This is a genomic window from Rhodococcus sp. IEGM 1409 (assembly GCF_030056735.1).
Lineage (GTDB): Bacteria > Actinomycetota > Actinomycetes > Mycobacteriales > Mycobacteriaceae > Rhodococcus_F.
This window is the reverse complement of record NZ_JASHKN010000002.1, coordinates 458,788-689,473: the sequence shown is the minus strand read 5'-3', so window position 1 is coordinate 689,473 and position 230,686 is coordinate 458,788. Positions and strand designations below refer to the sequence as shown.

Annotated in this window: 220 protein-coding genes, 2 tRNA genes and 2 pseudogenes (2 of these 224 running past the window's edge); 70 read left to right on the top strand and 154 right to left on the bottom strand. The window is 63.0% G+C overall.

Annotated features, from left to right (window positions below):
- The 7 genes from hypA to QM716_RS09210 all read right to left on the bottom strand — a co-directional run.
- Positions 1–12, bottom strand: the 5' end (the start) of a protein-coding gene (hypA, locus tag QM716_RS09240; RefSeq protein ID WP_283303994.1) for a hydrogenase maturation nickel metallochaperone HypA. It extends 318 nt beyond the left edge of the window; 12 of the gene's 330 nt are visible here — the first part of the coding sequence; it begins with the start codon at positions 10–12; its stop codon lies beyond the left edge, outside the window.
- A gap of 160 nt (positions 13–172) precedes the next feature.
- Entirely contained in the window at positions 173–1,876 is a 1,704-nt protein-coding gene (locus QM716_RS09235; RefSeq protein WP_283303853.1) for a cutinase family protein, read from the bottom strand.
- Positions 1,877–2,057: 181 nt separating this feature from the next.
- Positions 2,058–3,170, bottom strand: coding sequence for an alcohol dehydrogenase catalytic domain-containing protein (locus QM716_RS09230; RefSeq protein ID WP_283303852.1), 1,113 nt, complete (start codon positions 3,168–3,170; stop codon positions 2,058–2,060).
- 29 nt (positions 3,171–3,199) lie between these two features.
- Positions 3,200–4,561, bottom strand: coding sequence for a M16 family metallopeptidase (locus QM716_RS09225; RefSeq protein WP_283303851.1), 1,362 nt, complete (start codon positions 4,559–4,561; stop codon positions 3,200–3,202).
- A gap of 128 nt (positions 4,562–4,689) precedes the next feature.
- On the bottom strand, positions 4,690–6,960 hold the full coding sequence (locus QM716_RS09220; protein ID WP_283303850.1) for a polyribonucleotide nucleotidyltransferase: 2,271 nt from the start codon (positions 6,958–6,960) through the stop codon (positions 4,690–4,692).
- A 423-nt stretch (positions 6,961–7,383) separates the two neighbouring features.
- On the bottom strand, positions 7,384–7,653 hold the full coding sequence (gene rpsO / locus QM716_RS09215; RefSeq protein WP_283303849.1) for a 30S ribosomal protein S15: 270 nt from the start codon (positions 7,651–7,653) through the stop codon (positions 7,384–7,386).
- 158 nt (positions 7,654–7,811) lie between these two features.
- Entirely contained in the window at positions 7,812–8,792 is a 981-nt protein-coding gene (locus QM716_RS09210; protein ID WP_283303848.1) for a bifunctional riboflavin kinase/FAD synthetase, read from the bottom strand.
- Positions 8,793–8,909: 117 nt separating this feature from the next.
- On the opposite strand from QM716_RS09210, the gene QM716_RS09205 reads away from it, so the two are divergent.
- Positions 8,910–9,656: a metal-dependent transcriptional regulator gene (locus QM716_RS09205; protein ID WP_283303847.1), complete on the top strand. Its 747-nt coding sequence runs from the start codon at positions 8,910–8,912 to the stop codon at positions 9,654–9,656.
- 4 nt (positions 9,657–9,660) lie between these two features.
- Here QM716_RS09205 and QM716_RS09200 read toward each other — a convergent pair whose 3' ends face one another.
- Genes QM716_RS09200 through rbfA form a run of 7 tightly spaced genes read right to left on the bottom strand, consistent with a single transcriptional unit; the run spans position 9,661 to position 15,558 of the window.
- On the bottom strand, positions 9,661–10,137 hold the full coding sequence (locus QM716_RS09200) for a GNAT family N-acetyltransferase (RefSeq protein ID WP_283303846.1): 477 nt from the start codon (positions 10,135–10,137) through the stop codon (positions 9,661–9,663).
- The gene (truB, locus tag QM716_RS09195; protein ID WP_283303845.1) at positions 10,134–11,054 is read right to left on the bottom strand and encodes a tRNA pseudouridine(55) synthase TruB; all 921 of its coding nucleotides are present in this window, start codon (positions 11,052–11,054) and stop codon (positions 10,134–10,136) included. Before truB ends, QM716_RS09200 begins: the two co-directional genes overlap by 4 nt.
- Positions 11,055–11,078: 24 nt before the next feature.
- Positions 11,079–11,738: a 4'-phosphopantetheinyl transferase family protein gene (locus QM716_RS09190; protein WP_283303844.1), complete on the bottom strand. Its 660-nt coding sequence runs from the start codon at positions 11,736–11,738 to the stop codon at positions 11,079–11,081.
- Positions 11,739–11,751: 13 nt separating this feature from the next.
- Entirely contained in the window at positions 11,752–12,675 is a 924-nt protein-coding gene (locus tag QM716_RS09185; RefSeq protein WP_283303843.1) for a metallophosphoesterase family protein, read from the bottom strand.
- Complete coding sequence (locus QM716_RS09180) at positions 12,660–14,063, bottom strand: MATE family efflux transporter (RefSeq protein ID WP_502941985.1); 1,404 nt, start codon at positions 14,061–14,063, stop codon at positions 12,660–12,662. The genes QM716_RS09185 and QM716_RS09180 overlap by 16 nt, the downstream gene beginning before the upstream one ends.
- A gap of 10 nt (positions 14,064–14,073) precedes the next feature.
- Positions 14,074–15,066, bottom strand: coding sequence for a DHH family phosphoesterase (locus QM716_RS09175; protein ID WP_283303842.1), 993 nt, complete (start codon positions 15,064–15,066; stop codon positions 14,074–14,076).
- 12 nt (positions 15,067–15,078) lie between these two features.
- Entirely contained in the window at positions 15,079–15,558 is a 480-nt protein-coding gene (gene rbfA, locus QM716_RS09170) for a 30S ribosome-binding factor RbfA (protein ID WP_283303841.1), read from the bottom strand.
- Between the two features lie 187 nt (positions 15,559–15,745).
- On the opposite strand from rbfA, the gene QM716_RS09165 reads away from it, so the two are divergent.
- Positions 15,746–16,225 carry a hypothetical protein gene (locus tag QM716_RS09165; RefSeq protein WP_283303840.1) on the top strand — a complete coding sequence of 160 codons (480 nt, stop codon included), beginning with the start codon at positions 15,746–15,748 and terminating at the stop codon, positions 16,223–16,225.
- A 4-nt stretch (positions 16,226–16,229) separates the two neighbouring features.
- Positions 16,230–16,908, top strand: a pseudogene (locus QM716_RS09160) (DUF8817 family protein).
- Here the strand turns inward: QM716_RS09160 and QM716_RS09155 are convergent.
- From QM716_RS09155 to rimP, 5 genes are all read right to left on the bottom strand, one after another.
- Entirely contained in the window at positions 16,863–17,153 is a 291-nt protein-coding gene (locus QM716_RS09155) for a DUF503 domain-containing protein (RefSeq protein ID WP_283303838.1), read from the bottom strand. The pseudogene QM716_RS09160 and the gene QM716_RS09155 sit on opposite strands and share 46 nt — an antisense overlap.
- 113 nt (positions 17,154–17,266) lie before the next feature.
- A complete protein-coding gene (infB, locus tag QM716_RS09150) occupies positions 17,267–20,224 on the bottom strand; it encodes a translation initiation factor IF-2 (protein ID WP_283303837.1) in 2,958 nt (985 codons plus the stop codon).
- A 108-nt stretch (positions 20,225–20,332) separates the two neighbouring features.
- Positions 20,333–20,683 (bottom strand): YlxR family protein, encoded by a 351-nt coding sequence (locus tag QM716_RS09145; protein WP_283303836.1) that lies wholly within the window; start codon positions 20,681–20,683, stop codon positions 20,333–20,335.
- 44 nt (positions 20,684–20,727) lie between these two features.
- On the bottom strand, positions 20,728–21,759 hold the full coding sequence (gene nusA, locus QM716_RS09140) for a transcription termination factor NusA (protein ID WP_283303835.1): 1,032 nt from the start codon (positions 21,757–21,759) through the stop codon (positions 20,728–20,730).
- Entirely contained in the window at positions 21,756–22,364 is a 609-nt protein-coding gene (gene rimP, locus QM716_RS09135; protein ID WP_283303834.1) for a ribosome maturation factor RimP, read from the bottom strand. Before rimP ends, nusA begins: the two co-directional genes overlap by 4 nt.
- 271 nt (positions 22,365–22,635) lie before the next feature.
- Here rimP and QM716_RS09130 point away from each other — a divergent pair, with 271 nt between their 5' ends.
- Positions 22,636–23,085 carry a hypothetical protein gene (locus tag QM716_RS09130; protein WP_283303992.1) on the top strand — a complete coding sequence of 150 codons (450 nt, stop codon included), beginning with the start codon at positions 22,636–22,638 and terminating at the stop codon, positions 23,083–23,085.
- Positions 23,082–23,537, top strand: a complete 456-nt coding sequence (locus tag QM716_RS09125) for a ferritin-like domain-containing protein (protein WP_283303833.1) — start codon at positions 23,082–23,084, stop codon at positions 23,535–23,537. The genes QM716_RS09130 and QM716_RS09125 overlap by 4 nt, the downstream gene beginning before the upstream one ends.
- 52 nt (positions 23,538–23,589) lie before the next feature.
- Here the strand turns inward: QM716_RS09125 and QM716_RS09120 are convergent, their stop codons facing one another.
- On the bottom strand, positions 23,590–25,014 hold the full coding sequence (locus QM716_RS09120) for an MFS transporter (RefSeq protein WP_283303832.1): 1,425 nt from the start codon (positions 25,012–25,014) through the stop codon (positions 23,590–23,592).
- A gap of 83 nt (positions 25,015–25,097) precedes the next feature.
- Between QM716_RS09120 and QM716_RS09115 the strand changes: the two genes are divergently transcribed.
- From QM716_RS09115 to QM716_RS09105, 3 genes are all read left to right on the top strand, one after another.
- The gene (locus QM716_RS09115; RefSeq protein WP_283303831.1) at positions 25,098–25,733 is read left to right on the top strand and encodes a TetR/AcrR family transcriptional regulator; all 636 of its coding nucleotides are present in this window, start codon (positions 25,098–25,100) and stop codon (positions 25,731–25,733) included.
- 93 nt (positions 25,734–25,826) lie between these two features.
- Positions 25,827–26,324 (top strand): nuclear transport factor 2 family protein, encoded by a 498-nt coding sequence (locus QM716_RS09110; RefSeq protein ID WP_283303830.1) that lies wholly within the window; start codon positions 25,827–25,829, stop codon positions 26,322–26,324.
- The gene (locus QM716_RS09105) at positions 26,321–27,160 is read left to right on the top strand and encodes an SDR family NAD(P)-dependent oxidoreductase (RefSeq protein ID WP_283303829.1); all 840 of its coding nucleotides are present in this window, start codon (positions 26,321–26,323) and stop codon (positions 27,158–27,160) included. The genes QM716_RS09110 and QM716_RS09105 overlap by 4 nt, the downstream gene beginning before the upstream one ends.
- Here the strand turns inward: QM716_RS09105 and QM716_RS09100 are convergent.
- Positions 27,122–28,126: a DMT family transporter gene (locus QM716_RS09100; RefSeq protein WP_283303828.1), complete on the bottom strand. Its 1,005-nt coding sequence runs from the start codon at positions 28,124–28,126 to the stop codon at positions 27,122–27,124. The two genes, QM716_RS09105 and QM716_RS09100, sit on opposite strands and share 39 nt — an antisense overlap.
- A gap of 93 nt (positions 28,127–28,219) precedes the next feature.
- A complete protein-coding gene (locus QM716_RS09095; protein WP_283303827.1) occupies positions 28,220–29,518 on the bottom strand; it encodes an MFS transporter in 1,299 nt (432 codons plus the stop codon).
- Between the two features lie 159 nt (positions 29,519–29,677).
- Between QM716_RS09095 and QM716_RS09090 the strand changes: the two genes are divergently transcribed.
- A complete protein-coding gene (locus QM716_RS09090) occupies positions 29,678–30,103 on the top strand; it encodes a pyridoxamine 5'-phosphate oxidase family protein (protein ID WP_283303826.1) in 426 nt (141 codons plus the stop codon).
- A 77-nt stretch (positions 30,104–30,180) separates the two neighbouring features.
- Here QM716_RS09090 and QM716_RS09085 read toward each other — a convergent pair whose 3' ends face one another.
- The 5 genes from QM716_RS09085 to QM716_RS09065 all read right to left on the bottom strand — a co-directional run bounded on the left by QM716_RS09085 (position 30,181) and on the right by QM716_RS09065 (position 35,924).
- On the bottom strand, positions 30,181–30,960 hold the full coding sequence (locus tag QM716_RS09085; RefSeq protein ID WP_283303825.1) for a nuclear transport factor 2 family protein: 780 nt from the start codon (positions 30,958–30,960) through the stop codon (positions 30,181–30,183).
- Positions 30,957–32,687: an acyl-CoA dehydrogenase family protein gene (locus QM716_RS09080; RefSeq protein WP_283303824.1), complete on the bottom strand. Its 1,731-nt coding sequence runs from the start codon at positions 32,685–32,687 to the stop codon at positions 30,957–30,959. The genes QM716_RS09085 and QM716_RS09080 overlap by 4 nt, the downstream gene beginning before the upstream one ends.
- A 58-nt stretch (positions 32,688–32,745) precedes the next feature.
- Entirely contained in the window at positions 32,746–33,405 is a 660-nt protein-coding gene (locus QM716_RS09075) for a rhomboid-like protein (protein WP_208690654.1), read from the bottom strand.
- 22 nt (positions 33,406–33,427) lie between these two features.
- Positions 33,428–34,099: an O-methyltransferase gene (locus QM716_RS09070; RefSeq protein ID WP_283303823.1), complete on the bottom strand. Its 672-nt coding sequence runs from the start codon at positions 34,097–34,099 to the stop codon at positions 33,428–33,430.
- Between the two features lie 79 nt (positions 34,100–34,178).
- A complete protein-coding gene (locus tag QM716_RS09065; RefSeq protein WP_283303822.1) occupies positions 34,179–35,924 on the bottom strand; it encodes a proline--tRNA ligase in 1,746 nt (581 codons plus the stop codon).
- Between the two features lie 55 nt (positions 35,925–35,979).
- Between QM716_RS09065 and yaaA the strand changes: the two genes are divergently transcribed.
- Positions 35,980–36,723 (top strand): peroxide stress protein YaaA, encoded by a 744-nt coding sequence (gene yaaA / locus QM716_RS09060; RefSeq protein WP_007735009.1) that lies wholly within the window; start codon positions 35,980–35,982, stop codon positions 36,721–36,723.
- A 34-nt stretch (positions 36,724–36,757) separates the two neighbouring features.
- On the opposite strand, the gene QM716_RS09055 is transcribed toward yaaA, so the two are convergent.
- The 10 genes from QM716_RS09055 to mqo form a co-directional block, all read right to left on the bottom strand.
- Entirely contained in the window at positions 36,758–38,266 is a 1,509-nt protein-coding gene (locus QM716_RS09055) for a protein adenylyltransferase SelO (protein WP_283303821.1), read from the bottom strand.
- Between the two features lie 35 nt (positions 38,267–38,301).
- On the bottom strand, positions 38,302–38,730 hold the full coding sequence (locus QM716_RS09050; RefSeq protein WP_283303820.1) for a CBS domain-containing protein: 429 nt from the start codon (positions 38,728–38,730) through the stop codon (positions 38,302–38,304).
- Between the two features lie 80 nt (positions 38,731–38,810).
- On the bottom strand, positions 38,811–40,277 hold the full coding sequence (locus tag QM716_RS09045) for an MFS transporter (protein ID WP_283303819.1): 1,467 nt from the start codon (positions 40,275–40,277) through the stop codon (positions 38,811–38,813).
- A 59-nt stretch (positions 40,278–40,336) separates the two neighbouring features.
- Entirely contained in the window at positions 40,337–41,563 is a 1,227-nt protein-coding gene (cobA, locus tag QM716_RS09040) for a uroporphyrinogen-III C-methyltransferase (protein ID WP_283303818.1), read from the bottom strand.
- Positions 41,560–41,973: a cobalamin biosynthesis protein gene (locus QM716_RS09035; protein ID WP_283303817.1), complete on the bottom strand. Its 414-nt coding sequence runs from the start codon at positions 41,971–41,973 to the stop codon at positions 41,560–41,562. The genes cobA and QM716_RS09035 overlap by 4 nt, the downstream gene beginning before the upstream one ends.
- Positions 41,957–43,333, bottom strand: a complete 1,377-nt coding sequence (locus QM716_RS09030; protein ID WP_283303816.1) for a cobyrinic acid a,c-diamide synthase CobB — start codon at positions 43,331–43,333, stop codon at positions 41,957–41,959. Before QM716_RS09030 ends, QM716_RS09035 begins: the two co-directional genes overlap by 17 nt.
- Positions 43,327–43,941, bottom strand: a complete 615-nt coding sequence (gene cobO / locus QM716_RS09025; RefSeq protein WP_283303815.1) for a cob(I)yrinic acid a,c-diamide adenosyltransferase — start codon at positions 43,939–43,941, stop codon at positions 43,327–43,329. Before cobO ends, QM716_RS09030 begins: the two co-directional genes overlap by 7 nt.
- A gap of 21 nt (positions 43,942–43,962) precedes the next feature.
- Complete coding sequence (locus QM716_RS09020; protein ID WP_283303814.1) at positions 43,963–45,924, bottom strand: magnesium chelatase subunit D family protein; 1,962 nt, start codon at positions 45,922–45,924, stop codon at positions 43,963–43,965.
- 224 nt (positions 45,925–46,148) lie between these two features.
- Positions 46,149–46,625 carry a GNAT family N-acetyltransferase gene (locus tag QM716_RS09015; RefSeq protein WP_283303813.1) on the bottom strand — a complete coding sequence of 159 codons (477 nt, stop codon included), beginning with the start codon at positions 46,623–46,625 and terminating at the stop codon, positions 46,149–46,151.
- Positions 46,626–46,636: 11 nt separating this feature from the next.
- On the bottom strand, positions 46,637–48,175 hold the full coding sequence (mqo, locus tag QM716_RS09010) for a malate dehydrogenase (quinone) (protein ID WP_283303812.1): 1,539 nt from the start codon (positions 48,173–48,175) through the stop codon (positions 46,637–46,639).
- A gap of 146 nt (positions 48,176–48,321) precedes the next feature.
- On the opposite strand from mqo, the gene QM716_RS09005 reads away from it, so the two are divergent.
- Both QM716_RS09005 and mtr read left to right on the top strand, forming a co-directional pair.
- Positions 48,322–49,371 (top strand): alpha/beta hydrolase, encoded by a 1,050-nt coding sequence (locus QM716_RS09005; RefSeq protein WP_283303811.1) that lies wholly within the window; start codon positions 48,322–48,324, stop codon positions 49,369–49,371.
- Entirely contained in the window at positions 49,368–50,744 is a 1,377-nt protein-coding gene (gene mtr, locus QM716_RS09000) for a mycothione reductase (RefSeq protein ID WP_283303810.1), read from the top strand. Before QM716_RS09005 ends, mtr begins: the two co-directional genes overlap by 4 nt.
- Before the next feature lie 78 nt (positions 50,745–50,822).
- Here mtr and QM716_RS08995 read toward each other — a convergent pair whose 3' ends face one another.
- Positions 50,823–51,368: an alpha/beta hydrolase gene (locus QM716_RS08995; protein ID WP_283303809.1), complete on the bottom strand. Its 546-nt coding sequence runs from the start codon at positions 51,366–51,368 to the stop codon at positions 50,823–50,825.
- Between the two features lie 224 nt (positions 51,369–51,592).
- Positions 51,593–52,054 (bottom strand): PPOX class F420-dependent oxidoreductase, encoded by a 462-nt coding sequence (locus tag QM716_RS08990; RefSeq protein ID WP_283303808.1) that lies wholly within the window; start codon positions 52,052–52,054, stop codon positions 51,593–51,595.
- 121 nt (positions 52,055–52,175) lie between these two features.
- Here QM716_RS08990 and QM716_RS08985 point away from each other — a divergent pair, with 121 nt between their 5' ends.
- Together QM716_RS08985 and QM716_RS08980 are read left to right on the top strand one after the other, a co-directional pair.
- Complete coding sequence (locus QM716_RS08985; RefSeq protein WP_283303807.1) at positions 52,176–53,045, top strand: PhzF family phenazine biosynthesis protein; 870 nt, start codon at positions 52,176–52,178, stop codon at positions 53,043–53,045.
- Between the two features lie 88 nt (positions 53,046–53,133).
- On the top strand, positions 53,134–53,559 hold the full coding sequence (locus tag QM716_RS08980; RefSeq protein ID WP_283303806.1) for a DUF6069 family protein: 426 nt from the start codon (positions 53,134–53,136) through the stop codon (positions 53,557–53,559).
- Here the strand turns inward: QM716_RS08980 and QM716_RS08975 are convergent.
- From QM716_RS08975 to QM716_RS08955, 5 genes are all read right to left on the bottom strand, one after another.
- A complete protein-coding gene (locus tag QM716_RS08975) occupies positions 53,556–54,389 on the bottom strand; it encodes a GAF and ANTAR domain-containing protein (protein ID WP_283303805.1) in 834 nt (277 codons plus the stop codon). The genes QM716_RS08980 and QM716_RS08975 overlap by 4 nt on opposite strands.
- 76 nt (positions 54,390–54,465) lie before the next feature.
- Positions 54,466–55,035, bottom strand: coding sequence for an RNA polymerase sigma factor (locus QM716_RS08970; RefSeq protein ID WP_283303804.1), 570 nt, complete (start codon positions 55,033–55,035; stop codon positions 54,466–54,468).
- 84 nt (positions 55,036–55,119) lie between these two features.
- Positions 55,120–56,631, bottom strand: a complete 1,512-nt coding sequence (locus QM716_RS08965; RefSeq protein WP_283303803.1) for a cobyric acid synthase — start codon at positions 56,629–56,631, stop codon at positions 55,120–55,122.
- Between the two features lie 8 nt (positions 56,632–56,639).
- The gene (gene map / locus QM716_RS08960) at positions 56,640–57,497 is read right to left on the bottom strand and encodes a type I methionyl aminopeptidase (protein ID WP_283303802.1); all 858 of its coding nucleotides are present in this window, start codon (positions 57,495–57,497) and stop codon (positions 56,640–56,642) included.
- A 29-nt stretch (positions 57,498–57,526) separates the two neighbouring features.
- Entirely contained in the window at positions 57,527–58,318 is a 792-nt protein-coding gene (locus tag QM716_RS08955) for a transglutaminase domain-containing protein (protein ID WP_283303801.1), read from the bottom strand.
- 53 nt (positions 58,319–58,371) lie between these two features.
- On the opposite strand from QM716_RS08955, the gene QM716_RS08950 reads away from it, so the two are divergent.
- From QM716_RS08950 to QM716_RS08935, 4 genes are all read left to right on the top strand, one after another.
- Entirely contained in the window at positions 58,372–58,722 is a 351-nt protein-coding gene (locus tag QM716_RS08950) for a DMT family transporter (RefSeq protein ID WP_283303800.1), read from the top strand.
- A complete protein-coding gene (locus QM716_RS08945) occupies positions 58,719–59,045 on the top strand; it encodes a DMT family transporter (protein ID WP_283303799.1) in 327 nt (108 codons plus the stop codon). The genes QM716_RS08950 and QM716_RS08945 overlap by 4 nt, the downstream gene beginning before the upstream one ends.
- A gap of 55 nt (positions 59,046–59,100) precedes the next feature.
- Complete coding sequence (locus tag QM716_RS08940; RefSeq protein ID WP_283303798.1) at positions 59,101–59,937, top strand: helix-turn-helix transcriptional regulator; 837 nt, start codon at positions 59,101–59,103, stop codon at positions 59,935–59,937.
- Between the two features lie 142 nt (positions 59,938–60,079).
- Entirely contained in the window at positions 60,080–61,156 is a 1,077-nt protein-coding gene (locus QM716_RS08935; RefSeq protein ID WP_283303797.1) for an ABC transporter substrate-binding protein, read from the top strand.
- Positions 61,157–61,173: 17 nt separating this feature from the next.
- Here the strand turns inward: QM716_RS08935 and QM716_RS08930 are convergent, their stop codons facing one another.
- The gene (locus QM716_RS08930; protein WP_283303796.1) at positions 61,174–61,767 is read right to left on the bottom strand and encodes a GNAT family N-acetyltransferase; all 594 of its coding nucleotides are present in this window, start codon (positions 61,765–61,767) and stop codon (positions 61,174–61,176) included.
- Positions 61,768–61,943: 176 nt separating this feature from the next.
- Here QM716_RS08930 and QM716_RS08925 point away from each other — a divergent pair, with 176 nt between their 5' ends.
- Positions 61,944–62,342: a DUF7144 family membrane protein gene (locus QM716_RS08925; RefSeq protein ID WP_283303795.1), complete on the top strand. Its 399-nt coding sequence runs from the start codon at positions 61,944–61,946 to the stop codon at positions 62,340–62,342.
- Between the two features lie 78 nt (positions 62,343–62,420).
- Positions 62,421–63,869 carry a hypothetical protein gene (locus QM716_RS08920; protein ID WP_283303991.1) on the top strand — a complete coding sequence of 483 codons (1,449 nt, stop codon included), beginning with the start codon at positions 62,421–62,423 and terminating at the stop codon, positions 63,867–63,869.
- Here QM716_RS08920 and QM716_RS08915 read toward each other — a convergent pair.
- A complete protein-coding gene (locus QM716_RS08915) occupies positions 63,847–64,224 on the bottom strand; it encodes an SHOCT domain-containing protein (RefSeq protein ID WP_283303794.1) in 378 nt (125 codons plus the stop codon). The two genes, QM716_RS08920 and QM716_RS08915, sit on opposite strands and share 23 nt — an antisense overlap.
- A 131-nt stretch (positions 64,225–64,355) precedes the next feature.
- Complete coding sequence (locus tag QM716_RS08910) at positions 64,356–64,607, bottom strand: three-helix bundle dimerization domain-containing protein (RefSeq protein WP_283303793.1); 252 nt, start codon at positions 64,605–64,607, stop codon at positions 64,356–64,358.
- Between the two features lie 144 nt (positions 64,608–64,751).
- Between QM716_RS08910 and QM716_RS08905 the strand changes: the two genes are divergently transcribed.
- Positions 64,752–66,446 (top strand): SulP family inorganic anion transporter, encoded by a 1,695-nt coding sequence (locus tag QM716_RS08905; RefSeq protein ID WP_283303792.1) that lies wholly within the window; start codon positions 64,752–64,754, stop codon positions 66,444–66,446.
- Positions 66,447–66,493: 47 nt separating this feature from the next.
- Positions 66,494–67,459: an endonuclease/exonuclease/phosphatase family protein gene (locus QM716_RS08900; protein WP_283303791.1), complete on the top strand. Its 966-nt coding sequence runs from the start codon at positions 66,494–66,496 to the stop codon at positions 67,457–67,459.
- 38 nt (positions 67,460–67,497) lie between these two features.
- On the opposite strand, the gene QM716_RS08895 is transcribed toward QM716_RS08900, so the two are convergent.
- A complete protein-coding gene (locus QM716_RS08895) occupies positions 67,498–67,893 on the bottom strand; it encodes a hypothetical protein (RefSeq protein WP_283303790.1) in 396 nt (131 codons plus the stop codon).
- A 225-nt stretch (positions 67,894–68,118) separates the two neighbouring features.
- Between QM716_RS08895 and QM716_RS08890 the strand changes: the two genes are divergently transcribed.
- The 4 genes from QM716_RS08890 (at position 68,119) to QM716_RS08875 (ending at position 72,383) form a co-directional block, all read left to right on the top strand.
- On the top strand, positions 68,119–69,009 hold the full coding sequence (locus tag QM716_RS08890; RefSeq protein WP_283303789.1) for a hypothetical protein: 891 nt from the start codon (positions 68,119–68,121) through the stop codon (positions 69,007–69,009).
- Between the two features lie 126 nt (positions 69,010–69,135).
- Positions 69,136–70,296: a serine hydrolase domain-containing protein gene (locus QM716_RS08885; protein WP_283303788.1), complete on the top strand. Its 1,161-nt coding sequence runs from the start codon at positions 69,136–69,138 to the stop codon at positions 70,294–70,296.
- Positions 70,297–70,559: 263 nt separating this feature from the next.
- A complete protein-coding gene (locus QM716_RS08880; protein ID WP_283303787.1) occupies positions 70,560–71,246 on the top strand; it encodes a TetR/AcrR family transcriptional regulator C-terminal domain-containing protein in 687 nt (228 codons plus the stop codon).
- 9 nt (positions 71,247–71,255) lie between these two features.
- Positions 71,256–72,383, top strand: a complete 1,128-nt coding sequence (locus tag QM716_RS08875; protein ID WP_283303786.1) for an FAD-dependent oxidoreductase — start codon at positions 71,256–71,258, stop codon at positions 72,381–72,383.
- Positions 72,384–72,404: 21 nt separating this feature from the next.
- Here QM716_RS08875 and QM716_RS08870 read toward each other — a convergent pair whose 3' ends face one another.
- Positions 72,405–72,695: a class I SAM-dependent methyltransferase gene (locus QM716_RS08870; protein WP_283303785.1), complete on the bottom strand. Its 291-nt coding sequence runs from the start codon at positions 72,693–72,695 to the stop codon at positions 72,405–72,407.
- Complete coding sequence (locus tag QM716_RS08865; protein ID WP_283303784.1) at positions 72,692–73,435, bottom strand: GntR family transcriptional regulator; 744 nt, start codon at positions 73,433–73,435, stop codon at positions 72,692–72,694. Before QM716_RS08865 ends, QM716_RS08870 begins: the two co-directional genes overlap by 4 nt.
- Positions 73,436–73,531: 96 nt before the next feature.
- On the opposite strand from QM716_RS08865, the gene QM716_RS08860 reads away from it, so the two are divergent.
- The 6 genes from QM716_RS08860 to QM716_RS08835 are packed head-to-tail and all read left to right on the top strand — an operon-like array spanning position 73,532 to position 79,274.
- The gene (locus QM716_RS08860) at positions 73,532–74,659 is read left to right on the top strand and encodes a TIGR03364 family FAD-dependent oxidoreductase (RefSeq protein WP_283303783.1); all 1,128 of its coding nucleotides are present in this window, start codon (positions 73,532–73,534) and stop codon (positions 74,657–74,659) included.
- 25 nt (positions 74,660–74,684) lie between these two features.
- Entirely contained in the window at positions 74,685–75,362 is a 678-nt protein-coding gene (locus tag QM716_RS08855) for a phosphonatase-like hydrolase (protein ID WP_283303782.1), read from the top strand.
- Between the two features lie 25 nt (positions 75,363–75,387).
- A complete protein-coding gene (locus QM716_RS08850; RefSeq protein WP_283303781.1) occupies positions 75,388–76,437 on the top strand; it encodes a 2-aminoethylphosphonate ABC transporter substrate-binding protein in 1,050 nt (349 codons plus the stop codon).
- A gap of 2 nt (positions 76,438–76,439) precedes the next feature.
- Complete coding sequence (locus QM716_RS08845; RefSeq protein ID WP_283303780.1) at positions 76,440–77,615, top strand: ABC transporter ATP-binding protein; 1,176 nt, start codon at positions 76,440–76,442, stop codon at positions 77,613–77,615.
- Positions 77,612–78,514 carry a 2-aminoethylphosphonate ABC transporter permease subunit gene (locus QM716_RS08840; RefSeq protein ID WP_283303779.1) on the top strand — a complete coding sequence of 301 codons (903 nt, stop codon included), beginning with the start codon at positions 77,612–77,614 and terminating at the stop codon, positions 78,512–78,514. The genes QM716_RS08845 and QM716_RS08840 overlap by 4 nt, the downstream gene beginning before the upstream one ends.
- Complete coding sequence (locus QM716_RS08835) at positions 78,489–79,274, top strand: ABC transporter permease (RefSeq protein WP_283303778.1); 786 nt, start codon at positions 78,489–78,491, stop codon at positions 79,272–79,274. The genes QM716_RS08840 and QM716_RS08835 overlap by 26 nt, the downstream gene beginning before the upstream one ends.
- 3 nt (positions 79,275–79,277) lie before the next feature.
- Here QM716_RS08835 and QM716_RS08830 read toward each other — a convergent pair whose 3' ends face one another.
- Complete coding sequence (locus QM716_RS08830; RefSeq protein ID WP_283303777.1) at positions 79,278–80,900, bottom strand: AMP-binding protein; 1,623 nt, start codon at positions 80,898–80,900, stop codon at positions 79,278–79,280.
- 178 nt (positions 80,901–81,078) lie between these two features.
- On the opposite strand from QM716_RS08830, the gene QM716_RS08825 reads away from it, so the two are divergent.
- Positions 81,079–81,888 carry a LuxR C-terminal-related transcriptional regulator gene (locus tag QM716_RS08825; RefSeq protein WP_283303990.1) on the top strand — a complete coding sequence of 270 codons (810 nt, stop codon included), beginning with the start codon at positions 81,079–81,081 and terminating at the stop codon, positions 81,886–81,888.
- Positions 81,889–81,892: 4 nt separating this feature from the next.
- On the opposite strand, the gene QM716_RS08820 is transcribed toward QM716_RS08825, so the two are convergent.
- From QM716_RS08820 to dxr, 5 genes are all read right to left on the bottom strand, one after another.
- Entirely contained in the window at positions 81,893–83,707 is a 1,815-nt protein-coding gene (locus tag QM716_RS08820) for a penicillin-binding transpeptidase domain-containing protein (protein WP_283303989.1), read from the bottom strand.
- A gap of 69 nt (positions 83,708–83,776) precedes the next feature.
- On the bottom strand, positions 83,777–84,613 hold the full coding sequence (locus QM716_RS08815) for a GNAT family N-acetyltransferase (protein WP_283303776.1): 837 nt from the start codon (positions 84,611–84,613) through the stop codon (positions 83,777–83,779).
- 111 nt (positions 84,614–84,724) lie between these two features.
- Complete coding sequence (gene ispG, locus QM716_RS08810) at positions 84,725–85,882, bottom strand: flavodoxin-dependent (E)-4-hydroxy-3-methylbut-2-enyl-diphosphate synthase (protein WP_007734888.1); 1,158 nt, start codon at positions 85,880–85,882, stop codon at positions 84,725–84,727.
- 87 nt (positions 85,883–85,969) lie between these two features.
- Positions 85,970–87,187, bottom strand: coding sequence for a M50 family metallopeptidase (locus QM716_RS08805; RefSeq protein WP_283303775.1), 1,218 nt, complete (start codon positions 87,185–87,187; stop codon positions 85,970–85,972).
- Positions 87,188–87,194: 7 nt separating this feature from the next.
- Positions 87,195–88,352, bottom strand: a complete 1,158-nt coding sequence (gene dxr, locus QM716_RS08800; RefSeq protein ID WP_283303774.1) for a 1-deoxy-D-xylulose-5-phosphate reductoisomerase — start codon at positions 88,350–88,352, stop codon at positions 87,195–87,197.
- Positions 88,353–88,472: 120 nt separating this feature from the next.
- Between dxr and QM716_RS08795 the strand changes: the two genes are divergently transcribed.
- Positions 88,473–88,742, top strand: coding sequence for a DUF2631 domain-containing protein (locus tag QM716_RS08795; RefSeq protein ID WP_019747993.1), 270 nt, complete (start codon positions 88,473–88,475; stop codon positions 88,740–88,742).
- Between the two features lie 78 nt (positions 88,743–88,820).
- Here QM716_RS08795 and rlmN read toward each other — a convergent pair whose 3' ends face one another.
- The gene (rlmN, locus tag QM716_RS08790; protein WP_230812959.1) at positions 88,821–89,930 is read right to left on the bottom strand and encodes a dual-specificity RNA methyltransferase RlmN; all 1,110 of its coding nucleotides are present in this window, start codon (positions 89,928–89,930) and stop codon (positions 88,821–88,823) included.
- Positions 89,931–90,032: 102 nt separating this feature from the next.
- Between rlmN and QM716_RS08785 the strand changes: the two genes are divergently transcribed.
- The gene (locus QM716_RS08785) at positions 90,033–90,443 is read left to right on the top strand and encodes a LapA family protein (protein WP_283303773.1); all 411 of its coding nucleotides are present in this window, start codon (positions 90,033–90,035) and stop codon (positions 90,441–90,443) included.
- A 95-nt stretch (positions 90,444–90,538) separates the two neighbouring features.
- Positions 90,539–91,381, top strand: coding sequence for an HpcH/HpaI aldolase/citrate lyase family protein (locus tag QM716_RS08780; protein ID WP_283303772.1), 843 nt, complete (start codon positions 90,539–90,541; stop codon positions 91,379–91,381).
- 78 nt (positions 91,382–91,459) lie between these two features.
- Here the strand turns inward: QM716_RS08780 and QM716_RS08775 are convergent, their stop codons facing one another.
- The 6 genes from QM716_RS08775 to rpsB all read right to left on the bottom strand — a co-directional run bounded on the left by QM716_RS08775 (position 91,460) and on the right by rpsB (position 96,487).
- The gene (locus QM716_RS08775) at positions 91,460–92,188 is read right to left on the bottom strand and encodes a class I SAM-dependent methyltransferase (RefSeq protein ID WP_283303771.1); all 729 of its coding nucleotides are present in this window, start codon (positions 92,186–92,188) and stop codon (positions 91,460–91,462) included.
- A 6-nt stretch (positions 92,189–92,194) separates the two neighbouring features.
- Positions 92,195–93,091, bottom strand: a complete 897-nt coding sequence (locus QM716_RS08770; RefSeq protein WP_283303770.1) for a phosphatidate cytidylyltransferase — start codon at positions 93,089–93,091, stop codon at positions 92,195–92,197.
- Between the two features lie 48 nt (positions 93,092–93,139).
- Positions 93,140–93,697 (bottom strand): ribosome recycling factor, encoded by a 558-nt coding sequence (frr, locus tag QM716_RS08765; RefSeq protein WP_003942777.1) that lies wholly within the window; start codon positions 93,695–93,697, stop codon positions 93,140–93,142.
- A gap of 43 nt (positions 93,698–93,740) precedes the next feature.
- Positions 93,741–94,469: a UMP kinase gene (gene pyrH, locus QM716_RS08760; RefSeq protein WP_019747988.1), complete on the bottom strand. Its 729-nt coding sequence runs from the start codon at positions 94,467–94,469 to the stop codon at positions 93,741–93,743.
- Positions 94,470–94,667: 198 nt separating this feature from the next.
- The gene (gene tsf / locus QM716_RS08755) at positions 94,668–95,495 is read right to left on the bottom strand and encodes a translation elongation factor Ts (RefSeq protein WP_283303769.1); all 828 of its coding nucleotides are present in this window, start codon (positions 95,493–95,495) and stop codon (positions 94,668–94,670) included.
- A 134-nt stretch (positions 95,496–95,629) separates the two neighbouring features.
- A complete protein-coding gene (rpsB, locus tag QM716_RS08750) occupies positions 95,630–96,487 on the bottom strand; it encodes a 30S ribosomal protein S2 (RefSeq protein ID WP_003942709.1) in 858 nt (285 codons plus the stop codon).
- A 307-nt stretch (positions 96,488–96,794) separates the two neighbouring features.
- Here rpsB and QM716_RS08745 point away from each other — a divergent pair, with 307 nt between their 5' ends.
- Positions 96,795–97,295, top strand: coding sequence for a M23 family metallopeptidase (locus QM716_RS08745; protein ID WP_283303768.1), 501 nt, complete (start codon positions 96,795–96,797; stop codon positions 97,293–97,295).
- A 35-nt stretch (positions 97,296–97,330) separates the two neighbouring features.
- Here the strand turns inward: QM716_RS08745 and QM716_RS08740 are convergent, their stop codons facing one another.
- Both QM716_RS08740 and QM716_RS08735 read right to left on the bottom strand, forming a co-directional pair.
- Positions 97,331–98,440 (bottom strand): MinD/ParA family ATP-binding protein, encoded by a 1,110-nt coding sequence (locus tag QM716_RS08740; protein WP_283303767.1) that lies wholly within the window; start codon positions 98,438–98,440, stop codon positions 97,331–97,333.
- A 122-nt stretch (positions 98,441–98,562) separates the two neighbouring features.
- Positions 98,563–99,489 carry a tyrosine recombinase XerC gene (locus QM716_RS08735; protein ID WP_283303766.1) on the bottom strand — a complete coding sequence of 309 codons (927 nt, stop codon included), beginning with the start codon at positions 99,487–99,489 and terminating at the stop codon, positions 98,563–98,565.
- An 84-nt stretch (positions 99,490–99,573) separates the two neighbouring features.
- On the opposite strand from QM716_RS08735, the gene QM716_RS08730 reads away from it, so the two are divergent.
- A complete protein-coding gene (locus QM716_RS08730) occupies positions 99,574–100,746 on the top strand; it encodes a multidrug effflux MFS transporter (RefSeq protein WP_283303988.1) in 1,173 nt (390 codons plus the stop codon).
- Here the strand turns inward: QM716_RS08730 and QM716_RS08725 are convergent.
- The 5 genes from QM716_RS08725 to QM716_RS08705 all read right to left on the bottom strand — a co-directional run bounded on the left by QM716_RS08725 (position 100,743) and on the right by QM716_RS08705 (position 105,616).
- On the bottom strand, positions 100,743–101,513 hold the full coding sequence (locus QM716_RS08725; RefSeq protein ID WP_283303765.1) for a siderophore-interacting protein: 771 nt from the start codon (positions 101,511–101,513) through the stop codon (positions 100,743–100,745). The genes QM716_RS08730 and QM716_RS08725 overlap by 4 nt on opposite strands.
- 292 nt (positions 101,514–101,805) lie before the next feature.
- Positions 101,806–102,165, bottom strand: a complete 360-nt coding sequence (locus QM716_RS08720) for a histone-like nucleoid-structuring protein Lsr2 (RefSeq protein ID WP_003942721.1) — start codon at positions 102,163–102,165, stop codon at positions 101,806–101,808.
- Between the two features lie 462 nt (positions 102,166–102,627).
- Positions 102,628–103,755, bottom strand: coding sequence for a DNA-processing protein DprA (gene dprA, locus QM716_RS08715; protein ID WP_283303764.1), 1,128 nt, complete (start codon positions 103,753–103,755; stop codon positions 102,628–102,630).
- On the bottom strand, positions 103,752–105,260 hold the full coding sequence (locus tag QM716_RS08710; protein WP_283303763.1) for a YifB family Mg chelatase-like AAA ATPase: 1,509 nt from the start codon (positions 105,258–105,260) through the stop codon (positions 103,752–103,754). The genes dprA and QM716_RS08710 overlap by 4 nt, the downstream gene beginning before the upstream one ends.
- Positions 105,260–105,616, bottom strand: coding sequence for a YraN family protein (locus QM716_RS08705; protein ID WP_283303762.1), 357 nt, complete (start codon positions 105,614–105,616; stop codon positions 105,260–105,262). Before QM716_RS08705 ends, QM716_RS08710 begins: the two co-directional genes overlap by 1 nt.
- A 262-nt stretch (positions 105,617–105,878) precedes the next feature.
- Here QM716_RS08705 and QM716_RS08700 point away from each other — a divergent pair, with 262 nt between their 5' ends.
- The 4 genes from QM716_RS08700 to QM716_RS08685 all read left to right on the top strand — a co-directional run bounded on the left by QM716_RS08700 (position 105,879) and on the right by QM716_RS08685 (position 108,580).
- Positions 105,879–106,613 (top strand): hypothetical protein, encoded by a 735-nt coding sequence (locus tag QM716_RS08700; RefSeq protein WP_283303761.1) that lies wholly within the window; start codon positions 105,879–105,881, stop codon positions 106,611–106,613.
- A 186-nt stretch (positions 106,614–106,799) separates the two neighbouring features.
- Positions 106,800–106,991: a hypothetical protein gene (locus tag QM716_RS08695; RefSeq protein ID WP_283303760.1), complete on the top strand. Its 192-nt coding sequence runs from the start codon at positions 106,800–106,802 to the stop codon at positions 106,989–106,991.
- An 82-nt stretch (positions 106,992–107,073) separates the two neighbouring features.
- On the top strand, positions 107,074–107,307 hold the full coding sequence (locus tag QM716_RS08690; protein ID WP_283303759.1) for a hypothetical protein: 234 nt from the start codon (positions 107,074–107,076) through the stop codon (positions 107,305–107,307).
- 97 nt (positions 107,308–107,404) lie between these two features.
- The gene (locus tag QM716_RS08685) at positions 107,405–108,580 is read left to right on the top strand and encodes an RtcB family protein (RefSeq protein ID WP_283303758.1); all 1,176 of its coding nucleotides are present in this window, start codon (positions 107,405–107,407) and stop codon (positions 108,578–108,580) included.
- An 82-nt stretch (positions 108,581–108,662) separates the two neighbouring features.
- Here QM716_RS08685 and QM716_RS08680 read toward each other — a convergent pair whose 3' ends face one another.
- The 6 genes from QM716_RS08680 to QM716_RS08655 form a co-directional block, all read right to left on the bottom strand.
- On the bottom strand, positions 108,663–108,968 hold the full coding sequence (locus QM716_RS08680) for a DUF2469 domain-containing protein (RefSeq protein ID WP_003942715.1): 306 nt from the start codon (positions 108,966–108,968) through the stop codon (positions 108,663–108,665).
- A 37-nt stretch (positions 108,969–109,005) separates the two neighbouring features.
- Positions 109,006–109,686: a ribonuclease HII gene (locus tag QM716_RS08675; RefSeq protein WP_283303757.1), complete on the bottom strand. Its 681-nt coding sequence runs from the start codon at positions 109,684–109,686 to the stop codon at positions 109,006–109,008.
- Between the two features lie 50 nt (positions 109,687–109,736).
- Positions 109,737–110,540, bottom strand: coding sequence for a signal peptidase I (lepB, locus tag QM716_RS08670; protein WP_230812928.1), 804 nt, complete (start codon positions 110,538–110,540; stop codon positions 109,737–109,739).
- 55 nt (positions 110,541–110,595) lie between these two features.
- On the bottom strand, positions 110,596–110,937 hold the full coding sequence (gene rplS / locus QM716_RS08665) for a 50S ribosomal protein L19 (RefSeq protein WP_003942791.1): 342 nt from the start codon (positions 110,935–110,937) through the stop codon (positions 110,596–110,598).
- An 89-nt stretch (positions 110,938–111,026) separates the two neighbouring features.
- Positions 111,027–111,914, bottom strand: coding sequence for a hypothetical protein (locus QM716_RS08660; RefSeq protein ID WP_283303756.1), 888 nt, complete (start codon positions 111,912–111,914; stop codon positions 111,027–111,029).
- 93 nt (positions 111,915–112,007) lie between these two features.
- Positions 112,008–114,353, bottom strand: coding sequence for a Tex family protein (locus QM716_RS08655; protein ID WP_283303755.1), 2,346 nt, complete (start codon positions 114,351–114,353; stop codon positions 112,008–112,010).
- 75 nt (positions 114,354–114,428) lie between these two features.
- On the opposite strand from QM716_RS08655, the gene QM716_RS08650 reads away from it, so the two are divergent.
- Complete coding sequence (locus tag QM716_RS08650) at positions 114,429–115,415, top strand: serine hydrolase (RefSeq protein ID WP_283303754.1); 987 nt, start codon at positions 114,429–114,431, stop codon at positions 115,413–115,415.
- 26 nt (positions 115,416–115,441) lie between these two features.
- On the opposite strand, the gene rffA is transcribed toward QM716_RS08650, so the two are convergent.
- Complete coding sequence (gene rffA / locus QM716_RS08645) at positions 115,442–116,584, bottom strand: dTDP-4-amino-4,6-dideoxygalactose transaminase (RefSeq protein ID WP_283303753.1); 1,143 nt, start codon at positions 116,582–116,584, stop codon at positions 115,442–115,444.
- Entirely contained in the window at positions 116,574–117,560 is a 987-nt protein-coding gene (locus tag QM716_RS08640) for a glycosyltransferase (RefSeq protein WP_283303752.1), read from the bottom strand. The genes rffA and QM716_RS08640 overlap by 11 nt, the downstream gene beginning before the upstream one ends.
- Before the next feature lie 172 nt (positions 117,561–117,732).
- On the opposite strand from QM716_RS08640, the gene QM716_RS08635 reads away from it, so the two are divergent.
- Both QM716_RS08635 and QM716_RS08630 read left to right on the top strand, forming a co-directional pair.
- Positions 117,733–119,931 (top strand): hypothetical protein, encoded by a 2,199-nt coding sequence (locus QM716_RS08635; RefSeq protein ID WP_283303751.1) that lies wholly within the window; start codon positions 117,733–117,735, stop codon positions 119,929–119,931.
- Positions 119,928–120,374 (top strand): GtrA family protein, encoded by a 447-nt coding sequence (locus tag QM716_RS08630; protein ID WP_283303750.1) that lies wholly within the window; start codon positions 119,928–119,930, stop codon positions 120,372–120,374. Before QM716_RS08635 ends, QM716_RS08630 begins: the two co-directional genes overlap by 4 nt.
- A 4-nt stretch (positions 120,375–120,378) precedes the next feature.
- Here QM716_RS08630 and QM716_RS08625 read toward each other — a convergent pair whose 3' ends face one another.
- Positions 120,379–120,957 carry a TetR/AcrR family transcriptional regulator gene (locus QM716_RS08625; RefSeq protein WP_283303749.1) on the bottom strand — a complete coding sequence of 193 codons (579 nt, stop codon included), beginning with the start codon at positions 120,955–120,957 and terminating at the stop codon, positions 120,379–120,381.
- Positions 120,958–121,025: 68 nt separating this feature from the next.
- Between QM716_RS08625 and QM716_RS08620 the strand changes: the two genes are divergently transcribed.
- Positions 121,026–121,601, top strand: a complete 576-nt coding sequence (locus QM716_RS08620) for a dihydrofolate reductase family protein (protein WP_283303748.1) — start codon at positions 121,026–121,028, stop codon at positions 121,599–121,601.
- Here QM716_RS08620 and trmD read toward each other — a convergent pair.
- The 24 genes from trmD to QM716_RS08500 form a co-directional block, all read right to left on the bottom strand.
- Positions 121,598–122,302, bottom strand: coding sequence for a tRNA (guanosine(37)-N1)-methyltransferase TrmD (gene trmD / locus QM716_RS08615; RefSeq protein WP_283303747.1), 705 nt, complete (start codon positions 122,300–122,302; stop codon positions 121,598–121,600). The genes QM716_RS08620 and trmD overlap by 4 nt on opposite strands.
- Positions 122,303–122,311: 9 nt before the next feature.
- Entirely contained in the window at positions 122,312–122,884 is a 573-nt protein-coding gene (gene rimM / locus QM716_RS08610) for a ribosome maturation factor RimM (RefSeq protein ID WP_283303746.1), read from the bottom strand.
- A 14-nt stretch (positions 122,885–122,898) separates the two neighbouring features.
- Positions 122,899–123,141 carry an RNA-binding protein gene (locus tag QM716_RS08605; RefSeq protein WP_003939023.1) on the bottom strand — a complete coding sequence of 81 codons (243 nt, stop codon included), beginning with the start codon at positions 123,139–123,141 and terminating at the stop codon, positions 122,899–122,901.
- Positions 123,138–123,608: a 30S ribosomal protein S16 gene (gene rpsP, locus QM716_RS08600; RefSeq protein ID WP_283303745.1), complete on the bottom strand. Its 471-nt coding sequence runs from the start codon at positions 123,606–123,608 to the stop codon at positions 123,138–123,140. The genes QM716_RS08605 and rpsP overlap by 4 nt, the downstream gene beginning before the upstream one ends.
- 209 nt (positions 123,609–123,817) lie before the next feature.
- Positions 123,818–124,900 (bottom strand): amidohydrolase family protein, encoded by a 1,083-nt coding sequence (locus QM716_RS08595; protein WP_283303744.1) that lies wholly within the window; start codon positions 124,898–124,900, stop codon positions 123,818–123,820.
- 3 nt (positions 124,901–124,903) lie between these two features.
- Positions 124,904–126,481 carry a signal recognition particle protein gene (gene ffh / locus QM716_RS08590; RefSeq protein WP_283303743.1) on the bottom strand — a complete coding sequence of 526 codons (1,578 nt, stop codon included), beginning with the start codon at positions 126,479–126,481 and terminating at the stop codon, positions 124,904–124,906.
- Between the two features lie 116 nt (positions 126,482–126,597).
- Positions 126,598–129,105: a [protein-PII] uridylyltransferase gene (locus QM716_RS08585; RefSeq protein WP_283303742.1), complete on the bottom strand. Its 2,508-nt coding sequence runs from the start codon at positions 129,103–129,105 to the stop codon at positions 126,598–126,600.
- The gene (locus QM716_RS08580; RefSeq protein WP_283303741.1) at positions 129,095–129,433 is read right to left on the bottom strand and encodes a P-II family nitrogen regulator; all 339 of its coding nucleotides are present in this window, start codon (positions 129,431–129,433) and stop codon (positions 129,095–129,097) included. Before QM716_RS08580 ends, QM716_RS08585 begins: the two co-directional genes overlap by 11 nt.
- A gap of 56 nt (positions 129,434–129,489) precedes the next feature.
- Positions 129,490–130,749: an ammonium transporter gene (locus tag QM716_RS08575; RefSeq protein ID WP_042450902.1), complete on the bottom strand. Its 1,260-nt coding sequence runs from the start codon at positions 130,747–130,749 to the stop codon at positions 129,490–129,492.
- 247 nt (positions 130,750–130,996) lie between these two features.
- Entirely contained in the window at positions 130,997–132,427 is a 1,431-nt protein-coding gene (gene ftsY, locus QM716_RS08570) for a signal recognition particle-docking protein FtsY (protein WP_283303740.1), read from the bottom strand.
- A 42-nt stretch (positions 132,428–132,469) separates the two neighbouring features.
- Positions 132,470–136,057, bottom strand: coding sequence for a chromosome segregation protein SMC (gene smc, locus QM716_RS08565; protein WP_283303739.1), 3,588 nt, complete (start codon positions 136,055–136,057; stop codon positions 132,470–132,472).
- Positions 136,058–136,083: 26 nt separating this feature from the next.
- Positions 136,084–136,368, bottom strand: coding sequence for an acylphosphatase (locus QM716_RS08560; protein WP_283303738.1), 285 nt, complete (start codon positions 136,366–136,368; stop codon positions 136,084–136,086).
- 5 nt (positions 136,369–136,373) lie between these two features.
- On the bottom strand, positions 136,374–137,297 hold the full coding sequence (locus tag QM716_RS08555) for an SMP-30/gluconolactonase/LRE family protein (protein WP_283303737.1): 924 nt from the start codon (positions 137,295–137,297) through the stop codon (positions 136,374–136,376).
- A complete protein-coding gene (locus QM716_RS08550; RefSeq protein WP_283303736.1) occupies positions 137,297–137,749 on the bottom strand; it encodes an OsmC family protein in 453 nt (150 codons plus the stop codon). Before QM716_RS08550 ends, QM716_RS08555 begins: the two co-directional genes overlap by 1 nt.
- 42 nt (positions 137,750–137,791) lie before the next feature.
- On the bottom strand, positions 137,792–138,661 hold the full coding sequence (gene mutM, locus QM716_RS08545; protein WP_283303735.1) for a bifunctional DNA-formamidopyrimidine glycosylase/DNA-(apurinic or apyrimidinic site) lyase: 870 nt from the start codon (positions 138,659–138,661) through the stop codon (positions 137,792–137,794).
- A gap of 8 nt (positions 138,662–138,669) precedes the next feature.
- Positions 138,670–139,443 carry a ribonuclease III gene (rnc, locus tag QM716_RS08540; protein ID WP_283303734.1) on the bottom strand — a complete coding sequence of 258 codons (774 nt, stop codon included), beginning with the start codon at positions 139,441–139,443 and terminating at the stop codon, positions 138,670–138,672.
- Between the two features lie 19 nt (positions 139,444–139,462).
- Positions 139,463–139,645, bottom strand: coding sequence for a 50S ribosomal protein L32 (gene rpmF, locus QM716_RS08535; protein WP_007729318.1), 183 nt, complete (start codon positions 139,643–139,645; stop codon positions 139,463–139,465).
- Between the two features lie 2 nt (positions 139,646–139,647).
- Positions 139,648–140,208 (bottom strand): YceD family protein, encoded by a 561-nt coding sequence (locus tag QM716_RS08530; protein ID WP_283303733.1) that lies wholly within the window; start codon positions 140,206–140,208, stop codon positions 139,648–139,650.
- 189 nt (positions 140,209–140,397) lie between these two features.
- A complete protein-coding gene (locus QM716_RS08525; RefSeq protein ID WP_283303987.1) occupies positions 140,398–141,159 on the bottom strand; it encodes a DivIVA domain-containing protein in 762 nt (253 codons plus the stop codon).
- Between the two features lie 131 nt (positions 141,160–141,290).
- A complete protein-coding gene (coaD, locus tag QM716_RS08520; protein WP_283303732.1) occupies positions 141,291–141,785 on the bottom strand; it encodes a pantetheine-phosphate adenylyltransferase in 495 nt (164 codons plus the stop codon).
- The gene (gene rsmD / locus QM716_RS08515; RefSeq protein ID WP_283303731.1) at positions 141,782–142,348 is read right to left on the bottom strand and encodes a 16S rRNA (guanine(966)-N(2))-methyltransferase RsmD; all 567 of its coding nucleotides are present in this window, start codon (positions 142,346–142,348) and stop codon (positions 141,782–141,784) included. The genes coaD and rsmD overlap by 4 nt, the downstream gene beginning before the upstream one ends.
- Positions 142,345–145,749: a pyruvate carboxylase gene (locus tag QM716_RS08510; RefSeq protein WP_283303730.1), complete on the bottom strand. Its 3,405-nt coding sequence runs from the start codon at positions 145,747–145,749 to the stop codon at positions 142,345–142,347. Before QM716_RS08510 ends, rsmD begins: the two co-directional genes overlap by 4 nt.
- A gap of 120 nt (positions 145,750–145,869) precedes the next feature.
- Entirely contained in the window at positions 145,870–148,131 is a 2,262-nt protein-coding gene (gene recG, locus QM716_RS08505; protein ID WP_283303729.1) for an ATP-dependent DNA helicase RecG, read from the bottom strand.
- Between the two features lie 73 nt (positions 148,132–148,204).
- Positions 148,205–149,986: a DAK2 domain-containing protein gene (locus QM716_RS08500; RefSeq protein ID WP_502941983.1), complete on the bottom strand. Its 1,782-nt coding sequence runs from the start codon at positions 149,984–149,986 to the stop codon at positions 148,205–148,207.
- A gap of 333 nt (positions 149,987–150,319) precedes the next feature.
- Between QM716_RS08500 and rpmB the strand changes: the two genes are divergently transcribed.
- Together rpmB and QM716_RS08490 are read left to right on the top strand one after the other, a co-directional pair.
- Positions 150,320–150,511 (top strand): 50S ribosomal protein L28, encoded by a 192-nt coding sequence (gene rpmB, locus QM716_RS08495; protein WP_003942669.1) that lies wholly within the window; start codon positions 150,320–150,322, stop codon positions 150,509–150,511.
- A gap of 132 nt (positions 150,512–150,643) precedes the next feature.
- Complete coding sequence (locus tag QM716_RS08490) at positions 150,644–151,438, top strand: enoyl-CoA hydratase-related protein (RefSeq protein WP_283303728.1); 795 nt, start codon at positions 150,644–150,646, stop codon at positions 151,436–151,438.
- An 80-nt stretch (positions 151,439–151,518) separates the two neighbouring features.
- Here QM716_RS08490 and QM716_RS08485 read toward each other — a convergent pair whose 3' ends face one another.
- From QM716_RS08485 to QM716_RS08475, 3 genes are read right to left on the bottom strand one after another with little or no spacing between them, the layout of a single operon-like run.
- Positions 151,519–152,190, bottom strand: coding sequence for a uracil-DNA glycosylase (locus tag QM716_RS08485; protein WP_283303727.1), 672 nt, complete (start codon positions 152,188–152,190; stop codon positions 151,519–151,521).
- A complete protein-coding gene (locus QM716_RS08480) occupies positions 152,190–152,711 on the bottom strand; it encodes a gamma carbonic anhydrase family protein (protein ID WP_283303726.1) in 522 nt (173 codons plus the stop codon). Before QM716_RS08480 ends, QM716_RS08485 begins: the two co-directional genes overlap by 1 nt.
- A 9-nt stretch (positions 152,712–152,720) precedes the next feature.
- Complete coding sequence (locus QM716_RS08475) at positions 152,721–153,752, bottom strand: thiamine-phosphate kinase (protein ID WP_283303725.1); 1,032 nt, start codon at positions 153,750–153,752, stop codon at positions 152,721–152,723.
- Between the two features lie 75 nt (positions 153,753–153,827).
- Here QM716_RS08475 and QM716_RS08470 point away from each other — a divergent pair, with 75 nt between their 5' ends.
- A complete protein-coding gene (locus tag QM716_RS08470; RefSeq protein ID WP_283303985.1) occupies positions 153,828–154,520 on the top strand; it encodes a DUF3515 domain-containing protein in 693 nt (230 codons plus the stop codon).
- Here QM716_RS08470 and QM716_RS08465 read toward each other — a convergent pair whose 3' ends face one another.
- The 3 genes from QM716_RS08465 to QM716_RS08455 all read right to left on the bottom strand — a co-directional run bounded on the left by QM716_RS08465 (position 154,521) and on the right by QM716_RS08455 (position 157,846).
- Positions 154,521–155,627, bottom strand: a complete 1,107-nt coding sequence (locus QM716_RS08465) for a D-alanine--D-alanine ligase family protein (protein ID WP_283303724.1) — start codon at positions 155,625–155,627, stop codon at positions 154,521–154,523.
- Positions 155,628–155,699: 72 nt separating this feature from the next.
- Complete coding sequence (locus QM716_RS08460; RefSeq protein WP_283303723.1) at positions 155,700–156,851, bottom strand: cystathionine gamma-lyase; 1,152 nt, start codon at positions 156,849–156,851, stop codon at positions 155,700–155,702.
- On the bottom strand, positions 156,848–157,846 hold the full coding sequence (locus QM716_RS08455; RefSeq protein WP_283303722.1) for an NAD(P)H-dependent glycerol-3-phosphate dehydrogenase: 999 nt from the start codon (positions 157,844–157,846) through the stop codon (positions 156,848–156,850). The genes QM716_RS08460 and QM716_RS08455 overlap by 4 nt, the downstream gene beginning before the upstream one ends.
- Positions 157,847–157,972: 126 nt before the next feature.
- Here QM716_RS08455 and cofC point away from each other — a divergent pair, with 126 nt between their 5' ends.
- From cofC to QM716_RS08440, 3 genes are all read left to right on the top strand, one after another.
- Positions 157,973–158,722, top strand: coding sequence for a 2-phospho-L-lactate guanylyltransferase (gene cofC, locus QM716_RS08450; protein WP_349307347.1), 750 nt, complete (start codon positions 157,973–157,975; stop codon positions 158,720–158,722).
- Positions 158,723–158,857: 135 nt separating this feature from the next.
- Entirely contained in the window at positions 158,858–161,017 is a 2,160-nt protein-coding gene (locus QM716_RS08445; protein WP_502941999.1) for an RNA degradosome polyphosphate kinase, read from the top strand.
- A gap of 17 nt (positions 161,018–161,034) precedes the next feature.
- The gene (locus QM716_RS08440) at positions 161,035–161,961 is read left to right on the top strand and encodes a bifunctional NUDIX hydrolase/histidine phosphatase family protein (protein ID WP_283303720.1); all 927 of its coding nucleotides are present in this window, start codon (positions 161,035–161,037) and stop codon (positions 161,959–161,961) included.
- Between the two features lie 166 nt (positions 161,962–162,127).
- Here the strand turns inward: QM716_RS08440 and QM716_RS08435 are convergent, their stop codons facing one another.
- From QM716_RS08435 to leuC, 3 genes are all read right to left on the bottom strand, one after another.
- Positions 162,128–162,703, bottom strand: a complete 576-nt coding sequence (locus tag QM716_RS08435) for an HU family DNA-binding protein (RefSeq protein WP_283303719.1) — start codon at positions 162,701–162,703, stop codon at positions 162,128–162,130.
- A gap of 157 nt (positions 162,704–162,860) precedes the next feature.
- Positions 162,861–163,469, bottom strand: coding sequence for a 3-isopropylmalate dehydratase small subunit (leuD, locus tag QM716_RS08430; RefSeq protein ID WP_230812838.1), 609 nt, complete (start codon positions 163,467–163,469; stop codon positions 162,861–162,863).
- A gap of 28 nt (positions 163,470–163,497) precedes the next feature.
- Complete coding sequence (gene leuC / locus QM716_RS08425) at positions 163,498–164,919, bottom strand: 3-isopropylmalate dehydratase large subunit (protein ID WP_283303718.1); 1,422 nt, start codon at positions 164,917–164,919, stop codon at positions 163,498–163,500.
- Between the two features lie 202 nt (positions 164,920–165,121).
- Between leuC and QM716_RS08420 the strand changes: the two genes are divergently transcribed.
- The 3 genes from QM716_RS08420 (at position 165,122) to QM716_RS08410 (ending at position 166,663) form a co-directional block, all read left to right on the top strand.
- Positions 165,122–165,823 carry an IclR family transcriptional regulator gene (locus QM716_RS08420; RefSeq protein ID WP_007729342.1) on the top strand — a complete coding sequence of 234 codons (702 nt, stop codon included), beginning with the start codon at positions 165,122–165,124 and terminating at the stop codon, positions 165,821–165,823.
- A gap of 55 nt (positions 165,824–165,878) precedes the next feature.
- Positions 165,879–166,391, top strand: coding sequence for a pyridoxamine 5'-phosphate oxidase family protein (locus QM716_RS08415; protein ID WP_283303717.1), 513 nt, complete (start codon positions 165,879–165,881; stop codon positions 166,389–166,391).
- Positions 166,392–166,465: 74 nt separating this feature from the next.
- A complete protein-coding gene (locus QM716_RS08410) occupies positions 166,466–166,663 on the top strand; it encodes a DUF5302 domain-containing protein (protein WP_007729345.1) in 198 nt (65 codons plus the stop codon).
- Between the two features lie 139 nt (positions 166,664–166,802).
- On the opposite strand, the gene QM716_RS08405 is transcribed toward QM716_RS08410, so the two are convergent.
- The 10 genes from QM716_RS08405 to QM716_RS08360 all read right to left on the bottom strand — a co-directional run bounded on the left by QM716_RS08405 (position 166,803) and on the right by QM716_RS08360 (position 177,575).
- A tRNA-Glu gene (locus QM716_RS08405) sits at positions 166,803–166,875 on the bottom strand.
- Positions 166,876–166,971: 96 nt separating this feature from the next.
- Positions 166,972–167,043 (bottom strand) — tRNA-Gln (locus QM716_RS08400).
- 156 nt (positions 167,044–167,199) lie between these two features.
- Positions 167,200–168,675: a glutamate--tRNA ligase gene (gltX, locus tag QM716_RS08395; protein WP_283303716.1), complete on the bottom strand. Its 1,476-nt coding sequence runs from the start codon at positions 168,673–168,675 to the stop codon at positions 167,200–167,202.
- A gap of 73 nt (positions 168,676–168,748) precedes the next feature.
- Positions 168,749–169,909, bottom strand: coding sequence for an alkane 1-monooxygenase (locus QM716_RS08390; protein WP_283303715.1), 1,161 nt, complete (start codon positions 169,907–169,909; stop codon positions 168,749–168,751).
- Between the two features lie 380 nt (positions 169,910–170,289).
- Positions 170,290–171,063: a fumarylacetoacetate hydrolase family protein gene (locus QM716_RS08385; RefSeq protein ID WP_230812824.1), complete on the bottom strand. Its 774-nt coding sequence runs from the start codon at positions 171,061–171,063 to the stop codon at positions 170,290–170,292.
- 84 nt (positions 171,064–171,147) lie between these two features.
- Positions 171,148–172,161 carry a 3-isopropylmalate dehydrogenase gene (locus tag QM716_RS08380; RefSeq protein WP_283303714.1) on the bottom strand — a complete coding sequence of 338 codons (1,014 nt, stop codon included), beginning with the start codon at positions 172,159–172,161 and terminating at the stop codon, positions 171,148–171,150.
- Positions 172,162–172,236: 75 nt separating this feature from the next.
- On the bottom strand, positions 172,237–173,829 hold the full coding sequence (gene serA, locus QM716_RS08375; RefSeq protein WP_283303713.1) for a phosphoglycerate dehydrogenase: 1,593 nt from the start codon (positions 173,827–173,829) through the stop codon (positions 172,237–172,239).
- Between the two features lie 250 nt (positions 173,830–174,079).
- Positions 174,080–175,081 (bottom strand): ketol-acid reductoisomerase, encoded by a 1,002-nt coding sequence (gene ilvC, locus QM716_RS08370; protein WP_283303983.1) that lies wholly within the window; start codon positions 175,079–175,081, stop codon positions 174,080–174,082.
- A gap of 53 nt (positions 175,082–175,134) precedes the next feature.
- Complete coding sequence (ilvN, locus tag QM716_RS08365) at positions 175,135–175,638, bottom strand: acetolactate synthase small subunit (protein WP_283303712.1); 504 nt, start codon at positions 175,636–175,638, stop codon at positions 175,135–175,137.
- The gene (locus tag QM716_RS08360) at positions 175,635–177,575 is read right to left on the bottom strand and encodes an acetolactate synthase large subunit (protein ID WP_283303711.1); all 1,941 of its coding nucleotides are present in this window, start codon (positions 177,573–177,575) and stop codon (positions 175,635–175,637) included. The genes ilvN and QM716_RS08360 overlap by 4 nt, the downstream gene beginning before the upstream one ends.
- 266 nt (positions 177,576–177,841) lie before the next feature.
- On the opposite strand from QM716_RS08360, the gene QM716_RS08355 reads away from it, so the two are divergent.
- Both QM716_RS08355 and ilvD read left to right on the top strand, forming a co-directional pair.
- Positions 177,842–178,375: a PH domain-containing protein gene (locus QM716_RS08355; RefSeq protein WP_283303982.1), complete on the top strand. Its 534-nt coding sequence runs from the start codon at positions 177,842–177,844 to the stop codon at positions 178,373–178,375.
- Between the two features lie 72 nt (positions 178,376–178,447).
- Complete coding sequence (gene ilvD, locus QM716_RS08350; protein ID WP_230812822.1) at positions 178,448–180,289, top strand: dihydroxy-acid dehydratase; 1,842 nt, start codon at positions 178,448–178,450, stop codon at positions 180,287–180,289.
- 56 nt (positions 180,290–180,345) lie between these two features.
- On the opposite strand, the gene QM716_RS08345 is transcribed toward ilvD, so the two are convergent.
- The 5 genes from QM716_RS08345 to QM716_RS08325 are packed head-to-tail and all read right to left on the bottom strand — an operon-like array spanning position 180,346 to position 185,494.
- Entirely contained in the window at positions 180,346–181,251 is a 906-nt protein-coding gene (locus QM716_RS08345) for an STM4011 family radical SAM protein (protein ID WP_283303710.1), read from the bottom strand.
- Positions 181,248–182,588: an STM4012 family radical SAM protein gene (locus QM716_RS08340; protein WP_283303709.1), complete on the bottom strand. Its 1,341-nt coding sequence runs from the start codon at positions 182,586–182,588 to the stop codon at positions 181,248–181,250. The genes QM716_RS08345 and QM716_RS08340 overlap by 4 nt, the downstream gene beginning before the upstream one ends.
- Positions 182,585–183,421: an STM4013/SEN3800 family hydrolase gene (locus QM716_RS08335; protein ID WP_283303708.1), complete on the bottom strand. Its 837-nt coding sequence runs from the start codon at positions 183,419–183,421 to the stop codon at positions 182,585–182,587. Before QM716_RS08335 ends, QM716_RS08340 begins: the two co-directional genes overlap by 4 nt.
- On the bottom strand, positions 183,418–184,563 hold the full coding sequence (locus QM716_RS08330) for an STM4014 family protein (protein ID WP_283303707.1): 1,146 nt from the start codon (positions 184,561–184,563) through the stop codon (positions 183,418–183,420). The genes QM716_RS08335 and QM716_RS08330 overlap by 4 nt, the downstream gene beginning before the upstream one ends.
- On the bottom strand, positions 184,544–185,494 hold the full coding sequence (locus QM716_RS08325; protein ID WP_283303706.1) for an STM4015 family protein: 951 nt from the start codon (positions 185,492–185,494) through the stop codon (positions 184,544–184,546). The genes QM716_RS08330 and QM716_RS08325 overlap by 20 nt, the downstream gene beginning before the upstream one ends.
- A gap of 437 nt (positions 185,495–185,931) precedes the next feature.
- Here QM716_RS08325 and QM716_RS08320 point away from each other — a divergent pair, with 437 nt between their 5' ends.
- Positions 185,932–187,467 carry an amino acid permease gene (locus QM716_RS08320; RefSeq protein ID WP_283303705.1) on the top strand — a complete coding sequence of 512 codons (1,536 nt, stop codon included), beginning with the start codon at positions 185,932–185,934 and terminating at the stop codon, positions 187,465–187,467.
- A gap of 66 nt (positions 187,468–187,533) precedes the next feature.
- Here the strand turns inward: QM716_RS08320 and QM716_RS08315 are convergent, their stop codons facing one another.
- Positions 187,534–188,376 carry a DoxX family protein gene (locus QM716_RS08315; RefSeq protein ID WP_283303704.1) on the bottom strand — a complete coding sequence of 281 codons (843 nt, stop codon included), beginning with the start codon at positions 188,374–188,376 and terminating at the stop codon, positions 187,534–187,536.
- Positions 188,377–188,466: 90 nt separating this feature from the next.
- Between QM716_RS08315 and QM716_RS08310 the strand changes: the two genes are divergently transcribed.
- Together QM716_RS08310 and QM716_RS08305 are read left to right on the top strand one after the other, a co-directional pair.
- A complete protein-coding gene (locus QM716_RS08310) occupies positions 188,467–189,597 on the top strand; it encodes a PQQ-dependent sugar dehydrogenase (protein ID WP_283303981.1) in 1,131 nt (376 codons plus the stop codon).
- Positions 189,598–189,657: 60 nt separating this feature from the next.
- Complete coding sequence (locus QM716_RS08305) at positions 189,658–190,704, top strand: NAD(P)-dependent alcohol dehydrogenase (protein WP_283303703.1); 1,047 nt, start codon at positions 189,658–189,660, stop codon at positions 190,702–190,704.
- Between the two features lie 73 nt (positions 190,705–190,777).
- On the opposite strand, the gene gatB is transcribed toward QM716_RS08305, so the two are convergent.
- The 4 genes from gatB to QM716_RS08285 form a co-directional block, all read right to left on the bottom strand.
- Positions 190,778–192,289 carry an Asp-tRNA(Asn)/Glu-tRNA(Gln) amidotransferase subunit GatB gene (gatB, locus tag QM716_RS08300; protein ID WP_283303702.1) on the bottom strand — a complete coding sequence of 504 codons (1,512 nt, stop codon included), beginning with the start codon at positions 192,287–192,289 and terminating at the stop codon, positions 190,778–190,780.
- Between the two features lie 25 nt (positions 192,290–192,314).
- On the bottom strand, positions 192,315–193,346 hold the full coding sequence (locus QM716_RS08295; RefSeq protein WP_283303701.1) for an ATP-dependent 6-phosphofructokinase: 1,032 nt from the start codon (positions 193,344–193,346) through the stop codon (positions 192,315–192,317).
- A 113-nt stretch (positions 193,347–193,459) separates the two neighbouring features.
- The gene (locus QM716_RS08290) at positions 193,460–194,122 is read right to left on the bottom strand and encodes a response regulator (protein ID WP_283303700.1); all 663 of its coding nucleotides are present in this window, start codon (positions 194,120–194,122) and stop codon (positions 193,460–193,462) included.
- Between the two features lie 9 nt (positions 194,123–194,131).
- Entirely contained in the window at positions 194,132–195,406 is a 1,275-nt protein-coding gene (locus tag QM716_RS08285) for a sensor histidine kinase (RefSeq protein WP_283303699.1), read from the bottom strand.
- Between the two features lie 164 nt (positions 195,407–195,570).
- On the opposite strand from QM716_RS08285, the gene QM716_RS08280 reads away from it, so the two are divergent.
- Together QM716_RS08280 and QM716_RS08275 are read left to right on the top strand one after the other, a co-directional pair.
- A complete protein-coding gene (locus tag QM716_RS08280) occupies positions 195,571–196,245 on the top strand; it encodes a hypothetical protein (protein WP_283303698.1) in 675 nt (224 codons plus the stop codon).
- Entirely contained in the window at positions 196,242–197,636 is a 1,395-nt protein-coding gene (locus tag QM716_RS08275; protein ID WP_283303697.1) for an alpha/beta-hydrolase family protein, read from the top strand. The genes QM716_RS08280 and QM716_RS08275 overlap by 4 nt, the downstream gene beginning before the upstream one ends.
- Before the next feature lie 57 nt (positions 197,637–197,693).
- Here QM716_RS08275 and gatA read toward each other — a convergent pair whose 3' ends face one another.
- Positions 197,694–199,172, bottom strand: coding sequence for an Asp-tRNA(Asn)/Glu-tRNA(Gln) amidotransferase subunit GatA (gatA, locus tag QM716_RS08270; RefSeq protein ID WP_283303696.1), 1,479 nt, complete (start codon positions 199,170–199,172; stop codon positions 197,694–197,696).
- Positions 199,169–199,468: an Asp-tRNA(Asn)/Glu-tRNA(Gln) amidotransferase subunit GatC gene (gene gatC, locus QM716_RS08265; protein WP_003944747.1), complete on the bottom strand. Its 300-nt coding sequence runs from the start codon at positions 199,466–199,468 to the stop codon at positions 199,169–199,171. Before gatC ends, gatA begins: the two co-directional genes overlap by 4 nt.
- Positions 199,469–199,748: 280 nt before the next feature.
- On the opposite strand from gatC, the gene QM716_RS08260 reads away from it, so the two are divergent.
- A complete protein-coding gene (locus tag QM716_RS08260) occupies positions 199,749–200,399 on the top strand; it encodes an ACT domain-containing protein (RefSeq protein ID WP_283303695.1) in 651 nt (216 codons plus the stop codon).
- A gap of 13 nt (positions 200,400–200,412) precedes the next feature.
- On the opposite strand, the gene QM716_RS08255 is transcribed toward QM716_RS08260, so the two are convergent.
- The 9 genes from QM716_RS08255 to QM716_RS08215 all read right to left on the bottom strand — a co-directional run bounded on the left by QM716_RS08255 (position 200,413) and on the right by QM716_RS08215 (position 210,186).
- Positions 200,413–200,901 carry a GNAT family N-acetyltransferase gene (locus tag QM716_RS08255; protein WP_230812805.1) on the bottom strand — a complete coding sequence of 163 codons (489 nt, stop codon included), beginning with the start codon at positions 200,899–200,901 and terminating at the stop codon, positions 200,413–200,415.
- A 47-nt stretch (positions 200,902–200,948) separates the two neighbouring features.
- On the bottom strand, positions 200,949–203,030 hold the full coding sequence (ligA, locus tag QM716_RS08250; RefSeq protein ID WP_502941998.1) for an NAD-dependent DNA ligase LigA: 2,082 nt from the start codon (positions 203,028–203,030) through the stop codon (positions 200,949–200,951).
- Between the two features lie 71 nt (positions 203,031–203,101).
- A complete protein-coding gene (locus QM716_RS08245; RefSeq protein ID WP_283303693.1) occupies positions 203,102–204,124 on the bottom strand; it encodes a uroporphyrinogen decarboxylase/cobalamine-independent methonine synthase family protein in 1,023 nt (340 codons plus the stop codon).
- On the bottom strand, positions 204,121–205,233 hold the full coding sequence (gene mnmA / locus QM716_RS08240; protein ID WP_283303692.1) for a tRNA 2-thiouridine(34) synthase MnmA: 1,113 nt from the start codon (positions 205,231–205,233) through the stop codon (positions 204,121–204,123). Before mnmA ends, QM716_RS08245 begins: the two co-directional genes overlap by 4 nt.
- Positions 205,233–206,462: a cysteine desulfurase family protein gene (locus tag QM716_RS08235; RefSeq protein WP_283303691.1), complete on the bottom strand. Its 1,230-nt coding sequence runs from the start codon at positions 206,460–206,462 to the stop codon at positions 205,233–205,235. Before QM716_RS08235 ends, mnmA begins: the two co-directional genes overlap by 1 nt.
- A gap of 52 nt (positions 206,463–206,514) precedes the next feature.
- Positions 206,515–207,414 (bottom strand): lysophospholipid acyltransferase family protein, encoded by a 900-nt coding sequence (locus QM716_RS08230; protein ID WP_283303690.1) that lies wholly within the window; start codon positions 207,412–207,414, stop codon positions 206,515–206,517.
- Positions 207,414–208,250, bottom strand: coding sequence for a GNAT family N-acetyltransferase (locus QM716_RS08225; protein ID WP_283303689.1), 837 nt, complete (start codon positions 208,248–208,250; stop codon positions 207,414–207,416). The genes QM716_RS08230 and QM716_RS08225 overlap by 1 nt, the downstream gene beginning before the upstream one ends.
- A gap of 130 nt (positions 208,251–208,380) precedes the next feature.
- Positions 208,381–209,337: an electron transfer flavoprotein subunit alpha/FixB family protein gene (locus QM716_RS08220; protein ID WP_283303688.1), complete on the bottom strand. Its 957-nt coding sequence runs from the start codon at positions 209,335–209,337 to the stop codon at positions 208,381–208,383.
- Between the two features lie 48 nt (positions 209,338–209,385).
- Positions 209,386–210,186, bottom strand: a complete 801-nt coding sequence (locus QM716_RS08215; protein WP_019747906.1) for an electron transfer flavoprotein subunit beta/FixA family protein — start codon at positions 210,184–210,186, stop codon at positions 209,386–209,388.
- Positions 210,187–210,457: 271 nt separating this feature from the next.
- Here QM716_RS08215 and QM716_RS08210 point away from each other — a divergent pair, with 271 nt between their 5' ends.
- The 3 genes from QM716_RS08210 to QM716_RS08200 are packed head-to-tail and all read left to right on the top strand — an operon-like array spanning position 210,458 to position 214,034.
- A complete protein-coding gene (locus QM716_RS08210; protein ID WP_283303687.1) occupies positions 210,458–211,237 on the top strand; it encodes a class I SAM-dependent methyltransferase in 780 nt (259 codons plus the stop codon).
- Between the two features lie 29 nt (positions 211,238–211,266).
- On the top strand, positions 211,267–212,793 hold the full coding sequence (locus QM716_RS08205; RefSeq protein ID WP_283303980.1) for a 1,4-alpha-glucan branching protein domain-containing protein: 1,527 nt from the start codon (positions 211,267–211,269) through the stop codon (positions 212,791–212,793).
- Positions 212,790–214,034 (top strand): glycosyltransferase family 4 protein, encoded by a 1,245-nt coding sequence (locus tag QM716_RS08200; protein WP_283303686.1) that lies wholly within the window; start codon positions 212,790–212,792, stop codon positions 214,032–214,034. Before QM716_RS08205 ends, QM716_RS08200 begins: the two co-directional genes overlap by 4 nt.
- 15 nt (positions 214,035–214,049) lie before the next feature.
- Here QM716_RS08200 and QM716_RS08195 read toward each other — a convergent pair whose 3' ends face one another.
- Both QM716_RS08195 and QM716_RS08190 read right to left on the bottom strand, forming a co-directional pair.
- Complete coding sequence (locus QM716_RS08195) at positions 214,050–214,685, bottom strand: maleylpyruvate isomerase family mycothiol-dependent enzyme (protein WP_283303685.1); 636 nt, start codon at positions 214,683–214,685, stop codon at positions 214,050–214,052.
- A 97-nt stretch (positions 214,686–214,782) separates the two neighbouring features.
- Positions 214,783–215,547 carry an acyltransferase gene (locus tag QM716_RS08190; RefSeq protein WP_283303684.1) on the bottom strand — a complete coding sequence of 255 codons (765 nt, stop codon included), beginning with the start codon at positions 215,545–215,547 and terminating at the stop codon, positions 214,783–214,785.
- A gap of 137 nt (positions 215,548–215,684) precedes the next feature.
- Here QM716_RS08190 and QM716_RS08185 point away from each other — a divergent pair, with 137 nt between their 5' ends.
- The gene (locus tag QM716_RS08185; protein WP_283303683.1) at positions 215,685–216,992 is read left to right on the top strand and encodes an outer membrane protein assembly factor BamB family protein; all 1,308 of its coding nucleotides are present in this window, start codon (positions 215,685–215,687) and stop codon (positions 216,990–216,992) included.
- A 1-nt stretch (position 216,993) separates the two neighbouring features.
- Here the strand turns inward: QM716_RS08185 and QM716_RS08180 are convergent, their stop codons facing one another.
- Genes QM716_RS08180 through QM716_RS08160 form a run of 5 tightly spaced genes read right to left on the bottom strand, consistent with a single transcriptional unit; the run spans position 216,994 to position 221,709 of the window.
- Positions 216,994–218,151, bottom strand: coding sequence for a THUMP-like domain-containing protein (locus QM716_RS08180; RefSeq protein WP_283303682.1), 1,158 nt, complete (start codon positions 218,149–218,151; stop codon positions 216,994–216,996).
- Position 218,152: 1 nt separating this feature from the next.
- Entirely contained in the window at positions 218,153–219,169 is a 1,017-nt protein-coding gene (locus QM716_RS08175; RefSeq protein WP_283303681.1) for a class I SAM-dependent methyltransferase, read from the bottom strand.
- Positions 219,170–219,222: 53 nt separating this feature from the next.
- Positions 219,223–220,002 carry an enoyl-CoA hydratase/isomerase family protein gene (locus tag QM716_RS08170; protein ID WP_283303680.1) on the bottom strand — a complete coding sequence of 260 codons (780 nt, stop codon included), beginning with the start codon at positions 220,000–220,002 and terminating at the stop codon, positions 219,223–219,225.
- Between the two features lie 10 nt (positions 220,003–220,012).
- Entirely contained in the window at positions 220,013–220,831 is an 819-nt protein-coding gene (locus QM716_RS08165) for an NUDIX hydrolase (RefSeq protein WP_283303679.1), read from the bottom strand.
- A gap of 56 nt (positions 220,832–220,887) precedes the next feature.
- Positions 220,888–221,709, bottom strand: a complete 822-nt coding sequence (locus QM716_RS08160; protein WP_283303678.1) for an ABC transporter ATP-binding protein — start codon at positions 221,707–221,709, stop codon at positions 220,888–220,890.
- Between the two features lie 51 nt (positions 221,710–221,760).
- Between QM716_RS08160 and glgX the strand changes: the two are divergent.
- A pseudogene (glgX, locus tag QM716_RS08155) lies at positions 221,761–223,803 on the top strand (glycogen debranching protein GlgX); the annotation flags it as partial.
- Here glgX and yczE read toward each other — a convergent pair.
- The 4 genes from yczE to ctaD form a co-directional block, all read right to left on the bottom strand.
- Positions 223,716–224,510, bottom strand: a complete 795-nt coding sequence (gene yczE / locus QM716_RS29240; protein WP_349307346.1) for a membrane protein YczE — start codon at positions 224,508–224,510, stop codon at positions 223,716–223,718. The pseudogene glgX and the gene yczE overlap by 88 nt on opposite strands.
- A 37-nt stretch (positions 224,511–224,547) precedes the next feature.
- Positions 224,548–225,294, bottom strand: coding sequence for a peptidyl-tRNA hydrolase (locus QM716_RS08150; protein ID WP_283303979.1), 747 nt, complete (start codon positions 225,292–225,294; stop codon positions 224,548–224,550).
- Positions 225,295–225,347: 53 nt separating this feature from the next.
- Positions 225,348–226,568, bottom strand: a complete 1,221-nt coding sequence (serB, locus tag QM716_RS08145) for a phosphoserine phosphatase SerB (protein ID WP_020969288.1) — start codon at positions 226,566–226,568, stop codon at positions 225,348–225,350.
- Positions 226,569–226,684: 116 nt separating this feature from the next.
- Entirely contained in the window at positions 226,685–228,475 is a 1,791-nt protein-coding gene (ctaD, locus tag QM716_RS08140) for an aa3-type cytochrome oxidase subunit I (protein ID WP_020907234.1), read from the bottom strand.
- Positions 228,476–228,825: 350 nt separating this feature from the next.
- On the opposite strand from ctaD, the gene QM716_RS08135 reads away from it, so the two are divergent.
- Together QM716_RS08135 and QM716_RS08130 are read left to right on the top strand one after the other, a co-directional pair.
- A complete protein-coding gene (locus QM716_RS08135) occupies positions 228,826–229,821 on the top strand; it encodes an ABC transporter substrate-binding protein (protein WP_283303676.1) in 996 nt (331 codons plus the stop codon).
- A gap of 49 nt (positions 229,822–229,870) precedes the next feature.
- Positions 229,871–230,686, top strand: partial view of an iron-siderophore ABC transporter substrate-binding protein gene (locus tag QM716_RS08130; protein ID WP_502941982.1) — the 5' portion only. It continues 261 nt past the right edge of the window; only the first 816 of its 1,077 coding nucleotides appear in the window; its start codon is at positions 229,871–229,873; the stop codon falls past the right edge of the window.

The window sequence follows — 230,686 nt, the reverse complement described above, 5'->3', positions numbered from 1 at the left end:
CAGCTCGTGCACGGTGAAACCCACGATTCGTGATCCGGAAACCTCCCTTCCACGATAAGCACCAACGGTCGCTGTACGTAACCCGTACATGAAAACAGGCTGCGATCCGCAACTAATTGCGGATCGCAGCCTGTGGCAGCGCTATTCGTGTGACGAACGCCGGCGAGAAGGATTACGGGTTCGGAACCGGCGCCTTCGTCGTCGTCGTCGTCGTGGTCGTCGACGTCGCTGTCGTCGTCGGGGGCGCCGTCGCCGCATCCGTCCCCGCTACCGGTGTGGTCGGAACGGTCGACGTCGGCGTCACTGCCGCCGAACTCGTCGGAGTGGCTGCCGCTCCCGATGTGACCGACGCCGATCCTGCCGCAGGCACCTGTGACGTGGTTGCGGGCGCCCCGGCAGATCCCGTGGAGCCAGTGGTCCCGGCCGGTGCCTGACCGGTTCCGGTGCCTTCAGCCACTGCGGCATCGCCTTCCGCATTGCCGTCAGCCATGTAAGCATCGACGGCGGCGGTGATCTGTTCGGGGGTCGGCTTCGCTGTAGAGTCGACGGGCTTTCCTTCCTTCGCCTGTTGGGCGAGGTAGGTGAGCCAGGCTGCTGCGTACTGAGCTGAAGTCAACGGCTTGCCGTTGGCCGCATCCGCATCACGCCAGTAATCAAAGTGGTGTCCGACATCCGGAGCGAGTGTCTGCTGGTAAGGGTCGCTCAAGATCACGGGAATCGTGTTCTGATTGGTAGCGATCAGACCGACGATCTCCTTGAAGAGCTTCTGCGGCAGATACGCCAGCGGAGACACCTTGTCGGTAGAGACGGTCTCGCCATCGGCAACCGGTGCCGGCGCGGGCGTTTTACCGGGTGTGTACCCCGGATCCGACACCTTGAGCATCACCTGAAGGAAGGTCTCGTCACTCTGCATCCAGTTGGGATTGGACGAAATGTCCGCGAACGCCTCGAAGACGATCTGGCCGAACACCACCGCGACGTCCTGGCCGGTGGCCGGGTTCAGACCCTGCGATTCGAGCTGGTCGATGTTCAATTGCCGACCGACATTTGCGGCCAAGATCAACAAGGAGATGTTGCTGGGAGCCGAGCAGGTGAAGTCACCGTCCGAGCAGAAGGACGCGACCTTGCCGTTCAGCTTGCCGAAACCTCCGGCAGTGTCGGGGAGGACACCTTCGCCGGGTGTCGCGGAGGTACCGTTCTGGTACTTCGTATTGAAATTGTCCGGGTTCGTGAACGGATTCTTGGCACCGAGGAACGTGCCCTCGCCGGCTTCACGGCCTGCATCTGCCAGCATGACCACACCGACAACCTTGTCCGGGTCTACCCCGAACTCGTTGTTCTCCTGCGTACCGATGTCCATCGCGACGCGACGCACCACATCGGCGCCCTCGCTGTATCCGACGATCGAGAACTGAGTCTTCGGGCATTCCTTCGCGATGGCACTCATCACGGACTGCGTGTTTGCAGCGCCGGCAGCGACGGCGTCCTCGTAGGACGCCATGTTGGCCGGATACGCGATGTACACAGCCGCGTACGAGCCGGGCTTGTTCGCGTTGACGGAGCCTGCCGGATTGATCACCTGGTCGACGCGTTCACTCTTGTAGTCACCGGACAGGGCGGCCGGAAGGGGCTTCCCGTCGGCTCCCAGCAACATCTTCACCGTCGAAGCGTCCGGCGTGTCGTGTCGACCGGCAACCGCGATGCTCACCATGTCGTGACACTCGGTGACCGACGACGTCAGTTGCGTCTCGATCGTGCGTGACTCCGGAGAGTCCACAGCGACCGCAACCGCGACCAGTGCGGCCACGCCGAGCGCTGCGGGCGCTACTGCACCCGCCAGTATTCGATGTCGCGAAAAGAACCCACGAACCGGCATATCTTCTCCCCAATCAGCTTTTGGAAAACGTACGACCGACCCCCGGGGCGTCACGCAACGTCATTCGAATAGTCGTCCAGTACAGGAGGAGCGTTACAGGAGGTAACGATTTTCCCGGGCGGCTCGCGTGGATATTCATCTCGTTGCAGGAGCATAAACGCTGCATAACGCCAGCGTGCTACTACTCCGATTCGAAAATAATGACCTGTCGGATTGCTTTTCCTTCGGCAAGTTCGTCCATGCCGGAATTGATGTCGGCCAAGTCGATTCGCGAAGAGATCAGCTTCTCGACCGGTAGCTTCCCGTCCCGCCACAACTGCGCGTAGATCGGGACGTCGCGTGCCGGGACTGCGGATCCGAGGTAGCTGCCGATGATGGTCCGCGCTTCGGCGACCAGTCCGAGAGGCGAGATCGACGAGCGCGCGTCAGGCGCAGGCAACCCGACCGTGACGGTCGTGCCACCCGCTGCCGTCGCAGCCACCGCGGTCTCGAATGCCCGAGCATTTCCGGCAGCCTCGACGACGATGTCTGCACGGACGCCACTCTCGGACAACCCGGACGGTGTGAAGACTTCGGTCGCGCCGAGTTCCAGGGCCTGGGCCAACTTCGATTCCAGTGCGTCGACGCCGATGACGTTCTCGACCCCGAGTGCGCGCGCCGTCAGGATTGCGGCCATCCCGACTCCGCCCAAGCCGACCACCATCACCGTGTCGGCCGGGCGAGGCCTGGCCGCGTTGAGCAGTGCTCCCCCGCCGGTCAACACCGCGCAACCGAGGACGGCTGCGATCTCGGCCGGGATGTCGTCGTCGACGGCAACTACCGACTTGGCGTTGACCACCGTATGCGTCGCGAAACCCGAAACGCCGAGATGATGTTTGATGTTCTCGCCGGCGCGCCGCAGTCGTTGCGCGCCGCCGAGCAAACTGCCGTCGTTGTTGGCGGCGCTGCCCACCGTGCACGGCATCCGCCCGTCAGTGGCGCATCCCGCGCACTCACCACACCGCGGAAGAAACGTCATCACGACGCGGGCGCCAACCGAGAGCGAATCGACTCCGTCCCCGAGCTCGACGATCCGACCGGCCGCCTCGTGCCCCAACAACATCGGCACGGGACGAACACGGTTCCCGTCGACCACGGAGAGGTCGGAGTGACAAAGCCCGGCAGCTTCGATCTTGACGAGGATCTCACCCGGGCCCGGGGATTCGAGATCGAGTTCCGAAATCGAAATCGGAGTCGACTCGGCAAAGGGACGCTCCCGGCCGATCTCTTCGAGCACTGCACCACGGATCTTCAACTGCACACCCCGATTTCGATTTGTTCGAGCTACTTGCCCACGATCCCACGCACCGACGCGGGAAGATCACGAACCCGCTTGTACGGGCCGACGACGGCGGCTGCAAACGGCCTCGTCAAGAGCACCTGCGCCACCTCGCGCACCTCTTCGGAGGTGACTTCGTCGATGGTCGCGAGCGTCTGTGCAACACTGCGATGGTTGCCGTAGTTCAGTTCACTGCGACCGATACGGTTCATGCGTGAGCCTGAATCTTCCAGTGCCAGAACCAATCCGCCGCGCAGCGATCCCTTGGCGCGGGCAATCTCGGCATCGGTGATTCCGTCCCTCGCCACGTTCGCGAGTACCTCACGGATCACCGTGGCGACCTCCCCGAGGTTCTCCGGCTGGCAACCGGCGTACACGGAGAACGCTCCGGTATCCGCGAAGGTGTCGACGCCGGAATAGACGGAGTACGCGAGCCCGCGCTTCTCCCGAATCTCTTGGAACAGACGAGAACTCAGCCCGCCACCAACTGCGGCGTTGAGAACCGACAGCGCCCAGCGATGGCCCTCGTGCCGGCCGAACGCACGAACCCCGAGCGCAAGATGGACCTGCTCGCTGTCGCGATGGGTCAAGCTCAGTTCAGGCATCGTTCGCAAACGCAAAGTGCCTTCGCGCCGCGGCGCCGGCTTGATCCCACGCTCGAGATGCCCGGCAAATGCACGGCGGGCGAGCGTCACTACCTGCTTGTGGTCGACGTTTCCCGCTACGGCCAGCACCATCCGCTGTGGCGTGTAACGCCGAACATGGAAGGAATGCAACTGATTGCGCGACATCGACTCGATCGATTCGACGCTACCGATGATCGGACGACCGACAGGATGATCGCCGAACAACGCGGTCAGGAACGCGTCGCCGAGCAGATCTTCCGGATCGTCGTCGCGCATCGCGATCTCTTCGAGCACTACTTGCCGCTCGACGTCGACGTCCGCGGTTCTGCAACGCCCACGCAGCACGACGTCGGCGACAAGGTCCACCGCCATCGGAAGGTCGTCGTCGATCACGTGCGCATAGAAACAGGTGTGTTCCTTCGACGTGAATGCATTGAGTTCGCCGCCCACACCATCCATGACCTGCGCGATGTCCAACGCCGTCCGTGACGGCGTCGACTTGAACAGCAGGTGCTCGAGAAAATGCGCGGCACCGGCCACACTCGGCTGCTCGTCGCGGGAGCCGACTCCGACCCACACGCCGACGGAAGCGGAACGCACACCGGGGATGAATTCGGTGACGACGCGCAGGCCGCCGGGAAGGACCGTGCGCTGCACTCCCGATTCAGGAGACTTCGCATCGATCGGCGATTTCAGCACAGCGCTGCGGCTGCGCGTGGTGTTGGGAGTGGTCTTTGCCATGAAAAGGTTCAGCAGTCCTCGGTGCAGTGGTGAATCGGTGCAAGTGGTGAATCAGCTGTCTACAGACAGTACAGATGCGGCCCCGCACGGAAATCCGCGCGGGGCCGCATCAGAGTACGAAGTGAGATCTACTCGGAAGCAGCCTCGTCGGCGGCCGGAGCGGCAGCCTCGTCGTTGCCCTCTTCGACCGGGATCAGCGAGATCTTGCCGCGTGCATCGATGTCGGCGATCTCGACGCGGATCTTGGATCCGACGTTGACCACGTCTTCGACCTTGGCAATGCGCTTACCGCTGCCCAGCTTCGAGATGTGCACCAGTCCGTCGCGTCCCGGCAGGAGCGAAACGAAGGCACCGAAGGCGGTGGTCTTGACGACCGTGCCCAGGAACCGCTCGCCGACCTTGGGGAGCTGCGGGTTGGCAATGGCGTTGATCATGTCGATCGCGGCCTGCGCAGACGGTCCATCGGTGGCACCGACGAACACGGTGCCGTCGTCCTCGATGGAGATGCTGGCACCGGTCTGCTCGGTGATGGAGTTGATCATCTTGCCCTTGGGGCCGATGACCTCACCGATCTTGTCGACGGGGACCTTGATGGCCGTCACGCGGGGAGCGAACGGGCTCATCTCGTCCGGGGTGTCGATGGCCTCGGCCATGACCTCGAGGATCGTGGTCCGGGCGTCCTTCGCCTGCGACAGCGCGCCGGCGAGAACCTTGGACGGGATGCCGTCGAGCTTCGTGTCCAGCTGCAGAGCCGTGACGAAGTCCTTGGTTCCTGCGACCTTGAAGTCCATGTCACCGAAGGCATCTTCGGCGCCGAGAATGTCGGTCAGAGCCACGTAACGGGTTTCACCGTCGACCTGGTCGGAAACCAGACCCATGGCGATACCGGCAACCGGAGCGCGCAGCGGGACACCGGCGTTGAGCAGTGCGAGCGTGGAAGCACACACCGAACCCATCGAGGTTGAACCGTTGGAGCTCAAGGCCTCGGAGACCTGGCGGATGGCGTACGGGAACTCTTCGACGCTGGGCAGAACCGGCATGAGAGCGCGCTCGGCGAGTGCACCGTGACCGATTTCGCGACGCTTCGGCGAACCGACGCGGCCCGTCTCACCGGTCGAGTACGGCGGGAAGTTGTAATGGTGCATGTAGCGCTTGCTGGTTTCGGGACCGAGCGAGTCGACCTGCTGCGCCATCTTGACCATGTCGAGAGTGGTGACACCCAGGATCTGGGTCTCGCCGCGCTCGAAAAGTGCGGAGCCGTGTGCGCGCGGGATGATCGCGACCTCGGCAGACAGCGAACGGATGTCCGTGACGCCGCGACCGTCGATGCGGAACTGATCGCGCAGGATGCGCTGGCGAACCAGCTTCTTGGTGAGCGAGCGGAACGCTGCTCCCAGTTCCTTCTCGCGGCCTTCGAAGTTCGGTGCAACCTGCTCGAGAACCTCGACCTTGACCTCGTCGGTCTTGTCGTCGCGTTCCTGCTTGCCGGCGATTGTCAGTGCGGCATTGAGCTTTTCGGACGCAGCAGCCTCGACGGCAGCAAATACGTCGTCCTGGTACGCCGGGAAGACCGGGTAGTCACCCGTGGGCTTTGCAGCCTTGGATGCCAGTGCTGCCTGTGCAGCGCACAGGCGTGCGATGAACGGCTTGGCGGCCTCGAGGCCCTCGGCGACGATGGCCTCTGTCGGTGCCTGAGCGCCGTCGGCGATCTTCGCGATGACGTTGTCGGTGGCCTCGGCCTCGACCATCATGATCGCGACGTCGGCATTGTCACCGCTGCCGGACACGACGCGGCCGGCGACGACCATGTCGAACACGGCGTTCTCGAGCTGATCGACAGTCGGGAATGCAACCCACTGGCCGGCCTTGTTGTCGTCGGAGACGATGAGTGCAACACGCACGCCACCGACGGGTCCGGAGAACGGCAGGCCCGCGATCTGCGTCGACGCGGAAGCGGCGTTGATAGCCACGACGTCGTAGAGATCCTGCGGGTTGAGGCTCATGACCGTGACGACGACCTGGATCTCGTTACGGAGACCGTCGACGAACGACGGGCGCAGCGGCCGGTCGATGAGGCGGCAGGTCAGGATCGCGTCGGTGGAGGGGCGTCCCTCACGACGGAAGAACGAACCGGGGATGCGGCCCGCTGCGTACATGCGCTCTTCGACGTCCACCGTCAGGGGGAAGAAGTCGAAGTGCTCCTTGGGGTGTTTGCTGGCGCTCGTGGCGGACAGCAGCATGGTCTCGTCGTCCAGGTAAGCAACGACGGCGCCGGCGGCCTGCTGAGCAAGGCGTCCGGTCTCGAAACGGATGGTGCGGGTACCGAAAGACCCGTTGTCGATCACGGCGGTGGATTCGAACACGCCTTCGTCGACCTCTACTACGGAATTGTCTGTCATTCTTTTCTCTTCACTTCCCTCTCGTCTTCGCCGTACCCGCGCGGGCGTTTCCACCCTCCTGGTGGAAACTGCGCACCGAGGGACGTCCCCCTCTTGAATTGCAGACGCTCCTACTATGCGAGCGATTTCTGCTTCGGGACGTCACGACGTTCGGGCGGCCGTCGATCGAAGTCCGCCGGAGCTTTCGGGCACTTGCCCGGCCCGGAGAACCACTACCGACAACCGACACCACGTTCTCTGGTGCATACGGTGTGCTGACTACGCACTGCACCAACTGTGCATATGCGCCGACAGCGGAAACTGCCTTGCGGCAGCTAACGCCGAAAGCCAGCGAAGCCCAGTATAAGCGTGGCTTCGCCGGCTGACGGAGTGTTCGGCAAACCGAAGCGTGCCGTGTTGCTTTCGATCAGCGTCGCAAAAAATCTAGCGACGCAGGCCGAGGCGCTCGATGAGCGCGCGGTAGCGGGCGACGTCAGTCTTTGCCACGTACTTCAGCAGACGACGACGACGACCGACCATCAAGAGCAGTCCACGACGCGAGTGGTGGTCATGCTTGTGGGTCTTGAGGTGCTCGGTGAGATCGGTGATGCGCTTGGTGAGCATTGCCACCTGAGCTTCGGGCGATCCCGTGTCGGTCTCGTGCAAGCCGTACTCGCCGAGAACGACCTTCTTTTCTTCCGTGGTCAATGCCACTTGATTCACTCCTGTAATGACGTTTGCGTGAAAGGAACTAGATCGGGCGCGGCCACCGCAAACCGCAGCACGTACCGAGAGAAGATCCTACCAGCAGCAATGCGGCGCATTCGCACACCTACAACGAATGTGGCCGCCGCCACCAACGCAGGGCGAACTCACCCCACGCTGCGCTCTGCATCCTCACTCAGGATTTCGCGAGCGCGTTCGACGTCCCGGTTCATCGCCGTGACGAGCGACTCGATCGAGTCGAACTTCTCCATCCCGCGAATCCGCGAAACCAGATCGACCGCGACATGTTGTCCGTACAGGTCGGCTTCGGTGTCGAGTACGTACGCCTCGACGGTTCGGGTCCGGCCGGAGAAGGTCGGATTGGTCCCTACAGACACTGCAGCTTGGTATCGACGACCGGGAACGACAGTTCCGAGTTCCTCACCGGCGCCGAGCACCGTGAACCAGGCTGCGTACACACCGTCGGCCGGGATGGCCGAAAACATCGGCGGTGCAACGTTGGCCGTGGGGAATCCCAACTCACGTCCACGCTTGTCACCGTGAACGACTACACCTTCGACACGATGGGGACGGCCGAGAGCTTCGGTAGCCGCTTCCATGTCGCCTGCGTCGACGCACGAGCGAATGTAGGTGGACGAGAACGTCACCGCATGCTCGGCGAGCAGCTGGACGCCGTCGACGGCAAAGCCGAAGCGAGCGCCCATCTCACGTAGAAGATCGACATTGCCGAGCGCCTTCTTGCCGAAGGTGAAGTTGTCCCCCACCACCACCTCGGCGACATGCAGGCGTTCGACGAGAATTTCGTGGACGTAACGCTCGGGCGTCAGCTTCATGAAATCAGCGGTGAACGGCATCACGCAGAAGACGTCGATGCCCAGATCCTGAGCCAATTCCGCACGCCGTTGCAGCGTCGTCAACTGGGCTGGATGACTACCCGGCCGCACAACCTCCATGGGATGCGGGTCGAACGTCATCAACACGCTCGGAACACCACGTTTGCGGGCAGCGGTAACCGCTCTCGCTATCAATTGGGCATGCCCACGATGCACACCGTCGAACACACCGATAGTGAGCACACAACGACCCCAATCGGCCGGAACTTCGTCGAGACCACGCCATCTCAGCACGATTGGCAGCCTACGGGTCCACTAGCGGCGGGTCACGTTCGGACCCGCCCAGCGAATCGCCGCTGTGCTGCCGCTCACGTACGGAAGTTCCGGATTTCGTAGCCTAAGCTAAGCGTTGTGGCAGCTCACAAGACCGGAACCTCGGAAGCATCATCGGCGTCGGACAGCGACAACACTTCGGCGCACGACGCGGCAATCGACACGCTCGCACTCTCGTCGGTGGCTCAGGACTACCTCAAGGTCATCTGGACGATCCAGGAGTGGTCACACGAGCGGGTTTCCACCAAACTCCTGTCCGAGAAGATGAGCGTCTCGGCCTCGACCGTGTCAGAGGCCATCCGCAAACTCTCGGACCAGGGCCTGGTCGATCACGCCCGCTACGGTTCCATCGCCTTGACGGACAGTGGCCGCGCCGCTGCTGTGTCCATGGTCCGGCGCCACCGGTTGATCGAGACCTACCTCGTTCAGGAACTCGGGTACGGCTGGGACGAAGTTCACGACGAAGCCGAAGTCCTCGAACATGCCGTTTCCGATTTGATGATCTCCCGGATGGACGCCAAACTCGGCTTCCCCGAACGCGACCCACACGGTGATCCCATTCCCGCCACCGATGGTTCGGTACCGACTCCCCCGGCCCGCCAGCTCAGCGACTTCGCCAACGGCGAACGGGGTCGCGTTGCCCGGATCTCCGATTCCGATCCCGAAATGCTCCGGTATTTCGATTCCGTCGGCGTCAGTCTCGATGTCGAGATCACTGTCGAGGAGCGCCGCGATTTCGCCGGTACCGTTTCCGTGCGACTCGGCGACAGCCCGAACACCATTGACCTGGGAAGCCCAGTCGCTCAAGCAATTTGGCTCGTCTAGCCGCTCAGAGCGGCAGTCGGTATCGCCGTTCCACGGGTCGGACGCCATCTGCCCGGGTCCAGTCGGCGAGCCTCTCGTCGACGTATACCCAACCTCGACGCTCGTACAGCGCGATCGCCGGCGCTGAATCCGCGACGACGTCGAGCACCAGTCCCAACTGACTCTCGGCTGCATAATCCGTCACAGCGTCGAGTAGCGCACCGCTGAGGCCGTTCCCGCGTACACGGGGATGAACGAATAATCGCGATACGGCTGTCGATCCCGCGGGTGTCGGCGCGCCTCCGACCTCGCTGTCGACGGCGACATGACCGACAACACAGCCGTCACTCTCACCGACCCACGCCTTCACCACTGTGGGCGAACTGAGCCAGCGGCGTGGGTTCTGCGGCCACGTGTTCGGATATCCGTCGCACTCGTGGACCCGCGCCAGCACATCGACGCAACCGTCGAGGTCGCCGTCGACACGCTCGCGGACGATCACCCGCGCAGCGTCGCCGGCCGCACGACCATCACCGAACTGGCGCGACGACCCTTCTCCTGCAGAAGCGCAATCGTGTGACCGGTGGGATCGATGGCCGCACAGATCCCCTTCATCCCGATCGGCTCGAGCCAACGACCCTGGCTGATCGCCTCGGCTTCCTCCGCCGTGATCTGCCGATGCGGGAAGGCTGTCTGCGCGGCCTGATCGATATCGAGGCTCACACCCGGCTGCTCCGCCAGATCTTCGAGCGTGCGCGCATGTTCGAGAGTGAACGGCCCGACGCGGGTGCGGCGCAGTGCCGTCAAATGACCGCCGACGCCCAACTCACGACCGAGATCCCGCGCGAGCGAGCGGATGTACGTACCGGACGAGCACTCCACGTCGACGTCCAGATCGACGAAGCCCCCCGGGACATCTCGCCGAGCCAGAACCTCGAAAGTCGACACCGTCACCGGGCGCGGCGCGAGTTCGACGGTTTCTCCTGCTCGCACCAATGCGTGTGCGCGCTGACCGTCGACCTTGATAGCACTCACGCTCGCCGGGATCTGCTTGATGTCTCCGGTCAGCGTGGCCACGATCGCCGCGATCTCCGCGTTTTTCACCTGCGAAGCGTCTGCGGAAGTCAGGACCTCACCCTCGGCGTCGTCCGTGTCCGTCGCTGCGCCGAGGCGAATGGTCGCCGAATACGCCTTGGTGGTCAGCGCCAGGAGACCGAGCAACTTGGTCGCACGCTCGACCCCGAGAACGAGGACGCCGGTCGCCATGGGATCCAGAGTCCCGGCATGTCCCACCTTGCGGGTGTTCAACAGCTTGCGGCAACGAGCGACCACGTCGTGGCTGGTGATACCTGCCTCTTTGTCGACGATCAGGATTCCGGCGCCGACAAGACCGGAGGAAGGCATTTCACGAGCTGACACGTGTGCCGATTCTGCCAGTCGCGCTCACTGCACCGAAATTGCCGTCAGGATCAGCCCGTCCGACACCAACCACCTGCCGTCGAAAGAGGTGAGCGGCGGACCGGACGTCGCCTCACCGGGGACGAGCAGACGTGACGTGAAAGTTCCGGAATTCTCCGACTCCGCTTCGAAAGTGATGTGGGCGTCCTCGAACCCCAACCAGCGCCCGGTGAGCGGAAACCACGCTTTGTACGTGGCTTCCTTGGCGCAGAAGAGCACTCGATCCCAATGCACCGGACCGCCGGTGTCCTGGGCACCCAGCCACGTTCGTTCCGCCTCGATGCTGACCGCGGGCAATACCCCATCCGGCAGTGGGCCGTGCGGTTCGGCGTCGATCCCGAGTGAGCGAACCTGCATGGAGTACGCCAGGACAGCGCCGCGGTAGCCGTCGCAATGGGCGAGGCTCCCAACCACTCCCTGCGGCCAGAGCGGGGCACCACGCTCGCCGCGCATGACAGCGGCAGACGGAACACCGAGCTTGCCCATCGCCTGACGCGCAAGGTGCCGAGTAGTCACGAACTCGCGACGACGCTTCTCGACGGCGCGGCCGATCAACGCCTCCTCGCTGGGATGCGGTACCAGACCGGGCGGATCGACGAAGGCCTCGGCCGTCGCGACTCCACCGGGAAGAATCTGTTCGATCACGTAGCGATACCTCTCAGCGTCCCGCGCGCATGCGCTCGACTTCGGCTTCCTGCTCCGGCGTGACCTTGAAGTGGCCACCCCACTTGTTGAGCGTTCCCGGCGGGTACTCCGGCACGGGAAGAATCTGACGCAACAGCTTCTCCGGGAGTCCGCGCCGACGCCATTCACGCGGATATCCGAGTGAGACTTCCTCGAAGCGGACGCCGTCGTAGTACGTGGTTCGGGGAATGTGCAGGTGTCCGTACACCGAGCACACCGCGTTGTACTTCACGTGCCAGTCGGCCGTCGCAGTGGTTCCACACCACAATGCGAACTCCGGATACATGAGCACGTCCGTCGGCTGCCGGACCATCGGGAAATGGTTCACGAGAACGGTTTTTGTGCCTTCGGGGAGCGCGTCCAGCCGAGCCTGGGTGTATTCGATTCTCGCCCGGCACCACGCGTCGCGCGTTGCATACGGCTGCGGCGAGAGTAGGAACTCGTCGGTGGCGACGACGTTTTTGTCCCGCGCGATCTCGAGCCCGTGTTCCTTGTCCCGCGCACCGGCGGGCAGGAACGAGTAGTCGTAGAGAAGGAACATCGGGACAACCGTGACGGGGCCTTCATTTCCCTCCCACACCGGGAACGGGTCCTCGGGTGTAACGACGTCGAGTTCGCGGCACATGTTCACCAGGTACTCGTACCGCGGTGCTCCGTGAATCTGAACTGGATCCTTGGCGGTGGTCCACAGTTCATGGTTCCCGGGAATCCAGATGACTTTTGCGAATCTGCTTCGCAGGAGCTTCAAAGCCCACCGGATGTCGTCCGTCTTCTCCGAGACGTCACCGGCGAGGATGAGCCAGTCGTCAGGCGAATCCGGATACAGTTCTTCCGTCATCGGCTTGTTGCCGTTGTGACCGACATGAATGTCGCTCACCGCCATCAACTTTGCTGCCACGATCCCTCTGCTTCCTCAGTTGAACTTCCGCGCCTCGCCGTCGCCGGACCTGTCACTGCCCACTTGCCGGAAAACGCTCGCCACGACACCGCGACCATCCGAAGTACTACGAACACGGTAAGCCCTGCCCAAATTCCGGCCAGCCCCCAGTCGTAGGCGAGAGAGAGCCAGATCGCGGGCAGAAACCCGAGAACTGCGCAGAGCATGGTCGCGTTGCGCAGAAACACCACGTCCCCAGCACCGAGTAGAACACCGTCGAGTGCAAACACGATTCCCGCTACCGGCATGATCGCGACGAAAAACCACCACGCGATCGACATCTGACCGAGCACCTCGGCGTCAGACGTGAAGAGTCCGGGGATCACGGAGTGGCCGGCGGCAAAGAAGATCGCGAGCACCACGGCAAATACCGTCGACCATGCGGTGATCCGCCAGGTCATCTTCTTCGCCGCGGCTGCGAATCCACCGCCGAGCGCCGCTCCGATGAGCGTCTGAGCGGCGATGGCCAAGGAATCGAGAAGGAGCGAAACCAGGTTCCACAGTTGGAGGACAACTTGGTGTGCACCCACGACGGCAGCACCGAACCTCGACGCCACTGCAGCCGCAGAGACGAAACAAGCTTGGAATGCGAGGCTGCGCAGAATCAGGTCACGGCCCATCAGCATCTGCGCCCGCATGATCGCAAAATGCGGTCGGGCGGAGACCGGTTCACGAAAGAGCGCCCAAGCGAACAGGACACCCGAAACGCTCTGGCCAACCAGATTCGCGACAGCCGACCCTTCGAGTTCCATACGCGGAGCACCGAGCAAACCGTGCACGAGAATCGGGCACAAGACCGCCGAAATACCCAGGCCGACAAGGACGAATCGAAGCGGTCGCACCGTGTTCTGAACCCCGCGCATCCAGCCGTTGCCGGCCAGGGCTACCAGGATGAGTGGAACACCCAATACTGCTATCCGAAGCCAACTTTCCGCAGCCGCGGCGATGTCGGGAGTCCCGGCCACCGCCGAAGTCAGCGGGCCGGCGATCACCTGCACGATCACTACCAAGGCCAAGCCGATCGCGGCCGCCAGCCAGGTCGCCTGAACGCCCTCGCCCACCGCGTCGCGCTCGCGGCCCGCTCCGTGCAGCCGTGCAGCGCGCGCCGTCGTGCCGTACGACAAGAAGGTCAGCTGCGTACTCACCAACGACAGGATCAGACCACCGACCGCCAACCCGGCCAACGGAAGCGCCCCGAGTCGGCCGACCACGGCGATGTCGAACAACAGATAGAGGGGTTCGGCCGCCAGCACCCCGAGTGCCGGAAACGCCAGGGAAAAGATTCGTCGTCCAGTGACGTCGAAATCAGCTGCTGAAGATCCCGCCGAGATGGCGTCAGATTCGCTCAATGCCGCGGATTCAGCCGAGTGCCGCGACGAGCGCGGCAACAATCTCGTCGCTGGAACTCGTTGACGTATATCCGGCCGACAGTCGATGCCCGCCGCCACCAAGACTTTCGGCGACCGCCGACACGTCGATCGCCGACTTTGCACGCAACGAGATCGACCAGCTTCCGGAAACCGACTCCTTGAGTACCGCGGCAACTTCTGCTTCTGAAGTGGTTCGCACGATATCGACGACGCTCTCGATCTCCTCGGAACGAAGATCGCCGACGTCACTGCGTCGGATCACCGCGTACACCAGCCCACGGCTGTCCACGGCTTCCGGGACCAGCACCGCGGACCCGAGTACCGAAGCCAGCATCGGCAACCACCCGAACGGATGGGTGTCGAGCAGTTTTCGCGCAATCGCGTCGCCGTCGATGCCGGTCGCCAGCAAACGCGCCGCGAGCACGTGCGGAAGAGGTCCACCCCACCGGAAGGAGCCGGTATCGGTGACCAGTCCGGCATAGAGACAGTGCGCAAGATCGCGATCGATCGCGACTCCCCACGCATCGAAGAATCGTGCGATGAGTGCCGTCGTCGAAGCCGCGGTTTCGTCGACCACGTTGATGGTTCCGAATTCGGAATTGGAGCGATGGTGATCGAGGACGATTGTGCGATTCGCGCCGGCGAGTCGACTCGCCAACTCACCGAGCCGCCCCTCACTGCCGACGTCCACGGTCACCAGAACATCGACGCTTTCCCGAACATCGGTGGGCGCCACGAGCAAGTGAACACCAGGGAAATCACACATCGACTCGGGCAGCGCCTTCGGCCGACTGAACGCGACCTGCACCGAAACGCCCCGACGCTCGAGAACCAGGCCGAGTGCAAGTCCGCTACCGATCGTGTCCGCATCCGGCTGCACATGGCAGAGAATTGTCACCGTGTGTGCTGCTTCGAGAACCTCGGCCACCTGGGCGAACTTCGCCTCGCAGGGGTCGACGTCCGAAAGTGCGGTGATCGTCATTCTCGGTGCGCGTCAGTCGGCTTCACGAACATCTGGCGACGCCTCGTCTTCGTCTGCAGCCACTCGCGGCTCCTTGTACGGATCTGCATCTCCGGCGGGCTGAGCGTTCTCACGCGCCTTGGCGACCTCGTCGTCGGCGGCCTTGGCACGGGCCAGCAGTTCTTCCATATGACGTGCGGTGTCGGGAACGGTATCGGCGACAAACGTCAGAGTCGGTGTGAAGCGGACTCCGGTTCCGGCACCGACCTTCGAGCGCAGAACACCCTTGGCCTTCTCGAGACCTGCAGCTGCGGCTTCTACATCAGGCGCGGAATCGACCTTCTCACCCATGACCGTGTAGTACACGGTCGCGTCGTGCAGATCGTTGGTGACCTTGGTGTCCGTGATGGTCACAAATGCGAGTCGCGGATCCTTGATCTCGTGATCGATCGCCGTCGCGACGATGGTTCCGATACGCTTTGCCAACTTGCGTGCCCGGGCTGGATCTACCATGACTGTCAGTCTCCTCTACCTGGCCACTCGAATCGAGGTGACTCGATCGATCAAAGTTCTGGTTAACAAGAATTATTACCGACAACAGTCTCGTCCATCGGCTACCCGGCAACCAAATCACCACCCACCCGCGCCTACCGCGCCGAGAGCAAAGACCGATCGCCCCTTTGTTGGTAACGTCCGGTCGATGACGCGATCAAGAATCACCGCATCGATCATTTCCGGAGGGCTCGTTGCGACTGCACTACTTTGCTCGCCGACAATCGCGTCGGCCGACCACAGCGAGTTCACACCGCTTCCACTGACATATTCGCTGGGAAAGAACAACACCCTTCCGTGCAGCGGACAACTCACGGGCTACGTCCAAACCCCGCACGACCGTCCAGGCATTGCAGTCATTTCAGTCTCCTGGACTTCCTTTTTCGACAGCCCGTGTTCGATCACCGCCTACGTCAATTATTCGAATCGCGACACTCGCACCGGTGGAACCAGAGCAATCGACTTGACGCACACCTCTGACGGATCCGGTTCGCTGCGGGCTGAGTCGAGCCGCCAGATCTCCATTGACATCGGGTCGGGCAACGCGGGCCTCAATCTGACCAGCGAATCGCTCACATCCACCTTGATCGACCCGGGCGCGTCTACCGTGCGCTTCGTAGTGGCATGAAGTAGTGACCGAAATCGATTCCGTAGCCGCGACCGAGACCACCGTCCCCCTTCTCCCGTGCTCGGACGTGCCAGGAACGCTCGAGTTCCTGCAGGCACCCGGATTTCAGGTCACCTACGAGATGACGCGTCCCTACTTTGTATCTCGTGTTCCGGTGGCGCGGTGTCGAATCGCACTACTGGAAGGTCCTTGCCAAGGGCGCTCCGCGAATCGCGCGATCCCGGCCCGGCCACAGTCGGTTCACCGTCGTCGATCCCTCGGGCAACAACATCATCTTCATTCAGCGTGACGAACCCGAGGACCTCGAATACGGCGGATCGAAGTCGTTGAAAGGCTTGGCCAGAGTCGTCGACAACGCCCGTATTCTTCGGGAATTCAAAAACGACGATCCCACTGCCGCTCAGGTTTTGGACATCGGCCTACGTCGATTCTGCGACGCGGGTGCGGTGGATCTGGTGAAAGCGCTGACCGCTCGCGCCGAGATCGCCATTGCGCCGGGCGAAGCTGAGATTGCGCGAAAAATGCGCGACGCGGTGGACGCCGTCACACTGGTCCCGGAGACGCCGAATCCTTTGCCGACGAACTCGATTCGGTACGCCGTCTGGAAGCGTGGCTCACTGACACCGATCGGTGACGCTCAGTCTTCCGGGCCGAAGATTCGCCTTCGCACTGCCAGCAACTGAATCTCGGGACGCTCGGCCACTGCCCGTTCACAATGATCGAGAACATCATGCAGGTGATCGACGGACGGGCTGACCACACCGACTCCCACGAGCGCACGACGCAGGCGTCCTTGCTCCCCCGCCTCCGCTGCACTCACGCCGAATCGACGGAGTTCCGTCAGGATCGGCGACAGCATCGAACGCTTTTCCTTGAGTGAGTGGACATCCCCGAAAAGAATGTCGAACTCCAGTGCCCCTACAAACATTTTCCCCCTAGACAGAGCCGAATGGACTCTCCCGGACTTGTATGTTCAAGTCCGGGAGAGTCCATGTCAGCTAGTACTCACGTGCGTCCGCCCCAACGCCCGTGTCGACATAATCAGTCGCGCGGCTTCTCGCGAAGCTCGTAGCACTCGAGAACGTCACCGATCTTGATATCGGAATAGGTGACGGTCAAACCACATTCGTAGCCTTCGCGAACCTCGGTAGCGTCTTCCTTCTCCCGCTTGAGCGAGGAGATGGTGACCGTCTCGGCGACGACCTTGCTGTCGCGGATGAGACGTGCCTTGGCGTTGCGACGGATGCTGCCCGACGTGACCAAGCAACCGGCAATGTTGCCGATCTTGGACGAACGGAACATGGCGCGAATCTCTGCCTTGCCCAGCTCGACCTCTTCGTACACCGGCTTGAGCAGACCCTTGAGTGCCTTCTCGACCTCGTCGATGGCCTGGTAGATCACCGAGTAGTAGCGAATGTCGACGCCCTCGCGGTTCGCCAGCTCCGTTGCCTTGCCTTCGGCGCGGACGTTGAAGCCGATGATGATCGCGTTGGACGCAGCAGCCAGGTTGACGTTGGTCTCCGTGATGCCACCGACACCGCGGTCGATGACGCGCAACTGCACCTCGTCGTCGATCGGAATTCCGAGGAGAGCCTCTTCGAGGGCCTCCACGGTTCCCGAGTTGTCACCCTTGAGGATCAAGTTCAGCTGTGAATGTTCCTTCAAAGCTGCATCGAGATCGTCGAGGCTGATGCGCTTACGACTCTTCGCTGCAAGCGCGTTGCGCTTACGTGCGTTGCGACGGTCTGCGATCTGGCGAGCGATACGGTCCTCGTCGACCACGAGCAGGTTGTCGCCTGCACCGGGGACCGACGTGAAGCCGATGACCTGGACCGGACGTGAAGGCAGTGCCTCGTGGACGTCCTGACCGTGCTCGTCCACCATGCGGCGGACGCGGCCGTAAGCATCGCCGGCAACGATCGAGTCGCCGACCCGCAGCGTTCCGCGCTGGATGAGCACGGTAGCGACGGGGCCGCGGCCACGGTCGAGGTGCGCCTCGATGGCAACACCCTGAGCGTCCATGTCCGGGTTGGCGCGCAGATCCAGGGAAGCGTCGGCCGTCAACAGCACTGCTTCGAGCAGTGCGTCGATGTTGAGGCCCTGCTTCGCCGAGATGTCGACGAACATGGTGTCTCCGCCATATTCCTCGGCCACCAGTCCGTACTCGGTGAGCTGCTGCCGGATCTTGTCCGGGTTCGCGCCTTCCTTGTCGATCTTGTTCACCGCGACCACGATCGGCACGTCGGCCGCCTGGGCGTGGTTGATCGCTTCCACCGTCTGCGGCATGACGCCGTCGTCGGCTGCGACAACAAGGATCGCGAGGTCGGTGGCCTTGGCACCACGAGCACGCATGGCCGTGAAGGCCTCGTGACCCGGGGTGTCGATGAACGTCACGAGACGCTCGTTGCCCTCGAGCTCGGTCAGCACCTGGTAGGCACCGATGTGCTGCGTGATGCCGCCGGCTTCGCCCTCACGGACATTCGCCTTACGGATCACGTCGAGCAGACGGGTCTTACCGTGGTCGACGTGGCCCATGACGGTGACCACAGGCGGACGGGACTCGAGGTCCTCTTCTCCGCCGGCGTCCTCGCCGTAGGTGAGGTCGAAGCTGTCGAGCAGCTCGCGATCCTCGTCCTCCGGGCTGACGACCTGCACAACGTAGTTCATTTCGCCGCCGAGCAGCTCCAGCGTCTCGTCGTTGACCGACTGAGTTGCCGTGACCATCTCACCGAGGTTGAACAACGCCTGCACGAGTGCTGCGGGGTTCGCATCGATCTTGTCCGCGAAGTCCGACAGCGATGCGCCGCGAGCGAGACGGATGGTCTCACCGTTGCCGCGTGGCAGCCTGACGCCGCCGACTGCGGGAGCCTGCATGCTTTCGTACTCAGCGCGCTTCGCCCGCTTCGACTTACGTCCACGGCGAACTGCTCCACCGGGACGACCGAATGCACCTGCCGCTGCGCCGCGCTGACCGGGACGGCCACCGCCGCCGGGACGACCGCGGAATCCACCGGCCGGAGCTGCTCCACCGGGAGCACCTGCACCGGCACCGGCGCCGGGAGCGCCGCCGCCGCGGTATCCACCGCCGCCGCCACCCGGACGACCACCGGGAGCGCCACCGGGACGACCCGGACGTCCGCCGCCACCGGGCGCGGGACGAGCGGAACGAGCAGGCATTGCACCCGGGTTCGGGCGAGGAGGCATGGAGCCGGGGCTGGGACGGGGTCCGCCCTGACCTGCGGGCGGACGAGGTCCACCCTGGCCGGGAGCCGGACGAGGACCGCCCTGACCCGGAGCCGGACGAGGTCCACCCTGGCCGGGAGCCGGACGAGAACCGCCCTGACCCGGAGCCGGACGAGAACCGCCCTGGCCTGCACCCGGACGCGGTGCGCCGGGAGCCGGACGAGGTGCCGGACGCTCGGCGGGAGCCGAGGAGTACGGGTTGTTACCGACGCGAGGTGCCTTCGGTCCCGGACGCGGTCCACCGGGCTTTGCGCCGGTGGACGGTGCGGCCGGAGCCGCAGGGGCTGCCGGTGCCGACGCTGCGGGAGCAGCCGGAGCCGGGCGTGCCGGCTGTGCTGGCTTCGGAGCGTTGAACGTCGGGGTGGGGACCGGCGCAGACGGTGCTGCCGGAGCAGCGGCTGCGGGAGCCGCGGGGACTGCCGGTGTCGGTGCTGCGGGAGCGGCCGGTGCGGGTGCGGCCGGTGCGGGTGCGGCCGGCTTGGGGCCGGGACGCGGGGCGCCGGGCTTTGCAGCTGACGGCGACGGTGCACCGGGCTTTGCCGCGGGGCGGGCCGGAGCGGATGCGCCGGTCTCGGTCTTGGTTTCTGCGCCGCCTGCCGACGGGAATGACTCCCGCAGACGACGGGCGACGGGCGCCTCCACTGTGGATGACGCAGACTTCACGAACTCGCCTTGCTCTTTGAGCGTTGCGAGTAGTTCCTTGCTGGTGACACCGAGTTCTTTAGCCAACTCGTGCACGCGGGCCTTGCCTGCCACTGCTCTCCTCACTGATGAGGTCGAGCAGGAGGCATCCCACAGATGTGGGTCCCACACGACCTCGGGTTATCGCCGATGGACGTTCATCGTTGGTGCTTCACGGTGTGCTCATGAGTGCTTGTGCCTGTTCTTCTCGAGAGGTACTGCTTTTGTGTGAACTGCGTCGACCAGATGGTCGACAGCGGACGTGTCCAGATTCCCGGACACTCGCAGTGCTCTGCTGAATGCTCGGCGCCGCTCTGCCAGGCTCAGACAACTCGGATCCAGGTGCAGCCATGCACCTCGACCGGGGAGTCTTCGCGATACGTCGGGGATCAGCGGGGAACCCTCCGGCCCCTGCTCACCAACCACGACCCTCAACAGATCGACAGCCGACCCTTGTTCCCTGCACCCCACACACGTTCTGACCGGCGAACCGGGTTTCACGCGCGCAGAATCCGAGGACTCACGTCGAACCATTGTCCACTCTACCGCCGAACCGTCTCGATCACTGCATTCCACCGTTATCCGTTGGAGGTGGCGGGCCGCTCGGACGCATCTCCAGCGGGTGCCGCATCGCTACGAATGTCGATACGCCAACCCGTCAACCGCGCAGCCAGGCGGGCATTTTGGCCCTCCTTTCCGATGGCCAGCGAAAGCTGGAAATCGGGCACGATGACACGGGCCGCACGAGCTTCGGGATCGACGACAGTGACGGAGACCACTTTCGACGGGGAAAGTGCGTTGCCGACAAAGGTCGCCGGATCTTCGTCGAAGTCGATGATGTCGATCTTCTCCCCCGCGAGTTCACTCATGACGTTGCGGACGCGCTGACCCATCGGGCCGATGCAAGCGCCCTTCGCATTGAGTCCCTGCACGCGTGAAGCTACGGCGATCTTGGAACGGTGTCCCGCTTCACGCGCGACGTTGATGATCTCGACGCTGCCGTCCGCGATCTCCGGAACCTCGAGGGCGAACAATTTACGTACCAGGTTCGGATGGGTCCGCGACAGGGTGATCTGCGGGCCGCGAGCGCCGCGAGCAACTCCGACGACATAGCACTTGATGCGCTCACCGTGCTCGTAATTCTCGCCCGGAACCTGTTCTGCCGGCGGCAACAATCCTTCGGCGCCATTGGATTCGCTGCCGATGCGAACGACGACCATTCCACGAGAGTTCGCTCGCGTGTCGCGCTGAATGACACCGCCGACGATCTCGCCCTCATGGGTGGAGAACTCCCCGAAACTGCGCTCGTGCTCGGCGTCGCGCAGGCGCTGCAGGATGACCTGGCGTGCGGTTGTCGCCGCAATCCGGCCGAATCCTTCAGGAGTGTCGTCCCACTCCTCGCCGATCATGTTGCCGTCTGCATCCGTGTCGTGCGCCATCACTCGCACGGAACCGGTCTTGATGTTGACGTCGATCCGAGCGTTCTGCTTGTGCCCCTCGGTGTGGCGGTACGCCGTCAGCAGCGCGGTCTGGATCGTGGCGATCACAGTTTCGATCGAGACACCCTTTTCGGCTTCGATCGCTCGCAACGCTGCAATGTCGATATTCACTTGTCGAACCCTTCTTCGTTTTCTACGTCTTCTAATTCTGCTTCGTCGTCTTCAGTGCTGTCGACACCGACATCAATCGCATCCGACGGGACTGCGCGCCCTTCCGGGATGCCGCCCGCGAGTTCCAACTCCGCCTCACTGGGCTTCGAGAACTCCACCTGAACGACTGCTTTCTGTACGTCGGCCAGGGAAATCTCTCGCACGGTCAGTCCGCCGCGCCCACCGATGACAACCGCAACCGAATCGTCGTTCACCGTTCCGATACGGCCCACCACGGTCTCGCCGGCCAGATCGATGCGCGCTTTACGTCCCCGGGCTCGACGCCAGTGACGCTCGAGCGTCAGCGGACGATCGATTCCCGGCGAGGTCACCTCGAGGGTGTACGGCGTTTCACCGATTTCCTCGAGACTGTCGAAGAGTTCTGAAACGAGTCTGCTGATCTCTGCGGCGGCATCGAGTTCGATCCCGGCATCGCTGTCGACCATGATGCGCACCGCGCTGTGCTTGCCCGCATTGGTCACGACAACGTCTTCGACGTCGTAACCCTGGGCGTGCACGAGTTCGGAGATCAGCTCGATCACCCTCTCCCTGGATGGCACCGGCATCTCGCGAACTCCTCATTTCAGTTGTCGTCGATTGTCCGACTTGTGTCGACTGTCGACGTGGGCAGCTGCGAGCATGAAAAGACACCAGGTGCCACATGCCGCAAGCATCCAAGAGTACCGCTCATTGCGCGTCTCCGTGACCAGAGTGCCCGACGCACGTCACAGTTGAACACGACCCGCGGATTCGAACGATCGGCCGACCACCTGGCACGATGGACTGGTGCTGACGCCCATGACCACTACCCCACTCTCCCGGCGGAGTGCGATCAAGATGACGGGAACCGCAGCAGCGTTGGGCGCTGCAACCTTCACCTTGTCCGCCTGCACCGACAACGGCACAGCGGAGGCGGCTGCTGAAGTCGACCAGCTGACGGCCCAGGCCGAGCGAGCCCGTTCCGACGCGGCAGCCGCAACCGCCGCAATCGCTCTTGCACCGGACAAGTCGGCCTCACTCACGACGATCAGCGCCGAACGAACAGCGCATGCACTCGAACTCGACGCCGAGATCGTGCGTGCAGCGGGCGGCGCCGCTACGACCACTGCGCCCCCGTCAACCTCGGCCGCGAACGCTCCTACGGCCGTCGACACGTTGAGTACCTCGCTGGCCGATTCGGCGCGCAGTGCCGCAGACCTGGCGCGGACGATGTCCGGCTATCGCGCAGGCTTGCTCGGCTCGATCAGCGCGTCGTGTTCAACCCAGGTCACGGTGTTGCTTCCGTGATCACTTCGCACACCCGTCGATCCGAGAGCTCTGCCTTGCTGACCGCCATCGAATCCGAGAATGCCGCGATCTTCGCCTACGGAGTAGTCGCCGCATTTTCGAACCCTGCCCGCGTCAATGAAGTTGCCACGCATACAGCTGCGCACCGCGCTCGACGCGATGCTCTCGTTGCACTCTCGACCGAAGCCGGCGAGACTCCGCCGACAGCCGCGGCGGCCTACGAGATTCCGTTCACGGTGACGGATGCTGTGACCGCGGCGCAACTGGCTGCACAGATCGAATCCGACACAGCCGTGACCTACCGGGCATTTGTCGAACAGGTCGACACCGACCAACTCCGCACGTTCGGAATCGACGGCCTCACCGATGCGGCAATCCGTGGCGCCGGATGGCGGTCCGCACTGGGAACTGCTCCGGCCACCTCAGCGTTTCCGGGGGACCCGACTACGTAACTGCTGTGCGCCTATTAACCGCCGGGGGTTGATAAAGGCGCACAGCAGTTGTTCAGGCCTTGTTATGCGAGGGCACGAACCACGCCGCGACTACCGCGACCAACACGAAGCAACCGCCGACGCGCAGAGCGGGTGTGAGTGCATCGCCGTAGCCCAGCGGAGTGAGCGCGCCACCAGCGGCGAGGAAGACTGCGGTGAGGACCGCGATTCCCAGAGCAACACCGATCTCACGAAGCGTGGAATTCGTCGAACTGGCCGTTCCGTGATCGGGTTCGTCCATGTCGACGAGTACAGCGGTCGAACTCGGCGCGAAGGTCAAGCCCATACCGATGCCGGCCATCAGCAGCGCCGGAACCAGCGACCCGTACGTCACGTCCGGACCGATCAACGCGGCCAACCAGAACAGTGCTCCGGCCTGGAGCAACAATCCGGTCAGCAAGAGCGAGCGGAGCCCGACCTTCGGCGCCAGAAAACCGGCGAGAGGCGCGAAGATCATCGGTGCTGCCGTCCACGGAAGCGTCCGCAGGCCTGCTTGGAACGGGCTGTAGCCCATCACGATCTGGAGGTACTGCGACAGCAGGAACACCGCTCCGAAAATACCGATCGAGAAGGTCAAGCCGATGACGTTCGCCATAGAGAAGCTACGGGAGCGGAACAGACGTAGGGGCATCACCGGATGCGACGTCTTCATCTCACGAAGAACGAACAGTGCCAAGGCAACTGCGGAACCCACCAGCGACGCCACCACGCCGAAGGATCCCCAGCCCTCGTCGTTGCCATGAACGATTCCCCATACCGCCAGAAACACGCCGAGCCCGGCGAGCGCGACACCGGGAAGATCGAGAGGCTGTGTGCGACCGGTCGATTCACGCAGCGCGTACAACGCGAGAGGAACAGCGACGATCGCAACCGGCACGTTGATCCAGAAGATGCCCTGCCACGAGAACCCGTCGACTACTGCTCCACCGACAACCGGACCCATCGCGATTCCCAATCCGGAGACGCCGCCCCACACGCCGATTGCCATGGCGCGCTTGGCTTCCGGTACCGCTGCCACGAGGAGAGTGAGCGAGAGCGGCATGATCGCGGCAGCGCCGGCGCCCTGAAAGGCTCGGGCCGCGATCAGCAGGCTTGGCGTCGTCGACAACGCCGAGGCAATCGACGCCGCCGTGAACAGCCCGATCCCGAACACGAACATCCGGCGGCGCCCCCACCGATCGCCGAGTGTTGTCGCCGAAAGCATCAGAGTGGCAAAGCAGAGCGTGTACGCGTTCATGAACCACTGGAGTTGCCCGACGGACGCATTCAGTTCCTTCTCGATCACCGGCAGCGCGCTCGTCATCACGAGGTTGTCGAGGGTGGCCATGAACATCGGCAGAGAAGCAGCAACCATCGCTATCGCGATCGAAACCTTACGCCCTCCACTGTCTTCCGACCCGGATGCGGCGTCCGATCCGGACTTCGTCAAAACGGTCATCGTGATTCCTCGAGTGAAGGTGCCTTAAGGCATCGAATGATTACTTAAGTCGAAACTAAGCTATCCGGTGATAACGTGTCAACATGTCGATCGGTGCAGCTGAACCACGTACCCGCAGGATGAGCGCACCGGAACGTCGCGCGCTCGTCCTTGCCGCGGCAACGCGAGCATTCGCAAAGGGTGGCTACTCCGGCACCAGTACGGACGCCGTCGCCAAGGAAGCCGGTGTCTCGCAGCCCTACGTCGTGCGCATGTTCGGAACCAAGGCAGATCTGTTCCACGCGGTGTTCACGCGCGCGCTCGACGAAATCGTGCGCACCTTCAACGACAAATTGGACACCGTCACGATCGATCCGAGCAATCCGCAGTTCTGGGCCGAGCTCGGATCCGCCTACGGCGAGCTGGTGCTCGACCGAGATCTACTGCTTGTCATGTTGCACGGCTTCGCCACCAGCACCGATGACGTCGCCGCGGTGTCCCGGACCGCTATGTCCGGGATCTACACCTTGCTGCGTGAGCGCACCGGCTGCACGCCCGAGCAAGCGCGTTCCTTCATCGCGAACGGGATGCTGATCAACAATCTGCTCGCGATGATGGCGCCCGAACACGCCGAAGAAGATCCAGCCCTCGGCGAGCTCTGGGGCAGCGTATTCAGCGATTCCGCTGCGATCACGCTCACCGGCGACGAGTCCCTGCACGAGACCGACACCGTTTCCTGACCGGTCACTGGGAAAAACTACACACATGTGACTGAGGACACCCTACAGTCGATCCGACATGTCTCCGGGAAACCCAGACGAAAAGGACCGACGTTGGATCTCGCACAACGCCTCGACGCGCTCGAACAGGTCGAGGAAATCAAGAAGCTCAAGCACGGCTACTGGCGAGCATGTGACGCCAAGGATCCAGTTCAGTTCCGCAACAGCTTCATCCGTTCCGGAGCGTCGATCGACTACGGCCGCCTCGGCGCGTTCGACGACGCGGGGCCGATGGCGGAAATCTTCGAGAAGATCGCTCTCCGTAAGGTCGACGGCCGGTACGCGGTCCTCGACATGCATCACGGATTGCATCCCGATATCGCACTGACCTCGGAGACCTCCGCGGTAGGTCGATGGACCCTGCAGTTCCGCCAGGTCGACACCGTCGGACGCACCGAGAAGTTGATGACCGGCGAATACGACGACAAATACGTGATCGAGGACGGTGTGTGGAAAATGAGTCAATGCCACTTCACGGAGACGTGGTCGATCACCACTCCCCTGTCGCCGGACGCTGATATCGCCGAGGGTTCGTTGGGTGGGCCACGATGACCACGTCGACGAACGAAAAAGTTGCGCTCGTAACCGGTGCGAGCCGGAGCGTCGGGAAGGGCATTGCACTCGCACTGGGAAGCAACGGATGGACGGTGTACGTGACGGCGCGAGGAACCGTCGGCGCCGACGGCCCGCTCGATCGCACCGCAGCCGAGATCACCGAGCGCGGTGGTCACGGCATTGCCGTGCAGTGCGATCACAGCGACGATCAGCAGATCGTCGATTTGTTTGCACGTATCGCCGACGAACAGTCCGGGCGCCTCGATCTCCTGGTCAACAACGTCTGGGCCAACCCGGCCGGCTATGCAGGCTTCGCTGATCCGTTCTGGAAGAGGCCGATCGACGATTGGGATTCGCTGATCGGGATCGGACTACGCGCCCACTACGTTGCTTCGGTGGAAGCGGCCAAGTTGATGGTTCCCCGGGGCAGCGGAGTGATCGGCAACATCTCGTCATTCGGGACCCGCGGGTACCTGCACTCGGTGCTGTACGGCATGTCGAAGGCAGGATTGGACAAGATGGCTGCGGACATGGCTGTCGAATTGAAGGGAACCGGCGTCACCGCGCTGTCCTTCTGGCTCGGGTTGATCCGCAACGAACGCATGGAGGCGAGCGGGATCGAGAGCTTCGAAGGCTTCTCGCTGGCCGAAGCCGAAACCCCCGAATTCGTCGGTCAGGTCATCACCGCATTGGCCAACGATCCGGACGTGAACGCGCGCAGCGGTCACACACTGATCACCGCGGAGACAGCTGTCGAATACGGGATCACCGACGCCAACGGGAAACAACCGGCGTCACATCGCAGTGCCTTCGGTGGCGGGCCCCTTTTCTGAGTCATCTGTAGCAGTAGGCGCGTCGCGTGCCGACACAGCACGCGGCGCTGCCACTCGGGCCTTCAAAGCAAGCCAGGCGCACACGATCACGACGACGCCACCGGCCATGATCGAGGGTGACAACGCCTCACCGAGTATCAGCGCCGACCACGCGATGCTGAGTACCGGTTGAACCAACTGTGTTTGGCTCACTGTGGAAATGGGACCGATCGCCAGACCCCGGTACCAGGGAAAGAACCCGAGAAACATACTCACGCATCCCAGGTAGGCAAACGAAAGCCACGAGTTCATTTCGGCAGAGACCGGAGCCTGTGCCATGGACGCCACCGTCAACGCAATGGTGACCGGCAGTCCGAGAATCAATGCCCAGGCAATCGTCTGCCACGACCCGATCTCGCGAGCCAGCAACGCACCTTCCGAATATGCCAGCGCTGCACAGACAACCGCGGCGAACAGAAGAAGGTCAGCGAGATGGAACGAGCCGAGTCCACCGTTTGCGACGGCCACGAACCCTACGACGGACACCGCACCGGCGGTACTTGCCCACCAGAATCCCGGACTGGGGCGCTCTTTTCCTCGAACGACGGCAAATACCGCGGTAGCCGCGGGGAGTAGACCGATCACCACCGCCGCGTGACTTGCCGGCGATGTCTGCAACGCAAACGTGGTGAACAGTGAAAACCCCAGAACCGCACCAACGGTCACGAGTGCGATGCGCAACCATTGCCGAAGCGTCGGAAGCGTCGCGCGAGTTACCGAAAGCATCACAATCGCAAGGACTCCGGCAACGACGGCGCGGCCTGCACCGACGAACAAGGGGTCGAGATCCACGACGGCGACCCTCGTGAGCGGAACGGTGAACGAGAACGCCAGCACGCCGAGCAAGCCCCACCACAAACCGGATCGAGACGATGCCGTCGGTAGCAGTGTCTGCGGCGCGACGATAGCGCTACTCTTCACATTCATGTTTTACGATAGCAGGAGCGCGGAACCCTGTGAAACTGATATTTCAGGTTGTGACCCGAATAGATGTCGAATTCTGTCGCGTTCGCGTCATGATTATTTCGCCATCGTGCGTGTGCAGGAGATCGAAATTGCACCGAGCAGTCCGACAAGCGCGAAAGCGTAGAAGCCCCACGGCACGGCGTAACCCGCACCCAGGAGAACCCCACCCAGAATCGGGCCACAGATCGCACCGACCCAGCCGACACCGGCCGACCATCCGAGCGCTGTCGCGCGAATTTGAGGAGGATGATTGGCGCTGGTGAAGGCATAGACCAATACCTGTGCACTGAACACGAAGCATCCGGCGAGAAAGACCATCACGTAGATTCCGAACGACACCTTCACACTCAGAAGTGCCAGGAACAATGCCGCTCCGGCGAACCACACGATGGCGGCGGTACGAGGGCCGATCTTGTTCGCGACACCCCCGGCGATCAAGAGTCCGACGACAGCTCCGGCATTGAGGATCAGAAGAAACTTCAACGACGCTCCGAGGTTGTAACCGGCCTCACGCATGATCGTCGGAAGCCACGTGTTCAATCCGTAGACGAGCAGCAAGCCCATGAAACTGGTGATCCAGATGGCGATGCTGTTACGCAGGAACTTCGAAGAGAACAGTGCGCGAACGGGATTGGCGGCTTCTACACGACCAGCTTCGGATGTAGGCGCCGCCTCGAGTTCGACGCCGTAGCGGGCAGCGATTTCCTCGGCTTCGGCACGCTTTCCGTGAGCGAGAAGGTACGACGGAGATTCCGGCAGATACCGCAACATGAGTGGAATCAGGACGACGGCAGGAAGTGCGCCGACGACGAACATCACTCGCCAACCGAAAGGTTCGATCACGACGAGCGCCAGTGCGGCGGTGGCAACGGCGCCGACGTGATAGCCGGTCATCAGCATGGTCGACGCAGATCCGCCGCCTTGCTTCTTCGAGAATTCGTTGACCAGAGCCAATGCCGTCGGCAGGGCGCCACCCAGTCCCACACCGGCAAGGAAGCGCAGCAGACCGAAGATGAAGGGGTTAGGCGCAATTGCGCACAACAGAGTGAGAATCGAGAATGCGGCAACGGCGTACAGCAGCGCGTGGCGTCGACCGATGACGTCGGTGAGAGTGCCGATGACGAGGGCGCCGATGGTCATACCGATGAGCCCGAAGGTCGAGATCATCGTGATCGTGCCTGTGCTCAATCCCCACGCGTCGTAGTCGAGAAGCGAAGGAATCACCGCGCCGAGTACGACCAGGTCGAATCCGTCCAAGAGTACAGCGATCCAACACAACGGTGCTACCCACAATGCGGCACTCACCCGACGCGAACCGGTGGTTGAACTCGACTGCGTATGCGGTGCGGTCATCGGATCCTCGACATTCACTGCTTGTAGGCGTTCGCTACTTGTTCAGATCAATCGGTCCAGTTCGAGAAATGTTCGCATTACGAACGCCTGTTCATAATGAGCACACCGATTGTGTACGGAGTCACAACGCCATGTCAAACGTCGCGGTAATCTCGAGGAATGGCACTCTCCGAAAATGAGCGTGAACAGTTTCTGTCCGAGCCCCACATCGGGGCACTGTCCGTATCGGACGGTCCCGAGCGCGGCCCGTTGACCGTCCCGATCTGGTACCTGTACTCACCCAGTGGCAAACCGTGGATTCTCACCGGCAAAGATTCGCGAAAAGCGCAGCTCATCAAGACGGCCGGGTATTTCTCGTTGATGGCCGAAAGGCTCGATCCGACTATCCGTTACGTCAGCGTCAGCGGATCCGTCGACAAGATCGTTCCGGGTACCGACGAGATGCTGGTCGAAGTCTCGCGGCGCTACCTGACTCCGGACAAGGTCGACGGATATCTCGAATTCGCGCGATCACAATTGGGCGAGCAGGTAGCGATCTATATGGATCCGCAGCACTGGCTGTCCGCAGACCTAGGGGCCCTCTGACAACTACCGGAACCCGAAAGGCTCGGCGCGCCGGAATGGCGCGCCGAGCCTGACCTGCATGTGGAGGGCTCTCGATATCAGCTCTCGGTGAAGAAACGCACCCGGTTGAGGCGATGACCGCTCGCCTCGAAGCCGAACAGTGCGATGGCCGGTTCCCCGCACACGATGACGCTCGCCGTCACAGTACGACCGGCAACCAACATCTTGCTCTTCGTCACGCCGGTCAACAGAGCATTGACATCAGCGTTGGACAACTGTGTGCCCGCCGGAAGTTCGACGGGTACCGGCGGCGTCCGGCCGACTGCGGCTGCATCGAGGAACCGCGACGCTGCCTTCTTGCCTTTGTCTCCGACCCCGAAGATGCCGCGTGAGAACCCGAGTGCTCCGCCGATCCCCTGGTTCGAGAGCAACTGAGGGGTCAACTTCGCGGCCGCCTTCACCCCCGCGGCACCCGCAGTAGCGAGCTGACTCAACATCGTCGCCAATTCCCAATGCGCATAAAGGGTTCCGATCCGCAAGGATTCGGGCTCCCCCACCAAGTCGTAACGCAAGTGCATCGGAACGTCGAGAACGACTCCGGTCGACATCTCGGTAGCGAGGCTCAGATCGCGCCACACCGTCCGGCCGCACACGATGTCGCGCTCGACATGGAAAGTGATCGAATTGGGGGCGATGAACGTGTCGTAGAAGCTCTCGATCGCTGCCTGACCGTTGTGCGGACGCGAACCAACCGGGTCGTTGATCTGCCCGTCGCCGGCAAACAAGGCAACCCACGTCGAGCGGTCATGCGCGCCGACGGCTTTCGGAGATCCCTCCACGACGGTCGTCAACTGCTCGCGCGTCACCGGGGCGGTCATGCGCGCATCTCGTATGCACCGTCGTACGCCTTGACCTGCTGCCACACCCGGTCGAAGCGTTCGCTGTCGACCACGGGCTTACGCACCGCGGCCAGTGCCCATTTCTGCTGCTCCGGCGTCGACGACGGCTTTCCGTGCAGTGCGATCGCGTATCCCGAGAAGTCGCGGATCTGGAAGTCGAAGATTTGATCGACAACGTCGGCGTCGAGTCCGGTGATCTCGGCCTGCTCCAGAATCAGATGACCGTAGACGACGAGGGAAAACAGGTGCCCGACGTTGAGCATGAAATCGAGATCCTTCTGCTGCTGCGCGTCCGGCGCTGCGGCAGTGAGCAATTCGGTGAGCGCGATCGCCTGCTCGTAGAAACGAGCGACGTTCGGAATCGAAGAGTGCTTCTCGTAGACGGGCTTCCACTCGTGGAACTGGATCTTCGCAGCGCCGCGGGTCGGTCCCTGATTCCAGAAGAACTCGTCGTCGGCTGCGTCGTCGCGCGTGACGATCTCCGGGAACTCCGCGGGGTTGAACAGGTAGTTCGGCAAGAACTTAAGGATCAGGCCGACGTTGACGTGGACGGTGCCCTCGAGCTTGGGCAGCGTGCCGATCATCTGCGCTGCTTCACGGAAGTACGTGGACTTCTCGTACCCCTTTGCCGCGATCACGTCGTGCAGCAACCCGACGACCTTTTCACCTTCCGAGGTGACCTTGGCCTTGGTCATGGGATTGAACAGCAGGTAGCGACGGTCTTCGAGGCTGGCGCTGCGGAAGTAGTCGACCGCCCGCGCGCTGAACTGTTTCATCGCGATCAGACGTGAGTACGCGTCGACGAAGGCGGCGCGTACATGGGCGAAGTCCGTGACCGGATTACCGTAGAGAATTCGATTCTGCGCGTGAGTGATTGCTTCGAAGAACGCATGTTCGGTGATCCCGATGGAGCCGGTGCACAGGTTGAACTTTCCGACGTTGACCGTGTTGAGCGCGGCCTCGAATGCGGCGACGCCGGTGTGCAGAATGTCTTCCTCGCGCACCGGGTAGTCGTCGAGGCGGAAATTGCTGACGTACATTTGCCCGCGCAGGACATTGTCCACAAGCTGATAGTTCGGATGTGCACTGTCGGCGACGAAGAACACGTAGCCTTCGGGACCCTCGACGTCGGTACGACGCCCGAACACAGACACCATTCCGGCTACGTTGCCGTTTCCGATGTAGTACTTCTCGCCGCTCGCGCGGAAGGCGACGTCGCCGTCGGTGGGAGTGAGAAGCATGTCGGTGGAGTACACGTCGGCGCCGTGATCACGCTCGGACAGGCCGAACGCCATGACACCACCGTCGACGAGTTCCTGCGCTGCACGCTTCTTCGCTGCGTCGTTGTCACTCATCCAGATCGGTCCGAGTCCGAGGATCGTGACCTGCCAGGCGTACCAGTACGCCAGCCCGTAAAAACCGAAGATCTCACTCAAGGCCGCGTTGCGGGCACCGTCCCAACGACGGTTCTCGTCACCGTCGGCGAATGCCGCCGGAGTCTGGAACGTCGCGAACAACTTCTCCTTGCCGACGAACTCGAGAAAGTCGGAGACCCACACGGCGTCGAGGTCGTCCTGAAGCAGTTGCTTCTTGCCGCGGCTCTCGAACCATTCGATGGTGGCTCGCAGCAAACGGCGGGTCTCCGGATCGAACTGAGCGGGGTCGTAAGTATGGGGGTTGAAGAGCAATCCATCGGTGCCAGACACGTCATTACCTTTCGTCGATGACGCTAAACTACCAGCGGGTAACTTTCCGCGGTGCGATTCATGGAAGACCTGCGATTCTTCGCGAATGCCACAGGTCCATCGGATTCCACGTGCCGGACCGAGCACGCGTGATCGGATAGCACGCCAATCCCAGCAACAACGCAGACATGTGGCCGATGGCGGTGAAATTGGTGGCAAAAATCAGAGGTACACCGTAGAAGAGCAACAGCCCCGCGAGATAGATGTATCGCCACGGATCGACGATGCGGTACACCAGAATCCCCATGATGCCGGCCAGACCGTAGCTCACTCCCACGTCGAGAGTGTTGACCGCCGACTCCGCCACGTATCCGTGCCGAATACCTTCGTACAGAACACCTTCGCTGATGTACGTGGCTCCGACGTGGGCGATGACGACAACACACAGCCACCGCCACGTCCCGAGCCAACGCTCAGCCGTTGCATGAAAGATGGTGAAGAGAACCAGGTATCCCAACCAACCGCCACCTTCGAGCCAGAAGGCACTCGAGAACAGGACTCGTAGCGGGTCTTCGGCCAGGTGATGCAGATTGGTCGAGCGCTTGCCGAGAAAACGCTCCTCGACATTGTCAGGCAGATGCCGCAGGAACAGCGTGGTGAACAGCAGGGCAAGCAACCAGACATAGGTACCGGGAGCACTGCGCACCCATCGCCATGCCGCCTTTGCTGCCCCCAGCATCCTCACCGCTTCGAGTCTGCGCTCACTCGTTCACTACTGCAACGGCAAACCCGTCCCACCCCTTCGAACCCACAGTTTGGATGGCAGTGCCGTCGAGTTTCGGTTCGGCCGCGATCATCTCCAACACTGCTCGACTCGCTTTGACGCGCTCGTCGTCGATATCCGGGTTGGACACATGTCCGCCACGCACCACGTTGTCCACGATGATGACGGTTCCGGGATGCGAGAGGGCCAAAGCCCACCGCACGTACTCGGTGTTGTTCTCCTTGTCGGCGTCGATGAAGACCAAGTCGAAAGGTCCCAACTCCTCCTTCGCGATCGACGGAAGACTGTCGAGCGCCGCGCCGACGCGGATGTCGACACGGTCCGCCAAGCCGGCCCGCTCGAGGTTGGACCGCGCGACGTCTGCGTGGGTGGGATCGAATTCCAACGTGATGACCCGGCCCGAGGGGCCGACCGCGCGAGCGAGCCAGATTGTGCTATACCCGCCGAGTGTTCCGATCTCGAGGACATTGCGCGCCAAGCACATTCGCGCCAACAAATTGAGGAGCTTGCCCTGGTTCGGTGCCACGTCGATGGGCGGAAGACCGGCCTCGGAATTGGCGACGAGTGCCGCGTCGAGAACCGGATCTTCACCTACCAATGTGGAAACGAGGTAGCCGTCGACTTCTGCCCAATCCGGTTCGCGTTCCATAAGGTCGATTGTGGCAGAAAAGAAGGGCCGCCGCAGACACCTCGGAAGGTGGCTGCGGCGGCCCTGACAGGTATTCGAATCAGCCGCGAACTGCGCTGATGACCTCCTCGATCGCCGAGTCGGCGTCGATCTCACGGCTCTCACCAGTGAAGCGGTCGCGAATTTCGACCTTGCCGTCTGCCCAACCACGACCGACGACAACGATCAGCGGAACACCGATCAGCTCGGAGTCCTTGAACTTCACGCCCGGCGATGCCTTGCGGTCGTCGAGGATCACTTCGAGTCCGGCGCGGTCGAGCTGCGCAGCGAGGCCTTCGGCACCTTCCCGAGCGGTCTCGTCCTTGTTCGCGATAACGAGGTAGACGTCAGCCGGTGAGACCTCGGCCGGCCAGCGCAGGCCCTTCTCGTCATGGTGCTGCTCGGCAATGACGGCAACCAGGCGCGAGACGCCGACGCCGTACGAACCCATGGTCGGGCGGACGGGCTTGCCGTTCTCGGCGAGGACGTCGACGGTGAACACGTCGGTGTACTTGCGGCCGAGCTGGAAGACGTGCCCGATCTCGATTCCGCGGGCAGAGACCAGCGCGCCGGCTCCGTCGGGCGAGGCGTCGCCATCACGAACCTCGGCAGCTTCGATCGTTCCGTCCGGCGTGAAGTCACGACCGGCGACGAGGCCGACCACGTGCTTGCCGTCTTCGTCGGCGCCGGTGATCCAGCTGGTGCCGTCGACGACGCGCGGATCGACGAGGTAGCGAACACCGTTGGCCTGCAGCGCCTTCGGGCCGATGTAGCCCTTGGCCAGGAAGGGGTTGTTCTTGAAGTCGGTCTCCGTGATCATCACGAACTCGGCCGGCTCCAGCGAAGCCTCCAGTCGCTTTTCGTCGACCTCACGGTCGCCGGGGATGCCGATACCGAGGAGTTCCCATTCGCCGCCGGGCAGGCGGGTCTTGACCATGATGTTCTTGAGAGTGTCGGCCGCGGTTACCGTACGGCCGAGGTCAGCGCCGTTCGCCCAGTCCACCAAGGTGTCGATGGTGGGCGTGTTCGCGGTGTCGTACACCTTCGCCTCGGGCAGTCCGTCGAACGGAATCGCGTCGGGAACAACCGTCTTGACGGCCTCGACGTTGGCGGCGTAGCCGGATTCGAGGCAGCGCACGTAGGTATCCTCGCCGATCTCGCTCTCGGCGAGGAACTCCTCGGACGCGCTGCCGCCCATCGCACCGGAGGTAGCCGAGACGATGACGTACTTGACGCCCAGACGCGTGAAGATCTTCTCGTAGGCGCCGCGGTGCGCCTGGTACGACTCCGTCAGGCCTTCGTCGGTGAGGTCGAAGGAGTAGGAATCCTTCATGAGGAACTCGCGACCGCGCAGAATGCCGGCACGCGGACGCTCTTCGTCGCGGTACTTGGTCTGCACCTGGTACAGGGTGACCGGGAAGTCCTTGTAGGAGTTGTACTCACCCTTGACCGTCAGAGCAAAGAGCTCCTCGTGGGTCGGGCCGAGCATGTAGTCGTTGCCCTTGCGATCCTTGAGGCGGAACAGGTTGGGGCCGTACTCGGTCCAGCGGTTCGACGCTTCGTAGGGATCGCGCGGGAGCAGAGCAGGCAGCAAGATTTCCTGTCCGCCAATGGCATTCATTTCTTCACGAACGACACGCTCCACCTCGCGCAGCACCCGCAATCCCAGTGGCAACCACGAGTAGACGCCTGGAGCGATACGACGCACGTAGCCGGCACGAACCAGCAGTTTGTGGCTGGCAACTTCGGCGTCCGAGGGATCGTCACGCAGGGTACGCAGGAACAGGTGGGACAGACGGGTAATCACGAGGTGTAAGGATAGTCGCCGCAGTCGGCCGAGCGGGCCTCGGTACGGTTACAGCGTGCTTGTACTGCTGCCTCCCTCAGAAACCAAGTCCGACGGCGGCAAGGATGCGCCCCTCGATCTGGCCGAACTGTCAATGCCCCAGTTGACCGAAACGCGCGAATTGCTGGTTCAGACGCTGGTCGATCTGGCCGCCGACGTCGAAGCGTCGTGCGAAGCGCTCGGGCTCGGTCCGACGCAAGCGGACGAAGTGGAGCGCAACGCCAAGCTGTGGGTGTCCGCGACGCGGCCCGCGCTGCAGCGCTACACCGGGGTGCTCTTCGACGCACTCGACGCCAAGTCGTTCACCCGCGCCCAGAAGGCCAAGGCTCTCGATCGGATCGCTATCGGTTCCGCCCTGTTCGGCGCGGTCCGCGCCGGTGATCTGATCCCCGCCTACCGCCTTTCCGGCGGGTCCAAACTGCCCGGGATGGGCACCCTCCGCTCACTGTGGAAGCCGGAACTGCCGAAGGCGTTGGCCGCCGAAGCCGACGGCCTTGTCATCGATCTGCGATCGGGTACCTACCAAGACCTCGGCCCCGTTCCGGACGCGCTGATCGCGACCGTGCTCACCGAAAAGCCGGACGGCACACGCACTGTGGTCAGTCATTTCAACAAGCACCACAAGGGTCTGCTCGCCCGTGCACTGGTGGTCTCGCGTGCCGAACCCACGGACATCAAGGGTGTTGCGCGGGTGGCGTCGAAAGCGGGACTGCGGGTGGAAATCGCGTCTGAGCGTGAATTGATCATCCTGACGGATTGACGACGGAGCCGAACAAGCACGCACCAATCATCAATCAAGTGCCGCAAAAGGTTTGGAACGTCTCACTGAAAGACTGCGGGGCCGCCTCGGTGTAGTCAGCCCACTCGTCGCGCCGGTCGAACGGGTGCGTTACCACCTCCAGCAGCGTCTCGAACGGAACGAGGTCGCCGTCGGTCGCGGCGCGCAAGGCAGCATCGAGCTGATGATTGCGCGGAATGTACAGCGGGTTGACGCGATCCATCACGCCAGCGGTCTCCACAGCCCCGTTTCCCTGTTCCGCCAGGGCGCCGCGCCACCGCTGCAACCAGGACGCGATGTGCTCCCGTGGCACGAGATCGGCGAGGGGCGCCGAATTTCCGCGCAATTCGTCCGCGAGAGCGCGGAAACTACCCGTCCAATCAGCACCGTGTTCCGCCAACAATGTCAGCAAATCGTCGACAAGCGTCCGATCGACAATCGGCAGGGCCAAACCGAGCTTTGACGCCATACCGGCCGCGTAGTGGTCCTCGTAACGCTCGTCGAAGGTCTCGAGAACTGCTGACACCGCGGAAATCGCTTCGTCCGGTGTCGAGTCGATCAGCGTCAACAAGGTTTCCGCGAAGCGCGCCAGATTCCACTTCAGTACAGCGGGCTGATTGCCGAATGCATAGCGGCCGCCGCGGTCGATCGAGCTGAACACTGCCGCCGGATCGAATGCGTCGAGGAAGGCGCACGGACCGTAATCGATGGTCTCCCCCGAAATTGTCGTGTTGTCCGTGTTCATGACCCCGTGTACGAAACCGACGAGCATCCACCTCGCCACCAGTGACGCCTGCGCCTCGACCACGTCCTCGAAGAACCTCAGGTAGCGATTGTGTGCACCCGTTGCCGGCAGTTCGGTCAGCTCTGGGTAGTGGCGGGCGATCGCGTAGTCGGCGAGTGGCTGCAAGACCTCGCCCTGCCGGGCCGCGAACTCGAAGGTCCCCACTCGAAGATGGCTCGACGCAATCCGTGCAAGCACAGCACCGGGTTCGGCGCCGCTGCGGCGAACGTGCCGACCCGTCGCCACCACCGACAGCGCGCGCGTAGTGGGGATACCGAGGGCATACATCGCCTCACTGACCAGATATTCGCGCAGCATCGGCCCGACGACCGCATACCCGTCGCCGCCCCGAGAGAACGGCGTGCGCCCGGAGCCCTTCAGATGCAGGTCCACTCGCTGACTGTCACTGCTGACGAGTTCACCGAGTAACAACGCCCGACCGTCCCCGAGAATTGGTGCGTATCCACCGAACTGATGACCCGCATACGCCATCGCCACCGGTGTGGCCCCGACCGGCACCGTCGACCCGGACAGGACGCCAACCCCGTCCACACTTCGCAGCGCTGTCACGTCCAATCTCAACGATGCAGCCAGCCGCTCGTTCACCACGAGCAATTGCGGATCAGGTGCGGCAGCACCATGCCACGGAACGGTCAGAGCGCCCAGTTCGTCAGCGAAGGTGCTCTCCAGGCCGGCCACGATGGTGGCCGTCTCTGCTGTGGATTCCTCGATTGCAGCCATCACACGAGAGTAGTCACCGTGAGACGACCTATCGATCAGCCCTGATCGATGTACGACTCCAGTTGATCGCGTTCACTCTTGAGCTCGTCGATGCGACTCTTCACCACGTCCCCGATACTCACGATGCCGAGCAGGCCGCCGTCCTCGATAACCGGCAGGTGGCGGATTCGACGCTCGGTCATGATCGCGGCAATGCTGTCCACGGCGTCTGCCGGAACGCACGTGTACATCAGGGCAGTCATGACCTCGGAGACCGGTGTGTCGAGAAGATCAGGTCCGCGCTCGTGCAGGCGTCGAACGACGTCTCGTTCGGAAATGATGCCTACGACCGCGCCATCGTCGATCACCACCATGGCGCCGATGTTGTGACGGGCGAGATCGCACAGCAACCCGTTGACCGTCGTGTGGGCGTCAATGGTGACGATGCTGTTGCCCTTGTTTCGCAATATTTCCGCGATCCGCATCACGGCACCCCGATTCGTCGAGACTCTCGGCACGTCCTGCAACGATCGTATCGGCTAGCGAAGCGGATAAACAGGACTGATCAGTCGATTCCCTGAGCTGCCTTCTCCGCCGCCTGCGCCTGGGCGACCTGAGCGGGAGTGAACTTGATGAACAGTGCGGAGATCGCCGCCAGGGCTGCGAAGATCGCGCAACCGAAGAGGGCGAAGACATAACCTTCGCTCAGCGCCGACAATTGTGTGGGAGTCATATCTGCAGCGACTCCGCTCACACCTCCGAGCGAGAGGGTTCGAGACGTCGCCATCGCACCCACGATCGCAAGTCCGACGGGACCGAACAGAACCTGCGCAACCTGCGCGATTGCGGTCAACGGACCGATGTCCTGTGGGCCAACACCCGCGATAGCGCACAGCGGCAGGGGAACGACGGCCAAACCCACACCGAAGCCGATCCCCACGACGAGAACAAACAGATTGCCCATGTATGTGGTCGTCTCGTCCAACGTCGACCCGTACAGAAGTCCCACGAACGTCAGCAGAGAACCCGTCACGATCAGCCATCGTGCCTGTACGCGAACGGCGAGTTTGGACGCGACGAATGCCGCCGCACCCAGTCCGAACGCGAAAGGCACAAAAGCCAGACCCGCGTGCAACGGGCTGTACCCGAGGATGTCCTGGACGAAGAGCGCCACGAACGGCGCCAGCGAAAACATGACAGCACCGATCAACGCGAGTGAAATGAACGTGAAGACGCGGTTCTTGTTCTTGAAGAGGCTGAACGGCAACAGTGGGTTCTCGGCGCGTCGTTCGACCTGCAGGAACACGACAAACAGTGCAACTCCCCCGATGAGAGCACCCAAAACCGCAGGACTGGTCCAACCCATCTCGGGGCCTTCGGTGAACCCGAAAACGATTCCGGTACAGCCCACAGTTGCAAGAATTGCCCCTGGCACATCCAGCTTGAGTCGCTCGGCTCCGGTCTCGACCAAGGCCTTGAATGCAAACCCGATGATCATCAGTCCGATGGGGACGTTGATCAGGAAGATCCACCGCCATGAAACCTCGGTGAGTGCACCGCCGATGATCAACCCGGTCACCGAACCGATTCCGGTCATGGCAGCAAAGATCGCGATGGCCTGATTCCTTACGGGACCGGGTGCAAACGTTGTCGCCACGAGAGCCAACGCAGTGGGTGAGGCGATCGCTGCGCCGACGCCCTGGACGGATCTGGCCGCCACCAACATCGCTTCGTTGGTAGCCAAACCACATGCCAGCGAAGCGAGCGTGAACAAGATGACTCCGCTGAGGAACACCTTCTTGCGCCCGAAGGTGTCACCCAGCCGGCCACCCAACAGCATCAGTCCGCCGAAGGTCAGAGCGTACGAAGTGATGACCCAGTTCCGACCGGAGTCGCTGAGATCGAGATCCTCCTGGATCCGGGCCAAGGCCAACGACGCCACCGTGCCGTCGAGCACCATCATCAACTGCATACCGCTCAAGACGATGATCGCCAGTCCGAATGCCCGTGTCGCCACGGGGTACTTCGTCATGGTGTTTTCGGACCCAGCAGCGTTTTCGGATCTCAGGGAATCAGACACAAGACTTCACGTTACCCAGCGTCGACAGAAAAGCCCGCGACCGGCCCGATCACGATGATCGCCGGAGGCTTGATCTCCTCGTCCTTGACGCGCTGAGCAACGGTCGCGAGATCGGCACGCACCTCACGCTGAGTGCGAAGTGTGCCCTCCTGGATGACGATGACCGGAGTAGTTGCCGGGCGTCCACCGTCGACGAGCGCCTTGGCGAACTGATCGATGCGCTCGACCGCCATGAGCAGCACGATCGTGCCGCGCAGCTTGGCCAGCGCCGACCAGTCGACCAGCGAATCCGGATGATCCGGAGCCACGTGCCCACTCACGACGACGAACTCGTGAGTGACGCCGCGGTGTGTGACCGGGATGCCTGCGGCCGACGGGACCGAGATCGCGCTCGTGATTCCGGGCACTACGGTCACCGGAACGCCGGCAGCGGCGCACGCTTCGAGTTCCTCGTATCCCCGCCCGAAGACGTACGGGTCACCACCCTTGAGGCGAACCACGAACTTCCCGGCCTTCGCGTTGTCGATCAGCGCGGCGTTGATGGCCTCCTGCGCCATGGCGCGGCCGTACGGAATCTTCGCTGCGTCGATGACCTCGACGTCTGGACCCAGTTCGGCGAGCAACTCGGGCGGAGCCAACCGGTCGGCGACGACGACGTCAGCGCGTGCGAGCAACCGGCGTCCGCGCACGGTGATCAGATCGGGGTCACCGGGGCCCCCACCGACGAGGGCTACGCCCGCAGCGGCCGGCTCGGCCGTATCAGCGAGAACGCCTGACTGCAGACCTTCGACGACGGCGGTGCGGACCGCTGCCGAACGACGGTGATCGCCGCCGGCCAGAATTCCGATACTCATGCCGTCGTACTCGGCGCTGGCAGGAGTTACCGCGGTGCCGTGCTTCGCGTTGTCGGCGCGCACGCAGAAGATGTGGCGACGCTCCGCTTCGGCGACGATCGCCGCATTGGTTTCCGGTTCGTCTGTCGATGCGATGGCGTACCACGCACCTTCGAGGTCACCATCGGCGTACGGACGCTCTTCGACCGTGATCTGCCCGGCCGTGGCCATGCCTTCGACGGCTGGAGTGAACGCGCGGCTGATGACGTGCACACGGGCACCGGATGCGACAAGCAGCCCGAGACGGCGCTGAGCCACCGTGCCACCGCCGAACACGACCACGCGTCGATCGGTCAGGTTGAGGCCGACCAGGTAGTTGGTCTCGTCTGCGGTGGACTCGCTCACTCGCACTCCGTTTCGTCGTCAGAATTGTTCAAGCTGGCGGGAACTTTACGGGCCGCGGCTACGGTCACTCCATCCCTGGCAGTCTTGGCCAGCACGAGCCGGCCGCCTCCGGACGCGAGGATCGCGGCGGCTTCCGCGACGCTTGGCGCCCCGATCGCGTTCTCGACGCGAGATGACGGCGACGGAACCTGAACTCGCGCAAGCACGTCCGGCGCGAAACTCACAACCGGGACGTTCAGTTCGTCGGCCGCTGCCAGCAGAGCCGGGGACTCAGCTTTTGCCGTCGCAGTGGCGAGTACCACGATCTTCCCTCGCCCTCGCAGCACGGCGTTCACCGCAGCGACGATGTCCTTCGCGGTGGCAATCGTCGTGAATCCAACGCCAACAGAGAGGTCATCCTCGGGCGGCATCGACGAACTTCGCGATCGATTCGGGCTGCCCCACCGGATGAGTATGCAGATACGACGCGTGAACGCCGCCGCGAACAAAACCCTCTCGGACACTTCCGCCGTCCCACGGCCGCCAACCCCACGCACTTCCACACCCGTCGGCGTCGGCCGAGACGAGCGAGGTCCGGTGAAACTCGTGGCCGGTAACGCGGACGCCGGGGTCGAAGAGACTCGATTCGCTGATCGCGACCGCTTCCCGGTACCCGAGGGTCAGGCGTTTTCCGAACGTCGCATCCACCCCGACAACACCGGCCATGCTGTGACCGTCCAGGCTGCGAGCAAGGTAGAGCAGACCGGCACACTCCGCATGGATCGGTGCACCGCCGTCCGCGAGGTCACGAACCTGCTGCAGCAGAACGGTATTGGCCGCAAGATCGACCGCGTGCTCTTCCGGGAAACCGCCGGGAAGGACCAGAGCGGCAGTTCCTGCGGGAAGCTCTTCGTGCAACGGATCGAATACCTGGACGTCGGCGCCGGCAGCGGTCAGCAGTTCTCGGTGCTCGGCGTAGCCGAAGGTGAAGGCAGGTCCACCAGCCATGGCGACCACAGGCCGAGAGTCGCAGTGCTCGCCGACTTCGGCAACCGGATCCCACGCAGCTGAACTCACGTTCGATGCGGCCAGCGCGCGAACAGCACCGAGATCGACGTGTGAGGCAATCAGATCGGACATCGCGTCTACTGCGGCCACGGCGGCGGCGCCGTGTTCGGCAGCCGGGATCAACCCGAGATGACGGGAGGGAACTTCGAGTTCCGTCAACCGCGGCACAACTCCGAGCACCGCGACGCCGACCTTGTCGCACGCGTGCCGCAACACCTGTTCGTGGCGAGCACTGCCGACACGATTGAGGATGACGCCGCCGATCCGCACACCCGCGTCGTACGTCGCGAAGCCGTGCAGTACGGCGGCCAGACTCTGACTGTGTCCACGGGCGTCGATCACGAGAACCACCGGCGAACCGAGGATCGACGCTACCTGCGCCGTTGATCCTTCGGCCGACGGTTGCGAGTTGGCCTCGTCGATCTTGCCGTCGAACAGGCCCATGACGCCTTCGACTACCGCGATGTCGCAACCGCCTGTTCCGTGCCGGTAGAGCGGGCCGATGCGATCGGGGCCCACCAGAACAGTGTCGAGGTTGCGTCCGGGTCGTCCCGCGGCGAGCCCGTGATAACCGGGATCGATGTAGTCCGGTCCCACTTTGAAAGGGGCGACGCTGCTGCCGGACCGCCGAAGCGCACCGATCAATCCTGTTGCCACCGTGGTCTTTCCGCTACCCGAGGCAGGTGCGGCAATCACCACGGCCGGTGTGGAAACACTCACCATTCGATGCCCCGTTGGCCCTTTCGGCCGGCATCCATGGGGTGCTTGATCTTGGTCATCTCGGTCACGAGGTCGGCTGCGTCGATCAACCCCTGCGGGGCGTCGCGTCCCGTGATGACAACGTGCTGGTTACCCGGACGATCACGCAGTGTCTGCACGACCTCGTCGACGTCGACCCAGCCCCACTTGAGCGGATAGGTGAACTCGTCGAGGACGTAGAATCGATGTTCCTCGCCCGCAAGCCTTCTCGCGATCTCCTGCCAACCCTCAGCGGCGGCGGCGGCATGGTCTTCTTCGCTACCGGCCTTGCGTGCCCACGACCAGCCTTCGCCCATCTTGTGCCACTGCACCGGCCCACCGACGCCGGTTTCGTCGTGCAAGTTTCCGAGGGCGCGGAATGCGGCTTCCTCACCGACCTTCCACTTGGCACTCTTCACGAACTGGAAGACGCCGATGTCGAAGCCCTGGTTCCAGGCGCGCAGCGCCATGCCGAAAGCAGCAGTGGACTTACCCTTTCCAGGGCCGGTGTGCACGGCGAGCACCGGTGCGTTTCGACGCTGACGCGTGGTCAGACCGTCGTCGGGAACTGTCTCGGGAACACCCTTGGGCATCGTGAACTCCTGAGCTGGGATCTAGGCTGCGGCGCGGACGACACCCGCGACCTGCTGCGCTGACAATTCGGCAAGACGGACGTATCCGCCACGTAGTTCTCGGGCCAACTCGGCCGCCAACCCCAGACGCACGAGGCCGGTCTCGCAGTCGACGACGATGGACGCGACGGACGCGTCGGCAAGAAGATGCGCGGCGACGCGGGCGCGATGCAGCGCGTCTTTGCCGCCGGTAGCCCGGCCGTCGGTGAGCGTGACGACGAGGGCGCGACGCTGCGGGTCACGAAGGCGCTCGCGCAGAACCACCTCCCGAGCACGCAGGAATCCCTCTGCGAGTGGGGATTTGCCGCCGGTACGCATGGACTGCAGGCGACGAACGGCGATGTCCACCGAAGACGTCGGCGGCAGGACGAGCTCCGCTTCGCGGCCGCGGACTGTGATGACGGCAACCTTGTCCCGGCGCTGATAGGCGTCGCGGAGCAGCGAGACGACCGCACCGGTGACCGCGGAGAGCCGATCGCGTGCTGCCATCGACCCCGAGGCGTCGACAACAAAGACGATCAGATTGCCTTCTCGCCCTTCACGAATCGCACCGCGGAGATCATCAGGTGCCAGTCGCAACCGCCCGGCAGTACGACCGCGCGCAACTTGGGACTCGGCTGCGGCGAAGACCGTGCTCGTCAAATGCAACCCGTGACCACGCTCCCGGGTGGATCGCACTACCCGTCCGCGGGACGACATGGATCGCGAGCGGCGTCCCGGTGCACCTTCGCCGACGCCAGGAACCTCGAGGAGCTTGGCTTTGAACTCGCCCGCAGGCGGAGCCGAGGGTCGATCAGTGGCGCGCACTCCCCCACCCGGTCCGTCAGGGTCTTCGGGGCCGTCATCGTCTGGACCCTCATCGCCTGGTCCCTCATCGCCCGGTCCCTCATCGCCGGAGCCACCATCATCGGGGACACGACCCTCGGGATTCTCGGGAGGTTCGGGCTCCCCGTCGCGCGCGTCGTCCTCGACCTGCGACTGGGCATCCTGATCAGCCTGCTCGAGTGCATCGTCCAACTGCTGCTGATCCAAGCCGGGCTCGTCGAATGGGTCACGGCGGCGGCGATGCGGCAGGGTCAGTTCCGCCGCTACCCGCACGTCCTCCGCAGTGACCTCACTGTCGCCTCGCCACGCGGCGTGGGCGGTCGCGGTGCGCGCGAGCACCAAGTCGGCGCGCATACCGTCGACGTCGAACGACGCGCACAGCGAGGCGATACGACGCAGCTCGCGATTGCTCAGCTCGACCGAGTCCAGTCGATCACGCGCCGTGAGGATTTCGGCTGCCAACTCTTGATCGGCTGATTCGTACCGAACGACAAATGACTCGGGGTCACGCTCGTAGTCGAGGCGGCGACGCACCACTTCCATGCGAACGTCGACATCGCGGGAAGCTGCGACGTCGACAGCCAGACCGAAGCGGTCCAACAGCTGTGGACGCAGTTCTCCCTCTTCGGGATTCATCGTGCCGACGAGCACGAACTTGGCCGGATGCGAATGGGAGATGCCGTCACGCTCGATGTGAACCCGGCCCATCGCCGCGGCGTCGAGAAGCACGTCGACCAGGTGGTCGTGAAGCAGATTCACCTCGTCGACGTAAAGGACACCCTGGTGAGCGGCGGCGAGCAGTCCAGGTTGGAAGGCGCGTTCCCCGTCACGGAGAACCTTTTCGAGGTCGATGGACCCGATCACCCGGTCCTCGGTAGCGCCGACGGGCAGTTCCACCAACCGGGCCGGTCGCGTCGTTCCGGCGTCGTCGACCGCGGGCAGCAGCGCCGTCAGCGCGCGCACGACCGTCGACTTGGCAGTTCCCTTCTCACCGCGGACCAGGACTCCACCGATCCCCGGATGCACCGCACACAGGATCAGCGCCAATCGCAACTGATCCTGGCCGACCACAGCACTGAACGGGAAGCCCGCCACTGGTCGATCTTCTTCACTTCGCACGTCGATATCCCTCCACCTCTCGGTTTCCTCGCCGAGAATTTGGCTGCACTCGAATGTCGCGGCAACCTGGCTGAGATCTCCCGGTCAATCGGTAGAGGAGAGATCTTTCACAGTGGCGGGACCGCGCCTGGATCGAACAGGACTTCCCCGCGAGCATTCGGTATCGAAAAAACCCTAGTCGGCTCACTTTCCCATGAGCCGACCAGGGTCAAATCTCCAACAAACTAGTTGACAGCCACGAAGGGCTCTCCCCCACCACGACGCATCGGGGTGTGCGGGATGCCGTCTTCGATGAACTCTTCGCCGTCAGCCTTGAATCCGTGCTTGGCGTACATCTCGACCAGGTAGGTCTGCGCATTGATTCGGCACGGCGCTTCCCCGACCTCGGCCAGTGCGGCCTGCAGGAGGCGGGTCGTATGGCCCTGACCGCGCGCCTGACGCGACGTGCAGAGACGTCCGATTCGGAAGCTCTTGTTGCCGTCGTCGTGCTCTTCGAGCAGACGGAGTGTGCACACCACCTGGCCGTCCTGCTCGAGCCAGAAGTGACGCGTCTCCGTCAGCAGGTCCCGCCCGTCCAACTCGGGATACGGGCAGGCCTGCTCGACGACAAAGACCTCCACTCGAAGCTTCAACAACTCGTAGAACGTCTTGTTGTCGAGATCGAGTGCCCATGAACGCTTCAAAGCTGCTGTTGCCGTCATGGGTTGGACTATCACACAGTCGCGGCGGTATCCGCGACCGGAGCCGATTCGGAAGCACCGGCGGAATCGAGCTCGAGGACCTTCGAGGACCAATCCCACACCTGGTTGAACAGGCCCTCGTTGTCGGTGAGCTTGACGCCGATGGACGGAACCATCTCGCGAAGCTTGCCCTTCCAGCCCTGGAACTCGGTCGGGAAGCAGCGCTCGAGTACGTCCAGCATCGCCGGGACGGCCGTGGAAGCACCGGGCGAAGCACCGAGCAGGCCGGCGATGGAACCGTCCTCAGCTGCGACCACAGCGGTACCGAATTCGAGGACGCCGCCCTTGCCCTTGGCCCGGCGGATCACCTGGACACGCTGGCCTGCGGTGATCAGTTCCCAGTCCTGCGCCTGCGCCTTTGGCGCGAATTCACGCAGATCCCAGATGCGACCGGCCTCGTTCTTGGCGAGTTCGCTGACCAGGTACTTGACCAGGCCGAGCTCGCTGACGCCGACGCCGAGCATCGAGAGGATGTTGTTGGGCTTGACCGAGCCGGGCAAGTCCGTGACGCGACCCTGCTTGAGGAACTTCGGCGACCAACCTGCGTAGGGACCGAACAGCAGTCCCGGCTTGTTGCCGATGACACGGGTGTCGAGGTGCGGCACAGACATGGGCGGGGCGCCGACAGCAGCCTTGCCGTAAACCTTGGCGCTGTGCTGGTCGATGAGTTCGGGGTTGGTGCATCGCAAGAAGGCACCGCTGACCGGGAAGCCGCCGAAGCCCTTGGCTTCCTTGATGCCCGACTTCTGCAGCAAGTGCAGGGCGCCGCCACCGGCGCCGACGAACACGAAGCGCGAGCGAACGGTCCGCTTTTCACCGGTACGACGGTTGGTGACCTTGACGGTCCACGACTTGTCCGAGTTCTGGGTCAGGTTGGTGACCTCGTGACCGAAGTACATCTTGCCGCCGGTCTTACCGATGTAGCCGATGAGCTGCTTGGTGAGCGCTCCGAAATCGACATCGGTGCCGTCCTGGCTCCAGTTCAGCGCGACGGGATCGGAGAAGTCGCGCCCCTTGGCCATGAGCGGCAAACGCTTGCTGAACTCGGCCGGATCGTCGATGTACTCCATACCGCGGAAAAGCGTGTGGCCGGCAAGTGCGTCGTAGCGAGCACGCAGGTACTTGGCGTTGGCCTCACCGTGAACGAAGCTCACGTGAGCGATGGGGTTGATGAATTCCTTGGGCTGAGTCAGGACGCCCTGCTCGACCGCGTGTGCCCAGAACTGGCGGGACACCTGGAACTGCTCGTTGACGTTGACGGCCTTCTTGATGTCGACCGTGCCGTCGGAGTTCTCCGGGGTGTAATTGAGCTCACACAGGGCGGAGTGTCCGGTTCCCGCGTTGTTCCAGGGGTCGCTGCTCTCGGCTGCGACGGCATCGAGCCGCTCGAAGGTCGAGATCGACCAATCGGGCTGCAGCTGGCGCAGCAATGCGCCCAGCGTGGCACTCATGATGCCTGCGCCCACGAGCACTACATCCGTCTTCGTCTCTACCGCGTTCTGATTCGACACTGGAGAATCGACTTCCTTGTCATTAGCCGTGCGCGCATCCGCCTGCTGTGTTACGCCGAATAGGTTACCCGTGCGTACACGCGCGGTTCACCACCCCCAATTGTGCTCTACAACGCGCACTCGAAACGACGATTAGATTGTGATTTGTGACTACTTGGGTTCCAGACGTCCTCGGTGACGGATATCAGCAGCTGACGATCCCGCTCGGAACGGATCCGGACGGCGAAGGCGAGGTGGACGCAACACTGGTCCGCTACCAACCGCAGAAGGAGGCGGTGAAGACACACCGTGCCGTTTTGTACGTACACGGTTTCACCGATTACTTCTTCCAGAAGCACCTTGCCGAGCACTTTGCCGAGCAGGGCTACGCCTTCTTTGCACTCGACCTGCGTAAGTGCGGCCGGTCCCTCAATCCGGGACACACGGCGCACTACGTCTCCGACCTCGCGCTCTACGACGCCGAACTGAACGAGGCGCTGCGCATCGTCGGCAACGAGACCGACGGCAGCGAGGTGCTGCTGATGGCGCACTCCACTGGTGGTCTGATCGTTCCGCTGTGGCTGAACCGCTTGCAGCGCAAGCCCGGTGGCAGCGCCGGCGCCGGAATCTGTGGTCTCGTCCTCAACAGCCCGTGGTTCGACCTTCAGGGACCTTCGGTAGTTCGCAACGTCGGTACCACCGCTATCGACGCCCTCGGTCGGGTCTCGGCAAAGACCGTGATCCCCGGCACCGGACTACCGACTTACGGTTCCAGTCTTCACGTTTCGGCCAACGGAGTCTGGGATTACAACCTCGATTGGAAGCCACTGGCCGGCTGCCCCGTCACCTTCGGCTGGATGCGGGCCGTCCGAGCGGGTCACGCAAAACTGCACCGCGGCCTCGACATCGGAGTGCCTGCGCTGATTCTGCGCTCGAAGAAGTCGCAATTCGCCAAGGCGTACAACCCGAGCGTCGACCTGGCGGATTCCGTGCTCGACGTCAGGCAGATCGCACGTTGGGCCGGTTGCCTCGGCGATCGCACCAGCATCGTCCCGATCGACGGCGCCCGTCACGACGTGTTCCTGTCCACCGAGAAGCCCTTGGCTACAGCCTTTTCCGAACTCGACCTGTGGCTGGAGTGGCTCGACGGCCACCTCACGCAGGCGGTAGAAAGTTCGGCAAGCACCGCAAGCAACACACAGGAGATCGCGCAGTGACGCACTACGACCTTGCAATAATCGGCAGCGGATCCGGAAACTCGCTGCCCGACGAGCGGTTCGACGGCAAGAAGATAGCAATACTCGAAGAGGGCACCTTCGGCGGCACGTGCCTCAATGTCGGGTGCATCCCGACCAAGATGTTCGTGTACGCCGCCGAGGTGGCACGCACCATCACCACTGCCGAGAAGTACGGCGTCGACGCCACGCTCGACGGCGTCCGTTGGTCCGACATCGTCAAGCGCGTCTTCGGCCGCATCGATCCCATTGCCGCAGGTGGCGAGCGGTACCGTAGCGAAGACAGCCCTAACACCACTGTTTTCCGCGGCCACGCAACGTTCACCGGCGAGAAGACGATCGACACCGGAACCGGCGAGACGATCACCGCCGATCAGGTGGTCATCGCGGCCGGGTCACGCCCGATCATCCCGGAAGAGATCACGTCGAGTGGGGTGAAGTACTACACCAACGAAGACATCATGCGACTGCCTGAACTTCCCGAGCACCTGGTCATCGTCGGCTCCGGCTTCATCGCCACCGAATTCGCACACGTGTTCTCCGCGTTGGGTTCTCGCGTGTCGATCATCGGTCGCAGCCAGCGACTGCTGCGGCACCTCGACGACGAGATTTCCGAGCGTTTCACCGAGTTGGCCGAACAGAAGTGGGACGTTCACCTGGGCTCGCCTCTCACGTCGGTGCGCAGTGACGGCGACAACGTCGCCGTCGAACTGGCAAACGGCACAGTCGTTTCCGGTGACGTCCTCCTCGTCGCGGTGGGTCGCCAGCCCAACGGCGATCTACTCGATCTCGACAAGGCCGGCGTCGAGCTCGACGACAAGGGCTCGATCGTGGTCGACGAATACCAGCGCACCACCGCAGAGGGCGTCTTCGCGCTCGGTGACGTCTCGTCGCCGTACCAACTCAAGCACGTCGCCAATCACGAAGCGCGAGTCGTTCAGCACAACCTGCTTCAGGATGCGTGGAAAGACACCTCCGGACTTCGCAGCACCGACCACCGCTTCGTACCCGCCGCAGTGTTCACCGACCCGCAGATCGCCGATGTCGGAATGACGGAGAAGCAGGCTCGCGACGCCGGACTCGACATCACCGTCAAGGTGCAGGCATACGGAGATGTCGCGTACGGGTGGGCGATGGAGGATCAGGAGGGTGTCTGCAAGGTGATCGCCGAGCGCGGCACCGGACGCATTCTCGGTGCCCACGTCATGGGTACGCAGGCTCCGACGGTGATCCAACCGCTCATCCAGGCGATGAGTTTCGGTTTGTCGGCGCAGGACATGGCGCGCGGCCAGTACTGGATCCACCCGGCCCTGGCCGAAGTAGTCGAGAACGCGCTGCTCGGCCTCGACATCTGAGCCCCCGCAACCCGTACGACGCCGAAAAGGCGGGCGCTCCGCGCAATGGGAGTGCCCGCCTTTCCGTAGGTCAGTGTTTCACCAGGGGCTGGTACGCAGCACGATCTCGGTTGCGAGTTCGGCCGGTGCCGACTTCACGACGTCGTCGACACCCGGAAGTTCCGTCACGCGGAAATCGGAGTACACGAAACGACCGCTGGCGTCGGCAATGGCCCGACCTCCACTGCCCACAACGACGGTGGTCGGAACCTCTACCGGTGGAACGCCGGCGATTTCGCTCGCCGACGGATGTCCGCGGTCCACCGCGATCAGACTCGCGAAGCGGCCGAACTGCCGTGCCGCCAACAGCCAGGCGAGTTCAGCTCCCTCCCGGTGACCGACCAGGTTCACCCAGGCGATGTTCAACTCGTCCAGAAGTACCACTGCTGATGTCTCGTCGAGATTCTCGATCGATTCCACCGCGACGGTCCGCAGATCCGAATGATGCAGTCGCTCACACACATCGTCGTACAAGTCGACGGGGTCGCCCTTGCCGGGGAGCAGGAGTACCGCATGCTTGCTGACCGGCCCGTCGATCCGAACGGTGCACGAACCACTGCCCACCGCCACTCGAGTCAATTCCATGTCTGGAAACGGTACGCGATCCACACTGTGGAGGACCCTGGAGTCGACAGAAGTATGACCACTCATACATTCTCACCACCGCTGCGAGTCCGATTTATTCGCTCTGTACCACCTCATCCCTTAGCGAAAGTGGCTTTCGGCGCATCTGAGGCGACGGCCGTACCGTTCGCTCGAAGTGGGGGTGGGCCGAACTCGGGTGAAGGGCGCGGGTGAAGGGCGCGGGGCTAGGTGCCGGACGGCTTCGGGAGCCGCGTCATTCCGTAGACGTGATCAGCGCGCACCGTGAGGATCTGTCGGCGCTCTGCCACCATCGCTTCGCGGTACTCCTCCCAATCCGGATGCTCCTGACCGCTGATGTCCCGGTAGAGCTCGACCAGTGCGTCCGACACTTCGTCGTGAGGATCGCCCGCTACGGAAGTCACGACGGCAAGTCCTTCGATCACGGCGTAGCTCCAGAAGTCGGGCGCGCTGACGTGGAGGGAAACCCGCGGATCACGCAGGGCATTCCGACTCTTGGCACGATCTGCGGTGATGGACACCGAAGCCGTCTTCGACTCGGCGTCCCATCGATAGATGATGTTGGACAACTGCGGGCGGCCGTCACGTTTGACGGTCGCCAGCACACCTTGCTTTCCCTCGGCCACGAGTGCGAACAACGCGTCGTCAGTGCCTGTGTCATTGCTCATAACTGCACCAACGACGCCCCGCGGCCGGTTTGTTCCGGAGGCAGTCCAGTTCGAAGATTGCGGACCGCAATCCCGCTACTGCTCTTCCCCCGATCGAGGGCGGCGGACAAAGATGGTCGACATGGCAAATTCTCGCGACATCCTCCGACTGACTGCGTTCAGTTCGGATCCGGCCGGCGGCAATCCGGCGGGCGTGCTTCTCGACGCCCGTGGGCTCGACGACTCCGAATTACAATCTGTTGCAGCCGAAATCGGGTATGCAGAGACGGCATTTCTCACCGAACCGGAACTCGGAGACAACCCGCGCCACAGCCGGATCCGCTACTTCTCCCCCATCGCCGAAGTACCGTTCTGCGGTCATGCCACTATCGCGACAGCCGTAGCACTCACCGAGCGCGACGGCAGCGGAACCTTCACTTTCGAAACACCGATCGGACCGGTATCCATCGACACGGCGACCGACGAGGACGGACGATCCACCGCGACCTTCACCAGCGTCGAACCGTCGGTCTCACCGATCGATCATGCCGTGTTGACGGCACTGCTCGGGCTGATCGGCGTCGATTCGTCTGCGTTGGACCAGCGGTATCCTGCAATGCTCTCGTACGCCGGCAACACGCACCCGGTCGTTGTACTTCGTGATCAGGGGACGTTCGACGAGTTCACCTTCGATCCATCCGCAATGCGAACTCTGATGGACGCGCAGGGATGGGCCGGCACGGTGACGATCCTGCATCCACTCGACGACTCCACTTTCGAAGCCCGCAATCTGTTTCCGGTGGGAAACATCGTCGAAGATCCGGCAACGGGCTCTGCTGCTGCTTCGACCGGCGGTTACCTGCGCGAACTCGACCCGGCGACCACTCCTCGCCGGATCACCATCTTGCAGGGCCGACACGTCGGGCGTCCCAGTGTTCTCGAGGTCGACATCCCGGCAGGCGGCGGCATCGCGGTCACGGGCACCGCCGTGCCCATCGCCGACCCGCGATAGCTACCCGGCGATGAGTTTCTCCGGGTCGGCAGGTCTACATCACCACACCATCATCACAAGACCATGGCATCGAACCGGGAGAAACGACATGTCTGCAATCGCGTCAACCGCACACAACCTCCACCTTACCAAGCCGCGTGCCGTGCTCGGCGCCACGATCATTGCCCTCGTCGCCAACCTGATCCTGTGGTTGATCGGCCTGGCATTGGGCGGATCGTTCGAGATGACAGATCAGGGAAAGCTGGCGAGCGTAGCTCCCGGCGGAGTCATCACACTGACGGTGGTGCCACTGCTCGTCGGTTTGTCGCTCGCAATGTTGATCTCACTGAAGTGGGAGCCGATCATCCGCGTGGCTCAGGTCGTAGGTGCAGTTTTTGCGCTCGGCACCATCGCACTGACGATCGCCGCGGACTTCGACGCCGCCAGCACGGTCATGCTCGCTCTGATGCACGTGGTTGTCGCCGCGAGCGTCGTCGTCGCCCTCGAAGCCGTACGTCGGTCTCCGTCGAACTAGACCGCGGTTGGCGGCGCGGAATACGTCTCGACGATCTCGGCTGCCACGTCGCGCAACCTGGTGTTCGTGGTCTGAGACTGCTTGCGCAGCATGTGAAATGCGGTGTCGGCGTCGATCCGATGGATGGCCATCAGCATGCCTTTGGCCTGTTCTATCGGCGCCCGGGTCTCGAGCGCACGTTGCAAGGCATCAGCCACCGCCCTGGCAGATTTGAAACGAGAGAAGTCGCCGATCGCGCGTGAGACTGTTGTCGTGAGAATCTCCATGACGTCCGCGTCGACGCTGTCGAAGGCCGCTGGGGCGCGGCCGTACAGGTTGAACGAACCTAGTCGCTGATCCGGTGTGAAGAGCGGCGCCGCGAGAAATGACTTGATTCCTTCGTCTTTCGCCGCCGCCGCGAACCGTGGCCAGCGTTCCGCACTGGTCTCGGCGTCGACGACAACGGTTTCGCCGGTTCGGGCCGCGTGCAGACACGGCCCGTCGCCGGCGTCGTACTGCTCGATGTCGACGCGCAGAGTCCGCGAATCAGTGTGAACGGCGGTGTAGGTCTGCCCCGCCAGATCGATCGTGACCCCGATACTGTCGGCCCCGTCGATGGCCTCGTTCGCGATTTCGACGGCGCGCTGGAGCAGGATCACGAGTTCGTCCTCGTCGCCGATACTTCCCCCGAGCGCTGCCAGCAACTCTCGGACCGCGCTTGCGGTCAGCCGAGTTTCCGCCGCCTCGACGGCGACGTCAGCGCCGGTCGCCGTCGCGTCGTCTGGCATCACCGACGGCACCGAATCCTCGGTTCTCGGGTCGAAGCCTCTGGGGTCGAAAGCGGTATCCACGACGAAGCATTCTTCCAGTTTCGGGAGCAGTAAGGAGAGTGAGTTCGGCGACAAAACCCGGCAAACCGGCGAGCTGTCATCGCCATCGGTCGAGCGCGGCGCCGAGATTTCTTCTCGCCCGAGTGTGTTGGCCACGAACCGCGTCCGGGCTCAGTTCCAGGACTATCGCGATCTGCGGATACGTCATTCCCTCGACTTCCCGCAGGACCCAGGCGGCGCGCTGGTGTAGGGGCAGGCGATCGAGTTCGGATTCCAAGGCGTCGAGAAATGCTGTGCCGCATACTTCTTCGCTCGGATCGCGCAATCGGGGATCAGCTTCTTCCCGGAATTCGTCCACGCCGGCGGCGCATGAGCCGACTTTTCTATAGAAATCCGCGATCTTGCGAGAACAGATCGCGAACAACCACGTCTTGATGCTCGAGCGCCGCTGAAACCCCGGAAGTTGTCGCCACGCGGCAACGCAGGTTTCCTGGACGATATCGTCGACGTCACTCTCGCTCGCGAGCAGTCGACGGGCAAATCGATACAAGTGCGGGCCGTATCGGCGAACGATGACATCGAAGGCCGCGTGATCGCCGAGTATTGCCGAGTCGACCAGCACCTCGTCACTGAAGTCGGTCAGCAAGCCGTCGAATTGATCTGTCACCGCGCACACTCCTACTAGGGAGCCGTCGCGGGAGTGAGGCCTGGCTATTCTACCGCGTCCACGTCGACGCCTGCGGGAGCGCTCTCAGCCTTCGAGTGCGGAGGCAATGACGGGGAGCCCACGCGGCGCCCCACCATTGATCAGTTTCTCGAGTAGATCCTGGTCGAGATGCTGTTCCACAAGGTCGGCAAGGAGGTCGAGTTGCTGCTCTCGCACAGCGGCAACCGAGGTGTCGGGTGCAACAACGAAACCGGTAACCGCGATCTCCCGCAGCAGACTGCGCCGATAGTCGTCACTTTCCAGGAGTCCGTGCCAGTGGGTCCCTCGAACAGGCCCTCGCACACTGCCTTCCGGTGCGCCTTCGGAACCCTCCAGCAGTGGACGGTCGCCGTTGCGGATTACCCGGCCGTGATGAATCTCGTACCCGGACACCGAGATACCGTCTGCCGTACCGGTCACCTGCGCCAACACCTTGTCGGGAGCGAACTCGATGTCGAGGTCCAGCAGTCCGAGTCCCGCCGTGGTACCCGATCCTGATTCGACGTCGTCGACGATGGACTTGCCCAGCATCTGATAGCCACCGCAGATTCCCAGCACTGCCTGCCCGCGACCTGCGCGGGCGATGATCTCGTCGGCCAGTCCGGTACTGCGCAACCACTCGAGATCACTGACAGTGGACTTGCTCCCTGGAATCACGACGAGGTCCGCGTCGCGAATACGCGCCGGGTCGGTGATCCACGAAACCGCAACGCCCGGTTCACATGCCAGGGCCTCGACATCCGTCGAATTGGAGATCCGCGGCAACCTGATCGCGGCGACGCTCAACCACCGATCACCCAGAGGCGGACGCGGTCGGCCGACCGGAGCATTGCCGGTAACTCCCAACGAGTCTTCGGCATCGAGCCAAAGGTCGTCGGCAAAGGGAATCACGCCGAGCGTCGGCCGACCGGTAAGGCTGTGCAGTTGTTCGAGGCCGGGTTCCAACAGTGCAACGTCACCGCGGAACTTGTTGATCACGAACCCGGCGATCAACGCCTGATCACTCGGCGAGAGCACCGCAACGGTGCCGAAAAGGTGAGCCAAGACGCCGCCTCGATCGATGTCACCGACGACGACGACCGGAATCCGTGCGGCCTCGGCCAACCCCATATTAGCAAGATCCGTTGCGCGCAAGTTGATTTCGGCCGGCGAACCGGCACCTTCACAGATCACGACGTCGAACTCGGATCGAAGCGATTCGAGATCCTCGGCCACGACGGCGCGAAGCCACTGGCGATGCTGCATGTAGTCGCGAGCACCCACCGTGGTCGTCGCCTTGCCCCGAACGACAAGTTGCGAGGTCCGGTCACTGCCCGGCTTGAGCAACACCGGGTTGAATCGAACACTCGGTTCGAGCCCGCACGCCCGTGCCTGAAGGGCCTGCGCACGGCCGATCTCTCCGCCGTCGAGCGTGACCACCGAATTGTTCGACATGTTCTGTGCCTTGAACGGCGCAACTCGGACGCCTCGACGCGCCAGCATGCGGCACAGTCCGGCTACCAGAACGCTCTTGCCGGCGTCGGACGTTGTGCCCGCTACCAGCAGAGCGCCATGCATCTCCGAACTCAAGGCAGGGTGAGAATCTCTGCACCGGTGTCGGTGACCACCAGGGTGTGCTCGAACTGCGCGGTCCACTTGCGGTCCTTGGTGACGACGGTCCAGCCGTCCTCCCAGATTTCGTAGTCGATACCACCGAGGTTGATCATCGGTTCGATCGTGAACACCATACCCGGTTCGATGATCGTCTCGACGGAAGGCTCGTCGTAGTGCAGGATCACGAGGCCGTTGTGGAAGGTCTCACCGATTCCGTGGCCGGTGAAGTCCCGGACGACGCCGTACCCGAAGCGGTGAGCGTACGACTCGATGACGCGTCCGATCACGTTGAGCGCGCGGCCTGGCTTGACGGCTTTGATGGCCCGCATCGTTGCCTCGTGTGTGCGCTCGACGAGCAAGCGGTTCTCCTCGGACGCATCACCGGCAAGGAACGTCGCGTTGGTGTCCCCGTGCACCCCGTTGATGTACGCGGTGACGTCGATATTGACGATGTCGCCGTCCTCGATCACGGTCGAGTCTGGGATTCCGTGGCAGATCACCTCGTTGAGGGACGTGCAGCACGACTTGGGAAAGCTCTTGTAGCCCAACGTCGACGGGTATGCGCCGTGGTCGAGCATGAACTCGTGTGCGACGCGGTCGAGTTCGTCGGTCGTGGTACCGGGAGTCACCGCCTTGCCGGCTTCCTGCAGCGCGCCTGCGGCGATCTTGCTGGCGATGCGCATCGCCTCGATCGTCTCCGGTGTCTGAACCCAGGGCTCGTTGCCCTCTTTGGCGGTCGGCTTCCACGCGTACTCTGGCCGCTCGATCTTCGAGGGCACAGCGAGGACGGGAGAGACGGTTCCAGGGACCAATGGGGTGCGCACAGACATGCAGAACAGCCTAGACCTCGCGCCGCGAGTCAGCCGGACGCACTCCAGTTCCGGAAAACAGGATCGAGCAGGACCCTGACGGGGGTCGACATCGTCTGTCCGAATTTCTCGAAGAGTTCGTCGCGGGAATCGAAGGTGCCCAGATCACGCTCGACGAATTCGGAGAAGTCCAAGCAATTGCACGGAACCGATTTGCCCCAGCTGATCGGAGCGCGACCGATTGCGTCGAACAGAGTTTCCTCGCCGCTGTTCGTGAACGGTTCGACAGCTGAATCCACCGAGACAGCCGGAAGGGCCGGGGGTGAAACGATCTCAGAGATGTCCCGCCAGCTTCCGTCGATCAGAAATTCGGGCCATGCAAGCAGCACTGATTTCGGAATCACCCCATGTAGATGCCGAAATCTCGGATACCAGAACTCCCCACGGAGTACGAGACCCCGTGCTCGGGTGGCGATACCGTGGCGGCGAGCCAACGCTTCGACGACTGCAAGTCTCTGACTGCACGATCCGCGTCCTCGACTCAATGTCACCGAGGCGGGTTGCTGGTCGTTGAGCCCGTAGACCGCGCGAATCCTTGCGCCGACGCTGCGATGCGCCGACACCAGGAACTCCGGCGCCGCCTGAATCGCGCCTTCTGCGATGTCGTCGTACAAGCGGGCCACGTCGTCGTTGCCCCAGTCGAGGATCGGCGTCGCGGCTGCATCGCCACCGGACGCGTCGCGGCCATATTCGTCACCGGACGCGTCGTGGCCGTATTCGTCACCGGACGCGTCGTGGCGGATGTCACCGTCGCGGATTCCGCCGAGCAGCACGCACGTCATGTCTCAACAGTAGTGCGCGACCGGAATCCGTGGAGCCTGAGAGAATCCGACCCGTGAAGAAATGGCTGCTGTTGATTGCCGCAATCCTGACGGAGGTGTCTGCGACGCTGTCGTTGCGCGCTGCCCTTGATCACCCCGTCTGGTACGTCGTGGTCGTCGCTGGATATCTGGCGGCGTTCACCGCCTTGTCGTTTGTCCTGCGAGAGGGCATGGGACTCGGTGTTGCATACGGAATCTGGGGCGCAACCGGAGTCGTCCTGACAGCGGTATTCGCGACTGTCCTTTTCGGGGATCCTCTGACAGCCACCATGGGCGTGGGGATTGCATTGGTCATCGGCGGAGTGCTGTGCGTCGAACTCGGCTCTCAGGCAGCTGCCGACAGCGGAGCGGCGGACCCGGCATGACCTTCGTATTTCTGATCGCTGCAATTATTTCCGAGGTCACCGCAACACTGTCGCTGAGGATGGCGTCGCAGGACGGCAGCGACAAGCGTTGGCTCGCAGTTGTCTCCGTGGGGTATCTCGCCGCTTTTGCCTTCCTCACACTCGCACTCGACGCGGGCCTGACGATCGGCGTGGCGTACGGCATCTGGACCGCGTGCGGGGTGGCGCTGACGGCAATCGCATCCCGCATTCTCTTTCACGAACCGCTGACCAAACTCATGATCGTAGGGATCGGTCTCATCGCCGCAGGCGTGCTTCTCATCGAACTGGGTGCGGGTCACTGAGCCCAGCACATTTCAGTGTAAGGTTTACCTAACTTTGCTCTGGAGGTAGTCCGCGGTGCTGATCCCTGCCCTTCGTGAAATCGACGACGGTCCACACCTGGACGACGGTCCCCACTCACGGGAAACCGACCGCCACACCCCGATGGCGCGTGCCGTCCCGGCGCCATTCCAACTGACGACGTACATCGTCGAGACCGACCACATCACCCAGTGGCCGCAGCACACTCATGCCGAGCACGAACTGATCTGGTCCGACCGTGGCGTCGTCAACATGATCATCGACAATCAACTCTGGACTGTCACGCCCGGCGTCGGTCTGTGGATCCCTCGCGGAGTCCTCCACGAAGGTCAGGCCAATCCCCACGTCGCGTTCCGCGCCACTCTCTTCACCCCCGAGTTGTGGACACCCGCCTGGAACCTACCGTGCATCGTGACGTTGAGCGAAGCGGCCCGGGTACTGCTCATCCACCTCGCGCACACCGGAATGCCTGCAGAACAACGCCTTCGGGCACAGCAGGTCTGCGTTGATCTCCTCACTCCCGCATCGGCCCCGCGTTTCGACGTGCCGATCCCCCGCGATCCGCGGCTTCGGATACTCGTCGACAAAGTGCTGTCGGATCCCGCCGACGATCGATCACTCGATCAGTGGGCGCACGTTCTCAACCTCAGCCGACGCACGGTCACCCGGATTTTTGCCGCGGAACTCGCCCTGAGTTTTGCGCAGTGGCGCACTCTGGTTCGCATGAGCACAGCCCTCGGCATGCTAGGGACCGGGATGAGTGTGAACGCCGTGAGCCGTCGAGTCGGGTACGGGACGTCGAGTTCCTTCATCGCTGCTTTTCGTAAGACGGTCGGCTACACCCCTGGCAATGCGCTCGCCGCCGTCAATTGACCCGAGTCTGACCTGTTGTCGACATCTGCTGGCCCCTTCGCTACACGAACACGCCTTACATTCACTTAGGTAAGCCTGCTCTCATGTGCGTCCTGCGTTGAGTCGTGCATGCACTTCCCCGATCAATCCCGAGGAGTTTCGCGTGTTCAGATCTGCCCGTCAGAGAATTCGTCCCCCGCGAAGGCGACGAATCGTTGTTGCGCTGATGCTGGCGGCGGCACTGCCTCTGACTGCCTGCACACAGTCGTCATCGGACGCCCAGGAAAATAGTTCGTCGGCATCCGCCGTCGAGGACGGCGCATTCCCTGTCTCGATCAAGCACGCATTCGGCGAGACCACCATCGACAAGGAACCGACACGGATCCTCACCCTCGATTCCGCAGCGGCCGACACTGTCATCGCCCTCGGCGTCACCCCGATCGCGATGCAGAAGGACTCGTGGGCCGGCGACGCCGACGGGTTCCTGCCGTGGACCAGGGCCGAACTCGAAAAGTCAGGCCAGACGCTGCCCACCCCCGCGCCGTACTACTCCGACAGCGGTGAGCTTCTGTTCGAGCAGATTCTCAATGCCGCGCCCGATCTGATTCTTGCCCCGTACTCGGGCTTCTCCGAGCAGGATTACCAGCGCCTGAGCTCGATCGCCCCAACCCTCCCCTACGACACCAAGCCGTATCAGCCGAGCTCGTGGCAAAACCTCGCCACCGATGTCGGCAAGGCCCTCGGACGTCCCGCTCAGACCACGGCATTGATCAAGTCGGTCGAGGAAACGGTCCAGGAGTCGAAGGCGAGCCATCCCGAATTCAACGGAGTCACCTTTGCCTTCGGGTCCTATATCCGCGAGGGAGAAACCGAAACCGCCATCTACGGCCCGGACGATCCGCGCGTCAAGTTTGTCGAAAACCTCGGGCTCACAGTCGCTCCCGATGTGGTGAACGGCGCCAAGAACTTCGCAGGCGACTCATTCCTGTTCGGCATCAGCATGGAGAAGCTCGACACGATCAACACCGACGTTTATCTCGGCTGGGCAAGCGATCAGTCGGAAGTCGACAGCACATTGGCCAACACTCTGTTCGCACGGTGGCCGGTCATCGCCAACGGAAAAGACTTGTGGATCACCGACAATCGCCTGACGGCCGCGACCATGTACGTCAGCGTTCTGAGCGTCCCGTGGGCAACCGACGAACTCGTGCCACAGTTGACCGAACTGGTCGCGAAGTAACAGCCCGCTCGGTCCGATCAAACAACTGAAGGCCACTCACTGCGCAATGTCGCGAAAACCACAGTGTCGGTCCACTCGTTCTTGATCCACGCATTCTGCCGAAAATGTGGCTCTCGCCGCATACCGATTCGCTGCGCGAGTCGCGCCGAGGATTCGTTTCTCGAATCCATTAGCGCGACCACGCGGCGCAATCGGGGTGTCGCGAATACCAGGTCGATCAGAGCGGTCACAGCTTCCGTCGCGAATCCCCTACCGCCGAAGTCGGGCGAGAATGCCCACCCGACTTCTGCCGTGTGCGCGGTTTCGGCTGTGCAACCCGATTCTTCGACTAGCCATGCACTCACACTTCCGACAACTCGGCCGTCACATTCAACGACAAGTGCTACCGCTCCGGCCGCAAGATCACGGCGAGAAATCCTCGTCTGCACAGCCTCTCGAGCCTCCGCGAGATCCCAGGGATCGTTCAGCAAATACCGGCATACGTCGCTGCGCCCGTAGAAGGTGAGGAGATCCCGGTGATCGCCTGGACGGTAGGTACGAAGCACCAACCGATCCGTCGGAATCATCTCCGGTGCAGTCGTCGTCGACCCGCCTGCGTTCTCCACACTCATGCTGTCACGGTAGGTTCTTTCGGATTCGGAGGCGAGCGAATATAGCGAGGACGAATACAGCGAGGGCGAGGGCGCTCAATGTTTGATTTGCGCTGTGACGGGATACTTCACCACCGTAAACGGTCGGAATACGAAGTTATGCCAGGCAATTTCGCACTTGAAACCAAGGGGCGCTGATGTCCGAGGATTCACTGGTAAAGCAGGGTGTGGCAAAAGGAAGCGCCCTCGGCGGAGCGGTTCTCCTCGTCACTGTCGGTGTGCTCGAAATTCTCCAAGGCATCTCGGCGATATCCGAGGACGACGTTATTGTCGTCGGCCCTGAATACACGTACCAATTCGACCTCACCTCCTGGGGATGGATTCACCTCGTACTCGGTGTGCTCGTCACCGCTGTCGGAATCATGCTCTTCACCGGCGCGACGTGGGCACGGGTAGGCGCGATAATCTTCTGTTCGCTGTCGATCCTCGCGAATTTCCTGTGGCTACCCCACTCTCCGTGGTGGTCGATCACCATCATCGCGCTCGACGTGTTCGTCATCTGGGCTGTCGCGACATGGAATCCCGACGTGATGTGAGGCCACACCTTCGGTTCCACCCATCAAGTTCAACGTTTTCATCTGTGCGGCAGCAGTTTCCCTCCGGAGAGGAACATGATGGCAAACGGCACGAGCGACGGCCCACTCCACGAGGACGAACGTGCCGAACTAGCCAGGCTGCGTGAAGAAGTAGCAACACTTCGCACACAAACTCCCAGCGCCCGCGAAACGACCCTCGAGGAAGTCTCCCGACCACCTGGACACGGGCTGCGATGGACCGCGGTGACAATCCTGCTGGTGCTGGTCGCACTTCTCGCAGCCTTGTCGGTAACCACCCGCTTCGTCCGAAGTCAGATCCTCGACACGGACCGCTACGTCAGCACGGTAGCGCCACTGGGTGAGAATCCAGCTGTGCAAGCGGAGATCACGAATCAGATCACCGACGAGATCTTCGATCGTGTTGATGTCGAGGGGCTCACCACCGACGCACTCACCGCCCTGACCGACGTGTCGAATCTTGCGGCCAATGCGCCTCGTCTGGATCAAGCTGTGGTGGGGTTGGCACCGGTGATCGCCGGCCAGGCAAAGAGTTTTGTCCACGACACAGTGGGCTCGCTCGTTGGGTCACAACAGTTCGAAGACCTGTGGATTCAGGCGAACCGATCGGCGCACAACGCTCTCGTCTCGGTCATGACCGGAGACTACGGTCCCAATTCCGTCGAAGTCGATCAGAGCGGAACCGTCAGCATTTCGCTCAGCACGATCATCGACAGGGTCAAAACGACCTTGATCGACCGCGGCTTCGCCTTCGCTGACAAAATCCCCTCCGTGGACAAGGAGTTCGTTCTCTTCCAGTCCCCCGAACTCGTGAAGGCGCAGCGAGCCGTCTCGGCACTCGACAAGGTCTCAGCAGTGTTGCCATGGTTGGGAATCGCTTGCGCAGCAGCCGCTGTCGCCGTTGCTCCAACGGGTCGCAGGCTCCGCGCCCTGTCCCTGGTCGGCTTGTCGATTGCGTTGGGAATGCTCGTTCTCGCGATCGGAATCTTGATCGGGCGTGCAATCTACCTCGACAGTGTGCCCACCGATATTCTCTCGCCCGACGCCGCCACAGCGGTCATCGACACTGTTCTGGTGCCACTGCGGACGAGTCTGCGCGCGGTTGCGGTGCTCGGCGTGGTGGTGGGACTCGGCGCCTACCTGGTCGGTGGGTCGTCGTCGGCGATCGCCGTTCGTCGAGGCTACGGGCAGGCGTTGGACTTCGTCCGGCATTCTGCAAGCGGCCGTACGCCGAATCAGGTCGAGCGATGGGCCAATCAACTTCGTGTTCCGCTGCGCTGCACAATCATCGGCATCGCCGCACTGTTGCTACTTTTCTGGCGCTACCCCACCGGATTGGTCGTGGGTTGGATCGTCATCATTGCCTTGGTCGCGCTCGTCGCGCTGGAAGTGCTGGTTCGTCCCGCCCGCGCTGCCGCACAGGACATCGGGCCTGACGACACCGGGCCTGACGCTAGCGGCGCTGGCATGAACGACGACGTGAAAACTACGCCAGTGCCTTTGCCTTGATGGCCTGGAATTCCTGTTCGTTGATCGCACCAGAGTCGAGAAGCTCTCTGGCGTCGGCGATCTGCTGAGTCGGAGATTTGCCGGCGACGGTTCGGATGTAGTCACTTTGCGCGTGTATGTGCTGTTGGGCGGCCTCCATCGACCGCCGCGTCATTCCGTCATTCTTGACGACCACGTAGATCATCGCGGACAAGAATGGAATGACAAAGAGGAATATCATCCACAACGCCTTGGCCAAGCCTGACGTCTCGTGATCACGGAACAGGTCCGTGATGATCGAGAACAGCACGCTCAAGTACGCCACAAACGCAAAGCAAACGAAGATGAACCAGAAGAATTCCCAGAAGCCTTCCATGTCAACGCTCCCTGTACTCGGTTTCCACATCAGGAGTTCGGGAGGCTGACGTTTCGCGCCTGAAATCCGCATTCGGCCAGAACTCCCTGGTCCAAGGTCATTTCAGTATGCGCCGACGACGTCCGTTCCGGCTACAGCTCGAGTGAGTTCAGTTTCGCCGGCCGCTCATCCAGTATCGGAATCACGATCATGCGATTCGAGATCTCATGTCTGGCCGCCTTTTCGACGAGGAGAGGCACGAAGTCACGTATCCGACAGCCGACAAAGCGCTGGTAAATTTTTCGCACTCTGGCTTCGATCTCCGTTGGAGAAACGGCGGGATAACGGGAAATCAGGCGAGTGATCACCCGCTCGACGTGGAGCAACTCTTCGTCGCCAGTCATTCATTAATGGTCGTCCGTCCAGACGACTGCGTCAAGACTCGGAAACGGTTCGAAAACAACACAATTCAGGTATCGCTCGCAGTCCGGCCGACCGATGGGGCACAATTCGAGACTTCTGACAACTGCTGGAGGGATAATTGACGGATGATGTGGGCTGAGAGTCTAGGTCGGCTACCGGGGATCGCGACTGCCCGCGAATATCGTCGTGAATGGCTGCGCGCAGACATCACGGCCGGACTCGTTCTGACGGCCCTGCTCATCCCCGCGGGTATGGGCTACGCCGAAGCCGCCGGACTGCCCGCGTACGCCGGGCTGTACGCGACTATCGTGCCGCTGCTCGCGTACGCGCTAGTCGGACCGTCGAAAATTCTTGTACTCGGACCTGATTCGTCGCTGGCACCGCTCATCGCCGCCGCGATCATACCGCTGGCTGTGGTCGGCGATTCGGAGAACGCGCTTGCACTCGCCGGGGTTCTCGCCATTCTTGTCGGACTCATCCTCGTGATCGGCGGATTCCTTCGTCTGGGCTTCGTGACCGAACTCCTCTCGAAACCGATCCGCCTCGGTTACCTCAACGCCATCGCACTCGTTGTCGTGGTCGGTCAGATTCCCAAACTGCTCGGATTCTCGGTCGACGCATCAGGCCTCCTCGGTGAAATCGGTGAAATCGGGAAGGCCCTGATCGGTGGCGATGTCGACCCACTCGCTGCCGCCATCGGTATCGGCTCACTCGTTGTCATAGTCGCCTTCCGACTCTGGGTACCTGTTGTGCCCGGCGTGCTGGTTGCCGTTGTCGCGGCAATAGTCTTGTCCGCTACCGCCGGTCTCATCGATGACATCGGTATGGTGGGAGCACTGCCGGAAGGACTCCCCCTCCCCTCTGTCGGAGGAGTCACCTGGCAGGACGTCGGCCATCTGATCGGGCCGGCGGCCGGTATCGCGTTGATTGCCTTTGCCGACACCGGCGTTCTCTCGCGCACGTTTGCCGCCCGACACGGCGAGGACGTGAACGGCAGTACCGAAATGAAGGCGATCGGTGTCGCGAACGTGGCAGGCGGTCTGTTCGGCGGATTCCCCATCTCTGCGAGCGGATCACGAACTCCGGTAGCCGAACAGAGTGGGGCGCGTACACAATTGGCCGGCGTCGTCGGGGCGCTCGCCGTACTGGTGTTTGTGCTCGTCGCTCCCGGACTCACGGCATATCTGCCCGATGCGACACTGGCCGCCGTCGTCATCGTCGCCGCGTGTGCGCTGATCGACATAGGCGGCATGGTTCGTATGTGGCGGATGAGCACTGTCGAATTCGGCCTTGCTGTCGCGGCATTCCTGGGAGTCGCACTGGTCGGTGTGCTTCAAGGAATCCTTGTTGCGATCGGGTTGTCCTTCGCAGCGGTCATCGCACAGGTGTGGCAACCGCATCGGACCGAACTCGTCGAAACCGGTGACCTTGCCGGCTTCCACGACATCGAACGCCATCCAGATGGGCATCGCATCCCAGGGTTGGTGTTGGTGAGGTTCGACGCCCCACTCTTCTTCGCGAACGGCGAGATCTTCGACGAGTTCGTTCGCTCCGTCGTCGCCAAGGCGCCAGACCCGGTCGAATGGGTGGTTATTGCCACCGAACCGATCACCGGACTCGATACAACGGCCGTCGACGAACTCGTTGATCTGGATACATTCCTCGAAGGCAAAGGAATTCGATTGGCGTTCGCGGAGATGAAAGGTCCGATCAAGGATCGACTCATCCGATTCGGCCTCGGGGATCGGTTCGATTCGACGCATTTCTACCCGACTCTCGAGGCCGCGGTGAGTGCGTTCCACGCCAGGAACAGCGACTGACTTCATGACGAAGTTGGGAGCATCGGCCGTATTGGGTACCGTTCGGTATGGGATTCACCACGGACAACGTTCCGGCACGCCGCATCGCACAGGTTGCCGGCGTGGGCGGCATTGCCGTCGGCGTTGTCGCGCTGATCGCGTTGTACTCCTCCAAACCGATCAACCCGTTGATCGCTGTCGCCTCGTTCGTCCCGATTCTGCTTGCAGTCACACTCGTCGCGTCTCTGATATGCCTGGCCTTTCGGCGCTGGATCCTCCTGGCGATCTCGATTGCGCTCATAGCGATCGGTGCTTCGGTGATCAGCCCGTTGTACGTCGCGAACGGTTCCGAAATCGACGGGCCGTCACTGCGGGTGATGCAGGCGAATCTTCTGTTCGGGCAGGCAGACCCCGCCAGTTTGACTGCGACGGTGCGCGAGAAGGCAGTCGACGTCCTGACAGTTCAGGAATTGACCGAATCACTCGAAGGATCCCTGCGGGATCAGGGACTCGAACGACTATTGCCGTACCACTTCTTGATGCCGGACAACGCCGGCGGCGGTGGAGCAGGGATTTACAGTCGCTTTCCGCTGACGGATACGCGAGAGCTGAACGGCTTCGGACCAACGAATCTTGTTGCAACAGTGGATTTCTCTACCCCATTTACACTTCTGGCGGTACACCCCGGACCGGCGTACGTGACCCCGCCCGACGTGTGGACTGCCGAGCTGAGCACTCTACGGAACGCGCTCGACGCCGCTGCCGCCGAGGAAACAGTCATCGTCAGCGGCGACTTCAATACAACCTTCATGCACAAACAATTCCGAGACCTCCTCGACGTCGGTTACTCCGACGCCGCAGACCAATTGGGCGTCGGCATCGTTCCCACCTACCCCGCTGACAAGCGGTACCCTGCGATCGTCGGCATCGACCACGTAGTTCTGCGAGGCGCACAGGCGAAATCGCTCGAGCGAATTCAGATCGAAGGTTCCGATCACCACGGCTTGATCGTCGACGTGATTGTCCGAGCGTAGTTCCGCAGCTCGTGTGAATTGTCATCCGCGCCAGATACTTAATTACCTTGGTCGACGACCGTGTAGGTGAATGTGCGAGCACCGGAAGGGCTGACATCACTGAGATACGAACTGAGTGCCTCGGCGGCAGCGATGGCCAATGCCTGCGCGCGGCCGGGTGTTCGGCCACGAGCCGTAACCGCCAATCCGGATACGTCGACCGCGGAAGTCACCGTCAGGTCTGATTCGTAGCCCGCTGCACTACCGCCTCGGGTCCGCGCGAGACGCTCGGCGGTCTTCGTAAGATCCAATTCCGAAGCTTCGACGTCGATGAAGACGGCAGTCAGCGTACCGTCGTCCGGTTCAGTCGATTCGACTCCGAACTGAACTACCGCAGTGTGCATGAAGGCGATCGATTTGGTCCACCACAGCCATCCCACCACCGTGGTCGTCACGACAAGCAGAATCACGAACACCTGCGCGCCTCTTCGGGAGAAGTAGTTATTCACACATCTGTTGTACCGCGACACCTCACGTGAACGCAGTAAGTCGCTTGGTTCGGCATGAGGTGGCTCCGACCAAGGGCGGAGGCCGCCGCGAACAACATCATCCCCACGTCTGATGAATTCCAATGCACCGGTTTCTACACTCGAGGACATGACTTTGTGGACGGTGACCAGATGATTGCTCATCACGCTGGAGGAATCCCACTGCACAACACCGCAGGGCCATCGCGATCAACACAGGCCTCCGGTCGCAAGATCGCTGCGCTGAGCGCTTTGGCCACCACGTTCTCCGCGGCCTTTGTCTTCGCCCCCGCCATGCTGACAAAACGACCCGGCGACGGGTATGCAAACCAGGGTGAGCTCGTCGAAACGGTCCAAGCGAGGTTTGTCGAGTATTGGAATTCGGGTGTTCGAGCCTTTTCCCCGAGTTTGCAGTCCGCCGTCGACTACTGGCTCCGCTACCACGTGGCCAAGGCTGTGATTGCGGTCATCCTGCTGACAGTTCTGCTCTCGCTCGGCCGCATGCTCTTCTCGTCGTTCGTGAACGCCGGCCCGCTGGCTCTTGGAAAGAAACTCGCATACGTCTCGGCCGGGGGCCTGGTCACGATCCTCGCACTGTTCTCTTCGGTGCTCGTGATGGCAAATGTCCAAGGTGTCGTTGCATCCTTCTCGTCGCTGATCTCGATGCTGCCCATGGGCGAGACGGATGGAAAACTCGCCGACACTCTCGGTCAAGTCCGGCAACAGCTCGCCCAGTCGACGGGCGCCGGAAGCCAGGAAAACCCTGCCCTCGACCTGATGATCAACGACTTCGCTCTGTATCACGCGGCCATGGCTGTGATCGCGCTGATCGCGGCAGTCGGATCACTGGCCGTGACTGTGGTGTTGTGGGCACGCCGCACGAAAACAGCGCGCTCCGACAGACGAGCGAGGCTCGTGTTGGGGTCGATCGGTGTCCTTGCTGCACTGTTCACGCTGGGATTGATTGTTGTCGGCATAGCGAATACGGGCACCGCGGCAGACCCGACACCGGCACTGGCAGCCTTCTTCGACGGCGGGCTCTGACCCAAGGCCAGGGTTCAGGCAGGGGTTCAGTAGTCCCCCAGTACCGGTTGCCGGGGTACCTGGGGACTGCACCAGCCGTACCCGGGGTCGATGTGCAAGCCTCGTCGGGCAGGCAGAGTTCGACTCATGAAAATCGGAGCAAGACGCATCATGCTTGTCGGCCTGTGCAGCGCAATGGTTGCCGGAGCTGTAATCAGCTGCAGCACGGACAAATCCACAGACAATCCCACATCCACATCCGACAAGGTCATGGACTCTGCCATCACCGATCAGCTCGATTCGATCATCGACGCAGCGGTGAATTCGACCGGGATTCCCGGTGCGATGGTGGGCATTTGGGGACCCGACGGCGACTATGTCAAGGTTGCAGGAGTCTCGGATACGGCAACCAAAGCACCGATGGAAACCGACTTCTACCACCGGATCGGTAGCGTCACCAAAACATTTACTGTGACCGCCCTGCTGCAATTGGTCGACGAGGGAAAGATCGGTCTCGATGATCCGATCTCCAAGTACGTCGATGGTGTCATGGAAGGTGATGCGATCAGCTTGCGCCAGCTGGCGGGGATGCGCAGCGGCCTCGTGGCTTACACGACGTCCGAACAGTTTGTCGTGGATGTTCTTTCCGACCCTCGCCGATCATTCACATCCGACGAGCTCCTCGGATACGTCAAAGACCTCCCACTCCAAATTCGACCAGGAACCACCGTCGACTACTCGAACACCAACACCCTTCTGCTCGGCATGGTGATCGAGAAGGTCACCGGCTCAACACTGTCGGACGTCATCGACACCAAGATCACCACACCACTTCGCATGGAGCACACCAGCTTTCCCACCACCAACGCGTTCCCGAACCCCCACGCACAGGGATACACCAACCAAACACTCGACGAATCCGTGACCGCAGCAACGGACTGGAACCCGTCGTGGGGAGGCGCCGCGGGCGCAATGATCTCGTCGTTGGACGACATGCGCATCTGGGTTCCGGCCTTGGCCAAGGGCGATCTCCTCACCGACAACACTCAGAAGCAGCGCCTGCACACCGAACCCCTGGGCGAAGGGGACGACAGCTCCGGGTACGGACTCGGATTGTTCAACAGCGGCGGCTGGATCGGTCACAACGGAAGCCTGCCCGGCTACAAAACAGTCTCGGTCTACCTGCCCGAGAAGGACACCACCCTCGTCGTCTTCATCAACACCGACATCGACGGCGAGACTGACCTGACCAGCGCTCTGATGGTACCGATCACCAAGCTGATCAGCCCGGACAACATTTACGGCTGATCACTCTGACTCAACCGACAATCGGATAAAAGTGACATAACGGGTTCGATCTGTCGATTGGTTCGACCATCGACAGATCGAACCCGAAAAAGGCGCTCGTGGGATCGCTGAACGACTGGCTACTCAACAGCGACAGGCCGCTCGTGGGGTCGTCGGGGGCATCCTGCTGACGATCGCGATGCTATCCGGCGGCCCGGGCATGTAGCCCAACGCATAACGCAACGAACATGTTCGTTACGAACATGTTCGTGTACGGTTAAGTCATGCCCACTCACCCCGCAAGTCCATCGAGCCGACGCAATCGCCCGGCCAAACCCGCACTGACACGCGAGGGCATCGTCAGTGCGGCGGTGGATATCTTGCGCTCGGAGGGGCTGCAGAAGTTGACAATGCGTCGACTCGCCCTCGAACTCGACACCGGACCCGCGTCGCTGTACGTGTACGTGCGAAACACAGCCGAATTGCACGCCGCGGTTCTGGATGAGCTGCTCGGAGTCGTCGATCTCGCCGAAAATATTTCCGGCACTTGGCAAGCGCGCCTCGAACGGGTGTTGACGTCCTACACGGCCGCATTGTTCGATCATCCCGGCCTTGCGCAGTCGGCTCTCGTTTCGCGCCCAAGCGGAGTTCACTACGTACACCTGCTCGAACGCCTGTTGGCATTGCTCGACGAGGGCAAGGTTCCCCCAGGTCAAGCCGCCTGGGGCGTGGACCTTCTGCTTCAGTACGCGACGTCCACTGCTGCCGAGCACTCGGCGCCGAACAACGCCTCGGACACGGACGCCCGGTGGAACGCCTTGACCGACGCAATCCAGCACGCAGACCCGCAGACGCATCCCCTCGTCGCGAGCCATGCCACAGCCCTACTTGCCGGGGAGCCCACCGCACGCCTCTCCTGGGGATTCCGAACGCTCATTACGGGCATCGAGAACACCCCTCTCACTTCTTAGGAACCCACGGTGAACCACTACCCCATCGCAATCATCGGCGCCGGCCTCGGTGGCCTCACGCTCGCCCGAGTCCTCCATCAGCACGGAATCAATTCGGCGGTATTCGATCTCGAATCCGGACCGACAGCCAGAACTCAAGGCGGGATGCTCGACATCCACGAAAACTCAGGCCAGATCGCACTTCGTGCCGCCGGTCTGTACGACGAGTTCCGCGCACTCGTTCATCAAGGCGGTGAAGAGACGCGCGTTCTCGATCGAAATGCCGTCGTGCACCTGAGCGAGCAGGACAAGGGAGACGGCGACCGCCCTGAAGTCGATCGCGGCCAACTGCGCGATTTACTACTCGGCTCACTGCCGAAAGACACCGTCCATTGGGGAGCCAAGGTGCGCAGCGCCCATGCATTGCTGGACGGTCGACACGAAGTTCATCTCGCGGACGGCTCCCGCTTCACCACCGATCTCCTGGTCGGCGCCGACGGTGCGTGGTCGAAAATCCGTCCACTGGTTTCACACGCCACTCCGGTTTACACGGGAATATCTTTCGTGGAGTTCGACCTTCACGACGCCGACAACCAGCACGCGGAATCCGCCGAAACAGTCGGCGGCGGAATGATGTTCGCACTCAGTGCCGACAAGGGCTTCCTTGCCCACCGTGAGACCGACAACAGTCTGCACATCTACGCCGCCGTCCGAGTTCCCGAGAGTTGGGCTTCGAGCGTCGATTTCTCAGACGACCACCATGCGAAGAAGATTCTGCTGGAACACTTCTCGGACTGGGACGAATCATTGCGGTCACTGATCGTCGAAGCGGACAGCTCGCTGACCCCTCGTCCCATCCATGCTCTTCCCATCGGACACAGCTGGAGCCGCACTCCCGGGGTCACACTGGTCGGGGACGCGGCCCACGTCATGTCGCCGTTTGCCGGAGAGGGTGCGAACCTGGCACTGCTCGACGGCGCCGAACTCGGTCAAGCGATCGCCTCACACAGCGGCACGGAGAAAGGACTCGCTGCCTACGAAGAGCGACTCTTCCCGCGCAGCGCCGCATCGGCACAACAGTCGGCTGATGGTCTGGACATGTGCTTCGGCGAGAACGCACCCCAAGGGCTCCTGGACATGTTCAACTCACACGCGTAATACCGGACCGCCGTCCGCTTGTCAGTTCGCCCGCGCTATTACTTGCAACCAATCGGCAGTGGAACCGACCACGGTTTCGATCGACAAGATCTCCCACCCGGCACTTCCGAGCACCTGACGAAGCTGGCTGTCCTGCCAATATGTGAAGTGGCGCGGCAACCCCAGTTTCGCATTGCTCCAACTGGTTCCGTCGCCCTTCTTGACCGTGAACGCGAATAGTCCCTCTGCACTCACTACACCTCGCGATTTTCTCGCGACCACCTCGAACTCGTCGCGTCCCAAATGAAGCAGAACCGCATTTGCCGCGATCACTCCCGCAGTGTCGTCAAGAAAGCAATACGGTCACCGCGGTAGAGCGAGCGCACCCGCTCGATAGGCACACCCTCCGGGTCGACGGATGTCCTGTGCAGCAGAAGCATCGGCATCGAGGTGGTGGACTCGACGAGCGTCGCCTCACGCGGTGAGGCGAGCACCGTCTCGATTCGTTCGGTAGCGGAGGCAAAGACCACGCCGATGGAGCGGATGGCCGCGTACAGCGACGTCGTCGCATCGAAGGCGTCGAGCATCTCACCGAACCTGCTGTCCGGCAAGTACGTTGATTCGAGTCCGATCTTCTCGCCGTCGGCGAAGAGGACACGCTCGAGATGAACGACGGTGTCGCCGACCTCGATACCCAACTCAGTGGCGAGACCGTCGTCGGCCGACATTCGTTCGAAGGTCACGACTTCACGACTGGGCACTCGCCCAGCGCTCAGCGCGCCCTCGGTGTAGGAACGAATCGAGAGGGGCTGCACCAATTTCGGACTCGCGACGACGGTTCCCCGCCCACGCCGCTCGATCCGCCCTTCGACAAGCAGATCGCGAAGCGCTTGACGGACCGTCTCACGAGCGACGGTGAACCGCGCCGCCAGTTCCCGCTCCGACGGGACGGAATCACCCTCGTCGAGTCCATTGAGAATGGTCTCGATCTCGGTGCGGACGCGGTAGTACTTCAGCTCCGGCTCGATCACGACGCTCGAGGTCCCCGGCCCGGTGGACGTCTGCTGATTCATGGCGCAAGCGTACAAGAATTCGGTCTATACCAATTGTTAACCTGGAGTTCGTCTCGATTCCCCTTTTTGGTCTAGACCAAACGTCACTATCTCTACATGCGAATTTTGATTGTGGGCGGAGGAATCCTCGGAACAGCGCACGCCGACGAGGCAATCCGCCGGGGACATGAGGTTATTCATCTCGAACGCGAGCCGGAAGCCCGCGGTGCCACGGTACGGAACTTCGGACTCGTCTGGGTATCCGGGCGAGCTCCCAACGAGCTCGAAGCCGCGTTGCGCTCGCGCGAGCTGTGGGCAGACCTTGCCGCCCGTGTCCCCGGCGTCGGATACCGTCCGGCGGGCTCCATCACCCTCATGCGCACCCAGGAGGAGGTCGCAGTCGCGCAGGAAGTTTTCGGCCGCCCTGACGCCGACACCAGAGGGTTCGCGCTCCTCGATCCCGACGCCGTTCGCGCCGTCAACCCCGCGCTCCGAGGCAAATTCCTCGGCGGACTGCACTGCACCCTGGACGCCGCAGTCGAGTCACGGCAAGCGCTCCCCGCCATCCGGTCATATCTCGACGCCACCGGCCGCTACACCTTCCACCCCGCAACAGAAGCACGCGAGATCACGACGACCAGCGCCGGCGTACACATCCGCGACGACCACGGCCGCAACTTCGAAGCCGATCTGGTGATCGTCTGCCCCGGAGCAACACTCGGCGGATTGGCCCGTGATCTTGCCGGAGATCTCCCCCTGCGCCGTGTGCGCCTTCAGATGATGCAGACGGCGCCGCTCGGTGAAAAACTCACCACCGCAATCGCAGACGGCGACAGCTTCCGCTACTACCCAGGTTTCGCCGGATCTGCCCTTGATCACCTTCGCACAGTGCAGCCGCAGGAACCGACTGCCGAGGAACACCGCATGCAGCTCCTGTGCGTGCAGCGCTTGCACGGCGGCCTGACCATCGGTGACACCCACGAATACGAGGAGCCCTTCGACTTCGACGTCGACGAGGCGCCCTATCGCCATCTGTTCGGAGTCGTGGAAACACTTCTGGGACGCGCTCTTCCGCCCATCGTCAAACGATGGGCGGGCGTCTACAGCCAGTGCCTCGACCCTTCACAACTTGTTCACCGCGCACAAGCCGCCGACAACGTCTGGGTGGTTGCCGGCCCCGGTGGCCGCGGTATGACGCTCGGCCCGGCACTGGCAGAACAAACTGCCGACCAGCTCGGTCTCTGAATCCTTCTGACAAGAAAGACTTCTCATGTCTCCCATCACCCTTGCCGTTCTCGACATGGCCGGCACCACCGTCGCCGACGACGGACTGGTTCTTCGCGCCTTCGCTGCCGCCGCTGAAGCCGGCGGGCTGCCCGCCGAAGGCCCGGAAGCCGATGCCGCTCGCCAGTACGTCCTCGACACGATGGGCCAGTCGAAGATCGTCGTGTTCCGGGCGATCTTCGGTGACGAAGACCGCGCCCAGGCCGCGAACGCCGCCTTCGAAACCACGTACGACTCCCTCATTGACGAGGGGCTCGCCGAGCCGATCCCCGGCGCGGAGAAGGCGATAACCACACTCCGCGAGGCCGGCATCAAAGTTGCCTTGACCACCGGGTTCAGCAGATCGACGCAGGACAAACTCCTCGTCACGCTCGGCTGGGAAACCCTCGCCGATCTCACCCTCTCCCCCGCCGAAGCCGGTCGGGGTCGCCCGTTCCCTGACTTGATTCTGACTGCGCTGCTCAAACTTTCGATCGACGACGTCCACCAGATCGCCGTACTCGGCGACACGTCCAACGACGTGCTCAGCGGCATTCGCTCCGGCGCATCCATCGTTGCCGGAACTCTGACCGGCGCTCACGACGAGCAACAACTGCGCGAAGCCGGTGCCACCCACATCGTCCCGTCCGTGACGGAGTTCACCGAACTCCTCACCCACCCCTGATCTCACCTCCGAAGAAGGAATCGTCATGCGTCTACGCCCGAGCATCGCTGCGGCCGCTCTCGCCGTGTCCGTCCTGTCGTTCACCACAGCCTGCGGTGGAACCGGCACAGCCGCCGGATCAGACACCGAAACCGTCACCGTCTACAGCGCCGACGGCCTGTCCGGTTGGTACAAGGGCAGATTCGACGCCTTCACCGCGCAGACCGGCATTGCTGTCAACCTGGTGGAAGCCGGTTCCGGCGAGGTCGTCTCCCGCGTCGACAAGGAGCAGTCCAACCCACAGGCCGACGTCATCATCACCCTGCCGCCATTCATCCAGAAGGCCGACGCGCAAGGTCTGCTCGAGCCCAGCGGAATCGACACCTCCGCCGTTCCGGCCGACGAGAAGGACGACGCCGGTAAGTACGTACCCGTCGTCGAGAACTACCTCTCGTTCATTGCCAATCCGACTGCATCACCCGCCCCACAATCTTGGGACGACCTGCTCACAGATCAGTTCAAGGGCAAGTTGCAGTACTCCACGCCCGGCCAGGCCGGCGACGGCACCGCGGTGCTCTTGCTGCTCCAGCACCTGATGGGTAAGGAAGGCGCACTCGACTACCTCGGAAAGCTCCAGGCAAACAACGTCGGACCCTCGTCCTCGACCGGAAAGCTCCAGCCCAAGGTCAGCAACGGAGAGCTGCTGGTCGCCAACGGTGACGTCCAGATGAACCTCGTCTCCATCGCCGACGACGGATCGAAGTTCGACATCTTCTTCCCCGCCGGAGCCGACGGCACTCGCACCACCATCGCACTGCCCTACGTGATGGGGCTCGCCAAGAGCGCACCGAGCAGCGAACAGGCCAAGAAGCTCATGAAGTTCCTGCTCTCCGAAGAATCCCAGAAGACCGTCGCCACCGATGCACTCGGCGTATCGGTCCGCGAGGACGTCCGAAGCGCTACCGGTGAATCCACCGACAAGAACACGCCTTCAGGAGTTCTGCAGGGCGTCAACGTGTGGACCCCGAACTGGAACGACGTTCTCAGCTCGCTCGACGCAGACATCGCCGCCTACCAGAAAGCCACCGGGAGCTGATCATGGCAAGAACCAGACTGGGGCGGACGCTCCCCGAGACCGTCGGTGTCCATGGAGCGATCGAACATTCCGCTCCGGCCATCACCTTCGATCGCGTCAACGTCGCCTACGGCCGCGGGAAGACCGCAACCCATGCCCTCGTCGATTTCAATCTACGAGTGGCGCCGGGTGAAACTGTGGCACTGCTGGGGCCCAGTGGTTCCGGCAAATCGACCGCTCTGAAGGCCCTCGCGGGATTTGTCCGCCCCACGTCCGGTTCGGTCAAGCTCGGCACCCGAAATATCACTAATCTTCCTCCCGCACAACGCGGAATCGGCGTCGTCGTTCAGTCGTACGCGCTCTTCCCGCACATGAGGGTCTCCGAGAACGTGGCCTTCGGACTCCGAGCCCACCGTGTGCCGCGGTGGGAGATCGGCCCTCGCGTGGCCGAAGCCCTCGACATGGTCGGGATGTCGGCGTACGGAAAGCGGCTGCCGCGTGAGCTTTCCGGCGGCCAACAGCAGCGGATCGCCATCGCTCGCGCCTTGGCAATTCGTCCCGGAGTACTCCTCCTCGACGAGCCGCTGGCCGCCCTGGATGCTCAATTACGCGAGAGCATGCTCGGCGAACTGGCAAGACTGCGGGCAGCGCTACCTGACACCGCCATGCTCTACGTGACGCACGATCAGAGTGAAGCCCTGGCGCTCGCGGACCGAATCGCAGTGATGCGCAATGCCAGACTCGCAGACATCGACACCGCGGAGGCCTTGTGGAAGCGTCCTCCATCCAGCTTCACCGCGGCCTTCCTCGGCGGCGCCAACCTGTTGCCCTGCACGGTCACTCGCGTGATCGGCACTTCCGCACTGGTCTCGATCGGCGGCGCTCCGTTCACTGCTCATGCCCCTCAACCCGAGATCGGGCGCATCGAGTGGGAGTCCGACATGGACGCCTACCTGTGTGTTCGCCCGCACGCGGTAGTGGTGACCGGCGTCGGCGCGCGAGGATCGCTCCCGGCACGCATCGTCTCGAGCGTCTGGCGTGGTTCGACGACGCGTCTGACGCTGGCTGTCCGTGGCCTCGACGACGTCCGCGTCGACGCGGATGTTGCAGGCCACGACGAGCGGTCGGTCGACACCGAGGTTGGCGTCGTCTTGCCCACGGACGGCAGTGTCCTGGTTCCGGCGGATCGCCACCCATGACGACAACCTTGGAACGCCCCGAAACCGCTGCGCCCCAACACAAAGACCCGATCCCGTGGCGCCGGATCGGGTGGGCGCTACCACCATTGCTTCTTGTCCTCGTGTTTGCTGTCTATCCCACCGCGCGTGTCCTCACGGAATCCCTGAGCACCGGCAGCGGCACCGGGTTGTCCACGTGGTCTTCGGTGCTCGGTTCGGAACTGTTCCGAACCGCACTCTGGCGGACCATCCACATCGCCGTGGCGTCGACCCTGGGTTGCCTGGTCCTCGGAACCTTCCTCGCCTTGGTGCTTGCCTTCGTTCCCTTCGCCGGATCCAAGGCGGTGGGGCGATTGATCGACACGGTGCTCGCCCTGCCGTCGTTCCTGATCACGTTGGCGTTCACGTTCCTGTACGGCACGGCCGGCGCCGTCAACGCCTTGATCGTCCGCATCACCGGCGACGCGAGCGGCCCGCTGAATTTCCTCAACACACCGTTCGGTGTCATCGCGGCCGAAATCACCTTCTTCACACCTTTTGTCGTACGTCCGCTATTGGCCGCGTTCACCCAGATTCCCCGTGAACAACTCGACGTCGCGGCCAGCCTCGGAGCGTCACCCGTCCGCGTTCTGCGACAGGTGGTGATGCCGGAAGCGTGGCCAGCGCTCCTGGCCGGTGGATCGCTCGTCCTTCTGATGACGCTGAACGAATTCGGCATCGTGCTCTTCACCGGGGCAAAAGATGTCGTAACTCTGCCGGTCCTCATCTACACCCGCGGCATCGTCACCTTCGACTTGCCGGGCGCGGCAGTGATCGCGACCGTCCAGGTCGCACTCTCACTCGGCTTGTACTGCCTCTACCGATTCACCTTCAACAGATTGATGGGAGGCAGCCGTGCTGCTGTGGACACGAAGCTCTAGGGCTCTCGTACTCGGATTCTTCGCCCTCGTCGTCGCGGTCGTTTTTGTCGCACCCATCGCCACCGTCGTCGCAGCTGCGCTGGCCGGATCGTGGACGGGGCCACTTCCCGCGAATCTCGGCGGAAAGAACTTCTCGACTGCCCTGTCCGACGAGAACTTCGCCGGTCTGACCGTCAGCTTACAGACTGCGTTCATCTCAGGAGTACTGGCACTGATCGTCGGAACGTGGGCCGCACTGGCCTCTCGTGAGGCACCGATGTGGCTGCGGCGCATCACCGACGCCCTGTTCCACCTGCCGATTACAGTTCCCTCAGTTGCCATCGGCTTGGGTCTGCTGATCACCTTCAACGAGCGTCCACTGCTGCTCGGCGGTACCAAGTGGATCGTGATTCTCGCTCACACCGTTCTGGTGCTCGCCTTTGCATTCAGCGCGGTATCTGCGGCACTGGAACGGCTCGATCCCGCGTACCGCCAGGCTGCGGAATCGCTCGGGGCAGGCCCCGTACGGGTACTGACGCGAGTGACGCTTCCGCTGCTACTCCCAGCATTGGGTGCGGCCGCCGGACTTTCCGTCGCGCTCTCGATGGGTGAACTGGGCGCGACCGTCATGGTCTATCCGGCGACATGGAAGACCCTGCCGGTCAGCATCTTCGGACTCACCGACCGCGGCCAGGTATTTCTTGCCGCAGCAAATACGACGCTGCTGCTTGCAGTCACCCTGGTCGCCCTCATGGTGGTCGGCAGAATCCGTCGGCGCTGACCTTTATCCCTTCCGCAAGATGTACCGCTGAACCTTGCCACTCGGGGTCTTGGGCAGGTTCGGAACAAAATGCACCGTGCGCGGGTATGCATGCGCTGCAAACTTCTTCTTCACCAACGTCTGCAGTTCCTTCTCGAGTTCGCCGTCGCCGTCGACGCCTTCGCGTAGAACGACAAACGCCTCGAGGACCTCACCGCGCAACTCGTCGGGCATGCCCACAACTGCGGCCTCGATGACGTGCTCGTGCATGACCAGCACACTCTCGACGTCGAAGGGTCCGATGCGGTAGCCCGCCATGATGATGACGTCGTCATCACGCGAAGAGAAGAAGAAGAATCCGTCCTCGTCCGTCATTCCGGCATCACCGGTGATGTACCAGCGGCCGTCTTCGCTGAATCGCTGCTTCGTCTTCTCCGGGGCATCAACGTATCCGGTGAACCACATCAACGGGCTGTTGTGGGTATCGATCGCCACGCGGCCCTGAGTGCGAGCCGGTGCGATGTCATCCGAATTGTCTTCCAACACAGCAGCAGACCAACCCGGCAACGGACGACCCATAGATCCGGGGCGCACGTCCTCGCGGAGTCCGTCCGCCCACGCGTTGACGATGAACATGCCGTGCTCGGTCTGGCCGTAGTGATCACGGACCTCGACGCCCAACGAGTTCTTCGACCACGCAACCACATCCGGGGTCAAGGGCTCACCGGCCGACGACGCGCGACGCAGCGAAATGCCTTCCGGAACCGGCGCCTTGTCGGCACGCAGACTGCGGTACACGGTCGGAGCGGCCGCAAAATTGGTGACACCGAACTTCTCGATGATCTGCCACGTCAGCGGCGCGGAGAATCCGGCGTGCAGCAGAACGCTTCGCGTTCCCGCGGCAAGGGGACCGAGCAACGCGTAGTACAACCCGTACGCCCAGCCCGGGTCCGCGGCGTTCCAGAACACGTCGTCCTCACGGACGTCGAGGCCGAACTCCTGGTAGGCGTGGAACGACGCGAGCGCCCGCACCGGTACCGGCACGCCCTTGGGAGTTCCCGTGGTGCCGCTGGTGAACAACTGCACCATCGGTGCGTTGCCGCCGACGGCCTGAGCAGCGCCCTTCGGGTCTTCTGCATCCTGAGCTGCGAGGAGGGCGTCGAAGTCCAGCTCGTCACCAGCCGCGCCGCCGGCGACGATGACCTGCCATGCCGCGTCGGCGGGGATATCCTCACCCGGCGCGAGCTTGTCGAGCTGATTGGCGTCGGAAATAACGACCTTCGCACCGCTGGCTGTCAGGCGGAAGGCGATAGCGGGCGAAGCGAATGCCGTGAACAACGGCACGTGGACCGCGCCGCGGCGCCAAATTCCGAGGAGAGCGACCACGAGATCCGCAGATTTGCCCATGAGAGTCGCTACGTTGTCTCCCGGCTCGACTCCGAGGTCCGCGAGAGCTGCCGCGAAACGCGTTGACTGCTCACGTAGATGACCGTAAGTGAGGTCCACCGAGCTAAGGTCTGCCTCGACGACGGTGAATGCAACGCCATCCGCGGGATGCCGATCGCAGAGCAATTCTGCGGCGCTGGCATGCGGGGTGTCGTACTGGTCCAGCAGCTCGCGCACCCGTGCGGTGGGATCGGTGCTCATCAACTTGCTCCTTATCGATCGTCGTATGGTTGGCCCGACCGGTTACGTTGGCGGCTCGTCATACATACTGTTCACCCCCTATGATCTAGCTCACAAGAGAACTTCACTACCCCCAGAAAGGGGTACCTGCGTGAATCGACATGCTTCGTCACTTTTGCGTCCCCGCGACGGGGACGCAATGCGAGGTGAACTCCGAACGATCGCAGCTCAGGGCGTTGTTCCTGTGCTGTTCGGAGGCGAGGTCCAGGACGGAACCCTGCACCTGAGCGAATTCGTCGGCACCCGCACCAACAACCTCAAAGGTCTGGCAATCCCGCCGCGATCCGGCATGGGCGGGCGCGCCGTTGCGCAAGGTTCACCGATCACCGTCAACGACTACGGCAATTCGCAGTCCATCACTCATCACTTCGACCGACCTGTTCTCAGCGAGGGCCTGCATTCGATCATCGCCGTTCCGGTCATGGTTTCCGGCAAATCGCGCGCCGTTTTGTACGCCGCTATCCGTGATTCCGCTCCGTTGGGCGACCGCACGGCAGACGTCATGGTCAGCGCATCCCGACGCCTCGGGATGGAGTTCGCCATCCGCGACGAGGTCGACCGTCGCCTGCAACTACTTCAGGCCGCCGCAGCAACAACCGCCGACGGTATGTCTTCGGAAGAAATCCGCGGAGTTCACGCCGAACTACGCAGTGTCGCCCAGACTGTCACCGATACCGACTTACAGACGAAACTCCGCGGACTCTCCCAGCGTCTGGCCAACCTGCTGCGGCCTACTGCCGACACCGAAACCGACGTCATGCTCACCCCACGCGAAGTGGACGTCCTCTCTCAAGTCGCACTCGGCTGCACCAACATCGAAGCCGGCCAACGACTTTCCCTTCGCCCGGAAACGGTGAAAAGCTACCTGCGGAGCGCGATGGGAAAGCTCGACGCGAGCTCACGCCACGAAGCTGTGGTCACCGCCCGCAGGTTGGGACTGCTCCCCTGACGGGTCAGTAACCTTCCGGCAGCGCGGTGAGCATGTCACGCGTCACCGCTACGGCGTTATCCGAACTTCCGCCCCGCACAACCAGAGTGGCGAAGGCCAGGTTTCCGCGGTAGCCGACGAACCACGCGTGCGATCCCCCGTCGACCTCGGCTTCACCGGTCTTGCCGTACACCTCACCCTGATCCTCGACGCGTTCGGCGGTACCACTGGTGACGACGAGTCGCATCATTCCGCGCAGACCGTCGACCATGGCCGGCGTGATTGCCGGACGCTCACCGTCGATGGTGGTCTCACGTCCCGAAATCAGTTGCGGCACCGGTGTCGAACCGTTCGCGACCGTCGCCGCCGCCATCGCCATTCCGAACGGACTGACCACGACCTTGCCCTGACCGAATCCGTCCTCGGTGCGCTGCACCAGATCCGACGCCGGCGGCACCGAACCCGAATCGATCGGCAATCCGACCACGTTGTAGTCCTGGCCGATGCCGAACTGCGCTGCCGCAGTGGTCAACGTGTCGGCTTGCATCTCGCTGGCCAGCTTCGCGAAGGACGTGTTGCACGAACGGGCGAAGGCCGTTGCCATCGGCACCGTGCCGAGTGAGAACTCGTTGTAGTTGGGCACGCTGCGCTCGCCGATCTCGATTCGACCCGGGCATGGCACCATCGTGTCGGGGGTCGCCTGACCCGTCGAAATCGCCGCACCTGCCGTGATGATCTTGAACGTCGAGCCCGGCGGGTACTGACCCATCGTCGCAACCGGTCCGTCACGGTCTGCTGCCTTGTTCTGCGCAACAGCCAGAATGGCCCCGCTCGATGGTTCGATGACCACCATCATCGCCTGATCCTTGTTCACGTTCACCGCGCGCTGCGCAGAAATCTGGATGTTGCGGTCCAGACTGATACTGAACGACGGAACCGGTTGCGGCGCAGTCTCGGTCAACACGTCGGTATCGACGCCGTTCTGGTTGACCGTGACGACACTCCAGCCGGCCTTGCCATCGACCTCGTCGATGATCGTCTTCTTGATCTGCCCGAGCAGGTCAGGTGCGAACTCCGGGTCGGTCGAGACGAGATCCGATTCGTCCGAGACCGATACTCCCGAGATCGCTCCGAGTTGCGCCGAAACCTGGTCGTAATCGTCGCTGCGCAACCGGGTCACCAAGTAGTCGCCCTTGACGGCCGTCGACGATTCCGCGATCGACTGACCCGTCAGCGAAGAATCGAACCGCCCGAGAACGCTTGCGAGACTGTTCGCGGAGCCGATGATGTCGTTGCTCTTCGAGCGATCGAACTTCACGCGGTAGACGATTCCCGGCACGAGGACGTCCGTGCCCGAATGCTCGTTGACCCTCGCCCTCGGCGCAGCGGTTGCCCGCAACGACATCGTCTGCTTGTCACCGAGACGAGGATGAACGTCCGTCGAACTCCAACGGACGGACCAGTCGCCGTCCTTGCGCCCCATCTGCAGCTCGCCATCGTAGGTCCAGACGCGGTCTTTCGGCAGATGCCACTCGTAGGTGTAGCCGACCGTCGCGGTGTCACCGTTCATCTTCACCGACGTGGTCTCAGCAGTCATCGACTCGGCCTGAAGCGCATCCCAGGTATCGCTCAACACGGGCCCTGCGGAATCAGGTCGGTCCGTCAGTTTTGCTGCCTCGTCGATGTCCCTGTCGCCGAACGCACTCAGGAACTGCTGCGCGACGGGCTCGGGGCCGGCGGGTTTCGGAGTACATGAACTGATCCCCACCGCCAAAAAAATGACGGTGCAGGAGGCCAACAGTTGGGCCGAGCGACTACGAGAGAAATGCCGAGTGTTCATCGAGCCCCATACTAGGGCGGCAACCGACGCGGTCAGGGTAGGCGCGACCATTGCACCCAGCGTATGCGGTCAGTCGAGCAGTACCGTCGAGAAAGTTGCGACCTGCCGGAACCCCACCCGCGAATAGGTCGACCGCGCAATCGTATTGAAGCTGTTGACGTACAGGCTGGCAATACGACCGGTCGCCATGATCGACTCCGCCACAGCCGCCGTACCGGTCACCCCGAAGCCCTGTCCGCGAAACTCGGGATTGACCCACACTCCCTGAATCTGGCCACAGCGCGCGGAAATCGAACCGACCTCCGCCTTGAAAACGACCTGGCCGTCCTCGATGTGCGCCCACGCTCGCCCGGCGGCGATCAGGCTTGCGACACGATGCCGGTAGCCGCGCCCACCGTCGTTGGCACGTGGATCGACGCCCACCTCTTCGATGAACATCGCGATCGCGGCAGGCAGATAGATGTCGAGTTCGTCTGAGCGGACCTGCCGGACCAGAGGATCCGACGGGCACGCCAGCGGCTCGGATACCGCGAGCAACGGTTGTTCGGGGCGAACCTCCCGCGCAGTTCCCCAATCCAGTTCGAGCATTTCCCAGAGCGGCAACGCCAACTCGGCGCGACCGACCACTGACGAGCACATGCGTGGAATCCGACAGGCACGGTCAGCGAATGCTCGAATGTCATCCGGATCGCCTCGAAGCGGAACCAGATTTGCCCCGGCAAAGCACAGGGAGGACAACGGCCCGCCTCGACTCCACAGCTCGCCGTGAATCATTCGTGGGTCGACGCCGCATTCTTCGACGCGCGCGGCAATCATGCAGGCCGCCACCGGATCGGCGTCGAGTACCGCTCGGACGTCATCGAGATCTCGACTTCCGACCTGCTTGGCTCCGAGGAGTTTGAGCATCCGTCAACCCCCTCGACTCGACTGCGCGTCCACGAATATCACTACCCGATCATGATGCACTCAGATTGCCACGAACCTGACACCGACGGGGAAGTTTCATCCGGCAATCACTCAACTCACAGTGACGACCGGCGCACCCTCCGAAGCGTCACCCTCCATGCTTTCGGCAATTTTCATCGCCTCTTCGATCAACGTCTCGACGATCTGCGCCTCGGGCACCGTCTTGATGACCTTGCCCTTCACGAAGATCTGGCCCTTGCCGTTGCCGGACGCCACACCGAGGTCAGCTTCACGCGCTTCACCCGGTCCGTTCACGACGCAGCCCATGACTGCCACGCGAAGCGGAATCTCCATGCCTTCGAGACCCGCGGAGACCTCGTCGGCAAGTGTGTATACGTCAACCTGTGCACGGCCACACGAGGGGCATGAGACGATCTCGAGCTTGCGCGGACGCAGGTTCAGCGACTGCAGAATCTGGTTACCGACCTTGATTTCCTCGGCCGGCGGGGCCGAGAGCGACACACGGATGGTGTCGCCGATACCCTCCGCGAGCAGCGCACCGAACGCGACCGCGGACTTGATCGTGCCCTGAAACGCCGGACCTGCCTCGGTGACACCGAGGTGCAATGGGTAATCGCACTTGGCGGCGAGTTGGCGGTAGGCCTCGACCATGATCACCGGATCGTTGTGCTTGACGGAGATCTTGATGTCGCCGAAGCCGTGCTCTTCGAACAACCCGGCTTCCCACAGCGCAGACTCGACCAACGCTTCGGGCGTCGCCTTACCGTACTTCTCCATCAAACGAGGATCGAGCGATCCTGCATTGACGCCGATACGGATCGGAATGCCTGCATCACCGGCAGCCTTGGCTACCTCTTTGACACGGCCGTCGAATTCCTTGATGTTGCCCGGATTGACGCGCACCGCAGCGCATCCCGCGTCGATTGCCGCGAAGATGTAGCGCGGCTGGAAGTGGATGTCGGCGATAACCGGGATCTGGCTCTTCTTCGCAATGATCGACAACGCGTCCGCATCTTCTTGACGCGGGCAGGCGACACGGACGATGTCACATCCGGAAGCGGTCAGTTCCGCGATCTGCTGGAGCGTTGCGTTGACGTCGTGCGTCTTCGTGGTGCACATGGACTGCACCGAGATGGGGAAATCGCTGCCCACACCTACCGTGCCGACCTGCAGCTGCCGAGTCTTGCGTCGAGGAGCAAGAATCGCTGCGGGTGCCGAGGGCATTCCCAGTCCGATAGGGATGGTCACGTCTGTGCCTTCTTTCATAGCTTCACTGCAAGTTTAGCCGGGCGATCACCGCACTACCGCGCGGCAACCGTCGCCCTGCTCACACGGTCAGAAGATCTTGATCGGATTGACGATGTCAGCCGTGAGTGTCAGCAACATGAACGCGCCACCGATCACGATGAATACGTAAGTAATCGGAAGGAGTCTCGTGTAGTCGACGGGACCGCCCGGGATCAAGCCGCGGCGGGCGCGGAACCAATCGCGGATCTTCTCGTAGAAGACCACCGCGATGTGACCGCCGTCGAGCGGCAACAGCGGCAGGATGTTGAAAACACCGAGGAAGAAGTTGATCGACGCGAGCAATCCGACGAACATCGGCCACTCCGCCCTATCAGCAGCCTCGCCGCCGATCACGCTCGCGCCGACCACGCTGATCGGTGTGTCCTGCGCCCGCTCGCCGCCCGTGACCGACTCCCACAGAGCCCCCACCTTCGACGGAATGTCAGCCAACGCCTTCACCGAGTCGACCATGATCTGGCCGGTGTAGTCGAAGGCTGCCGGAACAGCCGTGAGCGCGTTGTACTCGATGAGATTGCTGACACCCTCGATGCCGACGGCGCCTACCTTTGCCAGTTCCGGCGTTGTGCTGTCCTCTTTGGCTACGTAGCGCTCAACCGGCGATACGTCGACCGGAATTTGAACAGTCTCGTCGCCGCGCTCGACTGTGAGCGTGACTGTCCCGGACTTGTCGCGGATCGCCGCGGAAACCTTTGCGAAAGTGTCCGTTGGTTGACCGTCCACCGCGACGATCCGATCGCCGGCAGCTATTCCAGCTGCCTCCGCCGGACCGGTACCGGTGCAGTCCGCAAGTTTCCACCCCTGATCCTGACCGAGCTGCGTCGGAGCCACACAAGTCACGCCCTTGACAACAGGCGGTGCGGGCTCCGAACTCGTTCGGCCCCAGCCGAGGAGCAATGCGTAGATCAGGAGGAACCCGAGAATGAAGTTCATCGCGATACCGCCGGACATGACGACGACGCGCTTCCACGCCGCCTTCTTGTACATCGCGTGCGGCTCTTCTTCAGGCGTCATCTCGTCGAGGGCCGTCATGCCTGCGATGTCGCAGAATCCGCCCAGTGGGAGCGCCTTGAGTCCGTACTCGGTCTCACCTCGACGGAACGAGAAGATCTTCGGTCCGAAGCCGATGTAGTAGCGGCGAACCTTCATTCCCAAAGCCTTGGCCGTCCACATGTGGCCGGCTTCGTGCAGGGCGATGGACACGCCGATGCCGAGGGCAAACAGCACTACGCCCAGTGCAAAAACCATGAAAGTTCTAGCCCTCCTGCTTCACGAGCTGACGCGCTCGTGTGCGTGCCCAGCCGTCTGCGGCCAGAACGTCGTCCACGGTAACCGGTTCCGCGGACCATTGACCTGCATCGTCGAGAACAGCAGCCACCGTGCGGACAATCGCCGGGAAGGAAATGACGCCGTCGAGGAATGCCTGAGCCGCCACTTCGTTGGCCGCGTTGTAGATCGCAGTGAAACAGCCGCCGGATTTGCCCGCACTTCGCGCCAGATCGACGGCGGGGAACACCGACGAATCGAGCGGCTCGAATTCCCAGGTGGAGGCTGCGGTGAAGTCGCATGCCGAAGCAGCGCCTTCGATACGATCCGGCCAGCCGAGAGCGAGAGCGATCGGGAGCTTCATATCCGGCGGGCTTGCCTGTGCGAGCGTCGACCCGTCGAAGAAGGTCACCATGGAATGCACGATCGACTGCGGATGCACGGTGACGTCGATGCGGTCGTAGTCGATCCCGAACAGCAGATTCGTCTCGATCAGCTCGAGCCCCTTGTTGACCAGAGTTGCCGAGTTGAGGGTGTTCATGGGCCCCATCGACCAGGTGGGGTGCGCTTTTGCCTGAGCCGGATTCACACTTTCGAGATCCACGGCGCTCCAGCCACGGAACGGCCCACCCGAAGCGGTGAGAACCAACCGAGCCACCTCGTCGCCCGTTCCACCACGTAGACATTGGGCCAACGCCGAATGCTCGGAGTCGACCGGCACGATCTGACCGGGTGCGGCGGCTTTGGTCACCAGCGCTCCGCCTGCGACAAGGGATTCCTTGTTCGCCAGTGCCAGACGCGCTCCCGAGTTCAAAGCCGCCAGTGTCGGCTCGAGTCCCAACGAACCGACGAGCGCATTGAGGACAACATCGGCGCCGCTGTCGCGAACCAGTTCCGTCACTGCGCTCGGTCCCGAACGAGCCGTCACCGATTCCAGAGCAGCGGCGGCGACAGGATCGGCGACCGCGACGTCGGTGACGCCGGTTGCGCGAATCTGCTCGGCCAACAACTCGACGTTGTTGCCGCCCGCTGCCAGTCCGACTACTTCGAAACGATCGGGGTTAGCAGCGATGACCTCCAGCGCTTGGGTACCGATCGAACCGGTACTGCCGAGAAGGAGGACGCGGGTACGTGTGGTTTCCTGCACTCGCCCATTGTTCCTGATAACACCTGAGAACAACCTTATCGACGCCCAACTACGTACGACAGGCAGTCGTATGTCACCATATTGGGCAGTAGTGCAACCGAATGAGCAGGAGGATCGACCGTGGCCGATACCCAGTTGGACGTCAAGTCCAGCGCCCCCGTCGTGGTCTCGCACGTCGATGAGGCCGAGGTTCCCTCTGCCGCATGGGGGTGGAGTGGTGAAGGACTCAAGTTTTTCCGTTTCCTCGGATGGTTCTTCGCAATATTCCTGCTTCTGATGATGATCGGTAACCATCACGGCAAGGTCGAGGATCTGTGGCTCATCGGCACCGCCGGATTGATGATCTTCGTTCTGGTCCGCGACATCGTCATCCGTCGCCGCCCGCGCTAGAGACGTAGCACAGCGAAGGCCTCCACGAACAAAAGTTCGTGGAGGCCTTCGCTTTACGCGTTTCAGACCTAGAGCGTTTCAGTTCTCGGCTGCCAGCTGGCCACAGGCTGCGGCGATTTCCTGACCGCGTGTATCGCGCACGGTGCACGAGACGCCCTGGGCGATGACGCGGCGTACGAACTCACGCTCGACGTCCTTCGGGCTCGCGTCCCATTCACTGCCGGGAGTCGGGTTGAGCGGAATCAGGTTCACGTGCACCAACCCGCCGAGTGCTTTCTTCAGCTTCTTGCCCAGCATGTCCGCGCGCCACGGCTGATCGTTGACGTTCTTGATCATCGCGTACTCGATGGACACACGGCGGCCGGTCTTGTCTGCGTAGTACCGGGCGGCTTGGAGCACCTCCGACACTGACCAGCGATTGTTGACCGGAACTAGGGTGTCGCGCAGTTCGTCGTCCGGCGTGTGCAGCGATACCGCCAGCGTGACGCTCAGTCCTTCGTCGGCGAGCTTGCGGATAGCGGGAGCGAGGCCGACGGTCGAGACCGTGACCGATCTCTGAGACAGGCCGAGTCCGTCCGGTGCGGGCGAGGTGATCCGTCGAACCGCCGCCACCACGCGCTTGTAGTTCGCCAACGGCTCGCCCATGCCCATGAACACGACATTCGACAAGCGGCCGGGGCCGCCGGCTATTTCACCGTCGCGCATGGCTGCTGCTGCCTCGCGAACCTGATCCACGATCTCGGCAGTCGAGAGGTTGCGGTCGAGGCCGCCCTGACCCGTCGCGCAGAACGGGCAGGCCATTCCGCAGCCTGCCTGACTCGAGATGCAGAGTGTCGCCCGATCGGGATAGCGCATCAGGACGCTCTCGAGCAGCGTTCCGTCATGTGCCTTCCACAGGGTTTTGCGTGTGTCGCCCGAATCGCACGCGAGATGCTTGATCGGCGTCAACAAAGTCGGGAAGAGCGACTCCCCCACCTTTTCGCGCACCGATGCGGGGAGGTCGGTCATCTTTTCCGGATCGGCTTCGAGCCGCGCGTAGTACTGACGCGCCAGCTGATCGGCCCGGAAAGCCGGAAGGCCGAGCTCTTTCACCGCTTCTTTGCGCTCGGCGGAATCGAGATCGGCGAGGTGCCGTGGAGGCATTCCGCGCTTGGGTGCAGTGAAAACGAGGGGAAGAGAGGCAGCCATAGTTACACCATTGTCCCATTGTTTTGGGGCGCTACCCCACTGCCACCCGATTGTGGCCGGATTACCCGTGCAACTTCGAGCAGGTTGCGTGATGATCATGTCATGTCAACCACACCAGAGGATCCGTCGAACTCCCCCGTGTACGGCCCTGCCGACGGTTTCGGTCCCGACCCGGAACTTCCGAAGGTGGGCGAGGACAAGGCAGTCGAAAAACACGATCCCGAACCGAACCCGACGCCTGAACCGACGCCGACCGGGACCTCGGTCACCGACCGAACCAGGGCTGCGACGACGTGGGTCGGCCTGGTCATCGGCGCAATCGTGCTGGTCTTGCTGCTGGTGTTCATCTTGCAGAACCTCGAGAGCGTCTCCGTCGAGATCCTGGCCTGGCAAATCGACTTTCCGCTCGGAATCACGATCCTGCTTTCCGCGATCGCGGGCGCATTGATCATGGCGTTGGCAGGCGGGGTTCGCATCATTCAGATCCGGCGCGCAGCGAAGCGGCAGATGTGACTGAAATCTAGTTACGCAATTGGGTCGATCGATGGGCCAGCAGGCATCATTGATGTCGTGGAAATCACCGGAAAGGCCCTGATGTGACTACTCACATGGAGAGACCTGTGACCTCGCGAATTGCCCCGCAGCAGGCAAGATCCTGGCTCCTCGTCCCCGCGTCCAAACCGGACACCTTCGACACCGCCCTCGCGAGTGCGGCCGACGCCGTCATTCTCGACCTCGAGGATGCCGTCACCGCACCCAACAAACCGGCCGCCCGCCGCGATGTCGCCGCATTCCTGAGCGAACACAATCACGCCTGGGTTCGGATCAACGACGCCACGACACCGTTCTGGGAAGAGGATCTGGCCGCACTCGCGGGCCTCCCCGGACTCGAGGGTGTCATGCTCGCGAAGACCGAGAGCGGCCAGCAGGCCGACGCCACTGCCGAGCGACTCCCCGAGGGCACCAAGATTCTTGCCCTCGTCGAATCCGCGGTGGGGCTCGAAGCTGCGCCCGAGATCGCACGCACCGACGGAATCTTCCGTCTTGCATTCGGCAGCGGAGACTTTCGTCGCGATACCGGGATGGACGACTCGCCCACCTCGATGTCGTACCCGCGTTCGCGGCTCACCATCGCCAGCCGCGCGGCTCGTATCGCTCCGCCGATCGACGGTCCAACGCTCGGCCCCGATCTGGATCTGCTCGCCCGAGACTGTGCGATCACGTTGTCACTCGGCATGGCGGGCAAGCTCTGCATGACCACCGCGCAGACTGCCCCCGTCAACGCGGGCCTGAGTCCGTCCGTGGCCGACGCGATTTGGGCTCAGAACGTCATCGACGATCTCGGTGAAGACGGCTCACGCGTACGCGACGGCAGTGACCTGCCCAAACTCGCCAAGGCAAAGAAGATTCACAAGCTCGCTACCCTGTTCCACATCCCCACCGATCACTAATTTTTTGCTACTGAATCGGTGCAGAAAACGTCAGGCGCTCAAGTCGGAGCGCCTGACGTTCGTCTTTTGAACCGGCCTTCACGCCAGTTCGAGTGATCGTGGTTTGAATCGAACATGGATCCGGTATCGCACCGCAAAGGCCAGTCCCGTCACTTGCGAGAACGCACGCTCGGCGGTCTTCTCGGTGAACTCGATCCCCAGTACTCGCCGCAAGTCGTCTCGATTCTCGAACTCCCACCGGGCGTCGACACGGGTGAGCGAGAATCCTTGAGCCTCGAAGAACGCTTCGACTGCCGCTGGATCGTATTTGGGCAGATCCGCCCTCATCCACTCTCCGTACGGGCCGGCGCTCACGTCGAGGTCCACGATCAGCAGGGCTCCCCCGGGCCTCAGGATGCGCATGGCCTCACGAATTCCCGGGCCGCAGCCTTTCCCGAAGAAGTACGCCGTTCGGGCATGAACGAGATCGACGGAAGCCTCAACCAGACCCGTGGATTCTGCCGAACCCTGGACTACGTCGATCGACGCCGAATCGCGGGTTCGTTCTCGCGCGGCCTTCACCAGCGGCGCGTGCGGCTCCACCCCGACAACACGGCGCGCGGTACGAGCGAACTCCGGTAAGTGAAACCCCGCGCCGCAGCCGACGTCGACGACGTCGAGTCCAGACCAGTCGACCTGGGCTCGCATCGCGGCCCAGATGGAACCGTCGACGTCCTGTGCGCGGTTCTCGACCTCGTAGACGTCCGGCCAGTGCCAGATGTTCGGACTGGGGATGGGCTTGGAACGGCCCGAGAAGAAATCACGCACGAGAAATCAGACGAGTGCGTACAGAATCAGCCAGGTGACAAACGCCGACGGCAGGAGCGAATCCAGGCGATCCATGATTCCGCCGTGGCCGGGAAGCAGGGTTCCCATGTCTTTGATGCCGAGTTCACGCTTGATCTGCGATTCGATCAGGTCACCGACCGTCGCGACGACCACGAGCACGACACCGAGCAGGACGCCGATCATCGAGTTCGCGTCGAGGATCAGGGTCACTGAAAGCAAACTGCCGATGACGCAGAAAATGAGGGAGCCGACGAAACCCTCCCAGGACTTCTTCGGGCTCACCGCCGGGACCATCGGGTGCTTTCCGAACAGGACTCCCGCGGCGTAACCGCCGACGTCGGAGCACACGACTCCGATCATCAGGACAAAAACACGACCCGGTCCGTCGTCTTCGAGCACCATCAAAGCGCCGAAGGACGCCAGCAGCGGGATCCACGCCAAAACGAACACCGTGATGGAGGTGTCACGCAAGAAATTCTTCGGTGTTGCCTTGAGCCCGTGGTCGAACAACCGCCATACCATGCACACCAGGACGGTCGCGGTGAACCCGCTGAGCACTCCGACCGGTCCCCACGGCCAGCCGAGCCAGATCGTGGCTTGCCCTCCGACGAGCAGCGGAATTCGCGGCACCTCGATGTCGGCTTCACGAAGCCGTGTGGTGACCTCCCACGTCGCGATGAACATCGCGATTGCGACTACGGCAATCCACCCCGGAGGCAGAAAGATCAAAGTGCCGATGACCAGGGCGCCGAGACCGGCTCCGACGCCGATGGCGGCAGGTAGGTTCCTGCCTGCCTTCGACTTCGGCGGTTGCGCGCCCTCAGCGCCGCCCGTAGGCCCGTCCGTGACGGGACCACCGGCGGTTCCCTCTTGTGCGTGCACCCAGACTCCCTGATCTACTCCCGACGACAAACACTGCAAACGAGGAGGCTATACCTCCATCAACTCTGCTTCTTTGTGCTTGACGAGCTCCTCGACCGTGTGCACGTACTTCGCCGTGGTCTTGTCGAGTTCTTTCTCTGCGCGACCGACCTCGTCCTCGCCGGCTTCGCCGTCCTTCTGGATCCGGCCGAGTTCGTCCATCGCCTTGCGGCGAATGTTGCGCAGCGTGACCTTCGAGTCCTCGCCCTTGGACTTGGCCTGCTTCACCAGTTCGCGACGACGCTCTTCCGTGAGCTGCGGAACCGAGATGCGGATGATGCTGCCGTCGTTGGACGGGTTAACACCGAGATCCGAGTTGCGGATCGCCGTCTCGATCGCGTTGAGCTGCGAAGCCTCGTACGGCTTGACAATGACCATGCGGGCCTCGGGGACGTTGATGCTCGCGAGCTGCGTGATCGGCGTGATCGAACCGTAGTAGTCGATCACGATGCGCGAGAACATACCGGGGTTAGCGCGTCCGGTACGAACCGAGCCGAGATCGTCCTTGGCTACCGTGACAGCCTTTTCCATCTTCTCTTCGGCCTCGAAGAGCGCTTCATCGATCACGGCTGTTCCTCCATGTTGTTCTGCATCATTTTTCGGGTGTCACTCACGACTTGATCAGGGTGCCGATCTTCTCACCGGACACCGCGCGAGCGATGTTTCCTTCGGTGAGGAGGTTGAACACCATCATCGGCATCGAGTTGTCCATGCACAGACTGAACGCCGTTGCGTCCGCGACCTTGAGTTCACGCTCGATGACCTCGCGGTGCGTGATCTGTTCGTACATCGTCGCGTCCGGGTCGATACGCGGGTCGGCCGAGTAGACGCCGTCGACAGCCTTGGCCATCAGCACTACCTCGGCACCGATCTCCAGCGCGCGCTGCGCAGCAGTGGTGTCGGTGGAGAAGTACGGCATACCCATCCCGGCACCGAAGATGACCACGCGCCCCTTCTCGAGGTGCCTACGTGCACGAAGGGGAAGGTACGGCTCGGCGACCTGTCCCATGGTGATGGCCGTCTGCACACGAGAATCGACGCCGGCCTTCTCCAGGAAATCCTGCAGAGCGAGGCAGTTCATGACGGTGCCGAGCATGCCCATGTAGTCGGAGCGCGCGCGATCGAGGCCACGCTGCTGCAGTTCCGCTCCGCGGAAGAAGTTTCCGCCGCCGATGACCACTGCAACCTGTACGCCTGATCGAACGACCTCTGCGATCTGCTCAGCCACCTTGGTGACCACATCGGGATCGAGACCGACTTTGCCGCCTCCGAACATTTCGCCGCCGAGTTTGAGCAGGACCCGCTTGAATCCTGGACGTTCGTTGGCAGGTTCGGACATTGTTCTCCTCAGTTCGATACAAGACCCTGTAGGTCCTTCGTTCTTCTTCTGTCACCGAATCGGAGACGGTGACACAGAAAGCCCTCGGGACTAGTCCCAAGGCACTCCCATCCTGCCTCATCGGAGGCCCCAGGTACACGTAGACCCCGCCGGTAGAGCAAATGCTCTTCTGGCGGGGTCCATGTGTACGGGCTCCGATTAAGCGGAGGCGCCGACCTCGAAACGCACGAAGCGCTTGATGGTCACGCCGGCCTCGTCGAGGATCGCCTTGACGGTCTTCTTGGAGTCCTGAACCGAAGACTGCTCGGTCAGCACGACGTCCTTGAAGTAGCCGTTGACGCGGCCTTCGATGATCTTCGGCAGAGCCTGCTCGGGCTTGCCCTCCGCGCGAGCGGTCTCTTCGGCGATGTGGCGCTCGGAAGCGACGATCTCCGCGGGGACCTCGTCACGCGTGACGTACTTGGCCTTGAGTGCAGCGACCTGCATTGCAGCTGCGCGAGCAGCCTCGGCTGCGCCATCGCCTTCACCGGTGTACTCGACGAGCACGCCAACGGCCGGCGGCAGGTCGGCACTGCGCTTGTGCAGGTATACGGCAACGGGGCCGTCGAAGGAAGCGACGCGGCTCAGCTCGAGCTTCTCGCCGATCTTCGCGGACTGCTCCTGGATGACGGTGTCGATGGTCTTGCCGTCGAGTTCGAGCGCCTTGAGAGCGTCGAGGTCGGCGGGCTTGCCAGCGGCAGCGACGGTCACGATGGAGTCGGCCAGCTTGATGAACTCGTCGTTCTTGGCGACGAAGTCGGTCTCGCAGTTGATCTCGATCATGACGCCGCCCTTGGCGACGACGAGACCCTCAGCGGTGGTGCGCTCTGCGCGCTTTCCGACATCCTTCGCGCCCTTGATGCGCAGCTGCTCGACGGCCTTGTCGAAATCGCCGTCTGCATCTGCGAGTGCGTTCTTACATGCCATCATTCCGGAGCCGGTGAGCTCACGGAGCCGCTTGACGTCAGCGGCGGTGTAGTTCGCCATGATTAGCGAGCCTCCTCATGTGTCTGTTTCGGACCTAGGACTAACGGTGAAGCACGGCCTGACGGTGGTGCTCGGGCCTAACGGTGAAACGGCCCTGACCAAAAGAACTCTTGGTCAGGGCCGGTTTCAACGAATCAGGCCTCGGTGGCCGGTGCCTCTGCGGCGGGGGCTGCCTCAGCCTCAGCGGCCGGAGCTGCCTCAGCCTCAGCGGCCGGAGCTGCCTGCGAGAGCAGTTCCTGCTCCCACTCGGCGAGGGGCTCGCCTGCGCCGGCTTCGGGCTTCGCGTCCTTGTCGGCGCTCAGTCCTGCACGTGCCTGCACACCCTCGGCAACCGCGGACGCGACAACCTTGGTCAGCAGTGCTGCGGAACGGATGGCGTCGTCGTTGCCCGGGATCGGGTAGTCGACGAGGTCGGGGTCGCAGTTGGTGTCCAGGATCGCGATGACCGGGATGTTCAGCTTGCGAGCCTCGGCAACTGCCAGGTGCTCCTTGTTGGTGTCGACGATCCACACCGCGGAAGGAACCTTGGCCATGTCGCGGATACCACCGAGGGTGCGATCCAGCTTGGTCATCTCACGCGTGAGCATGAGGATTTCCTTCTTGGTGCGACCTTCGAATCCACCGGTCTGCTCCATTGCCTCGAGCTCCTTGAGGCGAAGCAGACGCTTGTGAACGGTGGTGAAGTTGGTGAGCATGCCGCCGAGCCAACGCTGGTTGACGTAGGGCATTCCGACGCGAGTCGCTTCGGAAGCGATGGACTCCTGCGCCTGCTTCTTGGTGCCGACGAAGAGAACGGTGCCGCCGTGGGCAACGGTCTCCTTGACGAACTCGTACGCCTTGTCGATGTACGTCAGCGTCTGCTGGAGGTCGATGATGTAGATGCCGTTGCGGTCGGTCAAGATGAATCGCTTCATCTTCGGGTTCCAGCGACGGGTCTGATGTCCGAAGTGAGTTCCACTATCGAGCATCTGCTTCATGGTTACGACAGCCATGGCTGTGTACCTCAAACTTTCAATCCGGTTGATGCAGGCGATCGGGTGATCCCTGCCCTGGCACCCGCACGGCCGTCGGACCTGTTTCGTGAGAACCAGGACCAGCCGAGGCCGGAAAACGTGCGCGGGCGCGCGAAGTCGGACTGTGCGAGCACAGACCGCTCGACAAGTGTACGTCCTTGTCGCCCGATGCCATAACCACCCTGGAAGCAACAGACCGAACCGGCGGTTGTGGATCGGCGGCCATCCTGTGGATTACCCGTCTGATCTGCATTGAAGCGCGCGCGACTCCACGGAAGATCAAGCAATGACGATGTTGAGCGGAGCCCGACGAGGAGTGGTCGTCGCCGTGATCTTCTGCTGTGTCGCCGTAAGCACGGCGTCGGCAGAAGCGCGTTTCGACTGGCCGCTCACTCCCCGACCGCACGTGGAACGCGCTTTCGACAAACCGGCCCAGAATTGGCTGCCTGGTCATCGCCTCGTCGATCTGGGCGGCAGTGCCGGCCAATCCGTCCTCGCGGCCGGCGACGGCATCGTGGCGTTCGCGGGAGTCGTCGCGGGAAAGCCGACGGTGTCGATTGATCACGACGGCGGGCTACGGACGACCTACGAACCCGTCATGGCCGACGTTCGAGCAGGTGAACGCGTCGCAGCCGGGGCGGTGATCGGTACCCTCGAACCCGGGCACGACGGGTGCGTCGTCCCCGCATGTTTGCACTGGGGTCTGCGCAGAGGGCGCGAGTATCTCGATCCCCTCGGGCTTGTTCGGTCGCAACCGCTCAGGCTCAAGCCCCTGACAGGCGGTTGAGACTGACAGGGGGTTGAGACTGACAGGGGGTTGAGTCAGTGCCACTCGGAAACGGCGTGCCGACCCGCGGCGTCCGCGAAGTCGTCGGCAACCATCGCTGCCAATTCCATGAATGCTCGTCTGGTGGCCGGTCGCATCAACTCGAGATCCATCACCGATCCCTCCGCGAGATGCTCGTCGAAAGGAATGACCTCGACGGCGCGGCATCGACGCATGAAATAGTCCGTTAACGCGTCCATGTCGATCACGCTCGACCCTGGTCGGGCGGCGCTGATCACGACGACGGTCCGTTCGACCAGATGACCGTATCCATGCAACTGAAGCCAATCGAGTGTTGCCGCTGCGCTTCGCGCTCCGTCGATTGCCGGAGAACTGACGAGAACCAGCGAATTGGCAAGATCGAGAACGCCGTTCATCGCCGAGTGCATGATCCCGGTACCGCAATCGGTGAGGATGATGTTGTAGTAGACCTGCAAGATGTCGATGACCTGGCGATAGTCTTCCTCGCTGAACGCCTCCGAAATCGCCGGATCCTGCTCACTGGCCAGGACCTCGAGACGACTCGGCGACTGAGATGTGTGCACACGCACGTCCGAATAGCTTTTTATGTCCGGCCTCGCCGCGATCAGATCGCGCACTGTCGAATTTGTCTGCAATGGAACACGTTGCGCCAAGGTTCCGAAGTCGGGATTCGCGTCAACCGCCACGACGCAGTCGCCACGTAGCGAAGCAAACGTCGCACCGAGTCCGACCGTGACCGTCGTCTTGCCCACGCCACCTTTGAGCGAGAGCAAAGCGATTCGGTAGTCGTTGCGAATCGGCTGCTCGATTCGGGCGGCCAGTGCACGGTTGCGCTGTTCATTGGTCGAATCCCCCAGATTGACCACGCCTCCGGTCGCACGATGCAATCCTCTACGCCAGCCGCCACGCGGCGTCCGTTTAGGGCGTTTCAGTAAAGCTTCGGCAACCAGATCCTGGTTTGTCACCTCCTGCTGGCTCGACGGCGGCGGTGGCGCGGTCCAGACCTCTTGCGGTCGTGCCACAGGCTCCGGCGTCGGCATCGGCACGGGAGCCGGTTGCGGCGCTTCGGACAGCCAGGCTGGTTGACCACTGTGCGGCGGGTGCTTCACATCTTGGCGGTCCACGAATCCCCCGGATATCGCATGTAATCGAGTGTCTTGACACACGATCGAACTTTGCCGATTGTTCACTCTTATGACCTGCGACGCTACCAAACACCTGCCGAGAACTCGCGTCGCTTCACAATCTAGGCACGTGGATGGGCCTGATCGTGGACGGATCGAAGCCGTTCGACCGATACATGCGTGTACAGCTGAGTGGTCGCCAAACTCGCATGCCCGAGAAGTTCTTGGACCACACGAAGGTCTGCACCGCCTTCGAGCAAATGTGTCGCAGCCGAGTGCCGGAGCCCGTGTGGGCCCAGGTCGGGGGCCCCTGGAATTGCAGCCATCGTTTCGTGAACCACCGAACGCGCCTGACGCTGATCGAGCCGGCCGCCTCGAACTCCGAGGAGCAATGCTCGCCCAGACCGATCCGAAGTCAGTGCGGGTCGTCCGTGCTCCAGCCACCCGTTCAGTGCCGATTCTGCGGGCAGGCCGTAGGGCACCGATCGCTCCTTGTTCCCTTTGCCGAGCACACGCAGCAGGCGTCGATCGGCGTCGACCGACTCGACGTCCAGTCCACACAACTCGCCGACGCGAATTCCGGTGGAGTACAACAATTCCACGATGAGTCGGTCCCGCAGTGCGAGCGGCTCTTGTTGCTGCGCAGCGCTTTCCGCCGCATCCATTGCGTCTAGGGCATGACTCTGACGCAACACCGTCGGCAGCGTGCGGCGAGCAGGTGGTGCCGCCAGACGTGTACCGGGGTCGACGGGAATGCGTCCCGTCTGCGCGAGCCACGCCGTGAAACCGCGCGCCGACGACGCCCGTCGAGCTACCGTCGTACGGGCCGTTCCCACGGCATTCTGGGCAGCCAACCACGAGCGCATGACTCCTAGGCCGAGGCCATCGAGATCTGTAGTCTCCGAACCTGCAGCGAAATGGGTCAGCAATGCCCGCGCGTCACCGACATAGGCGCGGATCGTGTGTTCCGACCGCCCTCGGCTCAGTCGAAGGTGCTCGGCGTAGGCATCGAGGTGAACACTCAAGCTCGCCGGCAATGCGTCAGTCATGAACACACGCTCGCCCGCCGCGATTGAAACTGCAAGCTGCCTCGCCGATAGGGTTGATCGGTGAATCGAGCAATTCCTCTGAAGATGTTGTGTGTACTGGCACTGATTTCCGCAATCGCTCCACTGTCCATCGACATGTACCTGCCCGGCCTACCTTTGATGGCGGATGCACTCGACACTACTGCGGCCAGCGTTCAGCTGACACTGACTACCTTCATGGCCGGCCTCGGAATCGGCCAGCTGATCATCGGCCCGATCTCCGACGGACTGGGGAGGCGGCGAATACTGCTGACCGCGACGATCATCACGGCGCTGAGCGGCGCGGCATGCGCAGTGGCGCCGAACATCGAGTTTCTCATCGGCGCCCGGCTCGTCCAGGGATTGAGTGGAGGCGCTGCCATCGTCCTCGCCCGCGCCTGTATTGCCGACCGAGCGCGTGGCGACGACGCAGCCAAGCTCTTCAGCATCATGATGATCATCGGCGGTATCGCGCCCGTGGTCGCGCCACTGATCGGCGGCGCACTTCTCGGCCCCGTCGGATGGCGCGGAATCTTCTGGGTCCTGGCGGTCGCGGGCGCCGTGATGGTGGCTGGTGTCGTTTTGCTTGTTCCCGAGACACTCCCACCCGAGCGACGCCACGGCGGTGGATTGAAGTCACTGATCTCGAATCTGAGATACGTCGTCCGAAATCAGCATTACCTCGGGTATGCGCTCGCATTCGTCTTCGGATTCGGCGCCCTGTTCGCGTACATCTCCGCGTCGCCGTTCGTCGTTCAGAATGTCCTCGGGCTGAGTCCGTCGCAATTCTCGATCGTGTTCGCAGTGAACGCCACCGGAATGGTCACGGCAGCGATGATCACCACTCGCCTGCTCGGTCGCGTCGGAGCTCGCACCCTACTGCGTTTCGGGGTGTGCCTGCTCCTCGCTGGCGGCGCCGTATTGTTCTGCACCAGCGTCGTTTTCAGTTCCACGAATACCTGGTTGATCTTGGTTCCGCTGTTCGTGGCAGTTTCAAGCATCGGATTCATCATGGGTAATGCGACCGCTCTCGCCCAAGGAGAGGTCACCAACGCGGCCGGAACCGGTTCAGCACTGATGGGAGCGGGTCAATTCGGCTTGGCGGCGCTGGTTTCGCCGTTGGTGGGAATCGCGGGAGAAGACACGGCAGTTCCGATGGCAATCGCAATTCCCACCTTCGGAGTTCTCGCGGCCGTTGCGCTCGTGTTGCTGACTCGCGGCAAGGCAGCAGCGAGTTAGCTTTCGGCCGCGGCGAGTTCGGACTTCCAGACTCGGAAGCCTTCTTCGGTGCGACCGCGACGCCAGTATCCGGAAATAGAAGCGGCCGATGCCGGGACATTTCGCTCCTTGCGAATATACGACCGGAGGTTATGCATGACGGCTTGCGCTTCACCGTGAATGAAAACGTGAGGCTCGCCCGGTAGCCACTCGAGTGCCTTGACTGCGGCGACGACTGGCGCGTTGTCACCCGCCAACTCTTCACCCACCGCGTCGGATGACGCTCCGCGATGTAACCAGGTCACCGCGATACCTTCTGGGGCATCGAGTGCGATTTCGTCTTCTGGTCCACCGACTTCGACGACGGCGTAGCCGACCGCATCCAACGCCAATCTCGCTATCGACGCGGTAATAGCAGGTATTGCGGTCTCGTCGCCGACGAAGAGATACCAATCAGCGGATGGCGACGGCGAAAACGCGCCACCCGGTCCACGCAGTGTAATCTCAGCGCCCGGTTGAACTGACGCGGCCCACGGACCTGCAACTCCCATGTCACCGTGGACGACAAAATCGATTGCAATCTCTTCGGCATCAAGATCGTACGAACGAATCGTGTAGGTACGCAGTACCGGCTGATCAGGAGTGCCGAATCCGATCTTTACATAGGAATCGCTGTATTCGCTGGGAGTGAACGACTCGAAGCCCGGTCCCCCGAGAAACACTCGCACCATATGGGGAGTCAATTGTTCGGTCCGCAGAACCGTCAATGCAGTTGTCGGCTTGGCCACAGAAAGATCCTTCCGAAAGTTAGTGTTACCTAACTAAGGTACACGACAATTGCAGCGCATGGGCAAAATGGCTCCCTGGTGAATCCACCCAGCACGCGACAGATCAGAGTCACGCAACAAAATAAACCGACCAATCTGCCGGATAATGCGATGACAGCCAAATTATCGGATCATGATCCAGTGGATGATCAGGCAGGACATCACTATCGGAGAAATTAGCAAAGCAACAGTAAAATACGCCTCTGGCTCCTGGCGAGGTTCGCCAGGAGCCAGAGGAGGTATTTAGTTCAACCTAGTGCGCAGCATCGAAAGCGTCGATGATTTCCGCTTTGATACGCCCGCGCGGAGCAACTTCGTAACCGTTCTTACCCGCCCAGTCACGAATGGCCTGGAGCGTCTCCTTGGAGCGTCCGGAACCCGACGTGGCCTGCGGAGATGCAGCCTGAGCCTTCTTGCCGCGCTTTCCGCTCACCTTCGCAGCTGCCTCGACGAACGGCTTCACCGCAGCGTCGAACTTCTCCGCATTGGTGGCGCGCAGATCGATCACGTAATCCGTTCCCTGGTAAGAGAACTCAATTCGATCACCGAATCCATCGTCAATCGGCTTACCGTCAAGGTCGTCGATGAGTTGCCGAATCAGCTTCTCAGCCATTGCACTCCTCTTTCAATGATCGATTCAATTCTCCTTCACAATACACAGATAGAGCGTTGATGAACAAAAGAAGTCCGAAAACCTGTGCCATTTCCGAACAGACTCAATGGTCCGAATTAGCAGCAGGTTAACGACATTGCATCGACCGATCTCGATCCCGAAGAAACTTGCCCATTCGCACTTGGGATGCCGGGTATCAATCAATACCCACTGTCACGGTGATCCAGACTAATCAGACTTCTAAGCACATTGACCTGAGGCTTTCCTGAGACCGTTGAAATTGACGGCCCGGTCTGCATATCGGGGTCGAGAGTAACGCTGCACACAGCCGAGCAAGTCCTCCAAAAAAACAGCCCTGACGTGCGATTACCAGCATCGCGAGGGTATTCAAGTTCCGCGGTCGCAGGAACGGTTAGCGAGCATCGCCACGCGCCACTGGACGAGGACAATGAGGTTCGCGCGCTACCGCGTCCGAAACCATCCACTCGAATCAGAACTTGCAAACCCCTCGAGTTCTAGCAGTGGAAGAGTTGCACGAACCTGAGCTATGAGCAATCCCGATTCCTCGGACAACTCACGGGTACTACGGGAACCTGATCCCGGCAATGCTTCGTATACCAATCGAGAATTGCCTCGCAATGCGTCGATGTCACGCGTCGCGGCGGCATCCTCCGCGGAATCACCCACGCCGAACGGACCCGACGCCTCGACTACGTCCACGGCGTTGGAAACGAGTTGCGCTTCACCTTCGCGAATCATTCGGTGACATCCGGTCGACGACGCCGAGGTCACCGGTCCGGGCACCGCCATGACGGGACGGCCCAGTTTTCGAGCCCAATTAGCGGTATTGCGTGCCCCACTGCGCCATCCGGCCTCGACCACCACAACTCCGTCCGACAGCGCAGCAACCAGTCGATTCCTCGCCAGGAACCGAAACTTTGCAGGTGTGGTGCCCGGCGGATACTCACTTATCACCGCACCCGAACTTGCTATCTGTTTGAGCAACCGCGCATGCCCGGAGGGATAGGCTCGATCCACCCCACAGGCCAAGACGGCCATTGTGGTTCCCCCTACGCCCAATGCAGCGCGGTGCGCCGCCCCGTCGATACCAAAGGCCGCTCCGGAGATCACGCTCCATCCGTCGACAGCCAGATCACCGGCAATCTCTGCCGTCACGTGTTCGCCGTACGCAGTCGATGCCCGCGTGCCGACAATTGCGACGGACCTCTCCGTAAGATCGACCAGATCCCCAGACCCCAACACCCACAACACAAATGGCGCAATCTCACCGCTGGAGGCATCGAGTCCGCCGAAGGGAAGCATCCGCCACGCCGGCCAATCGGCGCAGTTCGGTGTTACGAGCCTGCCACCCATCGCCTCCATCAGGTCGAGGTCACGCTCGGCTGTGTCGATGTGAGCGCGAGCTCGCGTCTTCTCCTCGATCGCGGGTGGCAGATCGCCGTTGCGGACCGCCCTCGCAGTTTCTTCGACCCCAAGCTCGTCGATCAACATGGACATATACGCGCTGGGCCCCTGCACGACGCGGGAAAGATATGCCCAGGCGAGTAGTCGTGAGTCGTGTGCAGTCATTGGAATCCCCTGTCTCGGAAGTCGAGTGCGGTGACAACTTGATCTGGTCCGGGCATCGCCTCGCCTGCCAGGTCGGCGACACTCCAGGCAACCCGCAACGCTCGGTCCGCCCCGCGAGCAGTGATTACCCCTTTGCGCAGCGCCCGTTCCACCGGCGCCAACGCCGCACGCGAGAGTCTGAACTTCTGCCTCAACGCCGGCCCTGGCACTTCCGCGTTGGTTCGCCACCCGTACTCGCTCCAACGCAGGGCCGCGGTGTCTCGAGCTGCCGCCACACGCGCACGAACATCACCGGTGCTTTCCCCCACTTCGTCGATCAGCGCTCCGGTTGCAACGGCCTGCATCCGGACCCTGATGTCGACTCGATCCAAAAGCGGGCCGGATAATTTACCCAGGTACCGGCGACGCGCCGCGGGTGCGCAGACGCAGTCCGCATCTCGGGGCGGCGCGCACGGGCACGGATTCGCGGCCAGGATCAGCTGGAATCGCGCCGGGTACCGCGCAACTCCGTCCCGCCTGGCGATTCTCACCTCCCCGTCTTCGAGTGGCGTACGCAGCGCTTCGAGCACTTTCACCCCGATCTCCGCACATTCGTCGAGAAACAGCACGCCGCGGTGAGCCCGGCTGACCGCACCCGGACGAGCCATCCCACTACCACCACCCACCAGCGAGCTGACCGACGAACTGTGATGCGGCGCAATGAAAGGCGGCATGTCGATCAACGGCCGATCCTCCGGCAACACCCCCGCCACCGAATGAATCGCTGTCACCTCCAACGACTCCCCCTCCGTCAGAGGCGGAAGAATCCCCGGAAGCCGCTGCGCCAGCATCGTTTTCCCGATCCCGGGCGGACCCGTCAACATCAAATGATGCGCACCCGCCGCAGCAACCTCGATCGCCCACCGAGCATCCGTCTGCCCGACAACCTCACTGAGATCCCCCACCGTCACCGCATCCGCACGCTCGAAAACATCAGGAACAGGCAGCGCCAACTCACCACGCAACCACCCGATCACCGCAGACAGATCATCGGCGCCCAGCACCTCGATCCCCTTCACCAGGCCCGCCTCGGACAACGCCCGAGCTGGAACCACCACAGTCCCCCACCCCGCCCGCTTCGCCGCAAGCACCGCGGGCAACACACCACGCACCGTCCGCAGACGACCGTCGAGCGCCAACTCCCCCAAAAAGACAGTCTCCCGCAACAACTTCCGCGGCAACTTCTTCGCCGCGTCGAGAACCGACAACGACAGAGCCAAATCGTAGACGCTGCCCACCTTCGGCAACGTCGCCGGCGACAACGCCAAAATCACCTTGCTGTCCGGCCACTCCTCACCGGAATTGGTCACCGCCGCCCGAATCCGATCACGCGACTCGTGCAACGCCGTATCCGGCAGCCCCACCAAATGCACCGCCGGCAACCCGCGCCCGATATCCGCCTCGATCTCCACGATCTGCCCGTCCACACCACTGACCGCAACAGAATGCGCCCGCCCCAACGCCATCAGAACGCGTCCACAAAATGCTCGACGGAAGGCTCGCCGTTGCGGCCGATCAACACCGCAACCACATCGAAACGCACCCTCGACCACGACCGCCCCGAATCCGTGAGCCACTGCATCGCCAACACCCGAATCCGACGCTGCTTCGCGAACGTCACCGACTCCGCCGGACTCCCGTACCCGACACCCGACCGAGTCTTCACCTCCACGAACACAATCCGATCACCAAACGTCGCAACAACATCCAACTCGCCATACCGACAACGCCAATTACGCTCCACAATCTCCAAACCCGCATCGATCAGGAACTCGACAGCCACATCCTCGCCCCGAGCACCCAACGCCATATTCCTCGACATCGCAGCCCCCACCACTCACACCCCGCGCGCCCGCCCATACGAAACGCGTCCCAACCACCACCCTCAACCCACCATCACCAAACCAAGCCAGCCAAAACCAACCTGTTGACAACTCAGAACCTGTGGAATTCGGCAGCGCGACCCACCAACGACGGCCCACACTCCGACAATTTTTTGAAATCCCCACAAATTGGACGAAGGTCCAGTAGAACTAGTTACAGTTTTGCTCAAACCGTCACGACCTTTCTGAATGGAGTTCTATATGGCCCGCCGCTCACTACGCCACGCAGTAGCCACCACCACTTCCCTCGTCCTCATTGCCGCCGGCGTCACCGTTGGACTTGGAGCCTCGGTGGCACAAGCAGCACCGGCATGCGCGCTCAACCAGTCGGTCACCGACAGGTGGGCAGGATCCCTCGGAACGCCCTACACCCTCAGCAAGGAAGTTGTCGGCGACGGCAAGGTCGCGGCAGGGCAGACGGTCACCTACATCACCAAGGTTTCCGGTTCAGGAGCCCTCGTCGATGAGATCCGCGATTTCCACCCGGCAGGATTCCAACTGGTGAAGGCTCGCCTGAACGTCAAATGGCTTATCGGCGACCAGAAGTGGGACGACGTCACCAAAACTGTCGTCGTCGGCAACGACTCCGTAGTCGCCAAGGGCGGCGGATGGACCACGATGGGCGGTGGCATCATCGCTTTGGAAACCACCTACAAAATTCCCGAGAATGCAGTTGTCGGCACTCAACTCGACAGCGGTGCCGGCACCAACATAGTGCTGGCGGCGGGCGACTGGAACATCAATCCGATGGGCGTGTGTGTCACCATCCGACAGCCGAACCCCGTCGAGGCGGGCGCCGGAAGCCTCGAAGACATGGGCTTCGGCTCACTCAACTCCGGATCGGGCCAGGTATTCGGCTCCCTCACCGACCCGCAGGGGTCGATGACCAATGTCATCAGCGGCGTCCTGGGCAATGTGCTCGGCAACATGAGCTGACTCAGTTCGGATGAGGAGATGGGCCGAGCCACCAGCGCATGCTGGAGGCTCGGCCCATTTCGACTTTCTTGAAGCAAGCTCGGCCTTCAACCAAATTTCGACAGGCCATCAGCGAAACACAAGTTCGGCGACTGGCTTCCGAACGAACGCTACGACATCCTCGAGCCTGTCGACCGCTTGATCGTGATGGCCGACCCGGAAGGCGAAAAGGCCCTCGCCGGCAACGCCCTCTACCAGCGGCTACCCGCTGTGAAGAACGGAAATGCGATAGTCGTGCGATACACCGCAGACCCACCCGTTGGCGCGGCAATGTCCGGCAACACCGTGCTGAGCATTCCGTATGCCATCGACCAACTGACCGCCACAATGTCGAAGTAACCAACGGATCCAGGTATCGAAAATATGTTCGAAGAGTGCTAGCCTCGAAATCAGGAAGCACTCACGGACATCGAGGATCACCATGGACGAGGTACCGGACAGCGCGTTAGATCTTGCACGACTGGATCTGGCTCGACTGGTCGACGAGTTGACGGTTCTCGACCAGCGACGCGTCGACATCGGCGAGAGCTTGGTTCATCTCGAGTACCTCTACTCCAGAATAGGCGCATGGCAACAAGCAGATGCTGCCCGAAAAGCCTTCCAGGAGAAGTACGTCGGACGAATCTACGAACTCGCAGACGGCCTGCGCACCTGAAAAGAGGTTGCACACAACCACGGGCGGAGCGCATGGTCATTCCTGCACGACACACCGGGCCGATCGGTTCGGCTGTGAACTATGTGGGAGAAGTCTGATGGAGAAGATCACCAAGAGGCTGTGGAACTGGGCATCGATACTCGACGAGAATACTCGCGAGCAAGCGCTGCGCACGTCCCAGATGCCTTTTGTCCGTCCACATCTGGCATTGATGCCGGATGCGCACCTCGGTGCGGGAGCGACGGTGGGTTCGGTCATTCCGACGGAAGGCGCAATCATGCCCGCCGCCGTCGGAGTCGATATCGGCTGCGGAATGATCGCAGTCAAAACCCAGTTCAGCGCGCGCGACCTTCAAGGCCGCGACCTGAGCACTCTTCGCCACAGCATCGAACGCTCCGTTCCACTCTCGGCAGGTGTCTACAACAAGACGCTGAGCGACACGGCGCAAATCCGCATCGCAGAACTCGAGGCAATGGCGGGCGATCGTCTGGCCTTCTACGACAAGTTCAAGAACGACTGGAGGTTTCAGCTCGGAACGCTGGGTTCTGGTAACCACTTCATCGAGGTGACGCTCGACGAAAGCGACGGCGTCTGGCTGTTCCTGCACTCGGGTAGCCGCGGTATCGGAAACAAGCTCGCGCAGCATCACATCAAGATCGCCAAGGCCTTGTGCGAGCGGTGGTACATCACCCTTCCCGATCCCGATCTTGCCTACCTGGTCGAGAAGACGCCCGAATTCGACTCGTACATCACCGATCTCAACTGGGCTCAGCACTTCGCTCTGCTCAACCGTGAAGAGATGATGGACCGCGTCGTGAAGGACTTCGCGCACTTCATGGGCGACGGCACGATCATCGACGAGATCGAGCGGATCAACTGCCACCACAACTTCACGCAGAAGGAATTCCACATGGGTCGGGGCGTGTGGCTGAGCCGCAAGGGCGCGATCAAGGCAGACGAGGGCACGCCCGGGCTCATCCCCGGTTCGATGGGAACCGCGAGTTACGTCGTCGTCGGCAAGGGAAACGTGCCGTCGTTCAAGTCGAGCCCTCACGGCGCGGGCCGGGTCTACGGACGTAACCAGGCACGCAAGACATTCACCATCGAAGATCTCGACAAGGCAATGGTCGGAATCGAATACAAGCGCTCCGCTGCGTTCCTCGACGAGATCCCGGGTGCGTACAAGGACATCGACGTCGTCATGGACGACGCGAAGGACTTGGTCGAGATTCGACACACGCTGCGTCAGATCGTGAATGTCAAGGGCAACTGACCCCGCGCAACTCCGCGAAACACGAAGTGCCCCGCCGATATCGGCGGGGCACTTCGTTGTCGAGCAGTCAGGCAAGCGCAGGTCAGTCAGGAAGGCGCAGATCCGGCTTGTCCAGCTCTTCGATGTTGACATCCTTGAACGTCACGACGCGTACGTACTTCACGAATCGCGCCGGGCGGTACATGTCCCACACCCACGCGTCGGACATCCGCAGTTCGAAGTAGATCTCCCCGTCTGAATTGTGGGGCAGCAACTCGACCGTGTTGGCCAGGTAGAAACGTCGTTCGGTCTCCACGACGTAGGAGAACTGTCCGACGATGTCCCGGTATTCGCGGTAGAGCGACAGCTCCATCTCGGTTTCGTACTTCTCGAGATCCTCGGCACTCATCGGTTTAGCCAGTCCTCCCAGTTCGTCTGAACTTCCATCATCCCGTACGGCCTGCACGTTGTTCCAACCGGACTCCTGCAGCCACCACGTTGGCATAGGTCATGCGATGCTCGGGGCACGGCCCCAGCTCGTCGAGGGCGTCCATGTGCAGGGGCGTGCTGTATCCCTTGTGAATCGCGAAGCCGTATCCGGGATGAGTGTCGTCCATCTCGGTCATCACGCGATCTCGGGTCACCTTCGCGAGAACGCTGGCCGCAGCGATACATGCAGCGGCGCCGTCACCGCCGATGACCGGTAGCGAGGGAGCCGTCAAACCCGGAACCCGGAACCCGTCGGTGAGGACGTAGCCCGGTTCGAGGTCGAGGCTCGCAACTGCTCGCCGCATCCCCTCGATGTTCGCGACGTGAATACCGATCTGGTCGACTTCCCCCGCGGGAACAGCGATGACACTCCACGCCAATGCCAAGCGTTTGATGGCTGGGAAAAGCTCCTCGCGAGCACGTTCGGTCAGCTTCTTCGAATCGTCCAGACGCGCCAGTGCCGCTTGCGGTTTCGGTGCCAGGACGCACGCTGCAATGACGAGCGGACCGGCGCACGCTCCGCGACCGGCTTCGTCGACGCCGGCGACCGGACCGAGTCCGGTTCGCGCCAACGCAGACTCCATCGTCCGCAGACCTGCCGATCTGCGAATGACAACGCGAGGGGGCCAACTACTCACTGTCTCTGCCTACTCGGAACTAAACGAATCCATGTGTGCGGTCCGACAACTCAATTGCCCTGAATATCAGGCGCATCGATGCCGCCCATTCGCGACGGGGGAAGGACGATGAATCGCGCTTGACCGATGATGTTGTCGACCGGGACGGTTCCCTGGAACTCGTCGTCGACGTGGTAGCGCGAATCGGCGGAATTGCTCCGGTTGTCACCCATGACCCATACGTGCCCCTCGGGCACGGTGATCGGTCCGAAGCAGCGCCCCGACTTCAGTTCGGTGTCACACGTTTGTGTTCCCGGAGTGAACGGGAAGTCCATCTTGATGTACGGCTCGTCGAGTGGTTTGCCGTCGACCAGCACTCGGCCCTGATCGTCACAGCATTCGACGGTCTGGCCGCCTGTTGCGATCACTCGCTTGACCAAGTCGTTCTCGTCCGGCGGGACGAGGCCGACCCACGAACCGACCTCTTGAATGCCGCGGACTACAACGTTGTCGGACCGATTGGACACATACTTCGTGTTCCACGAATCGGGTCCCTTGAAGACGACGACGTCGCCGGGTTCCGGATCGCCGAAGCGGTATCCGATTTTCTCCACCACGATGCGGTCACCGGTACATCCTGCACAGCCGTGCAGTGTCGGTTCCATCGACTCGGATGGGATGAGAAAAACTCTGAAGACAAATGCCTGAAGAACGATGCTGAGTACCAGCGCGACGCCGATCAGAACAGGGAGTTCTCGCAGGAACGATCGCTGTTTCTTCTGCGGCCGATGTGAGGTCGGTTCCTCGGAACCGCTTGATCCCTCATGATTCTCGGGTCCGGACGACAATGCCTGCTCCTTCGAAGAATCTGCCACAGAGACCAGATTAGCCCGACACCGCGCGTACGCGGTGCCGGGCTCATCGGAAAGATCAGCGCTTTTCCTTGATCTTCGCCTTCTTGCCACGAAGCTCACGGAGGTAGTACAGCTTGGCGCGGCGGACGTCACCGCGGGTCAGAACCTCGATGGAGGCCAGCGTGGGGCTGTGAACCGGGAAGGTGCGCTCGACGCCTACACCGAAGGAGACCTTACGGACGGTGAAGGTCTCGCGAACGCCGCCGCCCTGGCGACGAATAACGACGCCCTTGAAGACCTGCACGCGCTCCTTGGAGCCTTCGATAACCTTGACGTTCACGTTGAGTGTGTCGCCGGGACGGAACTCGGGGATGTCGTCGCGGAGCGACTTTTTGTCCAGGAAGTCCAGGGTGTTCATATGTCATCCTTGTATTTCGCAGGAGCAGAGGAACCGAGCGGCACGCGTTTCGGTCACCCGAAACGGCGCTCGTCTGGTTCGTGCCCAGATCAAGTGCTGCTGCCTGGTCCAGGCAACCCGTCCATTGTGCCAGACGCGGACACCAGCGGGGAAATCGGTGGTGGCGGAGCCGCGTGGATGGTGTGGTCCAATTCCTGCTCGGCCGCCGTCATAGCGTGTTCGACGCTCGGCGATCCGGCAATGAGATCCTGGACGTAGATCTTGGCCCGGATGACTGGCCGACGCCATTTCCGTTCACGCTCGAGCGCGCGGTTCATCCGTTTCGGCTTGCGCGTGTATCGCCAACGTGCCCACGGCGCACCCGGCCGACTCAGGCGAATCGCTCCGATTACCAGCAACGGAAAGACGAACAGGCCAACGAGCCCCGTCCAGATCTTCCCCTTGAGAATCACGATGGCGGCCAAGGCGAAGTTGATCAACGCGACAAAAACGAAGACCAACTTGATCCACGGATCTCGTTCTTCACGGAATCCGGCGACGTCGAGCAGTTCTAGCGGGCGGAACCCCAACAGCACCAGACCGGTCACGGCGACCGCGACGAAGACCGCATCCACCGAGGTCCGACCTTGCTCGGACCAGTACACATCCTTCAGATAGAAGATCAGTGCGAACTCGTCGAGCACCAACGCAGCACCCATACCGAAGATCGCCGCCAGTACGGCACCGGTGGTCTGCGAACCGTCGACGTAGACCGCGATCAGAGCACCTCCGGAGATCATCATGGCGATCACACCGAACACGACGTGATGCACGTGCTGACCGCCTGGCGCGATGTTTCCCGGCCACCATTTCACCTGCGCGCGGATCATCCGGACGCTCAGGCGGATGAAAAGGAACGCGGACAGGAACCCGAGAAGGAAGAACAGCAGCGGCAATCGGCCGTGGGCGATGATCTCTCGCTCGAGCCACTCCCGCATCACTGTCCTCCTTTCACCGAATTGATGATCCGATTCATACTGCCAACCGACTCGATTGTGACGATACGGACTTCGAAAACCCGGCGTACCGCTTTACTTGCCGAACCCGGCCTTGCGCAGCGCGTCCGCCATCGATCCTGCGACGGGTGCACGGTTCTCCGGACGAGACTCGCGTCCACTCTGTCGCCCTCCGCCACCTCGTTGCTGCCCTTGGCCCTGCCCCTGGCTCTGTCGCTGAGGCTGACCCTGACGTTGAGGTTGCCCACCTCGCGGGCCTTCGGACTTGCGGGGAGCGCCCACCTCGTCGTCGAGACGGAGCGTCAGCCCGATGCGTTGGCGCGCCTCGTCCACTTCGAGAACCTTCACCTTGACGACGTCACCCGACTTGACGACCTCGCGCGGGTCCTTGACGAAGTTGTGCGACATCGCCGAGACGTGAACCAGACCGTCCTGATGAACTCCGATGTCGACGAAGGCGCCGAAGGCCGCGACGTTGGTGACCACACCTTCGAGCGTCATACCGGGCTTGAGGTGCGCGACCTTCTCGATGCCTGCGGCAAAAGTCGCGGTCTTGAACTCGGGTCGCGGATCTCGTCCCGGCTTCTCCAACTCGGAGATGATGTCGGTGACGGTCGGCAGGCCGAATCGCTCGTCGACGTAGTCGGACGCCGTGACCGATCGAAGTGCCTGCGAGTTTCCGATCACGGTGCGCACGTCCCCGCCGGCACTCGCGACGATCTTGCGAACCACCGGATACGCCTCCGGGTGGACGCTCGATGCGTCGAGGGGGTCGTCACCGTCGGCGATCCGAAGGAAGCCGGCACACTGCTCGAATGCCTTGGGTCCCAGTCGTGAGACGTCCTTGAGGCCCTTACGGGATTTGAACGGACCGTTCTGGTCCCGATGCGCGACGATGCTCTCTGCGAGGGAGCCTGCAATTCCGGACACCCGAGCGAGCAGCGGCACGGACGCAGTGTTGACGTCGACGCCGACCGAGTTGACGGCATCCTCGACCACGGCGTCGAGGGAACGTGAGAGCAGCGATTCGGTGATGTCGTGCTGATACTGACCGACGCCGATGGACTTGGGATCGATCTTCACCAACTCCGCCAACGGATCCTGCAGGCGACGCGCGATGGACACCGCACCGCGAATCGAGACGTCGAGGTCGGGAAGTTCCTGCGACGCGTATGCCGAAGCCGAGTACACCGATGCGCCTGCCTCGGACACGACGATCTTGGTCAGGTTGGGCGCGCCGGTCTTCTTGATCAGTTCGGTAGCGAGCGTGTCGGTCTCGCGTGAGGCCGTGCCGTTGCCGATGGCGATCAGTTCGACGCCGTGCTTGGCGACCAACCCGGCAAGCGTCGCCAGAGCGGCATCCCACTTGTTCTGCGGCTGGTGCGGGTAAATCGTCTCGTAGGCAACAACTTTGCCGGTTCCGTCGACGACGGCAACTTTGGTTCCGGTGCGGAATCCGGGGTCGAGTCCCATGGTGGGTCGGGCGCCGGCGGGAGCCGCGAGGAGTAGATCCTTGAGGTTGGTGGCGAAGACGTCGACGGCATCCTTTTCGGCCGACTGTCGCAGACGCATCCGAGTGTCGATACCGAGCGTGACCGCGAACTTCGTCTTCCACGCCCACCTCACGGTGTCGAGGAGCCACCCGTCCGCGGCACGGCCACGGTCGGCGATCTCGAACCGCGACGCGATGCGGCCTTCGTAGACCGTGCGCTCCCCCGGCGCGAGTTCTTCGGTGTCGGCGGCCATGTTCACCGACAGCACTTCTTCCTTCTCTCCGCGCAGGACGGCGAGGATGCGGTGTGAGGGCAGTTTCGAGAACGGTTCCGAGAACTCGAAGTAGTCAGCAAACTTCGAGCCATCTGCTTCCTTGCCCTTGCGGACCGTCGAGACCACCTGGCCGCGATTCCACATCAGCTCGCGCAATTCACCGACGAGATCGGCGTCCTCGGCGAAGCGCTCCACGAGGATCGACCGGGCTCCGTCGAGTTGCTCGTCCGAATACTGCGCGGGATCGGTGGTGGGGTCGCCGATGAGGGCATCCGCGACGGGCTCGTGGCCGGCCTCACGGGCGATCTGCGCCTTGGTACGACGCTTCGGCTTGAAGGGAAGGTAAATGTCCTCCAGCCGCGCTTTTGTCTCGGCGAGCATGATCTGACCGCGCAATTGATCGTCCAATTTGCCCTGAGAGTCGATCTCCGTGAGCACGGCGTCACGACGGTCGTCGAGCTCACGGAGATACCGCAGCCGCTCGTCCAGGAGTCGCAACTGAGCGTCGTCGAGCGTGCCGGTGACTTCCTTGCGGTACCGGGCGATGAAGGGCACCGTGGCCCCGCCGTCGAGAAGGTCGACTGCTGCTGCAACCTGGCCTTCGCGGACGTCGAGTTCCTCGGCAATGCGCTGGTTCACGGTCTTGAGAATCACGAGATCCGACCCTACCGCTATCCTGAGACAAGAAGATCGGCAACAGTGCCGTGTCAGGGCCACCGGGGGAAACAGATGAGTACGCGGTACGTCCGGATTGCCGCAATGGCGGCCGCAGTTACTTTTGCGGCGTCGTGCAGCGGCGGACAGAACCCGGATGATTCGATGCAGACCCCCGCCTTCCCCGACACCAATGTCCCGGTCGCGGAGACTCTCGACGGTCGACTGGCGCAAGCTCAGGTGGCGGCGGTCGGGCGCGGTGCGGACGTCTCCATCGCCATCCTCGATCGCTCCTCGGACAAGTACCTCGATGTCTCAGGCGACCAGCAGATCGAAACCGCCTCGGTGGCAAAGCTATTCATCGCGGAGGATCTACTTCACCAGGACGCGCGAGGCGAGCGGCCGATCACGGACGACGATCGCACCCTCATGGCTGCGATGCTCGAGTCCTCCGACGACACGGCAGCCAATCTCCTGTGGGACGAGGTCGGCGGTCAAGAGGTGATCACCCGCGTCGCCGAGCGTTACGCACTGACCGCGACGACGCCGCCGTGGGACGGAATGTGGTGGAACACCGAAACCACGACCCGTGACCTGGTCACCTTCTACAACGGCGTCCTCGACGACTCCGACCAACTCGGACCTGAACGAGTCGACCAGTTCGTCGAGTACCTGCGGCAATCCACTCCCGAAGGAACTGACGGCTACGACCAGAGGTTCGGCCTGCCCGAGGCCCTGTTCGGCGAGCCGGTCATCGGAGTCAAACAAGGCTGGATGTGCTGTGTCGAGGACAAGTGGATACACCTGTCCACCGGCATCGTCGGTGACGACAACCGATACATCATCGCGATCGGTTCACGAGAAGACGTCCAGTACACGGACGAGGACAGCTTCTATCCCGACACTTCGTTCACTGACGCAGTCGACGACGAAAGTGCACTGCACGCACGCGACACGGTCACCGGTGTCACACAAATCCTCTTCCCGAGCGGAAGCATCGACGACTGGGCTGCAGCATCCACGACCACGGTTTCGGTGATGCCCGAAGCCTCCGGACCCTGATTCGATCCACGCGGTCCTATTCGTACTCAGTCTTGCTTGTACTCGAGCACCGAACTGATGACTCGTTCCTGCTGTTCGGACGTGAGCATGGGCCACAGCGGCAGTCGGAGAATCGACGCCGAAAACTCGGCACTACGCACGCACGGCTCCGGTGTTCGTCCGTAGCGCACACCAGCCGCACTCGTATCGAGCGGAATGTAGTGGAACGGCGCCACGATTCCGTCACCGGCAAGATGCCGAATCAAGCCGTCGCGGCTCTCTTCGGTCGGCATCTTGAGATAGAACAAGTGCGCGGTGTGCTCGCGATCATCGGGCGCCGCCATGGGCACGACACCGTTCGCGGACGCCCACACGCCCAGACTCACGCTGTAGGCATCCCAGACGCGATGCCTGGCCGCCTGAATCGCGTCGAACTCGGAAAGTTGTGCGTCGAGGACAGCGGCATTGAGTTCACTGGGCAGATAACTCGACCCGATGTCCTGCCACGAATATTTGTCGACCTGGCCGCGTAGGAAGCGCGCACGGTCGGTCCCCTTCTCACGGATGATTTCGGCGCGGGTCATCAGCTGATCGTCGGAGAGCAGCAGCGCGCCGCCCTCGCCGCAATGAACGTTCTTGGTGTCGTGAAAACTCTGCGTTCCGATTGTTCCGATGGTGCCGAGCGCGCGCCCGCGCCACTTTCCGCCGAGCCCGTGAGCGTTGTCTTCGATCAACGCGACGCCGTGGAGTTCCGCGAGGTCGAGCAGCGGTTCCATGTCGGCGGCGACTCCGCCGTAATGCATGACAAGTACTGCTTTTGTGTGTTCCGTGATCGCCGCCGCGACGCACGCCGGGTCGATGTTGCCGGTGCTCGGATCGATGTCGACGAAAACAACAGTGGCACCGCGCAACGCGACGGCGGTCGCCGCCGAACTGAACGCGAAGCTCGGAACGATCACCTCGTCGCCCGGGCCCAATTCGAGCAGCAGCGCACCCAATTCGAGTGCGTGCGTGCACGAGGTAGTCAGCAGAGCGTGCCTGGATCCGGTGATCGTTTTGATCGCTGCAGTCGCAGACTTGGTGAAACGTCCGTCACCGTGAATGTGATCGGACTCCAGAACCGTTGCCAGATTCGACAATTCGTTCGATGCCCGATAGGGGCGAGAGAAGATGATTCGATCAGTGCTCACGAGTACGCCGATCGATCGAGGTTCCGGGCCGCGGTGAATCGACAGTCAGATACAGCGGCTTTCCGACAAGGACGTGCAGTGCCACACCGAGGTATTCGGCAATGAGCCCGAGCGAGAACAGGATCGCACCTGAACAGACCAACAGCGCCATGATGATCGACGCCCATCCTTCGGGGTCGCTGTTGTCGCCGGTCATGGCGCCGATGAAGATCACCGCGGCCATGATCACACCGGCCGACGCCAGGGTGACTCCGAGCAGACTGACCAGCCGCAAACCGCGGGTTCCGCTACACAACACCATCTTCCAGAACAACGAGAACAAACGGCGATAGTTGTATCCGGATTCCTCGCGGCCTTCGGCCCGAAGTGTCACCGGCGCCGAGGCCGTGTTACCGACAACCCACGTCAGCGCGACGTCCAGATACACGCCGTTGGCGGCGACGCCGGCCAACTGTCGACCGATGTCACCGCGGATCAAGCGGTAACTTTCGAATCTCGTCGAATCAGGGAACGCGAATACCGTCGCCAAGACGATCTTTGCGCCGCGCGAGGTCAGGTTCCGCAAAAATCCGTGTGGGCGGGTGTTCGTGGGTTTGGAATACACGAGGTCGGATCGCTCCGTCAGCGCGGTGTCGAGGAAAGCTCCGATGTGCACCGGGTCGTGCTGGCCGTCCTCGTCCATCGTCACGATCCACTGGCCAGTTGCAGCGGCCATGCCGGCGATAGTGGCCGCGTCCTGGCCGTAGTTGCGGCTGAGCCACACGAGACGCACCTGCTCGAAACGGCGCTCCAATTCGAGTAACACGACGTCGGAGCGGTCCGGGCCGTTGTCGTGGACCAGCACGATCTCGTCGACGGAGAACTGCGCACCACCGGGCGTCGTACTCGGTGCGCCCAGGGCGTCCAACTCCTCGACGAGCGCCGTGATCGTCTTTTCGCCCTGATAAACGGGCACTACGACGGAAATCGAGTGCACTCGCTTCCACTCCCTTCAGGGGGCTCGACTGGCGCCGAGACACAGGCACGATCGGGCCCACACCGTCGCGAACTTTAACACGCAGAGATGTCTTGACTTCGGATGCCGGCGGCGCGTGACGCGCTCGCGTCTCCGTGCGCTCCACCTGCCCTGTTAAGGTCTGGAACTCGTGGTGGAAACTCGCACTCTTGCCCGGGCAGACGTGTACAAGTGGGGCGCCGTCACGGCGATCGGTGTCATCGCCGGCTACCTGGCCGTGGTGCTCGCGAACGCTCGTCACTTCTACACCGACGACACCGAGTCCCAGTACGCGCCGCTGTGGGTCATGCTCGGCCGCAGTCTGCGAGAAGGACACCTCCCCGTGCTCGTCCCCGAGAACTGGATGGCGGGCAACTACGCGATCGAGGAAGCAGGCCTTCTCAATCCACCACAGCTCCTGATCGACCTGATCGCACCGTCCTTCGACAACTTGGCCTTGTACGCGACAATCGTGAAGTTGATCTTCGCGATCATCCTTGCGCTCGGCGTCTATCGGATCTGCCTCGAGTACGGCTCGAAGCCCACTTGGGCTGCGGTCGCCGGCGTCTCGATTCCGTTCACCGGTTTCCTGCTGTTCTTCGACTCGGCCAGTTGGATGACTGCCTTCACCGGCACTGCATGGATGGTTCAGGCGTGGGCGTCGGCAATCCGCTACACCCGAGGTAAAAGCGGTCCGATCCCGACCTTCGTGTTCTTGTATCTCGCGATGTCGGTCCAATATGTTTTCCCCGCAGTCGAATCCGGCCTGATGATCGGCGCGGTCGCAATCGGCGAAGTTGTCTATCAGCGGCGTTGGCTGCCGTCGCTGCGGCTTCTGGCGGTGTCCGCATGTGCCGCTCTGGCCGGTCTCGCGACGTATCTGCCGAGCCTGCTCACCGCCGACGTCACCTGGCGCGGTGCATCCGAAGTCAAGAACGACGCATTCCTCGCCGTTCCGTGGTCGGAATCGCTGAACGCGAGCCTGCCGAGCACCATGCCTGCGTTCACCTCGTGGTGGGGATACATCCAGACCATGCCCATGGTCTACGTCGCATGGTTCCTCATACCTGCCCTGGCATTCATCGACTGGGGTAAGGCACGCGCCGCGGCACGCGAATTGACGGCCGTCGGGATCTTCACGGTCGCCGTCCTCATGTGGACCGCCGGGCCGAGCACGATCGGCCCACTGCGCTGGCCCGCACGCGTGCTTCCGATGGTGGCCCTCGGCCTTCTGCTTCTGGTGTGCATCCTGCTCGGGCGGTACGCCACGACCGACAAGTTGCGCGGGCGCTGCGTTGCCGCGGGAATCCTCGTGGGCCTGCTTCTGATTCGGTCCGCCTCGGCAGCCCCAGGGCTCGCGAAATGGCACGTGATCTCAGCCGTCGCCGTCGTTGCCCTCGGCGCCGCGATGGTGTGGCTCGGCCGTACCAAGGGCACCGCGTTCGCATGCCTCGTAGCGATCGTCGCGGTCTCCCCCATCGCTTACGTCCAGGTTCGAGCCGCACAACCAACCCCGATGAGCTGGAACCTGCCCGAATCCCGCTCGGAGATGAAAGAAGCCTTCCCCGACTTCGAAGGCACGACACTACAACTAGGCGACCGCGCGCTCATTGCCCCCGGCGACCGAACACTCGACGAAGCGTACGGCTCCCTGGCCTTCGGCAACTACCCCAAAGACCTCGAACTGACCTACACCAGCGGTTACACCCCCAACGGGCACTACTACTTCGGCAATCTCCTGTGCATGCGCTGGGACATGAGCGTGTGCCCCGACGCGTTCGCGCGGGCCTTCTCCGTCGAACCGGAAACCGGCCGCACCCTGGTCGATCTCATGAACGTCGACCGCGTGGTCCTGCAGAACGCCCTCTACCCCGATGCACGCAAGAACCCCGCTCCCGACGGATGGACATGGGTCGACTACCCCGGCCACGAGAACTACATCTCGGTACTCGAACGCGTCGACGGCCCCGTCTCGACACGCAACGGCCGCATCGCCGACGCCCAAGGCGTCGAGGCTACGTCGATCGCGGAATCGAACATGTCCAGCACCCTGAGAGTCAGTTCGGAGAACGGCGGAAAGGTCGTGTTCGCGCGACTCGGCTGGCCCGGATATCGGGCTAGCCTAGGCGGTCAGCCCGTGCCGATCGACGTCGTCGCGAAGTCCTTTGTTACCGTGGACGTTCCCGCCGGAACGACAGACGCGGAACTTGTCCTGACCTGGCGTCCCCCGGGATGGAAGGTCGGCGGCGCCTCGATGGTCGCCGGAATCCTCGGACTCGGTGTGCTCGAGTGGATGTATCTGCGCACACGGCGCAAGGACCGGATCAACGACGTGCACACCGAGTCTTCATGACCGAAGACGTCGCATCAACCGAGAACCCCGGCCCACTGCTGCGGGTGGTCAAGCATCAACCCATCGCGTTTGCCATTGTCGGAGTGGCCAATACGGCGATAGGCTACGTGCTCTTCGTGATGTGGTCATTGATCCTCGACAACAAGAATCTGTATCAGGTGGCCGTGATCGGCGCGTACTCCATCAGCGTCCTCATCGCTTTTGTTCTGCATCGGACTCTGGTTTTCCGCGTTCGCGGACATGTTGCCCGCGACCTGGGCGCGTTCATCGTCGTCAATTCCGGTGGTCTCGTGTTGAATCTGATTCTCGGAACGCTCGCAGTGTCGATTCTGCACGCCCCGCCGCTCCCCGCTCAGGCCGTTGTCATGCTGATCGTTGCCGGTGTGAGTTTCTTCGGTCATCGATACTTCTCGTTCCGCCGCAAACCTACCGAACGGCACTGACCTTCTACGACTCGCGGGGTAACGCTCGATCCACTGCCGCCTCGACGATCGTTCGAATGTCTTCCTGTCCGAACAGGTTCGGCAATGTGAGTCGATCCAGTGCGAGCCAGTTCAACGACATGTAGAGCAGGCGAACGGCCATCGCATCACCGGGCACGCCCGACGCCAGATGATTGGCTACATTCAGATCGAAGTCTTCTCGGATACGGACGGTCAGTACCGCACGCAGGTCCGGACGACGCGTCGCCTCCAGCCGCAACTCCATGAGCGCAAGGAAACCAGTCCCGAATGAGGTGACCCGCTCGACCACTTCGAGCATGAGCGTCACCAGGCGCTCACGATCGGTGCCGTTGACGGGATCGATCAATCCCTCGAGGTCGTCCGGTATCAGTCGCTCGTAGATCCGGCCACCCGCTTGGGTGAGCAGGTCGTCGCGATTCGAGAAGTAGTTCGACGCAGTCCCGTTCGGCACGGCTGCCTGAGTGTCGACGGCTCGAAAGGTCAAGCCTCGAGCCCCCTCTCGCGCCAACACCTCGATTGCCGCGTCGATCAGGGCAAGCCGACGTTCAGGGTTCTTTCGCACTTGACATCACTCCAGACACGACCCTAAGTTAAACCACTACAAACAGAGTACTACGAACGGAGCACTCCATGCGAAAGCTTGTGTACTACGTGGGAGCATCGCTCGACGGCTACATCGCGGGACCAGGCGGCGAATTCGACTTCTACCCGGTATCCGAACAGATCACGGCCTGGATATGCGATCGGTATCCCGACACCGTGCCAACGCATGTGCGACCTTCCCTCGGCGTGGAGGGCGCACCCAACAAAGTCTTCGACACCGTCATCATGGGTCGCGGTTCCTACGAACCCGGGCTGACCGCCGGGGTGACGAGCCCATTCGCACATCTGCGCCAGTTCGTCGTCTCCACCACCCTCCCCGACACCGAGGATCCCGCGGTCACCCTCGTCCGCACTGATCCGCTGGCGCTGGTCAGATCCCTCAAAGAAGAGGAAGGACAAGATATCTGGCTGTGCGGCGGTGGAACTCTCGCCGGCGAACTGCTACCAGAGATCGACGAATTGGTCATCAAGAGGTATCCGGTTGTCGCAGGCGCGGGCATACCGATGATCAGAGGCAACTTCGAGCCGACACTGTTCACACCGACTGCTGCCGAATCGCTGAGTGACGGCGCGAGCATCACCTGGTTGAAGCGAAATACCTAGGGAAGTAGATCCGGTCGACGCTCGGCCGTGCGCTGCAGCGACTGCGCATGGCGCCAAGCCTTGATCTTTGCGTGATCACCCGACAGCAGAACAGGCGGAACCTCGAGGTCGCGCCACACGGCCGGACGCGTGTAACTGGGTCCTTCGAGGAGCCCGTCGGAGAACGAATCTTCTTGGTGTGAAAGCTGATTGCCGAGAACGCCGGGCATCAGCCGCACGACGGCTTCAACCATCACCAGCACGGCAGCTTCACCGCCGATCAGTACGTAGTCGCCGATGCTGACTTCTTCGACGCGAACTCGCTTGGCTGCGTCGTCGAAAACTCGTTGATCGATTCCTTCGTATCGGCCGCAGGCGAAGACAAGGTGCTGTGCGGTGGACCATCGGTGTGCGGTCGCCTGGGTGAACGGAACGCCGGCAGGAGTGGGCACCACCAGAATCGTCTCGGCGTCATCCGGGCCGTCAGTATCTGCTCGTCCGATCACGTCGTCCAGGGCCGGGCCCCAGACGGTCGGTTTCATGACCATGCCGGGTCCGCCGCCGTATGGAGAATCGTCGACGGCTTTGTGCACGTCGTGGGTCCACGACCGAAGATCGTGGACGTCGACCGAGATCGAGCCACGTTCGATTGCCTTGCCCAGCAAGGCAGCACGAAGCGGTTCGAGATACTCGGGAAAGATGGTGACTACATCGAGACGCATGACAAGCGATCAGTCACTGTCGGCGTTCGAATTGTCGCTGTTCGACTTGTCGCCGAAGTCCGGGTCGAGCAGTCCCTCGGGAGGCTCGATCACCACAACGCCGTCGGCGATCGACACCGAGGTGACGATGGCAGCGACAAACGGGATCAGCAATTCACCGGACGTCTCACCGGCGCGGCGAATCGAAAGCAATTCGCCTGCGGCGGAATGCAATACCTCGATGACCGAACCGACCTCGGCGCCGTCCGTGAGGACGACCTTCAGTCCTTCGAGTTCGTGATCGTAGAACTCGTCCGGATCATCCGAAGGCTCGAGTTCGGAACTGTCGATGACAAACAGTGTGCCGCGCAACGCATCTGCGTCGCCACGGTCACTGACGCCTTCGAGGCGCAGCAGAAGCCGCCCGGAATGATCCCGGGCGGCTTCCACTGTGTACGACTTCAGTGTGGACTCGCGCGGCTTACGCCCACGCAGCACGGAACCTACGGCAAAACGATCTTCGGGCTCGTCTGTACGAACGTCGACTACCAATTCACCTTTGATGCCATGCGACTTCGCGACACGACCGACTACGAGTTCCACCTGTTTACTGCCGTCTACTGATCGGTGTCGACGACATCAACACGGATACCGCGGCCACCGATGCCGGAGACCAAGGTCCGCAGAGCGGTCGCCGTGCGACCACCCCGACCGATGACCTTGCCGAGATCGTCGGGATGCACGTGCACCTCGACGGTCCGTCCCCGACGTCCGGTGATCAGCTCGACACGCACATCGTCGGGATTGGCGACGATGCCACGCACGAGATGCTCTACCGCATCAGCGACGACGGCACTCACTTGTCAGCAGCCTCGGCGTCTGCAGCGGGAGCCTCGGCGTCAGCCGCGGTGTCTTCTGCCTTGGCCTCGTCAGCCTTTGCAGCCTTCTTCTTCTTGGGGGTGATTGCTTCTGCAACCGGCTCGTTCTCGGCCTGCGCGAGTGCAGCCTGGAAGAGCTCGAGCTTGGAGGGCTTGGCTTCCTTGACGCGCAGGGTGCCTTCGGTGCCCGGCAGGCCCTTGAACTTCTGCCAGTCACCGGTGATCTTGAGGAGTGCCTCGACGGGCTCGGTGGGCTGTGCGCCCACGGACAGCCAGTACTGAGCGCGCTCGGAATCGATGTCGATCAGCGAGGGCTCTTCCTTGGGGTGGTACTTGCCGATGGTCTCGATCGCACGGCCGTCACGACGGGTGCGCGAGTCGGCGATGACAACGCGGTACTGAGCGTTGCGGATCTTGCCGAGGCGGGTGAGCTTGATTTTGACAGCCATAGCTGCAGTTCTCCTTCAGCGCGCACAACAGTGCTGCGCATGTCACGTGCAATTCAGCGACCCACACGATTTGTGAGCCCGGTTTTGCCTCTATCCTGTGACCGTCGCAGCGGTACGTAACCGGTTGCGACGAACAATGGTCCATTGTGCCAGATGGGTGGGCTCGTTCGGAAACCACCCTGTGCGCGTTCGGAGAGTGCAGGGACTCCCTAACCACTCACGGGGGTGCCGCGGAGGATCACACACGTCGGCTTCGCGAGCACAGCGGGGTTTCCGCGCGGATCTTCGGAGAACACCACCAGGTCGGCGGGCGCTCCTTCTTCGATACCCTGAGCGCCCAACCAACTCCGTGCGTCCCAGCAAGCGGCACCCAACGCCTGGTGCGCCGTCAGACCGGCAACCTGGAGTTCGGTCACCTCGTCGGCGATGCGCCCGTGCCTGATCGAACCCCCGGCATCAGTTCCGGCGTAGATCGGAATCCCGGCGTCGTGAGCGGCACCGATCGTCTGGTGTCGACGAGCATGCAGATCCCGCATGTGCGCTGCGTAGATCGGATACCGCGTGGCAGAGTCCGCGATCTCGGGGAAAGTAGCGATGTTGATCAGCGTCGGAACCAGGGCCGTGCCGTGAGCGACCATCGACTCGATGGTCGCGTCCGTCAGTCCGGTCCCGTGCTCGATGCAGTCGATACCGGCGTTGATCAGGCCAGGCAGAGCGTCTTCGGCAAAAACGTGAGCGGTGACCTTTGCGCCTTCGGTATGGGCGGCGGCGATGGCCTCCACCAGAATCTCGTCGCTCCACAACGGGGCGAGGTCGCCGACGGAACGATCGATCCAGTCCCCGACGAGCTTGACCCAACCGTCACCGGCGCGCGCCTGACGCACCACTTCAGCCGGCAACTGAGATTCGTCGTCCAGATCGACCGGCAGGCCCGGGATGTACCGCTTGGGTGCCGCGATGTGCTGACCTGCCCGAATGATCCTCGGCAAATCGAGGCGCTCGTCGATGAACTTGGTGTCAACCGGTGATCCGGCGTCACGAAGCAACAGCACGCCTGCGTCACGTTCGGTTTGCGCCTGCTCGAGCAAGCCGTCGACGGTCTCGCCGCCGCCACCGCCGTAACGGATACCGACGTGACAGTGCGCATCCACGAGACCCGGTGTGATCCAACCCGATTCGACGATCGTCTCCGCACCGGACACCGGTTCGAAGGAAATCAGCCCGTCGACGATCCACATTTCAATCGGCCGGGCATCGGGCAGACCGATACCCCGAAGATGAAGCGCAGTCACCGACTACTTCTTGGGCAGCTTGAGCTGGGAGAGATCGATGCCTTCCAGTCCGGGCGGCAACTGATCGAGACCCTTGGGCATGTTCGACAGGTCGGGCATTCCGGCCGGCATGCCGCCGGGCATACCCGGGAATCCGCCCATACCGGGGAATCCTCCGCGCATCTTGGGCTGCGTCGGACCCTTGCCGCCCTTCTTGCCCTTCTTGCCCTTCTTGCTGCGCACCTGCTTGCGTGCGCCGGGCATGCCCATCCGTCCGGCCATTGCAGCCATCATCTTGCGGGCTTCGAAGAAACGGTCCACCAACTGGTTGACGTCGGAAACCTTGACGCCCGAACCGTTCGCGATGCGCAGTCGGCGTGAGGCGTTGATGATCTTCGGATCGTCACGCTCGGCCGGCGTCATACCGCGGATGATTGCCTGAATGCGATCGAGTTGCTTCTCGTCGACGTTGGCAAGCGCGTCCTTCATACCGCCGGCACCCGGCAGCATGCCGAGCAGGTTGCCGATCGGGCCCATCTTGCGGACGGCCATCATCTGATCGAGGAAGTCCTCGAGGGTGAGCTGACCGGAGCCGATCTTGGCTGCGGTCGCTTCGGCCTGATCGGCGTCGAAAACCTGCTCGGCCTGCTCGATGAGGCTCAGGACGTCGCCCATGCCGAGGATCCGGCTGGCCATGCGATCGGGGTGGAAGACGTCGAAGTCTTCGAGCTTCTCGCCGGTGGAGGCGAAGAGGATCGGCTGGCCGGTGACCTCGCGGACGCTCAATGCGGCGCCACCGCGGGCGTCGCCGTCGAGCTTGGTGAGAACGACGCCGGTGATACCGACTCCCTCACGGAAAGCGTCGGCGGTGCTGACCGCGTCCTGACCGATCATGGCGTCGAGAACGAAGATGGTCTCGTCCGGGTTGACGGCGTCACGGATGCCGGCGGCCTGCGCCATCAACTCCGAGTCGATACCGAGGCGACCGGCGGTGTCGACGATCACGACGTCGTAATGCTTGTTGCGTGCTTCCTCGACGCCGGCGCGGGCGACCTCGACGGGGTCGGCAGCGGACACACCGAGGGCGTTCTCTCCGCCGCCGATGGAGGTACCGGGGTGCGGCGCGAAGACTGCGGCGCCTGCACGCTCACCGACGATCTGAAGCTGAGTGACGGCACCGGGACGCTGAAGATCACAGGCGACGAGGAGGGGCGTGTGCCCCTGGTCCCCCAGCCACTTGGCCAACTTTCCGGCCAGCGTGGTCTTACCGGAACCCTGCAGACCGGCCAACATGATGACCGTCGGCGGAGTCTTGGCGAACTGGAGTCGACGGGTTTCTCCGCCGAGAACCTCGACCAGCTCTTCGTTGACGATCTTGACGACCTGCTGAGCCGGGTTGAGTGCACCCGAGACCTCGGCGCCCTTGGCTCGTTCCTTGACCTTGGCGATGAAGCTGCGCACTACGGGAAGTGCGACGTCGGCCTCGAGCAGGGCAAGGCGGATCTCGCGGGCCGTAGCGTCGATGTCGGCGCCGGACAGACGACCCTTGCCACGCAGATCCTTGAGAGATCCGGTCAATCTGTCGGAAAGGGATTCGAACACCGAGTGCGCTCCTGAAGGTCGTGCGAGTTAGCCGTGGATATTCTCGGGCACCAGCCTAGCCGCTACGCCCGCAACGATCCCAGCCGATGCGGGCGTAACCGCCGAAACCAGGTCCGTCAATCCTCTTTCTTCTTGGGTTGAGGCACCGGAACCACCGCGAGCACCGCCTCTTCCACACGCTCCCTCGCCGCGCGAGTATCCGCCTCACCGAAGTCGAGGCAGAACGCGTCGACCACCGAAGAACCCAACGTCGCGACCTTTGCCCACCGAATGTCGGCACCACTGTGCTCGAGTGCTGCGGCCAGTCGGCAGAGCAGGCCGACGCGGTCTTCGGTACGCAATTCGAGGATCGCGTGACCGTCGCCGGACGCGTCGAACCAGATGACCCGCGGCGGCGCCTGCGAATAGAGCACCGGAACCGCCGAATCCTTGTTGGTCTGGATCGCGTCGTCCCACTGCTCCGCCCGCGCCTCCTCGTCCTTTGCGTCGAGAAGCTCGAGCAGATTCAGTTCACCGGCGGAAGCCCGGATCAATTCCTGTCGGAGCAACACCGCTTGCGGCGGTGTACCGAACCTCGGCGTCACGACAAACGAATTGACCGCCGAACCCGCATGCGACCCCAGCGAAGCGGAATGCACCCGCAACGACTGCAGCGCGAGAACGCCGGCAGCCCGAGACAACAACCCGGGCGCGTCGGGTGCGATGACGGTCACGACGTAGGTGTGCGGATTCTCGGCCGGAACGAGCGAGACGTGAACCCCGCCGTCCTCGGCGATGGCCAACTGCTCGGGGTCGAGCGGATCGGGTTGCGGGAGCTCCTCCCCCGCCATCAGCAATCGGCAACGACGCACGAGCTCACCGATCAGCGACGATTTCCAGTCGCCCCAGACACCAGGACCGGTGGCCAGAGAGTCCGCTTCCGCCAACGAATGCAGGAGATCGAGAAGGGTCCCGTCTCCCTCGAGTGCGTCGACCACTCGCTGCACCGTTGCCGGATCATCGAGGTCGCGACGGGTCGCGGTTTCCGGCAACAGCAGGTGATAGCGCACCATCGCCGTCAAGGTCGCGACGTCGGAAGGCCAGAGACCCAAGCGATTTCCGATCGCGGTGGCCAGTTCGGCACCGACAACGCTGTGATCTCCCCCTCGGCCCTTGCCGATGTCGTGGATCAACGCACCGAGCATGAGCAGATCCGGTCGGGCGACCCGTGTGGTGAATCCACTTGCATAGGCGGCAGTTTCGACCAGGTGGCGATCCACCGTCCACGTATGGACGGCGTCGCGCGGCGGAAGATCGCGAATGGTTCCCCACTCCGGCAGGAGTCGACCCCAGAGTCCGGTCCGGTCCATCGCCTCGATCACCGGAACCGCACGCGAGCCCGAACCGAGCACGACAAGAAGATCGTTGACCGCGTTCTTCGGCCACGGCTCACGTAGTTCGGGGGCATTGTCGGCCAGGCGATTGAGCGTCGACGCCGAGATCGGCATGCCGTTGGTGGCTGCCGCTGCCGCCACCCGCATCACCAGACCGGGGTCCTTCTTCGGTCTGGCGTCGCGCGCCAGAACAACTTCACCCGCGTGCTCGACGACGCCCTCGTCCAAGGGCCGCCGCACCGGCGCACGACGCAGCCGAGACAAACCGCGCCTGGGCAACGAGTTTCCGGCGGTCCGGATACCGACGTCCACCGAATAGCTGATGGTGCGCGCCGATTCGCTGAGAAGGCGTGCCAGATCGAATCGATCCCCGATCCGCAGCGCCGCACCGATCTCGTCGGCGTCCTGCGCTCGCAGTTGATCGCGGGCGCGACCGGCAACGCGATGAAGTTCGGTACGCACGTCGAGCAACCGCCTGTGCGCAAGTGCCAGACCGCCGCCGGGCGAGTTGGGCCCGAGTCCCGGCATCCCGTCGGTCAACTGCGCGATGGACAGAGCGTTGAGCAACTGCACGTCACGCAACCCGCCCCGGCCGCTCTTGAGATCCGGTTCGGCACGATGGGCGATCTCGCCGCTGCGCTCCCACCTCGTACGAGTCTGGGTGATCAACTCGTCGAACCGGCTGCGGATATCCATACGCCACTGTCGACGGACACCACTGATCAACAGGTTGCTCAGTTCCACGTCGCCGGCAATGTGGCGCGCTTCGAGCATTCCGAGCGCCGCGGTCATGTCGGTGGCCGCAACCTGGAGTGCCTGCGGAAGCGTCCGCACGCTGTGGTCGAGTTTGATGTGCGCGTCCCACAGCGGGTACCACAGGCTGTCCGCAACGTGGGCCACGACTGCCGGGTCCATGTCGTCGTGCAGCAAAATCAGATCGAGGTCGGAATACGGCAACAGTTCGCGTCGGCCCAGACCGCCCACGGCGACGATGGCAAACCCACAATCCGGTTTGATGCCCAGTTCGGTCCCCTTGGTGGTCAACCAGAATTCGTGCAGATCGACCAGTGCATGTCGCAGTGACGGGGCGTCGAGCCTCCTGTTCTTGACGCCACCGGTGAGTAGGGCCTTGCGTGCGCGGGCCAGGTCCGCAGCTTCGTCGGATCCCCCTGACGAGACCGGCCCTGGCCCCGTCGCTTTCGCGACGGAACCAGGGCCGAAGTTCTCGGACCCTTTCGGGTCAGAGTGCATCGCCACCGCGTTCCCCGGTACGAACCCGGATGACCGACTCGACGGGCGAGACCCACACCTTGCCGTCACCGATCTTGCCGGTGCGAGCGGCTTCGACGATCACCTCGACCACCTTGTCCACGGCCGAGTCGTCGACGACGACCTCGACCCGAACCTTGGGTACGAAGTCCACGGAGTACTCCGCGCCTCGGTACACCTCGGTGTGGCCCTTCTGTCGGCCGTAGCCCTGAACTTCGCTGACTGTCATACCCAGCACTCCGGCCTGCTCGAGTCCGGTCTTGACGTCCTCGAGCGTGAACGGCTTGACGATTGCTGTGATCAGCTTCATGTGCTCATCCCTTTCCCAACTCTGAAGTGCTTGAATTCACTTTAATCACGTGCTGATCACGCGAGGTCGTATGCGGTCTCTGCGTGTTCGGTCTCGTCGATGCCGCGTGCCTCGTCCTCGGCCGAGATTCGCCAGCCCAAGGGCTTGAGTGCGAAGCCGATGATCGTCGTCAGAACGCCGGTGAAGACGAGTGCTGCGAGTGCGATCACGATCTGAACCACCAGTTGCTTGTAGTCGCCGCCGTAGAAAAGGCCGGTTGCGGTGCCGAAGAATCCGATACCGATCGTGCCCCACAAGCCGGAAACGAGGTGAACACCGACGACGTCGAGCGAGTCGTCGAAGCCGAAGCGGAACTTCAAGCCGACGGCGAGAGCGGACAGGATGCCGGCGACTGCGCCGAGGAAGATGGAACCGACCGGGTTGAGCGCACCGGCAGCAGGAGTGATGGCGACCAGACCGGCAACCGCACCGGATGCTGCGCCGAGGCTGGTGGCGTGACCGTCTCGAATACGCTCGGTAGCGAGCCAGGCCAGGACTGCAGCACACGTCGCGGTGGTCGTGTTGACCCAGGCGAGACCGGCGTTACCGTCGGCGGCGAATGCCGAGCCTGCGTTGAAGCCGAACCAACCGAACCAGAGCAGTGCGGCGCCGAGCATCACGAACGGCAGGTTGTGCGGACGGAAGGCTGTCTTGCCGAAGCCGAGACGCTTGCCGACGATGAGTGCGAGGACCAGACCGGCCATACCGGCGTTGATGTGAACGACTGTGCCACCGGCGAAGTCGATCGGAGCGACGTTGGCGACAGTGACTCCGTCGTCGTTGACCGTGGTGCCGAAGAGCTTTGCCGCGATGCCGTCCTCGGAGCCCGAGAGGAGTCCGCCGCCCCACACCATGTGTGCGAGGGGGAAGTAGACGACGGTGACCCAGATACCCGAGAACAGGAGCCAGGTGCCGAACTTGACTCGCTCGGCCAGGGCACCACTGATGAGGGCGGTGGTGATGATCGCGAAGGTCACCTGGAACGCGATGTCGATGACGTTGGGGTAGCCCCACGCGCCGGCGATGAAGTTGCCGTCAGCATCCGTGATGCTGTTCTTGAGGCCGAAGAACTCGAACGGGTTGGCAAAAATGCCCCCGATGTTCTCGGTGCCGTAGGACATCGACCATCCCCACAGAACGTAGATGACGCCGATGACGGCCATGGCCCCGAAGGACATCATCATCATGTTCAGGACGGACTTGGACCGAGACATCCCGCCGTAGAAGAAAGCGAGGCCGGGTGTCATCAGCAAGACCAGAGATGCAGCCATCAGCATCCATGCGGCGTTACCGGAGTTCGCCAACAAATCGTCGGTACTCACTTACTACCTCCTAGTCGCACGTGCCGGGCAGCACGTCGTTAAGGAGAAGAGTGCTGGGCTGGTGTTTCGTCCATGGCGCTGTCGCGTTTCGCAGACGTGAACCAATTGCCCAACTTTGTTGCAAACAGGTTTCGCCAGGGGGTTCTACGAACCCTGTGCTCCTTTTTGGTAGTTCGCGCTACCAAAAAGGCGCACGGGGGCATCAGCCCAGCAGGGCGTCTACGAACGCACCCGGCTCGAACGGCGCCAGATCGTCGGCGCCTTCACCGAGACCGACCAACTTCACCGGCACGCCCAGTTCATGCTGAACCTGAAAGACGATTCCACCCTTGGCGGTTCCGTCCAGCTTGGTCAACACGACGCCGGTGATGTCCACGACCTCCGCGAACACTCGTGCCTGCGCGAGTCCGTTCTGGCCGACCGTCGCATCGAGAACCAGCAGAACGTCGTCGACCGACGCCTTCTTCTCGATGACCCGCTTGACCTTGCCGAGTTCGTCCATCAGACCGGTCTTGGTATGCAACCGGCCGGCGGTGTCGATGAGGACCACGTCGACGCCGTCTGCGATGCCGCGTGAAACCGCGTCGAATGCGATCGCAGCGGGATCGCCACCCTCCTTGCCACGGACAACTTCGGCGCCGACACGCTCGGCCCACGTCTGGAGCTGATCGGCAGCGGCGGCGCGGAACGTGTCCGCGGCACCGAGCACGACGCGGCGACCGTCGGCGACGAGCACGCGAGCCAGCTTGCCGGTGGTGGTGGTCTTGCCGGTCCCGTTGACACCGACGACGAGCAGAACAGCCGGGTGATCGTCGTGTGGCAGTGCGCGAATGGAACGGTCCAGTTCGGGACGCAGTTCGGCGATCAGCACCTCGCGAAGCAGTGCGCGGGCGTCTGCTTCGGTGCGAACACTGCGGGCCGCCATCTGCTCACGAAGCTTGGTGACGACTTTCTCGGTGGTCGCGGAGCCGAGGTCCGCGATCAGAAGGGTGTCCTCGACTTCTTCCCACGAATCCTCGTCCAGATCGCCGCCGCCGAGCAGACCGAGCAAGCTCTTGCCGACCGCTGACTGCGAGCGGGAGAGGCGTCCGCGCAGTCGGTCCAGCCGACCCTCGGTCGGGTCGATCTCGTCCAGCACGCGCGGTGCAGGCACGACGGGCTCGGGTACAACTACAGGTTCGGGAACGACAACCGGTTCGGGAACGACAACAGGCTCTTCGACAACCGGTTCTGCTACCGGTGCCTCTTCTACTACCGGCTCTTCGACAACCGGTTCCTCGACGACGGCCGGCTTCTCAGCGACAGGTTCTTCGACAACCGGTTCCGCAACAGCTGGTTCTTCGACTACTGGTTCTTCGACGACTGGTTTTTCGACGACGGGCGGCTTCTCCGCGACCGGAGGTGACGGCACCACCGGAGGCGGCGCCGTCGCCGTGGACCCCTGACTGAAGTTGAACCCGCCGCCGGCCTTGTAGCCGCCTGACTTGTCCTTCTCAGGGGCGCCGAGCTCCGGCTTCGTCTCGGGCGCCTTCAGAGACACCTGCCCCTTGCGATAGCGCAGGAATCCGGCAACGAGAACGACGAGTAGTACGGCTGCTACAGCCGCGATGATGATCCAAGCCTGGGTAGTCACCGGCCCATTGTTTCAGGCTCCGAGCCGGAAAGTGAGCAGGGCTTACGTAGAGGCCATGTCTTGACCGCGAAGTCGCTGCGAAATCACTGTGGTGATGCCGTCGCCGCGCATACTGACCCCGTACAACGCGTCGGCGATTTCCATGGTCGGTTTCTGGTGGGTGATCACGATCAACTGCGACTTCTCCCGCAATTGTTCGAAGAGTCCGATCAGCCGCCGCAGGTTGGTGTCGTCCAATGCCGCCTCCACCTCGTCCATGACGTAGAACGGGGAGGGGCGAGCCCGGAAGATCGCGACCAGCATGGCCACCGCGGTCAACGACTTCTCGCCGCCCGACAGCAACGACAACCGCTTGACCTTCTTGCCGGGCGGACGCGCCTCGACTTCGATGCCGGTAGTGAGCATGTCCGAGGGATCGGTGAGGACCAGTCGCCCTTCTCCCCCGGGGAACAATTTCTCGAACACTCCCACGAACTCACGCTCGACATCGGCATACGCCTCGGTGAATACCTGCAGAATTCGTGCGTCCACGTCTGCGACCACAGCAAGAAGGTCCTTGCGTGCGGTCTTGACGTCCTCGAGCTGAGTGGAGAGGAAGGTGTACCGCTCCTCGAGTGCCGCAAATTCCTCGAGCGCCAGCGGATTGACCTTGCCGAGGGTAGCGAGGTCCTTCTCCGCTCGCTTGGCTCGGCGTTCCTGAGTCGCTCGGTCGTACGGAAGCGGAGCGGGCGCGGTGACCTGCTCCCCACGCTCCTTCGCGTGTTCGTACTCCTCGATTTCGAGTGCCGTCGGCGGCAATTCGACTTCAGGTCCGTACTCGGCGATCAGATCGTCGAGGCCGATACCGTACTGATCGAGGATCGACTCCTCGAGTTGTTCGATGCGCAACGCTGCCTGAGCCTTCGCGACCTCGTCGCGATGGACGGCGTCGGTGAGCGAAGCGAGTTGTCCGGTCAGTGATCGGACTGTCTCGCGGACCTGATCCAGTTTGGCCGTGCACTCGGAGCGAGCCCGAGCCAACTCGTCGCGGTGAGCAAGAGCCGCAGCGACGACGCCCTCGAGTTCGGCCGCCACACGCTGTCCCGATTCGGCGACGGCAGCTGCAACCTCCGCAGCGTGCGCCCTGGCGCGCAGAGCCCGTTCGGCGCGAATTCGCGCTTCTCGTTCGGCGGCCGCGGCGCGGCGAAGCGAATCAGCCTTGCCGCGAACGGATTCCGCACGTTCTTCGGCGGTCCGCACCGCGAGGCGAGCATCCATTTCGACGATGCGCACTTCCGCCAGCGCTGCTGCGGCCATTTCACGATCGGCAGCGGTCGATTCTGCGCCGTGTCCCGGTGCATTGCCGTCGGTTTCGGCAACGCGCAGTCGTTCCTCCAGATCCGCGAGCTTTGTCAGCGACTCACCGCGCCCCTCCTCGGCACGCACCCGCTGGGAGGTCAGCCGATCGGATTCCGCGTGGGCGACACGTGCTGCCTGCCCCAATCTGCCCAACTGCTCGTAGATGGCCGACATGGCGGCGTCCGACTCGTTGAGCGCGGCCAGAGTCTGCTCCGCGGTCTCGCGTCGAGCAGCCTGTTCGGCCAGAGCGCCGGACAGCGCAGCATCGAGTTCCTCGGATCGGCTCTCCGTTGCCGCCAGTTCCGCTGCGGACGCGTCGATCGCCGCCTGCACCTCCAGCGTGCTCGGTTGCCGATCCGAGCCACCGATCATCCACCCCGGACCGTGCAGATCGCCGGATAGCGTCACTGCACGAATTCCCTTGTGGTCAGTAACAACTCGAATCGCGTCATCGAGAGTGTCGACCAGGACGACGCCATCGAGGATGGCGGTCAATCCGGCACGCAACTCGTCGGGGCAGTCGATGACGTCGACGGCGTGACGACTACCCGGCGCGATCTCGGCCTCGCGCTTGATCGCCGGTTCACCGCTCACGATCAGTGATGCACGCCCACCGTCCTGATCGGCCAGTGCTGCAACAGCCGAGCGAGCCGAGTTCAGCGACTGCGCCACAACGGCGTCCGCTGCCGGCCCCATCGCGGCGGCGATCGCGGCTTCGTAGCCGGGTTCGACGTGGATCAATCCGGCCAGCGAGGTGATGCCGTCGTCGCGCCGGTGTTCAAGCAGCCAACCGCCACCGTCCTTGCGCTGCAAGCCCATCGACAGTGCCTCGATGCGCGCACGGAGCGAGGCGATGCGTTGCCCGCTCGTCTTTTCTTCCTCGCGAAGTTCTTCGACGCGCGCGTCGATCATCTCGAGAGCTTCGATGGCGTGTTCGTGATTGGTGTCGAGGCCGACTTCACCGGCATCGAGATCCCCGATGCTTTCCTGCACCGTGTCGAACTCGGCCTGTGCGGCGTCCCCACGCAGACGAGCCTCGTCGATCGCCTCGGTCAGCCGAGACACTTCCGCGTCGACGGATTCGACGCGGGTACGCAGAGTGTCGACCTGACCGGAGAGTCGAGCGAGACCTTCGCGTCGATCCGCGACAGCGCGAACTTCCGCCATGTGCGCCCGTTCTGCCTCCGCTGCAGCATCTTCCGTGGCTGCCAGCTGCTCACGAGCTGCTTCCGATGCCGCTCGCGCGATCTCGACGCCTTCGAGGAGTTCGGCTTCCTCGGCAGCAAGACGTTCGGCGCGGGCTTCCATCTCGTCCGGGTCCTGGCCTCGGTTGCCGACGGGTTCGGAGTCGAGATGGCGTGCACGTTCGCGGGCGATGCGCACCGTGGCGTTGACTCGTTCGGCAAGCGCGGAGAGCTGGAACCAACTCTGCGCAGCGGCTTCCGATCCCGGAGTCAGACGAGCGAGAGCTTGTTCCTGGCGCCCGAGTTCGAGGTTCGCATCGTCCAGCGCGGCCGCCACCTGGTTGTGCTGTTCGCGGGCCGATTTCTCGTCCTGCGCCTGGTCGTTCAATTGGGTTCGACGGGTCACCAGGTCGTCAGCGGCCAGCCGCATCTTGGCATCACGGAGGTCGGCCTGGACCGTCTGCGCTCGCCGAGCGACCTCGGCTTGGCGTCCCAGCGGTTTGAGTTGCCGACGCAGTTCCGCGGTGAGGTCACTGAGCCGAGCGAGATTGGCCTGCATGGAATCGAGCTTGCGCACCGCTTTTTCCTTGCGGCGGCGATGTTTGAGGACTCCCGCTGCTTCTTCGATGAAGGCGCGACGGTCTTCGGGCCGGGATTCGAGGATCGCGGCGAGCCGTCCCTGCCCGACGATGACGTGCATCTCGCGGCCGATACCGGAGTCGCTGAGCAGTTCCTGGACGTCCATCAGACGGCAGGACGAGCCGTTGATCTCGTACTCCCCCGCGCCGTCGCGGAACATCCGGCGCGTGATCGACACCTCGGAGTACTCGATCGGGAGCGCGCCGTCGGCGTTGTCGATGGTCAGGGTCACCTCGGCGCGGCCGAGCGGCGCGCGGCCGGAGGTGCCGGCAAAGATGACGTCCTCCATCTTGCCGCCGCGCAGTGCCTTGGCGCCCTGCTCGCCCATCACCCAGGTCAACGCATCGACGACGTTGGATTTACCCGAGCCGTTGGGGCCGACGACACAGGTGATCCCCGGCTCGAACCGAAGAGTCGTTGCCGACGCAAAGGATTTGAATCCCTTGAGTGTCAGACTCTTGAGGTGCATGGGGGGAAACTTTACCGCCAAACCGGTCAGCGTTCGACGAACCCTGTCAGGTCGCCCCTGGCGGGGTCCCAGCTGTCGACCACAAGATCCACCGTGCCCGGGGTAGTCCCCGAGCGCAGCAACTCCACCAATCGCTCGAGCTGCGGGCGTTCGCCTTCCGCCACGACGAGCACTCGACCGTCACGCTGATTGGACGCGTATCCGATCAACCCGAGTTCGAGAGCGCGGGCCCGGGTCCACCACCGAAACCCGACGCCTTGAACGTATCCGTGAACCCACGCCGTCAACCGCACAGGCGCTGTCTCAGCCATGGCGCTCAGCTCGCCACACGTTCGAGACGGTGAACCTCGCCGAGGAAACCGGTGGTGTAAAGAGAGTTGGGATCCCAGCCCGGGCCGGCGCCGAACTTGACCGCGGATGTGAACGGCAGACCCGAGGCGATCTCACACGAAGATCCCGAATCCGGATCGACGCGAACAACTTTGCCGCCGGCATTGAATGCGACATACAGCGCGCCGTCCGGTCCGACGGTCAGATCGTCCGCCATGTTTGCCGGACCGAACCCGGGGAGCGTGATCGTCCGCACTGCTCCGCCCAGATCGTGTTCGTCGAGGACGTGGACGGCGGTCACCATGTCGAAGGTCGTCGTCACGTAGATCGTCGAACCGGAGCGTGCGAGGCCGTCCACGGTGCCGAGATCCTCACGAACAATCGAACTGGTTCCGTCACTGTTGATGACCGTCAGGCCCGGCCGGGTCAGTGTGCGAGCGGTGAGGAAGCGGTTACCGTCCAGCGGCACAAGCCCGTTCGGCATCACCAGACCGTCGGCAATCGTTGTCACCGATCCGTCCGCGACGTCGACCTTGCGAAGGCTGCCGTCGGCGATTCCGAACAGTCCCGAGACAGTCGAGTTGCCCGTGGTGAAGTACACGGAACCGTCACGCGCGAGCAGCCCGCCAGGTCCGGTGACGTCACCGACCAAAGTTGTCCGTGTTCCGCCCGGAGCCACTTTCAGCAGTGCACCCGGCCCGATCAGAGCCGACTGCGACAGCACCATCGAACCGTTGCCGTCGAATTCGAGATTCTCGAGCATGCCGGCGCCAGTCGTCACGACGCTCGACGTCCATGAACCGCAACCACCGGCAGAGACGTCGACCGGGACCGAGGCGTGCGCCGGAGCACTCACTGCCACAACGGAACCCAGTGCGATCGCAGCGACAATGCTGCCCGCGCGGCGCATCAGGCTTCCGTGTCGAACGACAGAGTGACCTTGGTTCCGGCCTTGAGAGTGCGCCCGACGGTGCATACCTTGTCCACGGAACGCTCGACGAGAGTGATGAGGCGCTGCTGTGCTTCGGCATCCAACTCGCTGAGATCGAGTTCGAGGACCTCGTCGAGCCGCGGGTAGACCTCGTTCTCCCGATCGGCGGCGCCGGACACTCGGACCGTCGCGTCGTAGTTGTCACCGAGGCGGCGAGAAATCGGGAAGTCGGAGCTCATACCGGTGCACGCGGCCAGTGCGATTTTGAGGAGTTCGCCTGGCGTGAAGACTCCTGGCACCGATTCGGAGCCGATGAGAACCTCTGCGCCGCGCGAACTCTTGCCGGTGTAGAGGCGGGTTCCGGTGCGTTCGACCCAAAGCTCGGTGTGAGCCGGGGCGGTTGCAGCGTTGTCGGGAGTCTGTTCAGCCATGACGCAATCTTGCCACTCCGCCGAACCGGAGGGGCGGGAGACCTAGGCGATTCGCCTTGCCCTCGGGGTCGGCTGACACCGCGGGCAACTGAACGACGATCGATTCATGAACTTCTCACGCTTGATCGGCGCGCCGCATCGCGGGCACGGAAGATTTTCCTGACCGTACGCCGACAGTGACCGGTCGAAGTACCCGGACTCGCCGTTGACGTTCACGTACAGCGCGTCGAAGGACGTACCGCCCTGATCGAGCGCTTCACCCATCACTGCGTGCGCTGCGTTCAACAGCTCTCGAAGTTTGGGCCTGGTGAGGGATTCGGCAATTCGGTTGCCGTGAATCTTTGCGCGCCACAATGATTCGTCGGCGTAGATGTTTCCGATCCCGGATACCACGGTCTGGTCGAGAATCGCACGCTTGATCTCGGTGTGCTTGCCCCGCAGGACTTTCACGACAGATTCGAGATCGAATGCAACGTCCATGGGATCGCGAGCAATGTGCGCCACCGACTCGGGCAGCATCGTTCCGTCGACCTCGACGAGAGGTGAAATCGACCAGCCACCGAAGGTTCGCTGATCGACGAATCGAAGATCAGCTCCGGAATCGAGGGCCAACCGAATGCGGAGGTGCTTTTCCCAGTCGACGGTCGGGGGTTGGACCAACATCTGTCCGCTCATCCCGAGATGAACTACCAGTCCGACACCGGCAGGCTCGAGAACCAGCCACAGATACTTGCCACGACGCTCTGCCGAAGCGATGGTCTGCCCGGTGAGTTGGCCGATCAAGTCCTCGGAACCGAGAATGTGGCGCCTGATCGCGCGGGGATGGAGGACCTCGACGGCCTCGATCGCCGCACCTACAGCATGAGACTGCAGGCCGCGGCGAACGACTTCGACTTCGGGAAGCTCAGGCAAGAGTGAACTCAGCCGGCAAGATCAGACGCGTCGTCAGCAACGACTGCGCTGGCAGCGGCATTTTCCGACATCGTCTTCCATGCCGAACTTGCTGCCTTCTGCTCGGCTTCCTTCTTGGAACGACCGACGCCGACACCCAAGGGCTTGCCACTGATGAGAACGGTGGCCGTGAATTCCTTGTCGTGATCGGGTCCGGTAGCGGTGATCTCGTAGACGGGAACTCCGGCACCGTGTTCTGCGGTCAGTTCCTGCAGGCTCGTCTTCCAATCCAGACCCGCGCCCAGAAGCGGTGCGCGAGTGAGTAGATCGTCGAACAGATCGAGAACAACGCGTCGCGCAGTCTCGATGCCGTGTTGCAGGTGGATGGCGCCGAGAATCGACTCCATACCGTCGGCGAGGATGGACGGCTTGTCACGGCCGCCCGTCATTTCCTCACCCTTACCCAGCAGCAGGTGCGCTCCGAGTCCACCTTCACCCAGAGTCCTGGCAACCTCGGCGAGTGCATGCATGTTGACCACGCTGGCACGGATCTTCGCCAGATCACCTTCGGATTTGTCCGGGTGGGACAGATAGAGATTTTCGGTCACCGTGACGCCGAGAACGGAATCCCCGAGAAACTCGAGGCGCTCGTTCGTGGGCAGTCCGCCGTTCTCGTACGCGTACGAGCGGTGCGTGAGAGCGAGGGTCAGAAGACCGGGCTCTATATCTACGCCGACAGCGGCGAGGAGCTTGTCGTGATTGCCCTCGCCGCCGGCGGCTGAAACTGTATTTTCGCTCGTCATAGTCTTTCTCCGGGGAGAACTAGACAGCAGCGGTTACCTGGCGGCCCTTGTAAGTACCGCATGACGGGCATGCGATGTGGGGAAGGGTCTGCTCGCCACAGCCACGGTTGGGGCAGGTAACGAGGGTGGGCACAGTGGTCTTCCACTGGCTACGACGCGACCGCGTGTTGGATCGCGACATTTTGCGCTTGGGGACAGCCACTTCTACTTCTCCTCGGCTTCGGTGATCACAAGATTTTCGCTGGTGTTTGATTCCACGCCAAATTTGGCCGCGAGACCAGCCCAGCGAGGATCAAGTATGTCATGCCCATGCCCAGATTCCGCAATCGCCAGGCGAATGCCACATTCTGAGCACAATCCCAGGCAATCGTCACTGCACAGAGGCTGGAGCGGAAGCGCCAGCCCGACTGCATCGACGATGACCGGTTCGAGGTCGATTTCGTCGTCTTCGACCGCGTAGACCTCTCCCTCTTCCGTCGTCTCCTCGGTGGTGCTGTCCGGGTAAGCGAACAACTCCGTGAGATAGACGTCCACGGTGTCGGTGAACGGTTCGAGGCACCGTGAGCACTCACCCTTGGTGGGTGCGTGCACGTTTCCGGTGACAAGAACACCTTCGGACACTGCTTCGAGACGAAGATCGAGATCTATGTCCGCGCCCGCTTCGATCGCGATCAGATCGAGACCGATACGGTTCGGGGACTGAATTGTTCTCTCGACGGTACGCATCGACCCTGGACGACGACCGAGCTTGACCGTGTCCAGCAAAAATCCCGCATCACTTGACTGATGCGACGAACTACGACGATGCGTTGACAAAGAGAACTCACCTAACTGTTGAAACTGGTATGGGCAACCACTCCACAATACGGCAGCTATTAGGCAAATCCCAATTCCATCCACGAAAAAGTGGGCCGCCCCATATCGGACGACCCACCCTCGACTGTCTGATCCGCTCTAGCGGCGCCGCTCCGAACGACGATCGTCGTCCTGGTAATCGGGAACTCCCGAACCCGATCGAAGCTGCTGACGACCACGACCGACCGATCGAACGGTTCCCGTGAGGAACTCCTCGAACTCGGCCAACTTGGTGTCGACGTACAGGTCGCACTCCGACCGCATCCGATCGGACTCGGCGTGAGCGGCGTCGATCACCCGCGCGGATTCCGCGTGGGCAGTCTGGACAACCTCGGTCTGCGAGACCAGACGAGCCTGCTCTGCCGTTCCCTCGGCCACCGAATGGTCGTACGAGGCCTGGCCCGACTCGATCATCCGATCGGCCTCGGTACGAGCCCGTCCGGTCACTGCGTCGTACTCACGACGGCCGTCCGTGACAGTCCGTTCCGCTTCTGCTTCTGCGTCCTCGACCAACTGATCGGCGTGTGCACGTGCTTCGGCAACCATGCGATCGGCCTGAGCCTTGGCGTCGGACAGAATGCGGTCGGCGTCGTCGCGTGCGTTCTCCACAGTCGACGTCGCCTCGGCGTTGGCGCTGCTGACCGTCTTCTCCGCGTTGGCCCGCGCGTCACCGACCAATTTGTCCCGATGATCGAGGACGTCCTGAGCGTCGTCCAGCTCGCTCGGAATTGCGTCTCGGACGTCGTCGAGAAGCTCGAGCACGTCGCCGCGAGGCACAACACACCCCGCGGTCATGGGAACACCGCGCGCCTCTTCGACAATTGCGACCAGTTCGTCCAGTGCCTCGAATACGCGGTACACAAGCAACCCCAATCTCTACCGGCCGAATTCGGCCCACATCGTCACCGGTCCACTCGGACCTGTGCCCGTTCCTGTCCAAGTTTGCCGGAAGAACGGCCAACGGGGTGTCGTCGTGGTCGGTGTGTCGGGGATCAGCTGCTTTCTGCTGCTCGTTCGGCGATACGCGCGAGTAGCCGAGAATGCACCTTGGCCGGAAGCATGTCGGAGACATCGCCGCCGAAGGTCGCAACTTCCTTCACCAGAGAACTCGACAGGTAGCTGTAGGTCGGATTCGTGGCGACGAAGAGCGTGTCGACGCCTGTGAGCTTCTGATTCATCTGAGCCATCTGCAGCTCGTAATCGAAGTCGTTCGCGCCGCGCAGACCCTTGACGATCGCGCTGAGGCCTTCTTGTTTTGCGTAGTCGACCAACAGTCCGTGCCACGACGTGACCCGAACGTTGGGCAGGTGACTCGTCGCGTCTTCGAGCATCTCGATCCGCTCGTCGATCGTGAACATGCCACGCTTGCTCTTGTTGATCAGCACGGTGACCACGACCTCGTCGAATTGCGCAGCAACTCTTCCGATTACGTCGAGGTGACCGTTGGTCACAGGGTCGAAGGATCCGGGGCAGACGGCGCCAGTCATGAGTCCAGACCGTAGCAGGTGGCCAGCTCGATGCGGGCTTCACCGTAGTTCTTCGCCTTGATCGGCTCGTAGCCCTGCGGCCACACGGTCTCCGGCGAGCGCGACGAACGTTCGAGTACCACGATCGTGCCCTCCCCCACCCATTTGTTGGCCTGCAGATCAGTGAGCATGGACAAGACAGCCTCGTCGGTCACCGCATACGGCGGGTCGGCGATGACTATGTCGTATTCCCGCGCGCTCGGCCCCGACACCACGGCCGCGACCGGAGCGGCGCGAACCGTCGCCCCCGGCAACGCGACAGTGCCGATGTTCGCCTTGATGACGGCAGCGGCTTTGGCATCGGATTCCACGAGAACGACGTGCTCGGCTCCGCGTGAGAGCGCTTCGAGGCCGAGGGCACCCGAACCCGCGAAGAGGTCGAGAACCGCGCACCCTTCGAGATCGATGCGCGCTTCGAGAGCACTGAACAACGCCTCGCGAACCCGATCCGACGTCGGACGGGTCCCGCTCGGCGGGACCCGCAGGCGTCGACCGCCCGCGAGTCCCGAGATGATGCGAGTCACTCTGCGGCGCTCTCCCCCGTCGAGACGACTACCAGCAGGTCTCCGCCCTCGACCTGCTGAACAGCGCTGATCGCGATACGCGAAACGACGCCGGCACGCGGAGAGGTGATCGCTGCCTCCATCTTCATCGCTTCGATCGTGGCCACGGTGTCGCCGGCCTCGATTTTCTGGCCTTCCTTGACCGCGAGCGTCACGACGCCCGCGAACGGTGCCGCCACGTGGCCCGGGTTGTTCTTGTCGGCCTTCTCCGCCGCCGGCACGTCACTGGCAATGGAGCGATCGCGGATCGAGACCGGACGCAACTGGCCGTTCAGGATGCACATGACAGTGCGGTAGCCGCGCTCGTCGGGCTCGGAGATGGCTTCGAGACCGATGATCAGTTCCACTCCGGGAGTCAATTCGACGCGGTGTTCGTCGCCGCGCCGCAGACCGTAGAAGAACTGGTTCGCCGACAGCCGCGACGTGTCACCGTACTTCTCGCGGTGCTCGAGGAATTCCTTTGTCGGGCCAGGGAAGAGCAGACGGTTCAGCGTCGCCTGACGGTCCTTCGACGAGCCCTCGAGCAGCACCTCGTCCTCGGCGGAGAGCGTCGCTTCGGGCTTGGCCTGGCCACGTCCTTCGAGCGCCTTGCTGCGGAACGGTTCCGGCCAGCCACCGGGCGGCGTACCGAGTTCGCCGCGCAGGAAGCCGACCACGGAGTCAGGGATGTCGAACTTCGCCGGATCTGCGGCGAACTCCTCCGAAGGCACACCGGCACCGACAAGATGGAGCGCGAGGTCGCCGACGACCTTCGACGACGGCGTCACCTTCACCAGATGCCCGAGCATGCGGTCTGCGTCGGCGTACTTGGCTTCGACCTCTTCGAACCGGTCGCCGAGGCCGAGAGCAACGGCCTGGGTCCGGAGGTTGGAGAGCTGACCACCCGGGATCTCGTGCGTGTACACGCGCCCCGTCGGGGCCGGTAGCCCGGATTCGAAGGGCGCGTACACCTTTCGCAGCGCCTCCCAATACGGCTCGAGGTCGCACACGTTCTGCAGGTTCAGTCCGGTGTCGAACTCGGAGTGCGCAGCAGCGGCGACGATGGCCGAGAGCGCAGGCTGGCTGGTGGTTCCGGCCAGTGCCGCCGAAGCACCGTCGACTGCGTCGGCGCCCGCCTGCCACGCTGCGAAGTACGTGGCCAACTGTCCACCGGGGGTGTCGTGCGTGTGAACGTGAACCGGCAGATCGAAGTTGCTGCGCAGCGCCGTCACCAGCTTGGTGGCCGCCGGAGCGCGCAGCAGGCCGGCCATGTCCTTGATCGCGAGCACGTGAGCGCCGGCATCGACGATCTCTTCTGCCAACTTCAGGTAGTAGTCGAGCGTGTACAGAGTTTCGTTCGGATCCGACAGATCTCCGGTGTAGCTCAGCGCCACCTCGGCGAGAGCCGTTCCCGTCTCACGCACCGCGTCGATGGCAGGGCGCATCTGGTCGACGTTGTTGAGCGCGTCGAAGATTCGGAAGATGTCGATGCCGGTATCGGTGGCTTCCTGAACGAACGCGCGCGTGACCTTCTCAGGATAGGGCGTGTAGCCCACCGTGTTTCGTCCGCGAAGAAGCATCTGGAGGCAGATGTTCGGGACCGCTTCACGGAGCGCGGCGAGCCGGTACCACGGATCCTCGTGCAGAAAGCGAAGTCCCACATCGTAGGTCGCGCCTCCCCAGGCTTCGATCGAGAGCAGTTCCGGCGTCAACCGCGCGACGTGCCCGGCAACTCCGAGCAGTCCGCTGGTTCGAACCCGCGTGGCCAACAACGACTGATGCGCGTCACGGAAGGTGGTGTCGGTGACGCCGACGGCCCTCTGCTCGCGCAGCGCCTTAGCGAAACCTTCGGGACCGAGTTCGAGCAGGCGCTGGCGGCTGCCGGCGGGCGGCGGCGTCGAAAGATCGATCTTGGGCAGCTTGTCCTGCGGGTACACCGAAGAGGGGCGCTCGCCGTGCGGCTTGTTGACCGTCACATCGGCGAGGTAGGTCAGAATCTTGGTGCCGCGGTCGGCGGAGGAACGCAGGGTCAGCAGCTGGGGACGTTCCTCGATGAAGGAGGTCGTCACACGTCCGGCCCGGAAGTCGGGGTCGTCGAGAACCGCCTGCAGGAACGGAATGTTGGTCGAGACGCCACGAATACGGAACTCGGTGACCGCGCGGCGAGCCCTCGCGACAGCGGCTTCGAGGTCGCGACCGCGACAGGTGAGCTTGACCAGCATCGAGTCGAAGTACGCACCGACCTCGGCACCGAGCGTCGCGCCGCCGTCAAGGCGGATACCGGCGCCGCCCGGGGTGCGGTACGCGGTGATCCGGCCCGTGTCCGGGCGGAATCCGTTGGCCGGATCCTCGGTCGTGATGCGGCACTGCAGCGCCGCGCCGCGCAGCTTGATCGTGTCCTGTGACAGACCCAGATCTGCAAGCGTCGAACCGGACGCGATCTTGAGCTGCGACTGGACCAAGTCCACGTCCGTCACTTCTTCGGTGACGGTGTGCTCCACCTGAATTCGCGGGTTCATCTCGATGAAGACGTGGTTGCCGCGCTTGTCGAGGAGGAACTCGACAGTGCCGGCGCACGTGTACCCGATCTCCTTCGCGAAAGCGACGGCGTCGGCACAGATCTTGGCGCGCAACTCTTCCGAGAGGTTGGGGGCCGGAGCAAGCTCGATCACCTTCTGGTGGCGACGCTGCAGCGAGCAGTCACGCTCGAAGAGGTGGATGACGTTGCCCTGCTCGTCGGCGAGGATCTGCACTTCGATGTGGCGGGGATCGATGACGGCCTGCTCGAGGAACACCGTCGAATCGCCGAAGGCCGACTCCGCTTCGCGCGCTGCGGCTTCGATCGATTCCTTGAGCTGTGAGCGTTCCGCAACGCGGCGCATTCCGCGTCCGCCGCCGCCGGCGACAGCCTTGACGAAGATCGGGAAGGTCATGTCCTCGGCTGCGGCGAGCAGCTCGTCGATGTCCGCTGACGGCTCCGAAGACGCGAGCACCGGGAGACCGGCGGCCTTGGCCGCGGCGATGGCGCGTGCCTTGTTACCGGTCAACTCGAGGATCTCCGCGGAGGGACCGACGAACTTGATGCCTGCCTCGGCGCACGCCGCCGACAGATCCGGGTTCTCGGAGAGGAAACCGTAACCGGGGTAGATGGCGTCGGCTCCGGCGCTCTTGGCGGCGGCGACGATTTCCTCGACCGAGAGATACGCGCGAACGGGGTGACCCTTCTCCCCGATCTGGTAGCTCTCGTCTGCCTTGAGACGGTGGATCGAGTTCCGATCCTCGTACGGGAACACCGCGACGGTTCCGGCACCTAGTTCGTAGGCGGCGCGGAAGGCACGGATCGCAATTTCGCCGCGGTTCGCGACGAGCACTTTGGAGAACATTCGAGAAAACTACCCCGATTTCATCTTGCGTCTACATGCGGAGTCTCATATTTCGGACTGAATCGAGAAACCAACCCGGCGGTCCTCGTGCTATTCGATTTCAGCTTGTCGTCATACCCGTCACGACTTCTCGAGGTACTCGATCCGGTCGGAGTCCAGCGCGGCGGTCACCATGGAAGCCAGGGCGGGATGACCGTCGAGCGATGGATCGGCGTCGACGATTCCCTGGGCGAACTCCCGGGCGGATTCGAGGATGTCTCCATGTGCCATGAGAGAAAGCAGCCGCAGGTTCGAGGTCGTGCCCGACTGCGCCGCTCCGAGGATGTCGCCTTCGCGTCTGGTCGCGAGGTCGAGTTGAGCCAGTTCGAACCCGTCGTTGGTCGCGGCCACCGCGGATAGTCGCTCGTATGCCGGCCCGCCGGGATTGCTTCCGGTGACGAGGATGCACAGTCCCTGGTGCTTTCCTCGGCCGACACGACCACGCAGCTGATGGAGCTGACTGACACCGAACCGCTCGGCGTCGACGATCACCATCACCGTCGCGTTCGGGACGTCCACACCGACTTCGACGACGGTCGTGCAGACAAGGACGTCGATGTCACCGACGTTGAACGCGCTCATGACGACGTCTTTTTCGTCGGAAGGCAGTCGACCGTGCAGCAATCCGACTCGCAGATCGGCCAGCGGGCCACTCGACAGCTCCTCGAAGACGTCGACCGCCGACTTGGTCTCCGGCTGCTTCTCCTCGGTGAACTGGTCTTCGCCTGCGCCCTGCTCACCGTCGCCGATCCGCGAGCACACGACATACGCCTGACGGCCGTCGGCAACGTCCTCCCGAATTCGTTCCCACGCGCGATCCACCCACTGCGGCTTCTGCTTCACGGGCACGACATTGCTCTTGATCGGGGTGCGCCCACGCGGTAGCTCCCGCAGGGTCGATACCTCGAGGTCGCCGAGCACGGTCATGGCGATGGTTCGCGGAATGGGCGTTGCCGTCATCACCAGCAGATGCGGACTCAGACCTTCACGTGCCCGCGATCGCAACTGATCACGTTGCTCGACGCCGAAGCGGTGCTGCTCGTCGACCACGACCATGCCGAGGTTGAAGAACTCTACGTTGTCCTGGATGAGCGCATGGGTACCGATGACGATCCCGGCGTCGCCGGTCACAGCTTCGAGCAGCGCTGCGCGTTTCGCGGCCACAGGCAGCGAACCGGTCAGAAGAGCGATACGGGTGGAGTGTTCGGCCGAACCGAGCTCACCACCAGCGGCAAGCGGACCCATCATCTTGCGCAGTGATCGCGCGTGCTGATTGGCGAGGACCTCGGTGGGTGCGAGTAGCGCGCACTGATAGCCCGCGTCGACGACCTGCAACATCGCGCGCAAGGCCACGATCGTCTTGCCGGACCCGACCTCGCCCTGAAGAAGCCTGCTCATCGGGCGTGGGCGGGCAAGGTCGCTGGAGATCTCCTCCGCGACCGCTTGCTGTCCCTCCGTCAGAGTGAACGGGAGCATCTCCTCGAACTGGTCCGCGATCCCGCCTGCCACCGGAGCGCAAGCCGGAGCTACACGCTCGGAGTTGTCATGACGACGCATCGCGAGGACCAACTGCAGAGACAGAGCCTCGTCGAAGCGCAGACGATCCTGTGCTCGTTCGATGTCTTCCTTGGTATCGGGAAGGTGAACGATGCGCAGCGCTTCGTCCAAGCCGATGAATCCGTGCTCGGCCCGGGTCTCGTCAGGCAACGGCTCCTCGATCGGATCGAGTTGGTCGAGCACCTGTCGCACGCACCGCATGATGGTCCAACTCTCGACCTCGCGGGTCGCCGGATACAGCGGGATCAATGCGCGGTCGAAGACGGAGAGATCGAGTTCGGCGCCGTGGTCCTGATTTGCGCGAGCCAGACCGGCAAGGTCGCCGGCCCCCTTGATGGATGCCAGGGGAACCACCGAATCCTCCTCGCCGACACGAGGTTCCGGGAGGATCAGGTAGCTCGGATGAGTGAGAGACCACTTTCCGCGGAAGTACTTCACCGTCCCGGAGAACATCGCACGCACGCCGGGCTTGACGACGTGACGCACCTTCTGCGGATTGAAGAACGTGACGTCGACGGTCTGCGAATCGGTCGCGAGCGAGACTCTCAGCATCTGTCCCGGACGGTTCTTCATCTTCACGACGGCTGCCGACGCCACCCGCGCGATGATGGTGATGTGCTCACCTTCGGGCGGCTCCTTCTCGGCAAGTTCCTTACCTGCCGACGCGTACCGGTGTGGGTAGTGACGCAGCAAGTCCTCGACATTCCGGATCTCGAATGCCTCGTCGAGCGCGTCCGCGGTCTTCTTTCCCAGCAGCCGATCGAGTGGGTCGGCGAGCGTCGCCATCAGTTCCTCCAGCACAGTATCGCGGTAAGCACAGGTGTTCGTATATCAGCAGTCACCGACAGACTCGGTCCGATCACTCCACGCCCAACTGGAACAGGTCGCCGGGCTGATCACCCTGATACACGAGTACGTCCACGCCCGGGTGGTGCGCGATCACGTGGGCCTCCAACTGTGCTGCCAGGTCGTTCGGTGCGTCGGCACCCATGAGAAGGGTCACGAGTTCACCGCCGGATCCGAGCGCAAGATCGACCAGTCGAGCACTCGACTCCGCGACGTCGGGACCGATGAGCACCACCTCGTGACCCATCAACCCGATCGCATCACCCGGATCACACGTCCCGACGTAGGTCAGCGAGCGCTCGACGGCAATACGCAACGATCCCCAACGCGTCGCAGCTGCAGCCTCGGACATCGTGAAGCCGTCGTCGGCGACGTTGCGCTGGGCGTCGTGAACAGCGAGGGCGGCCAAGCCCTGCACCATCGACGACGTCGACAGCAGCAGAACCTGGTGAAGCGGATCGCGTGCAGCGGCACTGACTGCGACCAGTTCCTGCGCGGTCAAAGCTCCGTTCGGCAGCACCAGGACTTCGCTTCGCTCCATCTGACGAATGCGGCCGAGCAGCTGCGCGCGTGTCACCGGCGCATCGTCGCATCGAAGAACCGTCGCGCCCTCACTCTCGAACAACGCCGCCGCACTGACACCGGCAACGACGGCCAGAACGCCGCGGGCGCCGGCGCCCGGGAATCGCCTCTCCGCCCGTGCCACCAGCTGGTCGCGTTCGTCGACGAGAAAACTGCTGATGCGAATGCCGTGAACCTTTCCGGCCTCGAGGCCTGCTTCCACGGCCGCGCCGGCATCGCAGCAATGTACGTGCACGGACCAGCCGCCGAAGCCGTCGCTGACGATGACCGTCGAATCCCCGAGGACGGAGAGTCGCGTGCGCAGCGCCGCCATCCGGTCGTCGTCGGAGTCGTCGACGAGGTACATGACCTCGAAATCCTGCTCCGAGTGATCACCACATTCGATCGGGCTCTTGTGAGCCCAATCGTGATCGAAAGCGCTGACATCGACCAGGGAGGTCGAGCGCAGGTCCGGTGTTCCCAGATCCTCGCGGACCTGAGACTTCCCGGTCACCACCTCGACAAAAGCGTCGAGGATCAGAACGAGACCGAATCCCCCGGCATCGACCACCCCGGCCGACGCCAGAACGTCCAGTTGCTCCGGCGTCTTGTTCAGTGCGACCGCAGCGGCGTCGGCAGCGGCGGAAACTACGGATGCAAGATCCTCGCCGCTCGGCGTCCTGGTGTCGACGCACTCCTGCGCTGCTTCTCCCGATGCGCGCAGAACCGTGACGATGGTGCCTTCCACCAGATCGGAGACGGCCCGAGAGGCCAGCGTCGTCGCCGTAGTCAGTGAGTTCGCGAAGCTGCGGCCGTCGATGTGCTCGCCTTGAACACTCTCGGCGATACCCCGGATCACTTGGGAGAGGATCACTCCGGAATTACCCCGGGCGCCGGAGACCGCGCCCCGAGCCAGAGCGTTGGCGACGCGGCCCGCACTGCAGACGTCGTCCTCGATCGTCTCGGCGGAATCGAGCGCCGCCCGCATCGTGAACAACAGATTGGTGCCGGTATCCGAATCAGGGATGGGAAAGACGTTGAGGCTGTTGATCTCTCCGCGACGTTTCTGGAGGCTGTCGACGGCCCGGCGGGCCCAGCGCCGCAGCAGATGTCCGTCCGCGACGGATTCCGCTTCGCCGGCGCCCGGCTTTCGGCCATCGCCGGCGCCCGGCTTTCGGCCATCGTCGGCGCCCGGCTTTCGGCCATCGTCGGCGACTCGCTGCACTTCCCCCACTGACGGTTCCCCTCGACGATGGAAAGACTGACGATGAAAAAGAGATCGGTGATCGGTGCAGTCGAGGGTAGTCCGACGCTTCTGCGCAACCGTCATTACCGGGCGGTTTGGCCATTCGGGCCGGAAGCGGTTACTCTTACACGGTTGCCTCGAACGGGCTACACGAAATAATGCTGCACTTTGTTTGTTGCTGATTGACTGTTTTCACGTTCGGCTGCACAGTGAGCGGTCAAGGATCGGTTCGAAGTCGAGTATATTCGGATTGTAATTCTGGCTGCCCTACCGTGTAGGGTAACCACTTCAATATTCATTTCTAACAAGGAGTTCGCGACTATGGCTGCCGTCTGCGACGTATGCGCCAAGGGGCCCGGCTTCGGTAAGTCGGTCTCGCACTCGCACCGGCGTACCAATCGTCGCTGGAACCCGAACATTCAGTCTGTTCGTACCGAGGTTGCCCCGGGTAACACCCGTAAGGTCAACGTGTGCACCTCCTGCCTGAAGGCAGGCAAGGTCGCTCGGGGCTGATTGCCCGAGCACAAACTATTGCAGGCTCTGCCCCCGTCACTTCGGTGACGGGGGCAGAGCTGTATCTATGCGCTTCGTTGTAGTCCTGTCCCCCTGTTCGTATGGTTGTCAGACACCCGTAATGTGCGTTGAGTGACTTCCATCGATGATCTGAGCAAGGTGACCCTCGACGAGGGTGTACTCCGCATCACCATTTCCACCGCCGCCAACGGCACCTCCCTCGACGACGAAGGACTGGTTCAGGGCGCGCAGGCGCTCGAGACAGTCGGAAACGACATCGGGAGCATCCTTCTGGTTGGCGAGGGCGCAAACTTCTGTGCCGGAGGCAACGTCCGTGCGTTCGCCGCAGCCCCCGACCGCGGCGAGTACGTGGCCGAAGTTGCCCGCGTTTTCCACGTATTCGTTCGCGCGCTCGACGCCGCGACCGCTCCGGTGGTGGCCGGAGTCCACGGATGGGCTGCCGGTGCCGGAATGAGCCTGGTCTGCCTCGCCGACGTCGCAATCGGCGGCACCGGCACCAAGCTTCGCCCCGCCTACCCGTCCATCGGTTTCACCCCGGACGGCGGAATGTCGTGGACGCTTCCACGCATCGTCGGTGTGGCACGCGCTCGCGAGATTATTCTCAACGATTCGGTGATCGGTGGCGACGAAGCCGTCCGGCTGGGGATCCTCACCCGACTCGTCGGCGACGACGAGGTTCAGGAAGAGGCAGCCCGCCTCGCTCGCGCCTTGGCCAACGGGCCGAGCACGGCGTACTCGGGAATCAAAGCGCTGCTGCGTTCCTCGCGGACGAACTCGCTCGCCGAGCAACTCGACGCCGAAGCCGCGTCCATCGCCATCGCGGCGAACAGCCCCATCGGCCGTGAGGGTGTCGACGCATTCGTCGACAAGCGTCGCCCCGATTTCACGTCCGCAAAGCAGGCGTAGTCGAATTGCCGTGCCGAACGTCGCGTCACGACGTTCGGCACGGCAGTTCGATCAGCCGCAGTTCGATCAGACGCTGTTCATCAGCCCAGATTCCAGTCGACCGGATCTGCTCCGAGTCCGGTCAAGAGCTCGTTCGCACGACTGAACGGACGCGAACCGAAGAAACCGCGCGAAGCCGAAAGTGGTGACGGGTGCGCGGATTCGATGATCGGTGTGTCGCCGAGCATCGGCGCGAGAGTGGACGCGTCACGACCCCACAAGATCGCCACCATCGGTGACGACCGCGCGACCAGAGCGCGGATGGCCTGCTCGGTCACCGGCTCCCAGCCCTTCTTACGATGCGAAGCGGCTTGACCCGGCTGCACGGTGAGAACGCGATTGAGAAGCAACACACCTTGTTTCGACCACGGAGTCAGATCACCGTTCGACGGTATGGGCAATCCGAGATCCTGGTGATATTCCTTGTAGATGTTGCCGAGGCTGCGCGGAACCGGCCGCACGTCCGGGGCAACCGAAAAGCTCAACCCGACAGCGTGACCGGGCGTCGGATAGGGGTCTTGACCGACGATGAGCACTCGAACGTCGTCGAACGGGTTCGTGAACGCACGCAAGACGTTCTCCCCCGCCGGCAGATACTCCCGCCCCGCAGCAATCTCTTCACGCAAGAACGTGCCCATCGCGGAGATCTGTTCCGACACCGGTTCGAGTGCCCGCGCCCACCCTGGATCGACGATCTCTGCAAGCGGCGCCATCAGTCGAGCCTGCGCAACGCGTCGCGGTAATACGCCGCATTGGCTGCGTACATCTTGACGTTGCCGTCGAGGTGACCGAGCGGAACTTCGTATCCCGCACGGACCTTGGCGGGCACACCGAGCGCCATGCTGCGCGGCGGCACCTGCATTTTGTTGGCCACCACCGCACCAGCGGCGACGATCGACCCCGTCCCGATCACCGTTCCGTTGAGGACCACGGACCCCGATGCGATCAGGCAGTGGTCTTCGATGGTCGAACCTTCGATGTGTGCGTTGTGGCCCACGACGCAGCCCGAACCGATGACGGTCGCATCGATTGCGGTGCAGTGGATGACGGTTCCGTCCTGGATGTTGGATCCGGCACCGACCGAAATGGTTCCGTAGTCACCACGCAAGACCGCTTGCGGCCAGATCGAGGTGCCCGCCCCGAGAGTCACGGCGCCGATCACCACCGCGTCCGGGTGGACGTATGCGTCCGGATGTATGTCCGGAACTCTGTCTCCAAGTGCATATACAGCCATGAAAGCAACCTATACCGCAGTGGTGCCGGTGGTCGAAAAGCTGTGCCAACCCCCACCGCTCTCGCGAAGAGAACCGTCGATGGAGACGCCGGAACCGGCGACGACCTCACCGATCACAGTCCAACCCGACGGAATCTCGACCTCCGGCCCGAAAGTTGCTGCAAATCCGTGATCTTCACCACCGGAAAGGATCCAGTGCAGAGGATTCACGTCGAGCGCCTCGGCCGCCGACGGGACGTCTGGTGAGGTGGGAACCCTTTCCGACAAGATGTCGAACCGTACGTGTGATGCCTCTGCGAGATGTCGAAGGTCCGCGATCAATCCGTCAGAGACGTCCGTCATGGAATGTGCTGATTCTGCGGCGTCCCATGCCGATTGATACGGCGGATTCGGAACACGATGGGAGGCAAGTAAATCTGGAAAGCCACCGGCTTCGTCGAGCAATTCGGTTTCGTCGAGCAGTAGTGCCAATCCCGCTGCCGAGCAACCGAACAACCCGGCGACAGCGATCTTGTCACCGACCTTGGCTCCCGAACGGAGAACTGCCGAACGGCCACCGAGATCGCCGAGCACGGTCACCGACACGATGATCACCGGCGACTGGACCAGGTCACCGCCGACCACACCGGCCCCCATATCTGTTGCCGCGTCCCAGATCCCGGCCGAGATTCCGTCGATCACGTCGACGGGAGTCGAGGGCGGGCACCCCAGGGACACGGTGAATGCCGTCGGCCTGGCTCCCATCGAAACCACATCAGCGGCGTTCTGGGCCACCGCCTTGCGACCGATGTCCCGCGGCGAAGACCAGTCCACTCGGAAATGCCGACCTTCGACCAACATGTCGGACGAGACAACCACTCGGCCGTCACCGGACGTCACGATCGCGGCATCGTCACCCGGCCCCAATTCGGTGGTGACCGGTTGGATTCGACCGATCAGAGATCGCGCGATCACATCGAACTCCCCCACCTGCTCGACAGTGTGCCGTGACTCGAACTCCGATGATGCAGTGAACTCCGATGATGCGATGAGTGTCTCCAATGCCGACGCAATTCGCCCGTAAGCGGCCTGCGGTACCTTCTAGCTGTGGTCGTGAACGCTTCTGCAAGCTCACGCGTGTCGGCAATCCTACCGATTCACCGACGTGTCCTCAGAAGTGACAAGACCGCTGATCGACTGGACCAGGACCCGAGCGAAGAACTGAGCATGGCAGAAAACACTTCCACCGCAGACAACGCCGACATCGACCCCGACGGCGACGACGATCCGTCCGAGCGCCGCAGTCCGGCGCTGATAGCCACCGCCATCGCACTGCCGGTGGCCCTGATCATCGGAGTGGTGATCGCAGCCGTCGTCGCGGGCAATAATCCTGAACTCTCGCCGGTAGCGCTGGGACCCGTACCCGCACCGGCAGCGGAGTCGGAAGCCTGCGTTTCCCTCCTCGGCGCGCTCCCCGACAAGATCGACGACTTCACGAAAGCCGAGTTGGTGGAACCTGCCCCGGCTGGAGCGGCCGCGTGGCAGCGCAGCGAAGGTGAGCCGATCGTCTTGCGCTGCGGGCTCGACCGTCCGACCGAGTTCGACCAGGCGGCCGCGCTACAGGTCGTGAACGGCGTCCAGTGGTTCCAGGTCTCGGGAACCGACATCGGTCTGGCCGCGAGCACTTGGTTTGCCGTCGACCGTGGTGAGTACATCGGCATCACGGTTCCCGACGGGACCGGTCCGACGCCGATTCAGGAGATTTCCGACACCATCACGGCGACTCTGGAACAGAAGCCTCTCGACCCGGCGCCGGTCGCGGTTCCCTGATCAGCGAAGTCCGGTGCCGCGAGCAATAGCGGTATCGACCAGCGTCGAAATCAAAGTGCGGTAATCGATTCCGGTGGCGTTCCACATCTTCGGGTACATCGAGATGGAGGTGAACCCCGGCATGGTGTTGATCTCATTGATCACCGGGCCGTCAGCGGTCACGAAGAAATCGACCCGCGAGAGTCCCTGGCAATCGAGTGCCTTGAACGCGCGGACTGCAAGTTCCCTGATCTGGTCGCTCACCGACTCGTCGAGTCTCGCGGGGATGTCGAATTCGCAGACGTCGTCGAGGTACTTGGTGTCGAAGTCGTAGAACGCGTCCGAATCGGCGTCGGAATCCGGCATCCGGATCTCGGCGACCACGCTCGCCTCGACGTCACCGTTCGGGAATTCGAGGACGCCGCATTCCACCTCACGGCCGATGATCGCGCCTTCGACGATCACCTTGGGATCGTGCAGGCGTGCATGAGCAATTGCCCCGTCCAGCCCCTCCCAATCGCTCACCCGCGTGATACCGATGGACGAACCACCTCGAGCGGGCTTCACGAACACCGGAAGGCCCAACTCCGACTTCTGCTCTTCGGTCAGCGTTGCGGTTCCCGGTCGAAGCACGACCTGCACTCCGACGGGAAGTCCTTCAGCGGCAAGAAGCTTCTTCGTGAACTCCTTGTCCATGCCGGCGGCGCTGGCCAGGACTCCGGGTCCGACGTACGGAACCCCGGCAAGTTCGAGCAGACCTTGAATGGTGCCGTCTTCGCCGTAAGCGCCGTGCAGGACCGGGAACACGACGTCGACCGACGCGAGCACAGCCCCGGCGTCAGAGCCGTCGAAGGAGATGACCTCGCCCCCGCGGGTGGGGTCCGCGCTGAGGACCACCGACGTTCCGTCCTTGTCGACCGACGGCAGCGCGCGCCCACTGATCGCCAGGGAGCTGGGGTCGCTCGAACCGAGCACCCAGGAACCGTCGACGGTGATGCCGATCGGTACGACGTCGTACCGATCCGGGTCGAGGTTGCTCAGGACGCTTCCGGCGGAAACACAGGACACTGAATGCTCATTGCTCCGGCCACCGAAGATCACGGCCACGCGGGTACGGCTGCTGTTCACGCGTCAAACCGTACCGCCGAATCGACTTCGGCACGCGATCGGGCCGGACCGGAAATCATCGACGAGGTCCGTTCACGTGTCGAGTGCGCGCTCGATGTCGGCAAGGAGATCGGTGGTGTCCTCGATGCCACAAGCGATTCGGACAAAACCCGCACTGACCGGATCGCGCCAGCGCGCTCGGCGATCCGCCGTCGTGTGGATCCCGCCGAAGCTGGTGGCAGCCGTGACGAGAGCGCTCGCTTCGACGAACGAGTGGAATGCCTGTGCCGAATCCAACTCGACGCTCACCAATCCGCCGAACCGATTCATCTGACCGGATGCCGTTACGTAGGACGGGTCACCGCGAAGGCCGGGGTAACGAACTGACCGGACTGCTTTGTGACCTACCAACATCTCGGCCAGTGCAAGCGCGTTGTCGCACTGACGCCCGAATCGCAGTCCTGCCGTGCCGAGGCTCCGGTGCGCGAGCCACGTCTCGAAGGGTCCGAGCACCGTTCCCGAGAGGAGTCGCTCGCGCTCGATTCGCTGACCGATCGCAGCATCGGAGGTAGCGACGTAACCCATCAGAAGGTCACTGTGGCCGCTGAGGGCCTTGGTGCCGCTGGCCACCACGATGTCGGCACCCAATTCGAGCGGGCGCTGCCCCAGCGGTGTTGCAGTCGTGTTGTCGACGATCAGGAGCGCACCTGATCGGTGGCACACGTCGGCGAGGATGCGAAGGTCGACCACGTCCAACACCGGGTTGGACGGCGTCTCGGCGACGACGACCACGCGGCCCGGCGCCGCCTCGATCAGATCTGCGAAGCTCGCGTCCCCCATCTGCAGGGTCGAGACCTCACGAACGGTGATCCCCAACGGAGCCAACCGTTCGTTCGCGTACAACCGCACCTGGTAGTACCCGTCCGAGGGCACGACGACGGTATCCCCGGTGACGAGCGCGCTGCGCAAGGTCGCGGTGATCGCGGACATCCCCGAACCCACGACGAGTGCGTGGTCCGCTCCCTCGAGCGCCGCGAGCGCAGATTCGAGTCCGCGCCAACCCGGGTTCGAGGCGCGAGCGTAGGTATCGGATTCGGAACCTTCGTCGGCCGAAAGTTGGTACGGCGCAGCGAATATCGGACCGAGCTGCATCGGCTGACCTGCAGCATGTTCCCGCGCTACCGCGCTGACGCTGCGCGTCGAATCCCCGTAACCCTCGAAGTGACTCACACCGATTTCGCTCACTCCGACTTCGTCCGGCGTCCGAGCAACTGGCCGATCGCATCGCTGACGGCCATGCCTTCGTGGCACACCCGATGGACCGCGTCGGTCAACGGCATCTCGACGTCGTATCCGGCAGCGAGTGCGCGCACCGACGTGCACGACTTCACGCCCTCGGCGACCTGCCCGTTTGTCGCCTTCTGCGCCGACTCCATCGACCCGCCCCGTCCGAGCCGCTCGCCGAACGTCCGGTTTCGCGACAGCTCGGAGGTGCAGGTCGCGACCAGGTCACCGACACCCGCCAGACCGGCAAGCGTCGATGCCTTGGCACCGAGCGCAACGCCGAGACGAATGGTCTCGGCGAGCCCACGGGTGATGATGCTGGCAACCGTGTTGTCTCCGAACCCACTACCGGCGGCCATGCCGCAGGCCAGCGCGATCACGTTCTTGCACGCACCACCGATCTCGCAACCGATGACGTCGGAATTGGTGTACGGCCTGAAATAGCCGGTAGCGCAAGCATCCTGGAGAGCGAGGGCACGCGAGGAATCCGAGCAGGCGATCACCGTCGCCGCGGGCTGCCCGCTGGCGATCTCGCGTGCAAGATTCGGGCCCGAGAGCACTGCGACGCGCCCGGGTTCCACCCCGGTCACCGACACGATGACCTGACTCATGCGCATGAGCGTCCCGATCTCGATCCCCTTGGCCAGACTCAACAGAGTCGCATCGGCTCCGATCGAGCCCTTCCACTGCTCCAGGTTTCCCCGCAGCGACTGCGAGGGAACCGCCAGCACGATGAAGTCCGCGCCCGCCATCGCCTCCTCGTGGTGGTGGGTCGCACGAATCGACGAAGGCAAAGCAATGCCTGGCAGATAGTCGCTGTTCTCGTGCGTGGTGTCGATGCGCTTCGCGACCTCTTCACGCCTGGCCCACATCGTCACGTCGGTTCCGGCCTCGGCCATCACCTTGGCCAACGCCGTTCCCCATGAACCTGCGCCCAGTACAGCTGCCTTACTCACACGCTCACCCCGTCTACCCGGCGAAGCGGGTCGCCGCCAGAAAAATCGTCTGCACAGAGTATCGCCTGTAATGCGCTGCGGTGGGCAGCCGCGGACACCAAGCGCGATGACTGGCAAGATCGAGGGATGGACAGCGCGGAACCCCCGTACCCACACGTCGTGGAGACGCCGCATGCGCACGCGGAGATCGAACGCCCCATGCATGCGATTGTTGCCGTCAAGTCCTTGGGATCGGCCAAGTCTCGCCTCGCGGACGAACTCGACTCGGATGCGCGGGCGGACCTCGTGCTGGCAATGCTTCACGACACCCTGTCCACTGTTGCCGCCGTCTCGGCTATCGACAGCGTCACAGTGGTCACCCCCGACCCGACCGTCGCCGCTCTCGCGTACTCCGCCGGCGTCGCCGTCTATGCCGATCCAGCTCCCGACGGCGCACGAACCAACGGCGCCACGCCGCGCACGGAGGAAACCCTCAACGCCGCGTTGAGTGCAGCGGCCGCCGATATCCGAGCCAAGCGCGGAGCGGTCGACCTCGTTGTGCTGCAAGCCGACTTGCCCGCCATGCAACCGAGCGAGTTGTCGGAGGCTGTGGTCGCGGCCCGAAACGGCGGGCGTTCCGTCGTCGTCGATCACCACGGCACCGGAACCTCGGCACTCTTCGCGTGTGGTGAGAGCTCACTCGACCCTCGATTCGGTCCGGAATCCGCACGCGGACATACTAATTCAGGCGCACGGCGACTTACCGGCCAGTGGCCGGGACTGCGGACCGACGTCGACACCCATGCCGACCTCGACACTGTGCGAGCACTGGGAGTAGGCCCAGCCACACTGGCGTCGTTGACCAGACTCAAGGCCGCGCCGTCGAACAGTCGATGAATTTTCCTTCATCGATTGTCGGACCGCGCGATTGTGGGGGATGATCGACGAGTGAGCAACGGCGAAGCACTCGAAAACCGCATTTCCGAAGACCCGTCGGACGGAGACCACAGCTCCGGCCGACACGAGAACGGCGTGGCCGCCTCTACTCGATCTCAGGCCGTCGCGACTGCCACCAACATCCCGGGCGCTCCCCCTGCAGCTACCAAGGCAGAGCTACCCGAACTGCTCGTCGGACTTCCCGAGGATCGTTACCTCAACCGCGAACTCAGCTGGCTCGATTTCAATGCCCGCGTTCTCGCGTTGGCCGCCGACGAGTCACTGCCGTTGCTCGAACGCGCAAAGTTCCTGGCAATCTTCGCTTCCAATCTCGACGAATTTTTCATGGTCCGGGTCGCCGGACTCAAGCGCCGCGACGAGACGGGACTGTCGGTCAGGTCCGCCGACGGTCTGTCCCCGCGCGAACAATTGGCGCTCATCGCGCGTCGCACCCAGGAACTCGCCGACAAGCACGCACACGTGTTTCTCGACTCGGTCCGTCCCGCGTTGGCGGCAGAAGGCATTTCGATAGTTCGGTGGGCCGATCTCAGCGCCGACGATCACGGCCGACTCTCGGCGCATTTCCACGAGCAGGTCTTCCCGGTACTGACGCCGTTGGCAGTCGATCACGCTCACCCGTTCCCTTACATCAGCGGGTTGAGCCTCAACCTCGCCGTCACCGTGAAGGACTCCGTCACCCGCGGCGAACACTTCGCTCGCGTCAAGGTCCCCGACAACGTCGGCCGGTTCGTGCGAGTCAAGAGCACGACGTCTTCGTCCACCATCGATTCGTTCCTCCCGATGGAAGAACTGATTTCGGCCCATCTGGACGTACTGTTCCCCGGAATGGAAATCGTCGAACATCACGCTTTCCGAATCACACGCAACGCCGATTTCGAGGTCGAAGAGGATCGCGACGAGGATCTGTTGCAGGCACTCGAACGTGAATTGGCGCGTCGCCGTTTCGGTTCGCCCGTCCGACTCGAAGTCGCGGACGACATGACCGAGCACATGCTCGAACTGCTTCTGCGTGAACTCGACGTCGACCCGGCCGATGTGATCGAGGTTTCCGGACTCCTCGACTTGTCCTGCCTCTGGCAGGTTTACGCCGTCGACCGCCCAGCGCTCAAGGACGCTCCGTTCGTTCCGGCGACGCATCCGGCGTTCGGCGAGCGTGAGACGCCGAAGAGTGTGTTCTCGACCCTGCGCGACGGCGACGTGCTCGTCCACCATCCTTACGACTCGTTTTCCACCAGCGTTCAACGCTTCATCGAACAGGCCGCCGCGGACCCGCAGGTGCTCGCGATCAAGCAGACGCTGTACCGCACTTCCGGCGACTCCCCCATCGTCAACGCACTGGTCGACGCCGCCGAGGCCGGCAAGCAAGTTGTTGCCCTCGTGGAGATCAAGGCGCGCTTCGACGAGCAGGCCAACATCAAGTGGGCACGCAAACTCGAGCAGGCAGGCGTTCACGTCGTCTACGGTCTCGTCGGTCTCAAGACTCACTGCAAGACGTGCCTCGTCGTCAGGCGTGAGGGGTCGACCATTCGTCGTTACTGCCACATCGGCACCGGCAATTACAACCCGAAGACCGCGCGCATGTACGAGGACGTCGGATTGCTCACCGCAGCACCGGAGATCGGTGCTGACCTCACCGACCTCTTCAACTCGCTGACCGGATACTCCCGTAAGACGAGTTACCGCAACCTTCTCGTCGCGCCGTACGGGGTTCGCCGCGGGATCATCGAGCGGATCGACAACGAGATCGCTCACAAACTCGCGGGTCGCGAGGCGGGTATCCGATTGAAAGCCAACGCATTGGTGGACGAGCAGGTCATCGACGCGTTGTACCGCGCGTCAAAGGCCGGTATCCCCGTCGAGATCGTGGTCCGCGGAATCTGCGCGCTCAAACCGGGTGTTCCCGGCCTCAGCGAAAATATCGAAGTACGTTCCATTCTCGGACGGTTCCTCGAACACTCGCGAATGTTCCATTTCCGCTCTGCCGACGAATTCTGGATCGGCAGCGCAGACATGATGCACCGCAACCTCGATCGCCGCGTCGAGGTCATGGTGCAGGTCAAGGATCCGAAACTGTCGAAGCAACTCGGTGACATCTTCGACTCCGCGCTCGATCCCCGAACTCGCTGCTGGGTACTGCATCCGGACGGCAGTTGGGTAGCTGCCCCCGAACGCGGCGAGGACGTACGTGAGCATCAGCAGTCGTTGATGCGCAGCCGCACCTCCAGCGGGTCTTGACGGGCTCGGATCACACAATGAGCGACAAGCCGGTCAAAGCCAACATCTTTGCCGCAGGCGCGGTTCTGTGGCGGAAGGCTCCTGAGGATCCTTCCGCCATCGAGATCGCCGTCGTACATCGACCGAAGTACGACGACTGGTCATTCCCCAAAGGAAAACTCGACCCCGGTGAGACCTTCCTGACCGCGGCGGTTCGCGAGGTGCGCGAAGAGACCTCGGTCACGGGACGTTTCGGAAGGCACCTCGGTGGCGTGACATACCCGATCCCCGGGCATCGCAAACTCAAGCGGGTCGAATACTGGTCGGCAGAAGCAGTCGACGGAGATTTCGGACCGAATAACGAAGTAGATGTTCTTTATTGGCTTCCGGTCGCCGAGGTCGCCGATCATCTTTCCTACCCGATGGATCGAATGATTCTTCGCCGCTTCGTTTCCATTCGGCCTGACACGAAAACGGTATTACTCGTCCGCCACGCAAAAGCCGGAAGCCGGAAGCGATACAAGGGCGACGACAATCTGCGTCCACTCGACGCCAAGGGCAAAGAGCAATCGGCCGCGTTGGTCGAGCAGCTGAAAATCTTCGGCGCCGATTCCGTTTTCGCGGCCGACCGTACTCGCTGCATCGACACGGTGATGCCATTGGCGGAGGCATTGGGTGTCGAGATTTCTGCGGAACCTCTTCTGACCGAAGAAGGTTATGGGGCCGATCCCGATGCCGCTCGGGCCCGTGCGCTGCAGATCGCCGCGCTGGAGGGCACTCCCGTGATCTGCAGCCAAGGGGGCGTCATTCCCGATCTGATGCGCTGGTGGGCCGATGCGGCCGGCGTAACACCGCCCTCTGCACGCAACCGTAAGGCGAGCACCTGGGTGCTCTCGTTCCTCGACGGCCGTCTTGTAGCGGCCGATCACCTCGACAGCCCGCTCCCCAAAGTCGCCAACTCCTGAGGGATTTGGGCAACCGGAGCCAGGGACCGATTCGGTAGTTTTGCAAAGCACTGAAACACAGGAGAATTCAGACTTCTCCGAGACAGCAAAAAGAGGTGCAGCCGCGGATTGAATCCGCGGCTGCACCTCTTTGTCTTACGGCATCGGGTTTTTCACCCGAACGCGACTACTTGCCGCGCTTGGCCGGAGCCTTCTTGGCCGGAGCCTTCTTGGCTGCGGTCTTGGCCGGAGCCTTCTTGGCGGGAGCCTTGGTGGCAACCGTCTTCTTGGCTGCGGTCTTGGCCGGAGCCTTCTTGGCGGGAGCCTTGGCGGCAACCGTCTTCTTGGCTGCGGTCTTGGCCGGAGCCTTCTTTGCCGGAGCCTTCTTGGCTGCGGTCTTCTTGGCAGCAGCCTTCTTGGCTGCAGCCTTGGTGGCCGGTGCTACTACGCCACGCTTGACTGCCGGGCCGGTGGCCGGAAGCTTCTGTCCACCAGCGATAACAGCCTTGAACTGCGCACCCGGACGGAAAGCCGGAACCGACGTCGGCTTGACCTTGACGGTCTCGCCCGTACGCGGGTTGCGTGCAACACGTGCTGCACGACGACGCTGCTCGAAGACTCCGAAGCCGGTGATGGTCACGCTCTCGCCACGGTGGACGGCGCGGACGATGGTGTCCACGACGTGCTCCACTGCGTCGGTCGCTGTGCGCCTGTCCGAACCCAGCTTTTCAGTCAGAACATCGATGAGCTCTGCCTTGTTCATTGAAATTCCTCCGCTAATTGTGGTCCACCGTCGGACCGACTGAGAACCACGGTAAACCTGATAACGGCAAGAGTCTATGTGCCACGCCAATTCTCATTCAACGTGACTGCGAAATGGTGACCTATTTCTCTTCCCGCGCGGAGTCGCGGATTTCGGTTCAGCCCTGCGAAATTCGAGCCGGAAGGGTAGTCGGTTTCCATGAAGGCCTTGACTTTTCGAACTCGGAAATCGCTTCTACCTGCCGCAATGTCAGTCCGATGTCGTCCAGACCCTCCAGCAGACGCCACCGTGTGTAGTCGTCAATATTGAACGGCACCACCGTAGTTCCGGCACTCACGGTCCGATTCTCGAGATCTACTGTCAATTCGAGTCCGGGCTGCTCTTCGAGCAACTTCCACAGCAATTCGACGTCGCTCTGCTCGACCTGTGCCGCTACGAGACCGGCTTTTCCGGCGTTCCCGCGGAAGATGTCGGCGAACCGCGAAGCGATCACGACCCGAAATCCGAAGTCGGAGAGAGCCCACACTGCATGCTCACGCGAAGAGCCTGTGCCGAAATCGGGACCGGCAACGAGAACGCTTCCCTTGTCGTACGGAGCCAGATTGAGAATGAAGTTGGGGTCGGCACGCCAGCCTGCAAACAGCCCGTCCTCGAATCCCGTGCGCGTCACCCGTTTCAGGTACACGGCAGGGATGATCTGATCGGTATCGACATTCGAGCGTCGCAGCGGGACGCCGATACCCTTGTGCGTGGTAAAGGATTCCATCGAAATTCTCCTCGAGAAGGTAAGTGGGTCAGAGCAGATCGGCCGGTGCCGAGAGCGTTCCGCGGACCGCAGTGGCCGCCGCGACGAGCGGGGAAACCAGATGGGTCCGACCGCCTTTACCCTGTCGGCCTTCGAAATTCCGGTTGGACGTCGATGCCGAGCGCTCGCCGGGAGCGAGCTGGTCAGGGTTCATTCCCAAGCACATCGAGCAACCGGCCTGGCGCCATTCCGCCCCTGCCGCTGTGAAGATTTCACCGAGACCTTCACTTTCGGCTTGAGCACGCACCCGCATCGAGCCGGGAACGATGAGCATCCGAACGCCCTCTGCCACATGGCGACCTTCGAGCACCTCGGCCACTGCGCGCAGATCTTCGATACGTCCGTTGGTGCACGAACCGACGAACACGGTGTCGACAGCAACATCCCGAAGCGGCATCCCGGCGTCGAGACCCATGTAGGTGAGCGCCTTCTCAGCTGCCTGACGCTCGCTCTCGTCGACGATCAGTTCGGGATCGGGCACACGGTCACCGAGTGGCGCACCCTGTCCCGGATTGGTTCCCCAGGTGACGAAAGGCGTCAATGCGCTTGCGTCGATGTGGACCTCGTTGTCGAATTCCGCACCCTCGTCGGTCTTGAGCAGCTCCCACGCGGCGACCGCTTCGTCCCACTCCGCGCCGGACGGTGCGTGCGGACGACCCTTGATGAACTCGTAAGTGGTCTCGTCCGGAGCGATCATGCCGGCGCGTGCTCCGGCCTCGATCGACATGTTGCAGATGGTCATACGAGCTTCCATCGACAGTTTGCGAATGGCCTCGCCGCGGTACTCCAGTACGTAGCCCTGGCCGCCGCCGGTGCCGATCTTGGCGATGACGGCGAGGATCAAGTCCTTGCTAGTGACGCTCGGCGGCAGCTCGCCGTCGACCGTGATCGCCATGGTCTTGAAGGGGCGCAACGACAATGTCTGCGTCGCCATCACGTGCTCGACCTCGCTGGTGCCGATTCCCATTGCGAGCGCACCGAAGGCGCCGTGCGTCGACGTATGACTGTCACCGCACACCACGGTGGTTCCGGGCTGAGTCAGGCCGAGCTGCGGTCCGACCACATGCACGATGCCCTGATCGAGATCGCCCATGCGGTGCAAGCGAACTCCGAACTCCTCACAATTTCGGCGCAAGGTGTCGACCTGAGTCTTGGACACGGGATCGGCAATCGGCTTGTCGATGTCGATCGTCGGGACGTTGTGATCCTCGGTGGCGATCGTCAGGTCGGGACGGCGCAACGGGCGTCCGGCCAAGCGAAGTCCGTCGAATGCCTGCGGGCTCGTCACTTCGTGAACGAGGTGGAGATCGATGTAGATGAGGTCGGGATCCTGCCCCTCCCCTTTCACGACAACGTGGTCGTCCCACACCTTCTCGGCGAGAGTGCGTGCTTTCTGTGCCATGTCTTCCACCTCTGTACGTAGCCTCGCGTCGGCGGACTACGGGCTGGCCCACCGCGCGTGAAGATAGGTCTCCACCCTCCGCAGCGGATGCAGGTTACCCCTTTCGGTAACGTGCCCCACCCTCCAGGAAATGAGCTAGCCCTACAGGAAATGCGCTAGCCCGCCAGAGAATGCGCTATCATCCCACTATGCGAGAAACTGGTATCGACCTATGAGACAGCATAGCGGCATCGGCGTCCTGGACAAAGCAATGGGCGTGCTTCATGCAGTAGCTGAGGAACCGTGCAGCCTCACCGAACTCTGTGCACGAACCGGTTTGCCGCGCGCAACCGCCCATAGACTCGCCGTCGGTCTCGAAGTCCATCGACTCCTCACCCGCGACTCGGACGGCCAGTGGTGCCCGGGGCCCGGACTCGCCGAACTCGCTGCCACCGCTAATGATCCACTCATTGCAGCGGCCGGACTCATCCTCCCCCGCCTTCGCGAAATCACCGGCGAAAGCGTCCAGCTGTACCGCCGGGAAGGCACACAACGCATCTGCGTCGCATCGATGGAGCCGCCGACAGGTTTGCGCGACACGGTTCTCGTCGGAGCCCGGCTGCCGATGAATGCCGGATCCGGCGCCAAGGTCCTTCTCGCATGGGCAGATCCACAAACCCAACGGACCGTTCTCGCCGATGCGTCGTTCGGCGAACGAGTGCTCCTCGAGGTGCGTCGGCGCGGCTGGGCACAGAGCGCAGCCGAACGTGAGCCGGGTGTCGCCAGCGTCGCGGCTCCCGTCCGCGACTCCGCAGGTGCTGTCATTGCCGCGATTTCGGTCTCCGGCCCCATCGACCGGATGGGTCGGCGACCGGGAGCGCGCTGGGCGGCCGACCTTCTCGCAGCTGCCGAAGCGCTCCACAAGCGTCTGTAATTCGTGACACAGTAAGGTCTTCAGATCCTCGAGCACGTAGGAGTACGACGCGACCATGGCAGGAAAGCAGCGTAGTCAGATCACGATGGCCGAGGCCGAAATTTCGAGCTTCGTCGAAAAGAGCCGCACGGCAACGATGGCGACGTTGAGCGCAGACGGAATGCCTCACCTGATCGCGATGTGGTTCGCGATAGTCGACGGCGAAATCTGGTTCGAGACCAAAGCCACGTCGCAGAAGGCCGTCAATCTTCGCCGAGACGCCCGTATGTCCGTGCTGATCGAAGACGGTCTGACGTACGACACGCTCCGAGGGGTCTCGATGGAAGGCACCGGAGTGATCGTCGAGGATCCGGAAGCCCTCTTCGCCGTGGGAATCAGCGTCTGGGAGCGATACACCGGCCCGTACACGGACGATCTCCGCCCAGCGGTCGACGCGATGCTCCACAAACGCGTCGCGGTACGGTTCGTTCCCGATCGCACTCGTTCGTGGGATCACCGCAAGCTCGGGATGCCTACGATGCCTCTTTCCGGCTCTACCGCACCGCCGCCGCAGCCCCGAGATTCGTGAGCAGAAAAATCACGAGCATTCGAATTCGGGCCGGCGTAGTTTCACCAACAGGCCCAACAACAAGGAGTGAGCATATGAGCGATCTCGACAGCAATACCCCGTCGGAACCCGAATCCCAATCGGAGGAGACCAAACGAAAGTTCCGTGAGGCCCTCGAACGGAAGAATCATCAGAACGCAAAATCGACCGACCATCGCGACGGACAGTCCAAGGTCCACAACACGCATGGCCCTGCCGATCACAAGCGAGAGTTCCGCCGTAAGAGCGGATAGCTTTCAGCGGACAACAGAGTGAGATAACGATCACCCCCAGTCGAATTCGATTGGGGGTGATTGCTTTTCGCGACCAAGGCAAGGTTTCCTGAATATACGAAAAGACCCTCCGATCGATGATCGGAAGGTCTTTCCTTTGTAGCCCCGACGGGATTCGAACCCGCGCTACCGCCTTGAGAGGGCGGCGTCCTAGGCCGCTAGACGACGGGGCCAGGACACGCTTTTAAACGTGGTATTTCAGTCTTGCTGTTGGATGCTCAGCAAGCTTAGCTTGTCTGAGTCCGGCCACAAAATCGACCGGATTTCCGCTGGGGTACCAGGACTCGAACCTAGAATGGCGGTACCAGAAACCGCTGTGTTGCCAATTACACCATACCCCAAGGTCTTGCTTTCCAGCCTTGCCCGATCCGCTTCGCTGTTGTGCTCGGCGGCTCGTCTCCGGCCGAAAAGAAGATTACCAGTACCCCTGCCCCAAATACCAAATCGTATGGTCACGGGAGGTTTTTGCTTCATTTTCGACCGGAAGACTGCCCGATCTAGGCGGTTACGGCTGCCCTACCTGCTCGCAACCGCGCGAGAGAGACGTCGCGACCGAGCAATTCCATCGACTCGTAGAGCGGAGGGCTGATGTGAGAGCCCGTGACTGCCACTCGCACCGGGGCGAAGGCCTTACGCGGCTTGAGCTCCAGATCCTCGATGAGAGCTTTCTTGAGAGCTTCCTCGATGCTTGCCGCAGTCCACTCCGAGACACCGTCGAGCGCAGCAAGCGATGCGTCCAGAACCGGTCCCGCATCTTCCTTCAGGTTCTTGGCCGCTGCAGCCGGATCGAGGGCAAACGACGCCTCGTCGACGAACAGGAACTTCAGCAGATCCCACGCGTCGGACAGAACGACGATGCGCGTCTGCACGAGGTCCGCAGCAACAATGAACGTCGCTTCGTCGACGTCGGCGCCGATGTGGCCGTGCCCCACCAGGAACGACTTCAGGCGGGCCGCAAAGTCGGCCGGCTCGAGTAAGCGAATGTGCTCGGCGTTGATCGCGTCGGCCTTCTTCTGGTCGAAGCGCGCGGGATTGGAGTTGACCTTGGAGACGTCGAAGGCCGCCACCATCTCGTCGAGAGAGAACACGTCGTGATCGTCAGCGATGCTCCACCCGAGCAGAGCCAGGTAATTCAGCAGTCCCTCGGGAATGAAGCCCCGATCACGGTGAATGAAGAGATTGGACTCGGGATCGCGCTTGGAAAGCTTCTTGTTGCCCTGACCCATCACGAAAGGCAAGTGTCCGAACGACGGTGTGAAATCGGCAACACCGATGCGGATCAATGCCTCGTACAACGCGAGCTGACGCGGAGTCGAGGACAACAGATCCTCGCCGCGCAGTACGTGGGTGATCTTCATCAACGCGTCGTCGACCGGGTTGACCAGCGTGTACAGCGGAATACCGTTGCCGCGAGTCAACGCGAAGTCCGGAACGGTGCCTGCTTTGAACGTGGTCTCGCCGCGAACCAGGTCGTTCCACGTCAGGTCGTGATCGGGCATCCGGAGTCGGACGACGGGCTTGCGACCCTCGGCAATGTAGGCAGCGCGCTGCTCGTCGCTGAGGTCGCGATCGAAATTGTCGTATCCGAGCTTCGGATCGCGGCCGGCAGCCTTGTGCCGCGCTTCCACTTCTTCGTTGGTCGAGTACGACTCGTAGGCCTCACCCGCGGCAAGCAGCTTGGCTACGACATCGAGATGCAGGTCACGACGCTCGGACTGGCGATACGGCGCGTGCGGCCCACCGACCTCCGGGCCCTCGTCCCAGTTGAGCCCCAACCAGCGGAGGGCGTCGAGGATGGCCTGGTAGGACTCTTCACTGTCGCGCTGCGCATCGGTGTCTTCGATACGGAACACGAACGTGCCGCCGTGGTGTCGTGCGAATGCCCAGTTGAACAAGGCTGTGCGCACCAAACCTACGTGCGGGGTTCCGGTGGGTGACGGACAGAAACGGACGCGTACTTCGCTGTTGGTCATGGCTCACTTGGCTCGGCGATGGAGGATGGTCGTACTACAGGTTAGTCCGGTAGCGCTTCCTCCATCCCCCCGATCACCTACCCGGTAGGGCGTTGATTCTCGTCGTGTCACCGTCGTAGTAGGCGAGTAGTCGCTTGTCCATGACCTTTCGCCACAGCGGTGGCACCCACGCGCACACGATCATGACCGCGTAACCCGCAGGAAGTTGCGGCGCTTCGGCCGCACTGCGCAGGCTCTGGTACCGCAGACGCGGATTCGCGTGATGGTCGCTGTGGCGTTGAAGCTGATAGAGGAAGAGGTTGCTGACCACGTGGTCACTGTTCCAGCTGTCCTCTGGTGAGCAGCGAACGTACGAGCCGTCAGACCTCTTTGCGCGAAGCAGTCCGTAATGCTCGAGATAGTTGGCGGTCTCGAGGAACGTGAATCCGGCAATCGCCTGAACGGCCAGCCACGGTGCGATTTCCCACCCGAACACCGCGATCAGGCCGCCGAACAGAACAACGCTCATCGCCCACGCGTTCAGGATGTTGTTCCGACAGCTCCAGGTCCGCCGGCCTTGACGCTTCAGTCGAGCGCTTTCGATCCGCCATCCCGAGCGCAGACCGCCGATGACACTGCGAGGCAAGAAGAACCAGAAATTCTCCTTGTAGCGCGAACTGGCCGGATCTTCCGGCGTCGCGACGCGGACGTGGTGGCCATGGTTGTGTTCGACGTAGAAATGACCGTAGAAGGACTGCGCCAGCGCTACTTTCGCGAGCCACTTCTCGAGCTTCTCACTCTTGTGCCCCAGTTCATGTGCCGCGTTGATCCCCACACCGGCAACAACGCCGGCGGTCATCGCGAGAGCGAACTTCTCCCCCGCAGCCATCGGCGCGTTCACCCAGCACCACGCGACGAACACAAGACCGACGTATTGAAGGGGCAGGAACAGATATGTACACCAGCGGTAGAAGCGGTCTTCCTGCAAATGTGGGATCGCTTCATCCGGCGGGCTGTTCCCGTCTTCGCCTGCCAGGAGATCAATCAGAGGAATGACGATGACGATCAGCCACGCCCCGATAGCCCAGAAGAGCCCGAGGCTGAATTTGTCGACCAGGAACCAAGCAGCAAAGGGACTGAGAGGCACCAGCAAACCCAACGGCCACAGGTAGCGCTTCTTGTCCCGCCACACCGGCCGCTGCCCGTTCCGCGCGTCCCCAGCCGCCGTCCGGGAGGCTTCCGCGAAAGTCGTCATCTGTCACCACGTTTCTATGCAATCCACTCGATTACCCCATCGGCTTCTATCCAGTTATCGACCACCCTACTGCTCAGCGTTACATTTCAGGGATTTTGGTCTGATATCGGCCGCGGCAGCAAACCCTCGCAGCAAACTCTTCAAATCCGGGATATCGCCCATAATGCCAGGACAGGTCATACGAAGCTTCGCTTGACTCATGAAACCTGCAGGTCAGCCCCAGGGCGCGATCGACATAGTTGAACGGCGATTCAGACCAATCCCCGACTGATAGTTACCATCGTGCAACTTTACTTGATGGACAACTCACAGCACGAAAGAAGCCCCATCCGGTAAGGATGGGGCCTCCGTCGTCGTGTGACTGAACGAACTGGGTTAGATCAACTCTTGGCGGTCACCGGGTTCGTGAGCGTTCCGATCCCCGAGACCGTGACCGACACGGAATCGCCGTCGACGATCGGGCCTACTCCGGCGGGTGTGCCGGTGAGGATGACGTCGCCGGGCAGGAGGGTCATCACCGCCGAGATCCACTCGATGATCTTCGGAATGTCGTGGAGGAGGAAAGCCGTGCTGCTGTCCTGCTTGACCTGACCGTTGACCTCGGTCTTGATGTCGACGTCGGACGCGTCCAGGCTGGTTTCGATCCAGGGACCGAGTGGGCAGAAGGTGTCGTGCCCCTTCGCGCGCGTCCACTGCCCGTCGTGACGCTGATGATCTCGCGCCGACACGTCGTTGGCGATCGTGTAGCCGAGGACCACGCTCAACGCCTTCGCCGCGGGAACGTCCTTGCAGGGTTGACCGATGACTATCGCGAGTTCACCCTCGAAGTGCACCTCGTTGGAGGTGGGAGGCAAGACGATCGGGGCACCCGGACCGACGATGGACGTATTGGGCTTGAGGAAGATCACGGGATCCGCGGGAGCTTCGCCGCCCATCTCGGCAATGTGGTCGGCGTAGTTCTTACCGATGCAGATCACCTTGCTGGCCAGAATCGGAGCGAGAAGGCGAACATCGGCGAGCGGCCAACTTCGGCCGGTAAATGTGGGATTCCCGAACGGGTGCTCCGCGATCTCCTTGGCGACGAGGGCATCCTCTTCACCTTCGATACTGACGAACGCAACACCATCGGGACTGGCAATTCGACCAAGACGCATGAACACAAGTCTATCCGGGTGCCGGAAACGCCTGACGCGCGCAAGCCGAAAGGCTTACGCGCGTCAGTCTCGTGAGAAGAATCCTTACAGTGCTGCGGTGATCCGGTCGCCGATCTCCGTCGTGGAGATGGGGCCTTCGCCCCGCGTCGCCAGGTCCGCGGCAACTACAGCCTCGACCCGAGCGGCGTCGTCTTCACGACCGAGGTGACGAAGGAGCAGTGCAGCGGAAAGGATCGCGGCAGTGGGGTCGGCGATCCCCTTACCTGCAATATCGGGAGCACTACCGTGCACCGGCTCGAACATCGACGGGTTGGTACCCGACGCGTCGATGTTTCCGCTTGCGGCCAAACCGATTCCACCGGTCACCGCGCCGGCGAGGTCGGTGATGATGTCACCGAAGAGGTTGTCCGTGACAATCACGTCGAAGCGCGACGGGTCGGTGACCATGTAGATCGTGGCCGCGTCGATGTGGCAATACGCGGTTTCGACGTCCGGGAACTCGGCGCCGACGGTCTCGATTGCACGCGTCCAGATTGCGCCCGCGTTGGAGAGCACGTTGGTCTTGTGAATCAACGTGAGGTGCTTGGACCGGGTCTGCGCCAATGCAAATGCGTAACGCACCACGCGCTCGGCGCCGAACCAGGTGTTGATCGACACCTCGGTCGCGATCTCGTGATCGGTACCGACGCGGATCGCTCCACCGTTTCCAGTGTACGGACCCTCGGTTCCTTCACGAACCACGACGAAATCGATCTCCGGCTGAGCCGCCAACGGCGACAACGCACCCGGATACAGCTGTGCGGGGCGAAGATTCACGTGATGATCGAGCTGGAAACGCATGTTCAGCAGCAGACCACGCTCGAGGATGCCGGGTGCGACGATACGCGGATCACCGATGGCGCCCAACAGGATTGCGTCGTGCTGACGAATCTGGTCCAGCTCGCCGGCCGGAAGCAACTCGCCGGTGGCGTTGTAGCGACGGGCACCGAGATCGTATTCGGTGGTTTCCAGATCCGGAACCAACTTGCCGAGCACCTTGAGCGCTTCGGCAGTGACCTCGACGCCGATTCCGTCACCCGGAATGACCGCAAGCTTCATGGAGTCCTCATCTCAGTAGAACTGTGCGCCTTTGTTAACCGCCGACGGTTAATAAAGGCGCACAGCAAAAACACATCAGGAAAGGTCGACCTGGGCGACGCGAGCGTCGAGCTGCGAGACGATTGCCTCGACCTCGGTGTCACCGACGACGCGGTCGACGCGCAGGATGACCGTTGCGCCTTCGCCTTCGGCGTCCTGGCTCAACGCTGCCGCGAGAATATCGACGCCCGCGTTACCGAGAACCGTGCCGAGCACACCGAGAACGCCCGGACGATCGCTGTAGTGAACGACGATGTTGTGCCCCTCGGCGCGCAGGTCGAAGCTGCGTCCGTTGATGTTGACGATCTTCTCGACCTGCTGCAGGCCGGTGAGTGCGCCCGTGACCGACGTGACCGTGCCGTCGGCGGCAACCGCACGAACCTCGACCGCACTGCGGTGAGCAAGAGCCTCGGAGTGCTTCTCGACCGACACGGTCACGCCGCGCTGCTCGGCAAGTGCCGGAGCGTTGACGAACGTGACAGCCTCGTCGCTACTGGCGGAGAACACGCCGCGCAGCGCAGCCAGGCCGAGGATGTCGACAGTTTCAGCCGACAGCTCGCCGGTGGCGACAACCTGCAAGGTCTGAACTGCCTCGGGCGACAGCGTCGCAGCGAGGAGACCGAGCTTGCGGACGAGCTCGAGCCACGGAGCAACTTCTTCGCCGACGGGGCCACCGGAGACGTTGACGGCCTCGGGAACGAATTCGCCTGCCAGAGCGAGGAGAACGCTTTTCGCCACGTCGATGCCTGCGCGGTCCTGAGCCTCGGACGTCGATGCACCGAGGTGCGGGGTGACGACGACGTTGTCGAGACCGAAGAGCTTGGAATCGGTGCACGGCTCGGTGCTGAACACGTCGAGACCGGCGCCGCGAACCTTGCCGGAGACCAGTGCGTCGTAGAGCGCATCTTCGTCGATCAGACCACCGCGGGCGGCGTTGACGATGATGACGCCGTCCTTGGCCTTGGCGAGACGCTCGGCGTTGATCAGGCCGGCCGTTTCCTTGGTCTTGGGCAGGTGCACGGAGATGAAGTCGGCGCGCTCCACGAGCTCGTCGATGGTGACCAGTTCGATGCCGAGCTGCGCTGCGCGCGCGGCGGGCAGGTAGGGGTCGTACGCGATGATCGTGGTCTCGAACGCAGCGAGACGCTGCGCGAAGAGCTGGCCGATGCGGCCGAGTCCGACGACACCGACGGTCTTGCCGAGGATCTCGACACCGTTGAACTTGCTTCGCTTCCAGGTGTTCTCACGCAGAGTCTTGTCTGCTGCGGGAATCTGGCGAGCAGTCGACATGAGGAGCGCGACAGCGTGCTCGGCAGCGGAGTGAATGTTGGAGGTCGGTGCGTTGACCACCATCACGCCGCGCTCGGTGGCTGCGGGGATCTCGACGTTGTCCAGGCCGACACCGGCGCGGCCGATGATCTTCAGCTTGGTGCCGGCAGCCAGAACCTCGGCGTCGACGGTGGTAGCGGAACGAACGAGGATCGCGTCGGCCTCGGGCACTGCGGCGAGCAGCGCCGGGCGATCGGGTCCGTCGACCCATCGCACCTCCACACCGTCACCCAGCGCCTCGACTGTGGACGGCGCGAGCTTGTCGGCGATCAGAACAACGGGACGGCCAGGCTGGCTCACGTGCAAACTCCCTGATTAGGTGGGTGTGAAGGTGGTTTAACCACCGATAGTTTAGTGCGCGCTGACTTCGAATCCACAACGCGGTAGGCAATACCACATAGTGGACACTCTTGCGGGCAAATTCTCGATGCAATATGAATCCGGGCTCAACCGGCCTGAAAAACGACTCCGGCCCAATGCCGCGCTGGTTCAAGACAATTGAACCGGCGCGGCATCGGGCCAGCAGAAACGTGGAGCGTGAAACAGCGAATTACGCGGTTTCGGTGATCGGGCGGTCGACCCAGCTCATCAGGTCGCGCAGCTTCTTGCCGGTGACCTCGATGGGGTGCTCGGCGTTTGCCTTGCGCAGACCCTCGAGCTCGGTGTTTCCGTTCTCGACATTGGCAACCAGACGACGGGTGAACTCGCCGGACTGGATGTCCGCCAGGATCGCCTTCATGCGCTCCTTCGTGTCGGCGTCGATGACGCGCGGTCCGGAGAGGTATCCGCCGAACTCCGCGGTGTCCGACACCGAGTAGTTCATGCGGGCGATGCCGCCTTCGTACATGAGGTCGACGATGAGCTTGAGCTCGTGCAGAACCTCGAAGTACGCCATCTCGGGTGCGTAGCCGGCCTCGACCATGACCTCGAAACCGATCTTGACCAGTTCCTCGGTGCCGCCGCAGAGCACCGCCTGCTCGCCGAAGAGATCCGTCTCGGTCTCTTCCTTGAACGTGGTCTTGATGACGCCGGCGCGCGTTCCGCCGATGCCCTTGGCATAGGACAGTGCAAGAGCCTGGCCTTCGCCCTTGGGATCCTGAGCGACGGCGATGAGCGCGGGAACGCCCTTGCCGTCGACGAACTGACGACGCACCAGATGGCCGGGTCCCTTGGGGGCGACCATGCCGACGGTGACGAACTCCGGAGCCTTGATCAGGTCGAAGTGAATGTTCAGGCCGTGACCGAAGAACAGCGCGTCGCCGTCCTTGAGGTTCGGCTCGATGTCGCCTGTGAAGATGCTCGCCTGAGCGGTGTCAGGTGCGAGCACCATGATGACGTCGGCCCACTCGGAAACCTCGGCCGGCGTACCGACCGTCAGTCCCTGCTCCTGCGCCTTCTCGCGGGACTTCGAGCCTTCCTTGAGGCCGATGCGCACATCGACGCCCGAGTCACGCAGGCTCAGCGAATGGGCGTGGCCCTGGCTTCCGTAGCCGATCACAGCAACCTTGCGGCCCTGAATGATCGACAGATCGGCATCGTCGTCGTAGAACATCTCGACTGCCACAGTTCTCAACCTCTCCTTGGATTTTTACGTGTCTAAAAGTACTAGCGGGTGGCCGTGATCGACTTCGGCCCTCGACCGACTGCCACGACCCCGGACTGAACGATCTCCCGGATACCGTACGGATCAAGCATCCGCAGCAGTGCATCCAGCTTGGACCGAGTACCGGTCGCCTCGATGGTGACGGACTCCGGGGAGACGTCGATCACCTTGGCGCGGAACAGGTTCACCGTTTCGATGACCTGCGTGCGCACGCTTGCATCTGCGCGCACCTTGATGAGCACGAGCTCGCGAGCGACGGATGCTTCACCGTCCTGCTCGACGATCTTGATGACGTTGATCAGCTTGTTGAGCTGCTTGGTCACCTGCTCGAGAGGGAACTCGTCGACCGTGACGACGATGGTCATACGTGAGATCTCGGGGATCTCGGTTCCGCCCACCGCAAGGGATTCGATGTTGAATCCGCGGCGGGAGAAAAGTGCGGAGATGCGAGCCAGCACGCCTGGCTTGTCCTCGACGAGAACACTGAGGGTGTGACTGGTGCTCACTTCTGATCCTCCCCTGTGCCCGCGGCAGATCCAGCTTGCTCGCGTGACATGGCTTCGTGGATGACGGCGGGCTCGGCTACTGCCTCGTCGTCGTCGAACAGCGGCCGGATGCCCCGGGCCGCCATGATTTCGTCGTTGCTCGTTCCGGCAGCGACCATCGGCCACACCTGAGCGTCGGCGGTGACGATGAAGTCGATCACGACAGGCTTGTCGTTGATGGACTGCGCCTCACGGATCGCAGCTTCGACATCTTCTTCGCGCTCGACACGAATTCCGTGGCAGCCCAATGCTTCCGCGAGCTTGACGAAGTCCGGGATGCGGATGGCGCCGTGCGTTCCGAGGTTGGTGTTGGAGTAGCGCTCTTCGTAGAAGAGCGTCTGCCACTGACGCACCATGCCGAGGTTGCCGTTGTTGATGAGGGCAACCTTGATCGGAATACCTTCGAGTGCGCAGGTGGCGAGTTCCTGATTGGTCATCTGGAAGCAGCCGTCGCCGTCGATCGCCCACACCTCGGTGTCGGGCATGCCCATCTTGGCCCCCATGGCAGCGGGCACCGCGTATCCCATGGTGCCGAGCCCACCCGAGTTGAGCCACGTGCGCGGCTTCTCGTAACCGACGAACTGCGCGGCCCACATCTGGTGCTGGCCGACGCCGGCGCAGTAGATGGCATCCGGTCCGGCGAGCTTGCCGACGGTCTGGATGACGTACTCCGGGCTCAGCTGACCGTCGGTGGGGCGGTCGTAGCTCAGCGGGTAGGTACGACGGATGTCGTTCAGGTACGCCCACCACGCGGTGAGGTCGAACGTGGTACCCGTGGCCATGTCGGCACGGATCGCCTCGATGAGCTCGGTGATGACCTCTTTGCAGTCGCCCACGATCGGGACGTCCGCGTAGCGGTTCTTGCCGATCTCGGCCGGATCGATGTCGGCGTGGATGACCTTGGCATCGGGCGCGAAGGAATCCAGCTGACCGGTGACGCGGTCGTCGAAACGCGCGCCGAGGGTGATCAGAAGATCGCTGCGCTGCAGAGCGGCGACCGCGGCAACGGTGCCGTGCATACCGGGCATACCGCAGTTGAGGTCGTGGCTGTCCGGGAACGCGCCGCGGGCCATCAGTGTGGTGACGACGGGGATTCCGGTCAGCTCGGCCAGCTCGAGCAGTTCGGGCGAGGAGTCGGACTTGATGACGCCGCCACCGACGTACAGAACCGGCGACTTGGCGTCGGCGATCAGACGTGCCGCTTCACGAACCTGCTTGCCGTGCGGCTTGGTGACCGGGCGGTATCCCGGCAGACGCATCTCCGGCGGCCACGAGAACGTGGTCTGCGACTGCAGGATGTCCTTCGGGATATCGACCAGGACAGCGCCGGGGCGACCGCTGGATGCGAGGTAGAAAGCCTCGGCCATGATGCGCGGGATGTCGATCGCGTCGGTGATCAGGAAGTTGTGCTTGGTGACCGGCATCGTGATGCCTGAGATGTCGGCTTCCTGGAAGCCGTCGGTACCGATCAGCGAGCGCGCCACCTGTCCGGTGATCGCGACGATCGGAACGGAGTCCATCTGCGCATCGGCCAGCGGCGTGACCAGGTTGGTCGCACCGGGACCCGAGGTAGCCATGCACACGCCGACCTTGCCGGTCGCCTGCGCGTAACCGGTGGCAGCGTGGCCTGCGCCTTGCTCGTGGCGCACGAGCACGTGGCGGACCTTGACCGAATCGAAGAGTGGGTCGTAAACCGGGAGCACGGCACCGCCGGGAATGCCGAATACCGTGTCGACCTCGAGCTCTTCGAGGGCTCGAACCACAGACTGCGCGCCGGTTACCCGCTCAGGCGGGAGCTGGCGACGGTTGGCCGTCTGGGTTGCGGCAGCCGCGGTTGTCGGGCTCGGTGTCCCTGACTTGCGCGGCGTTGGTTGAGGCCGTGCTGTTGGTGCGCTCACTGGGAAATCCTCTGATTCTGGCTCCGGGCAACAAAAAACCCCCGTCAGCATCTGCTGAGCGAGGGTGGCGCGTCGTTATCTGGTGAGTTGAAAAATCGACTCAGGCGACGACGCGCCGGCCGATTACGAGCAACTCATTCTGTTTCACGCACTCGACAGTAGAGGCGCTAGTCGCGAACGGCAAACTTGGTGAGTTGACCGTCCCAGAATCTGAGATACATCGGCTGCAATGCGAAGATGTAGAGGTGTCAACTTCGCAGCAGCCCGTGCCACCGGCTCAATCATCCCACACGCCGCAACCACTTCGGCACGTCATCCGCATTTCGCAACTCGCTTACATGGCGTGCGCGTTCCTTCTGTTCGCGGTCAGCTTCCCGATCTTCGGGTGGCCCGTCGCCTTCAGCTGGTTGCTGATCCTTCCGATCATCGCCGTCTATCTTGTCGCGCGACTGCGCACCACCGTCAGCCCTGACGGCCTCGAGGTCCGCTCGACGTTCTCCAAGCGCACCCTCGCCTGGGACGACGTCAAGGGTTTCCGCTTCCCGAAGCGCAGCTGGGCGCGCGCGGAACTCACCGACGGAACCGAGGTGACCCTGCCTGCGGTCAGCTTCGTCAGGCTTCCCGAGATCGCGATCGCCAGCGGCGGCCGCATCACTGATCCCTATGCATCGGCCGCAGAAGCCTTCGCCGCCAAGGAAGCCGAAGAGGAAGAAGCAGCGGCAGAATCAGACGAACAATCAGAGGTCGAGTCCGACAACGCCGACAACGGTCAGAACCAGCCCGAAGAGAAGCGCCAATAGCACGCGAGTAGCGTTGGAAGGCCCTCGCTTCTATTTGAGTGGACCAGCAACGATCACATAAGGAACACGCCCATGCCCCCGTTGAGGTCACGCACCACCACCATCGGACGTAATGCTGCCGGAGCCCGATCCCTGTGGCGCGCCACAGGAATGACGGATTCCGACTTCGGCAAGCCGATCGTCGCCGTAGCGAACTCGTACACCCAGTTCGTACCCGGCCACGTGCATCTCAAGAACGTGGGCGAGATCGTTGCCGAGGCCATTAGTGCAGCCGGCGGCGTCGCTCGTGAGTTCCACACCATCGCAGTCGACGACGGCATCGCAATGGGCCACGGCGGAATGCTCTACTCACTCCCGAGCCGCGAGATCATCGCCGACTCGGTCGAGTACATGGCAAACGCCCACACGGCCGACGCACTGGTGTGTATCTCCAACTGCGACAAGATCACTCCCGGCATGCTCAACGCCGCGATGCGTCTGAACATCCCGACCGTCTTCGTCTCCGGTGGTCCGATGGAGGCCGGTAAGGCAGTGGTCGTCGGCGGCGTGGCACAAGCCCCCACCGACCTCATCACCGCGATTTCCGCCTCTGCCAACGATGCCGTGTCCGACGAAGGCCTCGACGAGGTCGAGCGCAGCGCGTGCCCGACGTGCGGGTCCTGCTCCGGCATGTTCACCGCCAACTCCATGAACTGCCTGACCGAAGCCCTCGGCCTCGCGTTGCCGGGCAACGGCTCCACGCTGGCAACTCACAAGGCTCGTCACGCACTCTTCTCTCGTGCGGGCACCACTGTGGTCGAGGCTGCACTCAAGTACTACCGCGACGGCGACGAGTCGGTTCTGCCTCGCAACATCGCGACCCCGGCAGCGTTCCGCAACGCAATGGCTCTCGATGTCGCCATGGGCGGTTCCACCAACACCGTCCTGCATACGCTGGCTGCGGCGCAAGAAGGTGAGGTCGACTTCGACCTCGACACCATCGACGCGATCAGCCGTAAGGTGCCGTGCCTGTCCAAGGTCTCCCCCAACTCGGACTACCACATGGAAGACGTCCACCGCGCCGGCGGAATCCCCGCGCTGCTCGGTGAGCTTCGCCGCGGCGGACTCCTCGAAACCGACGTCTCCACCGTGCACACCAAGAGCTTCGACCAGTGGCTCGACGACTGGGACATCCGCTCCGGCAAGGCAACCGACGAGGCAATCGAACTTTTCCACGCTGCTCCCGGCGGCGTGCGCACCATCGAACCGTTCTCCACGGACAACCGTTGGTCTGCCCTCGACACCGATGCGGCCGGCGGCTGTATCCGCGACGTCGCGAACGCCTACACCGTCGAAGGCGGCTTGGTTGTCCTGCGCGGCAACATCGCACTCGACGGCGCTATCCTCAAGACGGCCGGCATCGACGAGGAACTGTTCTCCTTCCAGGGCCCGGCGCTGGTCGTCGAGTCTCAGGAAGAAGCCGTCTCGGTCATCCTGCAAAAGAAGATCAAGGCCGGCGACGTTCTCGTCGTGCGTTACGAAGGCCCCAAGGGCGGCCCCGGCATGCAGGAAATGCTGCACCCCACCGCCTTCCTCAAGGGCGCGGGCCTCGGTAAGGAATGCGCACTGATCACCGACGGTCGTTTCTCGGGCGGAACCTCCGGGCTGTCCATCGGCCACATCTCCCCCGAAGCTGCCGCAGGCGGAGTCATCGGACTCGTCCAGAACGGCGATCAGGTTCGCATCGACGTCGCCTCGCGCACGCTGGAGATCCTTGTCGACGACGACGTCCTCGCCGAGCGACGCGCCAAGATGGAGACCTCGGAGCGCCCGTGGCAGCCGGTCGATCGTCAGCGCACCGTGACGACAGCCCTGCGCGCCTACGCCGCTCTGGCAACGTCCGCCGACAAGGGCGCGGTTCGCTACGTTCCGTAAGTCCCGACACGAACGGAAAAGATCCCCGGCCGCTCTTCGGCCGGGGATCTTTGCTGTCAGCGAGCGACATGAATCGGGATCAGATCCACACCAGCGCCGACATGTGAATACTCGAGGGGCGCAGGTATCCGCTCGAGCACTCCCCCGGCGAATGCGTCGTAGAGCGGTAGAGACTCGAGATGCACGTAGCCGATGTGACAGTCACACAGCGTTTTCGGGCACTCTCGGGCGGCAAGAACCTTCTCGAGGGCGTCGTCGTACAGATTTCCGATCACTTCGGGAACGAAGTGGCACCGACGGATAGTGCCGTCACCGTCCACGGAAATGACGGATTCTCCGGTTCGGCAGGCTTTTCCGCCGCTCTGGTGAGGGTTCCGGCTGTACGGAAACAGGGGGTCCAACTCCGTCCACCGTGCCGCTTCGCCATCGGTGTATTCCAATCCTTCGGCCGCGTTCACCCACAGGTACACGTGCTCGGGCAGCTTCTGTCGCAGTTCCCTTGCCGATGCCTGATGTTCCGGAAATCCAACCACGCCTACCGAATAGCGAATACCGGCACCGTCGAGTTCAGAACACTTCGCGAGGAAACGCTCGATCGACGTCTGCCCGGGATGGAACGTGCACCAGAGAGCCAGCGTCGACGGGTCGGCGTCGGCGAGCCAACTGGTTCGAGCGCTGAGATTGGTCTGGATCGCGATCCGTTGGACGTGCGGCAACCAACTCAACTCCGCGAGGGTGCGTCGATACCAGGACCGCACCAACGCCTCACCCCAGGGCGTGAACAGCACGGACAATTGTCGATCAGTCTGCTCGGTGACCCAGGTGGCAAACCGCTCCAATGACGCTCTGTCCGCACGCAACTCGGCAGGTGGGTCACGACGCTTTGCGAAAGGGCAGTACGGGCAGTCGTAATTGCAGCTCGCCAACGGGCCACGATAGAGAATCGACAGGGTCGGGTTCATTTCGCCTCGTAGTCCGCCATGTCACGGCTGACGCTGTCCGAGAAGAGCGCGGGACCGATTGCATCCGAATACGCGATACCTTCGGCCGAGAGGACCAGACGACCGGATCCCCGGTCGCTCGCCAGCCATCCGGCCGAGGCGAAACGCGCCAGTTCCTCCGGAAAATCGTCCTCCGGTGTTGATCCGAACCGGGCGCGATAGTCGTGCACGTCCATCCCCTCGGCTTGGAGCACCGACTGGACGAGGTGCCTGCGACGCGTCTCGTCGGCAGTCATGTATCGGCCGACTTCCGCGTAGGCGAACTCGTTGGCAGGCCTCGCGATGAAAGAGTCGACGATGCCACGAATCTCGCGCATCTCGACTGCGTAGTCGAAGGAATAGTGCAGATCAGCCGTGTACGAGCGTGCACCACAACCCAATCCGATCATTCCGTCGGTTTGGCACGCGTAGTCGGCGGCACCTTCGACAACCGCGCCAACACGTTGGAACATGCGCATCGAGACCTGTCGATAGCCCGAACGCTCGAGATAGTCGCGCCCGAACCGGTAGAGGCGCAGCCGATGTTCGTCCCATTCGGTCTCGGTATCGGTTCCGTCTACCTTTCTCCCCAAACCGGTGAGCGCACGCACGTACAACGGGTACAGATACAACTCTTCGGGTTCCCAAGCCAGCTCACGGTCCAGGGACTGCTTGAATGTCTGCTCGGTCTGACCGTCGATTCCGTAGATGAGATCGATGTTGAGCACGGGAATTCGTGCGGCGCGGATCCGTCCCAGAGCGGCCTCGACGTCGGCGCGCTTCTGTGGACGGGCCGCCGCCCTCGCCTCCGAGTCGATGAAGCTCTGAACACCCAAGCTCAATCGGGTAGTGCCCCGCGATGCCAACACCGACATCCGATCGGCGGTGACCGTCGACGGTGATGCCTCCACCGAGAACGGAATAGATGAAAGATCAGCGCCCATACGGAATTCCGCGATGTCGCACAGTCTGTCGAGTTCGGACGCGTGGAGGAAGGTCGGAGTACCACCACCGAACGCCACTGCGTCATAGTGGGTTCCGTCGCCGACGCACTCTGCAACGACGCGCGATTGACGCTCGAGCGCATCGAGGTACGCGGTGCTCATCTCGCCCGGTGCCCCGATACGGGTGAACAGATTGCAGAATCCGCACCGCACCTCACAAAACGGGATGTGCAGGTACAGCGACAGCGCCCCCTTGGGTTCGGACGCCCACAATTTCTGCAAGGACGGCCGGGGGTTCAGCGGCCGGTAGGCCGTCTTGTGCGGATACGCATAGACGTAATTCTGGTACGGACGTACCGCGACTGCGAGACTCATTGCAGCGGACCTTCCACGAAGAAGTGTGAGTAGGGAACCGTCCAGACGCTGTCGTGACCCAGCCGGTGTCCGGTCCAACCGTCGTCGCCGTACGCGGTGCCGTGATCGGAACAGACGATGGCAAAACACCGTCGCCGTGAACTCATTACCCGCAGGAGTCGTTCGACATGTCTGTCGATGTATTCGAGTGCGGCAGCATGCGAGTCGAGGGTGTCCCCCGACTCCGCAGATGCTCCGTCAAGGTGGAACCAGTTGGGTTGATGCAGCGCAGCAGCGTTGACGAAGAGAAAGAGCCTCTCTTCGTGATGCAGTCGCGAGACCACCCCTTCGGCACACTCGACCTGCGCTTCGAAGGATTCCGGAGACGTCACGCCGAAACGTGGCTCCCAGAAACTCTCGTCGAACATCTCGGGCAACACCGACCCCAGCGGTGCAGCTTTGTTGAAGAACCCCACACCGCCGATACACACAGTGCGGTAGCCGGCTTGCCGCAGACCGTCCATTAGGGTGGAGCCCTCGAACACGAACGTGCCGTCCGCGGTGGACTCACTCCCGGAGAATCGAGCAGCGAACAATCGGGGGTGCGGCCCTTGGCTGGCCGGGGTCGGGAGAAAGCCGGCAAAAATCGCCTGATGAGAGGCGTAGGTGAAACTTCCCGGGGCATGGCGTTTTTCCCACTGTCCCCCGGGGAGGTACGACGCAAGAGTGGGAATGCGTCCACTCGACGCCAACTCGCGCGCTACGTCGTATCGGAGCGTGTCCAACGTCAGCAACAAGATGTCGTCCTGACCGACAACGTCATTCATGTCGAGCGCTGGTTCTGCGCGCATCATCGGGTGCACTCCCTGCTCTCGGATTCCAGGAGCGAAGCCACCTGTGTTTGATACGTGTTCAGCCCTTCGGCCGGGCCGCCGGGCAGACCGGTGAGCCCAGGCAGGAGGTCACCGAACGCGTTGACCTCACCGACCGAGAAGCGTCGCCACCCCTCACCCGGCAATATGTCAACACCGACGTGGGGCGCCGAAGGAAAACATGAGGCTGCCTGTTCACTCAATTCCAGCAACTGCGACCAGTTTTCACCCGCAGCGGTCACAGCGTCGTGCAGTTCGCCGCGAGAGCCACCGAGGTGCAGGTTGGTGAGCGGAGTGGTGCTGGTTCGGACGACCGCATGGGTGGCGACGCCTCCGACGACGACTACCCGAATGTCGGCGGTGCGTCCCCCGAGCGATGCCTTAGGTAACCACTGCTCGACATGAAGGCTGTCCGGTGCCAGCCGATCGACAATCGCTGCGATTTCCCATTCATTTCGATAGGTGCGCACCCGTAGCGAATTGTGCAAAACTCCGTCATCGCCCATCTCCACCGACGTAACGGCACGAACCTGTCCACGCGGACCCCATTGCAGTGCAATCACTCCCGATGCCGACGACCCGTGTGCCAGCTTGACGAAAACCCGCGGCATTCCCGCGTCGGCCGCATGCTGCGCCAGTTCGGAGTAGCTGCGCGGGGAGATTGGTAATGCGGCAGGAACACGCACTCCAGCGGTTCCCAGGCGACGGTGACATCGACGCTTGTCGAACATCACTGCGATCTCGTCGGCATCACCGAGCACTCGGGCACCTGCGTCTTCGGCTCTACCGGTCACCTCACGAATCGCTGCGGAAAAGTGCCGGTACCACTGGCCGCTGCCCTCCACCCTGGTCGACTCACCCGCTCCACGAAAACATCCGTCGACCACAGAATCCTCACCGGGCGAATCGATCCGAACGATCTCACCCGCCTCGAAACCGTAATTACGATCGACTATCTCCCGCCAATCCACGATCCGCGGCGCGGGCAGTCCAGCACCGGTGACTGCTTCGACAAATCCGGATACGCGACGATTTCCTGGAATACCGACAACCACGAACTTCGGGCGGGAACGCTGCACCACCTGATTACTCACGACTGCCGGATTACTCGGAGACGGCAACATATCGCCAGGCTTCGCCGTCGTACGCATCCGGCGTGGTCTGATCGGCGAGATCAACCCGTACTCCCAGTTCGGCGCAGTGGCGAGCCAACTCGGCAACCGTAGCGTCGCTGAGAAAGTGGTAGTGCAGGTCGAGGAACTCGAGGTGCGAGATCGATCGGCTGCCCAACAAGGCCGTTGCACCTTCGTCGGAGAGCGTGCCCATGGAGAGATCCAACGTGGTCAACTGACGAAGAATGGGAGCGTCGACTATCGCCGCAGCAATGGCGTCCTCGATCTCGCTGTTCCGTAGCCCCAAGTGCCGCAACGACGGTAGTTTTGCGCCGCCGAGAATGAGCGCAAGGTCCTCGACAGTCGAATCTCCTCCGTAATTACCGGTTCCGAGCCACAGGTCGAGAAACTCGAGCGAAGGAAAATCGCTGGAAGACACACCGCGGACGACTGCGGCGGGCACGCCGCCCGCTTCGATGGTCAATCGTCGTAGCGAAGCATGACTGGTTTCCGGGAACTTCAATTCGGTGCCGCCACGGATCCCGAATTCGACCAACTCCGGAAACGCCCCCAGCACGGGAGTGACGTCGGATTGTTGGATCCAGGAAATCTCCTGCTGCTCCTGCGTGATGTCCGCGAGAAATACTGCACGCAGTGCCGTGAGCCGGTGACGTTGCTCGACAACCAGATCCACGATCGACGACGAATCGACCTCGTACGACTCACCCCACTGGCCGATGATCAGTGCCTTCACCGCCGACAGGTCCACCGTCTCGACGAATCGCGCCCAGGCATCGGAAAACTCTTCCGGGTCGTCGTCGTACGGTTCGACCGAGATGCGCCACGCCACGGCGTCTGCGGCCGGCAACGGCTCGGCCTCGTCCGGCGCCGGAAAGTCGAAGGCCGGCAGTCCGTGCAAGGTGTCGAGGTGGGCCTGGATCATCACGATCTCCTTCAGGTCGGGTACCGCGAGCGCGGCGGTTGATCACACACGGCGGTTGAGAACTCATTGATAGCAAGACCGACCGACAGGTACTGAATGAGTTCCTGAACCACTGGGTTACCGAACCACTGCGCGACACGCGGAGCAACCGAACGGAACGATATGAGCTATCAGACATTTCAGACAGAATGGCGCGTCCGGCTCGTGAGCGAATTCACTTGGACGTAGGGTTCCAGACACCAGCTGATCAATTCAGATACATGAGGGGGGATGACTTTCAGTCAGGTGATCATTTCGGTCAGTTCGCGCGAGCTGACTTGCACACAGCGCTCACCAGTGGTTCCCTCATCAGGTCGCTGAGACGCACATCACAACGACGACAGTCAGCCACCGCCCGTCACCCACAAGGTCGACGGGGAACAACCAAGGAGCAATACATGCCCGGAGTCGGCATATGGCGCACCAAATCCGTCGAGCAATCGATCGCGGACACCGACGAGCCTGAGACAAAGCTCAAGAAGGAACTGACCGCGAAGGACCTCACGGTATTCGGAGTCGCCGTCGTCATCGGCGCAGGCATCTTCACGCTGACTGCTCGAACCGCAGGCAATGTCGCAGGACCCTCCATTTCACTGGCATTCGTTCTCGCTGCCATCGCCTGTGGCCTTGCCGCACTGTGTTATGCGGAGTTCGCCTCCACTGTTCCGGTCGCCGGCAGCGCATACACCTTCTCCTACGCGACGTTCGGTGAGTTCGCGGCCTGGATCATCGGCTGGGACCTCATCCTCGAGTTCGCACTCGCCTCCGCTGTTGTCGGCAAGGGTTGGTCGCTCTATCTCGGCAACGTCATCGGTGCCAGCGGCAGTACCACCGCGCACATCGGATCGATCAGCTTCGACTGGGGCGCACTGCTCATCATCGGAGTGATCACGCTGATCCTCGCGATCGGCACCAAAGTTTCCTCGCGAGTCTCCGCTGTCATCACCGCAATCAAGATCGCGGTAGTACTGCTCGTCATCGTCGTCGGCGCGTTCTACGTCAAGAGGGAGAACTACTCCCCGTTCATCCCGCCGTCCGAGGGGTCCGAGAGCTCTGCCAGCGGAATCCACCAGACATTGTTCTCCTGGCTGACCGGTGCCGGCGGAAGCAGCTACGGCGCATACGGATTGCTCGCCGCAGCCAGCCTCGTGTTCTTCGCATTCATCGGATTCGACGTCGTTGCGACCACGGCCGAGGAAACCAAGAACCCGCAGAAGTCGTTGCCGCGCGGAATCTTCGGCTCGCTCGCCATCGTCACCGTGCTCTATGTTGCCGTCACACTCGTCCTGACTGGCATGGTCAAGTACACCGAACTCAAGGACGGCAGCCCGCTGGTCGGCGATTCCAGCGCCACGCTTGCTACCGCATTCGAGGCAAACGGAATCGGTTGGGCACAGACTGCCATCAACTTCGGTGGCCTGGCCGGCCTGACAACAGTCGTCATGGTCATGATGCTCGGCCAGACCCGCGTCCTGTTCGCCATGTCCCGTGACGGTCTCATGCCGCGCAGCCTGGCCAAGACCAATGCCAAGGGCATCCCGATACGCATCACGCTGATCGTCGGCGGCATCGTTGCTGTCCTGGCGGCCTTCTTCCCCATGGGAACGCTCGAAGAGATGGTCAACATCGGCACGCTCTTCGCATTCGTCCTGGTCTGCGTCGGCGTTATCGTCCTGCGCCGCACCCGCCCCGACCTGCCGCGCGGATTCCGCGTCCCGCTGGTTCCCTTCGTTCCGATCGTCGCCGTGCTCGCCTGTGGTTGGCTGATGCTCAACCTCTCGGTCGAGACCTGGATCCGATTCCTCGTCTGGATGGCCATCGGTGTTGTCGTGTACTTCGCGTACGGACACCGCAAGTCGGTCCTCGGTCGCAAGCTCAAGGACGGAACAGCCATCCCGTCTGCGAATGCCGACCCGGTACTCGTCAAGGACTGATCCTTCACAAACGAACCGCCGCCTTCCGATTCGGAAGGCGGCGGTTCGTTTGTGGTTGCGCGAGTTTCAGATGAGCGGATTGGCACCGTTCAGGAAGATCCAGGTGCAGACGCCGGCAGCGATGCCGAGAATCAAGACCACGAGCGACCCGACAAACGGGCGGGTGGCCCAGCCCCGACGACCATCCAGTGCGATACGGCCAGGACCCGTCAAGATGATGACGCCGGCGCAGATTCCCAGCAGCATCTCGTACTCGGTACCGGCCGGGGCGAAGTACTCGAGACCAGGGGCGCTCGCCTGACGCAGCGCCCACGCATTGATCATCACGGCCAGAACCGACGCTGCCGCAACGGGAGTCAGCAACCCGAGGATGAGGAGCGCGCCACCCGCGACCTCACCGACGGCGCCGAGTATCGCCATCCACTTCGCCTGCTGGAACCCGGCATCCGCCAGCATCGTCTCGAACCCGCCCAGACCCGGCCCGTTCCAGATACCGGTCAACTTCTGCAGACCGTGCACCAACGCAGTTCCGCCGACGGCCAACCGCAGGGCAAGCAAGCCGAGGTCGAGAGTGCCTCGACTCCGCGGAGCCTCAGTTGTACCTGCCACCGTTGTACCTGCCACCGCTTCGGCCGTGGGGACGGCGGCGATCGGAGCGTCGTACGCCGTCTCACGCTCGAGAGCCACTGTCGGCTGATCCGCGCCCGGTGCTCGATACGTCGGTATCTGTTCGGTGAGGGAATTGGCGTTCGTGGAACCGAAATCAAGATCGTCGTCGGTACGCGGCAACGGATTCTTGGCGCTCACCGTCGGAAATTGTTCGGTGGGCGAATCATACGGACTGGACACATTGCCCGCCGGCTTGTCCGCATCCGACAACACGCTGGGATCTTTTCGCTCGTCAGTCACGTAGGTGAGCCTATGACCGATTCACGGACTCGACGGGGAACCTTGGTCCGGCGTGGCGGCATCGACCGTGGGTTACGTAACGTCTTGGGCATGACTACGGGTAGGCATGCAGCGCTGGGCGCACTGGCTCTGATGCTCGGGACATCGTTGCTCGCAGGTTGCGCCGACTTCGACGAATCGACCGCCTCGCCGTTCACACCCGAGCCGACCAACCAGGCCAGCGCCGAAGTGCAGCCGGAGAATCCGCCGCCCTCGACCACGCCGCCGGCGCCGCGTACCGGCCCGCTCGGACCGTGTCAGGACGCCGACACTGCCGTGATCGCAACCTGTCTCGACACCACGGGTGGGCTCGTCACACTCCCGGACGGGAACTCGGGGTTGGTCGCCGAACGTCGGACCGGCCGAATCATGCAGGTGGCGCCCAACACGACGCCCGTCGAGGTTGCCAAGATCGACGTCGACGGCAGCGGCGACGGCGGACTGCTCGACATCGCCCTCTCCCCCACATTTGTCGAAGACAACCTGATTTATGCCTACGTCACCACCGGAACCGACAACCGGGTGGTCCGTATCGCGCCGGGCGACACCGCCAAGGAAGTCCTCGGTGGAATTCCGCGCGGCGCGAGTGGCAACGGCGGGTCACTGGAATTCGCGGCACCGGACCAGCTCATGGTCCTGACGGGGGATACCGGAAACCCTGCGGTTGCTCAGGATCCCGGCTCGTTGGCGGGGAAACTGTTGCGAGTGCGATCGTTGACACCCAACGCAGCGCCGCCTCGCCCGGAAGTTGTTCTGTCCGGAATCGGGAACGGCGGCGGCGTGTGCGTGGATCCCGGTGTCGCGACGTGGGTCACCGACCGAACCACTCTCGAGGATCGCCTCCAACGTGTCGGCTCCGACGGCACAGTGACGTCCCCCGCTTGGACGTGGCCTGACCGACCCGGCGTCGGAGGGTGCATTGCGGCGCAGGGAGTGGTAGCTGTCGCGCTGGGGGCCGGCAAAGCGATCTCGGCGTTGGCTGCCGACCCCGGAACAGGAGCAGTTACGACCGCGCCGTCGGCAGTGGCGAAGGACACGTACGGCCAATTGGGCGGTTTGGCACTCGGATCCGACGGTTTGATGTGGGCGAGCACGATCAACAAGACCGCGGGCGAACCGGGACCGAACGACGACAAGGTGGTCAAGATCCCCATGCCGAGTGGCAGTGGCGGGATCGACTGAGCCTCTGATCTCCACACGCACTTCCAGGACCGGTTGGCCAACCACGACAAAGGAGTCGGAATGAAGGCAATCCAATACACGAGAATTGGCGCAGAACCCGAACTCACGGAGATTCCCAAACCCGAGCCCGGTCCCGGTGAAGTGCTCCTGGAAGTAACCGCGGCCGGCGTCTGCCACTCGGACGACTTCATCATGAGCCTGCCCGAAGAGCAGTACACCTACGGCCTTCCGCTCACTCTCGGTCACGAAGGCGCCGGCCGGGTTGCAGCCGTCGGCGAGGGCGTCGAAGGACTCGACATCGGAACCAATGTCGTCGTCTACGGGCCTTGGGGTTGCGGCAACTGTTGGCACTGCTCGCAGGGACTGGAAAACTACTGTTCTCGCGCAAAAGAACTCGGCATCAACCCTCCCGGACTAGGCGCACCCGGTGCGTTGGCCGAGTACATGATCGTCGATTCACCTCGCCACCTCGTCCCGATCGGTGACCTCGACCCGGTCAAGACAGTGCCACTGACCGACGCCGGCCTGACCCCGTATCACGCGATCAAGCGTTCTCTGCCGAAACTTCGCGGAGGCTCGTACGCCGTTGTCATCGGTACCGGTGGTCTCGGTCATGTCGCCATTCAGCTCCTCCGCCACCTCTCGGCAGCCACGGTCATCGCACTCGACGTGAGCGCGGACAAGCTCGAACTGGCTACCAAGGTCGGCGCTCACGAAGTGGTGCTCTCCGACAAGGACGCGGCCGAGAACGTCCGCAAGATCACCGGAAGTCAGGGCGCCGCACTGGTTCTCGACTTCGTCGGCTATCAGCCCACCATCGACACCGCGATGGCTGTCGCCGGCGTCGGATCCGACGTCACCATAGTCGGGATCGGCGACGGGCAGGCGCATGCCAAGGTCGGGTTCTTCCAAAGTCCTTACGAGGCTTCGGTGACCGTTCCTTACTGGGGTGCCCGCAACGAGTTGATCGAATTGATCGACCTCGCCCACGCCGGCATCTTCGACATCGCGGTGGAGACGTTCAGTCTCGACAACGGAGCTGAAGCGTATCGACGACTGGCCGCCGGAACGCTCAACGGCCGCGCGGTTGTGGTCCCTGGTCTGTAAAACGACAGCGGGAAAAACAATGATGCCCGGCCGAATTGAAGTTCGGCCGGGCATCATTGTTCGCTACTGAGGACTAGCTGCACGCCTCGATGACGAGTTCCTTCACCCGTGCCGCGTCTGCCTGTCCGCGAGTGGCCTTCATGACGTCGCCGACGATCTTTCCGGCGGCCTGCACCTTGCCACTGCGAATCTTGTCCGCGATGTCGGGGTTGGCTGCGAGCGCTTCGTCGACGGCTGCCTTGAGCTTGGTTTCGTCACGTTCGACGACCAACTCCGGGTGCGCCGCGACAACCTGCTCAGGGTCACCCTCGCCGTCGAGGACGTGATCGACGACCTGGCGAGCGACCTTGTTGTTGAGCTTGCCACTGTCGATGAGAGCGACGACCTGCGCAACCTGCACCGGGGTGATCGGCAAAGCACCGAGTTCGACCCCGCGGGTGTTGGCCTGCTGTGACAGGTAGGACAGCCACCACGACCGCGCTGCCTCGGGCGAAGCACCGGCCTCGGTAGTCGCGATCACCAGATCGATGGCACCGGCGTTGACGAGGTCGCGCATGACCTCGTCGGAGATCCCCCAGTCCTTCTGAATCCGCGCGCGGCGAATCCAGGGAAGCTCCGGCAAGGTTCCGCGCAGTTCTTCGACCCACTCGGCGTTCGGGGCGACAGGCTCGAGATCCGGCTCCGGGAAGTAGCGGTAGTCCTCGGCCGTTTCCTTACGGCGCCCAGCGGCGGTGGTCCCGTCGGCTTCCTGGAAGTGGCGGGTCTCCTGGATGACCTCACCGCCGGCGTCGAGAACTGCTGCCTGACGGCGCATTTCGTAGCGAACCGCAACCTCGACGCTTTTGAGGGAGTTGACGTTCTTGGTCTCGGTACGCGTTCCGAGTTCCGTGGCGCCGATCGGCATCAGCGAGATGTTGGCGTCGCAGCGCATCGATCCCTGATCCATCCGCACGTCGGAGACGTCCAGGGACTTCAGCAGATCACGAAGCGCCGTCACGTAGGCACGGGCAACCTCGGGAGCGCGCTCGCCGGCACCGTGGATGGTCTTGGTCACGATCTCGACCAGCGGCACACCCGCACGGTTGTAGTCGAGAAGCGAGTGGCTGGCGCCGTGGATACGGCCGGTAGCGCCGCCGACATGGAGGGACTTTCCGGTGTCCTCTTCCATGTGCGCGCGCTCGATGTCGACACGCCACGTCGTGCCGTCGTCGAGGATCACGTCGAGGTAGCCCTCGGTTGCGATCGGCTCGTCGTACTGGGAGATCTGGTAGTTCTTCGGCTGATCCGGGTAGAAGTAGTTCTTACGCGCGAATCGACCCCACGGTGTGATGGAGCAGTTGAGCGCAAGGCCGATCCGGATCGCGGATTCGACAGCAGCTGCGTTCACCACCGGCAACGAACCGGGCATGCCCAGACAGACCGGGCACACCTGGGTATTGGGTTCGGCACCGAACTCGGTGGGGCACGGGCAGAACATCTTGGTCGCGGTGCCGAGTTCTACGTGCACCTCCATACCCATCACAGGCTCGTACTTGGTCAGTACTTCGTCGTAATCGAGGATGTCGGGCGCATCGACAGCAGTCATGGTGATCAGTTTATGCGTCTGCGGCTCAGCCGAAGAATGCGGCTGCCTCCTCGTAGCGCTCCTTGGGCACCGTCTTGAGTTTGCGGGTCGCCTCGGCGAGCGGAACGAGGTCGATGGACGTTCCGTGCAAGGCGACCATCTGACCGAAATCTCCGCGGTGAGCTGCGTCCGTGGCATGAACGCCGAAGCGGGTGGCGAGGATGCGGTCGTGCGGCGTCGGGGTGCCGCCGCGCTGAATGTGTCCGAGGACGGTGGTGCGAACTTCCTTGCCGATCCGACGCTCGATCTCGTTGCCGAGCTGCTGCGCGACTCCGGTGAAGATCTTGTGGCCGAACTCGTCGATGCCACCTTCGCGCAGAGTCATCGATGCGGGATCGGGCATCGCACCTTCAGCCACTACGCAGATGAAGTGGGAGTCGCCGCGCTGGAAGCGCTTCTTGACCATCGCGCACACCTCGTCGACGTCGAACGGCTGTTCCGGAACCAGAGTCAGGTGTGCCCCTGACGCCAGTCCGGCTTGCAGCGCGATCCAGCCAGCGTGCCGGCCCATCACCTCGACGAGCATGACCCGCTGGTGTGATTCGGCCGTGGTGTGGAGTCTGTCGATGGCATCGGTGGCGACAGCCAAGGCGGTGTCGAATCCGAAAGTCACGTCGGTGCAGTCGATGTCGTTGTCGATCGTCTTGGGCACGCCGATCACAGGCACGCCGCTCTCGGAAAGCCAACTGGCCGCGGTCAGTGTGCCTTCGCCGCCGATCGGGATCAAGACGTCGATCCCGTTGTCGTCGAGGGTCTGCTTGATCTGATCGAGGCCCGCGCGAAGTTTGTCGGGGTTCACGCGAGCGGTGCCGAGGATCGTGCCGCCGCGGGTGAGGATGCGGTTGATGCGATCGTCCGCGTCGAGCGGAACCTTGCGGTCCTCGAGCAATCCTCGCCAGCCGTCCCGGAATCCGACCACCGTACTGCCGTAACGACCGGCCGACGTACGTACGACGGCACGGATGACCGCGTTCAAGCCCGGGCAGTCGCCGCCGCCCGTGAGGATTCCGATTCGCATAGTGCAGCACCTCTCGTGACCGGATTGTGGATCTTGATGTCCATCTTCCCCCAGTCACCCTATTGCCGCAGGATAGCGGCGTTGCCGAGCCGCAACGCCGCCGCGCGGAACCACTAACCTGGCGTGACGAGCCCGCTTTCGTACGCCAACACGACCGCCTGGGCGCGATCTCGCAGATCGAGCTTGGACAGCACCTTCCCGACATGGGTCTTGACGGTCTGCTCGGCGACGAACAGCCGCTCGGCGATCTCGACGTTGGACAATCCGCGGGCGATCAATTCGAGGACCTCGCGCTCACGCGGGGTCAAGGCGTCGAGCGCTGCGGGCCGTGCGCGCGGGGCCGCCCGCCGGCTGGTCACATCGGCGATCAGCCGCCGCGTCACCGTCGGCGCCAACAAGGCCTGCCCTTCGGCCACGACGCGTACGGCCCGAATCAGTTCCTCAGCCGGTGCGTCCTTGAGCATGAAACCGCTCGCCCCGACGCTCAGTGCCTCGTAGACGTAGTCGTCGATGTCGAAAGTGGTGAGCATGAGGACTCGCACCGGCGGCTCCCATCCGGCGGACAGAATCTGGCGGGCAGCGTCGAGTCCGTTCATCTCGGGCATGCGAACATCCATCAACACCACATCCGGACGCAATCGCGCAACCTCGACGACGGCGATCTTGCCGTCCGGCGCATCGCCGATCACGCTGATGTCGGGCTGGGCGGAGAGTAGGGCTCCGAACCCTTGTCGAACCATCGCCTGGTCGTCTGCGATGAATACTGTGATGGGCACTCGGACAGCCTAGGCGGGCATCGACGGCAACTCGGTCCGGACCTCGAACCCTCCGTCCTCGCGCCGGTTTGCCAGCAGCATGCCGCCCACGGCCGAAGCCCGCTCACGCATTCCGCGGATTCCGTTGCCACCAGTGGTTTCCGACGCCGAGCGCTGATTGCCACCCAGTGGCGAAGGTCCGTTGTTCACGAGCGCGCTCACCGATTGCGGACCGAACGCCACGGTGACCTCGATGGGTCCGCCGGGTGAATGCCTGGCCGCGTTGGTGATCGACTCCTGAATGATCCGGTAGAGCGCAAGGCCCGTGGATTCCGAGACCGACGCTCGATCTCCGTCGACTCGCCACGACACCGGAAGTCCGGCACGTGTACTGCCGAGCAACAGTTCGTCCAACTGGTCGACGCCGGGTTGCGGGGCCGTCACCACGGAGTCCCCGTCGCTGCGCAGTACTCCGAGGAGACCACGAATCTCGTTGAGCGCTGCACGCCCTGTCTCGCTTATCGATTCGAATTCGGTCCGGATCTCCGGAGTGACCGCATCGAGCCGGTAGGGCGCACTCTGCGCTTGCACGACCACCATCGACATGTGATGGGCCACGATGTCGTGCAAGTCGCGGGCTATCCGCGCCTTCTCCTCGAGGATGGTTCGCCGAGTGCGCTCGAGTTCACTGACTTCCTCCTGCTTGGCCAACTGACGGCGCGAGAGAACCAACCAGCGGATCAGCAAACAGAAGACCACCAGGGCGCTGAGTCCGACAGCCCAACCGGCTCCGTCGCTTCCCGGAGCGTTGCCGAGGAAAAGCAGCACCGTGGCGATCCAGGCGACGCTGACAACCTGAATGGGCGCTCGCAGACTCACCGAGGCGAGCAACGACATCAGCACGATGATGTGGACGACCTGCCACGGATAGTCGTACTCAGGCGTGTTGTCGAACACCAACGGAATGATCAGCGCCGACACCGCCGACACCGCCCACCCCAAGGGAGCATTGATCCGGATCAGGACAAACGGAAATGCCGCCAACGCGGCGACGAACGGCATGATCGGTGGCGAAACATGATGAGTCAGTTGCAGTGTCGGCCACGCAATCGCGTAGAAGATCAAGGTGACCACGACTATGACGAAGTTCCAGAACTGACCGTGGGCCACGAAACGGGTTGCGCGGCGCACTTTCTCCGAATGCACTACCGCCCCGTCGAGGCCGGACAGCATCGACCCGGCAGTGGCGAATGTCGGTGCGGGCACATCCGGTGCGCCCCTGTTCTTCCTTCGGACCTTGATCACCCGTCAAGCCTATGAAGGCGAACCCCGAAAGTCCTCATACTGCAGAGTGAGATCCCCCTACCTCCGAGGTATCACAGGGGAGGGAATTCTCACCCGGATCGGCGTCGGAGAACCCCTCCACAGGGCGATGACCGCCAGGATTGTCCGTTCATAGCGTGAACGGCATGCGGATCACACGAGTGAAAGACCTCTCTCGAAGCGGTGGCACCTGGGCTGCCCTGGCCTTGGCTGCGATGGCGGCAATCACCGTCACTGCCGGATCGAGCGGCGCCGAGCCGCCGCGCACCGAGAACTCGAACGCATCCAGGGCGATCGCCACTGTGACTACCGCGGATGCCTCTGACGCTGTGACCACCATCCCGGCGGACTTTGCCGCATTCGCGGGCTACACCCCCACCGTGGTCGATGGATACCTCGCCAATCCCCACGGCGACTGCTCGTCGCCGGTCCCGCTTCCCGACGAATTCGACTCGGCCTGCAAAGCGCACGATCTCGGCTACGACCTGCTCCGCTACGCACATTCGCACGGAACTGAACTGGGGCCGTGGGCACGTCAGGTCCTCGACGGTCAGCTCGACGAGCGAATGCATGCCGCGTGTGAAGACCGCACGTCCTTTCTCTCACGTGGGTACTGCTTCGCGATGGCCGATGTAGCCGTCACAGCGGTGAACGGAAACTCCTGGCGGCAAAGCTATCTGACACCGGTCGCGGAATCAGGCTTCGGTTACGGCGCGGCCGGAGTCCTCGCGGTCTCCGCTCTCGGCTTCACCCTCGTGCGGTCGCAGCGCCTCGACATGTCGAACGGGTCCTCCTCCTCTCCGAAAGCGATTGCAGCATGAGCGTTCTGAATGCGTCACGGACCCCTGTCCTCACCCGAGTCGGGGCGCTCGCACTCCCCCGAGTGTCCACGAGCGTCGCCGTGGCAGCGATGTCCGCCATCTCACTTGCTCCCGGACTGCTGCCGAGATCGGCCGTGCTCCAGGGTGTGTTCAGCGGCCTGCTCGTCGCGGTCGGACTACTGGCGATGTGGGCGTTCTCCGCGATTACTCGTCGGCTCGTCTCCGATCGCGTGAAGGCCGGATTCGACGAACATCATTGGCGCATCAGCGCGTTGGGGTTGTCGGCGGCCGCCATCGCGATTGCGATGTTCGCCGCCTCCAGTTGGCAGAACTCGTTGCGAACGGCGATGGGCGCACCGTCTGCCGGACTTCTCCACTGGGCGGAGGCGGGTTGCATTGCAGCACTGACCGCACTTGGTCTCTGGGGCATCGGGGTCGGAATTTCGAAGGCGCTGCGGTGGATGGGTTTCGCGCGGAGCGTCGGCGCACTGGTCATGGGTGTTCTCGGAGTGCAGTTGGTGGTCGGTCCCGCCGTGTGGAATGGTCTTTCCGATTCGTTCGACAGTTCCAACGCGTACATCGACACTGCTCTGACACAGCCACTTTCGGCCTCCGTGTCAGGCAGCCCCGAATCTCTCATCTCGTGGTCGTCGATGGGCGCGGAGGGACGTAAGTTCATTGCCGCTGATCCGGGTGAAGACTCGGTGCGCGTCTACGCCGGTTTGGATTCCGCACCCGACGCCGCTTCGCGTGCCGCTCTCGCCGTGAGTGAACTCGATCGCGTCGGCGGCTTTGCCCGCAACAGCGTCGTGGTGGCCGTTCCGACCGGCTCGGGGTGGATCGACACGCATGCCGTCGACGGTATCGAGCAACGGTTCGGCGGCGACGTCGCGATAGTCGGCCAGCAATACTCCGACGCACCCAGCTGGGCGACGTTCCTGTTCAGCCGGGACGAGGCCGAAGATTCAGCCACAGCTCTGTTCACCGCGGTCGGTACACACATCGCCTCGATGCCGACCGAAGAGCGACCGGACTTGTTCCTCTACGGACAGAGCCTGGGCGCCGTCGGGGGCAGTGCTGCGTTGATCGAAGAAAGCCCCACCACCGCGTGCGACGTGTTGTGGGCCGGTCCCCCGGCGGGCGCGACGCGGACGGAGGGTGCAACTGTCCTCGCGAACACGTCCGACCCGGTGGTGTGGTGGTCCCCCGCCCTCGCGACGCAGGAGCCGGACCTGAGCCGCGCCGTCCAGGATGCCCCGATCCCGCAGTGGATTCCAGGCGTCACGTTCTTGCAGGCGACCATCGACATGCTCGGTTCGCTCGGTGTTCCCGCCGGCCACGGTCATCGCTACGGAACCGATCAGGGGAGAGCTTTGGGGACCTGCTCCTGAAACTGCTGTGCGCCTTTATTGACCGCGGGGGGTTAACAAAGGCGCACAGCAAACAGGTCAGACTGCAGTTGCGATCGGGCCGCGTGCAGCTTCGTAGGCGGCACCGACACGGTAAAGGCGCTCGTCAGCCATGGCGGGTGCCATGATCTGCAGGCCCACCGGTAGGTTGTCGTCGGCAGAGAGTCCCGAGGGCACCGACATCGCGCAGTGTCCGGCAAGGTTGGTCGGCAGCGTGCACAGGTCGGAGAGGTACATGGCCAGCGGATCGCCGACCTTCTCGCCCAACTTCCACGGGGTGAACGGGCTGGTCGGCGAGACCAGGACGTCTACCTTCTCGTAGGCCTTGTCGAAATCGCGCGCGATGAGCGTACGGACCTTGAGCGCCGAGCCGTAGTAGGCGTCGTAGTACCCCGAGGACAGCGCGTAGGTACCGATCATGATGCGGCGCTTGACCTCCGGGCCGAAGCCGGCGGCGCGAGTTGCGGCCATGACCTGGTCGGCACTCATGTTGCCTTCGTCGACACGCAGTCCGTAGCGCATGGCGTCGAAGCGAGCCAGGTTGGACGAAACCTCACTGGGCAGCACCAGGTAGTACGACGCGAGCGCGTGCTCGAAGCTCGGGCACGAGACCTCGACAACCTCGGCGCCGAGAGCCTTGAGCTGCTCGACCGCGGCGTCGAAGGAAGCGATGACGCCGGGCTGGTAGCTGTCGGAGTGCAGTTCCTTGACAACACCGACCTTGACGCCGCGCAGGTCGCCGTTTGCACCTTCACGAGCCGCCGCAACCACCGGACGCACGGGTGCGTCGATGGACGTGGAGTCACGTGGATCGTGTCCGGCGATGACTTCGTGCAGCAGTGCGGTGTCGAGCACGGTGCGACCACAGGGGCCGCCCTGATCGAGCGAGGAAGCGCACGCGACGAGTCCGAAGCGTGAGACGGTTCCGTACGTCGGCTTGGTTCCGACCGTCGCGGTGACCGCGGCAGGCTGACGGATCGATCCGCCGGTGTCGGTACCGATGGCCAGTGGAGCCTGACGAGACGCGAGTGCTGCCGCGCTACCACCACCGGATCCGCCGGGTATGCGGGTGACGTCCCACGGGTTGCGCGTCGGACCGTAGGCGGAGTTCTCCGTCGAGGAGCCCATCGCAAATTCGTCGAGGTTCGTCTTGCCGAGGATCGGGATGCCGGCCGCGCGCAGCTTCGAGGTCAGAGTCGCGTCGTACGGCGCAACCCAGCCTTCGAGAATCTTCGACGCACAGGTGGTCGGCATGTCCGTCGTGGTGAAGATGTCCTTCAACGCGATCGGAACGCCGGCGAGTGCCGAAGCGGGTTCGTTTCCGCCTGCGAGCGAGTTGTCCACAGCTGCGGCAGCTTCGAGAGCCTGCTCGCCGGCGACGTGCAGGAATGCGTGGTACTCGGTGTCGACGGCAGCGATGCGGTCGAGATGCGCCTGCGTGACCTCTACCGAGGACACCTCACGCGAGTGGATCTTGCCGGCCAGCTCAGCGGCGTCCAGCGTGGTCAGATCGGTCATTCGCCCTCTCCAAGGATCTGCGGAACCGCAAAGCGATCCTGTTCGACTGCGGGTGCTCCGGACAATGCCTGCTCGGGGGTCAACCCGGGCACGATCACGTCGGGGCGCGTCACGTTGGTGACGGCATTGGGGTTCGCCATGGGCGGGACGTCGTCGGCCGCAACCTCGGTGACCACCTTGACGTGGTTGAGAATCGAATCCAACTGACCGGCGAACTCGTCGAGTTCGGCATCGGACAGGGCGAGTCTGGACAGCCGCGCGAGGTGCGCGACCTCGTCACGGGAGATGGCAGGCACCGCGGGGCCCCTTTCGGAAGAGGACGTGAACATTGCCGGTCCAGCCTAGTTGCTCGTCGCGACGGAGCTGTAAGCACGCCTGCTGTATCGAACGATGAGCACGCTCACTGTGTCGGTCGCCACGCCGGATGTGGGCGGTGTGTTTCGCTCGTGTGACAAGCATGTGCATCTGGCGTGACGCCGCCGCGGCGCCCACCATCGCAGGTTGGGCAAGTGCAAAGATGAGTCAGGCCCGGGTCGACGTGATCCGGGCGAGAACCGATCAGCGAAAGGCACGCACGTGTCGTACCTGCTTCGCGTCCAACTGCCCGACCGACCCGGCAGCCTCGGCGCTCTCGCCGTGGCTCTCGGTTCCGTCGGCGCAGACATCCTCTCCCTCGACGTCGTGGAACGGGGCGACGGATTTGCCATCGACGACCTCGTGGTCGACGTCGAACCCGGCGCACTGCCCGACACTTTGATCACCGCTGCCGAGCATCTGCCCGATGTGCTGGTCGATTCGATCCGCCCGTACGCCGGGATTCTCGACACTCACCGTGAACTCGAGCTGATCGACTCCGTCGCCACCGCCAGGAACGATCGACTACAGGTTCTCGTCGACGGCGCGGCGCGGGTGCTCCGAGTCGGATGGTGTGTCATCGCGGACTTGGGCAAGCACGGGGCGTACCGCGTGGTCGGTAGCGCAGGCGCTCCGGAAACCCATGCCACCGACATTCCGTGGATGCCGCTGGACAAGCCCACTGCCCTCGACGGCGAGGCGGATTGGGTTCCGGACGTGTGGCGCGACATGAACACCAGCCTCGCTGCCGCACCTCTCGGTTCCGGCAATCGAGTCCTCATGCTCGGCCGTCCCGGCGGACCCGAATTCCGGCCTTCGGAGATAGCCCGCCTCGGCTACCTCGCAGGAATCGTCGCGACGGTGCTGGGTTAACCAGGCTGGTTAATCAGGCCAGACCGCGAACCATGACGGTCAGTTCCATGCCGCGAATGGGCTCCCACGCGCGCTCGGGATCCGGGACAAAACCGTTGCGGTCGTAGATACGACGCGCATCGACCATCTCGGGCTGCGTCGAGATGACCACCGAGTGATCGCCGCGATCGTAAGCGTCGGCGATCACTGCGCGGACCAATGCGGTGCCGGCGCCCGATCCCCGAGCCTGCGGAGAGACCGCGAGCATGCGGAACTCGAGTTCACCCTTCTGCGCGACGTCGGCGAAGGGCGTGCCGGGCTCGGCAATCGTCAACGAACCCACGACCTGATCGCCGAGAACGGCAACCAACACCCGCCCCTGCTCCACCCGAGTTGCGGTGTCGCGCAGGCGCTCCGCGTACGGGGATCCGTCGGCGACAAATCCGCCACCCACGTACGACTGCACAGTCAGCTCACCGACGGTCTCGAACTCAGCCGGCAGAACTTCACGAATCTCGATCATGGCGTCACTATGGCACCCCGCACGCCAATCTCAGAAATCGGACAAAGTCACTCTGATTCGTCCAATTCGGTGGGAGCGACCGCATCCGGGCCATCTTCGAGCAACCGCCGGAAGCCGTCCTCGTCGAGCACCGGCACACCCAATTCGACGGCCTTGTCGTGCTTGGAACCGGGCGCTTCACCGACAACGACGAACGCGGTCTTCTTCGAGACGGAACCTGCCGCCTTGCCCCCGCGCACCAGAATCGCTTCCTTTGCCTGATCGCGCGAGTACGTCTCGAGCGAACCTGTGACGACGATCGAGAGGCCCTCGAGATTGCGTGGAATCGAATCGTCTCTTTCGTCCTCCATGCGTACTCCGGCCGAAGCCCACTTGTCGACGATCTGCTGGTGCCAGTCGACGGAGAACCACTCCACGACCGCCGCCGCGATCGTGGATCCGACGCCGTCCACTGCAGCCAGCTCGTCGACCGACGCTTCCCGAATGCGTTGCAACGAACCGAATTCGCCGGCCAACGCCCTGGCGGCAGTAGGGCCGACGTGCCGAATCGACAGTGCCACAAGCACTCTCCACAGCGGCTTGTCCTTGGCCGAATCCAGATTGGCCAGCAAGCGTTTTCCGTTGGCGGACAGGGATCCCGCATTGGTACGGAAGATCGGAACGTCGATCAGTTTCTCGGCGTCGAGTGAGAATAGATCACCCTCGTCGCCGATGACCTTCGCTTCCAGCAGGCCGGTCGCGGCCTCGTAACCGAGCACCTCGATGTCGAATGCCCCGCGACCGGCAACGTGGAACACGCGCTCGCGCAACTGCGCCGGGCAGTACTGCTGATTGGGGCATCGCACATCGACGTCGCCCTCTTTTGCAGGTGCCAACAAGGTGCCGCACTCGGGGCAATGCGTCGGCATGACGAACTCGCGCTCGGTACCGTCGCGCACGTCTGCCACGGGTCCGAGGACCTCGGGAATCACGTCTCCGGCCTTACGCAACACCACGGTGTCGCCGATCAGCACACCCTTGCGCTTGACCTCGGATCCGTTGTGCAGCGTGGCCAAGGACACAGTGGAACCTGCCACCGTGACGGGTTCCATGTACGCGAACGGCGTCACACGTCCCGTGCGGCCGACACTGACCCGGATGTCGAGGAGCTTGGTCGTGACCTCTTCAGGCGGGTACTTGTACGCGATCGCCCACCGCGGTGCGCGGGACGTGGTGCCGAGACGTCGATGCAACGACATCTCGTCGACCTTGACCACCAAACCGTCGATCTCGTGCTCGACGTCGTGGCGATGTTCTCCCCAGTACTTCATCTTCTCGACCACGGCGTCGGCGCCGACCACCCGCGAGGTGTGCGTGGACACCGGCAGACCCCAGGCGGCGAGAGCCACGTATGCGTCGTACTGCGAAGCCGGATCGAAACCTTCCATGCGCCCGAACCCGTGGCAGATCATGCCGAGGCGACGACGTGCGGTGACGGCCGGATTCTTCTGACGCAGCGAGCCCGCCGCGGAGTTGCGCGGATTGGCGAACGGCGCTTTGCCCTCCTCCACCAGAGAGGCATTGAGTGCCGCGAAGTCCTCGAGGCGGAAGAAAACCTCACCGCGTACCTCGAGCAGGCTCGGAATCGGGTACTCGTCCGTGGCGGTGAGCCGCTCCGGGATGTCGTTGATCGTCAGGGCGTTGAGTGTGACCAGCTCGCCGGTGCGACCGTCGCCTCGGGTTGCGGCGCGCACGAGTTTGCCGTTCTCGTAGACCAGATTGAGCGCGACGCCATCGATCTTCACTTCGCACAGGTAGTGCAGTTCGGGTCCGGTTTCCTGCTCTACCTTGGCGATCCATCCGCGGAGTTCGGACTCGTCGAAGACGTTGTCGAGGCTGAGCATCCGCTCGAGGTGATCGACGGACGTGAAGTCCGTCGCGAATCCGCCACCGACCAGTTGCGTCGGAGAGTCGGGAGTCCGCAGATCCGGATACCGCTCTTCGAGTGCATTGAGCTGCCCGAGCAATGTGTCGAATGCACCGTCCGAAATGACGGGCGCATCACGAACGTAGTAGCGGAACTGATGCTGGCGTACCTCTTCGGCCAGCTCCGTCCACTGCTCGCGCGCCTCGTTGGGCGCTGGCTGCATTGCATCCGCGGTTTCAGTCACAGCTAGAAGATTATCGGTTCACACCGACACACCACACCCGCGACTACACATCAGAACGCCGACGGATCGTCCACCAATGCCTTGCCGACATCTGTGCACAGCCGAAGAGCAGCGCGAGCCCACTCGAGGCTCGCACCCGAAAGACCGCAACGCGGAGTGACCGCGACCTGGTTCTGGAGGAGTTCACGCGAGAATCCGAGACGGTCGATCAACGTGACGGCGGGCATCGCGCACTCTTTCCACGTCACCGGCTTTTCCGGCTCCACGGAAGGAACCAGACCGAGCGCCAATTCCTTGCCGGCGTCGAACAACTGGCCGATGCCGTCGAGATCACGTGAGCCGATCAACGACATGTCGAAGCTCACGCCGAACGCCTGGCTTCGCCTCAGTAGATCCCACGGCATGTCGGCGCCGCAGCTGTGGACGATCGTCGGCAGCCCGCAACCGCTGATCGTCGTGTCGAGAACGGCAAGCGCCTCAGGTTCGGGCAGTGCCGGAACGCTCTCCATCTTGGTGCGCCCCGGGAGCGAACCCGCCAGTACTGCCGCGATCTCGGGCTCGTCCAATTGGATCACCACTGTGGCGCCGGTCCGGCGAGTGACCTCGGCCGCGTGACGCGCGAGGCCCTCACCGAGTGATTCGGCGATGTCGCGGAGCGCCCCGCGGTCGACGAGAACTCGCGAGCCGTTCGCGACCTCGATCTCGGCGCCGAGCGTCAACGGGCCGGCAGCTTGAAGCTTGATCACGTGATCTCCGCCGACCAAGCGAGCCGACTCCCAGGCTTCCTCGAGTGCGTCGAGATCCTGATTCAGAAAGTCCTCGGCCCGCTTCGCGACATTGCCCCGCCGAGGCACGACGCGGTAGGCACGGGTCGAGGCGTCGAGGTTGATGTCGACCAAAATAGCGCCTGCCCGGCCGACCATGTCTGCGCCGAGGCCGCGGCTCGGCAGCTCCACCAGATGTGGGAAACCGCCCAGTTCACCGAGGATGGTTGCGGCACTTTCGCGGGCGTCCGTGCCCGGCCAGGATCCGATTCCGGTGACGAGGCCACCGATGGAAACCTGCTGCGTCACAGTGTGTTCGGCTCGGATTCGGTGCCCGAGATGGTGCCACTGCCGAGAACCTGGTCGCCCAGTTCACTGTCGGGGCGATACAGCACGACGGCCTGGCCCTTCGCGACGCCGGTCAGCGGTTCGCGCAACGAAATCGAGATACCGCCGCCCGAAGTACCGTCATCGACGGCCTCCGCAACGGCCTGCGCCAGTCCGCCGTGCGCACGAACCTGCACCATGCATTCGACGGGGCCTTCCGGCGCCTGGCCCGAGGTCCAGATCGCGCGCTGCGCCGAGATGGCCCAGACGTCGAGATTCTTGGCCGAACCCACTCGGACCGTTCCGGTTTCGGGCTCGATCGCGGTCACATACCGCGGGCGGCCGTCACCCGCCGGACCTTCGACGCCGAGACCCTTGCGCTGTCCGATCGTGAAGCCGTGGACGCCGTCGTGTGCAGCGAGGATTTCGCCCGAATCGGCGTCGACAACGCTTCCGGGGCGAACGCCGATGCGCGCACCCAGGAATGCTCGTGTGTCGCCGGTCGGGATGAAGCAGATGTCGTGACTGTCAGGCTTGTTCGCCACAGCGAGGCCGCGGTCGGCGGCTTCCTCGCGGATCTGTTCCTTCGGGGTGTCACCGATCGGGAACATCGCTCGTGAAAGCTGCTCTGCCGTCAGCACACCGAGGACGTACGACTGGTCCTTGTCCGCGTCGACTGCCCGGCGCAGGACGCCGTCCTCGAGACGTGCGTAGTGACCGGTCGCCACGGCGTCGAAGCCGAGAGCGACCGCACGATCGGCAAGCGCGGTGAACTTGATCTTCTCGTTGCAGCGCAGGCAGGGATTGGGGGTCTCACCTGCCGCGTAGGACGCCACGAAGTCGTCGATCACGTCTTCCTTGAAGCGATCGGCGAAATCCCAGACGTAGAAGGGTATTCCGAGGACGTCGGCGGCGCGCCTGGCGTCGCCGGCATCTTCCTTCGAGCAGCAACCCCGCGAACCCGTCCGCAATGCGCCCGGCGCCGTGGACAGCGCAAGATGAACGCCGACGACGTCATGTCCGGCGGCAACAGCGCGGGCGGCGGCGACAGCGGAGTCGACACCTCCGCTCATGGCTGCGAGTACTCGCATCAGCGATCCCCTCCACGCGAACCGGCACCGGCAAGACCGGCGGCCCGAGCGCGCTCTACTACTTGTGGAAGCGCAGCGATCAGCGCGTCCACATCGGTGACACTCGACGTATGTCCGAGCGAAAATCTCAGTGAGCCACGCGCTACGGGCGATTCGACGCCCATCGCGATCAGCACGTGGCTGGCCCTGGCCACACCGGCGGTGCAGGCCGAACCGGTGGAACATTCGATACCGGCCGCGTCGAGGAGCATCAGCAACGAATCACCTTCGCAACCGGGGAAGGTGAAGTGCGCGTTACCGGGAAGCCGATCGGATCCGGTCGGGCCGTTGAGCACCGACTCGGGAATGATCTCCAGGACTCCCTCGATCAAGCGATCTCGCAGCTGCGCCAATTCCCTTGTGCTGGAATCGAAGTTCTCGACGTTTGCGCGCAACGCTGCAGCCATGCCGACAACTCCCGCGGTATCCGGAGTGCCCGAACGCAGATCACGTTCGTGCCCGCCGCCATGAAGGAGCGGCACACAGGGAACCTGGCGTCCGAGCAGGAGTGCACCGACGCCGTGCGGACCACCGAATTTATGTGCCGCGATACTCAGCGCGGACAACTTGCTCGCTGCGAAGTCGACGGGCAATTGGGCAACGGCCTGGACCGCGTCGCTGTGCATCGGAATCTCGAACTCGGCCGAGACCTCCGCCAACTCCACGATCGGCATGATCGAGCCGACCTCGTTGTTGGCCCACATCACCGTCACCAGCGCTACCTCGTCAGCGTGGACGGACAGTTCGTCGCGCAACGTCTGCGGATCGACCACACCGTTCTCGTCGACCGGCAACCACGTCACGCGTGCGCCCTCGTGCTGCTCGAGCCACTCGACGGCGTCGAGCACCGCATGATGCTCGACGGAGCTGACCAGAATCCGAGTGCGTCGTGGATCGGCGTCACGGCGAGCCCAGTAGATGCCCTTGACCGCGAGGTTGTCGCTCTCGGTTCCCCCGGAGGTGAAGATGACCTCCGACGGCCGCGCACCCAGGCTGGCGGCGATCGATTCGCGCGATTCCTCGACGCGGCGCCGGGCCGCACGGCCGGAGCCGTGCAGCGAGGACGCGTTGCCCACGGTTTTGAAGGTATCGGTCATCGCCTCGATAGCGGCTGCCGACATCGGAGTCGTGGCGGCATGATCGAGGTACACCGGAAATCCGGCGTGGGCACTGTGTGCAGGCAGAGTCATGGCTTGACAAGGATAGCCCAGCACGAGAGCTCGCCCAGCCTCGCTCAGCAGGCTAAGCGGTCATCGCCGGGGAGGGATCGATTTGTCCCACGGCTTGTGTCACGAGTTCCGGTGCTGGGTCGAAGATGTCGTGAGCTGCCAGATCGATGATGTCGACGCCGCGTACGGCCCTCTCGCATCGCTGCGCGAGGTCGGCTCGACACTCCCCTGACTCCTCGAGCGGAGCCAGCCTGACCTTCACCTCGACGTTCTTCTGACGCAGGATCCGACGGATCGACTGACCGATCGTTTCGGTGCCGACAAAGCACGGTCCGGTGCACAGTGAACCGTCGGCGTTCTCGTATCGGATCGCCATCGGCTGAACCGGGCATTCGGCGTCGACGGCAGCTTGGAACATCGCCGGGCGAAACCCGCCGTAAGCCCGGCCGCACCAGGTCGTTCCCTCGGGAAACACCATCACGCGGACCCCACGCTGCAAGCGTTCGCGAACGACGCCGACGGTTCCGGGGAGGTCCCGCAGTCGGGCTCGATCGATGGGCACGACGCGCATCCGCCGCGCGAGTCCGCCGAGCACTGCCCAGTCGAGCAGGTCCGCGCGGGCGACGAAGTTGGCCGGAGCAACGGCGCTCGCGACCAGTACATCCGTCCAGGACACGTGACCGGCGACAACCATCACTCCCGCCGGTTCGGCGCGCCCCAACCGCTGATCGTCGACCGTGAGCTTCATCCCCAGACAGCGCAACAACGCCCGCGAGTATCCGCGTTGCATCTCCGTACGCCAGGAGCGCGGTAGCAGCCAGCCGGCCGAAAGCACCGGCGCAGTCACCAGTGCGGCACCGACCATGACCCCGCGGGCAATCACGGTGATACTCGACACACCGGGTGCGTCCGCGGGTAGGCACCCGTCGCCGCAGGGGCTCGTCGGTACCCAGTACGGCACCGCCGCGGTCATCAGCCGATCCCCGACTCGTGTGCGGCAGCCGCCGATCGCAGCCGTTCGAGATAACGTTTGTTGGCGGAGTGAAGGCCTTGCAGCGCAACAAAATCGGCCACACCGAACTCGGGATCGTGGGCAGGCTCCCCGCAGATCGTCGCGCCCATCCGTAGGTAACCGCGGAGCAACGGCGGCATCGTGAGGCGTTCCGGTGCGGCGATCTCGTCGAGCGTCAGGCCGCCGAGTACCACCGGGTTTCGCGGTGTCACTCGTCGCGAAACCGGGCTGGCGTGCTTGTTCATCACGAAGTCGCGTACGCCGCGGACATCCGCGCCGGCGATCGCGTCGGGGCGCGGCAAAACGGGCACGGAGACGCAACCCATCACCGACTCGTATCCGGTCAGTTCGAGGTAGTGCAGGATGCCCGACCACATCAGGCTCAGGACGGATCCGGTGCGGTGAGCGGGATCGACGCACGCGCGACCCATCTCGACGATCCTGTTCGCCACCGGGTCGAGCGCGGAGATGTCGAATTCCGTTGCGGTGTAATACCCGCCGGCGGCCGCAGCGGAATCCGGCGGCAGCATTCGGTAGCAGCCGACGTACTCCTCGGTGATGTTGTCGCGAACGAGAAGATGATCACAAAATTCGTCGAAGGCGTCGGCGTCGAGTTCGAACACCCCAGCGGTTGCCGGGAGGGAGAAGCCTGGCTCGGAGGCGAACACTCGGTATCGAAGGCGCTGCGCAGCGACACGATGCTCGCGGTCGGAGGAGACGATCAGGGAATATCTCGGCTGGGCGACCTCACGGCCGAGATTGTCACTCGCGGAGCGAAGGACTGACGTAATTGTCATGCGCAAGGTTTATCGAGCGCGAACGGCGCCTCGGTGTCAGCGAAGTGACATGTCGATGCAGGCCGAGTGAATAAAGCACTGTGCGCCTTTGTTAACCGCGGGCGGTTAACAAAGGCGCACAGCAAAAACGTCAGCCCTTGTGGGACTTCACAGCTTCGGTGAGCTGCGGTGCGACGTTGAACAGGTCGCCCACGATGCCGAAATCGGCGATCTCGAAGATGGGCGCCTCTTCGTCCTTGTTGACCGCGACGATGGTCTTGGACGTCTGCATACCGGCGCGGTGCTGGATGGCACCGGAAATGCCGAGCGCGATGTACAGCTGCGGGGAGACCGTCTTACCGGTCTGACCGACCTGGAACTGTCCGGGGTAGTAGCCCGAGTCGACAGCGGCACGCGAAGCACCGACTGCAGCGCCGAGGGAATCGGCCAGCTCTTCGACGACGGAGAACTTGTCCGCGCTGCCGACGCCACGTCCACCGGAGACGACAACCGACGCCTCTGTGAGCTCGGGGCGGTCGCCGCCGACGATGGGCTCACGCGAGGTGACCTTGACGGCACTCTCGTCCTGAGCCGGAACCTCGACGGTGATCTGCTCGCCTGCGCCGGCCTGCGGAGCAGCCTCGACGGCACCCGGACGTACCGAGTAGACGGGAACGTCGCCGTTGGCCTTGGCCTCGACGGTGAACGCGCCACCGAAGATGGAGTGGACGCCGGTGCCGTCAGCCTTGATCTCGATGACGTCGGTCAGCAGTCCGGAGCCCAGACGTGCGGCCAGACGACCGGCAACCTCTTTGCCCTCGGTGCCGGCTGCGGTGATGACTGCTGCCGGGCTGGTGGACTCGACCAGAGCGGCGAGAACGTCGACCTTGGGGGTGACGAGGTAGCCATCGATGTCGTCGGACTCGGCGACGTAGATCTTCTCGGCGCCGGCTGCTGCCAGCGCGTCGGCGAGCTTTGCTGCGGTGCCCGCGGGGCCGGCGACAACTGCCGACGGCTCACCGAGTGTGCGTGCAGCGGTGATGAGTTCGGTGCTGACCTTCTTCAGCGCACCCTCTGTGTGCTCTACGAGCACAAGTACTTCTGCCATGACTTAACTCTCCCTGAGTTCTTCTGCTGGATGTCTAGAAGGGCGCGATCAGATGACCTTGTTGCTGACGAGGTAAGCGGCAATCTTGGTGCCACCGTCTCCCTCGTCGGCGATGCGCTCACCAGCGGTACGGGGGGGCTTCGGGGTGGAGGACGTCACGGTGGTGCCGGCATTGGCAACACCGACGGTCTCCGGATCGACTCCGAGGTCGGCCAGCGTGTAGACGAGAACTTCCTTCTTCTTCGCGGCCATGATGCCCTTGAAAGACGGGAAGCGCGGCTCGTTGATCTTCTCGGTGACCGAGACGATCGCAGGCAGCGAAGCCTCGAGGCCGAAGACGCCCTCGTCGGTCTCGCGCTCACCGGTGATCTTGCCGTCGGCGACGACGACCTTGCGCAGCTGCGTGAGCTGCGGGATGCCCAGGTACTCGGCGATGATGGCCGGGACAGCGCCGACGCGGCCGTCGGTGGCCTCGTTGCCGGCGATGATCAGGTCGGCCGGCTCGTCGTTCTCGAAGGTGATCTGTCCGAGAGCAGCAGCGAGGGTCCATGCGGTCTGGATCGCGTCGGAGCCGTGCAGTGCCGGGTCGTTGATGTGGACAGCCTTGTCGGCGCCCATCGACAGAGCCTTGCGGATAGCGTCGGTGGCGCGGTCGGGACCTGCGGACAGCACCGTTACCTCACCGCCCTGAGCTTCCTTGATGAGGAGTGCTTCTTCGACGGAGCGCTCGTTGATCTCGTCGAGGACTGCGTCGGCGGCTTCACGGTCAAGCGTGTAGTCGCCGTCGGTCAGCTTGCGCTCGGACCATGTGTCGGGGACCTGCTTGATCAAAACAACGATATTCGTCATGGGTCTTCGTCGACCTCCTGTGTGTAATTCACCTGATAAATCGTCTGTGGTGCTCGCGCAGTCCGAGCGTCCGAAAAGAGAGTCCGACAGGTCTCCCTACGGGCGGATTTCTCGGTTCACGTCGGCTGTGCGTTAGATTACCCCACGTTAAGTTACCGGTGGGTAACTTAACGTGGAACCTCGTCCACCATAACGGCACGAACAGGAATTGACAGCAGTGATCTGGACCACGGCGAACACGTTCTACTCGGATGGCACTAATCTCGCACGGGTGAGTGAAACGAGTGTCAGCAACCACGAGGACGCACCCCTGCCCTTGACGGGCGAACGAACGGTGCCAGGAATCCCCGAGGAGAACTACTGGTTCAGGCGCCACGAAGTGGTGTACCGCGCACTTCTGGAGCGCTGCACGGACCGCCGAGTCCTCGAAGCCGGATCCGGAGAAGGCTACGGCGCCAACATGATTGCCGACGTCGCCACGAAGGTCACGGGCCTCGACTACGACATCTCCGCGGTCGAACACGTCCGTGCCCGCTACCCCCGCGTCGAGATGCTTCACGGCAACCTCGCCGAGCTTCCACTGGCCGACAACTCCGTTGACGTCGTCGTCAATTTCCAGGTGATCGAGCACCTGTGGGATCAGGGTCAGTTCCTGCGCGAGTGCTTCCGAGTTCTCGCTCCCGGCGGTGAACTTCTGATCAGCACCCCCAACCGGATCACCTTCTCCCCCGGCCGCGACACGCCGCTCAACCCTTTCCACACTCGTGAGCTCAACGCCGCCGAAATGACCGAATTGCTCGAAGACGCCGGATTCCGCGTTCAGTTGACGACCGGTGTGCACCACGGTTCGCGTCTGAAGGAACTCGACGCCAAGCACGGCGGATCGTTCATCAATGCGCAGATCGACCGCGCGCTGGCCGGTGAGCCCTGGCCGGAAGATCTCACCCGCGACGTCGAGGGCATCACCGTCGACGATTTCAGCATCAGCGAACCTGACATCGACGACAGCCTCGACCTCGTTGCAATCGCAGTGAAAGACGCCGCCGAGTGAGTAGAGCAACACCCGTCACCGAACCAGGGATGTTCGCCCTGGTTCTGCACTCCCATCTGCCGTGGCTCGCCAACCACGGCAGATGGCCCGTCGGCGAGGAATGGATCTACCAGTCCTGGGCTGCGTCGTACATTCCGCTCGCCGCCGCGCTGCGACGCTTGGCCGACGAGGGCCGATCGCACTTGCTGACGCTGGGAATCACGCCGGTACTCGCGGCCCAGTTGGACGATCCCCACTGCCTCGCCGGAATGCATCACTGGCTCGGCAACTGGCAGATCCGTGCCCACGAGGCCGCCGGCATGCCGGACGCCGCGCACCGCGAACTCGGAGCGCGCGAACACCGGGCGTCAGCAGCCGCTCTCGAAGATTTCGAGACTCACTGGCAGCACGGTGCCTCGCCGGTATTTCGCGACCTCATCGATCGTGAGGCATTCGAGCTTCTCGGCGGGCCGCTGGCCCACCCGTTCCAACCTCTGCTCGATCCTCGCTTGCGGGCATTCTCCCTCCGCGAAGGTCTCGCCGACGCGCATGCCCGGTGGAACCACACCCCTACCGGGATCTGGGGACCCGAGTGCGGGTACACCCCAGGTATGGAGCGCGGCTACGCCGAAGCGGGCGTCACCCACTTCATGGTCGACGGCCCCGCCTTGCGCGGCGACACGTCCCTCGGCCGCCCGGTTCGAGAATCCGACGTCGTCGCTTTCGGCCGCGACCTGCAGGTCAGCTACCGCGTCTGGTCCCCGAAATCCGGATACCCGGGTCACGCTGCCTACCGCGACTTCCACACCTACGACCACGAGACGGGCCTCAAGCCGTCCCGGGTCACCGGACGGACCGTCGACTCCGCCGACAAGTTGCCGTACGACCCCGAACTCGCCGCGGCCGCGGTCGACAAGCATGTCGCCGACTTCGTCGAAACCGTTCGGGCGCGTCTGCGCAGTGAATCCGCTCGAATCGGCCGCGACGCCCTCGTGGTCGCCGCTTTCGACACCGAACTGTTCGGACACTGGTGGCACGAAGGTCCGCAGTGGCTCGAGAAGCTTCTGCGCGCGCTCCCCGAAGCCGGAATCCGCGTCGGCACCCTCGCCGACGCCAAGGCATCGGGATACGTCGGCGAACCCGTTCAGCTCGAGGACTCGTCCTGGGGATCAGGTAAGGACTGGCGCGTGTGGGCCGGCGATCAGGTCTCCGACCTGGTGCAACTGAACTCCGAAGTGGTGGAGACCGCGCTCAGCACCGTGGACAAGTCTCGCGGACGCGACAACGCACCCGGACGACCGGAACTGCGAAACCGCGTCAACGATCAGGTACTTCGCGAGACACTGATGACAGTTTCGAGCGATTGGGCATTCATGGTGAGTAAGGATTCGGCCGCGGGGTACGCCCGTGAACGCGCGCACAAGCACGCCCATGCGACCAGGGAAATCTCCGAAGCGCTGGTATCCGGTCGCGATTCCGTCGCCGTGCGACTCGCCGAAGGCTGGAATCGCGCGGACGGGTTGTTCCCGGGGTTGGATGCTCGCCGTCTGCCTGACACAGAGCTGAGTCCGTCGTGAAAATTCTCATCGTCTCGTGGGAGTACCCACCGGTCGTCGTCGGCGGGCTAGGTCGACACGTCCACCATCTCGCCACCGAATTGGCAGCCGCGGGCCACGAGGTCGTGGTGCTCTCACGCCGCCCGTCCGGCACCGATTCATCGACCCACCCGACAGTCACGCACATTTCCGAGGGCGTTCTCGTCGTCGCGGTGGCCGAGGACCCGGCGCACTTCGTCTTCGGTGAGGACATGCTCGCGTGGACCCTGGCCATGGGCCATGCGATGGTCCGTGCCGGGATGGCGCTGCACAAGCCGGGCGTCGGCGAAGGTTGGCAACCGGACGTCGTGCACGCTCACGACTGGTTGGTTGCACATCCGGCGATCGCCTTGGCCGAATTCTACGACGTACCACTGGTTTCCACGCTTCACGCCACCGAAGCCGGTCGGCACAGCGGTTGGATCTCCGGCCGAATCAACCGTCAGGTCCACTCAGTCGAATGGTGGCTTGCAAACGAATCCGACTCTCTCATAACCTGTTCGGCGTCGATGCAGGAGGAAGTGACCGAGCTCTACGGCCCGACGCTTCCGCCGATCACCGTCATCCGCAACGGAATCGACGTGACCACGTGGAACTTTCGCGAACGAGGACCGCGATCCGGACCGCCGAAACTCCTCTTCGTCGGCCGCCTGGAATACGAGAAGGGTGTGCAGGACGCCATCGCGGCACTCCCCCGTATCCGTCGTAGCCACCCCGGCACGACCCTCGCGATCGCAGGCGAAGGTACCCAGTTCACCTGGCTCTACCAACAGGCACGCACCCATCGCGTCGCGCGGGCCGTCGACTTTCTCGGCAACCTCGATCACACCGAACTGCTCAGCTGGCTGCACGGCGCGGATGCCATCGTCCTGCCGTCACGCTACGAGCCGTTCGGGATCATCGCCCTCGAAGCGGCGGCAGCCGGCACTCCGCTGATCACGTCCACCGCAGGCGGTCTGGGCGAGGCCGTCGTCGACGGGGTGACAGGCATGTCTTTCCAACCGGGCGACATCGCCGGACTCACCTCGGCAGTTCGCGAGGTTCTCGACGATCCCGCCGGCGCACAGGAGCGGGCCGTGGCCGCCCGGGCACGCCTGACGTCGGACTTCGACTGGCATCAGGTCGCCGAGGAGACTGCGCACGTCTACGCGGGCGCAAAGCGTCGGGTGCGGCAGCCGCTGGCACGTCCGCAGATACCCGAGCGTCCGCTGCCTGGGCGCTGAGCGCTGACCTCAGTCTCAGGGGGTCGGGAGTGGCGCGGTGAAGCGAGAACTCGCATCTCCGAGCAGATGGCCTGGCGGCAACATCCGGCCGCACAGCACCAGCAGCAGATCCTGCGCCGCTCCGTGAACCTCGGCGCCCGCACCGTATTCCCAGTCTCGGTCGTCGGCGCGCAACCGCGCGCCGTCGAGGTCGGTCCCGAAATACTTCACTGTTTTGGGTGAGAGGCCGCCGAGGACGCGGCTGAGCCGATCTTCGGGCACCACGTAATCGTCGCCGAGTGCCACGCGAATGTCCTGACCGTGGATCACGTCGTGCGAGAGCGCGCCCTCGAAGCCGCCGCCCGGTGGCTTCCACGGGTGTGCAACGTTGTCACGAAGCGATGCGAGCAGTTGTTGCTCACCAACTTCCGACGCGTCAGCGAGCGCTCGCCGATTCGACATCTTGTTGAAATTTCCGCGTGACTTGACCATTTCCACGACGAATCGCGGCGCCGAGTATCGGTACGGCATGGTGATGTGCGCGATCACTTCCCGGACCCGCCACCCGTCGCACAGGGTCGGCGCGTTCCACTGCTCTGCGCTCAGGCCTTCGAGAAATCCCACCAGTTCGCGGCGCTGCGCCACGACCCATTCGGGTGTCTGTTCGCTCATGTCGGCATTCCTTTCACCGGCGCAGACTTTCGGCGCCGATACCGATACAGACCGGTGGCGGCGCCGAAAGTAATCGCGGGTTCTGTCGAAAAGTGACTTACGACGTCGACGACGCGTCGGCAGCGTCTGCGGCAGCCTTCTTGCGCGCGATGTCCTCGAGCGCCGCGACGTACTTCGCGCGATCGGCAGCGCCGGCTTCCCAATCGGACTTGCGGTTCTTGACCGCCTTCGCGGGCGAGCCGACGGCGATGCTGTAGTCCGGGATGTCTCCCTTGACGACGGCGTGCGCCCCGAGTACACAACCACGTCCGACGCGGGTGTTCCGCAGCACGGTGACCTTGGCGGCAACCCAGGTGTCCGGGCCGATACGGACGGGGCCCTTGACGATGCCCTGGTCCTTGATCGGTGTGTTGATGTCGTCCATGCGGTGGTCGAAGTCGCAGATGTAGCACCAGTCGGCTACGAGCGTCGACGCACCGATTTCGATGTCGAGGTAGGTGTTGACGACGTTGTCCTTGCCGAAGACGACCTTGTCGCCGATGCGCAGCGAGCCTTCGTGGCACCGGATCGCATTGCCGTCACCGATGTGCACCCAGCGCCCGATCTCGAGGCGGGACAGGTCGGGGGTGGAGTGGATTTCGACGTTCTTGCCGAGGAACACCATGCCGCGCAGGATCACGTGCGGGTTGGCCATCTTGAACTTGGCGAGACGGTAGTAGCGCACCAGGTACCAGGGTGTGTACGCCTTGTTCGCCAGAACCCATTTGAGGGAATCTACGGTCAAGAACTTGGCCTGATCGCTGTCGCCTCGGCGTGATCCCCGCCATCGAGTGCGCAACGGTGCGCCCCACATGCTCGTCATGAGTGTTCAGCCTACGTGGGGCCGACTCACCGACCCTCGGGGTGTGCCCCGTCACGTTGCCCCGGTCGGGATAGTCTCTGGTCCGGGCTTGTGCAGTTACCGAAGGCTCTTGACGAAGTGAAGGCAGGGAGATTGTGATGCGGCGGGTCCTACGGTCGTCCGTGATGGTGTCGACGGCGATCGCTGCCGTCCTCATCGCCGGTTGCGGCAGCGACGACGGACGGGTGGACCGGTACGCGTCGGCGGGTTGGCCGGCGATGCATGCCGACGCACGCAACAGCGACACGAGTCCGGTCATCGGATCACGCGATATCGAGTTCGCGTGGTCACGCCCCCTCGGCGGTCCGGTTGCCGCGTACGCCTCGGTGGCCGCGAACGGCCAGAGCTTCGTCACCGCCCGCACCGAGAACGGCTGCAATCTCTTTTCGTTCCAGATGGATTCGGGTCGCAAGAAGTGGTGTGCTCGACTCAACGACGGAGTAGTCGCCTCGACGCCCATCGTCGACACGGCCACCAATGTCTACGTCGGCGAGAGCGGCGCGATGATGTCGTTCACCGAGACAGGCCAATTACGTTGGCGCACGCTTGTTGTCGGTACCCCACTCTCGTCGCAGTTCACCGGCGACGGGAACCTTCTGTTCATCACGCAACTGGGCCAGATCAACGTGCTCGATCCGCAGACCGGCGCCAAAGTGGTTCCGTCGTTCGATCTGATCCCACCGCCGTCGATCGACCAGGGCGCGAATGCAGAACTCATTCCCGACGACACGGGTTTGAACGAGTGCTTCCTCGGCACGTCCGGCTGCCCGGTGGCCAATACTCCGGCAGTCGACCTCGGCACCGGCAAGTTCTACTTCACCTTCTACGGGCCCAGTTCTGAGGCTGCCGATCTGGTCGCCATGAAGTACACGGGCGGCGACAATCCGTCCATCACCCGCGAGTGGTCCACCGATGCGCTTCCCGGTGGGACTGCGTCGAGCCCGGACCTGTCGAAGGACGGCAAGACCGTTTATGCCACCGACAACAACGGGTCACTCTGGGCGGTGGACGCCGAAACCGGTGACCCCCGGTGGAATTACGACATCGGCTTCAACTCGGCCGGCAGCGCCTCGACGTCCGACGACGGCCTGATCATCCCCGCCGGCGGCGACAAGGGGCACCTCCTTGCCGTGCGCGACGAGGGAGATCACGCCGAACTGGTCTGGGAACGTAAAGACCTTCTGCAACTGGGCGTTCCGGCACAGACCGCCGGAAACACCGGATACACGGTCGTCCGCGAGGGCGAGAACGGACTGAGCCTGATCACCTTCGACACCGAAACCGGTGAGACGGTGGATCAGGACACGTTGCCGGGCGCGGTCGGCTTCACCGTCGGCACCTCCATCGGTCCCAAGGGCGAAGTGTTGACGCCCAGCGCAATCGGTGAGCTGTTCGTCTTCAAGTGATCTAGCGGGATGCCTCACAGATGAAGGCCGACGCCGATCGTCCGATCCGAACGATCACGACGCTCAGTGCGAGCGAGCCTTTCAGCTTGAGCCGTGGACGCAGCACTGCCGGGTCGACGTCGACTCCCCGCACCAGGATTTCGACGACACCGCAGTCCCGCTTGGCCAGCGTCTGCTTGAGCAGTTTCTCCGAGTACTTGATCTGCTCGAGGATCCGGAATCCGCGAACGCCCTCAGGGACCCGGTCACCGGTCAGATAGGCGATCCGCGGATCCAGCTGCCACAGACCGTGTCTGGCCGCGTAGTGGCGCACGAGGCCCGCGCGTACTACTGCTCCGTCCGGGTCGACGATCCACTCCCCCGGCGCCTGCTCCGGGATGACGTCGTCCTCGGCGTCGGTGATCGACCAACCGCTCCCGTCGGAGCGAAGCACCGAAGCTCGACGCGTGATGCCGGATGCGGCCAGCCCTGAAGACCACAGGCAGGCCTCCTTGACACCGCCGTCGAGCGAGACGACCTCGACTTCGCCGTCCCAGCCGAGATTGTCGAAATCGAGTCCGGGAGCGCACTTCACGGCGAGATCACGGCCGGAGTACGCCTCGATGAGATCTGGTAACGGCGGCATCAGCGCTGCGGGATCATGAGTGCGGCGACCACCCGATCGCCGGGCGGGGTCCGCCAGTACGACGGTTTCGCGTGTCGTCGGGCGGAGTGCATCGGCCCGCAACAATGCTGCGCTCGGCACATTGCGCTGCGCCATCGCCAAACGAACGGAATCGATGTCGCTGCCGATCACGCGATGCGCAACGCCGGTCAATGCGTGCAGTTCGGCGCCGATGGAGCACGTCACGTCGTGGACGTCGCGCCCGATCAGACGCTGCGCACGGTGCGCCGCGACAACGCCAGGAGTGGCTTGTTGCATCGCGTCGTCCGTGAACAACCATTGATCACTGCCCGGCAGTTTGGCGGTCGCCTTACGTCGAAGCAGGACGGTGTCCACGAGCGCGGGCATGTGATCACCGAAACGCGTACGCGCCCGGCCGATGTCGGCCAGACGCGTACGCGTGGACAGCTCGAGCTGATCCACCTCGGCCAAGGCCGCTACGCCGGAATCACTTCCGAGATAATCGACGTCGCCGAGGGTGAAGTCATAGCCCAATTCAGTTGCCGGGCTTCACGCCGGTGATCATGACGTTGTAGAAGAATCCGCGAGGAACGACGTGGCGAAGTACGTTCTCGTCGACCCAGCTGAGCGTCTTCCAACCACCGAAAGCAAAACGCCCCCAGCCCCAGCCGAGCTTCTCCGGCGGAACAGCCGCCTCGAAGGTACGGACAGGCCAGCCGAGGAGAGCCGCGGCGAACTCCTCGGTGGCAGCGTGGACCTGATCGGCGCCGGCGGACTTCGCCATGTTCTCGAGGTCCGTGGGGTCGAAGGTGTGAATGTCGACGACGGCTTCGAGAGCTGCTGCACGAGAAGACTCGTCGAGCTCCTCCTGCGGGCGACGCCAGTCTGCGAGGAACGGCAGCCTGGTCACGCGTGTGGTTGCTTCCCACGTCGCGCGGCCGAGCCAGCGAGCGTAGAAGTTGCCGACAGTGGTGGGCTCACCGGCAAAGACGAAACGGCCGCCGGGCTTGAGAACACGAAGGACCTCACGCAGCGACTTCTCGACGTCCGGAATATGGTGCAGCACGGCGTGGCCGACAACCAGGTCGAAGGTGTTGTCCTCGTACGGAATGGTCTCGGCGTCGGCTACACGGCCGTCGACCGGCAGGCCCAGGCTTTCGGCATTACGCAGTGCGACCTTGACCATGCCGGGCGAGAGGTCGGTGACCGAACCGGTTTTGGCGACTCCACCCTGCATCAGGTTGAGGAGGAAGAATCCGGTGCCGCAACCCAGTTCGAGGGCGCGCTCGTACGGGAGCGGTTGGTCGCCCGCGACGGCGTCGAAACGACCACGTGCGTAGTCGATGCAGCGCTCGTCGTACGAGATGGACCACTTGTCGTCGTAGGTTTCGGCTTCCCAGTCGTGGTAGAGCACCTGGGCGAGCTTGGTGTCCTTACGAGCGGCCTCGACCTCTTCGGCCGTGGCGTGCGGCCGCGGCGCGGGGTCGACTACCGAGGTGTCGGTAGCGGCGGGCGGCGTGACGGTTGCGTCGTCATTCGGGCTGGCTGTCATGGCGGCTATCCTACTCGCTGGTAAGAGATGAACAAGTTCTAGTTTAGGGGAGCCTACTCGCCCGTGAACTCGGCCTTGCCCGGACCGTTGGCGATGAACGACTCCATGCCGATCGTCTGATCCTTGGTCGCGAACAATCCGGCGAACAGATGTTGCTCGATCTTCAGACCGGATTCCACGTCGGTGTTCAGACCCTCGTCGATGGCCGCCTTGGCAGCAGCCAACGCGCGCGACGCGCCCCCGACGAACTGCGAGGCCCACGTGCGGGCTGCGGTGTACACGTCGTCGGGAGCGACGACCTCGTCGACCAACCCGATGGCCAACGCCTCGTCAGCCCCGACGAAACGGCCGGTGAATACCAGATCCTTGGCCTTGGCCGGACCGATCAGACGAGCCAGGCGCTGCGTTCCGCCGCCACCGGGAATGATTCCGAGCAGAATCTCCGGAACTCCGAGCTTGGCATTGTCTCCGACGATCCGGCGATCGGCCGACAGTGCAACTTCGAGTCCGCCACCGAGTGCGTATCCGGTAATCGCGGCAACGGTGGGCTTCGGGATGGACGCCACGGCGCCGAGTCCTGCCTGCATGCCGCCGATCGCGTCACGGATCTGGCCGTAGTCCATCTCGGCCATTTCCTTGACGTCAGCGCCGGCAGCAAAGACCTTCTCCCCGCCGTAGACGATGACGGCCTTGACCGCCTTGTCGACGGTCGCAGCGTGTGCGGCAGCGGCCAACTCGTCCTGAACCTGACGGTTCAGTGCGTTCATGGGCGGGCGCGCCAGACGGATGGTGCCGATGCCTTCGGAAACTTCGAGAGTCACAAATTCAGCCATGATCGAGAGGCTACTTTGCCGCCTTGATCGACCACGGATGCGGTCCGGCCGTGTAGTAGCCGTCCTGGTTCGGGAATTCCACGCGCAGGGTTTCCTCGTCGGTGATCAGCGTAGGCAGGATGACGGGGATCTCCGGCTCGGCTGCGAGTATCTCCGCCACCGAGCTGAACTTGGCCAATTCGGTCAGCTGACTCCACGTCGGCGGCAAGAGGATGCTGCCACCCTCCCGCCAGTGCGCCAGCGCGTCCCGCGGGCTCTGCCAACGAACCTCGGCGGCCTCGGAGGTGACTCCGTCTGCAATCTGTCCGGTCGGTGACGCTGCGACGAAGAAGCGTGTGTCGTAGCGGCGGGTCTCGCCCACCGGCGTGATCCAGTTCGCCCACGGCCGCAGCAGATCTGTTCGCAGGACCAGGTTCTCCTTGTTCAGGAAATCGCTGAACGACAGCTCGTGCTTTTCGAGGGCAACCCGGTCGTGCGCGTAGCCGGCCGTGTCGGCCACGACGGTGTCCGCGGTCGGTCCGGCGAGCAGGACGCCGCACTCCTCGAACGTTTCCCGTACCGCAGCCAAGACGAGGGCCTTCGCCCGAGCCACATCCGTGCTGAACCGCTCGGCCCACCACTCGACCGACGGGCCGGCCCACTCGACCTCGGCCGTCGCGTCGGACTTGTCGACGCCGCCGCCGGGGAAGACCGTCATGCCCCCGGCAAAGGCCATCCCCTGCACTCGCTGAAGCAGGAAGATCTCGATACCGGATTCGGCATCGCGCACCAAGATGACGGTCGACGCATCTTTGGGCTCGGGGACAGCACGTGCATTCTCGTTAGCCATGCTTCGCGAACCTACGCGATCTGTGATCTGGGCCGCATTTCAGGTCCCACTGAAGCTCACGCGCGATGAGCTCCGGACGGCCTCGCGCGGCGCGCGAAGTATCGGCCGTCCGCCTTGTCGAGGCTGATGGACTGGCTGAATGCCGTGCTCAGATTTTCGGCGGTGATGACGTCGTCCAGAAGACCCTGGGAGACAACCTCACCTTCCTTGAGAAGGAGTGCGTGAGTGAACCCCGGCGGGATTTCCTCGACGTGATGGGTGATCAGAACGGTTGCCGGGGCGTCCGGATCGGCAGCCAGTTCGGCGAGCCTGGCCACAAGTTCCTCTCGGCCCCCGAGATCGAGGCCGGCTGCCGGCTCGTCCAGAAGAAGAAGTTCGGGATCGGTCATCAAGGCTCGCGCGATGAGGACGCGCTTGCGCTCGCCTTCGGAAAGCGTCCCGTACGTCCGATCCGCCAGGTGCTCGGCGCCGAGGCTTTCGAGCATCTCCACAGCGCGCGAGGTGTCCATGGATTCGTACTCCTCACGCCACCGCCCGAGAACGGCGTAGCCCGCCGACACGACGAGATCGCTGACCTTCTCGTCGCCGGGAACGCGGTTCGCCAGCGACGACGAGGACAACCCGATTCGGGGACGCAACTCGTTGACGTCGACCTTGCCGAGAACTTCACCGAGGAGGTGGGCAGAACCACTGGTCGGGAAAGTTTCACCGGCCGCTATTCGCAGCAGCGACGTCTTGCCGGCGCCGTTGGGTCCGAGCACCACCCATCGCTCGTCGAGCTCCACTTTCCAGGTGACCGGACCCACGAGAGTGGACCCTCCCCGGCGGATGAGTACGTTGTCGAAATCGATGAGCAGATCTGGATCAGGTAGCGGCACCCGAACATCTTCCCGCACATTCTCCGGCCGTTCACGGCAGGATCATCTTGCGTGTCGCCTCTCATCGAAACTCACACCCCGACGCCCGGGTCTCCGTTCCCCCTCGGCGCCCACATCGTGGACTCCGGAACTCAGTTCGCGGTCCACGCACCGGCCGCGTCGAGCGTCCACATCTGCCTGATCGACCAGGGCGGAAACGAAGATCGCGTCGAACTCCGGCAACACACGTACGGAATCTGGCACGGAGTCATCGCCGGGGTCGGTGCGGGGCAGCGATACGGAATTCGGGCGAGCGGCCCGTGGAATCCGCGCGCCGGGCTGAGACTGAATCCACACAAGCTGCTCGTCGATCCGTGGGCGCGCCGCATCGAGGGGGATCTCGGCGATCACCGTGCCCTCCTGTCGTACGCCGAGGATCCCTTCGGCGACCCGTCGACGCTCGACTCGCTCGGCCACGTGCCACTGTCCGTGGTGACCCCAGGCCTCGCGCCCGCCTGCGCCCGCCTCGAGACGCCGTGGGAGGAAAGCGTGATCTACGAGCTGCATGTGGGCGCATACACCGCCACGCATCCAGGAGTTCCCGCAGCCCACCGCGGAACGTACCTCGGTCTGACCGCGCCGGCCGTTATCGATCATCTCGTCTCACTCGGCGTCACTGCCGTGGAACTGCTTCCCGTGCAGGCGTTTCTGACCGAACACAGCGTCCGCGAGCGAGGGATGCGCAACCACTGGGGATACTCGACGGCGTCGTACTTCGCCCCGCATCCCGGATACGCGGCAACGCCGGGCGGCGAAGTCACCGAGTTCCGGATCATGGTCGACGCACTTCACTCGGCAGGAATCGAGGTCATCCTCGACGTCGTCTACAACCACACCTGCGAGCAGAGCGTCGAAGGAATCAGCGTCAGCTGGCGAGGTTTGGACGGCCCCGGCTACTACCTTCTCGACGGCGACGGCCGCGACATCGATCTGACCGGGTGTGGCAACACGGTCGACGCCTGCTCCCCCATCGCCGTCCGCATGATCACCGACAGCCTCCGTTACTGGGCCACCGAAATGGGTGTCGACGGCTTTCGATTCGATCTCGCGAGCGCGTTGGGTCGGCCGCGCGGCGGCGGTTTCGATCAGCGCGCGTCCATCCTGTCGGCCATCTCCTCCGATCCGGTACTGACGCGGCGCAAGCTCATCGCCGAACCGTGGGATGCGACTGCCGACGGTTACCAGGTCGGAAACTTCGGACTCCAGTGGTCCGAATGGAACGACAAGTACCGCAGCACCATTCGCCAGTTCTGGAACGGCGGCTCCAGCGTCCGGAAGGTCGCGTCGCGCCTCGCCGGTTCCGAGGATATCTTTGCCGGCAGCGGCCGTCGCCCCTGGGCATCGATCAACTTCGTCACGGCGCACGACGGGTTCACTGCTGCCGATCTGGTCGCCTACAACCACAAGCACAACGAGGCCAACGGGGAAGACAATCGTGACGGCGCCGATCACAACGATTCGTTCAACCACGGAATCGAAGGCCCGAGCACCGATCCCGAGATTCAGGACGCCAGGGCGCGCCACGTACGGGCGCTGCTGGCCACGCTCGTGCTGTCGACAGGTACACCGATGCTCACCGCCGGTGACGAGTTCGGCCACAGCCTGGGCGGGAACAACAACGCGTATTGTGTTCCCGCACTTGCCTCCCCCGCCCAGTCGTGGGCACTGGACTGGACGAGCGCCGATCAGTCGCTGGTGCGATTCGTCTCCCGAGCGCTCGGACTACGCCGAGCGGCACCGGCATTGCGTCAGCCCGAATTCTTCGAAGGCAGACGAAGACTGGAACACCCGGACCTCGTTTGGTTCGACGCTGCCGGCATCGAGTTCGACGACACTGCGTGGTACGACGAGACTCACCGAACCCTGCAGGCCTGGATCGACGGCGCCGACGTTCGGTCTCACACGCGGACCGGGCGCCCTCTCGGTGACGACAGTTGGCTCCTGATCCTGCATTCCGGCGGATCGGCTCAGGTCACCGTCGGAACTCCGGAATGGTTCGACGGCACCTTGACTGCCTCATTCGATTCGGCGTCACCGACCGGAGAACCTGCCTCGACCGCGGAAGTTCCCGTCGGCACCGAGATTTCGTTGACCGGACCCACGGTCTTGGCCTTACGTTCGGTGTCACGTCCGCCGGTAAGCGCTGCGGTCATGGAATCCGGCAGCACCTTGATCAGGAATTGAATGGTCGGTCCGATTCCGAAGGCGTACAGCACGGTTCCGACGCCAACGGTTCCACCGAGAAGCCATCCGGTAGCGAGGACCGCGATTTCGATGCTGGTACGCACAAGCCTGACCGACAGGCCGGTGCGCGCGACCAATCCGGTCATCAATCCGTCGCGAGGACCCGGCCCCATGCCGGCGCCGATGTAGAGAACGCTAGCCAGTCCGTTGAGGAGGATTCCCCCGACCATGATGGCAGCGCGAACTGGCATGAAATCGAAGACCGGCAAGAAGGCCAGTGAAGTATCCACCGAGATGGCAATCACCACCACATTGGCGACCGTGCCGAATCCCGGCCGCTGACGGATCGGAATCCAGAGCAGCAGCACCGCAGCACCGGTAATTGCAGTGATCACGCCGAAACTGAGCGAAACGTGCTCTGCCACACCCTGATGAAACACATCCCACGGATCGAGGCCGAGACCTGCTGTGATCATCATGGCCATCGAGAACCCGTACAACCACAGACCGACGAATAGCGAGGCAAATCTCCGTATCAACACTCGACCATCCTGAAGGCCACTGGACTGTTCATCCATAGCCAAGATGCCGATACTGGACTGGTTGGTTGAGTCTCTACGGAACCGCGATGACTGTCATGGAACCTGGTGCCACTTCCGTGAACCCCGCATCACGAACCGCGACGGCCTCCGACTTCTTCAATCGCGCCACTGCGTCGGCCCACTGTTTCGGACTTGCGTCGCGGACCGAGCAGCGAAAGTCGTTGTGCGCCCAGGTCCAGCATTGTTCCTCTGACATGGCCGCTGCCAACAACATCGAGGCATGCCCGACCTGTGCCGACGCCTTGCCTACCGTCATCTCGAGCGCCGAGTCGATCCACAGCACCGGCAGACCGGGCTCCGGCGGGCCAGGCTCGTCGTGCTCGAGATCGGTGCCACCGATCTGCAACTTCTTGATTCTCGGGTCCAGTTCTCCGACCGGCCCGGGAACCAGAGCCCGCGCCTGGGCACCATCCACGTCGACGGTGATGCCCGGCACCTCCTGCGTGGCAAGCCACTGAGCACCTCGCGCTCGACGAGACACCTTCCGGATCCGGGCACCCACCCAGGCTGAATAGTCCTCGTGCCACGGGCCTGGTTCCCCGTCTTCGGTGAACCCGACGCGTTCGTCCAGGCACAGCGCCACTGCCGCGGTTGCCGCAGCCTCGAGCAGTGCAGTGCGCTTCGGCGGGTCTGCCTTCGGAATGTGGAGAATGATCGGCATCGCCAACACCAGCGCCGGATCCGCAGGATCGTCTTGCCCACCGTACCCAGCGGCCAACACCGCGTGACGCTCGCGCCAGCCGGCGTCGGGGCCGGACATCAGTGCGGGCTCGGAGCTGACTGCTGGATCGGAACTGACTGCTGAATCGGAACTCATGGAATCGGTACGCGTCGTACGCCACCGTCGACGGCGTCTGCCGCCTCGACCTCGTCGCGAGTCACACCGAGAATGAACAGCACCGCATCGAGGAAGGGATGCGACAGAGCCGCATCCGCGACCTCTCGCAGTGCAGGCTTGGCATTGAACGCCACACCCAGGCCCGCGGCGTTGAGCATGTCGATGTCGTTGGCACCGTCACCGACGGCGACGGTCTGTTCCATCGGCACACCGACCTGGTCGGCGAACTTGCGCAGCGCTACGGCCTTTGCGGCGCGGTCCACGATCTCACCGATCACACGACCGGTCAGCTTGCCGTCGACGATCTCGAGGGTGTTGGCGTGTACGAAGTCCAGTTCGAGTTCATGCGCGAGGCCCTCGATGACCTGACGAAAGCCACCGGACACGACTCCGCAGTGGAATCCGAGACGGCGCAGGGTACGAATGGTGGTGCGCGCACCCGGCGTCAGTTCGATGCTCTCTGCCACCTCGTCGATGACTGAGGCGTCGAGACCGGCGAGTGTGGCAACCCGCTGGTGCAGTGATTCGGTGAAGTCGATCTCGCCGCGCATCGCAGCTTCGGTGACGGCGCGGACCTCGTCTTCGACGCCGGCCTTCGCGGCCAGCATCTCGATGACCTCGCCCTGTACGAGCGTCGAGTCCACGTCGAACACGATCAGACGCTTGGCCCGGCGAGCGAGACCTGCCCGCTCGACTGCGATGTCGACGTTCTCGAGAGCAGCGACCTCGGCGAGTCCGGTGCGCAGCTTCGCGTCGCCGTCGACAGTATCCGCCGCACTGACGCTGAGTTCCAGACCGGTGACGGGATAATCGGCGACACCACGGATGGAATCGATGTTGGCGCCCTGCTTCGCGAGTTCGCGTGCAACCGATCGCATAGCGCGAGCATTGACCGGGCTGCCGAGAACAACTACCGCGTGGGTGGACACCGCCGGCCGTCCGGGATCGGCACCGATTTCGATGTCGACGTTCATTCCGACCGTCGCCATCGCCTGTTCGAGTTCTTCCTGAAGCGCTTCGGGATCGTTCGGGCAGGCCACCATGACTCCGAGTGTCAGTCGACCTCGAATCACCACCTGCTCCACGTCGAGAAGACGCACATCGTGCCGCGACAGCGCCGCGAACAGTACCGAGGTGACGCCAGGGCGGTCCGGCCCGGTCACAGTCACCAGAACAGTGGTGTCAGAGGCACCCACCGAAAACTCCGATCGTTTCTTCGTTCGCGTCTTTATCGTCACTATTGTGCCAAGCGAAAGGCCCCACCCGTTACTCGGGCGGGGCCTTCGCTGGTCACTTCAGTGTGTTACTTCGTTCAGGAGCGGCTGTCGGTGCCGGGGTCGCCTTCGTCCCCGACTGTCAGCGGCTCGTGACGAGCATCTTCGAGCACGGTGCTGGCATTCTTCCCACCGTGGCCCGGGCCGACGTGCGCTTCCGCGCGCATCCGCTCAACCATGTGCGGGTAATGCAGTTCGAACGCCGGACGCTCGCTACGGATGCGCGGCAACTCGGTGAAGTTGTGACGCGGCGGCGGGCAGGTTGTTGCCCACTCCAGCGAGTTTCCGTAGCCCCATGGATCGTCGACGGTGACAACTTCGCCGTAGCGGTAACTCTTGAAGACGTTCCAGATGAACGGAAGCGTCGAGGCACCGAGTACGAAGGCGAAGATCGTGGACACCGAGTTCAGAACCGTGAATCCGTCCGAGGGCAGGTAGTCGGCGTAACGGCGCGGCATGCCTTCGGCACCGAGCCAGTGCTGCACGAGGAACGTGCCGTGGAAACCGACGAACGTGGTCCAGAAGTGCCACTTACCGAGGCGCTCGTCCATCATGCGACCGGTCATCTTCGGGAACCAGAAGTAGATACCGGCGTACGTGGCGAACACGACCGTGCCGAAGACCACGTAGTGGAAGTGGGCGACGACGAAGTAGCTGTCCGTGACGTGGAAGTCGAGCGGCGGGCTCGCGAGGATGACACCCGACAGACCACCGAAGAGGAAGGTGATCAGGAAGCCGATCGAGAACAGCATCGGCGATTCGAAGGTCAATTGCCCCTTCCACATCGTTCCGATCCAGTTGAAGATCTTCACACCTGTCGGCACGGCGATCAGGAACGTCATGAACGAGAAGTACGGCAGGAGAACAGCGCCGGTTGCGTACATGTGGTGAGCCCACACCGCGATCGACAGAGCGGCGATGGCCAGCGTTGCGTAAACCAGGCCGCTGTAGCCGAAGATCGGCTTACGGCTGAAGACCGGGAAGATCTCCGAGACGATGCCGAAGAACGGCAGCGCGATGATGTACACCTCGGGGTGACCGAAGAACCAGAACAGGTGCTGCCACAGGAGCACACCGCCTGTCGCCGGGTCGAAGATGTGTCCACCGAGATGGCGGTCGACGAACAGGCCCATGAATGCAGCGGTCAGCAGCGGGAACGCCAGCAGGATCAGGATGCTGGTGATGAAGATGTTCCAGGTGAAGATCGGCATGCGGAACATGGTCATACCGGGCGCGCGCAGGCAGATCACGGTGGTGACCATGTTGACGCCACCGAGGATGGTGCCGAGGCCGGCGACAGCCAGACCCAAGACCCACAGGTCGGCGCCGACGCCGGGGCTGTGCAGCGCGCTGGTGAGCGGCGTGTATGCCGTCCAACCGAAGTCTGCTGCGCCACCGGGCGTGACGAATCCGGCCGTCGTGATGATCGCGCCGAACAGGTACAGCCAGTAGCTGAACGCGTTCAGACGCGGGAACGCAACGTCGGGCGCACCGATCTGGAGCGGAAGAATGTAGTTCGCGAAGCCGAAGACGATCGGGGTCGCGTACAGCAGCAGCATGATCGTGCCGTGCATGGTGAACAGCTGGTTGAACTGTTCATTGGAAAGGAATTGCATGCCGGGTACAGCAAGTTCGGCACGCATCATCAGTGCCATGAGGCCACCGATGAGGAAGAAGGCGATGGAAGTCGCCAAGTACATGATTCCGAGCACCTTGGGATCGGTGGTCGTGATCATCTTGAAAATGAATGAGCCCTTGGGTCCCTGCCGCGGCGGGTAAGGCCTGGCCGGCGCTATCGTGGGGACTGGCTGGGGCGCTACGGCAGTCACTGATCCTCCTGAATGTGCCTTTGGTCGCTCCGCAGACTCCGTTACAGAGCCCTTGGTTGCGCCCGCAGGGTCCGTCGCCCGGGCTGCGGACAACGGCTTCTGGCTTGCGCTCATCGAATCGTAGACCGTGACTCCGAGGCACCGCGACCCGGTCCTACTCTGCGTCGTACTCGAGCATCCGTTTTTCGGGGAACCGAACGAACGACCTGCGGTTTATGTTCCCTGGGGAGTCCGAACCCACTTCCGAATCGGCGTGTCGCACCCGTCGAAGATCTCGGCCGGTGTCCGTTTTCGGCCAACTCCTTCACTGATAAGGTCACCCTCACCTAACTCATCTCAGGAGTCAATCAGTGAAATTCTTTCCCCGCCGTGCCGCGCTGGTAGCGGTCGCAGCCTCGATCGCCTTGGTCGTTCCGGCCTGCTCGAGCAACGACGAGCCGGCTGCAAGCACCACCTCGACCGAGTCGGGTGCATTCCCCCGCACCATCGAACACTTCCGCGGAAGCACCGAAATCCCGGCTGCACCCCAGCGGATCGTCGCGCTCGACAACAGCTTCACCGACGCCGTCCTTCTCCTCGAATCCCCGCTCGTCGGCTATGTCGACTACCGCGAACCTGGCCTGCCCGACTACCTCGGATCCTCCCGGGAGGAATTCGCCGCGGACGCCGTCTCGGTCGGCACGGTCAGCAGCGCAAGCCTGGAGAAGATTGCAGCACTGCAGCCCGACCTCATCATCTCCGCCGAGGTCCGCGACGGGAAGAACTACGAACAGCTGTCAGCGATCGCACCGACCGTCTTCACCCAGACGACCGGCCCGACGTGGAAGGACAACATTCGCCTGGTCGGTGAAGCGCTGGGCAAGGAGTCTTTGGCCGAGTCGAAGATCACCACGTACGAAACCCGAGCGGCCACCGTCGGCAAGGAAATCAACGAGAAGGCCAACAACCCGGTCATCTCGGTGGTCCGGTTCGCCGGTGAACCGACCGCACGCCTCTACCGCACCACCTCGTTCAGCGGCATCGTTCTTCAGGACGCAGGACTGAAGCGCCCGGACAATCAGGGACCCGACCCCGCCGACGCCGGCAACATCATGATGAAGATCAGCCCCGAGCTGATCAACGAGGCCGACGCGGACGTCATCTTCATCAGCACCTGGCAGGACGCCGAGGGCAAGAGCGCCGAAGCTGCGAAGCCGTTCCTCGAGAGCCCGCTGTGGCAGACCCTTCGAGGACGCAAGGTAGACGTGGACGATTCACGTTGGATGTCGCCGGTCAGCATCCAAGGCGCGCACATGATCCTCGACGACCTCTCGGACACGTTCGAGGTGGACAAGCAGAACAGCTGAGTCGAGCAGCTAACCTGAACGGCGCCCGCTCACACAGGAAGCCGTCGACTTGTCTGTTCTCTCACGCACGACCGCCCGCACGTCCATTCGTCGTGTCTCGATCCTGGGGATCGCCGCCACGATGCTCGTTCTCGGCGGGTGCTCGTCCGACTCGTCGGACGAGCCCGCGAGCACCATCGTCCGGACCACCACGTCGATCGCCGGTGCCGGTGTGATGGGCATCGAACGCGACACAGCCGCCGCGTGCCCCACGCCGACGCAGGCCGACCCGGGCGCTGGTCCCGATGTGAAGCGTCGAGTCGTGCACACCGCGGGCGAAACCGAGGTTCCTTCCGATCCCCAACGGATCGTGGTCCTCGACAGCGTCTCGATGGACGCCGTGTGTGCCCTCGGACTGTGGGAGCGCGTAGTGGGCGCTGCGACCGGCGTCGACTCGCCTCAACCGTCGTACCTCGGTTTCGGCATCTCGGAGATTCCGAGTGTCGGCCCCGTGAGCGCACCTGACGTCAACGCCGTGAAGTCCGCCGCGCCGGACTTGATCCTCGGGTCGAGTCCGGCGTCCGACGGTTTGTACGTGCAACTCGGCGCCATCGCGCCCACCGTGTTCGCCGGCTCCGATCCTGTGTACTGGAAAGCGCAGTTCGCGCTCGCCGGTCAGGCACTGGGCCGCTCGTCAGCGGCTGCTGCGGAACTCGATCGATACCAGCAGGACGTCGTGCAACTCGGCGACGCATTGAATGCATCACAGACGCAGGCATCAGTGGTTCGGTTCGGTTCGAAGGACCTGCAGATCGAGGGTCCCGCGTCCTTCGCCGGACAGATCCTCAGCGACGTCGGCGTCCGGCGCCCACCGGCACAGCGATTG

Excerpts from the sequence above, each read along its gene's own strand:
- rnc (WP_283303734.1), bottom strand. The coding sequence starts at position 139,443 with ATGACGAGCGAAAATACAGTTTCAGCCGCCGGCGGCGAGGGCAATCAC.
- rplS (WP_003942791.1), bottom strand. The coding sequence starts at position 110,937 with ATGAACACCCTGGACTTCCTGGACAAAAAGTCGCTCCGCGACGACATC.
- QM716_RS08295 (WP_283303701.1), bottom strand. The coding sequence starts at position 193,346 with ATGCGAATCGGAATCCTCACGGGCGGCGGCGACTGCCCGGGCTTGAAC.
- QM716_RS08860 (WP_283303783.1), top strand. The coding sequence starts at position 73,532 with ATGCGAATTTTGATTGTGGGCGGAGGAATCCTCGGAACAGCGCACGCC.
- QM716_RS08720 (WP_003942721.1), bottom strand. The coding sequence starts at position 102,165 with ATGGCTGAGAAGCTGATTCGGCAACTCATCGACGACCTTGACGGTAAG.
- rpmB (WP_003942669.1), top strand. The coding sequence starts at position 150,320 with ATGGCTGCCGTCTGCGACGTATGCGCCAAGGGGCCCGGCTTCGGTAAG.
- mnmA (WP_283303692.1), bottom strand. The coding sequence starts at position 205,233 with ATGCGAGTACTCGCAGCCATGAGCGGAGGTGTCGACTCCGCTGTCGCC.
- QM716_RS08380 (WP_283303714.1), bottom strand. The coding sequence starts at position 172,161 with ATGAAGCTTGCGGTCATTCCGGGTGACGGAATCGGCGTCGAGGTCACT.
- QM716_RS08920 (WP_283303991.1), top strand. The coding sequence starts at position 62,421 with ATGGCAAACGGCACGAGCGACGGCCCACTCCACGAGGACGAACGTGCC.
- rbfA (WP_283303841.1), bottom strand. The coding sequence starts at position 15,558 with ATGGTAGATCCAGCCCGGGCACGCAAGTTGGCAAAGCGTATCGGAACC.
- QM716_RS08580 (WP_283303741.1), bottom strand. The coding sequence starts at position 129,433 with ATGAAGCTGATCACAGCAATCGTCAAGCCGTTCACGCTCGAGGACGTC.
- QM716_RS08890 (WP_283303789.1), top strand. The coding sequence starts at position 68,119 with ATGATTGCTCATCACGCTGGAGGAATCCCACTGCACAACACCGCAGGG.
- QM716_RS09050 (WP_283303820.1), bottom strand. The coding sequence starts at position 38,730 with ATGCGGATCGCGGAAATATTGCGAAACAAGGGCAACAGCATCGTCACC.
- QM716_RS08255 (WP_230812805.1), bottom strand. The coding sequence starts at position 200,901 with ATGATCGAGATTCGTGAAGTTCTGCCGGCTGAGTTCGAGACCGTCGGT.
- QM716_RS09155 (WP_283303838.1), bottom strand. The coding sequence starts at position 17,153 with ATGTTTGTAGGGGCACTGGAGTTCGACATTCTTTTCGGGGATGTCCAC.
- QM716_RS08855 (WP_283303782.1), top strand. The coding sequence starts at position 74,685 with ATGTCTCCCATCACCCTTGCCGTTCTCGACATGGCCGGCACCACCGTC.
- QM716_RS09055 (WP_283303821.1), bottom strand. The coding sequence starts at position 38,266 with ATGGCTGCAATCGAGGAATCCACAGCAGAGACGGCCACCATCGTGGCC.
- QM716_RS09220 (WP_283303850.1), bottom strand. The coding sequence starts at position 6,960 with ATGACAGACAATTCCGTAGTAGAGGTCGACGAAGGCGTGTTCGAATCC.
- rimP (WP_283303834.1), bottom strand. The coding sequence starts at position 22,364 with ATGCCGGTGCCATCCAGGGAGAGGGTGATCGAGCTGATCTCCGAACTC.
- QM716_RS08915 (WP_283303794.1), bottom strand. The coding sequence starts at position 64,224 with ATGGAAGGCTTCTGGGAATTCTTCTGGTTCATCTTCGTTTGCTTTGCG.
- QM716_RS08880 (WP_283303787.1), top strand. The coding sequence starts at position 70,560 with ATGCCCACTCACCCCGCAAGTCCATCGAGCCGACGCAATCGCCCGGCC.
- QM716_RS09075 (WP_208690654.1), bottom strand. The coding sequence starts at position 33,405 with ATGCTGGGGGCAGCAAAGGCGGCATGGCGATGGGTGCGCAGTGCTCCC.
- QM716_RS08900 (WP_283303791.1), top strand. The coding sequence starts at position 66,494 with ATGGGATTCACCACGGACAACGTTCCGGCACGCCGCATCGCACAGGTT.
- QM716_RS08190 (WP_283303684.1), bottom strand. The coding sequence starts at position 215,547 with ATGACGAGCATGTGGGGCGCACCGTTGCGCACTCGATGGCGGGGATCA.
- QM716_RS08730 (WP_283303988.1), top strand. The coding sequence starts at position 99,574 with ATGTTGTGTGTACTGGCACTGATTTCCGCAATCGCTCCACTGTCCATC.
- QM716_RS08885 (WP_283303788.1), top strand. The coding sequence starts at position 69,136 with ATGAAAATCGGAGCAAGACGCATCATGCTTGTCGGCCTGTGCAGCGCA.
- QM716_RS09175 (WP_283303842.1), bottom strand. The coding sequence starts at position 15,066 with ATGACGATCACCGCACTTTCGGACGTCGACCCCTGCGAGGCGAAGTTC.
- QM716_RS08280 (WP_283303698.1), top strand. The coding sequence starts at position 195,571 with ATGCGGATCACACGAGTGAAAGACCTCTCTCGAAGCGGTGGCACCTGG.
- QM716_RS08440 (WP_283303720.1), top strand. The coding sequence starts at position 161,035 with ATGAGCGACAAGCCGGTCAAAGCCAACATCTTTGCCGCAGGCGCGGTT.
- dprA (WP_283303764.1), bottom strand. The coding sequence starts at position 103,755 with ATGACTGCACACGACTCACGACTACTCGCCTGGGCATATCTTTCCCGC.
- QM716_RS09015 (WP_283303813.1), bottom strand. The coding sequence starts at position 46,625 with ATGACGGCAACAGCAGCTTTGAAGCGTTCATGGGCACTCGATCTCGAC.
- QM716_RS08550 (WP_283303736.1), bottom strand. The coding sequence starts at position 137,749 with ATGGCTGAACAGACTCCCGACAACGCTGCAACCGCCCCGGCTCACACC.
- QM716_RS09095 (WP_283303827.1), bottom strand. The coding sequence starts at position 29,518 with ATGACCGCACCGCATACGCAGTCGAGTTCAACCACCGGTTCGCGTCGG.
- QM716_RS08685 (WP_283303758.1), top strand. The coding sequence starts at position 107,405 with ATGGAGAAGATCACCAAGAGGCTGTGGAACTGGGCATCGATACTCGAC.
- QM716_RS08905 (WP_283303792.1), top strand. The coding sequence starts at position 64,752 with ATGATGTGGGCTGAGAGTCTAGGTCGGCTACCGGGGATCGCGACTGCC.
- QM716_RS08305 (WP_283303703.1), top strand. The coding sequence starts at position 189,658 with ATGAAGGCAATCCAATACACGAGAATTGGCGCAGAACCCGAACTCACG.
- QM716_RS08340 (WP_283303709.1), bottom strand. The coding sequence starts at position 182,588 with ATGAGTCTCGCAGTCGCGGTACGTCCGTACCAGAATTACGTCTATGCG.
- rlmN (WP_230812959.1), bottom strand. The coding sequence starts at position 89,930 with ATGGCTGCCTCTCTTCCCCTCGTTTTCACTGCACCCAAGCGCGGAATG.
- QM716_RS09100 (WP_283303828.1), bottom strand. The coding sequence starts at position 28,126 with ATGAATGTGAAGAGTAGCGCTATCGTCGCGCCGCAGACACTGCTACCG.
- QM716_RS09105 (WP_283303829.1), top strand. The coding sequence starts at position 26,321 with ATGACCACGTCGACGAACGAAAAAGTTGCGCTCGTAACCGGTGCGAGC.
- QM716_RS08735 (WP_283303766.1), bottom strand. The coding sequence starts at position 99,489 with ATGACTGACGCATTGCCGGCGAGCTTGAGTGTTCACCTCGATGCCTAC.
- QM716_RS08205 (WP_283303980.1), top strand. The coding sequence starts at position 211,267 with ATGTTCGCCCTGGTTCTGCACTCCCATCTGCCGTGGCTCGCCAACCAC.
- coaD (WP_283303732.1), bottom strand. The coding sequence starts at position 141,785 with ATGACTGGCGCCGTCTGCCCCGGATCCTTCGACCCTGTGACCAACGGT.
- QM716_RS08840 (WP_283303779.1), top strand. The coding sequence starts at position 77,612 with ATGACGACAACCTTGGAACGCCCCGAAACCGCTGCGCCCCAACACAAA.
- QM716_RS08385 (WP_230812824.1), bottom strand. The coding sequence starts at position 171,063 with ATGCGTCTTGGTCGAATTGCCAGTCCCGATGGTGTTGCGTTCGTCAGT.
- QM716_RS08745 (WP_283303768.1), top strand. The coding sequence starts at position 96,795 with ATGACGATGTTGAGCGGAGCCCGACGAGGAGTGGTCGTCGCCGTGATC.
- QM716_RS08995 (WP_283303809.1), bottom strand. The coding sequence starts at position 51,368 with ATGGAATTGACTCGAGTGGCGGTGGGCAGTGGTTCGTGCACCGTTCGG.
- QM716_RS08965 (WP_283303803.1), bottom strand. The coding sequence starts at position 56,631 with ATGCATGGCGCTCTGCTGGTAGCGGGCACAACGTCCGACGCCGGCAAG.
- QM716_RS08150 (WP_283303979.1), bottom strand. The coding sequence starts at position 225,294 with ATGTCCGGCCCCGACGCCGGCTGGCGCGAGCGTCACGCGGTGTTGGCC.
- QM716_RS09165 (WP_283303840.1), top strand. The coding sequence starts at position 15,746 with ATGACGCGATCAAGAATCACCGCATCGATCATTTCCGGAGGGCTCGTT.
- QM716_RS08390 (WP_283303715.1), bottom strand. The coding sequence starts at position 169,909 with ATGACGACTTTCGCGGAAGCCTCCCGGACGGCGGCTGGGGACGCGCGG.
- QM716_RS08485 (WP_283303727.1), bottom strand. The coding sequence starts at position 152,190 with ATGGCGCCGCTTGCAGAGATCGTCGATCCAGGGTGGGCGCGGGCACTC.
- QM716_RS08310 (WP_283303981.1), top strand. The coding sequence starts at position 188,467 with ATGACTACGGGTAGGCATGCAGCGCTGGGCGCACTGGCTCTGATGCTC.
- QM716_RS08585 (WP_283303742.1), bottom strand. The coding sequence starts at position 129,105 with ATGCACTCTGACCCGAAAGGGTCCGAGAACTTCGGCCCTGGTTCCGTC.
- QM716_RS08780 (WP_283303772.1), top strand. The coding sequence starts at position 90,539 with ATGGAGAGACCTGTGACCTCGCGAATTGCCCCGCAGCAGGCAAGATCC.
- QM716_RS08165 (WP_283303679.1), bottom strand. The coding sequence starts at position 220,831 with ATGGCTAACGAGAATGCACGTGCTGTCCCCGAGCCCAAAGATGCGTCG.
- recG (WP_283303729.1), bottom strand. The coding sequence starts at position 148,131 with ATGGCGACGCTCGCCGACCCACTCGATCGGCTGCTGGGAAAGAAGACC.
- QM716_RS08830 (WP_283303777.1), bottom strand. The coding sequence starts at position 80,900 with ATGAGCACCGATCCCACCGCACGGGTGCGCGAGCTGCTGGACCAGTAC.
- QM716_RS08415 (WP_283303717.1), top strand. The coding sequence starts at position 165,879 with ATGGCAGGAAAGCAGCGTAGTCAGATCACGATGGCCGAGGCCGAAATT.
- QM716_RS08705 (WP_283303762.1), bottom strand. The coding sequence starts at position 105,616 with ATGTCGAGGAATATGGCGTTGGGTGCTCGGGGCGAGGATGTGGCTGTC.
- QM716_RS09085 (WP_283303825.1), bottom strand. The coding sequence starts at position 30,960 with ATGACCGCCCCGGTGACGCGCGAGCAGTTGACGACCGTCGTGGAGGGA.
- QM716_RS09090 (WP_283303826.1), top strand. The coding sequence starts at position 29,678 with ATGGCACTCTCCGAAAATGAGCGTGAACAGTTTCTGTCCGAGCCCCAC.
- QM716_RS08930 (WP_283303796.1), bottom strand. The coding sequence starts at position 61,767 with ATGAGTGTGGAGAACGCAGGCGGGTCGACGACGACTGCACCGGAGATG.
- QM716_RS09235 (WP_283303853.1), bottom strand. The coding sequence starts at position 1,876 with ATGCCGGTTCGTGGGTTCTTTTCGCGACATCGAATACTGGCGGGTGCA.
- QM716_RS08620 (WP_283303748.1), top strand. The coding sequence starts at position 121,026 with ATGCGAAAGCTTGTGTACTACGTGGGAGCATCGCTCGACGGCTACATC.
- QM716_RS08195 (WP_283303685.1), bottom strand. The coding sequence starts at position 214,685 with ATGAGCGAACAGACACCCGAATGGGTCGTGGCGCAGCGCCGCGAACTG.
- QM716_RS08575 (WP_042450902.1), bottom strand. The coding sequence starts at position 130,749 with ATGCTGATGGCTGCATCTCTGGTCTTGCTGATGACACCCGGCCTCGCT.
- QM716_RS08330 (WP_283303707.1), bottom strand. The coding sequence starts at position 184,563 with ATGTTGCCGTCTCCGAGTAATCCGGCAGTCGTGAGTAATCAGGTGGTG.
- gatB (WP_283303702.1), bottom strand. The coding sequence starts at position 192,289 with ATGACTGCTGTCGATGCGCCCGACATCCTCGATTACGACGAAGTACTG.
- QM716_RS09120 (WP_283303832.1), bottom strand. The coding sequence starts at position 25,014 with ATGACCGTTTTGACGAAGTCCGGATCGGACGCCGCATCCGGGTCGGAA.
- QM716_RS08805 (WP_283303775.1), bottom strand. The coding sequence starts at position 87,187 with ATGGTTTTTGCACTGGGCGTAGTGCTGTTTGCCCTCGGCATCGGCGTG.
- QM716_RS08345 (WP_283303710.1), bottom strand. The coding sequence starts at position 181,251 with ATGAACCCGACCCTGTCGATTCTCTATCGTGGCCCGTTGGCGAGCTGC.
- ilvC (WP_283303983.1), bottom strand. The coding sequence starts at position 175,081 with ATGTTCTACGACGACGATGCCGATCTGTCGATCATTCAGGGCCGCAAG.
- QM716_RS08510 (WP_283303730.1), bottom strand. The coding sequence starts at position 145,749 with ATGTTCTCCAAAGTGCTCGTCGCGAACCGCGGCGAAATTGCGATCCGT.
- QM716_RS09070 (WP_283303823.1), bottom strand. The coding sequence starts at position 34,099 with ATGGAACGCGAACCGGATTGGGCAGAAGTCGACGGCTACCTCGTTTCC.
- QM716_RS08320 (WP_283303705.1), top strand. The coding sequence starts at position 185,932 with ATGCCCGGAGTCGGCATATGGCGCACCAAATCCGTCGAGCAATCGATC.
- QM716_RS09130 (WP_283303992.1), top strand. The coding sequence starts at position 22,636 with ATGACGGGAACCGCAGCAGCGTTGGGCGCTGCAACCTTCACCTTGTCC.
- pyrH (WP_019747988.1), bottom strand. The coding sequence starts at position 94,469 with ATGTCCGAACCTGCCAACGAACGTCCAGGATTCAAGCGGGTCCTGCTC.
- QM716_RS08980 (WP_283303806.1), top strand. The coding sequence starts at position 53,134 with ATGTCTGCAATCGCGTCAACCGCACACAACCTCCACCTTACCAAGCCG.
- trmD (WP_283303747.1), bottom strand. The coding sequence starts at position 122,302 with ATGCGTCTCGATGTAGTCACCATCTTTCCCGAGTATCTCGAACCGCTT.
- QM716_RS09115 (WP_283303831.1), top strand. The coding sequence starts at position 25,098 with ATGTCGATCGGTGCAGCTGAACCACGTACCCGCAGGATGAGCGCACCG.
- QM716_RS08815 (WP_283303776.1), bottom strand. The coding sequence starts at position 84,613 with ATGCTCAAACTCCTCGGAGCCAAGCAGGTCGGAAGTCGAGATCTCGAT.
- QM716_RS08220 (WP_283303688.1), bottom strand. The coding sequence starts at position 209,337 with ATGGCAGAAGTACTTGTGCTCGTAGAGCACACAGAGGGTGCGCTGAAG.
- QM716_RS09045 (WP_283303819.1), bottom strand. The coding sequence starts at position 40,277 with ATGACGAAGTACCCCGTGGCGACACGGGCATTCGGACTGGCGATCATC.
- QM716_RS08325 (WP_283303706.1), bottom strand. The coding sequence starts at position 185,494 with ATGATCCAGGCCCACCTCGACACCTTGCACGGACTGCCGGCCTTCGAC.
- QM716_RS08710 (WP_283303763.1), bottom strand. The coding sequence starts at position 105,260 with ATGGCGTTGGGGCGGGCGCATTCTGTTGCGGTCAGTGGTGTGGACGGG.
- QM716_RS08630 (WP_283303750.1), top strand. The coding sequence starts at position 119,928 with ATGACCGAAGACGTCGCATCAACCGAGAACCCCGGCCCACTGCTGCGG.
- QM716_RS08555 (WP_283303737.1), bottom strand. The coding sequence starts at position 137,297 with ATGCGCCGCGCGGGCAGCATTGTCGCTGCGATCGCACTGGGTTCCGTT.
- tsf (WP_283303769.1), bottom strand. The coding sequence starts at position 95,495 with ATGGCGAACTACACCGCCGCTGACGTCAAGCGGCTCCGTGAGCTCACC.
- QM716_RS08435 (WP_283303719.1), bottom strand. The coding sequence starts at position 162,703 with ATGAACAAGGCAGAGCTCATCGATGTTCTGACTGAAAAGCTGGGTTCG.
- QM716_RS08910 (WP_283303793.1), bottom strand. The coding sequence starts at position 64,607 with ATGACTGGCGACGAAGAGTTGCTCCACGTCGAGCGGGTGATCACTCGC.
- QM716_RS08825 (WP_283303990.1), top strand. The coding sequence starts at position 81,079 with ATGCGAGGTGAACTCCGAACGATCGCAGCTCAGGGCGTTGTTCCTGTG.
- rpsP (WP_283303745.1), bottom strand. The coding sequence starts at position 123,608 with ATGGCTGTCAAAATCAAGCTCACCCGCCTCGGCAAGATCCGCAACGCT.
- QM716_RS08660 (WP_283303756.1), bottom strand. The coding sequence starts at position 111,914 with ATGCGGGAGTGGCTCGAGCGAGAGATCATCGCCCACGGCCGATTGCCG.
- QM716_RS08695 (WP_283303760.1), top strand. The coding sequence starts at position 106,800 with ATGGCCGACCCGGAAGGCGAAAAGGCCCTCGCCGGCAACGCCCTCTAC.
- ilvD (WP_230812822.1), top strand. The coding sequence starts at position 178,448 with ATGCCCCCGTTGAGGTCACGCACCACCACCATCGGACGTAATGCTGCC.
- leuD (WP_230812838.1), bottom strand. The coding sequence starts at position 163,469 with ATGGAATCCTTTACCACGCACAAGGGTATCGGCGTCCCGCTGCGACGC.
- QM716_RS09030 (WP_283303816.1), bottom strand. The coding sequence starts at position 43,333 with ATGGTGAGTGTTTCCACACCGGCCGTGGTGATTGCCGCACCTGCCTCG.
- QM716_RS08945 (WP_283303799.1), top strand. The coding sequence starts at position 58,719 with ATGACCTTCGTATTTCTGATCGCTGCAATTATTTCCGAGGTCACCGCA.
- QM716_RS08175 (WP_283303681.1), bottom strand. The coding sequence starts at position 219,169 with ATGACAGCCAGCCCGAATGACGACGCAACCGTCACGCCGCCCGCCGCT.
- cobO (WP_283303815.1), bottom strand. The coding sequence starts at position 43,941 with ATGCCCAAGGGTGTTCCCGAGACAGTTCCCGACGACGGTCTGACCACG.
- QM716_RS08680 (WP_003942715.1), bottom strand. The coding sequence starts at position 108,968 with ATGAGTGCCGAGGATCTCGAGAAGTACGAAACCGAGATGGAGCTGTCG.
- QM716_RS08170 (WP_283303680.1), bottom strand. The coding sequence starts at position 220,002 with ATGGCTGAATTTGTGACTCTCGAAGTTTCCGAAGGCATCGGCACCATC.
- ligA (WP_502941998.1), bottom strand. The coding sequence starts at position 203,030 with ATGCAGCCAGCGCCCAACGAGGCGCGCGAGCAGTGGACGGAGCTGGCC.
- QM716_RS08410 (WP_007729345.1), top strand. The coding sequence starts at position 166,466 with ATGAGCGATCTCGACAGCAATACCCCGTCGGAACCCGAATCCCAATCG.
- rpsB (WP_003942709.1), bottom strand. The coding sequence starts at position 96,487 with ATGGCTGTCGTAACCATGAAGCAGATGCTCGATAGTGGAACTCACTTC.
- QM716_RS08185 (WP_283303683.1), top strand. The coding sequence starts at position 215,685 with ATGCGGCGGGTCCTACGGTCGTCCGTGATGGTGTCGACGGCGATCGCT.
- QM716_RS08850 (WP_283303781.1), top strand. The coding sequence starts at position 75,388 with ATGCGTCTACGCCCGAGCATCGCTGCGGCCGCTCTCGCCGTGTCCGTC.
- QM716_RS08650 (WP_283303754.1), top strand. The coding sequence starts at position 114,429 with ATGAGTACGCGGTACGTCCGGATTGCCGCAATGGCGGCCGCAGTTACT.
- QM716_RS09035 (WP_283303817.1), bottom strand. The coding sequence starts at position 41,973 with ATGCCGCCCGAGGATGACCTCTCTGTTGGCGTTGGATTCACGACGATT.
- gatA (WP_283303696.1), bottom strand. The coding sequence starts at position 199,172 with ATGACCGATCTGACCACGCTGGACGCCGCTGAGCTGGCCGGCAAGATC.
- smc (WP_283303739.1), bottom strand. The coding sequence starts at position 136,057 with ATGCACCTCAAGAGTCTGACACTCAAGGGATTCAAATCCTTTGCGTCG.
- QM716_RS08275 (WP_283303697.1), top strand. The coding sequence starts at position 196,242 with ATGAGCGTTCTGAATGCGTCACGGACCCCTGTCCTCACCCGAGTCGGG.
- QM716_RS08820 (WP_283303989.1), bottom strand. The coding sequence starts at position 83,707 with ATGAACACTCGGCATTTCTCTCGTAGTCGCTCGGCCCAACTGTTGGCC.
- QM716_RS09145 (WP_283303836.1), bottom strand. The coding sequence starts at position 20,683 with ATGGTTCGACGTGAGTCCTCGGATTCTGCGCGCGTGAAACCCGGTTCG.
- map (WP_283303802.1), bottom strand. The coding sequence starts at position 57,497 with ATGTCTGTGCGCACCCCATTGGTCCCTGGAACCGTCTCTCCCGTCCTC.
- QM716_RS08845 (WP_283303780.1), top strand. The coding sequence starts at position 76,440 with ATGGCAAGAACCAGACTGGGGCGGACGCTCCCCGAGACCGTCGGTGTC.
- QM716_RS08990 (WP_283303808.1), bottom strand. The coding sequence starts at position 52,054 with ATGAGCAATGACACAGGCACTGACGACGCGTTGTTCGCACTCGTGGCC.
- cofC (WP_349307347.1), top strand. The coding sequence starts at position 157,973 with ATGGACAGCGCGGAACCCCCGTACCCACACGTCGTGGAGACGCCGCAT.
- QM716_RS08925 (WP_283303795.1), top strand. The coding sequence starts at position 61,944 with ATGTCCGAGGATTCACTGGTAAAGCAGGGTGTGGCAAAAGGAAGCGCC.
- QM716_RS08235 (WP_283303691.1), bottom strand. The coding sequence starts at position 206,462 with ATGACTCTGCCTGCACACAGTGCCCACGCCGGATTTCCGGTGTACCTC.
- QM716_RS08955 (WP_283303801.1), bottom strand. The coding sequence starts at position 58,318 with ATGACGTGCGTGCTGCTCGGCGGAATCCGCGACGGTGACATCCGCCAC.
- QM716_RS08420 (WP_007729342.1), top strand. The coding sequence starts at position 165,122 with ATGAGACAGCATAGCGGCATCGGCGTCCTGGACAAAGCAATGGGCGTG.
- gltX (WP_283303716.1), bottom strand. The coding sequence starts at position 168,675 with ATGACCAACAGCGAAGTACGCGTCCGTTTCTGTCCGTCACCCACCGGA.
- QM716_RS08865 (WP_283303784.1), bottom strand. The coding sequence starts at position 73,435 with ATGAATCAGCAGACGTCCACCGGGCCGGGGACCTCGAGCGTCGTGATC.
- QM716_RS08985 (WP_283303807.1), top strand. The coding sequence starts at position 52,176 with ATGGCAAATTCTCGCGACATCCTCCGACTGACTGCGTTCAGTTCGGAT.
- QM716_RS08560 (WP_283303738.1), bottom strand. The coding sequence starts at position 136,368 with ATGGCTGAGACAGCGCCTGTGCGGTTGACGGCGTGGGTTCACGGATAC.
- QM716_RS08785 (WP_283303773.1), top strand. The coding sequence starts at position 90,033 with ATGTCAACCACACCAGAGGATCCGTCGAACTCCCCCGTGTACGGCCCT.
- QM716_RS08700 (WP_283303761.1), top strand. The coding sequence starts at position 105,879 with ATGGCCCGCCGCTCACTACGCCACGCAGTAGCCACCACCACTTCCCTC.
- QM716_RS09225 (WP_283303851.1), bottom strand. The coding sequence starts at position 4,561 with ATGGCAAAGACCACTCCCAACACCACGCGCAGCCGCAGCGCTGTGCTG.
- QM716_RS08335 (WP_283303708.1), bottom strand. The coding sequence starts at position 183,421 with ATGATGCGCGCAGAACCAGCGCTCGACATGAATGACGTTGTCGGTCAG.
- QM716_RS08230 (WP_283303690.1), bottom strand. The coding sequence starts at position 207,414 with ATGACCGCGGCGGTGCCGTACTGGGTACCGACGAGCCCCTGCGGCGAC.
- QM716_RS08225 (WP_283303689.1), bottom strand. The coding sequence starts at position 208,250 with ATGACAATTACGTCAGTCCTTCGCTCCGCGAGTGACAATCTCGGCCGT.
- QM716_RS08215 (WP_019747906.1), bottom strand. The coding sequence starts at position 210,186 with ATGACGAATATCGTTGTTTTGATCAAGCAGGTCCCCGACACATGGTCC.
- QM716_RS08690 (WP_283303759.1), top strand. The coding sequence starts at position 107,074 with ATGGACGAGGTACCGGACAGCGCGTTAGATCTTGCACGACTGGATCTG.
- yczE (WP_349307346.1), bottom strand. The coding sequence starts at position 224,510 with ATGGATGAACAGTCCAGTGGCCTTCAGGATGGTCGAGTGTTGATACGG.
- QM716_RS08480 (WP_283303726.1), bottom strand. The coding sequence starts at position 152,711 with ATGGCTGTATATGCACTTGGAGACAGAGTTCCGGACATACATCCGGAC.